The following is a 230,686-nucleotide window of genomic DNA, read 5'->3' as shown; positions in this document are numbered from 1 at the left end:
AAAGAACTTAAGCTTTCATGCGGCCAGACATACTTTTGCTACGACCGTAACCTTAGCCAATGGCGTACCAATTGAAACAGTTTCCAAGCTACTGGGACATAATAAAATTTCAACCACCCAGATTTATGCTCGAGTAATTGATTCTAAAATTTCCAGTGATATAGATAATTTACGGGTGAAATTGAATAATTAAAAAAATGATGGCAAAATGCACCCTTGTTTTTGTTGGCTTTACTAACAGCAAAATCTTTTTGAAAGATCACCGAATCAGATTTTAAGTGGCATATAAAATTTTCAAATTACATGTGCATAATGAAAGAAATTTTTCTTTATTAATATAAATTATCTAAGAGTCTGTCCAACTTAAATTTAAGAATTGGAATGCTCGTTTACGTATTTCTTAAGGAACTTCTCCAGTTCAGGTACATCACATTCAAATCCCATTTCTTCAGCCTGTTCTATTACTTCTTCTCCAGACATGTTTTTCTGGCATCCAATATGCATCATCACAAAGGCACCGGAGCGCTTTCCAGATTTGCAATGAACTACGATAGGTTTGGGGAGGGTTTCAAGTTCCTGTCGGAAATCATTGACTATAGTCTCTGATAAATTATCTTCAGATACACCAATATGTCTGTATGTGAGATTATTTTCCTTAGCTAGTTTTTCTTCTTTTTTCGTAGAAACGTTTTGTTCTTCTTCCTCAGTCTGCAAATTAATAACCGACTTAAACCCCTTATCAGCAAAAGTTTTAAAGCTGTTTTCCTCCGGGTCAAACGCCGCTACCGAAATTTCATCATTCACTTTCTTAATTTCCTTTTCCATAGTTTATTTCTTTTTTTGATTTTCTGTTTTATTTTCAATTGATAAATCCGCAGCCTTCCATGCCTTAAAACTTCCCGGAATGCTATTCACATTCTGAAAGCCATTTTTTTGTAAAAGACTGGCCGCAATGCTGGCTCTATAGCCGCTAGCGCAATACACAGCAAATTTTTGTTTTTTATTTAAGGTACTTATCTTATCAGATAGTTCGCCAAGAAAAATATGCCTGGCATCAGGTATGTATCCATTTTGCCATTCCTTATCCTTGCGTACATCTAATGGCTGATATTGCCCATTGTTTGCGCTGAGTTCATGTACACTGAGTTGGGTCAATTTCTTAATTTGTTTACCCGATTCCTGCCAACTGCGCATGTTCCCAGCCAGATAGCCTTTAAAATTGGTATGTCCGGTGCGCCAAAGCAAAGTTACAACCCGCTCTAGATCTTTATCTTCAGGCAAGACCAGTAGAAGAGGAGCGTCTGTTTCAATTAACCAACCGGCCCAAACCGACAGAATGGGACGTTGTCCTATGTTAAGAGAACCTTCTATATGGCCGCCTCCAAAAGCTAACATATCCCTCGTATCGATAATGATCGTATCGGGGTTCTTCATTTCTTTTTCAAACTCCTCTACATTTAAAGACCTGACTGGGGGCGTATGCCCAAAAGTTTCTGGCCCCTTTGCGTTCAGTTTTTTCATCTTTGGATAATGAGTAGGTACTGGAGGCGCACTATCCTGAATAGCTTTTTTAAATTCCTCAAAAGTCTCCATCTGCATAAATGGATTATGTTTCTTCTCGTATCCAATGGTGGTATTCATACGGTCGCCTATATCAGGACCACAGGCCGAGCCTGCTGCATGGCATGGATAAACAATCACTTCATCTCTCAGTTTGCAGAAAACTTCCCGCATGGTGTTAAAAAGGGCCTGGGTCAATTCATCTGTCTTCTCATCACCCAATAAATCTGGTCGTCCTAAAGAATCAACGAACAGTGAATCCCCAGTTACAATGCCCCAGGGGTCTTCTTTATGCGATTCATATAATAAATAGGATAAATGTTCGGGTGTATGGCCAGGAGTATGCTTAGCCATCATTTTAACTTGACCGAATTCAAACTCATCTCCTTCACGAACCGCTTCATGAGCAAAATCATAGGTTGCGTCACCTTCAACGCTCACAAAAACTTTAGCGCTTCCATTGCAACGGGATACCAACTCACAAGCCCCGCTCATAAAATCTGCATGAATATGAGTTTCAAATACATGAGTAATAGTTACACCGTATTGCCGTGCTTTTTGAAGGTAAATATCGGCATCGGGCCGGGGATCTATAACTGCAGCGCATCCAGCACTTTCATCACATATGAAATATGAAACCTGAGCGATACCTTCTGCTAATATTGGTTCAAATCTAAAAGCCATGATTTTTAAAATAAAAGTTTAGGCTTTCTAAAATAAAAGTAATTATGAATAAATATCGTTAAGAAAAAATCAAAAATTCAAAAGTATAACCAAAGATTATAACATTCCATGTTAGTCATACATAGGTATTGAATATTAATTTGTGAAACATTTGTAGACGGTCTGATAATAAATAAGATAATAGGAATATAGGGAAAGCAAGAGGATAACACGCTACGCGATGTTATTATTGATTTCCCCTAATTTTTAGGTTGTTTTGAAGTCAAATGATATGAAATTTTAAATTTTTAAAATTTTAGAAAAAACTTTTTTAGTAAAAAATGCTCGCAACCCAGTAAAATCAGTAATTTTTTTACTAAAAAATAAAATTTTTAATGAAAATTCTTAATTCAACTAACTCTGTGTTTATGGATTATTGTGATCAGGAATACAAGAAATAAATGCTTTTTCCGACTGGATCCATTGAATAAAATTGCCTAACTGTTCAGATCACATTCTTTTTTTGGCCAAAGGAATAGATTTGGAATCGGTGGGGTGCATAAAACCGATTGCATCTATTTATAACCCCTTTTTCCGATGCCAAATCTATAAATATGTTTGGCTAAAAAAGGGAATGTGAAGGCTCTGAAAGAAGTAAATGGTATTATAATGACTCCATTACTTAGAAAGGTTTTTCTAGATGAAAAAAGGGAAAATGCTCAGGGTAAAAAAAGTAAATGATTTTTTTATTTTAGCAATAATCAATCAATTAAGTTTTAATCCAACAGCATTTTTTTAAAATTTTTCAAGTACGGTGTACTATTTATCGTATTAAAATTAAGCCAGGTTAAATCCTTATCTTTATTACCTAAAACAATTTTTTAGCTACTATGACTTCAATTGATAAAACTAAGGTTTTAAAACGAAATAATATCACCATTCAGGGAAATGGAGAACAGGCTATTCTATTCGTTCACGGTTATGGTTGCGACCAAAATATGTGGAGATTTGTAATTCCTGATTTTTTGGAGGACTACAAAGTCATTTTAATGGATCATGTAGGAGCAGGATATTCAGATGAATCCTATTATAGTAAACAAAAATATAGCAATCTTCAGGGCTATGCGGATGATATCCTTGAAATATGTAAGGTTTTTAATTTAAAAGAGGTGATAATCGTAGGGCATTCAGTGAGCGCTATGATCGCTTTATTGGCGGCTAATAAGGAACCAGGATTATTTAGCAAATTAATCATGATTGGTCCATCTCCATGTTATATCAATAAGAATGGATATCGAGGAGGGTTTAATCAGGAAGACATAGATGATTTATTAAGTACATTAGATAAAAATTATTTAGGCTGGGCGGCGACAATGGCTCCAGCTATAATGGGAAATCCGGAAAAACCAGAATTAGGAGAAGAATTAACAAATAGTTTTTGTCAAGCTAATCCTGACATTGCCAAGCACTTTGCACGAGTTACTTTTTTATCGGACAATCGAGATGATTTGTCAAAGCTTCACATACCCACCCTAATAATTCAATGCAAAGAAGACGTTATCGCATCATTAGAGGTGGCTCAATATGTTTATAGTCAAATCCCGACCAGTACCTTAGAAATTATAGATGCTGCAGGTCATTGTCCAAACTTAAGTGCTCCTAAGCAAACAGTTAAAGCTATTAAACAATATCTGCAAGCAGAAGAATAAATGAGTAATAATAAAAATCATAAAACAGTATTTTTTGAAACTGCAGAAGAGTTATATCATGATGCTCCTTGTGGCTATGTTTCTTTTACAAATGATGGGACCATATATAATATGAATCAAACTCTGTTAGAATGGCTAGGATATCAAAGAGAGGAGATTTTAGGAAAAAAGAAAATATTTGAATTTTTCAAAATGGGGAGTAGACTATTTTTCGAAACTCATTTTTTTCCTTTAATCAGGATGCAGGGGTTTGCCAATGAAATCAATTTCGAAATTCAAAAAAAAGATAAGTCTTCTTTTGCAGCTCTCATAAATGTAAAAGAAATAAAGGGTTCTAAGGTTGAAGAAAATAGATACAGAGCTTCAGTTTTTGACATTTCAGATCGCACGAAATACGAACAGGAATTATTCAATGCAAAAGTAAGGGCGGAAAAGAGTGCCAAGGAGAAAGCCCAATTCCTGGCAACCATAAGCCATGAAATTCGAACTCCCCTAAATGGAATACTTGGAATTGGAAATCTTTTAGCAAAGACTCCTCTTAATTCAAAACAGAAAGAATATGTGGATATCTTGAGGTTATCTTCTCAGAATCTTCTAGGACTTGTAAACAATTTACTTGATCTAAGCAAACTGGAAGCACAATCTGTCCTGCTTGAAAAGAAACCCTTCGCTATTCGTACGTTAGTAAACAGCATTACACATACTTTTGAAATAAGATGCAAAGAAAAGGGTATTCAACTCTTAACCCAGGTTGATAATAATATCCCTAATTATATTGTAGGAGATCCGATTAAACTTAATCAGGTTTTAACGAACCTCGTGGGAAATGCTATAAAATTTACCTGTGAGGGTTTTGTTAAAGTAATTCTTGACCTTGAAAGCTTTCATAAAAATCAGCTCAAACTTAAGTTTAACATACAAGATACGGGTACAGGTATTCCAAAAAATAAGATAGAAAGTATCTTTGAAGAATTTTCACAAGCAGATAATCAGATAAACGGTGAGCCAATGGGAACAGGCCTTGGTCTAAGCATTTCTCGGAAAATTTTACAATTACATGGGAGTGAAATTAAGGTGAAGAGCTTACTAGGTCGTGGGTCGGAATTCTTTTTTACTGTCAATTATGAGCGATATAAAGGATCAAAACAAGAAAAAAAAGAAATTGATGAAAATGAAAATAAAAAGCAGAAACTAGGTCAAGCTAAAATTTTAATAGTAGAAGATAATCCCATAAATATTTTTGTTATCTCGGAATATTTGAATGATTGGAAAATTAAATATGATACCGCTAACAATGGACAACAGGCTATTGAAGCCATAAAATTAAATAGTTATGATATAGTTCTAATGGATATTCATATGCCTGTGATTGATGGTTTTGAAGCTGCATCTACCATTCGGAATCTAGATCTAGATAAACAGCCAATAATATTAGCTTTATCTGCTACTAGTAGAGAAAATATTCAATCTCAACTAGATCGCGCTAGAATAGATGATTTTATAAGTAAGCCTTTTGGGCCGGGAGACTTGCATATGGTCATTTCCAATTATATTATAACGCCAGGTAAAAGGAAAAAGAATTTTAAAAATTACGAGTCCAATGATGATGGCGATAATTTCAATAATAATCTGGAGTTCTCTCAAAAACCTTTTAACCTGACACGCTTGGTGAAGATGGCAAATAGGAAGCCTGAGTTTTTAAAAAAGTTTATTAGTAATACTTCAAAAGCTTTTGAAGATTATCTGGATGATTTTGTCCAGGCTGTAGAACTAACAGACAGTGAGAAAATTTCAGAGTTAATTCATAAAAGTACCATGTCCACATATTACATTCAATCAGATCGCCTCATATATTTGCTTAGAGAATGTCAAAATTATTTCGATGATAAAAGCATTTCTCAACCGGAAATCAAGGCCAAAATAGAGGAAACTATTGCGGAATTTAATAAGATAATATTAGGTTTAAAGGAAATAGACCCAAAAGTTTTGATTTTTAATGAACCAAATAAATCGTAAACGATTCATTTTCATTAGATACAATAAAAAATAAAATTTTGTTCAGGAGAATCGTACGCCGATTAAAGGAGTAGGAAATTAATAGTGAATCAATTTTTAAATTGGCGATATAAAACTGTTAACGCAATAACAGCTATTACGATACAAATCCCTGCAAAAATTAAAAGCCCCATATCCTGGTTTTTTCGAAGATAACCATTTGGTTAGAATATAAAAAAACTTAATATCTATGCGTGGCTTTATGAAAAAGGTATTTGAAAATCGGAAATCCGTTTAAAAATTCTTTATATCATTAAACTTTTATATAAATTTGAAGAGTACAGAAGTATCAAATTACTTCAATACGTTCTATTGATATTGTGAGTTAATCGTGAGTTTTTAAAGTGACGATTACGTGAAACCATATAAATACCGGCGGTTCCGGAGCCTTTAAAGCGTCCTGTCATCCCGACAATTATAACAAAAGTGATACGAAAGTATCACTTTTGTTGTTTTACGAACTTAATAAGCTTTTTTATATACAAGATAGGACAACAGTAGTTACAGAAGGAAGCGGTCTAAACTTTTTGCATTAAAAAAAATTAGAATCAGATTAATTTAAATTAATTTGATTCCCAAAGATTTGATACAAACTGAAATTGAAAACCATATCAGATCAAAAGAAAATTCACTTTCAGTGTTACCTGAAGTAGTATGCCTAAATCAGGGAAGTATAATGGAAATGAATTCTTCCAATATTACATTTGTTTCTAAAAATGGTATGGAACAGGGTAAAACTTCTGCCGATACTATGATGGATAGAATTGAAAATGTATTATATACAGAGCCTTTAAGTTTTACATTTAGAGCCTCCACCAGTCTTCCTCGCATTGCATCCTACCTCTGAAAACCTAAGTTGTTTTAGTTTGAGTCGTGTGAGATAAGTGTACAACAATTCGTAAATATTGAGAGATTAAGATTTCTCTACTCAATATTTATGAAAATAAACGATTAAATGGTGAACGCATCTGGGACTAAAGATCTGGAATCTCCGTCATTTTTCCATTCTTAGATTTCCCTAAAACAACAACATCCTTACTCTCTTTATATTCTTCAATTGCAAGTAAAAGCTGTTCTTTAGTGTCTCTACGAATTTTGACACCATTTTTTTTATTCTTATTCCGGACTTCAATATAATATCCGTCCCTTAGATCTTTTGGTTTAGTGGAAGGTCTTCCCATGTCTTATTTTTGGGTTAAAGATAATATAGCTTTTTACTATAAACATATAAAAAGAATAACAAAAATCTATAATTTTATAAATATTCATTTTAATATCTACTAAATATGCTTACTTCAAGCTGTGAATGTGATGCAATTTTGTTTTCATCAATAACAATAAAGTAATTTATCCTGAATATAACCTATTTCTTCATATCAAAACTTACCATCCATTGAATATTAAATTTATCGGTTAACATCCCAAAATAAGAACCCCAGAAAGTTTGATCCATGGACATTGTTTTTTTTCCTCCAGCCGATAATTCTTTAAATATGTGATCTGCTTCCTGCTTCGTGTCGGTACTTATAGAGATTGAAAAATTATTTCCTTCTTTAAAATGTTTGCCCCATTCGCCACCAGTGTCACTACCCATCAAAACGTTGTTTTCGCCTATGAAAAGGGATATATGCATAATGAGATCTTTTTCCTCCTCCTTTACTTCAGGCATATCACTATCCTGAGGCATTTCTCCAAAGCTGCTTTTCATTTTAAATTCCCCTCCAAAAACAGATCTGTAGAAACTGAAAGCTTCATCACAATTTCCGTTGAAGGTTAAATAAGTATTAAGAGCGAGACTCATAATATTCAATTATTTGATTCGGTTAAATTTCAGGCTTTTAAATTCTGAATACATTTCTTACAAGCGATACCTAAATTTAGCTAAAATTTTAAAGTATTCAAATTTAAAATCGAGGATATAGCCGGCATTTTTAAGAATATTTAAAAAGAAAATTATTTTATCAAAATACTGAATATCAAATGTTTATACATTATTTGGTATCTTTATAAATAATGTGTCATATAAAACTAAAAATTATGAAACGTATACTAATTTTAATGTTACTATTGGTGTTTTGCAGTTTAAGTTCTGCCCAGGAAGAAATCTACATGACCTTTGAATTTATGAAAGTAGATAACGATCAGGAGCAGTTTTATGTAGAAACCGAGGATTTTTGGGAAAAAATTCATGAACAAAGAGTAGCTAGCGGGGATATCGCTGGATGGGACCTCTGGCAGTTACTTCCTGGAGGGGAAGATCAGGGATATCAATATTTAACGGTGACAGTTTTTGATGATCCTTTAAAAATGATGAATGCAAGTGCTGGAATTTTGGAAAGTGCGAAAATGGCATATCCAGATCTTAGTGATGAAGAAATAGAAAATCGGGTGAATCTGGCAGGAGGATCCAGGGACCTTGCTGTAAGATTATTTTTAAAGATTGCAGACGGAATTAATATAGATTATCAAATGAAACCAGGTATGGTTGCTACTCTGGATTTAATGAATGCCAGGGATGGGAATTATGAAGCTTATGAAAAAGCAGAAACAGATATTTTTAAACCCCTGCATCAAAAGATGGTAGATAACGGTACAAAAGGTGACTGGCGCTTATTAAAAGTACTTTTGCCGCAAGGAACAGAAGTATTTGCATCTCACATAACGGTTAATATGTTTGACAATTGGGAACAATATATAAACTCAATGAGTTTTGAAGACGATATGGTGCCAGATATGGAAAAGAAGATGGCTGATGGTTTGAAAACAAGAGATATGAAATGGGTATATCTGGCTACGCTAACCAAAATGGTACGGAAGCAATAAACTTAATTCAAATCCTTTTTTTAAGCGATTATCAAACTTGACTCTTTTTTAATTTTCCTCATTGGGAACAGTAAACGAGAAATAAAAGACAATCCCAATATAAAAGCATCAGGCCAGTTTTCAAACAAAACGTTTTAACTTTTTTCAGGAAGAAACTTTTGCTTGTGGTGTTTTAAAGCTTTCTTGATCGTACGAAAGACAGACTTCTTTAAATTCTGATATTTACTATCAAACTCGTGCATTTTGATCATAAGTTTTCTATGCTCGTGCTTATATGCCCAACTTTGTTCGGTATTTTTTAAGTCACTGAACAATATCTTTAGTTTGTTTTTATGATCGTGAATAAGCTCAATTAAACTGGACATTTCTATTTTTAATTCACCTAATTCCTGTATAAATTTTTCTGCCTCTCTAGAAAGTTCAGAGCCTACAATTGAATATACATTCTGGTGAAGTAAATTTTTCAGGAATTCAACTTCTTTAGAAATAAAATTTAGTTTTGAATCCCATACATTTGAATACGTATGCATTAAATGTGGAGACTCCCACCCATAGTCATTAGAAATTCTGGTATTCATGATGATCTTTTGAAATGATGATAAGGCCTTTGGGAGATTGTATTGAAGACAATCGAGTAAATACCACCGATAAAGGTTAATAGAGCGCTATGAGTAGTTTTAAGAAACAAAAAATTCCAGTCTTAAGTTAAGAATTTTCCTCAAGAAATTTATATAATGAAATAATTATTTTTTTATAAACATGGTGCTATAAGTTTATTTTCAGGCACTTATGAAAAACACCAGAATGAGCCTGAGACTACATTTTTAGATCAAAGATTAGTTCGTAGTTATGAACACATACTAGTAACTTAGTATTAAAGTTTAAATCGAAAACCAAAAACAGGTAACTGTCCCTGCCAGAAATCTAAATCTTCAGATCTTTTAAAACCTAGTTCTTTATAGATCTTCCAGGCAACCTGCATAAATTTGGTAGAATGAATAATAACCTGCTCATTGCCATCTTTTCTGGCTTTATCAATACAAACCTGGCTAAGCTTTTTCCCGAGCCCTTTTCCTCGAAATCTTGGATCTACAGCCAATAATCTGAAACCTGATGAATTTTTCTCTTTTGTAGCGGTACCTCCAGAGCCATATACACTCATGTCATTAAAATATACCACAGCAGCCATGACTTCATTTTCTTCTGAAATTGCAACGATAAGATCGGTATGGGGTTTTTTAGTGAGATCACCAATATTTAAAAGCATCTTATAATATTCAGGTTGTTCAGTTTGGGAAGGAAATCCGTCTAATTGTGAATAGACCTTAACCATAAGTTTTCCTATTTCTTCAAATTCCTGAGGTTTTGCTAATCTTATTTTTAAATTGCTTTTACTCATTTAGGGTTCGAAAAATAAATTTATAGATCAAAAGTATCGTTTAGCTAATGAATTTTATTGTTTTTACATCATATTTTATTCAACGTCCATAAAATTTACAAATTGAACTTTCGCAATGAATTTCCCGATAATGCTATAGTGCAGCGGAGCAAAATAATATTTTGAAAATTATGGTAATATAAATGTATTCAGTTTATATGGAGGTTTTGAAGTCCATATTAATGATTTTCAGAATTTGTTTTTAGAGCGGAAGATTGCATTAGCTTTCCATATCTACATGCGGAGAAGATACATACCTTCACATAGTCTTAGAACTAAACGATATGATCTAGAAATTTTAAAAATCCCTAAACAATGGTTGGACTAAAATAGTTTAAGCTTATTCTCCTTTACCAAATGTTATGATAAAGCCATCTGGATCTTCAATGTCAAAATCTCTCATTTTATAATCCCTTTGCTCCAGATCATTTACAATGCGTACGTTCTTATTTTTACAATCCTTATTTAACTTATCAATATCATTTACGAAGATGTAAAGTGCACGGTGGTAGCGGGAAGGTCGGCCACCGTCAGAACGTTTAGTTAGATGAATTCCAACACCGCCTCTTTTTACTACTGCATAATAGACGGGTTCTCCCCATTCAAAAGTCTTTTCAAAACCTAATTTTTTAGTATAAAAATCTAAGGAAAGCTCTAGGTTTCCTACCGGAAATATTGCTGCGGAATGAGAGAAATTATCTGAATTTGACATTTTGTAATTTTTGATATAATGTTGCTATGGATGCTGATATAGAGAAATATATTCTCTTTTATAAAACTTTTCAGTTACTGTAAGATACTTAAAAAACTGATAATCAGTAAATAAAAATTGAAACCGGGCTGAGGTATTTTTAAAAAGAGCTCCATTTTTATTCAAATTAGCAGAATTAAAAGACAGTTCTTATAAATTTTTCAAATGGAAATTTATATTGTTCAAGGATAGTCCTGAGATAAGAAAATATAAATATTCTATGATTCCATAAAAATTATAGATAAAAATTATAGCAATGAAATTTGTAAATTAGAGCTCACACCTAATTTTTAAACGTATAAAAATCACTTAAATAATGGGAAATAATAATTCAAATAACAAAGACAATCATAAAGTATGGGAGGTAAATGAATCCAGTAAGTGTCCTTTTATGGGAGGAGCTCTAAATTATACAGCTGGTAAAGGAACTTCAAATCGGGACTGGTGGCCAAATCAACTAAACCTAAATATTCTTCGCCAGAATTCAGTATTGACAGATCCTATGGATGAAGATTTTGATTACGCAGAAGAATTCAAAAGTCTGGATTTAAAGGCCGTTAAACAGGACCTTTATGATCTTATGACTAATTCACAGGATTGGTGGCCCGCAGATTATGGTCATTATGGTCCGTTTTTTATACGTATGGCCTGGCACAGTGCAGGGACTTATAGAATAGGTGATGGGAGAGGCGGCGCTGGTTCAGGTCAGCAACGATTTGCTCCGTTAAACAGCTGGCCAGATAATGCAAACCTGGACAAAGCGAGACTTTTACTCTGGCCTGTAAAGAAAAAGTATGGTAAGAAATTATCATGGGCAGATTTGTTGATTCTGGCAGGGAATTGTGCTCATGAATCGATGGGTTTAAAGATGTTTGGTTTTGCCGGAGGTAGAAAAGATGTATGGGAACCTGCACAGGATGTTTATTGGGGAGCTGAAACTGAATGGTTAAACAATGATGAGCGTTATGCCGGAGAAGAATTAGAGAATCCATTAGGTGCTGCTCATATGGGACTAATCTATGTAAATCCTGAAGGACATAATGGCAATCCAGACCCGGTAGAATCAGCTTCCTATATTCGGGAGACTTTTGGACGTATGGCAATGAACGATTACGAAACCGTGGCGCTTATTGCCGGAGGACATACCTTTGGAAAAACACATGGAGCTGCCGATGCTGAAAAATACGTTGATGCTGAACCTGCCGCTGCCGGAATTAGCGAAATGGGTATGGGATGGAAGAATACTTTTGGTACAGGTAAAGGAGCTGATACTATTACAAGTGGAATTGAAGGAGCGTGGACAGATACTCCCACGCAATGGAGTAACAAATACTTTGATAATCTTTTCAAATATGACTGGGAATGTATCAAGGGACCTGGAGGTGCTTATCAATGGCAGCCGAAGAATAATGAGGGGGCCGGTACGGTACCCGATGCCCATGACCCAGATAAAAAGCATGCGCCATTTATGCTTACTACAGATCTATCCCTGAAAATGGATCCTGAATATGAAAAGATATCCAGACATTTCCATGAAAATCCTGAAGAGTTTGCTGATGCCTACTCGCGTGCATGGTTTAAACTAACGCATCGTGATATGGGACCAATAGAGCGCTATCTTGGACCCGAGGTTCCACAGGAGGAATTACTCTGGCAGGATCCTGTTCCTAAAGTAGATCATGAATTGGTGAATGATGCTGATATTGAGAATTTAAAAAATAAAATTCTGGAAACTGGATTATCGGTTTCAGAACTGGTATCTACTGCCTGGGCTTCTGCATCAACATTTCGGGGATCTGATAAGCGGGGCGGAGCCAATGGTGCCAGGATTCGGCTTGCTCCCCAGAAAGGTTGGGAAGTTAATAACCCTAAGCAACTGGGCAGGGTAATTGAAACGCTGGAAGGTATTCAAGCTGATTTTAATGAATCACAATCTGGAAATAAAAGGATTTCTATCGCAGATCTTATAGTTCTAGCAGGATGTGCTGGAGTCGAGAAAGCAGCGAAAGATGCAGGTCATACAGTTAATGTACCTTTCATACCGGGAAGAACAGATGCTACACAGGAACAAACAGATGTGGAAGCGTTTGAACCTTTAGAACCCAATGCAGACGGTTTTAGAAACTATTTTGGTAATAGAGATAATATCTCTGCTTCTGCCGAGGAGTTACTGGTAGACCGCGCTCAGTTGTTAACTTTAACAGCACCTGAAATGACGGTTCTTGTAGGAGGAATGAGAGCTCTGGGTACTAATTTTGATGGATCTAACAAAGGAGTTTTTACAGATCGCCGCGGAAAGCTTTCAAACGATTTCTTTAAGAATATTCTGGAAATGGGACTTACATGGAAAGAGACTTCTGACTCTGAAACAGAGTTTGAAGGCCGTGATAGGCTTAACGGAGATGTAAAATGGACAGGTACACGTGCTGACCTTATCTTTGGATCTAATTCTGAACTAAGAGCTATCGCTGAAGTGTATGCAACAGATGATGCGGAAGTTAAATTTGTTAAAGACTTCGTAAAGGCATGGGATAAGGTGATGAATCTGGATAGATTTGATCTGAAATCATCAAATTAATTCCCTTAGGCTTAACGCCATTTATTATAGTTAAAAATTACTTATTGTATTCAAAAAGGTGGTCATCGACCACCTTTTTTTTCAGAATAAAGCCTTGCTATTTTGCATTGTGTTCATCCGGGTTAAGACAGTAGAATTGATTAATTTGCAGTCTAAATCTGTCTGGCATGAAAAATCTATTGATCTTCAGTTTCTTAATATTCAGTATTTGTATAATTGCTCAGGATGGCACTTCACAAGACTATCTTTCTTCAGAATTTCATCAGGGAAGGAGAGAGGCTTTGAGAGCTAAAATGCCGGCTAATTCTGTCGCGGTATTTTTCGCCAATCCGGTTAGGAACAGGGCCAATGATGTAGATTATGTGTACCATCAGGATCCCGATTTTTATTATCTCACAGGTTATAAGGAACCCCATGCCGTTCTTGTGATCTTTTCTGAAGAGCAAGTAAGTGAAGATGCTAAAAAATATGATGAGGTATTATATGTGCAGGAAAAGAATCCACAGGCAGAAATGTGGACGGGCTATCGCCTGGGGGTGGAAGGAGCTATAAATGAGCTTGGTTTTAACAGAGTTTTCAACGGAAAGGACTTCTTGAATAATGCCATTAATTTTTCTGAATTTGAGAGCGTATTGCATAAACCTTTTACCAATGATTATCGTGATTCCAGAGATCCGGCAGATCTTGCCAGTTTGGTGCAATCTTTTAAAAATAAGGTAAATATTAAATCAATTCAACAAAACAACGATCCTCTCGGGCTGGAAGTGAAACAGGAAATAGCTGCGAAAAAAGATGTGAACGTCGATACCGAAAGTCTTTACACTTATATGGGAGAGCTAAGACAAATAAAATCGCCTGAGGAAATGAAACTCTTGAAAAAGGCCGTTCGAATTTCAGCAATGGGACAGATAGAAGTAATGAAGGCCATGCATCCGGGAATGTCTGAAACTGAAGTGCAAGGTATACATGAATATGTATTTAAAAAATATGGGAGCGAATATGAAGGTTATCCTTCTATTGTAGGAGCTGGAAACAATGGCTGCGTGTTGCATTATATTGAAAATAATAAAACGAAACTGGAGCAGGATCTTGTATTAATGGACCTGGGAGCAGAATATCACGGTTATACCGCAGATGTTACCAGAACGATTCCTGCAAATGGAAAATATAATGCTGAGCAGAAAGCAATTTATGATCTTGTATATGAGGCCCAGGAGGCGGGGATCGCGGCCGCGGTAGTTGGGAATAATTCTTCAGATACCCACAAGGCCGGGCTTGATATTATTAATAAAGGGCTATATGAATTAGGGATTATTTCGTCTCCAGATGAGCAGCATAGATACTTTCCTCATGGAACTTCCCATCATATTGGCCTGGACGTGCATGATCTTAATACCAGGGGAAGTTTTCAGCCTAATATGGTTATTACTGTAGAACCGGGAATCTATATTCCGGAAGGTAGTGATTGCGATGAAAAATGGTGGGGAATAGCAGTTAGAATAGAGGATGATATTCTTATTACAGAAAACGGACCTGTTAATCTTTCTTCGGAAGCACCTAGAAGAGCAGAAGAGATTGAAGCTATGATGAAAAAATCATCAATATTTGATAAACTAAGTCTTCCTGAATTGGATTAATCATTCCTTATTTTTATCTGTAGCATCAAGGAATTTTTTGATTGCTGAAAGTGCCTCTTCAGGATTATCATTTAAGGTAGCATGCCCGGAATTTCTTATTTCTACAAATTTAGCGTTGGGAACAAGGCTTTGATAATATTTCACTGTAGATGGTCTTGCCTCATCATACTCTCCGGTAATAAACAGAACAGGAACTTTAACTTCTGAAAGTTTATCAATTCTGTCATAATTCAGGAGTGTTCCCGTTGCGGTAAATTCACTGGGTCCCCACATATATTCATATACATTGGTGCCAAAATAGATCCCCGCCGTATCCTTTTTTGCCTGCGAACGTTCCTTTCGCCTTAAAAAATTACTATAAAACAAGGTCACGGCATCTTTATATTCAGGATTGCTAAAACTTTGATTCTCTTCGTTGGTTCGTATAATTCTCTGAATAGAATCTGGTAATGTTTCTACAAGTTTGTTCGCATCTTTGATCCACTGTTTAGTGCTGAAATACGGACTGCTAAAAATAATTCCTTCAACGTACTCAGGATATTTCAGATAATATTCTAATCCTAATGCTGTACCCCATGATTGGCCGTGTAAATAAACTTTTTCCAGGTTTAGATCTTTTCGTAGCATTTCTACCTCCTCTACATATCTTTTCACAGTCATAAGCGTGGTATCACTAATCCTGTCTGATCTTCCACTTCCCAGCTGATCATAAAAAATTACAGGGCGGTCATCGCTTAATTTCTTATAAGGTTCAAAACCATAACTGGAAGATCCCGGCCCCCCGTGTAATAATAAAACAGGGATATGATCTGTCTTTCCATTAATTCTATACCAAACTTTGCCTCCAGTAACTTCTACATAACCTTCTCCTTCCACAATTTTACTGTCTTTACTATTGTCACAACTATATAAAAGGAAGATGGAAACTATATATAATATATGAAAACTACTTCTTTTAAGGCCTAAATTCATATGGCAGGATTTTAAATGTCGTCTTTGGCCCAAGATAATTAAATTCAGTTGTAATTTTTAGAACTTAATATGTCTATGCAAGTAAATTAAGCCTGATCTTATAAAGAAAGATAAAATTTTTATTAAAGTTAAGAGAGTAACATTTTTAGATTAAACAGAGAAAATCGGAAATAGATAAAATTCATTTGAAACTTTCTATTTCCTTAAGATCTTTTCCATAGATTTTCCTCTTGCTAATTCATCGATTAACTTGTCCAGGTATCTGATCTTTTGCATGAGATCATTTTGAATTTCCTCAACACGGTAACCACATATTACGCCAGTAATTTTCGAAACATTTGGGTTTATTTGAGGCGCCTGTTCAAAAAATGTTTCAAAATCAATATTTTGATCTATTTGTTGCTGTAATAAGCTTTGACTATATCCTGTAAGCCATCGAATGATCATATCTACTTCATCCCTAGTACGTCCCTTCTTTTCTGCTTTATGAATATAGTGCGGATAGACGCTCGCAAATGACATTTTAAATACTCTTGAATTTTCCATATAGTGTATATTTTAATTTCGGAGATGAGGTTTGTTAGTGCATATTTTGGAAAGTTCAATTTATAAAATGTCAATCGAATAGTGTCATTTTTTGAAATCATTAAATGGTAGAGTAGAAGTTACCTATTCTTTGCGAAATGTTGCTGAATAATGATGAGCAGTTTGAGATCGTGAACTACCTTTTTTCAGGATTTTTTTTGGCAGTGTTCATTTTGTTCTTTCTGAATTTCTAAAATTACTCTTTGTCGTCCATACCCGTTATTTGCGAAGCGTTCTTGTACGCTAGTATTATCACAAATAATTAATTTTAATTCCTTATTTATTTAAGTGCTAACTAATCTTTTTTTAAGAGTTTAGGAACATTGTCATAGTACTCTTGCGTAAGTACTTCTGTCCAGATTGTTGGTTGTTCACCATTATATAAAGCTAAATATGTTACGTCATTTTCTTTTGTTGATGAATGCCAATGCTCAGTATCTTTTTCACATCTTATTACTTCTCCTTCTTTAAGAATAATGGGTTTTTTTCCTCTTTCTTGATAATAGGCTTCGCCATCTACAATTATTAAAACCTGGACAGAACTGTGTTTATGCCAATCTAAGGTAGAATTAGCTTTAAAAGTAGCTTTTGTTATGTTATAGCCCAATTCGGCGTCATCATGAATTATAGGATTTAACCAGGCTTCTCCAATGTAATGAGTATTTGGTGCTTTTTTACCTTCAGTATGATATGAAGAAACGTTATAATCAGAACTTTGAGCAAATAGACATAAAGGAGCTAAAATTATCAGTGTCAAAATTGAATTTTTCATACTATACTTTTTTAATTAATTTTTATGTTCATTCCAGGTTCAACGCTTGCGTACCAGGACTTAGTAAAGGCAAGTTGCGGGAGTAGAGCCGCCGGCTTGCAGGATTAACTCTTTTGGTTCCTGGTTTCCAAAATTACACTTTTTATATAAAACCCGTTATTTTCGATGAACGGATATTATACACAGTAGTAACACATTTTAAAATTTTGATCAAATAGTAAAATTGATTGTATATTTTGAAGGGGGATGTATTATTCATATTAACTATTTAATGATTTCGACACTTTCTACATAAACCAAAATGTATATAACATTCGAAAATTTGTATAAGAAGTTAAGCTTACTTGCACCCTACCTTTGTCCTATAATTTTAATCGTTTTAAAATAGACAGGATGAAAACAAATCAATTTGGTAAAAAAGGTTGGACACCTGATAGTATTGGAAACCTGAATGGTAAAACATACGTCATAACAGGTACTACAAGCGGAACAGGATTTGAAGCAGCAAAAATATTGTTATCAAAAGGAGGAAAGGTTGTAATGCTTAATAGAAATCCAAAAAAATCAGAAACAACTATTAAAACTTTAAAACAGGAACTCGGAAATGATATTGAGGTATTTTCCATAAAAATGGATTTAGCAGAACAGGCATCCGTAAAAAACGCAGCAGAAGAAGTTCTTAAAACAGTTTCTAGAATCGATGCACTTATCTGTAACGCTGCTATTGCTCAAGTACCTAAACAAATGCTTACAGTAGATGGATGGGAAAGTCAGATGGGTACAAATCACTTCGGAAATTTCACTCTTCAAGCTTTATTGTTTCCGCTGATTGAAAAATCCAAAGGGCGAATAGTGGTGGTAGGCAGTATGGGTTATAACTTAGGAATTAAAACCATACAGTTTGATGATATGAACTGGGATAAAAACTACAGCCCCAATGGTATATATAGCCAAAGTAAATTGGCTCAAATTATGTGTGTTTATGAATTGCAAGACCGCTTAAAGAAAGCAGGGAAGTCTAATGTAAATGCTTATGCCTGTCATCCAGGTGCTTCCAGTACTTCATTGATTAAAACAAGTAGTAGTTTAATGACTCGTTTTGTTTGGCAACTTATGAAATTGTCTCCAATGGTACAATCAGCGGAAAAAGGTGCTTATCCACAATTGATGTGTGCGACAGAAGCAAATTTAGACCAAAGTGGTTTTTATGGGCCAACAGGAAGAAATAATTGGACAGGACCAGTTGGAGAGCATAAATTAGAGTCACATGCAAAAGATAAAGCAGTAGCTAACAGACTTTGGGAGCTTTCAGAAAAAGAAACAGGTGTGGTTTGGAATATTTAAATTTAACCATGCGTATAATAAAAAAAATAATGCTCGGATTACTTATTATCATCATAACCATTGGAGCTGGAACATTTGTATTCTTAAACACAGAACGCTTTGGTAAGCACCCATCTGGTGAGCGTTTAATTAAATTAGAACAGTCATCTAATTACAACAATGGGAGTTTTAAAAACTTGAATGAAACTCCAATGCTTACTGAGGGTGTTGGTTATAGTAAAGTAATGTATGAATTCCTTTTCTCCTCAAAGCCTAAAGAACCTTCGGTAAAAATCCCTTCGATTAAGACTGATTTAAAAAGACTTGATCCAGATGAAAATGTGTTAATTTGGATGGGCCATTCTTCATACTTTATACAATTAGATGGCAAAAAAATATTGGTGGACCCTGTGTTGAGCGGTAACGCATCGCCTCTCTTTTTTACAACCAAAGCCTATGAGGGAACTGATGTTTATGCAACAGAAGATATTCCAGAAATAGATTATTTGTTTTTATCGCACGACCATTGGGATCATATGGACTATAAAACGCTGAAAAAATTAAAACCAAAAATTAAGAATGTAATCACGGGACTAGCCAATGGAGCTCACTTGGAACATTGGGGATTTGATCCAGAAATAATTTTAGAAGGAGATTGGTATGATAAATTTTCTTTTGAAAATGGATTTGAAGTATACATAACACCAGCCAGACATTTTTCTGGCAGAGGGTTTACACGTGCAAAAACACTTTGGGCTTCATTTGTGCTGAAAACACCAAACACTACTATATACCTTGGAGGAGACAGTGGATACGACACTCATTTCAGTGAAATTGGTAATAAATTCGGGCCTTTTGATTTGGCAGTATTAGAAAATGGACAATATGATGAGAAATGGAAATACATTCATATGTTACCGGGAGAACAATTAAAGGCGGCAATAGATTTAAAAGCCAAAGCTGTTCTACCTGTGCATTCGGGAAAATTCACATTAGCCAATCACGATTGGGATGAGCCATTAAAAAAAATAACAGAAAAAAAGAATCAGAAAAATATAAGAATAATAACACCAATGATTGGCGAACAGGTCAATTTAAATGATAGTATACAGCAATTTAGACATTGGTGGAATTAATAAATTATTAGAGAAAATGAAGCATTTTAAAACCTTATCCTCGTATCTGGATTATTTAGGATTGCCACGCCCGGAGCATCCAATGCTGAGTGTATTCAACTCTAAAGGTGATGGCTACTTACCCTGTCCGCGAGAAAGCTCACCACCAATAACCAACGATTGCTATTCTATTAGTTTTAAGAAATATGTAGATGGTAATTTAAATTATGGTCGAACTAAATATGATTTCACGAATGGCGCATTAATTTTCATCGCACCAGGGCAAGTCTTACAATGGGATGATAGTGTGGTTTTTGAGCGAAAAGGATTTTCAATAAACTTCCACGAAGACTTTTTGAAAGGAACAGAGTTAGCTCAGCAAATAAAAAAATATAGTTTTTTTTCGTATTCGGTTAATGAGGCGTTGCACCTTTCTCCCAAAGAGGAAAAGCAGGTAGAATCGATTGTAGAAAATATCGACATCGAATACCAAAATAACCAGGATGAATTTAGCAAGGAAATCATAATTTCTCAATTAGACACGTTGCTTAAATATGCCAACCGTTTCTATGAAAGACAGTTTTTGAACAGAAAAGAACTATCAAACGATTTGTTAGAAAAGTTCAAAACACATGTATCCAAATTCTTCGAATCAAGGCAACTCCAGGAAAAGGGCATTCCCAGTATAGAGCAAATCGCAGGTAAGATGATGGTTTCACAACGATACTTAAGTGATACACTGAAAAAAGAAACGGGTAAGACTACCACCGAGCATTTACACTTATATATCATCGAAGAAGCCAAGCATATATTATTGCAACCAGATAAAAGTATTTCAGAAGTTGCTTATGAATTAGGCTTTGAATATCCACCTTATTTTTCGAGGTTGTTCAAGAAAAAAGAGGGAATCAGCCCCACCGAATACAGAGAAAAATATAATCTAAATTAAAATATGGAACTTTTAAAATTAGCCACAGAATGGGCAAAAGCTGAAGTTTTTTCAACACGATTTTTTATACTTTTTGCCATTTTATTTTTAATCGCAAGTATTGGGTTCTGGCAGTTGGGAAAATCAGATCTGGCAAAAGCCTATATCATACCCACCCTGGTTGCAGGTTTATTACTTATGACAATAGGCCTGGGATTATTCTACACCAACAAATCAAGAATTGTTCAATTTGAAAAAGCATTCAATAAGGACACACCTGCCTTTTACCAGTCTGAAATTGAACGTTCCGAAAGTACTTTAAAGGAATACACGGTTGTATTTAAGGTAATTCCCATTCTAATTATTATTGCAGCTTTGGTAATTCTATTTATTGATACTCCAACCTGGCGGGCAATTGGTATAACTACCATTGCAATGTTAATAGTAATCTTATTAGTCGATGGAACTGCACATGCAAGAATTGAGGCCTACCATAACGAATTGAAATCTATAAATGAATCTAGATAAAATTTACAATTAGTGATAAGATTAATACAGTTTGAAATTCTTTAAATTGAATTATATATTTAGTTGCTCATCACTCTATATAACTGTTATGTTCTGTAATCTTTAGTTGCTGGAGCGAGGTTGTCGATTTGAGGGAATTTATAATTTGTGCTGAGTTTCACAATTACACCATTCCGATTAACTCTGATATTTAGGGGTGAACTCTTTTGCTAAAAGTTATTTTTTCAGTAAAAATTCCAACGGCAGGTGAATTCGTTTTGACCAGGCATTCTCACTATGATCTTCTCCTGGAAAATATTCGGTCTTCCAATTACCAGAGTCAAATCCATTTTTAATTAAAATGTTATCTACTCGTCTTTGAATAGCTGGGTATAAACTATCCAGAGTTTGATCTCCGGTATCAAAATAAATTTTGTGATTTTGGGGATTCGGCAAATTCTGCTCTAAATACCTCAAAAATGATTGCGGAACCGGGTTGTTATTTGGTGTAAAAGTACCAGTCCAATGTGTAGATAGACAGGCTGCTCCTCCGAAAATGTTTGGATATTCACATATGGTATACATAGATATCAGCCCTCCCATACTACTTCCAGCAATAAAAGTATGTTGCATATCGGAATGAACTGAAAAGTTTTGATCTATATGAGGTTTTAATTCTTCAACAATAAATCTTAAATAATTGTCAGATTCGGGTTTGAATCCATTATCAATATTAACATGTGAATTTTTCAACTGATTTGAAACGGTATCTTTTTCCACCTTAGAAAGAGATTCGAAAGGTTTCTGCGGAAAGTAGTCGGCGTGTCTTGTACTTCCACCATTCCAGATCCCAACTATTATAAATTGCATTATAGAATCTGATTCAAGTAATTTTGAAGCTGCTTCCTCAACGTTCCAGGCTTGTTTGTTCCAGGAATTTTCAGCATCATATAACATTTGTCCATCATGCATATATAGAACAGCATATTTGGTGTCAGGGTTGTATTTTTCCGGCAACCAAACATCGACATTTCTTGCTGTGACGTATTTAGATTGAAAATTCTCAATTCTTTCAATTTTGCCTTTGCTAACCTGAGGCAAAGAATTTTGTGCAATTATGGTTGAAGTGAAAGCTATAAATAGAAATAGATTAATTTTTAAAATCATATACTTGAAGTTTTATATAATTGCAGTTCTCTCGGCTTAAGTATTTTAGATTATCCTCTAGCTAAAATTAGTACTTTTCTATTTAATTTTAAGCTGCGATAGTTTACTGGCAACTCATTATTTTATTAAAGATCTAATAGTTTAAGTTTTAATTCAATTAAGCAAATTCAAAATTTTCTAAGTTTCAGTTGCCGGCTTTATTTATTTACTCCTGTTTAAAAACTGAATAATTACTTATAGTTGCAATCATATTCCAAAATTAGATAGTGAAGCAAACATAGTATGATTAACTTCAATTATTATCTAGTTTGTTTTTTGTTGTAGCTAATAAGATTGCAATCTTTTTCCGGTCATACGCATCCTTATGAGCCTCATTAAAAGCACCCTGGTCGTTATCGTAATACTTGCCGCTGCTTGTTCTATACATTTCAGATAAAGCAATTTCATATAGGATAGAAGCCCCCTTATCTGCCGGGGACCAGTGATGACCAAAGGTTTCTTTGACCATTTTCGTATTTAACAGAGAACCAGGATTTACTGCAATAGTCGTTATTTCCGGATGGGTTTCGGCAAAATTGAAACTCCACATGGTCAGGGCTAATTTACTTTGAGCATAGGCTTCCTGCATAGATAAGGTTTCATTTCCCTCAAGTGCTTTCAGGGAAACTGTAGCCTGTGCCGCTGAACTCAGATTGATCACGCGAGGAAAGTCGCCTTTATTCAGTATAGGTACAAGTCCATTAGTTAAAAGATACGGAGCAAAATAATTGACGGCAAAACGTATATCTAAACTATCCTGAGTGGTTTCAACAGGGCTTTTATAGATGCCTGCGTTATTGATGAGTACATCAATTGATGCAATCTCCTCGGAAATTTCAGCAATTAAACTTTCAATACTTCTGAAATTTGAAAAGTCTGCCATAAAACCCCGTATGTTGTCATTACTGGAAAGTTCTTTTACTTCAGAAACAGACTTTTGTAACTTTTCTTCATTTCTTCCGTGAAGTAATATTTCATGTCCATCTTTTGCCAGTTTAATCGCAGTCATTTTACCAATGCCGTCTGTGCTTCCTGTAATAAATATTGTTTTCATCTTTACTGAATTTTAATCTGTCCATTGGTTCTTATGTATACAACGACATCTTCTTTAGTTAAATTCGAAATTCTATGAATTGCCTTATCAGTCGAGCTGAAATAACTACCTGCGTCCAGAAGTTTTTGTTCCTGACTTTGGGGCATTTCATAATTTAATTCTCCTTGTATAATTACAGCATGCAGAACACTTCCGTTACTTTCCAATTTACCAGTGTAAGAAGTTGGAAATTTTATAAAAATACCCTGATTCTCCTTACTTTCCCATAGAAAACTTAATTGCGTGTCACTTTTGGAATCGATCCAGGTTGATTTGTCGCTTCCCAGCCAAACAATATTGGTAGCATCTATATTAACCGGGCGTTCACCATTGTCATATGCTTCTTCAATAGGTTTTACTAAATAAGGCCCATGATCAATTTCAACAAGTGCTATATTTTCTTCCCCTTTTGCTGAGGTGATATGGGATTCACCAACGGGTTGGGTCCAGAAACTTCCCGGTTTCATCCACATAGTTGAAGCATTTGGATCGTCATTATGGATAGATCCTTTGATGACTACTGCCCTGTAAGTTACATTATGAATATGTGGAGGTGAGGAGAAACCATCTGCAAACTTTGCCAAAAACCCGGTAGGTTCGGTACCATTCCTGTTACCCCAAATGGTACCAGCCTGCGGACTATCATCTCCTCTCGCCGGGTTAAGTTTTTCCCACTCAATTTCTGAACTTAATACGACCTTGTTTGTAGGGTTTTCTAACTTTCCAAGGGTATCGTTTTCAGTTTGGTTGCAGGAACCCAACAACAATAATGAAAAGATAATAGGGATTCGTACTAGTCTTAAGTTCATATCTAATTATTTAGTTTTCCACCACCACTTTTCCTGTAGCTTTTCCGCTTGTAAGATGTGCGTAAGCTTCTCCAACCTCTTCCATTGAAAATTTTTGTTCATCAAGTAAAGGCTTTACTGCTCCAGCTTCTATGATTTTAGTCAATTCGCTTAAGATTTTACCGTGATTCTCTCTTTTAAAATTATGTATCATTGGAATGAGCATAAACACCACATGAAGCGTTAAACCTTTAAAATGAACCGGTGATAGATCAAGTTCCAGTAATGAAACTGTTGTAGAAATTTGTGCGTTCAAGGCCGCTGCTTCGAATGAATTTTTCAGGTTTTCACCGCCAACAGTATCAAACACAACATCAAAACCATTTCCATCTGTATGTTTTTTCACGTAGGATTCAACATCTTCTGTGGTATAATCAATGGAGGTCGCACCATAGCCCTGAATAATTTTCATCTGCTTTTCGCCACTACCTGTTGCTGAAACTTTTGCTCCAAAATGTCTGGCTAATTGAACTGCTAAGTGACCAACACCTCCAGCACCGCCATGCACCAATACACTATTTCCTTTTTGAACATTTGCACGAGTTAGACCTTCGTAAGCTGTAATACCTACTAAAGGTATGGCGGCTGCTTCACGCATTGTAATATTCTTAGGTTTATGAGCAATCAATCTGCTGTCAGCCGCAATATATTCAGCTAAAGTTCCCTGTAAATCTCCCAGACCACCTGCACACCCATAAACTTCATCTCCAATAGAAAAGTTGGATACATTTTTGCCAACTGACTCAACAGTACCGGCAAAGTCCATTCCCAGAATAGCCGGAGGTTCAGGTGAAAAGGGAAGATCTTCTCCCATATTTTTTATCATTGTATCTACAGTGTTAACACTGGATGCTGAAATTTTAATTAAAACCTGATTCTCATCTAAAGATGGTTTTTCAACCTGTCCTGGTTCAAATTTTGAATTTTCCCCATACTTTTTCAATAACATTGCTTTCATAATATACTTATTTTAATTACTATACTTTTTATAGTTGCAAACTTATGTATAGTTATCTATCTTTGCAATAACGGTCAAAAAGGATAGTATAGTTTTATGGAAGCAAAAGAGCCTAAAAAATTGAAGTTTAAAGGTAGTGAGTACCCTTGTTGTGCAAGCCTGACCATGGGAATTATTGGTGGCAAATGGAAAACGGTAATTTTATATCATTTAATTAATAAAACGCTTCGATATAATGAGTTAAGAAAAGAAATGCCTACTGTTACCGAAAGAACTTTAAGCTTGCAATTAAAGGCACTGGAGGAAGACGGATTGATTAAACGCAAGGTCTATACTTCAAAGCCACCTCTAAAAGTAGAATATTCCTTAACAGACTTTGGTGGAACCTTAATTCCTTTGATTCAATCTATTGCCGATTGGGGGGATTTTGTGGCTGTAAATTATTCTGACTGATCATACATTCCTTGTCTTAAGTTTTATTCAAGACTTGTCGACGGAGTAAGCATTACAGAATTCATTGAAAGTTTATAGTATTCCCGTTAGATATTCAGTCTATTCCGGCAATTGCTGCTTTCTCTAAGCAATTAATTTTACCGATAGGCTTATATAGGCATCCTAAATTTAAAAGTAGTTTTATTATTATCTGAAATAACATCTATCTTACCATTGTGTGCTTTAGCGATTTCTGAAGCTATATACAAACCTAAACCAAGTCCATTTACATTATTTACGGAACTAATTGATGTAAATGGCTTAAAAATATCATTCAAAATATCCGATGGAATAGTATCTGAAGAATTAATCACTTCTAGAATGAACTGCTCTTTGGTTGTAGTAGAATTAATATAAATTGGTGTGGAATCGTGTCCATGTTTAACCGCATTGCTAAGCAAATTCGAAAACAATTGCCCTATTCTATTACTATCGCATTTAACTGGATGATCTAAATCTATTGAAGAAACTATTTTATGAGATAAATCTGTTGTTTCAGTTTCTTTAATTATCTGCTTCAGTTCTTTTTTCAGTTTGTCATTATCTTCTGTGAAAACCAGAGAAATGCCTTCTCCTAATTCACCTTTGGCAAAATCTAAGACATTATCAATTAACTCTTGCATTCTTAAAGATGTTGATTTTATGGTGCCAACATATTTTTTAGCATTATCATCTATTTCCATTTTCAAAAGAATGTCTGAACATAATCTTGTAGTGGTTAATGGATTTCGAAGATCGTGACCAAGAATAGCAATGAAGGTTTCCCTCAGTTTTGCATTCTTTTTCTCTTCTAGAAGAGTTTGATTTGTATTCTTTAATTCCTCAATAGTTTCTAAATGAAAAGATATTAATTCTGTATAAAGCTGGAATAATTCATAGGTTTGTTGATTTTCCAGTTTTGCAGGCTCTGGGTCTATTGCACATAAAGTACCGAAGAAGCTTCCATCTTTACGGAAAATAGGAAAAGAAATATAGCTTTTAAACCCGTATTTTGCTGGCGTATGGTGATTACAATATTTCTTATTTTCTGGAACATTGTCAATGACGACAGGCTCTGTATGTTGCCGAATTTCATTACAAATAGTTGTTTGTAATTCTAATTCATCTCCCGGTTTAAGTCCGAAATCGATTTCATCCTGAGATAAACATGTCACCCATTTTTTGTCTGTAACCCTTGCAACGGCTGCGAATCTCATTCCGGTAGTGCGACAAATTACATTCAGCATTGAAGGAATGGAAGAAATTTGAGAAATGTTTTGTACATCTTCCTGAAGATCAATACTTAAATTGTTGTTCATTTAGTAGTTTCTTTCGCTTAAAAATACGAAACTATTTCATAAAATGAGAGGTAACGGTTTCGGTTATTTTAAATTCGCAGAGTAGGGACGCGGACTTGTCGGATTAATCATTTTCTTTCCTGGTTTCAAAAAACACACATTTTCGATTAAATAGTACTTTGTATTGTATTTCTAATTTTATTAATTCTCTGCTTATTTTCAGTTAATTCTTTGATGCTAGACTTATATGTTTTAATATTTTTTAGGTTTGGAAAGGATACTTTTTTGTGAGCAAAAGATTTCGTGGAAACTAGATTTGGATAATTTAGAATTAGGATGATAAGTTGAGTTGTATTCGTTTTTTGCACCTTGAAGCCAATTTTATTCGCCGTTCTCTCGTTTAGTATATAAGTAGTACCTATTATTTCCAAATTTGGGTTTTCGTCATTTGATTCAATTATCTTGAGGATACCATTTAGATATTCTAAAAGAATTAAATTTCTTCTAATACTTCCTTTATCGTATCTATTCAATACAAAGTAATAGTCAAATAATGATCCTCCATGAATTGTAATCTTGTTGTTTTTTCTTTTTCTGAAATTAGCAGCGATGATTCGTACTGTAATTTTCCATTTTTAATCATCGACGGCATATCGAAAAATGGAGCAGTAATTGAAAGCAGAATCCAGAAAATAACTGGCGCAAGAAAATAAATATTGAAATAAAAAGATATATAACAAAAAGGAATTAGAATCACCAGAAATATTACAGTCAGTTTAATATAGAAGTTCCTTTTTTTCTTTTTTGATAATTGATAATATCTATTTTGCAATTCAATTCTCTGTTTAAGTATTATTGCCAACGGTCTTGGTTAAGGTAAATGGCGTGGAGTAGGGAACACATTCTTGTCGGCTTTGTTGTATTTTACTTGGTGTCTAAAATACACTTTTTCGACTAAGCCCGCTATTTGCGCTTAATCGTCTTAAGTTTAATTTCTCTAAATTTTGATAGTTAAATCAGAAAGAACCAAAGAGAGGAATAAGATTATATTAACCGTGGGAACTTCAGATTCCGTCAACATTGATAATCCCCTCTCTTTTCTACTTTAATTTCGTTTAGTTCTGTGAGACCTGGATCTCGTTTTTAAGTCGATGAAAACCAAAGTAGCTGTTCTTTCCAATCAATCTGTTATGGATAAAATTAAACATTTTTACGGAGTAGACATTAGTAAATCTTTCTTTGATGTAGTTGATCAGGACGGAAAGCATGATCAATTTTCAAATGATGTAAAAGGCTTTAAAAGCTTCCTAAAAGCTATTAAAAAAGATAGCTTGGTAGTTATGGAAGCAACCGGTTATTACCATTACAGGCTAGCTCAACATCTCTATGAGAAAGATATCACAGTATCGGTTGTGAATCCACTTTCGGTAAAGCGTTTTATTCAAATGAAGCTCTCTAAGATCAAGACTGATAAGAGCGATGCGAAAGCAATATGTGAGTATGCCCAGGCGAATGAAGTTCCATTATATACAGCAAGAAATGCAGTTCAGGCCGAATGCTTGCAACTCTTGAGTCTACAGGATCTTTACCTGAAACAGCGTACTGCCGTCAAGAATAAAATACATGGAGAGAAAACTTTGGGAACCCCTTCGAAAACAATCAGTCGTTCTTTAAATCGAATGTTGAAGCAGTTAGAGAAAGAATTAGCAAAGATTGAAACCAAGCTGGAGACCTTAGTAAAAGAAACGCAGCAAGATCAATTGGAGCAACTAACTAGCATTCCAGGCATGGGGAAGAAGACCGCGATGCTATTGATTGTACTTACAGATGGATTTACTGGTTTTGAGAACGCCAGACAACTTTGTTGTTATGCCGGAATCACTCCAACCATCAGACAGTCTGGAACCAGTGTTAGAGGTAGAAGCAGAATTAGCAAGGTTGGAAACCGAAAACTGCGTAATTTATTGTTCATGTGTAGCTTTACAGCCTGCAAGACTAATAAGGCATGCAGGGAATTATATGAGCGAATAGTAGAGAAAGGGAAGAGTAAGAAACTGGCACTGATTGCTGTGTGTAATAAGCTCCTAAAACAAGCATTTGCAATTGCTAAATCAAGAACCTATTACCAGGAAAATTATATGTCGAAATTAGCTTAAAAGTACTTGGATTTTACCTTAGTTCTTTGTTGGCAAGCGTTATTTTATATTCCAAATAACTCTTATTTTATCTGAATATGTAATTTCCGTTGGAGTAAACCCCTCTAAAAGTGAACTTTCTCTTTTTGTGGAGTAACCAAGAGAATTATTTTTTCTCAACAATAACATTTCTCCATCAAAATTTCTTCCATAATTTATTTCCTTTATTTCTGTCAAGATAATTTTTGCGGTTGAACTTATTAATTTTGCTTTATTGAAAGCGTCTTCTGTGGCTAACTTTATAATTTTCTTTTGAATATTATCTTTTAAAGAATCAGATAACTGGAAATCGAAGTTTAAATCAAATTCTGAGTTACTTTTTGAGAATTGTTTTAAAATTTTACCAATATTCTTTTCATCATTTTTAAACTTCAACTGAATTACTTGTTTGGCTATATAACCGCTATCTATATTTTTATTATTTCTATAGAATGTATTTTTACGGACATCAAAATTTTTAGTTCTTATAGCTGAATCTTCAAATCCTAATCCTTTGAGATCGTTGCTAATTTCTTTAGACTTATTATTTAGTCTGTTTATAGATTTATCAAATTGTAAATCGATTTCACTAACATTAATATTTAAGATTCCGATATCTGGAGCTACTGATATTTCTGCACTTCCTACAATCTCTAGAATTTTAGACTTATTTTCGGTTTGTGCAGTTGAAGTAATCGATATTAGGCAAAATAATAATATGTGAATTTTGTTCATTTTTGTTTTTTTAATGCTTGCCAACGGTCTTGGTTAAGGCAAGTAGCGTGGAGTAGGGACACGTTCTTGTCGGCTTAGTTGTTTTTTACTTGATGACTAAAATAGCACTTTTCACCAGAATGCCCGCTATTTGCGCTTAACCGATGTTGGCTGCTGTTAATTATTCTTTTCTATGTTGATCAAATTTTGCTCAACAGCTAGCTTTAGAATAAATTGATGTCTTTCAATTTCACCCTTTATTTTATCCAATCTATTTTTTTGTGTTTGGTTCAATGAAATTTCTAGGTTATGTTCTTTACCATTCTTTAGAGAAATTTTCATTTCCATTATAAATTTAGGTTCATAAATTCTTCCAACTATTGTCGCTCCTGTTAAATCCATAGGTTCCACAGATTTAGTTTCATAATTGTATTTTTGAATTTTAAATCTAGGATTAAATCGTAAATTTTGCATTGCAGAAAAATCCATTTTACGGGAATTCTTATTCCTTTTAGGTAACCTTGTACTATGATAGGGGAAACTTTTGATATGTTCAATTAATTTTAGTTCTTCAAGTTTTACCAACCACATGTTCATTACATTGATAATAATTTCATGTAGATCTCGTTCCTGACCGCTATCTAATTTTATGTAAACTGATTTTCCCGTATCAATGTATTTTCCTTCCTTGTCTTTGTACTCAGTAGCTATTAATATCTCAAATATATTTTCCGAATTTGAAAGTTGAGGATTATTATTTGTTAGGATTTTATGTTTTGAAGCGTTTACAACATCACCTAATAAAGCGTAATCACTACATATTTCCTCTAATTTCTTTCTACTTAAATCGCTATTATTCGGAATATGCTCTCTTAAATGATACAGATTTGAAGCGATATTAATTGTTGATCTTAAATGGGAACTAAATCCACTTTTTTTATTCTTTTTATCTTTCAAATATTGTTTAAAAGGAATTATGATGTTTTCAATAAAATATGCTTGTGAATTATCATACATTCTGTAAAGAGTTATTATTTAATATAGTCCGAATTTAAAATTTTAAGTTCGATTTATTTTTTAATAGCTGCCAACGGTTACGGTTATCGCAAGTTGCGGGAGTAGGGACGCGGACTTGTCGGCTTAACCATTTTCTTTCCTGGTTTCTAAAATTACACTTTTTCTACAATACCCGTTATTTGCGATGAACCGATGTTGGCAATAGTGAACTAGTAAATCATTAGTTCAAAATCTCTATTTTCTTTTTTTAAATTAAATATAGCATAAGCTTCCAATAATTGATAGAAATGACTTTTTTGATCCTCTACGAAATTTTTAAAAGCTTGTTCTTCCCTTTGATTAATTATTGAATTGGTAGCTTTTGAAGCTTTCTTAATTGTTAGTTTACCTTTAAATGATCCGACTTTTTTTGAGTTAATCTCAAAATCAATCCGTTTACCTTTCTTTATTTCTTCACAATCAAGTTTTTCTATATCTATTTCTCTATCCAATACCCCGAACCAGTATTTCAATCCATTTTTAATGATCTTATAATTCTGTTTTTTATCCAGTGTCCAAATTAACTCTTCATAAAAATCTGATATTAAATCAAAAACATCATTTATAAACTTAGATTTAATGATCTTCAAATATCCAGTTGAGTTCTCTAATTGAAGGGAAGGATTTTGAGATACAATCTCCTTTATTTTTTCATCTTGAAACTTTGAATTCTCGTGAACTATTTTGTTTCTAAGAAACTGTATTTCTTTCAGTTTGTTGAAATATGGATCTAAATTGTGCGTCGATATTTCTAATACAAGTTCTAAATAAGTAAAAGAAGATTTTAAGTAATCTCTTTCATTGAAATGATGTGGTTTGATTTTCTTTCCAAAAATGTCTGAGCCAACTTCACAAATCTCATTCAGTTTATTTTCGTTAAGTGAATACAAGGAAGTTAGAATTGATTTAGCATAAAAGTCTAAAAAGTCTTTGTACTTGCCATCTATCTCTTCTTTTCTCTCATATTCGTGATAATCTATTTCCTCCAGACCGGAATTATTAAGGGCTAAAGATTCGGCATACTCTTCACCTTTTACAGATTCGTATACCTCCTTATAAAGTTTTTCAGCCTTGACTTTTTGATCTTTAATATTTTTATCTAATTCTATTTTTTCATTTTTCCATTCTTTTAAATAAGAATTAGAAGTTAAATTGAATTGCTTTTTATATAAATCAAGTCTTACCAATAACTCTTCAATCTTTTTTTCAAATGGATTAATTTCTCGATTATTACTTATATAATAAAAGGATGTTCCGAATAAAGTCATTTGTATTATTGTTCATTATTGCCAACGGTCTCGTATATTCGTCAGTTGTGGTAGTGAAGATACGTATTTGTCCGATTTAGTTTTTTAATTCCTGGTTTCTATAAACTTTCTTTTAGCTCAATTGCCGCAATTGCGAATATACGTTGTTGTTGCCAGTGCGGCTACCTACCAATTTTTAAAATTCTTATAGCACCTTGAATTACGAGAATGAATACGATTGTTCCAATAATTAAATCTGGTTTACTTGAATTTAACCAATTGACTAGTAAAGCAGCAATTATAACACCTACATTTATTATTATATCATTTGAGGTGAAAATCATACTCGCTTTCATATGAGCTTCCTTTTTACTTTTAGATTTTTGAAGCAGGTATAAACAAATTCCATTTGCAATTAATGCTAAAATTGAAACAATTATCATTGTTGAAAAATCAGGCAGTTTTTCATTTCCAAAGAACCTTCTTAGAACTTCTGCAAATCCAATTAGCGCTAATAAAATTTGAAAATAACCAGCTAAATTGGCAATTTTTTTCTTTTTTACGATTGAACCTCCTACAGCAAAAAGACTAATTCCATAAACAAAAGAATCTGCTAGCATATCTAAACTATCTGCAACTAACCCCATAGATTTTGAGATTAAGCCAGTTGTCATTTCTATTATAAAAAATGCAAAATTTATTACTAGTACAGACCAAAGTAATTTCTTTTGTTGAGAATTTTCTTTGAATTCAGTTTGGTCGGTTTGTTCCGTCTTAATTTTTTTGGTTCCTAATTTTAGTCCGTTTAATGATTCTTCTATAGATTGAATTTCACCTTCGTGAAATACTGTTAATTTTCTATTCGGAATATCGAAATCAAGATTTTTAATACTAGGGATTTCATCTAATTTCATCCTTATCAGATTTTCTTCTGAAGGACAATCCATTTTTGAAATTTCGAAAATTGACTTATTCATTGAGGTTTAAATTTATCTAGCTTTTGCAAGATAAATTATGAATTTATACTTGAGAACTTTCTTGTTTAGAAATTTGGTTTTTAACCTGAATGCTCAATGTCCGCATTGGCTACAACGGTTTGCGGTTATCGCAAGTTGCGGGAGTAGGGACGCGAACTTGTCGGATTACCATTTTCTTTGTTGGTTTCTAAAATTACTCTTTTTTATCAAATACCCGGAATTTGAGATGAACCGCTGTTGTGCATAGTACTTTAGATTACTTGTTGTTTTAATTTTATGTTCCAAATAATATTGGTTGCTCCAATTGCGAATACTCCAATTAATCCCAAATAAGCCATATCACCATCAAGAAAATGAATGTTCGTAATAGCAATAACGGCTAAAACTATAATTGGAATAAAACTCCATATTCTCTTTTTATAATTTCCTTTTCTTTTTTTGGCGAAGTTTAGTAATAGTCCATTTAAAAATCCAACTAGAACTATCGGTAAAATGAATATTACTACTATTAATCCAATAGTATTAATATCACCATTTTCTAAAATAATAGCAGTAATCAATATTCCAAGAAACTGAAATAAAATTGAAAGAGTTATAGCTGTTGAAGTTTTCATTATTTGAAAGTTTCATTTAAAAATCAGGAAGTGGATCTGTGAAATCCCAAAGATTTTCTATTTTAAATCTTGCAATATATTCCTCCATTTTTCCAAGTTCTATTTCTTTCTCATAGAATGTTATAGTTCTTTTTTTCAATTTATCATCTCTAAATATTTCAAGAACTAATTTATCATTTTGCCACACTTCCATTCCTAACCCATCTCTTTCATCAGTATCACTAATTATCAGTATTTCTTCTTTGTTCGACATTCTGTGAGTATTGTGCACAACGGTTACGGTTATGGACAAGTAGCGGGAGTAGGGACGCGAATTTGTCGGATTAACCTTTTGTTCTTGGTTTTCTAAATTACACTTTTTCGATAAAACCCGCTATTTGCTATAACCGATGTTGTGCACCGTATGATTGTATTTATAATCCTGAAACATCATCTCTAATTTCTTTTCGCCATTTTTCGCCAAATTTCTTGTCAAGATATTCAAATACTGTTTGGTTGTATTCAATTAAACTTCTTTCAGAGATAGCTTCACATCCATATTCTATAAAATTGACTTGGTATTTTTTTGTAAATTTTTTGTCTCCTTTATAAATAACAGGAGCAATTCCTCCAGATAGTAAAATATTTATTTCGCCTTGATTTATATCTTCTAAAGCTTTTTGTCTGTTTAATCCGAATCTTGTTTTGAGTACAACGAATAGGTCGATTATGTCATCTTTATTTAAGTCAATAATTGTATCATATTTTTCATATCCGAGCGCACTTATTTCTATTTTTTCGTTTAAATCCTTTTTCTTTTTTAAGTATTTATATTCAAATTTTCCATTTTCGTTGGTCATTGAATATTTATATTTTGAAGTATAATTTATATAAGCGTTTCCAAGTGGTTTTCCATCAACTTCTGAAAAAATAATTCCTTTTATAGTAATTGTATCTGATTTATCATTTTGTGAAAATCCGAGACTCGAAATTAATATTATTAGAAGTGAAATCGCTGTTTTCATATGGTGCATAACGGTCTCGATTATCGCAAGTTGGCGGAGTAAGGGACGCGGCATTGTCGGTTTTGACCTGATTTGTTGGTGAATTTAATTATTTTCTTACTAACGGTGCCGTCTATTTGCGATGAATCGTTGTTGCCACCAGTTTTTATTCTAATATTTCTCCAAATTTTTCTTCCCAAATTGTATAAAAGGAGTTACTGATTTCATTCATTTTCACTAGTCCGTTTTTAATTTCATTTGTTAGACATTCATTCCAATTCAAAAATTCTAATAGACCTTCTATAACTATAGAGTTCATTGGCACAATCACTCTACAATCGCATTTTTCATAATTTAAGAATCCAAAATATCCATTTTCTTTACGCGTCAAATGAAAATCAAATATTTCTTGCCAGTTTCCGTGAACAGCATCAGAACCTACACCATAAATAAAAGAATATAAGTCAGCGTTATCAACTTCGCTATGTATTTTCCAAAATGATTTTCCATCTAATTTCCATTTTTTGTTATTTGACTTATTGTCTTCTTGTTCCAAATCCTCAATGGAAAACTCATCAACTTTTAGTTTAGTTTCTAGTTTTAATAATTGACGCTTTATTATTGGATGGTCATTATCATTTAACTCTATCAACTTTTTATAATTCTGATATCGTGCTCTGTAAGAAACTAATCTAAAATTACGTTGAGATTGAGTTCCATTTTTTATCAAATATTTTGAAATTATAAAGGATTCATACATTGGTCTTGCGAATAATGACTGAATTTCAAGTTTGTTCAATTCTTGATACTTTATATACTCTTGATAAAATTTGACAATTCTGGTAATCGAACCTACAATAGTTGATTCGTTTAAATTGTAATAATTTGGATGCTTTTCGTGATTAATTACTCTTGATAGAATGTCAATTAATTCTCCTAAATCTTTGGAAAATTTAATTATCAAATTATTTAATTCCATTTCCGATCTTGAATGTTCAGACAAATCGAGATTGGAATATTTTCTAAAAATTTCTGTGATTTCCTTCATTTAAAATTGGTGGCAACGGTTACGGTTATGGACAAGTAGCGGGAATAGGGACGCGGATTTGTCGGCTTAACCTTTTGTTTCCTGGTTTTCTAAATTACACTTTTTCTGCAATACCCGCTATTTGCTATAACCGATGTTGGGAGCTGGCGTCTTACTCCAAAATTTTATTTAATTCACCAATAATCTTATCTTCTGATTGCGGGATCTTAAATTCCGAAACGCCTAATTCTTGTAACATTATTTCGTGAATTATTACTTCCAATATTCTATTTGAATATAAAATTCCCTTTGAATCCAATGAATTCTTTTCATGTTTCTCTTCCAAATGTGCATGATAATTTCTTGTAACTTTTAATTTCTCTGCATACTTATCGATATCAATTATCTTCTCATTAAAACTGGAATTTTTAAGTATATTAAATAATCTATTTTTTAAAATGGCTGATTTCTTCACATTATTCTTATGGTAATTCTCAAGAACAGAAACATATGTAAGAAACTTATTTTCGATCAAAACCCCTTTTTGTCCAAAAACTGAAAAGAAGTTTTTAATTAGTAATTCGAATGCCTTTTGTTTCTCAAACCATTTAGTGAATATCTCTTGAGAATGTTCCTGGAATACTTTAAATTTTAGCGGATTACTCCGACCTATTGATAACTCTTTACTTTTACCTAAATCTATATAATCTGAACCTGTAGAAGACCTGAATTCAACATTTGTTGAGTAAAATGGTACAAATAGAATAATGTTTAGCAGTCTTTCTATTGTAGCCTTTGATTTATAAAGTTGTTTAAGATCAAAAGAACTTGCGGTCTCGATTATAAAAAACACTTCTTCTCTTATATAGGAATTTCTTTTCACTGGGTATCCAGCAGATGCTCTAAAAAAAATATAGATATTATAATCTGCATTTTTAAAAACTTCAATTTTTTTAGGCTGTTCATATAGTTGATTGACCTTAAAATTTTTGTCTTCATAACCATTTGGCTCCCATTTGAAACCAGTAATTGGAATCCATTGCGAAACAATATTGGAATTTAACATTATCGAGTTAAAGTTTAAATTTTCTATGTCTTCATCAAAAGCTTTAGAAATTAGAGAATTTGAAGATTGATATTTAAATTTAGACAATGCACCGTCTGATTGATGAATTTGATTGACATTATACAGTTTTACAGAATAACTTTTTGAAGTGTCATGGCTATTTATGTATCCAAATACTATTTTTAATTTATTCCATCCTTCATTTGTCATTCTTTTACCTTTTATCAAAGATTGTAAAGAAGATATTGTAACGATTCCCTTATCATCAATGTTTAGTGTAGCAATTATTTTAGAATCTTCGTTTTCAGGAGTCCAAAAAACACCTTCGAAATAGCAATTGTAATATTCCAAATTTGAATTTATTATAGTTAGTTTGACGCTTGCTCCCAACGGTCTCGATTATCGCAAGTTGGCGGAGTAGGGATCGCGGCATTGTCGGCTTAAACCTGGTTTGTTGGTAAATTTAATTATTTTCTTACTAACGGTGCCGTCTATTTGCGATGAATCGTTGTTACCTGCTGGCCTAGAATACTCCCTTTCTAACTATTTAATGTTCTCAATTTTTGCAGTATCATTTGGAGAATATCCTTTTAATCCTTTTTCGAACTGATCCCAATCATAAATTATCACGAATAGGAGCATAGTAAATACACCGAGCATAAAAAATTTAAAATCTCTAGCTGTAAAATTGAATTTCATAATGTAAATTAGGTTAGTTAATAATTGAATTTATTTCTTTGGGTTTTTTAAATTTTAGTTTTAACATCAGTGAATTGTGATGTCATATTCTATAATTTATTTTTAGGTTTTCTTGATTTTATAAAGAAATAAAATTTGAACTAAAATTGTATAGTTTTCTTATGTTTTATATTAAATAATTCTAAACAATTATTCTTTTTCATAAGATCTATATAGATTTATTTTCTTTACTGAATTTCCGTTTGGCTTGCAGGTAACGTCCTCGGTTATCGCCAGTTGGCGGAGTAAGGGACGCGGATTTGTCGGCTTAGTATTGATTTGTTGGTCAAGTTAATTATTTTCTTTCTAACGGTGCCGACTATTGGCGATGAACCGTTGTTAGCGGCCGTGCGTTTTTAAATTAAATTTTAAATTTGAAGTTAAAATCTTATTCCAAATAATCAATTTGACGATCTATTAGGTAAACCGGTTCCTCTTTTTCCAATATTGTTTTTTTAATCCAATTATTTTCTGAATCAAATTCATATTCGAAAGTTAAATTTCGTTTGAGTTTAAAATTATTCTGCTTTTGCAAAGTACCATTATCATTAAATTCACTTAATACATTTAAATCGCCATTGTTATCAAACTCTTTCGTCATTAATAAATTAAAATTATCATCATATTCAAATTCAGTTGTTGTTTTGAGGGATTCATCTGAACTTCCGTATTCTACTATTTTAATAATTCTATTAGAAAGATAAGTGAACCTAAGTTTCGAAGTTCGTTTTCCTTCACTATCAAAGGTAATCTGATCGATTAATTTTCCTTTTTTATTATAATTATAGGTGATTATAAAATCTGTACTTGGATAACCCCACTTTTGAAATTTGTCAGCCTTAATTTTTTTTCCATTCCGTCCATATTGATAATTGTATTCTTGCCAGATTGTATCAGGTATTTGATTTTTAGAGTATAATATTTCTTTTAATTTATTGCCGTTTTTATCAAATTGGATTAATCTGTTGTGATCCCAAAGTGGTTCAGATTCTATTCTAGTAATTTTTCCCGATTCCTTTTTTAATCGATAATTAACTTCTTTTATCGTTTTAACTTTCCCAGATAAATTTAAATGCTGCCAATCGTTTAACTCTTTTGTCTGAGATTTTAAATTTTGGCAACTAACAAGTAAAGTTGTTGTAAATAGAGCTAAGATTAAAACAGTGAAATTTTTTATTTTGTACATAAGTAATATCTTAATAAAGCATTGCCGCTAACGGTCCCGGCTATCGCAAGTTGCGGGAGTAAGGATGCGGATTTGTCGGATTAGTTGTTTTGATAATTGGTCTCTAAAATAGCAATTTTCAACTAGCTACCCGTTATTTGCGATGAGCCGTTGTTGGCAACTGGCAATTATCTCCAATTCGGTCCTTCATTTCTACCTTTTGTATTTGTTAACTGAATACGTTCTTTTGTTTTAATATTGATTTTCCAAATGTTATAATTTCCATCTTTGCCAGCTGTATATACTAACCATTCTCCATTTGATGACCAATCTGGAGAGTAACACTCAATAGTATCATTAGTCAAATTATTTAAATTACTCCCATCTGAATTCATTATATATAAATCCCACTGATTTTGATTATAACCATAGAATGCTATTTTTTGACCATCTGGAGAAAACTTTGCACCTGAATCATAACCATCTTTATTAGTTAGTCTTATCAGATTACTTCCATTTGAATCTATTAAATGTATTTCACCATTCCCGGCATGACTTGTATCTGAAGAATCCCTAAGTTGTCTAGTGAATATAATTTTTTTTGCATCTGGAGACCAATCTGGACTTTCTTCATAAAACCTATTATTTGTTAATGCTTTTATATTTGATCCATTTTTTTCCATTGCGTATAAATTCTTACTTGAAGAATTTCTATCGCTCATAAATAATATGAGATTGCCATTAGGAGATGGAACTGGTAGAACATCATTAGCAGGATTATTTGTTAATCGAATTAAATTTTTGTCTTCAATATCGATACTGTAAATTTCTGAATTACCATCTCTTTTTGAATAGAAGTATAATTTATTATCCACTTTAGACCAAGATGGGCTAAAATCAAGTGAATCACTATTCGTCAATCTTTGAACATTTTTCCCATCTGAATCCATAATATAAATTTCTGGATTACCATCTCTATCACTTACAAAAGCGATTGGTTCATTATTCAATTTTTCTTGTTTAGTTATAACTTGATTTTTGGAACTTTTACAAGAGCAAATTGTAATTAAAGCGATAGTGGTTAATAGTTTTTTCATTCTTTATTGCTTGTTGCCAACGGTCCCGGTTATCGCCAGTTGGCGGAGTAAGGGACACGGATTTGTCGGCTTAGTATTAGTTTGTTGGTCAAGGTAATTATTTTCTTACTAACGCTGCCGTCTATTGGCGATTAACCGTTGTTGCCAACTGGTGCATATAGAATCGCTTTTTTCCATCCTTTTCTTTAGCCAGTCTTTTAAGGAACTCTCATTTTTTTCTATTATCACTTTTTTTTCTTTATCGATTTGCGAATCAAACTCGGTAAAAAGGAATAATTATTCGCTTTACAGATATTTAAAATCTCGTTACGAGTTTCCAAAGGAATATCTTGGTTATGCTTATTCCAGGTTTTATATGCAGCTTTGCTTTCACCTAATTTATCACCAATAAAATAGCTTATTCTTGATAATTGATAAACAATTGCTTCTAAAAGAATAGGAGGCATATGTTCTAATCCAATTTGCGATAATATGTCAATATGGATCTTTAAATTTTGATCATACGCAAAAAATGCATTTTTGGGTTGAGCTCTTTCCCATGTTTTTTCCATTGATTTAGAGAAAAGTTCCATAAAACCGGAAATCAATTGAATGTTATTTTCGGAAATTTGCTTGATCAGATTTGTACGATATGTTTTATCATCTATAAACTTCTTAACCAAATCTTCATCAGGGCTTTTAATTTCTTGATATATTTTTTCAATTTCTTCTTGATCTTTGTTATGCTCTTCAAGCTTTATTTCCAAAAAGTCTATAATTTCCTTAAGAATTGTTTTTAGATCATTGAACTCTAAAATTGTTATACCATTGTGATCCTTATAACCATTAAATTCTGGAATTTCTGTTTTGATTAATTGAATAACATCTTGTGGATAGGTTATTCTCTGTTCTCGGTATACATTTTTTGTCCAGTCCAGAGCAGTCAAAACATTTACATCTCCAAGTCCGTAACCAATTATTAAAGTTGTTGACTCTTTTATGGTAAGAGCCAATTTTTGCTGTCTATATTGATTTGGCCTGAATAAACTGATGTAATCTTCTTGGGTTATAATAATTGAATCAGGATTGGACCTAACTCCATGTAAATGATATATGGGGACAATTTCTTTTGGAGAAATTAATTGGTCATTTGGTGAAAGAGATATACTTCTATCCGGCAATAAACACTCTATTATACTGTCATAATTTGTCGTAATTATCCAATTAGGATTAATTTTATTTAAAATCTTACTGTAATCCTCCCTATTTTCTTTATTAGGGTACCAAGATGTTAAATCAGCGATATTTTGTTTCAAACGTTTAACTGCAGCGGAATATGTGATATCTTCGTTTTCTGCTATTATTTTGGCTAGACTTGATGCTATATCTGGGTATGATAATCCTTCAGTTTTGATTTCTGATTTTAGATCAATTTCAAAATTTTTAGCACAAGTATTAATTAATTCTTTCCACGAGAGCGCCTTTGTATCCCATTCATCATTCATTATATCCATTGACATTCCTGCCCCTATAAATAATCCTAGATTACCGTAGATAAATGATTCGGCGAGTTTTTCTAATATTTCGTTTCTATCTACGTTGGATTTGCTTTTCGACATTTATGAAATCTGTTTTAAGGGAAAAAGATACATTCAATATTGGGAATACAAAATGAAATATTTTATAATAAAATCTTATTGCAAATTTTCAATTGCACTTGTTGGCAACTGTCCCGGCTATCGCAAGTTGCGGGAGTAAGGACGCAGATTTGTCGGCTTAGTTTTTTTATTAAATGGTCTCTAAAATAGCAATTTTTAACCGACTGCCCGTTATTTGCGATGAGCCGTTGTTGGGCACAGTTAATTTTCTAGCTCATCATTAAATTCTATTGCTTCGATAATTTCTTCTGCTTCATTTTGGAGTAATTTACTTTGTATTTCAACAGCAAACTGATTCGTGAACTCCAAAGTTTTAGCATAGTAATAATCAGCTATTCTTGATTCAAAAATATCAATTTCGGTATTCTCATTTTTGACAAATTTTGGTACTAATTTTATTTCAATCAAGTAATTAATAATCGAATTATATTTTCCCCAACCAACAACTTGAAATTTTTCTTTAACTCTGTAGTAGTCAATTAATACTCCACTTCCATGTACTATTAAATTTCTAAAGGAGAATAATGATTTTATTGCTTTCCATTTTTGATTGTCTGTTACATCTTTTAGTTCATTTCCAAAAGCTAAATAATACAATTTTTGGTATTCATTAAATTGGGCATTTTCTAATCTATCAAGAAGATGATCATTTATTCGATGCTTATAATTTCCGTCTTTTTGGTAATTAATTTTTTCTCTGATAGCTAAATCAAAAATTCCTTCTAAAAAGCATGTACAATCTACGATTAATGAAGAATTTATTCCTGATATGATATTGTCTTTAGTTTTGGGGTCAAGTTTATCACGTTGAATCTTTTTCCATTTCATCATTATTGGATAAGTCCACCACGTTTTAATTCCATTTGTTATAACAATATCTGTACTTTCTAAAGATTTCATTCTTAATTAATTGTGCCCAACGGTTACGGTTATCGCAAGTTGCGGGAGTAGGGACGCGGACTTGTCGGATTAACTTTTTTCTTTCCTGGTTTCTAAAATTACACTTTTTCTCCCATACCCGTTATTTGCGATTAACCGATGTTGTAGCACGTTTTTATTGCACTACAATTTGTTCATTAATAAAAACTAAACTTTTTGAATAAGCATTTGTATCTCCTGCTTTTTTCGTTTTATCAAATACTATTATTTCAGCTAGTCCTTTTATCTCATCATGATTTTTATTGAAAATTTTTCTTTTGAGTGTATATTCTCTTCCTCTATTAATGGCCATAGTAATCATAGAAGAGTCCTGCGGAACAATAAAATATAATGTTGATTTTACAACTTCATATCCAGGATAATAAAATTCAAAATCAACTTTTAACGAGTCATTTATATTCCAATTATTCTTGTGAAATTTAGTTTTGTAGAGGTGACTTTTTTGAATTAATGAATCTCCATTTTGATCAAAATATATAGCTGTATTTAAGTAAGTTGAATCAGTCCGAATTTCGAACGGACTGAAATCTACCGTTTCATTTTGCTTGCCAATATCTATGAAAAATGGGTTTGGGATGATATATGATCGTATACAATCTAATTTATTATTTCTATAAAAGGAATGATCTCCAAGAGCCATATTATTAATATAAATTCCTTTACGTAAGGTATCCTTGTTCTCGTTGAATTTTATTTTAAATTTTCTATTATATGTTTTACCGTAAATAGTGGTGTCCGACAAAGAGCGATATATTATCTTGTTATTTCCATTCTCAAATTTTGATTCAACTTGGAATGAATTTATTGTACAACTTATAAATAAAGTAAGAATAGTAAATGTATTTATTAGTTTCCCCATTGATTTAAAAATGTGCTACAACGGTCCCGGTTATCGCCAGTTGGCGGAGTAAGGGACACGGATTTGTCGGCTTAGTATTGGTTTGTTGGTCAAGTTAATTATTTTCTTTCTAACGCTACCGCCTATTGGCGATGAACCGATGTTGGCAAACGTTTATTTTAGTAATTCTACAAATTTGTTATTAGTTGAAGCTTCTGAATCTATTGCAAAAAGATTTCGGTTTAATAAATATGCTTCAGAAGTATCTACTGTAATCCATCTATAATCTGAAATAAATCCTACAAAAGTATAATTGTCAAAATTACGGTATGGAAATTTTATATAATTCGTATCGGTTTCTATTTCTTTTATAATCAGTGAATCATTTTCTCTTTGTAGGTAATAAAAAATTACATCTCTTTTCTCTATTTTATCTAAAGAAGTAGAGTCTTTTGGAGAAAAAAACCTGATTTCACCTTGTATTAAAGAATCTTTATAACCTTCAATTTTCAATTCGTAGAATTTACTCATTGAAGAATCAATAACTCCATTTTTGTAAACTTTGAACTGGTTTATTATAGTATCACTTTTTTTGCTAATATAAGCTTCTACATCTTCTTTTGTGTTTTTGTCTATTTGGTTTATCCAGCCAATTTTTTGATATAATTTTGTCGAATCGATTTGTACGTTTTCAGCAATTAAATTATCATTTTCAGGGCTACAATTATTAAAACTTTCTTGTAATTCTTTTTGACTAATATGTAATAATTCTTTCTCTGAATATTTTTCTACATAACCACCAACCATACATTCACACGTACGCTTACTTTCTTTATGGTCATTTGTTTTTAAAACTTTATTCATACAGATAGCCATTACAGTTTTTTGATTGACAGAATCTCCAAAACTTAAGTTATATCTATATATTAAAATTGCTATTGCTAAAATTAAAAGGATAACTAAGCTTATAATAATCTTTTTAGTTCTGTTCATTCATATAAATGTTTGCCAACGGTCCCGATTAACGCAAGTCGCGGGAATAAGGATTCGGATTTGTCGGCTTAATTTTTTTAATAATTGGTCTCTAAAATAACCATTTTCAGTAAATAACGCGCTATTTGCGATAATCGTTGTTGTAAACTGGCATTATAACTACCAAGATTTGTTTTGAAATCAAATGCCATGATGATAATTTTGTTAAGCACATGAATTTTCTAAATGTTTCGCGCTTTTTAGAACTTTTTTCCGGTTTGATTTACCAGGATTTATTGAAAAAATAATCTTATCTACTTTTTACATTTTCGAGCTTGAGTGAGAGTCAGCTTGTTTAGTTCCAAAGCTCTTTTTTAAAATTTTTATATTTCCCAGAAAATCTTCTTTTCGATGAACATTATCCTGAGAAAAAGTCCGAATGATTTTGTCAGTTATCGATAAACTTTCTTTTGTGTTTTTTAAATTTTTAATCTACCAAAGGCAAATTTTTCTTTGAACTTGCACCAATATATTTTTCGTCATTTACCGATAATTATTAATGAAATATTTTTCATTTTTCCATGAATTTGAGCAGGATTTATCTAAGGAAATTATTTCTTTGAATGAAAATCTCTCAATAATGCTTGTTTACAACGGTCTTGGTTAAGGCAAGTAGTGTGGAGTAGGGAACACGTTCTTGTCGGCTTTGTTGTTTTTTACTTGGTGTCTAAAATAGCACTTTTCACTAGATTGCCCGCTATTTGCACTTAACCGATGTTGGCAACCGGCTCCTAAACGTAAATTTTAATTATTTCTCCATTACCTTTTCCATCTACACTTCGAATATATCCTCTAACTACCTTTTTCATAGGTATAGGATTATGACCTGGAAAGGCATCTTTATATTTTTCATAGGCATCTTCAACCATTCCTGATGAAACCACATTAACTCTGATACCATTTTCTATTTCTAGAGCAACTGCTTTGACAAAGCTATGTATTCCTCCATTTACCATAGCAGCACTAGTTGTTTGAGCTACTGGATCATCTGCCAAAATTCCAGTTGATAAGGTTACAGATCCATTTGGATTCAAATAATTTTGTCCTATTCGAACTAAATTAACTTGCCCCATTAATTTGCTTTTGAGTCCGATGTAGTAATCATCCTCAGAAAGTTCATTAAAATCAGACCATTTTGCTTCACCAGCAATACATATTATTGCATCAAGCTTCCCTGTTTTATCAAACATTGATTTAATTGAATTACTATCTGCAATATCTACTGTGACATCTCCAGAGGTTCTTCCCGCGATTATAATCTCATTTCTTTCTTGAAAATGGGATACAACTCTTTTTCCGATCGTTCCGTTTCCTCCAATTATTAATATTTTCATTTTTACGTTTTTAAGTTAAACATTGAGTATTATTACATTTTCTTTTTTCACTTTTTCTTTTGTATATGGTTAAAGTTGCAATGACACTCCAAAGTAAGTTCGTCACAAACGGTGGAATCGCATTATAATAATAACAGTTTCCCGCAATTAATAAACCACCAAAAAGATTTAAATATTTACCGTACTCTAAATATTCTTTATTCTTTATCAAAGTCAGGGAGTAAGCAAGGATTATTAGTCCTGAGCCAGTCCAACCCAATATGTCAAAAAGCGTTTCCATAGTTTGTTATATTGCGATATATAGATATGTAATTAGAAATTTTTTTAACTTATAAATTTTATATACTCTTGGATTACATCTTCATTTCTCTTTAAGTACGACCATTTTCCGTGTCTTGTTGAAATTAACAATCCACATTTTTCCATGTTATTCAAATACGTCGAAATAGTAGACTGGGATAGACCTGCTTTTTCTTGAATATAGGTAACACAAACACCATCATTAAAATGCTTCAATGTTTCATGTGGAGGGAAGTTCGTTTCAGGTTTTTTCAACCATTCCATGATTTGCACTCTAGTTTGATTCGATAAGCATTTACCTATTTCTGTAGCTGTTCTTAAATCCATAGCACAAACATATCTATAATTTGCGATATGTAAAAATGTTTTTTATAAATTTTAACGGAATCTCTGATGAGAGCTTGTTGCCAACGGTCTCGGTTATCGCCAGTTGGCGGAGTAGGGAACGCGGTGTTGTCGGATTAGACCTGGTTTGTTGGTGAATTTAATTATTTTTTTACTAACGGTGCCGCCTATTTGCGATGAATCGTTGTTGGCAGCTGTATTTATTCCACAACATATTCTTTTGGATCTACTAAATTTATGTTAGGATTGTGTTCCAAGAACAAATCTAAATATGCTGAATGAGCTCCACCTAAAAGGATTAAAATTCTGTCTTTTGGATCTTTTGGAATATCAGCGAAATGAGAATATATCCCTAAATTTCTTTTATAAAAATCCGCAACAATTTCTACACCTTCAAGACTATCTTCTGTATGCATTGTAGATAAAAAATTATAGAAGTTTAGCAAATCCGATCGCCAGGTTTCTGAATTCATTATTCGAAATTTCTCTAATAAACTCAGATTATTAAATTTCTGTAAGTCTTTAGAATTTTGTTCTAAAAACTCTTGACTATATTCGGAATCTGACTCTTTAGCAAGTTGTACTAGTTTTGGATAGTCAAATCCCAATTTATAATCGATTCCATATATTTTGTCCACTTCTGATAATCTACCAACTTCAAAAGCAATTGAATTTATCTCTTCGCTCCAATTTGTGGTCTGTGTTTGATCAATTTTATATTTCTGATATATCTCGTTTGTGCCTTCTGAAACTTCATTAGGTACTTCTACACAAATAATAGTCGGGTTAAATTCTACTAATTTTTGAACCAATTTATCCACATCTCTTTTTACCGATGGATTATTTATATCTACTGTAGAAGAATTAGCATCAGTTGTCTTGGAAAGGTGGAATGTTGCAAAATTTAAAACTGTTACTTTATCCCCTTGATTATTTTCTTGTCCAAAGGAAACTTGTGCGATTATTAGGGTTAAAAATAGAAGTGGAATAAATTTAAATTTCATTGTTGAATTTCTTTTAAATATTGCTGCCAACGGTCCCGGTTATCGCCAGTTGGCGGATTGCGGGACGCGGATTTGTCGGCTTAGTATTGGTTCGTTGGTCAAGTTAATTATTTTCTTACTAACGGTGCCGCTTATTGGCGATTAACCGTTGTTGCCTGCTGTATTTGAGATTCCACATTCTTCTTTAGTTTTGGTTCTTTACTATTTTCTTGTTTTAAATAAAAAAGAAATATCAGGATAACTAATGAAACTAAATTGATTGCTAAAAAATGAGATTCTGTATCATTTCTTATATATGATATTAAAGTACCGGTAAAATATTCAAAGTCCGTTAAAAATGTATAGTTCGAATTACGTGGTTTTTGATATCCGAATGAGACATAAGGTCCAATGAAATAATACCAGTAGAAACCTAAATAACTGAATTGAAAAAGTTGTAGTCCGAAATTTAAAATGGATAGTTTAATTCCTTTTCCTTTATTTCTAATTAATTGAATTCCTGCATAAAGACATAATCCTGTTATTAAAATAAATGGCAGAATCACTGAAAAGAAACTTATCATTCCAACTTCGCTGATCCGATTTATAATTGCATAGATTAAAAATAATCCTCCTATAATTTGAATAGAACCAATTGAGATTTTCAGAATTTTGTTCATTTAAACTTTTTCTTATTTCAAATTTTTAGTCCGTTTTCTTAAACCAAATAGCATTGTGAATATTGCTGGCAACGGTCTTGGTTAAGGCAAGTAGCGTGGAGTAGGGACACGTTCTTGTCGGCTTAGTTGATTTTTACTTGGTCTCTAAAATAGCACTTTTCACTGGAATGCCCGCTATTTGCGCTTAACCGATGTTGTGCACTGTTTATTTTATGTCATATTTTACTTGACAAGACTTAATCCAGATTTATCAATTGGTTTTAATCGATACTTGTCATCGTTAAATAAAATTGACAATAAATCACAAAGTAAATTATTTTCAACATCAAACTCTTTCTTTAAATTCCATTCCTGAATGATTACAACAACTGCGTTAATTTCTGGAAGGATCATTAAATATTGTCCGCCTTTTCCTCTGGCTGTATAAATTTCATGTCCATGGTAGTCTAAAATCCACCAACAGTAGCCATATCCAACTTCACTATAATCATCTAATGTTCTAAATTCATTACTAGAATCAGTATAATTTTTAAATGATTTTTCAATCCAATCTTCACTTATTATTTGTTTTGATCCGACCTTACCTTTGTTAAGATATACCTGTCCGATCTTAGCTAAGTCTCTCGCTGTATAATATGATTCTCCGCCTCCGCAGTAGTATCCGTCTTGTAATCTCCAAAAACTATTCTTAATACCAATAGGCTCAAAAAAATTCTCTTGAGCAAATTCTTTAGTGCTTTGTGTAGTAGATTTTGTGATAATTGCAGATAAGAGCGCTTGAGAACCTGTGAAATATCTGAAATTGTTACCAGGTTCATTGTTTATTCCAATATCTAATAAGCATTCTTTTGGTGTTGAATAGGCGTCCCAATGCGCAAAGCCACCTTTCATTGTCAACAGATGTTTTAATGTAAGTTCATTTTTCAAACTATCTACCTGATTTTGATATTCAGGAAAATATGTCATAACTTTTTCTTCTTCCGATGGAATCATCCCTTTGTCAATTGCAATTCCCAGCAATGCAGAAGTGATCGATTTTGTTACTGAATGAACATTATAAGCGTTGTATTTATCTGTTCCTTGAAAATATTTTTCAATAATAAGTTTATCATCCTTTACTACTACTAAACTCCTTAGACGTTTCCATTTCTCTAGTTTAGAATAATAGTTGTCCAATGTCTGCTTATCATAATTATATCCTGTAGACTTGGCTTGTTGCCATTCAAAAGGCTCGTGATTAACTTTAAATGATTGCGATGAATTTAATTTTAATGGATGCCATTCATTATAATAATTCAGCACATTTACTGAGAACATTAGAAGGACAATAGAACTGACTCCATAAATTGCTTTTCTTCTGCGATTATCTTTCCAAAATAATATGAAAATAGTGTAGATCAGTAAAAATAGAGACGCAAAATATTCATCAATATTTGGATAGGGATGATTGAAATATTGACTTTTTGTTACATAGCATCCATAAATTAAAAGCAGAGTTAATATGGAATATATTGCTAAATGTTTTTTCAAATATTTTAAATTTTCAGTTGTAGTTCAAAATAGCAATGTAATCTATTTTCTTAATTAGTTCGATCGCTTCGTAAATAGTGCACAACGGTCCCGGTTAACGCAAGTTGGCGGAGTAAGGAACGCGAATTTGTCGGCTTAGTGTTTTAATAGTTGATCTAGTTAATTATTTTCTTTCTAACGGTGCCGCTTATTTGCGATAACCGTTGTTATAGCGCGTTTTAGTATAAAAATTATCTTTAGGCTTTTGGACTTTTATATTTGAATTGAAGTTAGAATTTTTATTTGAACAAATAGAAATCGAATAATATAACTTTCATTTTTTTTATACAAAGACGTTATTATTTAAATGTTTTAATATTTTAGCTGACTTTAAAATTAATATCACTACTAATTCGATTAAAATTAATTTAAATGTTCAAAAAACTTAGTTTAATTGCATTATTTGCAATAATGACCTATTCTGTTAATGCGCAGGAAACACAGCATGAAGTAAAATATTCAAAATTTGGATTTACCTCTGGAATAATTACTTCCAAATTTGACTTGGCTAATGTTGGTCAGATAAAGGAAAAATACAATCCTGGTGATCATGATGGGAATGGGATTTATTTGGGTTTAACTTTCGATACAGGTTTTAATAAAAATTTTGGGTTAAATTCTGAATTGATTTATGCAAAACTGGATGAATCTGATAGATACCTTTTGTCTACTTCTTTAAAATACCGTCTGTTCAATTCAGATTTTCATATGCTGGGCGGTTTAGAACTTAATTATTTAGGTAGTAATCCAAAAAATGCGTTGGGAGAAGAGAATGTAAAAAGAGCAGGGCTTAATGGATTATTAGGTCTAGAATATCAGTTTAATGATCGTTTCTCGATATATGGGAATTTTAGTACTGAAGTGACAAACCGTTTAAAAGATGACGATGGTGATACCAACCATGGTTATCATAACGGCAGGCTTGGAGTAAAATTTAAATTATAGGAAAAAAGCAGGTTTATAACCTGCTTTTTTTATGTCATAAATTTCTATTTTAACTCTTCATAAAAGATTTTTTGATATGAAGAAATTAATAAAAATCCATGGTAATTTTTTCTTTGCTGACATTTCATTAAATGCGCTATAACTCGTTATATCCAACCAAATATACATTTTTATCCGAGTATGTTTCGGGATAAACGCAGGTTAGAGTCGCCTTTACCGCTTTTTTCCAATAACTCTTTAATGCTTACATCTAACGGACTCTGAATTCGCATAAGATCCTTTTTTGCTACATGGGTGTAGATCATCGTGGTTTCTGGTTTCGCATGCCCCAGGAGTTCCTGAATGTATCTTAGATCTGTGCCATTTTCAAGCATATGGGTTGCAAAACTATGTCTCAAGGTATGCGGAGTAACCTTTTTACTGATCTTAGCCCTATGGCAGGAACCTTTTAAAAAATTTCGAACTGCAGACGCCGAATATTGTGATTGATCATAACCTTCTACAAAAAATAATTTTGGCTCGTATGTCTGCAAATAATTATAAAGTAATGGTAAAAAACTTTCTGCCAGTATTACATAACGGTCTTTCCTACCTTTTGCCTGTCTTATAAGAATTTGCCTGCGATCTATATCAACATGAGAGAGTTTTAGATTTATTAATTCACCTATTCTAAGTCCGGAAGAATAGATGAGCGCCAGAACAGTTCGGTGTTTTAGATTTCTGGTAACGCGAATAAGATCTATCACCTCCTCCTTGCTCAAAACTTCTGGAAGGTACTTGCTCTTTTTTGGTCTCTTTAATTCACTGGTGTCAAATAAAGCATTATCGCTATAATCAAAATAGTGCTTTAATGCGCTAATACATTGCCGGTGTGAACTAATGGAATAAGATTTTGAGGCAATTTCCACCTCTACAAAACGGGCAACATCCTTTTGAGTATAACTACCTTTCAAACCATGATATTTAAGAAACTTTTCGGTAAAGCATGTATAAGTGGTTACAGTGCTTTCGCTGTGCCTGAGACCCTTCAGGTATTTTTGATAAGCTATAATTGCAGTTTCAACCATCTCATCAGAAGTACCTGGTGAGATCATCAAATAATCAACCAGAGAATCATCAATCCTGATGTTCTTATTTTTGAAATGACCAAAAAGGCCTGTTAATGAGCCTTCATTTGCAGGAATATAAAAACATCCCTTTGTTTGAGACCATTTTACATCTTTCAGTAATTTAAGCTCCTCTTTCAATTGGTGATCATATCTGAAATCTATACCAATCTGGTTGGAATTCCTGTGATAAAACAGGAATAAATTCAATTTTTTCATCCTTGTAAAATAAACTTAAATATAGCTATAAATCAGTCAGTTATACATTTAATTTTTGAAATTAAAGAGATATTATTTTATGAAGCAATAAAGGTTTTGCTAAACGATCTAATCGTTCTTTGATGCTTTAACTCCAGAGTTCCCGGTACAGTTCTAAAATGAGAGTAGGAACTAATTTTTAGAATTATGAGTGGCAAAATTAAGTATACAGAAGCAATATGTTGGAAATAGTCGGTTTCAGCATTTTTGTTGAATCAGGTGTTAAAAGTGTTCAATCGGTTTTAATCGATTTGTAATAGATCATATTAAATATTCAACATCTTTATTTTCATTATGATGATGCATAACGATCTTTTTAATATCATTATTTTCATGAAAAACACTGAGGCTATAATGGGAATCTTTAGAACCTTCAATCCCCTTCAATATGGTTCTATTCTTACCCGTTTCCTGAAGCTTCATTTGTTTTGGAGCAACTTCCACAGTATTTCCCCACTTAGATAAAAATCCATTCAGTTTAAAAATAGTAACCAGGTAGCCTTTGTCTATATGTGGCTCCACTCTCACAGCTCTTTTGGTTTCGCAGATGCTTGCAATGGTATTTGATTCCAGGTCGCGACTTCTGCGTTTTGTAGATTTAAAATAGACATCTGAAGCATCAAATACCGAATATGAATTACCGGGTTCTTCAATTTTAATCCCGGCTTTCTGAAACACGGAAAAAAGTATTTCAATTTCTTCACGGCTCATTTCCCCATCGGCGTAGGCCATCTCATGCAAAATAATTGCCAGTGAGTGTTTTTTCGCCTCGCTCATATTTTCAAGAACTCCATTGGCCTGCCGGATGTTGAATTTACGGGCTTCTTCTACAAAGGCGGAATCAAAATCTAATAATTTCATGAGTTGTCCCAGATAAACCATTTCGGCTTTGGCTACGGTATTATCTGCCAGGATCACCCTGTCTATATCTTTTACGATCGCTAATTTTTCGGCAAGATTAAACTCCATCAATGTTTAAATTGGCTCTAAGCAGTTATTTTCCTGTTTCAGAAGAAATAGAAAAGTTAAATATACTGAAAATCAATTATATAGATGGTTTCGCTAAATGATTAATTTAGAGGGAATTCACCCGATTTCTGTAGGAAATAAAAGAGGCTGCTGAAGATCTTTTTAGTGTTTCTGATTTTGATCTACCTCTTCAGATTTCTTATTAAATCTGTGAACTGATCCTTAACACATTAAAAAAGATATTCAACAACCTTCTTATAAAATAATCTGAAATCTTAAGCTAACATCACCGCTTTTACATTCACAAATTCATGAAGCCCAAAGGTACCGTGTTCCCTTCCGTAACCAGAATCTTTTACTCCTCCAAATGGCATATTTGGTTTTGCCAGTCCAAAAGAATTGATAAAGACCATTCCGGTATCAAAATGATTCTGCGCCAGCTCCCTTGCTTTCTTTTCATCTTTGGAGAAGATTCCGCCGCCAAGTCCAAATCTACTGCTATTGGCAATTTGCATGGCATCATCTGCATCTTTCGCTTTAATAAGCGAGGCTACAGGGCCAAAAAGCTCATCATCATAAGCAGGCATTCCCGGTTTAAGATTACCCAGAACGGTTGCAGGATAAAAGAACCCTTCACCATCTGGCATTTTACCACCGCATAAAATTTCGGCTCCTTTTTTTACGCTTTCTTCCACCTGTTCATGTAATTCATCCCGAAGATCTTCTCGAGCCATAGGTCCAATATCGCTGTCTTCTTTTGTGGGGTCGCCAGCTTTTATATTGGACATTTGCTCCACAAAACCTTCCTTGAATTTGTCGTAAACCTTATCTACCACGATAAATCTTTTCGCCGCAACGCAGGTTTCACCATTGTTATATAATCTTCCCTGAACACATGTTTTTACGGCCAGGTCAATATCAGCATCTTCCAGGACGATATAAGCATCATTACTTCCAAGTTCCAGAACTGTTTTCTTGAGATTCTCCCCGGCTTTTTTACCAATAATTTTTCCGGCATCAGGGCTTCCTGTTAAAGTTACACCTCGTACTAATTTGTTTTCAATAACAGCATCGCTCTGGTCGTGCGAGATGAGTAAGACCTTAAAAAGATTTTCGGGTAAACCGGCTTCCTGATAGATCTTCTCCAAAAGAAGCGCGGTACCCGTAACACTTTCAGCATGTTTTAACAATACGCCGTTTCCTGCCATTAAGTTGGCTATAGAATAACGAACTACCTGGTAAGAAGGAAAATTCCAGGGTTGTATTCCGTAAATAACACCAAGAGGGGAGTAGGTAATAAAGCCTTTTCCGCCTTCGGGTAATTCTCGTTCTTCATCTTTTAAGCTCTTAGGACCATTTTTTGCAGTGTAATCGCAGATTCCAGAACATAGATCTACTTCTTGCTCACCTTGTTTAAGAAGCTTACCCATTTCATTCGTCATGAGCTTTACCAGTTCATCCTTATGTTCTGCTAACTTCTTACCGATATTGGAAATAATTTTTGCTCGATCTTCTACTGGTTTGGCTTTCCATTTAAGAAAAGCTTCATGGCATGATTTTACAGCAGTGTTCATTTCGTCTCCTGTCATCATTTTATATTCTTTAATGGTCTTACCATTTACCGGATTTAGTGTTTTCAACATTTTTTCTTCGCTCATAATATTTTTTTGAATAAAGATAGATAGAATGAATGCGCTACTGTAATAACACCATGTTAAACAAACTACGAAATCATACGATCATCATTAAAGTTTTTATAAAATCAGGAAAACTTTAAACTTATCATTTTTAATGAATAGCCTACCTCACCGCTAGGTTTTATTCTTGATTATTCTTCCTAATTTTACGTGTCTAAAGTAAATTCCATGCGTACTGAACTGGAAGAAGCCTATGGTTTTCTTTTTGAAAAAGAACTAATAGAGGAGATCGCTGAGAGTGGAAGTATTAAAAATGCTGCTGCGGGTGATAAGATTATTGAAATAGGTGATTATGTCACGGGAATGCCCTTACTATTAAATGGAGCTATTAAAATTCTTAGAGAAGATAGCGATGCAGATGAATTGTTGCTTTACTTCCTGGAACGTGGGGATACTTGCGCCATGACATTGAACTGCTGTTTGGGCCAAACCAAAAGTGAAATTAGGGCCGTAGCCGAAAACGATACCAGGTTTATCATGATACCTATTAGCAAAATGGAAGAATGGACTGCAAAGTATAAATCCTGGCGAAACTTTGTCTTTGAATCATACCACACCAGGCTTTCAGAAATGCTGGATACTATAGATACCATCGCATTCCTTAATATGGATGAGCGACTCATGAGATATCTGCGCGATAAGGTGAAAGTAAACCAAAATGAGAATATACAAAGCACACATCAGGAAATCGCTTACGATCTGCACACATCTCGTGTGGTTGTTTCCAGGTTGCTAAAGAAATTGGAAAAGAATGGGAAAATATCGCTTCAACGTAACCATATTATTGTAAAGGATCTTTAAAAACATCAATGTAACACTTGTTACTGTGCTTATTTAACCTACAGGATATTTTTGCCCTAAATAAATTTTAAAATGGAAATACTGGAAATTCTGGGTTATGTTGGAGCATTGTTAATAGGAGTAGTATTAGGGCTTATTGGTGGTGGGGGGTCTATACTTACTGTCCCGGTTCTGGTATATCTAATGGCGATCAATCCCGTAACGGCGACAGCTTATTCTTTATTTGTGGTAGGTACTTCTTCTTTGGTTGGAGCGCTTAGAAACATGCCAAAAAAATTAATTGATTATAGAACGGCCATTGTTTTCGCAATACCGGCATTCATCGCAGTCTATCTCACCAGGAAGTTTTTAGTGCCAGCGATCCCCGAAGAACTATTTTCTGTCTTTGGACTTGATATCACAAAGAATATTGGAATCATGTTATTCTTTGCAATTATCATGTTGATCGCTTCCATATCGATGATCCGTGAGAAAGATAATGGTAGAAATCTAAAGGAGGAAAAAGTTTCTTACAATTACCCGCTCATTATTGTTGAAGGATTGGTAGTTGGTTTGCTTACCGGAATAGTAGGTGCGGGTGGCGGATTCCTAATTATACCGGCACTGGTCTTACTTGCAAAATTACCAATGAAAAAAGCCGTGGCGACTTCGTTGTTAATTATTGCTGTAAAATCGCTCATAGGTTTTATTGGAGATGTTGAAAACATGAAGATAGACTGGATGTTTTTAATGATATTTACAGGATTGTCTATTGGTGGTATCTGGCTGGGCGTTTACCTGAATAATTTTATAAATGGTAAAAAGCTGAAAAAAGGCTTTGGTTGGTTTGTGTTGCTTATGGCGATTTATATCATTTGGAAAGAACTTTTTTAGGATAGCCGAATCTTTTTAAGAGTATTATTCCCTGTTATTCAGGTATTTAGTGTACTTTTATGTTTACTGAAAATAAATTACTTCCATACAGCCTCCTTATTTAATTAATTCAGTTTTCTGAATAAAATTCAGGGAACAACTATTTATAAATATATAAGAAGATACTTTTTAAATATTCACCCGGATTTCTGAGCAATGTTTTTCAGGAGTTATGGTTTGGGGGGAAACAAGTGCACGCCTATTTGTGCGATGCAACCGAACTAAAGCCTTCTCCGCATCTGGAGCTACGTATAGTTTAGGTTATAGCTCCAATTAGAATGGTTATACCGCTCAGTTATCCGGGTATTTTTAGAGATTAATGGCATTATCAGATGTTGTGCGCAAGCTGAAAAAAATCGAGATACAATGAAAGAAATGCTAAATGATTTGACCAAAGAAGATTGGAACAGACTTTTTCCAATCGTATTGGTCGACCATAATCCCGAATGGAAAAACATTTACGAAAATGAAAAAAACCGAATATTAAATAAAATCGGAAAAGAAAAAATATTGCGAATTGAACATTTTGGTAGCTCTTCAATCACAACAATAAAATCTAAACCCTATATCGATTTAATGATTGAAATTACCGAAGAATTGCTGTTTGACGAAAAACTAATTGAGGAATTCACGGAGTTGGGATATTCCCATTTTAAAGTTCCAGCAAGAGAAAATATAGCGGAATATTCAACATTTGGAAAAGGATATAATGTCGATGGGACTAAAGAACAGATTTTCCATATTCATATGTGCCCAAAAGACAATGTGATGTGGAAACAAATTGACTTTAGAGACTATCTAAATGCAAATAAAAAAAGAGCGAAGGAATACGAAAATTTAAAACTTGAATTAGCCTCTAAATTTAAAAACGATAGAGGTTCGTATGTGCTTGGAAAAACTGATTTTGTAAATGACACGTTAGATATCATCGAGAAAAAGCCAGCGCACAACAATGCATAACCGCAATTACGGCGGATTCGACTACGTCCGAATCCACTCGGAATTGCTAACGTCTGTGCCAAAACAAAAATTAACGCATTTTAACCCGTAACTGACGGTTATACTAGACCGTTGCATCCATCAATTTTCTTTTATACTGAAAAGCCTGAAATTATCTTTACTGAAGAACGCTGAAGGTTCTAATTTTCCTTAAATTTATACACCGAAAGAATAGCTGATTCACTTAGCTTAATTATAGATTTACCAAAGAAAACTTCTTTGAATGGAGAACCTCGATTTTGCCAGACTTCAAATGGCATTTACCCTCGGCTTTCATATTATTTTTGCATGTATTGGTATGGTGATGCCCTTCTTTATGGTCGTTTCCCATAGAAAGTGGCTAAATACCCGTAACCCCGTTTACCTGGACCTTACGAAGGCATGGCAAAGAGGGGTGGCCATTTTTTTTGTCACCGGAGCGGTTTCTGGTACGGCACTTTCATTTGAACTTGGAATGCTCTGGCCAGAGTTTATGAAACATGCCGGTCCCGTTATAGGAATGCCTTTTTCCCTGGAGGGAGCCGCCTTCTTTGTAGAAGCGATCGCCCTTGGTTTTTACCTGTATGGCTGGAAAAAACTGCCTGAAACCTTTCATTGGATCACTGGGATCATCATTGGAATTTCCGGAGTGCTGTCTGGAATTCTGGTGGTTTCAGCAAATGCGTGGATGAACGCGCCAACTGGTTTTGAGGTGATAAATGGAGAATTTGTAAATATAGATCCTGTAAAAGCATTCCTGAACGATGCCTGGTTTACTCAGGCGCTGCATATGACCCTGGCTGCTTTCGCTGCTACCGGATTTGCGGTAGCTGGAATCCATGCCTTTCAGATACTTAGGAATAAGAGACCCGAACTTCATAAAGAAGCTTTCAAGATCGCCATTTTTTTCGGAGCTGTTGCTGCTTTACTTCAGCCAGTTAGCGGTGACATTTCAGCAAAAGATGTGGCGAAACGGCAGCCTATTAAATTAGCCGCGATGGAAGCGCATTATGAAACTGGAAAGGGAGTGCCATTATATGTTGGTGGAATCGTAGATGAAGAGAAAAAGGAAGTTTCACATAAAATTGAAATCCCTAAAGCTTTATCCTTTTTAGCTTTTGGGGATTTTGATGCAGAGGTTAAGGGTTTAAATGATTTTCCTGAAGAGAATTTGCCTCCGGTAGCTATTGTTCATTATGCTTTTCAGGTGATGGTGAGTATTGGAACCTTACTGATGATCGCTGCTCTGGTCTATTTTATTAGCCTGAAGAAAAAAAGCTGGATGAACAATAGGAAGTATTGGTGGCTGTTTGCCCTGTTAAGTCCGTTAGGTTTTATTGCTGTAGAGGCCGGTTGGGTAGTGACCGAAGTTGGTAGACAACCTTGGATCGTATATAATATTATGCGCACTTCTGAAGCTGTAACTCCAATGCCTGGATTAAAATACAGTTTCTTCCTGTATGTAGCTGTTTATATTACGCTGGCAATTACCGTAACCTGGCTGATGAAAAGACAAATTAAAGTACTCAATAACCCAACAGATCAATGATGCTGTATGTAGTTTTATTTTTCACATTTTTCTCCCTGTTTCTATATGTGCTGCTTGGCGGTGCCGATTTTGGTGCTGGAATCGTAGAACTATTTTCGTCCCGGGAAAATAAAAAACTGAACAGGGATACGGTTTATAAAGTGATGGGGCCGGTTTGGGAGGCGAACCACATCTGGCTTATCATTCTTATTGTGATCCTGTGGATCGCATTCCCGCATTATTTTAATATTATAATTATTTACCTGCATATTCCTTTAACACTGGTGCTTTTAGGGATCACCATGCGCGGAGTAGCTTTTATTTTCAGGCATTATGATGCGGTGGTAGATAAATCACAGGACTGGTATAACAGGATGTTCAGGATTTCCAGCCTTATAACACCAATTTTTCTTGGAATGTCTTTCGGCTCTCTGGTTAGTGGAGAAATTATTATTACCGATGATTATTCAGAAACTACCTTTGCTGAAATTTTCATGAAACCCTGGCTTAATATTTTTACATTTCTAACAGGTTTATTTTACGCCTCACTATGTGCCTTTCTGGCGTCTACCTTACTTATTGGTGAAACTACAGGAGCTATAAGAAAAATGTACAGTCGAAAATCGGCAATATTCACTGTTGTTCTTGTGATCATTGGAGGTGTTGTTTTATTATATGGTTATTCTACAGAGATGGTTTTTGTGATGGATTTTCTTCAGAATACTTTATCGCTCTCAGCTATTGCTTTATCAGCACTCATGCTAATTCCATTATGGCGATCTATAAAAAAACAACATAGTATATTAACCAGGATATTTGCCGGAATGCAGATTTTATTAGTAATATTCGCTGCCGTAAACACACATTTTCCTAATCTTATTATCACTCAAAATACTGAAGTAGATATGCTGGCAGGCATAGCGCCTCCTGCTGTGATTAAAGTACTTGGTATTTCTCTAATTATTGGAGGAGGCATTATTCTTCCTGGTTTATTCCACTTGATGAGGTCTTTTAATATGATTAGAATACCTACAAGATCCTCTGAAAAGGACTGGTGACGGGAATTTATGCTAAAATATATATAAAAGTACCTGGAGTCTTTGGGAAGCCTGTTTTTTTAGGTACTTTGAATATTGAAATCTAATTAAAATCTAAAACAATGAAATCATTAATTAAAAAAGGACTCTTTCTTAGTACACTAATTCTATTTATTGCCTGCGGCGAAAGTACCGATGTGGTAGAATCTGGAACTTATCAGGGGACTATCAAAAAAGTAGAAGCTGAGAAAACGGAGATTTACGTATCTACAGATGACGATAAAACCTTGGAGCTCTATTTTACAGAAACTACCAGCCTTACCAGAAACGGTAGTGAAGTAGATTTTTCAGAATTAGAAAAAGGTCAGAAAGTTGAAGTTGAAGTAGAGAAAAACGGAAAAAGACTGGATCCACTTTCCGTAAAAATAATGGAATAGAAATGGATCAATTACCAGATTTTTGGCGGACAGAGGTGTTTCATCCTCTGTCCGTTCATTTTCCAATTGTCTTGTTGCTCATGGCAACACTTTTTAAACTTATTGCACTTTGGTCTTCAAAAATCACCTGGGATCATGGCGGTAGACTATTACTTCTTTTAGGAGTATTTGGTATTTGGATCTCCATTTATACCGGTGATCTTGCCGATGGGATCGTAGCGAGACAGCTATGCGATCCTACCATTCTTAAAGAACATGAAAATCTTGCTTACACAACAGCCTGGATATTTACCATCTCACTACTATTAGAAATACTAATGAGGTATATAGATATTATTAAAACCAGAATGATTTCTATTATTTTAGTGCTGCTCATGCTAGGCGGGACAGGGACATTGATGTATGTAGGGCATTTAGGAGCAGAGCTTGTATATCAACAGGCAGCAGGAGTGAACATCCCTTCAGCAGACTGTATGGAGTTTAATTAATATTTGTAATTTTTCACAGCATCTTTTTTATCGAAGCTGTTCCAGAATCCATTATTTGTCATCCTGGTTTAGGATCTAAGGTGTACTTGGATGATTCTGAAATAAAATCAGAAGATCATTTCTATAATTTAGAACCAGTTTCCTGATTAATTATAGTGCTTTAATACTTAATAAGTTGCTGAAATCGAATTCTTGACGAAGTCAAATAATTTAAAAATAGTTTTTATTCAGCGAATAGTCCTTTACATACAAATAGAATAATTATGAAAGATCTCAAATCCCACTGGGAACAGATATATTTAGAAAAGGAATTTAAAGATACCAGCTGGTTTCAGGAAAAACCTGAAACCTCTCTAAATATCATTCAATCTCTTGGACTTTCTAAAAAGGCTCCAATCGTAGATATTGGTGGAGGAAATAGCTTTCTAGTAGATCATTTGCTGGAACTTGGATATGAGGAGATAAGTGTTCTTGATATTTCTGAAACTTCAATTCAAAAAGCCAAAAACAGACTGGGAGAAAATGCAAAAGATGTAAACTGGATAACTAGTGATGTGACCAAATATAATTTTGAAAAAGACTTTGAGGTATGGCATGATCGTGCGGCATTTCATTTTCTTACGGAAGATGATCAGGTGAAGAGCTATATCTCTAAATTGAAAACTTCGTTAAAGTCTGGCGGCTATTTTATTCTTGGTACTTTTTCAGAAAACGGGCCAGATAAATGCAGTGGAATTACAATAAGAAAATATTCATCCCAGAAAATGCAGGATCTTTTTGAGAAGGACTTTGAAATAGTCCGTTTAGAAAATCTGGATCATAAAACACCCTGGAATGCCATTCAGAATTTCACATTTGGATTGTTCCGAAGAAAATAGGCGATAAATAATTCTTCTTATTATGAGTAATCCTCAATTAGAGACTTTATTAAACCAGCAGAAAGCAGCATTTAAACGCAATCCTCCCGATATTGAGAAACGCTTGGATAGCTTAAAAAAGCTATCAGATATCGTAAAACAGCATCAGGAAGAACTTATTGAAGCAGTATATACAGACTTTGGTTTGCGTGCCAGGGAAGAAACCTTATTTCTTGAAATTTTCCCTTTACAGGATGAAATTAGACATGCCATGAAGAATTTACGCAACTGGGCAAAAAGGAGGTATGTGCAGGGAGCATGGTTTTTGTTGCCAAGTTCCGCTTATTATCAATTTCAGCCACTTGGTTCCGTTGGAATAATGGGCGCCTGGAACTACCAGGTCTTGCTTAGTTTAAGTCCGTTGGTAGATGCAATCGCAGCCGGGAATCACGCTATTATAAAACCTTCTGAAATGGCTCCTGCTTCTGCAGAAGTGATTAAAGAGATCGTCAATTCTAATTTTTCCGAAGATTATATTCATTGTATTACCGGAGATGCAGAGATTGCCAGGGAGTTTTCTTCTATGCCTTTCGACCATCTTTTCTTTACCGGTTCCACCAGAATTGGTAAAAAGATCATGGCTGCAGCCGCTCCAAACCTTACACCGGTAACCCTGGAGCTTGGAGGAAAATCGCCTGCGATCATTCATGAATGTTATCCGGTTAAACTGGCAGCAAAACGAATCATGGCAGGTAAGTTATTTAATTGCGGCCAAACTTGTGTGGCGCCAGATTATGTGATTATGCCTTCTTCTTTGAATGCTGAATTTGAAGAGGAAGTTAAGAACAGTGTGGCAAAATTCTATCCTAATATTACTGAAAATGAACAATACAGCCAGATCATTAATTCAGATCATTTTGACAGGCTTAATGATCTTCTGATAGATGCTGAAGATCAAGGAGCCAGAATTGTTGAGGTAAGTTTCCAGAAATCTGTAGCAGATAAAAAATTGATGACGCCAAAACTTGTATTCGGGGTAACACCAGAAATGAAATTGATGCAGGATGAGATTTTTGGTCCAATATTACCTGTTCTTAATCTTAATACCATTAATGATGCTGTAGATTTTGTAAACGATAATCCGAAGCCATTGGCACTTTATTATTTTGATGAAAAGAAAAAACGGATTGACTGGCTGCTTAGAAATACGTTGTCTGGGGGAGTTACCATAAATGATACGATCTACCATCTTGCCCAGCATAACTTGCCATTTGGTGGGGTAGGAGCAAGTGGAATGGGGCATTACCATGGTTTCGACGGATTCAGGACCTTTTCAAAAAAACGAGCGGTAATGCATCAGAAAAGGTTTGCAGCTTCAGATTTTCTGCATCCACCTTTTACAGGTTTTAAGAAAAAGCTTATTAATATTATAGGAAGAATCACTAAGGTTTGAATTCTTAAATGATTAGATTAATTTATTCATTGTTTCGAAGATCTAAAAAATGCTTTTGTCTTCCTTAGCACAGTCGAAAGGACAATAAAAGCATCTGGATGTAAAGTTTATCACAGTATATAAAATTGAACTCAATATGGTCGCTAAAGAAAAAATGATCAACGGTTTCAGGCATATTCCCTATAAAGCTGAAAGTTATTCAGCAGGAGAAATGATCGAAAGAAGTAATGAGTTTTATCATTTTCTCGATAAAAGACGCTCTGTAAGGCATTTTTCAAATAAGGAAGTTCCGCAAGAAGTGATAGAAAATATCGTAAGAACAGCCGGGACCGCACCATCTGGTGCTCATAAACAGCCCTGGAAATTTTGTGTTGTATCCAATGTCCTATTGAAATCAAAGATCAGGGAAGCGGCAGAAAAAGAAGAGAAAGAAAACTATAGCAGCCGTATGAGTGAACGCTGGCTTAGGGATCTTGCACCTCTGGGAACCGATAATAATAAAGAGTTTCTTGAAATAGCTCCATATTTGATCATTGTTTTTAAAGAGGTCTATGAATTTGATGAAGAAGGAAATAAGCACAATAACTATTATGTGAATGAGTCGGTAGGTATTGCTTGCGGAATGTTGATTTCCGCTATTCACAACGCGGGTCTGGTTACTCTAACCCATACACCCAGCCCGATGAATTTTCTGGCCAGTTTACTGGAACGTCCAAAAAATGAAAGAGCTTATCTTTTGCTTCCGGTAGGTTATGCTTTGGAAGATGCCCTGGTGCCAGATATTCACAGAAAAAAGAATTGTGATATTTGTGATTTTTATAGATAAAAACGTCGATCTCAGTAGGGAGAATCGACGTTTGATTCATTATGAAAAACCGCATTTGAGGCAAAAAAACCTAACCAGTTTAATTGCTGCAATATAATTTAAAGATGAATTGGTCTCTGTAACAATTGTTACAGAGTGAGTTATAGAATTACAAATGCCAAAACTAATTATTAGAAGAAATTCTGAATGGGCCAATAGAATGAGGTCTTTTGAACTCTTTTTAAATGGGGTGAAATTTTCTGAAATTAAAGATAAACAGGTATTGTCTTTTGAAATTCCCGAAGGCAAATATCAATTAACAGCAAAAATAGATTGGTGTGGGAGTGAACCGTTAAACATTGAAATAGCCAAGGACGAGATTAAGCGCATTGAAATAAATGGATTTATTTTTTCTAAATATCTATTACCATTGGCGATTGTTACCGGCTTATTCTATTTTGGGGTTTATTTTAAATATGATCATAACAGCCTTTTTCTGGCTACACTTCTCATGTTTTTCTTTGGGTATATGCTTTACTTTATGAGCATTGGGCACAATCAATATTTAAGGTTGAAGGAGGTATAAAGGTAGTTTTACGAAATCACCTTATATTTCGTGATCATTAGCCCAGGTTCACTTTTAACTTATATTTGTTTTCCACCTTTAAAATTTCATTTAATTTAAATCTGTTGATGCTTTTATAAATAAGTGTAACAAAAGTTACTTCCTTAACTACTCGATATTTATATTTTTGCTAAAGAATTTGAAAAACTTGGAAAAGTATATATACATCATCGAGAATTCATTTTCCGGTTACTTTAATTACCTGATTAATGAAATTACAAATCCTTCATGGACTAGTTATTTCTATTGGTTAATTGGATTGTCACTATTAGTCTGGCTCTTTGAAATAATCCTGCCATGGAGAAAGGATCAGAAGATCTTTCGAAAAGGTTTCTGGCTGGATAGCTTTTATATACTTTTTAATTTTTTCCTTTTCTCCCTTATTGTTTACAATGCGTTAAGCAATGTTGCGGTAGAGTTGTTCAATGATTTCCTTTCAATTTTCGGAATAGATAATATAGTAGCCATTGAGATTGATAATCTACCGGCATGGGTTCAATTACTCATAATGTTCGTGATCGCAGATTTTATTCAGTGGAACGTGCACAGACAATTACACAAAAGACCATGGCTTTGGGAGTTTCATAAAGTACATCATAGTGTGAAAGAAATGGGTTTCGCCGCCCAATTTCGATTTCATTTTATGGAAACAATAATATATAAAACGGTACAATATATTCCATTAGCGATGATAGGCTTCGGAATAAAAGAATTCTTTGTAGTGCATATGTTCGCCGTCTTTGTAGGACATTTAAACCATGCGAACCTGGGATGGAACTACGGCCCCCTGGGCTATATTTTAAATAATCCTAAAATGCATATCTGGCATCATTCTAAAGAATTACCAGATGATCGACCTTACGGTATGAATTACGGGCTTAGCCTGAGTATCTGGGATTATCTCTTCGGAACTGCGTATGTTCCGAAAAGTGGGAAGAAAATAACATTAGGTTTCAGCGGAGATGAAAATTTTCCTGAAGGCTTTGGAAATCAAACGCTGTTTCCTTTCAAAAGAAGTGATAAAGTAAAACCAAAACAATCATAAAAATCAATTAAAATGACCATAAAACAACTTAAAGATAGTCCACTGGCGCATTTTTCCTATGCTATAGTTAGTAATGGTGAAATGGCACTTGTAGATCCTTCCAGAAATCCTATGGAATATTATAGGTACGCGGAAGAGCAGAACGCGAAAATTGTAGCGGTTTTTGAGACGCATCCACATGCAGATTTTGTGAGTAGTCATTTGCAAATACACGAAGAAGCTGGAGCGATTATTTATGCTAGCGAAAAGGTGGGAGCAGATTATCCTCATAAAACTTTTGATGATGGCGATACCCTGGAGATGGGGGATATCATTTTTAGTGCGATTAATACTCCAGGACACTCTCCAGACAGTATTACTATTGTAGCCAAAGAAGACGATAAAACAGCATTATTTACCGGAGATACACTTTTTATCGGGAATGTTGGAAGACCTGACCTGCGTGAGAAAGCTGGGAATATGAAAGCTAAAAGAGTAGACCTGGCCAAGCAAATGTATCACACTATTCAGAATAAATTTACAGACTTGCCAGATGATGCGCTTGTATATCCAGCACACGGTGCGGGTTCGTTATGCGGAAAGAACATGAGCGATGCATCTTCCAGTACTTTGGGAAATGAACGTCAGGGGAATTGGGCGTTTAAAGAACAGACGGAAGATGAGTTTGTAGAAGAGATACTTAAAGATCAACCATTTATTCCGCATTATTTCGGATTTAATGTAGATATCAATAAAACCGGACCGGAAAACGTACAGCGCACCAAATGGGCTAATAAGTTAAGACTTAGAGTAGAGGAAGTTAAGAAGGGTGTAACGATCGTAGATACTCGTGATGAGGAAAGCTTTAAAAAAGCGCATCTTCCAAATAGCATTAATATCATGGCCCGTTCTGAAAAGGATAAATATGAAACCTGGCTGGGCGCTATCATTCAGCCCGAGGAAGAATTTTACCTTGTGATCGATTCCGTTGATAATTTGGAAGAAATGCTGGAGAGAACGGCAAAGATCGGCTATGAAAAACAGGTAAAGGCGGTGATCACTTTAGGAAGTAAACTCAACGGAAAGACGGAGCAACTTGATCTGGAATATTTTAAAAATAACAAGGAGAACTATACGATTGTAGACATACGTAATGATAGTGAAGTAGCAGATGGAAAGATCTTTGAAGGTGCCGTTGCCGTTCCGCTTCACGAACTAAGAGAGAATTCCACTGAAATACCATCACATAAGCCGGTAATAGTACATTGCGCCGGAGGTTATAGATCTGCAGCAGGAAGTAGTATCCTGGATATGAAATTTGAGAATACCAAGGTTTATGATCTTAGTGAGGCTATAAAGGATTTTAAATAAGCTAGTCGACACAAAATTTATTTTTAAAAAACCCGGAATACTGTTCCGGGTTTTTTATTGCAAGCGGTGTCATCGTGAGAGAAATGACACAATCTCATAAATTACGAGTTTAACAATGAAATTCTAATATTTTGAGAATTCTTCAACACTTTGACCATCTTAAATTTTCTATATTTACGCTCCACGTTCAAAAATAACCACACATAAAGCTATTTATGGATAAAAATTACAAAGTAAAGGTGAACGATACTCTGGATTTTGAGTTTTCAGAAGAAGAGATCAGAGCACTGGATACTCAAAAAACTTCTGATAAACGTTATCATCTATTAAAAGATAACCGCTCTTACACTGCAGAGGTCTTTAAGTCTGATTTTCTAAACAGGATATATAAGATCAAGATCAATTCGAATATTTATTCGGTAAAGATCAATAATGATCTGGACCAGTTGATAGAAGAGATGGGTCTTTCTTTGGGGACTTCTCAACAGGTCAACGATATTAAAGCTCCTATGCCGGGTCTCATTCTGGAAGTGAATGTTAAGGAAGGAGATGAGGTAAAAGAAGGGGATTATCTACTGGTACTAGAAGCCATGAAAATGGAGAATACCTTAACAGCTCCACGCGACGGAGTGGTGAAATCTGTTACCGTTAGCAAGAGCGATACTGTAGAGAAGAACCAGTTATTGATAGAAATGGAGTAATAGGAATTATTGTTTAATTCTGAGAAATTAAAACTACAAATTAATGAGAAATCACCTCGAGCGAAGTCAAGAGGTCTTATTAAAATTTGAATATGAAAAAAATATTAGTAGCCAACAGGGGAGAGATCGCTTTGAGAGTGATGAAGACCGTAAAGCGTATGGGAATAGATACAGTAGCGGTATACTCTACGGCAGATAGAAACGCACCCCATGTAAAGTTTGCAGATGAAGCAGTTTGCATTGGAGAGGCACCTTCCAGCGAATCTTACCTGAAAGGCGATAAAATTATAGAAGTAGCGAAAAAATTAAACGTAGATGGGATTCATCCGGGTTACGGATTCCTGAGTGAGAATGCTTCTTTTGCAGAGTCAGTCGAAAAAAATGGCATCACCTGGATTGGTCCCGGGTCAAAAGCCATAAAAGTGATGGGAAGTAAGCTTGCTGCTAAAGATGCGGTAAAAGCTTATGACATCCCCATGGTGCCGGGAATTGATGAAGCGATCACCGATACTGAAAAAGCTAAGAAAATTGCCAGAGATATAGGTTTTCCTATTTTAATTAAAGCGTCTGCCGGTGGTGGAGGTAAAGGAATGCGTGTGGTGGAAAAAGAGAAAGAGCTGGAAGACCAGATGAAGCGTGCGATTAGTGAAGCTGAATCTGCCTTTGGTGACGGATCTGTTTTTATTGAAAAATATGTATCCTCACCACGACATATTGAAATTCAGGTACTGGCTGATACACACGGAAACTATGTACATCTGTTTGAAAGAGAATGTAGTATTCAGCGGAGACATCAGAAGGTAGTTGAAGAAGCTCCTTCAGTAGTGTTGGATGAGGCATTAAGAAAAGAAATGGGTGAGGCTGCTGTTAAAGTCGCCAAAGCCTGTGACTATGTTGGTGCCGGAACGGTGGAATTTCTATTTGACGAAAACCGGAATTTCTATTTCCTGGAAATGAATACCAGGCTACAGGTGGAACATCCGGTAACCGAATATATAACCGGAGTGGATCTTGTAGAACAACAAATATTGGTAGCGAGAGGGGAAAAGCTTCAGTTTTCTCAGGATGATTTGAAGATTAAAGGTCACGCGATGGAACTTCGGGTATATGCTGAAGATCCATTAGAAGATTTTATGCCAAGTACGGGTACGCTGGAGAAATATGCAGTGCCGGTAGGTGAAGGAATAAGACTGGATAACGGATTTGAAGAAGGTATGGAAGTGCCTATCTATTATGATCCTATGTTAGCGAAACTAATCACTTACGGAAAAACCAGGGAAGAAGCGATACAGATGATGATCAAGGCTATAGATCATTATATTGTTGAAGGGGTGAGCACTACTTTGCCTTTTGGGAAATTTGTCTTTCAGCATGAAGCCTTCAGAAGCGGGAATTTTGATACACACTTTGTAAAAAAATATTATTCTCCGGAAGCTTTGAAAGATGAAACCGAAGAAGAAGCAAAACTAGCTGCTCTTATGGCGTTGAAGCAGTATATGATAGATAAGGAGCAACTAAGATTACCACACAACTAAAATTGAGAATTTAGAGATGAGTCAGAACCTCGATAAGTTAAAAGAAAAGATCGCTGAAGCCCATAAAGGTGGAGGTGAAAAACGAATAACTAAACAGCACGAAAAGAAAAAATTGACTGCTCGGGAACGAGTGGAATATTTACTGGATGAGAATTCATTTGAAGAAATAGGAATTTTAGTAACACACCGTACCACAGATTTTGGGATGGAGAAGCAAAAATTCTATGGGGACGGAGTGATTACCGGCTACGGAACCATCCATGGTCGCTTGGTCTATGTTTTTGCTCAGGATTTCACGGTTTTTGGAGGGTCACTTTCAGAAACTCATGCTGAAAAGATCTGTAAAGTAATGGATATGGCCGTAAAGGTTGGTGCCCCAATGATTGGTCTAAATGATTCTGGTGGTGCACGTATTCAGGAAGGTGTAAAATCTCTTGGAGGATATGCAGATATCTTTCATAGAAATGTAAAAGCTTCGGGGGTAATTCCCCAAATTTCGGCAATTATGGGGCCTTGTGCCGGTGGTGCCGTGTATTCTCCTGCGATGACAGATTTCACCTTAATGGTGGAGGATACTTCTTATATGTTCGTAACTGGACCAAACGTGGTAAAAACAGTTACTAATGAAAATGTTACTTCAGAAGAATTGGGTGGAGCGAGTACGCATTCCACTAAATCTGGGGTGACTCATTTTACAGCAGCCAACGATATTATCTGTTTAGAGAATATTAAGCAGTTAATAAGCTATATGCCTCAAAATAATCAAACGCCACCTGAAAAACTGGATTTTGAGTTGGGAGATGAACACAGAGAGGTACTGGAGAATATCGTTCCGGATAGTTCTAACAAGCCTTATGATATGCATGAGGTGATCAAAGGGATTATAGATGATGATTCTTTTTTTGAAGTTCATAAGAATTATGCAGATAATATTATCGTAGGTTTTTCCAGAATTGGAGGAAGAAGCGTTGGGGTAATCGCTAACCAACCGATGAGCCTTGCCGGAGTGCTGGATGTAGATTCTTCTAAAAAAGCGGCAAGATTTACCAGGTTCTGTGATTGTTTTAATATTCCGCTTTTAGTGCTGGTAGATGTTCCGGGCTTCCTTCCAGGGACAGATCAGGAATGGAACGGGATCATTTTACATGGTGCTAAGTTGCTTTACGCACTTAGCGAAGCAACGGTGCCAAAGGTTACTGTTATTACCAGGAAAGCTTATGGTGGTGCCTATGATGTAATGAATTCCAAGCATATTGGAGCCGACTTCAACTTTGCCTGGCCAACGGCAGAGATTGCTGTAATGGGAGCGAAGGGAGCTTCTGAAATTATTTTTAGAAAGGAAATCGCTCAATCTGAGGACCCGGAAAAGAAATTAGCCGAGAGAGAAGCTGAGTATGCTGAAAAGTTTGCCACTCCATTTGAAGCTGCACAACGTGGTTTTATTGATGAGGTGATCATGCCGAAAGATACTCGAAGAAAATTAATTAGAGCTTTTAGCGCACTGGAAAACAAGCATGTTCTGCGACCTAATAGAAAACACGGAAATATCCCGTTATAAAATTGAAAGGCCGGAATGTATTCCGGCCTTTTTTAATCTTATTAATACGTTATGCTGAATTTATTTCAGCATCTTTTCCATTTAAATTGTATCATGAAATTCAATAAAATAGTCTGTGTAGATCACACGAAGCTAAATGATCATGCCATAACTGAATTGCAGAAGCTGAGCAAAGATGAAGTTGAGGTACATACAGATTATCCTGAGTCTAAAGATGAAATTATAGAACGAATTGGTGATGCGGAAGCAGTGATCGTTTCATGGCATACTGAATTGAATGAAGATATTATCGAAGCCTGCCCAAACCTGAAATATATCGGGATGGCCTGTAGTTTATATGATGATGAATCGGCCAATGTAGCCGTGAAATTTGCCAGAGATAAAGGAATTGCGGTGAAAGGAATAAGGGACTATGGAGATCCCGGGGTAGCAGAGTTTATTATTTCTGAACTTATCCAATTATTAAATGGTTATAAAAAGCATCAATGGAAACAAATGCCCTGCGAACTTACGGACTTGAAGATCGGGATCGTGGGTCTGGGAGTTACCGGGCAATTACTTGCCGACTGTCTTATACCTTTCGGAGCCGATCTTTATTATTTCAGCAGAACGAGAAAACAGCAATATGAGCATAAAGGTGTAACCTATCTTGAGCTTGAGGAATTGATGATCAAATGCGAGGTAATATCGTTTCATCTCCCAAAAAATACAGAACTTATAGGGGAGGAGCTTTTCAATAAAACAGGAAACGGAAAAATCCTGATAAACACTTCTTTGGGTTTGCCTTTTTCTGAAAAAGCTTTTCAGAAATGGATGAAAGATGGAGATAATTTTGCCATTTTTGATGGAGATGGGAAGAAGGAACTTTCTTCAGAAATACTGGAAATTGAGAATATGATCACTCATGGAACCAGTGCAGGCTGGTCTACGAAAACCCTGGAAAGGCTTTCTGAAAAAGTAGTTCAGAATATCCGGGATTTTGTCACTTCTGCATAGAATGTAACTTTTGTTACTGTTATACGATTCTTCTTACCTTTACTTTGCAGCTTAATTAGAAAATATGGATTTAATCTTACAGCCATGGCCCTGGTACGTTGCAGGACCTTTGATCGCCTTAATAATGTTCCTTCTCATTTTTATGGGAAAGCAATTCGGGATGTCTTCAAATTTGAGAACTATTTGCACCATGTGTGGAGCAGATGAAAAGGCTAGTTTTTTCGATTTTGACTGGCGGGCTCAGAAATGGAATTTAATTGTTATTGTTGGGGCAGCGATTGGAGGATTTATTGCCATGAATTTTTTAACTCCAGATGCAGCAGTAGCTATAAATCCTGAAACAGTTTCCACCCTGCAAGGTCTTGGCTTTGAAAGCGCTGGTAAAGCATATCTTCCCGATGAATTATACAGTCTGGAAGCATTAACAGATTGGAAGGCCTTAACTATCCTCATTATTGGCGGACTCCTACTCGGCTTTGGAGCTAGATGGGCAGGAGGTTGTACCTCCGGGCATGCAATTTCCGGTTTAAGTAATTTACAAATACCGTCTTTAATCGCGGTTATTGGATTTTTTATTGGTGGTTTAGTAATGATCCATTTAATCTTTCCATTAATATTTTAGAAAATGAGAGTAATAGGATATTTAGTTATAGGTATATTTTTCGGGATCGTAATGTTTAAATCGGAAGCAGCTTCCTGGTTTAGAATATACGAAATGTTTCAGTTCCAGGCTTTTCATATGTACGGAATTATAGGTTCAGCATTGGTGATTGGAGTTCTGGGGATTCAGCTCATTAAAAAGAGGAAAACAAAAGACATCCACGGTGAAGAGATTAAATTTGAGCCCAAAAATAAAAGCTTCAGCAGGTATATGTATGGAGGAATTATTTTTGGACTTGGCTGGGCATTGGCTGGTGCGTGTCCGGGACCCATTTATACCCTTATAGGAGCCGGTTACGTATCAGTAATTGTTGTTTTTCTTGCGACTATTCTGGGAACTTTTGTGTATGGCTTATTGAGGAACAAATTGCCTCACTAATATGAGATATAAAAAAGAAGCTTTCTAAAAAGTCCTTATTTCGTCAAACTGAATTTGATTCAGCTTCTAACCGATTTTGATTTTCAATTAGTTAAGATCCTGAATTAAATTCAGGATGACGTCTTCTTAACTTTTTAGACAGCCTCTTTTCTTATTATTTGATTTACCAGTTTTAGTTTACTTTTTCCGCCTTTAGGTATAATTCCTGTGCCTGTATTTTTTCAAACATCTCTTTACCTTTCTCAGCAGCAGCTTTCCATTTTTCAGATTCATGGATTTTGTCGTAGGCAGCCGAATCTGGCCAAACGCCTTCCAGAAAATATGAATACTCATCATTATTACCAGTAGTCTTATATAAATGATAACCGGCATCTGGAAAACCTTCTTCGCTAATCGCTTTATTCATTTCTTTAAGAAAATCGTTCAATTGCTTTTCGCTTACACCTTCCGGAAGTTTAAATAAATGCAGACTTTTATTATTGGCTGCATTTGTGCTTTTTTTAAGTTCTATTTGAATAACTTCAAAAGGCTGGTCACTCGCATTACTGGGTTGATGCTCTGTATAGTCTGTCCACATGATGGTTCCGGCTTCTTCATCCATGACAAAATCGTCTCCACCTTTCATTTTCATTTTTCCCTTGGAATCTGTCATGAATATAGCAACTCCTTCCGGGTGACTGTGCATCACCGATTCTTCTCCCGGAGCATAATTTATACGTAACACTCTCACTTCTTCATTTTCGAATTCCACCTTATAATGTTTCGGATCTACTTTGGCAGCATCCTGAGCGTATATATTCACATTAGACAAAATGAAAATAAGAATTGCATAAACTGATATTTTGAATGTTTTCATAATGTTTAATAATTAGTTATTTAAGACCGACTAAATTTTCCATAGTTTTACTAGAAGACTTTTGAATTTAATCTATGCTTATATCTTGTTTAGAGGAGTATTATTATTTATACCATTCAGTTTAGATATATTCATATCAATCGCTTTTGGATAAATTGGCCAGAGAGACTTTAATTGTGTAACCATTATCCAGTAAATTTTTTATAACTCTAAAACTTTCCGTAATCTCAACTACTTTAATAAATAGAATTTAGTTGGACGGAGCACTAATAGAATCCTGTTTAGCACTGTTGGTGTCTATTTGTTGCATAGCCATCATCATAATGGCATTATCCCAATATGCATGTTCCCTTACAATTTTACCATCTATAAATTGAGCCGTTAAATGTATCGGAATTGTAACCTCTTCATTGGAGCCAGAAAGAGTAGCTTGCCAGTCCCCCCAAAAATTTACCCAGGTATCACCATTATCTGTAAGTACCATTTCATATTCATCCTCAGCATCTACAAAACCGTAACTTGAAAGCGCAGATAATTCTTCCTTGTGACTCTGGACAATTTCGTCGATCTTTTTTCCGTCTTTACTATTGTGAAATATTTGAGCAGTATCAGCATAATGCTTTTTCATGGCATTCCAGTTTGATTTTTCATAATCATCAAAAGCTGCCTTCATGGTATTAATTTCCTCAGAATTTTGAGTATACCTTACTTTATCGTCATGCTTTTTCACATCACTACAGGATATGATCATAAAAGCGATGAAGAATATGAACCAGAAATTTTTCATAATAATTATTCTTTAGAAGTATTTGCAATTTCATTAACTGCTGAATAGCTAAGATCTGGTCTCATGCCACCACGCTTTACACTATAAGCATCTACATAATTGAACATATCGCTAAATAGTTTCTGACCCTCTTCCCCTAATAACTTATCATTTTCCACGCTTTTGGTATCATAATCCATAGCATCTTTAGCTGAAATAACAGCTACATAATAGTCACCCACATTACCAAATCCACTTTTATAGATGCGATAGTGCATTTTAGATTTTTTAGAAGCGAACAGGCTCTTCAACTCTTTCATTTTAGCCTGGAGTTTTTGCATATTCGCCGGGGAAACATCCATTCTATGCCAAACACGATAATCCTGTCCCGGGGTGTTGGTGGTTAGACCATCTGGCATATAAGAAAGGGATGGAACTAAAATGGTCACGTAATCTCCATGGTTATCATAACATTTATTAAAATTCTCAAACATTTTATTAAATGACTCTTCTCCCACCTTTTCTTTCAGATCATTAAAATCCATATCCTGAATATCACTGAGATTCTCAATTGGAGTAATAGACAAATAGGTGCCATCATCCATCGATGCAACAGACCACTGTATATCCTTAACATTATTATCCTTGCATGCTGAAACGAGATCTTTGGATGCCTTTTCATATTCCATCATCATAGATGGTTTTACCTGGTCCTCGTGTACCCAGAATGCTCTGTTCTTTTCTTCCTGAGCTGCTGCAGTTATCGCTAGAATGAAACAGAGTATAATACTGGTAATCTTACTTTTTAATTGCATAATAAAGTTTTTAGAGTTATTGATAGTTAACTAAGCAGTGTAGGTAAGAAATGAAGAAATTGGTTACTATTTTTCATTTTAAGGTAGATCTATTTTGGCTTTGGCCATCGATAGCTTTTAATGACTCTCCATTTGCCATCAAGTTTTTTAGCGATATTAACTACTTCAATGTTTCGTATTTCTTCTTCACCCTCAATACGCAAGAACACTTTATCGTGGTAAAACATTACATCTTGTGTAAGTTCATCTTCAGATATATTTTCAAATTGAATACTTGCTTTTGAGGATTTGAAGAATTCATCGTAAAAAGCTTTTATTTCTTTAGCTCCTGTAAGCATAGTACCATCAACGTGATGTATGGTGGCATCTTTGGAATAGACTTTTAAAATGGCATTGGTATCTGAATTCTTTAGCGCTTTAATATAGGATTCTCTCAAATTGTTTAGATCCTGATTGGAAGACTGAGCAAGAAAGGTGCTGGTAACGAATACCATGCTGAATACAATTAAGATTAAATTTCTCATGTGGTACCGTTTAATTGTTTAGATAAGATAGTTCTGGTTTTATATAACCTGTAACCACTTCCTGGTCTGAAAAATCATTTTTTAGATCTTCAAACATCTTTTTTCCTTCTTCTCCAAGCAACTGCATATTTTCATTCCTTTTCTGCTCCATATCTTCTGCACTTTTAGCAGAGACGGCAACCATATAGTAGGATCCCATATTTCCAAATCCGCTTTTGTAAAGCCTGTAGTGAACTTTAGAATTCTTATTGGTATACATTTCTTTTACTGATCTGGCATATTCTTCAGCTTTCTTAGAATTTCCGGGTGGAATATGATAAAAGTGAAGTTCTCTATAGTTCTCATCCTGGGGAGTGGTAGTCATTCCGTTAGGCATATAAGAAAGTTCATTATCCATCCGGAGAATATAATCTCCGTGTTTAGAATAAGTACCGTTGTAACTATTAAATAAATTATCAAAAGCTTCTTTGCCCATTTTCTTTTGTAGATCTTCAAACGGATTTTTATCCAGCTCAGCCATACTTTTTATTGGAGAAAGATACATGACGCGATTATCGTCTGCCACAAAAGTGAGCCAGCTCATATCTTTCATTTGATGCTCTTTTGCCGCTTTTAACAAATTCCTATCGTTTTCCTGATGTTTATCCATCATGCCTTCTTTTACGTGATCTTCATGAACCACGTACATTTGATAGCGATCGTCCTGGGCCCTGGTTAACATGCTGATCAAAAAAATGAGCATAAGGGAGACGCAATTTGTTTTAATTGAATTCATCGGGTGTAATTTTTTGGTTAATTTTTACTGAATTTAGGAAGTAACCTCGTTATGAAAACGGGATATAGGACGAGCCTGCTTAAAAATTTTCCGAAGTGATAGAAATATTTATCAGGGACTTTTAATTCGCTGTAGAACTGAAAAAAAATTGAAGGATAAGAAAATTATATAACCTGCAAATGTTTAAAAAGCTCGGGCCTCATATTTTTACTTAACGGAAGTGAATGGGAGGAGATCACCACGTGATTTCCGCCAATTTCATCGATATGCGAAATGTTAACAATGTAAGAACGATGTATTCTTAGAAAATGCTTGTTCCTTAGCTTATCGTTCACTTCTTTTAAGGTAGAAACCAGCAGAAATTTTTTATTTTTAGCGTAGACTTTACAGTAATTCCTGTCAGCCTCTATATAATGAATATCCTCGAGAGAGATTTTGACCATTCTATCATGATGCCGAACAAATATTCTGTCCTTTAGTATGGATTGTGTTAATTTTTTTCTGTTCTTTTTTCTATTTTTCGTTCTAAAATGTTCTAGAGATTGGGCAATCTCTTTTTTTAAAATCTCTTTTCGATTTTTAAGTTTACCTGAAAGAAAATTCTGGAGCGTTTCGGTTTTATTTTTATTGAAATACACTACAGGCGAAAATTGATCTATTGGGTTGGAGTTAGATTCTATACCGTTTAGCTGCCCCTTTAATTGATTTTCAAGAAGAATAACATCTGGCACTTCCTGCTCTATGTAATTCAAGGCGTCTGTTGCTCTGGAAAAGATTCCAGATATATGGTATCCCAATTTATTTAGCTGTAAAGATAATTTTGCAGCCATAGGAATATCATTTTCAACAATAATAATTTTTGCCTGTTTATACATCGAGTAAATTTAATTACTATAAATATACTTAAACTATTGGTAACAAGACAAGTAGTGGTGTTTTACCTGATTTTTGAGCTTTTTGGAGAAGTTGGGTAGAACGAGGGTAGGGTGATATGATATTTCACTACGATAAGCCTGATACTGATAACCGTGAGAGAAGTCACGATATAAATTATATCTGCATCCATACCAAGATCGTAAAGCGTCACATAAGCAAGGGCACCAATTAAACATGCAGTGGCGTAAATTTCCTTTCTAAAAATAACAGGAATTTCATTACATAGAATATCACGTATCACACCTCCAAAAGTTCCCGTCATAGCGCCAAGAGCTACAGAGACTATAGGGTCGAGATTATTTTGTATTCCGGTTTCAACCCCAGTAATGGTGAAGACCCCAAGACCAATAGTATCAAATAAGAAAAGGGATTTTTTAAGATAATTCAATTTATTACGGAAGATAATGGCCAGTATAGTTACAGCTCCAATGAGATAGATATAAATGATATTCTCCATCCACATTACCGGTGTGCTCCCTATAAGAATATCACGAACGGTTCCACCGCCAATCGCAGTAACAAAGGCAATAATAAAAATTCCAAAGAGATCCAGTCTGCGGTTCATCGCAGAAAGCGCTCCGGAAATGGCAAATGCAATGGTTCCCAGAATATCCAGTATAGTAAACAAACTTAATTCCATACTTGGCAAAGGTAATTTTATCTTTTAAATTTGTTGAAAGCCGGCCAGATTTCCGACTTTATTTTTTGGTTTATTAACAAATAGAGGATATTGATAACAATAGGTGTAAGTTTTAAACCAAACTACCTACTTTTATACCAAGTGAAAATTAAGGACAATGAATGAAAAAATAGAAAGAGTAAAATGTTTAATTATAGGTTCGGGACCTGCGGGATATACCGCAGCCATATATGCTTCCCGTGCTGATCTTAAACCTTTGATGTATACAGGAATGGAACCTGGAGGGCAGTTAACTACAACAACTGAAGTAGATAACTTCCCTGGTTATCCTCAAGGTATTGATGGTCCCAAGATGATGATGGATCTTCAGGAGCAGGCCGAGAGGTTTGGAACTGAAGTAAGAATAGGGATGATCACTGAGGTTGAATTCTCCAGAGAAGTTGGTGGGATCCATAAGGCCTGTGTAGATAATAATAAATGGATAGAAGCTGAGTCTGTAATCATATCTACCGGAGCTACTGCAAAATATTTAGGCTTACCAAGCGAACAGAAATTGAGAGGCGGAGGCGTTTCTGCATGTGCTGTTTGTGACGGTTTCTTCTATAAAGGTCAGGATGTGGCAATTGTTGGTGGGGGAGATACCGCTGCAGAAGAAGCTACCTATCTTGCCAATATCTGTAAAAAAGTGACTATGCTGGTTCGTAAGGACTATATGAAAGCTTCAAAAGCCATGCAGCATAGAGTAGAAAACACTAAAAATATAGACCTTAGGTATAATACTGAAGTTGATGAGATTCTTGGTGAACAAGTGGTGGAAGGCTTACGTATGGTGAATAACCAGACGGGGGAGAAAGAAGAAATTCCAATTACCGGATTCTTTGTTGCCATTGGTCATAAACCAAATACCGATATTTTTAAAGACTGGTTAGATATGGACGATACCGGGTATGTTATTACTCAAGCTAAATCTACTAAAACTAATATTCCAGGAGTTTTTGCGTCTGGAGATGTTCAGGATAAGATCTATAGACAGGCGGTTACTGCTGCAGGAACAGGTTGCATGGCAGCTTTGGATGCAGAGCGTTATCTTGCTGAAATAGAAACTGAAGAAGATATTCAGAGACCTCAAACCAGACCTGAAACAGTCTAGAAGTTTGATCATTAATTGAAAAATCCCGCACTCGCGGGATTTTTTATGCTTTAAAAGTTTTAGTCATTGTCACCAAAAGTATATTTCTGGATCCTTGAGAAAAGCTAAAAAAAATTCAGAATGACATAACAGTTTTAGTTATCTGTCTTTACTTTTACCTCACCGTCATCTACTTTAACTTTAGTTTCGCTGCCATCAGCTCTGTCTACTTTCTTCTTGTATTCACCTTCATCTTTTTTGATCTTGATTTCATCGCCGTCTGCGGTTTCAATCTTGATTTTATCACCTCCATCCTTTACTTCCACTTTATTATTTGGGTCGGCCATAAGTCTTTCAACTTCGGTCTTTTCGCTATCATCATCTTCATTTCTACAGGAAACAAGACTTACTGAAAACGCTAATAGTAATAAACCACTTTTAAATAAATATTTCATATCCGTTGATTTAATTTCAGGTAAAACTAGCTAATTCGGCAATGATCATAATTTTATTTTGAAAACTTTAGCAGTTAGACTATTTAAACAGCCCTTTACTAAATTCTTTTTTGGAGATCACCGCTTCATCTTTAAACTCGATTAGGTCGATCTTTGGATTATTAAAAACTTCAATATCACTTTTGCCATTGGCTCTTACCTCGAGGCTATCAGTAACATTTAATTTTATTTCAGAATTTCCCTGCGCTAGCACATTGGTTTTTATAGAAGTTAAGTTCTCACCGTCAAATTTTGAAGATTGATCGGCTCTAATAATGAATTCCTGGATTTCACCATCTATTCTGGCGGAAGCTTTTTCGTAGATATCAACTTTGAAAGAGGGCGTATTTACAAGAGCTTCTACTTTTGAAGACTGGTTTAATTGATAAACTACCTCTGAAGCGGTAAGGTTCAGTTCAGTTTTTGAATCATCGTTCTGAACCAAATTAAAAGTCCCGGCTGTTAAGGTGAGAAAAGCTTTGGAATCCTGTCTTGTTTCTAATTGAAAATCTCCAACATACAGGTCTTGCAATGATTCCAGTTCTACTTTTCCCGAAATAAGAATATTTTTCAAAGTATCTGAAAATGTAATTTTCAACTCCTGCGATTTTGTCCTGCTTAATTCTTTGATAGGTTTTATATAAAGAATGCCGTCTATAACTTCGGTTTGAATAAGATCATGAATGTTATCATCTGCTTTGATCTCTATCAATGGCCTGGATCCTTTTAAAATTCCGATTTGAAATTCTCCTTTCGCCTGAATAGAGTGGAAGGATGTAAGATTATGCTGTTCGGTTTTTACATTTCTACTTCCTTTCACTTTGTCCTGAGCTTTACAGGAAAATAATACCACGAGTAGAATTAAAGGTAATTTTTTTATCATATATCAATTTTATAATTTATCAAATATAGAAAAAGCCTCCGATTGGAGGCCTTTATTCTTTAAAGGATCAGCATTCCAGAATTTGTTGCCTGGATTCGAGTTGCTGAAAGATCTCAATAGATTGTTTTTTTAACTCGATATGAGCGGTTTTAGGTTCTTCCATTTGGTGTCCAAATAGAACACCCATGATGAAACTTATTACCAGGTTGATTAGCGTACTCATGATTAGTTGTTTATCTCAATTCCGTTACTGTCTATCTTTATACGTTTTACCTTATTATCGTTCACTTCTATACCTTCCTCATTTATACGGATATTCATTTCTTCCCCATTAACGTTTATTCTACCGTTAAAATCATCTGACGTATTCCAGTCGTTTTCATCCTCATCCCAGGTATCGTCATCACTATCCCAGGTATCTGCAGGACAATCTTCACAAATGGTTTCTCCATCAATAATTTTCAGAAAGTGTCCTTCCTGTCCATTTTCTAAGATATCTCCGTAATATTCCTGATTACTGTGAAATGAGTAGGTGTTATCATCTGCATAAAGTGTGGTTCCTTCAGGAAGAAACAGTGTCACCTGTACTTCCTGATCACGGTAACCATATTTTGAGTCTGAGGTTAAATAACCATCTAGTAAGAGCTCGTTTCCTATTAAACTGGTGGAATAATTAATATTCTCAGCTCTCTCTTTAGCATCCCTGAAGTTTTTCCCTTCAGCAGATTTTTCGATCTTTATAGAACCTACAGAGTCTTTAGTTGACTTTACAATTAACCTAATATCTCTACCGTATAAGATTCGGTTATTGTTTTCATCGTACTTCACTCTAAAGTCTGAATCTCTATGTATACTACTGGAATACTCGGGATTACTTCGCATTCTCAGGAAAAGCGTATCCTGTGGAGTAATATTAAGTTTCTCTGTAGTAGCTGTTTCTCCATCAAAAGCTCTGTTGGTCGCCTGGCTTATACCTATAATGGTCAAACCAATAATAGAGATTAGCCAAACTCCAAGCAGGGTTAATAATGCAATTCGTCCTATAGATCTCAGGTTCTTTACCAGAATTTTCAAGCCTAATACGAACATGAAGAAAAATGGAATCCCAACGGCAAAAAAAGCAAGTAATGAAATTACCCAAATTGGAGCCCCGCTGTTCACCATGTCTATATAATCTGTCCATGGAGCCTCTACAATTCCAAATGTTCCTACGGCGAATAAACCAACAAATAAGCCAATTAAAGTGGTTCCTGCGATTAGTAATAATAGAATTCCAATGAACTTTACAAATAGTTTCAGACAGAACTTGATGATATCACCAAGGGTTGTAGCAGCTGAGGTAGCTCCGGCGCTGGCTTTTTTACCGTATTTACCATAATCTACATTTTTCATACTCTCTGAAACATCATGAAAACCCTCACGTATCTTTTTCTCGATATTGCTGACGGTTACCTCCTCTCCGCGCATTGCCAATTTATCGGCAGTGGTTTTGGCTTCCGGCACAAAGATCCAGAAAGCAATATATATAAGGATAAAGGCCCCGCTTGAGAAAATGGTGAGTAATACCCATAATAAGCGTACCCAAATCGCTTCTATTCCAAGATAATGACCAAGTCCAGAAGAAACACCTCCCACATGACCATTTTCAGTATCTCTAAATAACTGTTTCCCAACCGTTTTGGTAGATTTTGTTCGTTTAGGTTCGTCTTCAAAAATTTCTTCATCTACCATATAATCCTCAGGTTGCCCCATAATGGTGATGACTTCTTCAACTTCTTTGATGCTGATTACCTGACGGTCGTCTTTCCTTTTTTCACTGAATAATTCAGCAATACGAGCCTCGATATCTGAGATGATCTCATCACGACCCTGCGTGTTTGAAAAGGAATGCCTGATTGCCTCCAGATAACGCTGTAGTCTGGCATATGCATCCTCATCTATATGAAAGAAAATGCCGGCAAGATTTATATTTACTGTCTTATTCATGGTTCTTCTTTTTTTGAGTGGTTACGATGTTAACTGCAGATTGCAGTTCTTCCCAGGTACCGGTTAGTTCCCTAAGAAATATTTTTCCTGTTTCAGTGAGTCCGTAATATTTTCTTGGCGGCCCACTAGTAGATTCTTCCCAACGATAATTGAGGAGTCCGGCGTTTTTTAGCCTGGTTAGTAATGGATAAATGGTGCCTTCCACGACCAACAACTTAGCGTCTTTGAGTGTGTCCAGAATCTCTGCCACGTAGGCATCTTCATCCCGGAGAACCGAGAGAATGCAATATTCTAACACACCCTTACGCATCTGGGCTTTGGTGTTTTCAATCTTCATAGTGTTTGTTTTTGGGTGTCATTAAACTGTTCATTTCTTGATTGATTTTGATGATTTTGTTCGTCCGGTTTTTCCGAACTTAAAAAATTGATGGTTAGTGGATAATTGTATAGTTCCCCTTCACTGGCCTTGATACTTGCATTGATGACTGCAAAGAGTTCCAGTACGAAAAGACCTAATAATAATATCCCTAAAATGCCTATAGTGATGATGAAAGGCAGGGCATCAGAAAACTCGTCTATTACAAACGAATCCTGTTCAAAAAACAGAGGTTCTCCAATAGTAAACTTCATACCGAAATATAAAAAGCTTGCGGCTCCCACGGCTACAATAAAGATGGCGTATAGAAAGGTGCTTATTTGAAAGTTTAAAGCATTCCTTCCATGATGATCTACAAATGGATCCTGTTTTTTGGAGAGCCATAACAGCATGGGAAAAATAAAGTTCCCAAGTGGTATGAAGTATTTCGTGAATACCGATAGATGAAGTACGGTAGCCAGGGTTCTATTTTGATTGACGTTTTCGTTAGTCATTTTAATAATGTTTTAGTTTTATAGTGGTTTATAAAAATATTGTTGTTAGAAAGTAGACGTATATAAAAGCTACGGCCACATAAATTTGAGTTCTTGTGATTAATACTGCCTCTCCTTTTGAGAATGTAAATGACTGATGTTTAGTTGAATTTTTCATGATGATTGTAATTTGATGATTTAAAACCTATTATAATCTTATACAAATATATGTCTAAAAGAAGGTATTATGCAAAACAAAGTACTAAAATTTAACAAATAATTAAGAGTTGAAGACTCGAAGTTATTTCCTATTTTTATTGAAAATCAATCAAAACCTTTATAAATGAAGCTTTCACCTTCCAAACTGAACTCTTTTTTAATGTTGAAATTACCAAGTGCCTGGTTGTGTGGGGTAAGAGTGAAACATATAGACCAGACCGAGTGCGTAGTAAGTGTAACGCATCGGTGGATAAATCAAAATCCTTTTAATTCTATGTACTGGGCGGTGCAGGGGATGGCAGCAGAACTAAGTACGGGGGCATTGGTAATGGATAAAATTCAGGAGTCTAATCAAAAAATATCCATGTTGGTAGCAAAGAACAACGCCACTTTTTCTAAAAAGGCAAAAGGAAAGATTAGATTTTCGTGCTACGATGGTGATAAGGTAAATGATGCACTACAGAAAACGATCGAAACCGGGGAAGGCCAAACTTTCTGGATGAAAGCCATTGGACTTAATGAAGAAGGAGTGGAAGTTTCGGTTTTTGAATTTGAATGGACTGTTAAACTAAAGTCAAAGAAGTAACATATTCTATTTTATTCTACCTATAAATAGAATTATAAATCATCAATCAAAATATTTTAAAAATGAACGCACACGAAATAGACTATCATATTTACGGCGAAGAAATGCAATATGTAGAACTTGAATTAGATCCACAGGAAGCCGTGATCGCTGAAGCCGGAAACTTTATGATGATGGACGATGGTATTAAGATGGATACTATTTTTGGAGATGGATCTAAGCAGAATGAAGGTTTTTTGGGGAAAGTATTGGGTGCTGGAAAGCGTTTGCTCACAGGTGAAAGTCTTTTTATGACCATTTTCTCCAATGAAATTAGCGGTAAGAAAAAAATAAGCTTTGCATCACCTTATCCGGGAAAGGTGATCCCTATTGATTTGACAAGATTTAACGGGAAATTCATCTGCCAGAAAGATGCATTTTTATGTGCTGCCAAAGGAGTCTCTATAGGTATTGAATTCAGTAAAAAATTAGGACGTGGATTTTTTGGCGGAGAAGGTTTTATCATGCAAAAAGTAGAAGGGGATGGGATGGCTTTTGTCCATTCTGGAGGAACCATGGCCGAAAAAGAATTACAGGCTGGAGAAAAGTTAAAGGTAGATACTGGTTGTATCATTGGATTCACTCAAACGGTAGATTATGACATTGAATTTGTAGGCGGAATAAGAAACACCCTGTTTGGGGGTGAAGGCCTGTTTTTTGCAACTTTGACGGGGCCAGGAACGGTATATATACAATCACTGCCATTTAGCAGACTTGCAAGTAGAATTCATCAGGCGGCTCCTCAAGGCGGAGGAAAAGATAAAGGGGAAGGCAGTATTCTTGGAGGATTAGGAGATGTTATTAGTGGAGATAACAGGTTTTAAATCTAAAAAGAAGTAAAACAATTGTTAAAATTCAAAGAATTTACTATATTGAGACGACCAATAAAACAACTGCCTATATAATAACTCTACTCATTTTTTTTATCAACCTAACTTTAACTTAAACCATTTCAAATTATGGCGAGAGCGATGTTTGAATACACCAAGACTATACTTGATAAGGTGAGTTTTGATGCAAATTTGTTCTGCAAAGAAGTTCAAAAAGCGATTCAACGTTTGCTTCCTCATGAAATTGAGGAATTAAAATTGTGGATCATCTCTTTGACCAAGCAGAACCCTGAACTAAATCAATGTTTAATCTATTTAAATAGTTAAAAGGAAACGGCCTGAGAGGCCGTTTTTCTTTAGTTATTCTGAAACTCTTTCTTTTTGCTAAGAGGGCTTATGATCTTTACATTCTGGAAGGTTATTGCCCCTTTCACCACTCCTGCAATCGTAGAACGAATGGCATCGATGATCTGCATTTTTAATTCACTGCGATTGTATATAAGACTCACTTCTCTTGCCGGAACGGGGTCTTTGAACATTTTTAGATTCTTTTTTTCAGATTCTTTCAGGTCTAAGGTATGCAAGTATGGCAGAAGCGTCATTCCCATTCCTTCGTTCGCGAGCTTTATAAGTGTTTCAAAACTTCCGCTCTCTAACTGAAGCTGATCACCATCATAATCTCTGGAAGCTTTGCAAAGATTTATAATTCCATCTTTAAAGCAGTGCCCGTCCTCAAGAAGAAGCATATCATTGATATCAAGATCTTCTATATTTATTTTAGCAGAACTACCTGTATCTTCACTATTTGGGATATATGGAACAAAAGGCTCATAATATAGAACATTCTCTTTAATACCTTCAATTTCCAGTGGAGTCGCCGCAATAGCGGCATCCAGATGCCCTTCCTTGAGTTTTTCGAGAATAGCTTCTGTATGTAATTCTTCAATTTTCAATTTTACCTTTGGATATTTCTTCATGAAACTACCAATAAACATAGGTAACAGCGTAGGCATGATCGTAGGAATTACCCCAAGCCTGAAAATACCTCCAATAAAACCTTTTTGTTGATCTACTATATCCTGGATCCTGTCACTCTCATTTACAATATTCCTTGCCTGTTGTACGATTTTCTGACCAACTTCAGTGAGCTGAATTGGCTTTTTGGTTCTATCGAAAATCGTAACTTCAAGCTCTTCTTCTAATTTTTGAATTTGCATGCTCAATGTTGGTTGAGTTACAAAAACTTTCTGAGCTGCCTTTGTGAAGTTCTTATGTTCTGCCACTGCAAGTACATAATGAAGTTGGGTAATTGTCATATAAACAGGTTTTGCAACTACAAAGGTATAAGTTTTTCTTATTTAAAATAAGATTTAACTTTGTTTTATCTATGCAAAAAACCTTCTTAATAAAGAAGGTTTGATGATTATCTTGAAATGAGTATTAAGCTGAACGAAATCTGATTGATGAATGGCTCCTGAAAATTTATGTATTTCAGCATCTCTTGATGATATAAATTAAAACTGAATTTCTATGGCCAGTTCGTCTCCGTCAAAATTAAATTTAGATTCATCCCAGACTGGCGGGCCATACGAAATGGAGTTTCCGCTGGAACCATAACTTTCTAAAGGCATCCCATTGCTATCAAAATCCATTTGATTGTTATCGTTCTTATCGTGCATTACCAGAACGGCATAAGTACCCTCGGGTACATTTTTAAATGTCACATTCGCTTTACCCTCTATAATTTTCCCTATTGCGGAGAAATTTGGCTCTGCTTTCATAAAGGTTTCCACAGAATAAAGTCCGAATTTCACATTACCCTCCGTACCACTTACATTGATAACAGAGGCGCTGATATTTCCTGTTTTTTCTATTTGCCCATGCATAAGAGTTCCTAATAACATGGCTACTATTACGGCGATTGTCTTCATAATGATCTAGTTTTTGATTATAAATCAAACTTATAGCTAAAACCTATTCTATAGAAAATCTTTTAACCGAACTGTAGAATATTGAAACCGAATTGTTCTATAGCAGTCCTCTCGCTTTTATTTCGAGGTATTTATTTATGGCGTTTATGCTCAGATCTTTAGGGGGAGTTAACAAAGTCTGTATGCCATGTCTTTGTAATTCTTTAGACATCAAAAGCTTGTTATGTACAAACTGTTCAGCGATGGTTTGATGAGCACTTTCACTAACATTCACAGGAGTTAAATGAGTAAGTTTAGTCATTTCAGTATTTTCAAAAAAGATGACTACGAGTAAATGATTTTTAGCAATGGCTTTTAAATAAGGTAATTGCCGCTGTAAAGCAGACATGTGCTCAAAATTAGTATAGAGCATTAAAAGACTTCTGTGGGTAATCTGCTTTTTTAGTCTTGAATATAAAAGACTGAAATCACTATCGAAAAAACCTGTGTTCACATTATATAAAGCTTCCATGAGTCGGTTTAGCTGACTCAGTTTTGAACTTGCCTTCTGTAGGTTATCTATTTTATTGGAGAATGATAGCATTCCAACTTTATCCTTTTTCTTTAAAGCGACGTTTGAAAATGCAAGAGAACTGTTAATCGCGTAATCCAGTAAGCTTAGTCCTTCAAAAGGCATTTTCATCATGCGACCACAATCAATAATGGAATATACCGGCTGTGAACGTTCATCCTGAAATTGATTCACCATAAGGTGATTATTTTTGGCAGTCGCCTTCCAGTTGATCGTTCTCACATCATCACCTCTTACATACTCCTTGATCTGTTCAAACTCCATGGTATGCCCAATCCTACGAATACGCTTAATACCATGAAGATCGATTTTTTGATCCAGCGCCATAAAATCCAGTTTTTTCATCTGAATGAATGATGGATAGACCTTGACCATTTGATCTTTATTAAAGATATATCTCCTTTTGGCAAGTTTTAAAAAAGTGGAAATATAGATGTTCAGGTTTCCGAAGATATATTCGCCACGCTTAAGAGGTTTCAGCAAATAATTAAATCTATTTTTTTTATGGGCTGGAAGCTTTAACGATTTTAAAAAATCTCTCTTTTGAAATTGTACGGGAATTTCATCAATTATCTCTGCATAAACCTTAAAAACATGTTTATTAAGAATGCTTATTTCAACAATATTTTCATCTGAATTAGAGAATTTTTCAGGTAAAATCCTGTCAGCGCTTATCAGGGATCTGCTGTAAAGTGTTACCACATCTGTAAATACCAGGACCCCTAAAACCGAGGTGATAATCCAGGTAATACTGTATAAAGGTTCAAACCAAAAAGAAATAAGAAAAAGCAGAGATATGCCAAATAAAGCATAAAACAGCCTTTTTCCAAAATATAATGATCTGATGAATTTTAGCACTATCGAGGGATTTCTACAGATTGTGTGATCATATCTATTACGCTTCCAGCGGTCATCCCTTCCATTTCCCTGTCTGGGGAAAGGATAAAACGATGTGCCAGCACCGGCTTTAAAGAGTTTTTGATATCTTCCGGGATTACAAAATCACGACCGTTCACCGCTGCAAAAGACTTGGCAGCATTCATTACACCAATAGAAGCTCTTGGACTCGCGCCCAAATATAAATGCGGATGATTCCTGGTTTTATGGATTAGTTCAGCGATATAATTCAAAAGTTTTTCTTCAATAATGATCTCATGAATTTGATCCCTCAGTTCTTCAATCTTATGCGGATCAAGAACAGCTTCCACCTCAGTTTCAGGAAGTTTACCCTTTCTATTGTGATGGGTTTGTAGAATTTTAACTTCGTCTTCAAGTTTTGGGTAGCCCACCTCAATTTTGAATAAGAACCTATCAAGCTGAGCTTCTGGCAGCGCATAAGTACCTTCCTGTTCTATAGGATTTTGAGTGGCCAGTACCATAAAAGGAGCCTCCATTTTGTATAATTCTCCATCCATGGTTACCTGTCTTTCTTCCATCACCTCAAAAAGAGCGGCCTGCGTTTTAGCCGGAGCCCTGTTGATTTCATCTATAAGAATGATATTTGAAAAAACAGGCCCCTTCTTAAATTCAAATTCAGAAGTTTTGTTGTTGAAAATAGAAGTTCCAAGAACATCACTGGGCATAAGGTCTGGAGTAAACTGGATTCTGCTAAAATCTGTTTTTAAACATTTCGCGAAAAGTTTTGCGGTGATGGTTTTAGCTACTCCCGGAACACCTTCAATGAGCACATGACCATTAGATAACAAGCCAACGATCAAAAGTTCTACAAAATGATCCTGCCCGACAATAACTTTTGAAAGCTGGTTTTTTAAACCTTCTACAGCCTCTTTGAGTCCTTCAAGCGGAATTCTGTTTTCGAATTTTAGTTCTTCCTTATTATGATTTGCTTCCTGTTTTTCCATTATGTGTTTTAAAGGTATTTATGCTTTGGCTCAATTCAAAAAATTCGACCTTGCCATTTTCATTATTCTTTTGAAAATTAAAGATCATTTTAAAAAGCCTTTTTGTTGTTTCTATACTGTTTTCACTTTTTTCAGCCAGATCACGGTAAAATTCTTCGTTAATAGTTGAAGGATCTAATCTATAGGAGTTTCTAATGAACTCCATTAAAAGGGAGATCTTTTTAAGCCCGAGTTCGTGATATTTCTTTTGTTCAATATATAATTGAGACATCGTTTGGGTAAATTCAAAAGATTTATTCTGAAGTGGTTCCACTACAGGAATTGATCTTTGTTTACGCTTGCCTTCAAAAAGAATAAATAGGATCGCAGCGATGATCACAAAATAATAAGCCCATTTTAACGGACGATTATTTAAAAGAATATATAGAGGAGACGTAAAAAAGCCTTTTCCAGACTTATAATACGAATCCCAGAGAATATTATTATTGGAGAGATAAGATAGTAAAGCCTCACTATACTGGTAATTTTTATTTTTCAGCAGAAAATAATTACTAAATGCCTGCGGGGCAGAATGCAGGAATATCTGGCCTTTTCCAAAGTCTGTCTTTAAAAAGTTAATTTTATTGTCTGCATCTTTTTCGCCAAAAGAGGAAGTGCCAAGTACAACTTGTGTGGTAGTATCGATCTTTTCAAAGTATACCGCCGGGAGGTCCTGATCAAATTCCAATGCCTCTTCAAACTTCAAATTTGAATTTACCAGGTTAAGCGCAGGTCTGGATTTAAATCCATCGGCACTAATAAAAGATGACAATTCTACTTTAAGAGTATCTTCCAGCTTTTCTCCAAAGTTGTAGGCTGAAATAAACAGGGTATTGCCATTGGATACCCAGCTTAGAATATCCTCTAGTTCATCTTCATCAAAATTCACGTAATTGTTCAGAAAGAAATACGTGCCATTTTCTGGAACTTTATTTAAATATTCATAAGGAGGAATTTTGATCTCCCTGATCTTTTCCGGATCAATTTGTTTCCAGCTTTCATAAAATATATAAGAACCAAGCGGAATTTTGTCTGATCTTGTATAACTCGGTGTCCAGTTTACAGGTTCAGGTTCAGAGCTCTCAAGCCAGGCCAGGGAAATGATCAATAAAAGAAATAAACCAAAAGCAATTTTATAGGTTTTATTCATGGCTCAGATTTTTTAAAGAATCTTCCATTCTAATAAATCCTTTTTCTGCTAGTCTAAAATCTGATTCAGAAACCTGAAAACTTCCATACCATATAAACTCATAAAGCTTGGTGATATTAGAAAATTGTGCCTTTATTATTGGGTTCTTTATCTCATTAGAATAATCCCTATTGGTTTTTTGATATTCATAATGAATAAGCTCAAGTTCGTCCAGTTTACGTAATTCCTGTAAATAATAATAACGCACCGCAAGCCTAAATTGCCCTTTTTGAATAGCTTCTTTCATTAGAGCCGGAAGATCTTCGTTTTTGACCAACTCTTCTTCCTCAGAAAGAAAAACCTCACTGGTTTTAGGTTTCTGAAGAATTTTTCCTCCCGGATTTAATCTTGAAAATAGCCAGGCTACAAGCCCAAGTAGTGTAAGGATCAATAATATTGGGATCACTGCAATGATAGCAGCCATGATGCCATTTGCTTTATAATCTCCAAATAACCAGTTTATGACCTGATTGTATTTTGCATTAATCCATTTTTTGAACCGCGTCCACCAGGTATCTTTTTCAACTGTATTTATATAACTGAACTCTTTTTCAGATTGATACTCTTCGATTTTCTTTTCGTCGAGATCTACAGGACTCTGTTTTGAGATTTTATCATATTGTATTTCCCTGATCTCAGTCAAGGAATCTGCATCCTGTGGATAAAAGGTTCCGAAGGATAAAAATAAAAGAATGATTAAAAACCTCTTTTTCAAGACTAATGATTGTTTCCCAGGTTCTGAATTGTTTCGTAAGTACCGGTATAATGTTGTTTTTCATTCAGGTTGAAATAAACAAATGCGACTCCAATAGGGGTAATACTGTAAATAAGATATTGAAGAATAGATGTAATAACGTTTATAATAATATATCCCGTTCCAAACATATCTTGTAAGTTACCAGAGGCGCTACCTTCAGCTGCTGAGACGAATGCTCTAAACATGAAGTAAAAGATCGCAGGCAGTTGAAATACCAGGCTTATTAAATACACGATGACCCCAATACAAAAAAGTGTTGCGAAAGTGCTCCACCAGTGATCTTTGACCAGTTGAAATGATTCAGAGATACTATCTATCGCGCCATTTCTTCGGAAAACTAAAATTGCTGTTGCCAGGCTTACAGGAATGGCTACATAAATTCCCGGAATAATAAAAAGCATGGTTCCGGCGAAAATAAGAACCCATGAAATCACGGTAACCAGTAAAATCTTTCCGAAGTCACTTTTCATACCTGCGGCTACTTCAGAAGAAATAATTGCTCCACGATTATTGATATAAGATAGAATGATGTGATACACCGTTCCCGTCATCGACGTAATATAGAGAAGGTAAGCCAGCATTAAAAGCCCTCCGGAAATAATAAATTCTGAGGTATTGAGTCCTGCACCTGAAATAAAGGTAACTCCCAGGGTAGACCAGGCATAGTAGGTTACCGCAGCGATTAAAAGTATAAAAGCAGGGCCAACCAGCTTTAAAAATATCTTACCTGCAGCCTTATAGTTTTCACGAAGAAATTTAAAGGTGATACTCAATATTTCTCCCAGCTCCCGCTGCTTTTTAAACTCAATAAATTCCTGATTCATTAGATGATTTTTTTAATAGATGTAATGGGTAGTAAACATAATAAAACAATATCAATGCTAAAGAAGTAAAAATGATCAATATCGCTAACCAGTCTGGCATCGAAGTGATCCTTGTAACAAAACCTTCGAGAAATCCAGCAATGATAAAAAATGGAATAGTGCTTATCACGATCTTTAACCCGTCTTTAATTCCCATAGTGAAAGACTTAAGCCTGGAATAAGTTCCAGGAAATAAGATGCTTTTCCCTACCACAAGTCCCGCGCAACCGGCGACAATAATAACTGAAATTTCTATGGTCCCATGTATCCAGATAGTTCTTGCCGACTCCCATAGCAAACCTTTGTCATAAAAGAAGAACTGAAAACTTCCCAGCATGACCGCATTTTGCATTAAGAGGAAAACAGTTCCCAATCCTGCAAGCACACCAAGAGAGAATGCCATTAAAGAAACTTTAATATTGTTTATGGTGATCCCCAGAAACATATCTGTTTCAGATGCTTTTTTATACACGGCCATCGGGTCGTTATTCTCAATATTTTCCAGCGTCATGTTCACATAGGCGTCACCCATAATAGATCTTACAAATGCCGCATCCGTAGCAGAACTGTAGGCTCCAACCACACAAAACACTGTAAATATCAAAAAGCTTAATAATAACTGCTTTTGATGTTTATGAAACTGGGAGGGAAATTCTTTCGTAAAAAAAGTAATAAATCTGTTTCCAGATTCTTTTTTGGACTTATAAACCCTTTGATGAATTCCTGATGCCAAACCATTGAGATACCTGGTTGTATTGCTTTTTGGATAGAAGGTTTTTGAGTAGCTAAGATCGTCACTTAGTTCTACGTAAATATTTGAAAGCCGCTCGGGAGAAAGATTCCTATTATTTTGCAGGAGCCTTTCGTACTTAACCCATTTATCTTTATTTTGCCTTACAAAAGCAGCCTCGCGCATTGTGTTTTGAATAAAGATCAAAGTAACATATTTAATGGATAATTTTCAAATTGAAACCGCTCAAAATATTAGTATAGAACAGAATGCAGCGGGAATAGGCGACAGGATCCTTGCTTTCATAGTAGATATGGCCATCATCGTGTTATATGTAATTCTGGCTGCCCTGTTAATGGCAGGTATAAGTGGTGATAATACCAGTGAAATGATGTATTATCTGGTACTGGGCTTACCACCATTTCTATATAATCTACTTTGGGAAACTTTTTGGGATGGCCAGTCTCCGGGGAAGGCACTACTACAAATTAGAGTGGTAAAAAAAGACGGCTCGAGACCTCAGTTCTCCAATTATTTGGTAAGGTGGTTATTAAGAATCATAGATATAAGTCTTTCCAGTGGTGGTATCGCTGTTGTAAGCATTCTTTTGAACGGAAAAGGCCAGCGTTTGGGCGATATTGCTGCGGGAACTACCGTTATTTCTGAAAAAAAGAAAGTAAGTATTCATAATACGCTTGGGATAGATCTTCCTGATGACTACCAACCGAAGTATACCCAGGTAACGGTTTTAAGTGATCATGATATTCAGGAAATTAAAAACCTATATAATGATGCCAGAATAGGCGGGCAGCATCATATTATTCTTTCCCTTAGCGAAAAGGTCGCGCAATTAATGGATGTTCAGTTTGATGAGAACCCTATGGAATTTATTCAGCGAGTGATCAAAGATTATAATTATTTTACCAGGCAGTAATTATTTAAGAATTTCAATATCCATTTCAACATTATCAATAGGCCATTCAGAATCACCGGTCTTAACCTGAGCAATTTTTTCAGCGACATTCATGCCACGAATAACCCTGCCAAACACCGTATGATCGTTATTTAAATGAGGAGTACCACCTTTGTCCATTACAATGAAGAACTCAAATGGTGAAGAAGCTTTGCTTACATTCTGCTCGGCGTATTTAGCTGCTGAAAAAGCTCCATAAGTATGTTTATGACCTGCATCAAATTCACTTGGGATTAGATAATTTCCCACATCACCACGGCTTCTGGCTGTAAGTTGATTATCTGCATTTCCTCCCTGTATCACAAAGCCTGGCGCAACCCTGTGGAAGAATGTATTATTGAAATATCCATTTTTAACCAGCATGATAAAATTAGCTCTATGTAACGGGGTATCCATATAGAGCTGGATATCTATATTTCCAAATTTAGTCTTGATCCTTACCTTATTTTCAGGATTCTTTTTTCCATATTCGGTCAGCGTGGGCATTAACTGTTCCTGCGCTATTGGGAACATAGGATTGTCTTCAATTTTCGTTCTTTTATTTTCTTCAGCAAGTTCCCTTTTTCGCATTTCAAAAATGCTATCTCTGGCTTGCTGAATAGAATCCTTTTGTCGCTGCGCTTTAAGTTCTTCTGCAGTCTTTGTCTTAGTTTTTTCTGATGAAGTTTCCTTATCTTCACAACTTGCAAAAAAGAGAAATAAAAAAATTGAAATTAAAGAAAGATTTCTAAACATGGAATTCGAAATTTTTAAAAACAGGATTTCAAAGTTAAAAAAAATGCCGCTTCCAGGGGAAGAGGCGCATAGAAAACTAGCTCCGCTTATTAGAATTAATGAACTGGATAAGATAGATATGTCTAAAAGAGATCCTCAGGAAGCCGGAGTGATGGCAGTTTTTTACCCGGGGAATGATACTAATACCAGGCTTGTATTGATCTTACGAAAAACCTATAAAGGAGTTCATTCTAATCAGGTTGGTTTTCCTGGAGGCAGGGTAGAGTTTTCAGATAGAAACCTGGAAGATACCGCTTTAAGGGAAACAGAAGAAGAGATTGGAATTCCCAGAACTGAAATCAAAGTTTTAAAGAAACTTACAAGATTATATATTCCACCTTCCAATTTTTGGGTTCAGCCATATCTGGGAATTATGGATAAGACGCCTATAATGGTGGCTCAGGAATCTGAGGTAGAAGCGATACTTGAAGTGAAACTCAGCGAATTTTTAGATGAAAGTAACGTGATAAGTGAGAATTTGAGCACTTCTTACGCCGCGAATATAGATGTGCCTGCTTACAAGCTAAACGGTCATGTGGTATGGGGTGCTACGGGGATGATGCTGAGTGAAATAAGGGAGATGCTGTTAAAAATATAATTTGAAGCATATTATTATATTTGCCTTCGGGTCTATAAAAGCTGAAGACAGGACAGATAAATAAAAAAACAATCGGCAATGGGATTATTGAAAAAGAATCCATTCGGGCATTATCTTATACTGAAGAAGTGGTTGATCCGCATTTTTGGAGTTTTGACGCATAGAAGATACAGAGGCTTTAATGAACTTCAAATTGAAGGTTCTGAAATTATCAAAAATCTTCCCGATACCAATGTGCTTTTTGTTTCTAATCATCAAACTTATTTTGCTGATGTTACAGCGATGTTTCATGTTTTCAATGCCAGTCTTAGTGGCAGGGTAGATAGTATTAAAAATGTAGGTTACATCTGGCAGCCAAAAATGAATATCTATTATGTTGCTGCGAAAGAGACCATGAAAGCTGGCTTACTTACCAGGATCATGGCCTATGCGGGTGCTGTGACGGTAGAACGTACCTGGAGAGCTAAAGGGCAGGAGGTGAAAAGGGAAGTGAATCCTAATGACACCGAGAATATTGGTGTTGCTTTGAATGATGGCTGGGTAATTACATTTCCACAGGGAACTACAAAGCCTTTCAAGCCTATTAGAAAAGGAACTGCCCATATTATTAAAAATCATAAACCAATAGTAATTCCGATAGTTATCGATGGTTTTAGAAGATCTTTTGATAAAAAAGGCCTGCGAATAAAGAAGCGCGGTATTTTGCAAACTTTTCAGATCAAGGAACCACTGGAGATAGATTATGAGAATGAAAGTATTGAAGAGATTGTACATAAACTGGAATATGCCATAGAACAACATTCGTCATTCTTAAAGGTGATCCCTAAAGAAGAGATCGACGCTATGGAAGATCTTAATGAACAGCGACGCTGGGGATATTAAAATTTAGCTATCAGCGAAAAGTATAAAGCTTTAAAACCTGAATCGTTTCCTAAATTATTATAGAATAGCCCTGGACAGTCTCAGTCCTGCATAAACTAACTGATACTTTTATTTTAAGTTAGGAGCTAGGCCTGAAGCTTTATAATTTATAAAGGCTGAAGTTCTATACCAGAGAATTTAATTTTTTCCACTTCTCATTCCGATTTACTCCATTTCCAACTTTTTCAGTTCCTTATAATTTTTCAGGAGTCTTCTAAGGAGAATTCCGTAAATCACCCTGTAAATTAGCCAGATAACACCCAGTAAGATCACCAGTACCAGTAAAGTACCACCTATAAATATAAACCATTGTTTGGTGTCAAAAGCCATATTCGTGGTAGTAGGCTCTGCGGTTAAAGCATGATTTCTTAACATCAAATAAAGTGTTACCAGGAAAACTACCCCGCTGGAGATCAATATAAAACCAATATAATACTTAACGGTCTTGCGAGTTTTCAGGATATTTTTCATAAGTCTCGAAGCACTATCGGTAGTAGATATTCTTCGGTAGTTTATATAAAATTTAAATATGAAATAAAAGGTTATAAGGTAGGTGATAATATAAACGCCAATGGTAAATTCGGTAAGATTATATTTTTCCATTTGCTGCCAGTATTCATCATCGGCCAGCACAATATTCAGGATAGCTCCTAGCAAAAATTCCAGAATACTAATAATAAATATCCATTTAACGATAGAAGAAGACTTCTTCCAGGTCATTTTATAAATTTCATCGTAGGAAAGATGAGGCAGGTTCTGTTCCTGCTTTTTCCAATCCTTTTTTAACAGATCTAAATCATCCATAACATATCAAGGATTAATAAGGTTTTTTAATTTGGTTTTTACCCTGTTCATTTTCACTCTTGCATTCACTTCTGTGATTCCAAGGGTATCAGAGATTTCGGCATAATTCTTATCTTCCAGGTATAAGAAAACAAGGGCTTTATCAATATCATTCAACTGCCTTATGGCATCATACATCAGTTTTAGATGTTGTTCAACTTCATCGTTATATTCTTCAGATTTGATCTTAAAATGTACCGTATCATAATCTTGCGTTCGTATTTTTCGTTTTTTCTTTCGGTAAAGCGTGATCGCCGTGTTAAGAGCAACTCTGTACATCCAGGTACTAAACTTGGAATCTCCTCTAAACTTTGGATAAGCTTTCCATAATTGAATCGTGATCTCCTGAAAAAGATCATTATGTGAATCTTTATCATTTGTATAGATACGGCAGATCTTGTGCGCAATATTCTGGTGTTGCTCCAGATTGGTAACAAACTGATGTTCTAATTCTTTGTTCACGAAAACTTGGTTAGCACGTAATAGGTAGTCAAACTATTCGCTATGTTACAAAAAACTTTAATTTAAAGTTAATCCATCCCTCAATACTTCTATAAATAGTAAATTTGGGTAAAACCAGCCAAATTTATGAACATCCCAAGAACCGACTTACCCAGAGTAGTAATTATAGGAGGTGGTTTTGCCGGAATGGCGTTAGCCAGAAAGATCTTGAAAGAAGACATGCAAATGGTGATGCTGGACAGGCATAACTACCATACTTTTCAGCCTTTACTTTACCAGGTTTCCACTTCAGGACTAGAACCAGATTCTATCGCCTACCCATTAAGAAAAATTACCAGATCCAGTAAAAAATGTTATTTCAGGCTTGCAGAAGTAGAATCTATTTCAGCCGAAAAGAATACAGTGCACACAAATATTGGCGATCTAATCTATGATTATTTAATTATAGCCACTGGCTCAAAAACTAATTTCTTCGGAAACGATAGTATTGAAGAGCATGGAATGTGGATGAAAACGGTTCCACAAGCACTAAATATTAGAAGTCTTATTCTTGAAAATCTCGAACAGGCCACTATTACCGAGGATCCAGAGAAAAGAAAAGCCCTGCTTAACTTTGTTCTTGCCGGAGCAGGACCTACTGGGGTAGAGCTTAGCGGTGCTATTGCTGAACTGAGAAATCACATAGTCCCGAAAGATTATCCAGATCTGGATCCCAATGAGATGAATATCCATTTACTTGAAGGTCTAGACAGGGTTTTACCTCCTATGAGTGAGCATGCCTCTAAAAAAGCCCAGGAAATGCTTGAAGAATTAGGCGTAAAAATCCACCTGAATACAATGGTTGAGAATTACGATGGGCATTTGGTAAAGACCAATACAGATCTTGCGATAAAAACGGAAACTTTTATATGGTCTGCGGGAGTAACAGGAGCACCGGTAGAAGGTCTTAATGCCTCTGCACTGGTTGAAAAAGCCAATAGGTACGAGGTAAATGTGTTTAATCAGGTGAATGGTTACGAGAATATTTTCGCTGTTGGGGATATTGCATTAATGAAAACGGAAAAATTTCCAAAAGGTCACCCAATGGTTGCTCAACCTGCAATTCAACAAGGGAAACATCTGGCTAAAAACATCAAACATCTAATAAGAGGGGAAAAGCTAGAACCATTTGAATATTTTGACAAAGGAACCATGGCTACGGTTGGAAGAAACAGGGCCGTGGTAGATCTCCATAAGTGGAAATTCTCAGGATTTTTCGCCTGGTTTGTATGGATGTTTGTACACCTTTGGTTTCTGGTAGGCTTTAGAAACAGAACGGTAACCTTCTTCAACTGGATATACAACTATGTGAATTTTGACAAGGCAGCCAGGTTGATCATTAGACCTTTCAAAGGTCAGAAGAAAACCATGAAAATGGATAAGGATAAAGTTTAAAAGAAGAGACTGTTTTAAACTTTAGGTTTTTTAGTCAATGCTAGAAAAGAAGCAATCTGTAAGTATTCTTATTTGAGTTTACAGATTGCTTTACTGCATTCGCAATACCTTCTAAAAATAATTTTATGGTGCCTCTTTTAGTTACCTGTTCTTTCTAATTTCTTTATTATAGCTATCTGCAAGATCGGTTTTTTGTTTATCGGTAAGCACTTTTCCTGCCAACTGGAATATTTCGTGTTCTTCTTCTTCTAAGTGATGAATTAATTGGTGTTCCAGGTCTTTTGCAAGTTTAAGCCAGTTTGAAGCATCCATTTCTGTATCTTCCATCTGTTCTACTAGCTCATCCATTTCGTGATGTTCAGCAACACTATGACGGGCTTTTTCCTGCGTTAAATCCTTTTTCATTAAAGGAACATAAAAATGACGTTCTTCAGCATCTTCATGGATCTTTAGTTCATGCTTTAAATTTTCAAATAGCTTTTTTCTATCTTCTGTTTTTCCTTCAGTCTTAATTAGCTTGTCTATGAGATGTCTTTGTATTTCGTGCTCCTGTCTTAATGCTTCAAAAATGGTCATTTCTTAGTTTTTTTGGATTTGATTCCAAGTTATTTAAATTTTGATATTTAAATCTAAAAGTTTTCCTATAATCTAATGGATTCATCATTTCAGACCTTAGAAACTGCAATTCGGTTACTTTATTTTTAGTTTGGCGAGCCTAAATATCAAATTTGACTTATAAACCATAAGTCATGAAGCCAATCTTGAACGTTCTTTTCTTTTTAATAGTTTCTATTGCATCTGCTCAGTATAATATATCTGGAAGTGTTACAGATAAAGCTGGAAATCTCATTGTTGGCGCAAATGTGTATTTAAAGAACTCTTATGATGGTTCAAATACAGACCACGATGGAAAATTTAGCTTTACAAGCATACTTACTGGCAACCAAATTTTGGTAATAAGTTATATAGGCTTTGAACCTCTGGAACTGGAAGCGGATATTTCTGAAATGAACCAATTAGAGATTCAGTTACGGGAAGATGTAAATTCTCTCGATGCTGTAGTGCTCAATGCAGGAAGTTTTTCGGCCGGGGAGCAATCCAGAGTTTCTGTTTTAAAGCCTTTAGATGTGGTCACTACTGCAGGTGTTGCAGGAGATTTTATAGCGGCTTTACAAACTCTGCCCGGCACTCAAACAGTGGGAGAAGATGGGCGGCTGTTTGTGAGAGGGGGAGGGCCGGGGAAACGCAGATATTTATTGATGGTCTGAGGGTTTTTCAGCCATATACCGCTACGGCTCAAAATCTACCTTCCCGCGGAAGGTATTCGCCATTTCTTTTTGATGGAATTTCCTTTTCTACCGGAGGGTATTCAGCGGAATATGGCCAGGCTTTGTCTGGTGTCTTAACCTTACAGACTATAGATGAACCAGATCAGGATCAGACTGATATTTCAATTATGACGGTGGGGGCAGGTTTAGGACATACCAAAAAATGGGATAGCAGCTCTGTAAGTGTAAATGCCACCTATATAAATCTGGCACCATACCAGGAGCTTATTCCCAATAATCCTGATTTTGAATTTAAAAAACCTTATAAAAGTTTGAGCGGTGAAGCGGTATTTAGAAAAAGAACAAACATAGGATTATTTAAACTATACGCTGCTTTAGACCGAACTAACTTCGAATTATATCAACCAGACGAAACATTAACCAGCAGAAATTTAACTGATTTGACCAATCTTAATTTATATGCTAATACGTCTTACGAAGGAAGTCTGAGTAATGGTTGGAAAATTGCCCCGGGTATAAGTTTTTCAAAATCTACTAATGAAATATTTATTGATGAAGCTAATTTAAAGAATCGTGAAAATGCAGCTCATTTAAAATTGAAGAGCACTAAGAAATATAATAATCGTTTAAAATTTAATGCAGGGCTGGAATATTTTCATACAGATTTTGAGGAGGATTACATGGAAGATTCCCAAACATTTCCAGCCGGTTACACAAATAACATTCTCGCCGGATTTATTGAATCTGATCTTATATTTTCAAAAAAGTTTGCCGTAAAGGCGGGGGTGCGTAGTTCTTATCTGGAGATGAACAATGAAATTAAAGTCTCTCCAAGGCTTGCAGCTGCGTATAAGCTTACAGATCATCAACAAATTTCAACAGCCTACGGAGATTATCATCAGCAGGCAGCAGATGGCTATTTAAAGTATAATAATCATTTAGAACCGGAGCAGGCACAGCATTTTATTCTGAATTATCAGTATTCAACCAAAGGATATTTATTTCGTGGCGAAGCTTATTATAAAGGGTATAGTGATCTGGTTAAATTTGATACCAATGCGCCTGAATTTAATAGTAATTACTCTAACGACGGGGATGGGTACGCCAGGGGTTTAGATCTGTTTTTTCGTGATGATAGAAGTATAAATCATCTTGAATACTGGCTTTCATACAGTTTTATTGATTCTGAAAGGGATTATAGAAACTACCCAATTTCGGCTACTCCAGATTTTGTTGCGACTCATGCTGCCAGCCTGGTTACCAAATACTGGATTGAAGACTGGCAAAGTCAGATTGGATTTTCCTATAATTTCTCCAGTGGCAGGCCATTTGAAAACCCTAATACCTCTGGCTTTTCGAATGAAAGGACCAAAAACTATAATAATTTAAGCTTTAACTGGGCTTATTTAATTTCTCAACAAAAGATCCTTTATTTCTCCATTTCTAATATCACGGGCAGTAAGAATGTTTTTGGATATCAATACGCTAATTCTCCAAACCCCAGCGGAAGATTCATTTCCAGGCCTATACAGCAGGCAGCAGACAGGTTTGTTTTTGTTGGTTTTTTCTGGACGATTAGTGCCGATAAAAATAAAAATCAATTAGATAACTTATAGAATTCCTGAAAATTTCAATTCAGTAATAAAAATCTACAGTTCAGTAAAAGAGAATTTTACCTGAGCATTAGAATGATCAAATTTGAGCTATAACAAAAAACACAGCGACATGAAAACACTAATCATAACAATTTTAATGTTGGTCTTCTCTCTGATTTCAACAGCTCAGAATTCAGTAGAAATTACCATGACAGGATTTGAATCTAATGAAGGCAAAGCTGTTTTTGGACTTTATTCTTCTAAAGAAAACTGGTTAGAGAAAACCTTTAAAACTTTAAAGACTGAAATCATTGAGGGAGAGGCTACTATAGTTTTTCAAGATCTTCCAGATGGTGAATACGCAATTTCTGCTTTTCATGATGAAGATGAGAATGGAGAGCTTGATATGTTCCTGGGTTTTTATCCTGCGGAAGATTATGCTACTTCTAATAATGCTCCTGCAAAATTTGGTCCTCCCAATTGGAAAGATGCGAAATTTGAATTAAAAAATGGATCCACAGAAAAACAGAAAATAAATATTTTTTAAAATTTAGAATATGAAAACTTTGCTTTCAATACTTATCATTGCCTTTATAAGCTTCTTTCAGATACAGGCTCAATCTCAATATGAGACAGGAATGAATAAAGCTTTTGATTTATGGAGTAGTGGAGAATCACAACAGGCCGCAAATCTATTTGAGAGAATTGCCAGCGCAGAAGAGAACAATTGGTTACCATTTTATTACGCAGCACAAATTAAAATTGTGGAGAGCTTCGACATGGAGGATGTGGTATTAAAAGAGCAACAGTTAGAGAAAGCTCAGGAATTACTTGATAAATCTAAAGCTAATTCTCAACCCGAAAACGTGGAGAATCTAGTAATGCAGGCAATGTTGTATACCGCTTATATTACCTTGGATCCTTCTGTTTATGGGATGAAACTTTCGGGAACGGTAACTTCATTATATGAAAAAGCTTTAAAAATTGCTCCTGAGAATCCCCGGGTAGTGCTCTCCAAAGCTGAATGGGATATGGGGGCTGCAAGATTTTTTGGAGAAGACCCGGGTAAGTACTGTCCAGAAGTCAAACGCAGTTTAGAACTTTTCTCTAAATTTAAAGCCAGATCGGCATTTTATCCTAACTGGGGCGAAGGTCGTGCAAAAATGATTTTACAGAATAATTGTAAAAACTAATGAATTTACTCAAAGTAATTTTAAAGGAACTAGGGAAGGCATTCATCGTAGGGAATGCGATTTTCGCAGTTTTTATAATGATATATATATTTCAGGGTGAGGAAATAAGTTTCGATAAGTATTTGTGGAATAGATACAAAATAAATCTTTCTTACAGTGTTTTTATTTATCTCGTGAATGCAGCTATGTTTATTTTTTTTACGAAAAAATATGCAAAGGAATTTTATAAGTTTCCAAAACTTCTTATTACGATTATACTATCTGTAATATTGAGTTTACTTACAATATTCTTAGTTAGATATTACTGGGAATATGTAGAGAAGGGTTTGAGTTTTTCCGAATATGTAAAGGGTGAAAAAGTCTCCTTTTACTGGGTTTCATTGGTAATTACACTGGTGACCGGTGCTATTTTTTACATTGTAAATTTTTATAGACATCGCCAGGAAAAAAGAGTAAAAGAGCAAAAGATTATTGCGGGAACCGCTTCGGCCAAATTTGATGCTTTAAAAAATCAATTGGATCCTCATTTTTTATTTAATAGCCTTAATGTATTAGCGTCGCTTATAGATGAAAACCCAGAGCAGGCACAACGTTTTACCACTGGATTATCCAAAATATACCGGTATGTTCTGGAGCAAAAAGATAAGGAATTAGTAAGTCTTAAGGAAGAACTAACATTTGCGAACACATATATGAAGCTTCTTAAAATGCGTTTCGAGGATAGTATTTATTTCGAGATACCTGAAGAACTTTCAAATGAAGAGGCTAAGGTGGTGCCATTATCACTCCAGCTATTACTGGAAAACACTATAAAGCATAATATTGTTAGTGAAAGCAAACCTCTTTATATTAAAATTTATGAAAATGACGGGTATCTTATTGTTGAGAATAACTTTCAGAAAAAAGAAGTTTTAGGAACCAGAAAAGGGGTAGGACTACAAAACATTGTGAACAGATATCATGTAGTAACCGAAAGAAAAGTTTTAATAGAACAAAAAGAAGAAATTTTCAGGGTGAAACTCCCTGTGCTAACCAAACAAATTTCAATTATGGAAACAGTAGATAATAGTCAGGAAAATGCTTACTTCAAAGCAAAGCAAAGAGTAAAGGAGATGAAGGAGTTTTATGGAAACCTTATCTCGTACTGTGTGGTGATCCCTTTCTTAATATTCATAAATTACTATACCTACTGGCAATTTCAGTGGTTCTGGTTTCCGCTTTTTGGATGGGGGATAGGTCTAACAATTCATGGATTTTCGGTCTTTGGATATGGTTCAGACTGGGAAGAGCGTAAAATACAGGAAATTATGGAAAAGGATAAACAGCAAACAAAATCATGGAAATAATGAAAACGAATTATAAAGAAAACATTAGTTATAAAGCGGCCCATAAGAGGGTGAAAGATATTAAAGGATTTTACATTCATCTTCTAGTATACTTATTTATTAATACGGCTATTTTTGTAGTAAATACTCAGGATGAAGGTTTTGTTAATGGTCTAACCCAGCTTTCAAATTACACTACTATTTTCTTTTGGGGAATAGGTTTATTCGCGCATTGGGCAAGTGTTTTTGGACCGGGTTTTCTCTTCGGAAAGAAATGGGAAGAAAAGAAAATACAGGAATTGATGGATAAGGATAAGAAACAGATCTGGAAATAGAACTACTAACCTATATAATTTAGTGTGACCAAAGCAATTATTATAGAAGACGAAAAGCCTGCTGCTAGAAGGTTGCAGCGTATGCTGTCGAAATTAGAAATAGAAACTGAAATCATGCTGCATTCTGTTGCTGAAGCCGTCACCTGGTTTAGCTCCAATAAGCATCCAGATCTTATTTTTTTAGATATTCAGTTAAGCGACGGACTTTCTTTTGAGATCTTTGATCACATAGAAACAGAGAGTGCTATTATTTTCACTACCGCATATGACGAATATGCTTTAAGGGCTTTTAAACTGAATAGTATAGATTATCTTTTAAAACCCATAGACGAAGAGGAACTTGAAGCTGCGTTGCAAAAATTTAACCAATCAAAAAAATCATCTTCTAATATTGACGTAAATCAATTAAGATCTCTTTTAAGTCCAGGAATAACCAATAAAACCTATAAGTCAAGATTTACAGCCCAGATAGGTCAACACCTAAAACTGGTAGATATTTCTGAAATTGCTTGTTTTTACTCAGAAAACAAAGCGAGCTATATTCACTGTTTTTCGGGTAGAAATTATCCTCTTGATATTGCTTTAGAACAATTGGAAAATGAACTGGATCCTGAAAAATTTTTCAGGATTAATCGTAAGTGTATTCTCCATATCACTGCTATAAAAGATATTGTTTCTTATACAAATTCCAGGCTGGAAATAAAACTTGAAAATTTTAACGAATTTCAGCTTATCGTAAGCAGGGAAAGGGTTAAGGAATTTAAGAACTGGTTAAACAGTTGAAGATCAAATGTTAAAATAAGCTTTTTTAAAACCAACATTCATCTCCTTCCGTATATCTTGATATATAACTCTAAAGTTGTTTGAATAATTTATTGGTCAGATTATGTCGATTTTGAGTTTTTGATTTTTTTGGTTGGTTAGATGCCTGGAGAGATTCCCCGGAACTTTTCAGGCATTTACAAAAATAAGCCCCATGCTGCTGCATGGGGCTTACTTATTTTAGACTGTTCTTGAAACGAGATCAGGGTGCGGCCACTGCTCCCAGTACGTATAACTGCTCCATTGTTGGAGATTCACTCCCGCCTTCAGGTTCCAGTGTGATACCAAATGCTTCAGATTCATTTGCATTTTCTAAAGCAAATATCTTATTTTCATCCATTGAAAATTCAGCTAAAAGGCCAATACTCGTAGGAGTTAACGGCTCAAGCTTTAAAGACCAAACCTGGTAAACTTTTCCTCGTGGTGGTTCAGGAAGATCTTTCGCATCTATATACGCCGTATTTTCTTTTTTGTTCCAGTACACTGCGGCATAAGCTCCCGGATCTACATTTTGACCTTGCAAAGGAATTTTAGATACTTCTTTATCCCTTAGCACTGCCAGTAATTCTTCTGTCTTTTTAGCATCATCTCTGGCATCAGCGATCTGCTGTTCCATTTCTGCAGAATGAGCTTTTTCAGAATTTAGCTGCTCTCTTAGGTCATTATTATCATCAAATAAGAAGAATAATCCAATTAAGAGTACAAGGCTGGCTGCCCACCCCATATAAGAGACCCATGGTGTTTTCTTTCGTTCGATGTTAATTACTCCTGAACCGGATTTATCTGATAATTTTCGTTTTATACTTGCAAGAATTGCTTCTGCGTTATAAGTAGGTGCAACTGCCGAAGATAATTTTTGTAATGCAATTTCGATTTCTTCAACTTCCTTTCGAATTTCAGAATGCTCCTTTAACGTCATACTTACTTCACGGCTTTCTGCCTCGGTAAGTGCTCCGTATACATAGAGTTCAAGTATTCCAGATGATATGTATTCTTGTATATTCATTTCTTATTCTACTAACATTTCCCGAAGTTTATTGATACACGCCCTATTCTTTGTTTTCACAGTTCCTAATGGCATATCAAGTTCCTCGGCTGTTTCCTTTTGTGTAAAACCTTTAAAGAATAACAGATCTATTAATTTCTTACAAACTGGTTTCAAAATATCTATATACTTTTTGACTCCAATGGCGTCTGCTTTCGATGAGAAATTTGAACTGCTCTCCAAAATATCTACGAAATTATCTGCTGTTAGGTTTTTTTGAGAGTTTTTATGCCCTTTAGACCTTAATTGATCTATAGATGCATTTCTTGCAATATTAAGTACCCATGTGAAAAATCTCCCTTTATCAGAATTATAAGAAGAAGAATTATTCCAAATTTTTAAAAATACGTCCTGAAGTATTTCTTCCGCTATTTTTTCATCGTGTACGATACTATAAATTATTCCATATGTACTTTCAGAATACAATTCATAGATTCGTTCAAAAGCCCTCTGGTTACCATTCTGTAATTCGAGGATTAATCCATCTTGCTGCATAAATGTTGTTTGAGGAAATAAATATAGGTTTAAATAACAAATAAAAAAAGCGGCTTTAAAGCCGCTTTTTTTATTTATATCGTATGTCAATTACATTTGGATCAGACCACAACCAACACGTGTGCCGGCAGCTCCAGATGGCTGAGAGGTATAATCATCTACACCGTCATGAACAATCACAGCTTTACCTACAAGATCCTTTTTAGAATCCCCGCATCCTATACACCACTCATCAGTAGTTAGATTAACAGTTCCATTACCGTTGGCATCAACTTCAAAGTTACCTATATCACCTTTATGGTAGCCTTCAGAATCACCCCATTTACCATGTTGTGCATCTGTTGGGTTCCAGTGACCTCCGGCAGATTTACCATCAGGTGCAGAGCAATCTCCTTTTTCGTGAATATGGATAGCATGTGTACCTTCAGTAAGTCCTGAAATAATAGCGGTCATAGAAACCTCACCGTTTTCTTGAGTAAATACAACATTTCCGGTTAGATTTGAATCACTAACTGATTGAAGAGTAACTTTCACTTTCTTTACTTCTTCCTCTTCTTTGGTATCCATGTCAGACTTCATTTCAGTCCCTGACTGGTCGTCCATGTCTTTTTCCTTTTTCTCATTCTTACAGCTGGTAAAGATTAATCCTGCGCAAAGAACAAGAGATAAACTGATACGTTTCATAATTTCGATTGGTTTAATATTTCAATTATTAAAACTAAATTAAGCCTATTCACAGGTATCACCAAAGATTTAAGGATAGCTTAACAGAGCCTCTTAAGGTGTGTTTTGTGTTGACTTCGTTAATTGGGTATTGATCTGTGCTTTTGAAGATAAAGTTTTATGAACAGGGCATTTATCTGCAATTTCCATAAGACGTTTTAACTGTTTTTCATCCAGATCTCCTTTAATAGATATTTCTCTCTCAAAACTGTCAATTTTTGCCATATCATTTTCACAATCTTTACAATCATCAGCATGTTTTTTAGAATAGCTTACATGTGTTTCTACATTATCTATCAGCCATTTTTTTCTACGAGCATACATTTGGATGGTCATAGAAGTGCAGGCTGCAAGTCCGCTCGAAACTAATTCGTAAGGATTTGGTCCCAGGTCGCTACCTCCAACTTTTATAGGTTCATCAGCAACTAAATGATGGTTGCCGGCTATAATTTGGGTGGTAAACCCGGAAGCTCCAAGATTGGCCATAACTTCATGATCTGTCTCTAATTCTGGAGCTGTGGGCTCTTTAAGATATTTACTGGCCCATGCTGAAATAACTGCTGCCACATATTCTGAATCTTCCTTATTACTTAGCATATGATCTGCACCATCAAGAGACACAAAACTTTTAGGATGCCAGGCTGCTTTATACAGTTCTTCCGCATGATTTATAGAAACGATTTCATCCTGAGGAGAATGCATTACTAATAATGACTTTCGTATTTCCTTTAGGGCAGAAGCGTCCTGATTCGTTTTCAGGTCTTCAATAAACTGTTTTTTAATTTTGAACCCTCTTCCTCCAATCTTAATATTGGCAAAGCCTTCTTTTTCAATTTCATCTAAACTGGACTCAAAATGCTTCTGAACATGTGATAAATTTGATGGTGCATTGATGGTGACCATACATTTAATAGATTCGATCTTTTTTGAAGCAAAGAGGGCAGCAGCACCTCCCAGCGAATGTCCCACGATCATAGATGGCGCCTTATACTCTGCCTTAAGAAACTCTGCGGCAGCAATAAGATCTTCTACATTACTTGTGAAATTGGTGTCTTCAAAATCTCCTTCACTGTCCCCTAATCCTGTAAAGTCAAACCTTAAAACACCGTAACCTTGAGATGCCAGGTTTTTGCTGATATTTGATGGTGCATGAAAATTTTTATTACAAGTAAAACAATGTGCAAAAAGTATAAAGTTTGCAGGTTTTTTATTGGTAGGTAATACCAGAACTCCTTTAAGTTCCTTGGAATCAGTATTTTTAAAGCTTACATCTATCTTTTGCATACTATTTATTTTTTTGAAACAGGTCTAAGATAGGGCAATAAAAAAAGCTGCTATAAAAAGCAGCTTTAAAATTATATATTCCAGTACTATAATTGTTTGATTTTAATATTTCTATACCATACAGGGTCACTATGATCTTGCAAGGCGATATGGCCTTTTTTACTGGCGCCAAATCCTTCCCAGTCTTTAAACTTCGATTTTTCGACCATCTTTTTCCATTCTTTTCCATTAACTGGGAACTCGGTCACTTTTACTCCATTTAATTTCACCCAGCCAATGTTCTGGTTGTGATCTATATGAATCACTTCTTGGTTCCATTCTCCAGCAGGTTTAGTCACATCTTCACTAGGTGGAACCATGTCATATAGAGCTCCTGCGGTTCTATTAAGACCGTTTTTAGCATCGGGATGTTTTTCATTATCCAGTACCTGAATTTCAGGTCCGGTTAGATAAGGTTCATTATATTCTTCACCTTCCTGGACAGCCCACATAATCCCGCTATTTCCACCTTCAGAAATTTTCCATTCCAGTGAAAGTTCAAAATTTTCAAATTCCTGTTCGCTTATTAAATTTTCAGTTTTTGTTCTTTCTCCTTCGGAAGGGGTAAAGCTTATAGCACCATTTTCAACTTGCCACTGGTCTGAAATTGAATCTTCATTAAAAGCTTTCCATCCGCTAAGATCTTTACCATTGAAAAGTTCCTGCCATTCCTGGTTCTCATCCATTTCTGAACTTTGTACCTCTGTATTCTCGGCTACACTTGTTTCTTCAGATTCCTTATTTTCATTCTTACATGCTATAAAAGCTAGAATAGAACATCCTATTAATACTAATCTTTTCATTGTTGGTTATTTTAAATTCCTAATATTCGTTTTAATCTATTTCCATCTATTTCAGATCCCGAAAAATCGTCAAACCTTTTTTGGGTTGCTTCAATGATATTATTTGAAATAAATGGAGCACCTTCTTTTGCCCCCTGATCTGGGGATTTAATACAACATTCCCATTCTAACACGGCCCAGACGTCGCATCCATATTCAGTTAGTTTAGAAAATACGGTTTTAAAATCTACCTGGCCGTCCCCGGGATGGCGATATCTCCCTGCTCTGTCTTTCCAGTCTCCAAATCCACCAAACATTCCTTTCTTTCCGGTAGGGTTAAATTCAGCATCCTTTACATGGAACATTTTTATATAATCGTGATAATGGTCTATATATTCTATATAATCCAGTTGCTGAAGCACAAAATGGCTAGGATCGTAAAGAATATTTACCCTCTTATGATTGTTGGTCGCTTCCAGAAAACGTTCAAAAGTAACTCCGTCGTGAAGATCTTCGCCGGGATGTATCTCGTAACATACATCAACTCCCTGCTCGTCAAATTCGTTCAGAATAGGCATCCATCGTTTAGCTAATTCGCTAAAACCCAATTCTACAAGACCTTCAGGTCTTTGTGGCCAGGGATGCGCGGTATGCCATAGAAAAGAACCGCTAAAAGTTCCATGTACATCCAATCCAAGGTTTCTACTGGCTCTGGCTGCAAATTTTAACTGATCTATGGCCCAGTTTGTTCTTTTCTTTGGATCATTTTTATAGGCATCCGGCGCGAAATTATCGAACATAATATCGTAAGCAGGATGCACCGCTACTAATTGTCCCTGAAGATGGGAACTAAGCTCTGTGATCTGCAATCCATAAGATTCCACCTTTCCTTTGAGTTCATCACAGTAGGTTTTACTTTCAGCAGCTTTCTTAAGATCAATCAATCTCGTTTCCCAGGTTGGGATTTGTATTCCTTTATAGCCTAATTCTGAAGCCCATTTACATAATCCTTCTAAGGAATTAAAAGGTTCTTTATCGTCCATGAACTGAGCTAGAAATACAGCCGGTCCTTTAATAGTCTTCATTATAAATTCTTTTATTCTTCTAAATTAATCCAAACATTTCCCTTTTTATGAGAATCTACGGTCTTTTCAATAAAATTCATACCGCGCAAACCATCATCCAGCTTAGGGTAGGCGCCTTCATGACTGGTCTTATCTTTAATTGCCATGGCCACACCATAATAAATATTCCCCATAGAATCAAAGATCCCTTCTGGATGTCCCGGAGGTAGCTTAGTGCCTTCCAGGGAAAATGCGCTGTTATATTCATGACCCGGTTTTAAAACCTGCAAGGCCATTCCTTCTTTTAATAAATATAGATAATTGGGATTTTCCTGTTCCCATTTTAATCCTCCGTTATCTCCGTAAATTTTTACCGTAAAATTATTTTCCTCTCCTGTCGCGATCTGGCTGGCTCTTAAAACACCTTTGATATTCCCCTGAAATCTCAAAAGAACGGTTCCGTCGATATCCATAGGATTGTCTTCATAAAGATAATTAAGGTCTGCAAGCACTTTATCCACTTTCATTCCTGAAACATATTCAGCCATATTATAGGCGTGAGTTCCAATGTCGCCAATACAACAACTTATTCCAGATTTATCTGGATCTAATCGCCAGGTTGCCGATCTTTTTTCTTTATCATGGATTAGCGGATTGATCCAGCCCTGATAATACTGAACATCTATCTTTTGAATTTTTCCAATTTCCCCATTGGCAATCATGGTTTTCATTTGCCTTATCATAGGATAACCCGTGTAGGTGTATGTGACGGCAAATATGGTGTTAGCCTTTTGCTGTATTTCACTGAGAATTTTGGCCTCTGCATAGGTGGTAGTCAAAGGTTTCTCACAGATGACGTTAAACCCATTTTCCAGTAATTGTTTCGCCATTGGAAAATGCAGAAAATTGGGCGTGAGTACTGAAACTGCCTGAATTTTTTGATCTTCAGGAAGTTTAGCTTCTTTCTCCACCATATCATCCATGTCCTTATATATCCTGGAAGGATCAAGTTGAAGTTTTCTACCAAATTCCAGACTTTTCTCATGCTGAACATCAAATACGCCTCCTACAATTTCAAACTGGTCGAACATGTTAGCCGCAACCCGGTGAAGAATTCCTATTAAAGAATCTTCTCCACCGCCTAAAATTCCGAGTCTTATTTTACTCATAAACTGTAATTTATATTTCTATATCTTTTTTATCGATCTTCTCATTTTTAAAGAACAGGGCAAAAAGGAGCATTACTAAAAATGCAAATCCGGCCGGGTAGATCCAGATGGTTTCCCAATCGTGCATTTTCTCTCCTGTAAGATAGGCATTCGTGATGAGCCCTGCTACGTAGAAACCTATGAGCATTCCCACGCCATAAGTTGCCAGTGTGATCAAACCCTGAGCTGAGCTTTTATATTTTGAACCTGCTTTAAAATCGGTATAGATCTGCCCTGAAACAAAGAAAAAATCATAGCAGATACCATGAAGGGCAATTCCGGTAAGCAGCATAAAAATAAGTTCCCCCGAGTCGCCATAAGCAAACAACAAATATCTGGCAGTCCAGGCCAACATTCCTGCAATGATGGTTAATTTGAAACCAAATCTTTTAAAGAAAAAAGGTAATAAAAGCATGAATAATACTTCTGAAGCCTGACCTATGGTCATAAGCCCTGTTGGATTGTTTACACCAATTTCAGAAAGAAACGGATTCGTATTCTGATAATAGAACGCCAGGGGAATACATATAAGTACTGAAGCTAAAAAGAACATCAGGAAATTCCTGTCTTTTAATAATCCCAGCGCATCGAGGCCAAGAGTTTCTACAATGCTCACTTTTTTAGATCTGTCGGCGGTAGGAGGGGTTTTAGGAAGAGTAAAACTAAATAACCCTAGAAATGCTGAGGCAATGCTCACCATTAAAAAGGTATATCGCAACATGCCATTATCACGCCCTTCAATACCATCCCAGCTTAGCCAGCTTATTACGAGTCCTGCAATGATCCAGCCTATCGTACCAAAAACCCTGATAAATGAAAATTCCTTTGCAGGATCATTCATCTGGTTAAAACTTACAGAATTTACCAAGGCAAGGGTAGGCATGTAGGCGATCATATACCCCAAAACCAGAGGATAGAAATCTGTAAAATCTGTAGTAATATACATCATATACAGGAGGACAGCACCTACTAAATGTAGGAAGCCTAAAATTCTTTCAGCATTAAAGAACCTATCGGCGATTAGTCCGATAATAAAGGGAGCAATAATAGCTCCCCAGGATTGAGTGGAAAAAGCAGTTGAAATTTGAACATCGGTGGCATTAAGATTATAACCAAGAAAAGTTCCCAGAGTTACAAACCAACCTCCCCAAATGAAGAATTCCAGGAACATCATTAAGGAAAGTTGAAATCGTATAAGTTTAGTCATAATTCAAAGGTTGGTTTTAGAGTTCGCTGCCTGCTTTTATTAGTAAATCTTTTGTAGCTGTTATGCCCTTACTATAGGAGATATCTTCGCCTTCAAATTCTACTCCTATATATCCGTTATAGCCGGCATTTTTAACAATTTGAAGCATTTTTTTATAATCGATAACATTCTCATTGCCATTTTCATCAAAGGTGTAAGATTTCGCGCTAACCGCCTTAGCATAAGGCATCATCTTTTTTATGCCTTCATATTTTGGAAACTCCTCCACACATTTTGCACTCCATCTTTCTCCGCCTTCACGTTTAAGACAAAAATTACCAAAATCTGGAAGGGTTCCGCAGTTTTCCATATTTACTCCCTGCATTACTTCTACCAGAAGATCTATATCAGAAGATAAATAACCATGATTTTCTACCAGGACATTCACTCCTTTTTCTTCAGCATATGTTGAAAGTTTTGTAAGTGCGTCTATTGAATTGTTTTTCCATTCCTCAGGATCATCACTCCCGAAGAGATTTACACGTATCGAGTGGCAACCAAGAAACTGGGCAGCATTCACCCATTTTTTATGATTTTCGACCGCCTGGTTTCTAATAACCGAATCATTCACGGCAAGATCACCTTCACCATCTACCATTAGTAGTAGATTTTCAACATTGTGCCTCTCGCTTCTGGTTTTTAAAGTGTCCAGGATCTGCTTCATTTTAGCATCGGGATCTTGTGCGTTTTTGATTTCCTCCGCATAAAAACCGGTAACATATTCAATACCTCCAAAACCCATTTCACTGGCTTTTTCAGCGAAATCCATGGGATCTAATTCTCCATCATAAATAGGTTTATGTAAAGACCATTGAGCCAGGGATAGTTTGAAAAATAAAGAATCTGATGAAGTTGTGGAGTTTTCGTTCAGAATATCTTCAGAATTATTTTTCTTGTCTTGTTTACATGAAGTTACTGAAGTATAAAATAAAGCTAAAAATATGATTGATAATATCTTAAGGGATTTTAAGTTCATTGGATAATAGTTATATGAAATTCTTTGAATTTTTCAAAAACGAAAAATAAAAGTAGCCTTTTTTTTAAAGATGCAAAATTATCCTCTTAAATTTATATATTTGGAATACTTCGAGCTAAAATTTCACCAATAAAACAATGTATTGTGAGTAACTATTATGAAAATGACAATTATGATGCTATAGTTGTAGGAACAGGTATAAGTGGTGGTTGGGCTGCCAAAGAACTTTGTGAAAAAGGTTTTAAAACGCTGGTTTTAGAAAGAGGAAGAATGGTAGAACATGTTAAGGATTATCCTACCATGAATGATGATCCCTGGGATTATAAGTTTAAAGGACAGGTTCCCAGAGAGGAGCTAAAGCGACAGGAAAAGCAGGCTAGAACTGGATATACTGTTTCTGAACCCAGTAAGCATTGGTTTGTTGATGATATTAAACATCCTTATAATGAAACCAAAAGATTTGACTGGATGCGTGGTTATCATGTTGGTGGTAGATCTATTATGTGGGGAAGACATAGTTACAGATTAAGCGATCTGGATTTTGAGGCAAACAAAAAAGATGGGGTAGGAGTAGACTGGCCTATTAGGTATAGAGATATCGCCAAGTGGTACGATCATGTGGAATCTTATATTGGTGTTTGTGGTGAAAAGCTCGGATTGAGTCAGTTACCCGATGGTCAATTTTTACCGCCAATGGACCTCAATTGTGTAGAGGATTATTTTAGAGAGAGTATCGCTGAAAATTTTGATGGTCGTGTGATGACCTCAGGAAGGGTTGCGCATATCACGGGAGATAAAAAGTTTGAAGGCCGATCAAAATGTCAATATAGAAACCGTTGTATAAGAGGTTGTCCTTATGGAGGATATTTCAGCAGTAATTCTTCTACATTACCAGCGGCTGAAAGAACCGGAAATATGACCTTAAGACCAAACTCTGTAGTTAGTCAGGTGATTTACGATCCAGAAACTAAAAAAGCTTCAGGAGTTAAGGTGATCGATACGAATACTAAGGAAATTATTGAATTTAAGGCAAATGTGATTTTCCTATGTGCTTCTGCCGTGGCTTCCACCAGTATCCTGATGCAATCAAAATCTGACAGATTTCCTAATGGAATGGGCAATGATTCTGGAGAGCTAGGCCATAATGTGATGGATCATCATTTTAAAGCAGGCGCCTCCGGAAAATATGACGGCTTTGAAGATTCATATTATAAAGGAAGAAAACCTAATGGTATTTACCTGCCAAGATTCAGAAATTTGAACGGAAATGATAAGGATCTCGGATTTATTAGAGGCTATGGATACCAGGGAGGAGCTAGTAGAGGTAACTGGTCTGATAGTATTGCCGAAGCAGCATATGGAGAGGATCTTAAAAAAGCAATTACAGAACCAGGTGGATGGAATATGGGTCTTATGGGCTTTGGGGAAACTTTACCTTATCATGAGAACAAAATGACTTTAGATTATGATAAACTGGATGAATGGGATCTTCCTACCGTTACTTTTGATGCTGAATTTAAAGAAAATGAATTGAAAATGCGTGAGGATATGGTTTCTCAGGCAGTAGAAATGCTCGAAAAAGCAGGTTTTAAAGACGTGAGTGGTTATGATGATATTGGGGCGCCCGGATTGGGAATCCATGAAATGGGTATGGCAAGAATGGGACGTGATCCAAAAACTTCTGTACTTAATGCAAATAATCAAGTTCATGGTGTTCCAAATGTATATGTTACCGATGGAGCGTTTATGACCTCTGCAGGATGCCAGAATCCGTCGTTAACCTACATGGCCATGACCGCAAGAGCCGCTGATCACGCTTCAAGGAATTTTAAAAAATCTAACGCTTAAATATAGAGGATCATGAAAAGGAGACAAGCCTTAAAAAATATAGGATTAGGAGCAGGAATTTTTATAGTAGGACCTTCAACGCTCGGATTATTACAAAGTTGTAAGAATGAGCCCGAATATGATTGGCAACCAACATTTTTATCTGCTTCTCATGGATTCGCACTCAAGAAAATACTCGATATTATTTTACCCTCTACCGATACACCTGGAGCATCAGATCTTAATATCGCCCAGTTTATAGACTCTTATATGGATCAGGTAGCTGATGAAAATAGGCGTATGCGATTTGAACGATCTGCCGGTGCATTCTCCAGAGCTTTTAAAGCTGAATATGATAAAGATCAGGAAGAAGGAAAACCAGAGGATTTTGAGAACCTGATCAAAAAATACCTGAAGGCTACTCCTGCAGAAAAAGAAGAATATGCTAAAAGAAATACGGAGACCCAGGATGCCCAGAAACAGGAACCTGAAATTCAGTTAGATCCCGATGCCGGTTCCTATGCTTACTTAACAACTGTTAGAGATATGGGGATATGGGCCTGGAAGAATAGCGAAGAAGTGGGAGAGAATGTACTATGGTATGATCCAATCCCGGGAGAATATATTCCATGTGGTCCTGTCTCAGAACTCGGAGGTGGAAAAGCGATGTCGTTATAAAATTCTAACATCTAAAAATTTTTATAAAATTTTTGAAGCTATTAACAACGTCAAAAAGACTGTTCAATTTGCTGTTATTCAATGATTCAATTAATCAATTAAATAAATTTAGTTTATTATTGATGTAGAACTATTTAAATGAAAAATTATAAGAATTTTTCTCTGATATTCAGAATATTCAATTGTTTTCCACGAAAACGTTTTCGTGGAAAAGCACCTGTTTAATTGCTTTGTTAACATATTTTTACATAAATTTACCAGGTTTCAATATGATTTTTAGAAACATTTCCAACTAAAACTATCTTTTTATGAAAAAAATTATCTTCAGGGGCTTTTTGCTTGTTGCAGTTTTCCTTTTTTGCGGAATGACTAATGCACAGCAAACAGTCTCCGGGACCGTTACGGATGCTGATGGTCCGTTACCCGGCGCCACAGTAGCCATTAAAGGGACCAGTACAGGAACCACCACAGATTTTGATGGAAATTATACCTTAAATGACGTGCCAATAGATGCAACACTGGTTTTTAGTTTTGTGGGCTATGTTTCTCAGGAAATGAAAGTTAGTGGTAGATCTACAATTGATGTTAATTTGGAAACCGATGCATCTGAACTTGACGAAGTTGTATTGATAGGTTACGGTACCACTACCATACGGGATGCTACCGGAGCTGTATCCTCGGTGACTGCAGAAGAATTTAACAAAGGTAACATTGCGTCGCCAGAAGAATTAATACAAGGTAAAACTGCAGGTGTGCAAATAACTCAGGCCAGTGGTGAACCTGGAGCAGGAGTTGCCCTGAGAATTAGAGGTACAACCTCAGTTCGTTCAAATAACAATCCGCTATTTGTGGTAGATGGTGTTCCACTTTCTGGGGATGATACTTCAGTAGGGAGTGGAGATCTTGGGGTTGGTTCGAGTTCAGCAAGAAATCCCTTAAATTTTTTAAATCCAAGCGATATTGAAAGTATAAGTGTCTTAAAAGATGCTTCAGCAACTGCTATTTATGGTTCACGTGGAGCCAATGGAGTTGTAATTATTCAAACGAAATCTGGTAGGGGAGCTCAGGGAGGCGCATTCACATATGATGGTTCTTTAAGTGTTGCCAGTCCTGCAAATACTTATGATCTTTTGAATAGAGATCAATTTTTACAGGGAATTGCAGATTTAGGAGGTAATCCTGATGATGTAGATTTTGGAGCCGATACAGATTTTCAGGATGAAGTTTTTAGAACAGCTTTCTCTCAAAATCATACCCTTTCTTATATGAATAGTTATCAAAGTGGTAATGTTAGAGTATCACTGGGATATAATGATATTAATGGTATTGTTGAAAGATCTGAGCTTGAAAGACTCACAGGAAGACTTAACATAAATCAAAGATTCCTGGATGATAGATTAAATCTGGCTTTACAGGCTACCTATTCAAAGGTTGATGATAAGGCTGTGCCAATTGCAAATGCTCCAGGTGCCGCGGGAGATCTATTAGCAGCCACTTATTATACGAATCCTACATTCCCGGCAGATGTTACTTTTGATCCGGGAGGAGGAAATTTGAATCCTCTCCAATTATTACAATACACTGATGATATTACTGAAACAGATAGAGTTCTATTGAATTTCTCTGCAGATTATGATATCCTACAAAATTTAAACGCCAAAGTAACTTTAGGATATGATAGATCAGACTCTGAAAAAACTGTAGCTTATTCTTCAGATATTTTGGGGTTAACCAACGGTGTTCCGGGCAATGGTCGTTCGCTGTTAGATGATAGAACACTTACCAATACACTTTTGGAATTTGTGGTTAATTATGATAAAGAATTTGGTGATTCAAATCTTTCTGCACTTGCAGGATATTCTTATCAAAAATTCGATCGAGAAGGGGTTTACGGTTCTGGTTTTGGATTTCAAACATCCAATACTCAGGAAATGATAGGCCTGTTTAGAGGTGATTTTAATAACATCCGAAATAGTATCGATGGGACTTATCAAACATTTGGAGTGGGTCCTAACGGAGGTCAGTTAACCAGATTATTTCCAGAAGAGCAAAGTAATGTTGCATTTAATGCGCCTAGTTTAAATTTAAATTCAGTTACAGGAGGTATTTTTGAAAACTATGATGAATTACAATCCTTTTTTACAAGAATTAATTATACCATAGCAGATAAATATCTTTTTACTGTAACGATGAGGGCTGACGGTTCATCAAAATTTGGTCCTTCAGAAAAATATGGGTATTTCCCTTCCGGTGCTTTTGCATGGAAAATAGATCAGGAAGATTTTATTTCTGATCCAATATCAACTCTTAAGCTAAGATTAGGTTATGGTGTGACAGGTAACCAGGATGGTCTTGGATATGGTAACTTTACCATTAGAAGAAATGCCAATGGTTATGGTATAGATAACGGAGGCAATGTTAATGGAGGTGGATTCAGCAATGCCGGGTTTAGTAATCCAGATCTAAAATGGGAATCAACAACCCAGACAAACTTAGGTGTTGATTTTGGTTTTGCCCAGGATAGATTATCAGGTAGTTTAGACCTTTATTATAAAGATACCAAAGATCTATTGCTGTTGGTGCAAAATGCACAACCTAGCCCAGCGCCATTTAGTTTTCAAAATATTGACGGAAACCTTATAAATAAAGGAATTGAATTTGCTTTAGATTATGATGTTTTTGATACTGATGATTTTTTCTGGAATTTTGGCTTCAATATTTCTTATAATGAAAATGAACTTCAAAATTTTGATGGACAAATTCAAAGTGCTCAAATATCTGGACAGGGTTTAACAGGTGCTTTTTCTCAATTACTTGTAGAGAATCGCCCATTATTTTCTTATTATTTGAGAGAGTTTGGTGGATTTGATGAAAACGGTATTTCTATTTATCCAAATGGAGATCAGCAGGAGTTTGTAGATAAAAGTGCTTTGCCCACAACAAATTTAGGAATAAACACACGTGCTACTTATAAGAACTGGGATGCGTCGTTATTCTTTGCAGGACAATTTGGTTTCTATGTGTATAACAACACTGCCAATGCATTATTTACTGCAGGTAACCTTAATACAGGTAGAAACGTAACACAGGATGTTTTAACGAACGGGGAATCTCGTTTGAATGCGCCAGATGTATCTACAAGATTTCTTGAAAAGGGAGATTTTGTAAGATTGCAAAATGCCAGCCTGGGTTATACTTTTGAACTGGGAGATGATGCATTGTTAGACGATCTTCGTTTGTATGTAAATGGTCAGAACCTTTTCCTAATCACAGATTACAGTGGTTTAGATCCAGAGGTTAGTACTCAAACACCACTAAATGGACTTCCAACTGCAGGGATAGATAATACATCATATCCTAGAGCCAGAACATTTACCTTCGGAGTAAACGCAAAATTTTAAAAAAAACAGCAATGAAAAATAAGAGTATCAAATTATTGATTTTTTGCAGCTTTCTTGGCCTGTCTGCTTGTACAGATCTGGAAATAGAAGAAACAGATTCAATTATTGCTAACCAAACCGGAGAGTTTACCGGAGTTGGTGATGTGCAAGGTGCTTTGGATGGTGTATATAACAGCATTCGGGGCCAAATTGAGAACCAGGGTAACTTATACGCCCTTCAAGAAGTTAGTACAGATGAATTATTAGTGCCTACCCGCGGTACAGACTGGGGTGATAATGGATTATGGCGATTGGTTCATGAGCATACCTGGACCGCTATCCATCCATTCGTACGTGATACCTGGAACGAGCAAAATCAAAATGTATTTAACGCTTCAGAAATTATAGATTCCCGAAGTAATCCGTCTCCAGCACAGGAAGCTGAAGCGAGATTTCTTAGGGCATTTAGTATGTTTTGGGTAATGGATCTTTATGGCCAGGTTCCATTCAGGGAAATTGATGAAGGTATTGATATTGATCCTCAGGTTCTAAGTAGGCAGGAGGCATTCGATTTTATTGTAAATGATCTAACCACGGCTTTACCAGATCTTGCAGATCCTTCTTCAATGGACTCTGATCTAAATTTTGCCTCTAAAGCTGCGGCTAATTTTCTATTAGCAAAACTGTACCTGAATAAAAATATTTATTATGGATCTGAATCTGTTGATGCTGCAGATATGCAGCGTGTAATAGATAATGTAAATGCTCTTGAAGCTAAAGGATTTGCATTGGAAGAAGGATATTTCGATATTTTCGCTCCAGAGTTAGATAATGAAACTATCTTCTTTACTACTTCAAGTGTGGGTAATAGAATTTGGAACACTTTACATTATAACCAAAATGCACCAGATAATACCGGTGGAGGATGGAATGGGTTCACTACGCTAGCAGAATTCTACGATCTGTTTGAAGGAGATGCTAACACGAATTTTGTTGGAGATGGGCAGGAAGAACGTCGAGGATTTGTTCCCGATGCTTCCACGGCCACTGAGGAGAATTTTGGTATTGGATATGGATTTTTAGTTGGTCAGCAATATGATGCTGATGGAACTGCACTTCAAACCAGACAAGGTACACCCTTAGATTTTACTAAACAATTACCTGGTCTTGTGGGTAATAATGAAAGAACCGGTATACGTGTTATTAAGTATCACCCATCAAATGGTTCATTTGCTAATCATGAAATTATTTTCCGTTTTTCAGATGCTTATTTAATGAAGGCTGAAGCGATGATGCGTATGGGTGAAGATGTGACCGAAATGGTTAATACACTTAGAGACTTGCGTAAAGCTTCCAGTCTTTCCAGTGTTTCTGATGCAGAAATGTTAGCAGAAAGAGGACGCGAATTATATGGTGAATTCTGGAGAAGGAATGACCTGGTTCGTTTTGGAGCTTTTTCAGATACATGGGAGTTTAAAAGTAATACTGATGCTTACAGAATAGTATATCCTATTCCAGAATCAGCGTTAATCTCAAATCCAAATCTTGTTCAGAATGAGGGATATTAATTGAAAGAATATTTCTAAAAAAGAGGGCTGTTTTAGCCCTCTTTTTTTATTTTTAACATTACATTAGGACAATTGAAGATGTCATCTTTTAAGCAATATGTTGCGAAATAATCTTACTATTTACCTTATTTTATGTATGCTTTTCTTTTCTTCATCATGTGAAAAAGAAAAAAAACTTTTTCAATTCATCCCGGCGGAACATTCAGGCATTCACTTTAGCAATGTCTTAAATGAAAATTCTAATGTTAATATTTTAAATTACCTGTATTATTATAACGGGGCCGGAGTTTCAGCAGAAGATTACAATCAGGACGGATATGTAGATTTATATTTCACTTCAAATGAAGCTAAAGATGAGTTGTATTTAAATAGGGGGGATTTTAAATTTGAGGAAGTGAGCAGCCTGGCACATATAGAAAACTCTTCGGGCTGGACTACAGGAGTAAGTAATGTAGACATCAATAATGATGGTTTAATGGACCTCTATGTTTGTAAAGTTTCTGGTCTATTAAATTTTGAAGGACATAATTTATTGTTTGTAAACCAGGGCAATGACAAAAATGGTGTTCCCGTTTTTTCTGAAAAAGCTAAAGATTATGGCCTGGATTTTAGCGGATTTTCAACCCAATCAGTTTTTTTAGATTATGATCTGGATGGTGATTTGGATATGTATTTGTTAAATCACTCAACTCATCCAAATAAAAATTACGGTCAGGGAAATAAACGTGAAGGCTTTGATACCAGGGCAGGCGATAGATTTTATGAAAATATAAATGGAAAATTTAAAGACATTTCAGAAAAAGTTGGAATTTTTCAGGGCGTTACCGGTTACGGACTTGGTGTAGGCGTAGGAGACCTGAATAGCGATGGCTATCCCGATATATATGTAGGAAATGATTTTTTTGAGAATGATTATTTATATATCAATCAAAAAGACGGAAGTTTTAAGGATATTATTTCTACAGAAACCAACGGTTTAGGTCATACTTCACATTATTCTATGGGGAATGATATTGCTGATGTTAATAACGATGGGTTCTTGGATATTGTTTCTCTGGATATGTTGCCTCGAGATCTCAAAACCTACAAGACTTCAGGTCTAGAGTATCCCTTCCAGACGTATTCCAATTATTTAAGAAATGGTTTTTCACCACAGTATATGCAGAACACTTTTCATTTAAATCTGGGAGGACTTAATTTTTCTGAAATGGCATTTCTTAGTGGCATCGCTGCAACAGAGTGGTCCTGGAGTGCTTTGTTTGCCGATTTTGATAATGATAGCCAGAAAGATCTTTTTGTCACTAATGGTATTAAGGGAGTGACAAATGATATGGATTATATTAAATATATTAGTAACGATAAGATCCAAAGACAGTTGAGTCAGGGAAAAGATGTGGATCTTGAAATTCTTACCAGGGAGCTTCCCGAGAAGAAAATCAAAAATTTTATTTTTAAAAATAATGGAGATCTAACTTTTGAAGATATGTCTTCAAAGTGGATACCCAACAATAAAAGTTTTAGCCACGGAAGTGTATATGCAGATCTTGATAACGATGGCGATCTAGATCTAGTAGTAAATAATACAGATGAGAAAGTCTATATTTTAGAAAACCTATCAGAGAATCTAAAAAATCCTGGTAACTATTTGAAAGTCAAGTTAAGAGGTCCGGAATCAAATTATTTTGGCATTGGAGCAAAAGTGACGGTATATACTGGAACTATTACACAGGTTCAGGAGCATTATTTATCTCGGGGGTATTTATCCTCGCTCGCGGAGGGTTTGCAATTTGGATTAGGAAAAAATATAGTAATAGACTCTGCTCAGGTAGAATGGTATGATGGTACTGTGAACATCAAACGAAACTTAAACGCGAATTCAACTATAAAATTTGAGTATTCTAACTCTAATAATGTAGATAATACTGCTAAAATAACTGATCCTTATCTACAGGATGCATCCTTACAATTTGGATTTGAAAAACATAAAGAACAAAATACTTTAGATTTTAATAAGCAGATTCTATCACCGTTCGCTTATTCTAATCTAAGTCCGAAGATTTCGGTGGGAGATCTCAATGATGATAATTTAGAAGATGTTGTAATTGGAGGCGGTAAGGGGCAGCCTCTTCAAATATGGATTCAAAATTTAGAAAATTCATTTGAACAAGTGAATGAAAAGGTTTTTGAAGCTGATGCCATTTCAGAGAATACTGCTCAATTGCTTATTGATATAGAAAATGATGGAGATCTGGATATTATCGTGGTTAGTGGTGGGAATGAATTTGAGGCTGGCAAAGCTCTTCAGCCAAAGCTGTATTTTAATACAGAGGAAGGATATAAAATAGATAATTCAAAATTTAAGGATATTAGTCTCAACGCTTCCAGCATTACTAAAGTAGACTATAATAACGATGGATTTGAAGACATTTTTATTTCAGCTAATATTGTTCCCGGAAAGCTAGGGGAGGATCCAGATCATTATCTTCTTGAGAATGATGGTAACGGAAACTTTCGCAAGGTTTCAACGCAAATATTACCGGAGAATATGGGGATGATCCAGGATGTGAAGTGGATGGATATGAATAGAGATGGCTATGAAGATCTTATCATTGTGGGACATTGGATCGCACCAACAATCTTTTTAAATCAACAAGGAAAAGGTTTTAAAAAACAGGTATCTAATATTGATGATTTTTCAGGCTGGTGGAATAGTTTAGAAATCGCTGATTTTGACAATGACGGAGACCTGGATATTATTGCTGGTAATTGGGGTTTGAACAGCAGATTAACTGCCTCACAGGAGCGCCCTATAAACCTGTATATTAATGATTTTGATGATAATGGTACCCCTGAGCCGATAATTACCTTTTTCTACGAAGACGAGGAAACAGTATTATCTTCAAAAGATGAACTGGATCAACAAATGCCATTCTTAAAAAAGAAATTTCGCACCTATAGCGATTTTGCCAATGCAACGTTTGAGGAGATATTCTCCAAAGAAAAACTAAATGGATCTATAAATAAAAAACTTACTGAACTTGCCAGCTGTTATTTTGAAAATAGAGGAAATGGTAAGTTCAGGAAACATAGGTTACCTCTCAAAACTCAGGTTTCACCTATTTTTGCTATCGAAAAATTCGACTTTGATAATGATGGTTTTGATGATCTTCTTTTAGGTGGAAATAACTATGAAATAAGTACACAATTAGGTAGATTAGATGCATCTCATGGGAGTATATTAATAAACAATGGCACCGGTGGTTTTGAAGTTTCTAATGAATCACCAAATATTTCAGGGGCTGCAAGGGATATAGAATCTTTATGTATTGATAACACCACATATTTTATAATAACTACTAACAATGGTAATCCATTGATATTAAAAAAGAATTAGCTGCATGATTAATGCCAGATCATATTTTAAAATTTTCAGTGTACTTCTATTTTTAATGCTGTGCTCCTGTAAATCTGATGATAAGGATAAAGAGGAAAATCAGCAAGAAATTGATAAGAACACGCTGTATTCTTTACTCGAATCTAAAGAAACAGGAATCAGTTTTATAAACGAAGTAAAGAATAGTCCCGACTTCAATATTTTTAAATATCGAAACTTTTATAATGGTGGAGGGGTTGCCATTGGCGATATTAATAATGATGGCTTGCCAGATATTTATTTGACCGCGAACATGAAACCTAACAAATTATACCTGAATAAAGGAAACTTCAAATTTGAAGATATTTCTAAGTCTGCGGGAATTGAAGGTAATAAACCCTGGTCTACTGGGGTAAATATGGTAGATATTAATAATGACGGTCTTTTGGATATTTATGTGAGCAATGCCGGGAATATGGAAGGTAATAATCACGATAACGATCTTTATATCAATAATGGTGACCTTACTTTTACAGAAAAGGCCGCTGAATATAATCTTGCTGAAACTGGTTTTAGCACGCACGCTTCCTTTTTTGATTATGATAAGGACGGCGATTTAGACGCTTATATTTTAAATAACAGTAATATTCCTGTAAGCAGTCTGGGTTATGCTGAACAGCGTGAAGTTCGTGCGCAGGATTGGGAAGGTGTTCCGAAAATTTTTCGTGGAGTTGGAGATATGTTGCTTCGCAATGATAACGGAAAATTTGTTGATGTAAGTGAAGAAGCTAACATTTACGGGAGTCTTATAGGTTTTGGGCTTGGCGTAATGGTGAGCGATTTCAATGATGATCTTTATCCAGATATTTATGTTTCAAATGATTTTTATGAAAGGGATTATCTATACATTAATAATCAGGATGGAACTTTTACTGAAGAAATAGAGAAGTGGACTTCACATTTGTGCCTTTCCGCTATGGGTATTGACATGGCCGATATCAATAATGATGGTCATGCAGATATTTTTGTAACCGATATGTTACCAGATTCTGAAGAAAGAACCAAATCTGTGATGGAATTTGAAGGCTATAATGTTTTCAAACTAAAACAGAGCAAGGACTTTTTTCAGCAGTATATCCACAATACACTTCAGCTGAATAATGGGAACAATTCTTTTTCTGAAATTGCACATTTTAGTGGGGTAGAAAGTACCGACTGGAGTTGGGCAGGTTTGATCTTTGATATGGATAATGATGGAAATCGGGATATTTACGTAACCAATGGAATTAACCATGATCTTACCGATCTTGACTTTGTAGATTTCTTTGCTAATGAAATTATTCAGAACATGGCGCTTACCGGAAAGAAAGAAGCAATAGATTCAATCATTGATAAAATGCCCATCACCAAATTGGCTAATTACGCCTTTAGGAACACCGGAAACTTAAAATTTAAAAACGCTGCTCGGGAATGGGGCCTTGGAACTCCAAGTTTGTCTAATGGTTGTGCTTACGGAGATCTGGATAATGATGGAGACCTGGATTTGGTAGTGAATAATGTGAATATGGAATCTTTCATTTATCGTAATAATTCAGATAAACTTGATAACAGAAATTACTTAAGGGTTCAGCTGAAAGGTAACAAAGAAAATAGCTTTGGAATAGGCAGTAAAATAAAGCTCTATTATGGAGAATCTATAGTAATGCAGGAACAAAATCCCTCCAGAGGTTTCCAATCATCCATGGACTATACCATGAATATTGGTTTGGGCGAGGTAACCACGATTGATTCTTTACGTATCATCTGGCCTAACAATAAAACAGAAATTCTATCAGATATAAAAGTAAACCAAACATTAGTTTTGAGTCAGGAAAATGCTGCTGAGACTTTTAATCCTAAAAAACCTATTCAACAGAAAGAATTGTTGGTGGAGGTTCCTAATACAAAACTTGAAACTCATCAGGAAAATAATTATACCGATTTTGATTATGAAGGGATGATCTATAAAAAATTATCTCAGGAAGGGCCAGCTCTGGCAGTGGCAGATGTAAATGGAGATGGAAATGAAGATGTTTTTATAGGGGGAGCCAAAGATCAATCCGGGCTTATTTATTTAAATAAAGGGAATGGAAATCTTTCCATAACCAATCAACCCGCGCTAAAAAACGATTTAGTATTTGAAGACACTTCCGCAGCATTTTTTGATGCTGATGGCGATGGAGATCAGGATCTAATGGTAGGATCTGGCGGGAATGAGATTGGAGAAGATGAAAATCATAAACCAAGACTTTATTTAAATGATGGTAAAGGGCAGTTTACGCCATCAAGCAAAACAGTCCCTTCCATAAATCAGAATATTGCTGTGATTGCTCCAAATGATTTTGATTCAGATGGAGATATGGATGTTTTTATTGGCTCCAGAAGTGTTGCTGTAAATTACGGACTCGATCCTCAGCATCTTTTTCTTGAAAATAAAGGCAATGGAGAGTTTGTGAATTCAACAGAACGTATCGCTTATGACGTGAAGTATGCAGGGATGATCACAGATGCCATATGGCAGGATATTGACGGGGATGATATTATGGACCTTATAACGGTCTCAGATTGGGGCGCACCTAAGATTTTTAAGAATACAGGGAGGAGGCTTTCAAACTTTAAAACAAATCTTAATGAATATACCGGATGGTGGAATACGCTGGAATCTGCAGATTTAGATAATGATGGTGATCAGGATCTAATTCTGGGGAATAAAGGATCCAACATTCCTTATAAAACTTCTTTTGAAAACCCCATGAAAATGTGGGTAAATGATTTTGATAATAATGGGACGATAGAGCAGGTGGTTACCCAACAAAAAGATGGTAAAGATTATCCAATTCATATGAAAAAGGAGATGATCTCGCAATTGGTATCATTGAAGAAAGAAAACCTAAAAGCCTCAGAATATGCAAAGAAAGCTATTACTGAATTACTGTCTAAAGAAAAACTCGATAATGCCCTTGTAAAGCAGGTTGTGATCTCAGAAACTATTATAGCAGTGAATGAAGGGAATGGAAAATTCACTATCAAAGAATTGCCAGGCCGTGTTCAATTTTCCTGTGTATGCGGAATTTCTTGTATGGATGTGAACAATGACGGAAATCTTGATCTTGTGATGGGGGGTAACAATTTTGAATTTAAACCACAATTTTCAAGACTGGATGCAAGTTTTGGAAATGTACTTTTAGGAGATGGTAAACTTAACTTTGAATGGCAAGATTACGATGTGAGTGGATTCAATATTAGAAATGAAGTAAAATTTCTAAAACGATTCAAAGATAAAAACGGAAAAACCTATATTATAGCTGCAGTAAATGATGAAAAACCCAGAATATTTGAAGTTAGCAATCAATAAATTAGTTCTATTTCAAATGCTGGTTATTTTTCTTTGTGGATGCACAAAGGAGGAAGATAAATTCTTTTCAAACCCCACAGCAAAGCTTTCCGGAATAGAATTTAACAATAAACTTACCAGTAACAGAGATCAGAATATTTTAGATTACTTGTACTACTATAACGGTGGAGGGGTAAGCATAGGCGATATTAATAATGATGGTCTGCCAGATATTTACTTTACAGGAAACCAGGTAAAGAATAAACTCTATTTAAACAAGGGAGAGCTGAAATTCGAAGATATTACTGGCAAAGCAGGGGTAGAAGGAAACAGTACCTGGAATACCGGGACTACCATGGCAGATGTAAACGGCGACGGACTTTTAGATATTTATGTCTCGGCGGTAGTTGGAGTGAACGGTTTTGTGGGATATAACGAACTCTATATTAATAATGGAGATCTCACATTTACAGAAAAAGCTGAAGAATTTGGACTGGATTTAGAAAATTACTCTTCACAGGCAGCTTTTTTTGATATGGATAATGACGGAGACCTGGACATGTACCTGTTAAATCATGCAATTCATACCAGCGAATCTTTTGGTCCTTCAGAAATTAGAAATAAGAGGGTATATGAAAGTGGTGATAAATTATTTCTGAACGATAATGGGAAGTTTAAGGATATTAGTGAAGAGGCCGGAATTTATGGCGGAGCTAACAGTTATGGCCTGGGTATAAGCACCGCCGATTTTAATAATGATGGATTCACAGATATTTATGTGGGAAATGATTTTCATGAAGATGATTATTATTATTTAAATAATGGAGACGGGACTTTTAACGAAGCCCTAAAGTCCAGTTTTGGTCATGTTTCGCGATTCTCAATGGGAAATGATGCTGCAGATATTAATAACGATGGTTTTATTGATCTTCTAACCTTGGATATGTTGCCAGAAAATGAAAATGTCTTAAAATCTTCTGCCGGTGACGATAATGAAAACCTTCATAACCTTAAAACTGAAAAATTTGGCTATCATCCACAATATACCCGGAACATGCTTCAGATCAATAAAGGAGCTAATTTTTTCTCTGAAACAGCTCTTATGAGTGGTGTAGCTGCAACAGACTGGAGTTGGGGTGCAGTTTTCGCTGATTTGGATCAGGATGGTTTACAGGATCTGTTTATAAGCAATGGAATTCCTAAACGGCCTAATGATCTTGATTATATAAAATTCACTTCTAATGAACAGATTCGAAAAAAGCTGGACCAAAGCACGCTGGTAGATAATGAGGCGTTGGATAATATGCCATCTGGAGCAGTACCCAATTATGTTTTTAAAGGTGAAAATGGCGGAATGTTCAATGATATGTCTGATGTCTGGATTGAAAATGATTCAATTATTTCCACAGGTCTTGCATTTGGTGATCTGGATAATGATGGAGATTTGGATATTGTGACCAATAATGTGAATAGTCCGGCAAGTCTTTATATCAATAATCATACTTCAGGAAATTTTCTGAAACTTAGCTTTAAATATAAACGAGGAAACAATTTTGGACTGGGCACTAAAGCAATTCTATATACCAGTGCAGGAAAGCAATTTAGACAGTTGTATACTACGAAATCCTGGCAGTCGTCTTCTGAGCCTATTATTCATTTTGGGTTGCCTAAAAATGCTGAGATTGATTCTCTTAGCATCATCTGGCCAGATCAGAGCCTTCAAACCTTAAAGTCTATAAAACCTAACACGGCTCATATTCTTACACCAAAAGCTTCAGATAAGAAAATTGATATTAAAGAATTATTCTATCCTAAAAAAGATGGCTGGTTTTCTAGATCTGAAAATGATTTTGGTCTGAGCTTTACCCATCAGGAGAATCTCTTTAATGATTTCGATGTTCAAAAACTGATTCCGCATAAAATGTCTGATCTGGGACCGGCAGTAAAAGTAGCCGATCTTAATAATGACGGTTTAGATGATGTGATTTTTGGAGGATCAAGATTCTATCCCGTCCAATCCTATATTCAGAATAAAAATGGTTTTGAGTTTAAAGGTCTAAATGAAGTAGAAAAGGATTCTTTGATGGAAGATTCAGATATTTTGGTGAAAGATATTAATAATGATGGTTTGGCAGATCTTCTTTTTGCTTCCGGCGGCGGAGAATCTATAGGGCGGGATGATAATCTTGTAGACAGATTATACCTTGGAACTAACGACAAAAAATTTAAAAAGGATTCTATTTTCCCTAAGATGTTCAGTAACTCTTCTGTAATACGTTCTGCAGATTTTGATCAGGATGGAGATGAAGATATTTTTATAGGAGCCAATTCTGTAAATTACAACTATGGAGCAACTCCAAAGTCATTTCTATTGAAAAACAATCATGGGAATTTTTCAGTTTCAGAACAATCAGAAATATTTGAGAATCTGGGAATGGTGAATGATGCCATTTGGATAGATTTTGATAATGACAATGATCTCGATCTTATTGCAGTAGGGGAGTGGATGGCACCAAAATTTTTAGAAAATGAGAACGGAAAATTCAGAGATGTTTCCAATCAAAAAATAAATGAGAAACTCAACGGATTATGGCAAAAAGTTCTTGCTGCAGATATAGATCATGATGGAGATATGGATCTTCTTTTGGGTAATTGGGGCCTAAATTCCAAATTTAAAGCTTCAGAAGATTATCCACTCCTAATGTATTATAAGGATTTTGATGATAATGGACTTACTGAAACTTTGCTGGCGACAGAAAAAGAAGGAAAATATTACTTTCTCTATGGAATGGATGAGCTTTCAGCGCAGTTAAGTCAGTTAATTAGAAAAAGATTTGCAACGTATAAAGATTTTGCCGGAAAGACCGTAACTGAAATTTTTAAACCAGAAGAGCTTAACGATGCTGAAATTTTAAAGGTACACACTTTATCTTCTGGATATCTTGAAAATAATATGGGTAAGTATAAATTCCGAAGGTTTAAGAATCAACTTCAAACTGCTCCTATCAGGGCCATGTTTAAATATGATTTTAACAAGGATGGTGTTGAAGAAGTGCTAATTGGAGGGAATTATTTTGGAGTTACTCCTTATCATGGAACTTTTGATGGAATGGGAGGTGCTATAATAATTAACCCCCATAAAATTCTGAATTCAAATGAAATTGGCTTAAATTTAACACAAAAATCAGTAAAGGATTTTTCAGTTATTAATATATCCGGTGAACCTTATTTACTGGTGACTGTTAATGATGGGAAAGCTGAACTTTATAAAATAAATTTTTGAGATGAGGAAGATTTTTTTGATCACTATTTTTATGATGATATTAATTTCCTGCAAAGACAGATCTCAGGAAATAATCATTACAGGTGATGATTTTCATGCAGCAAATGAAAATTTGAGCAAAACGATGGTGCACGATATTTTTTCACCTCCAGTAGCAAGCAGGGTATATGCCTATTCAAATATTGCAGCCTATGAGGTAATGTCCCAGTTCAATCAGAATTACAATTCTTTGGCTGGACAGTTGACAGAATTTAGTGCTGTTCCCAAACCAGATTCGAAAAATATAAATCCGCAAATGGCAGCACTTACGGCTTTTTACGAAATTGGAAAAAGTCTGGTCTTTACAGAAGAAAAGATGACTAAGAAAAGGGACAGTCTTTTTAATTCATGGAAGGAAAAAGATGAAGAGGTGTTTCTAGCTTCAGAAGCTTATGGGATGAAGGTGGCCCAGCATATAAAGAATTGGATGAGTCAGGATAATTATGCAGAAACCCGCACCATGCCAAAATTCACGGTGAGAACAGATGATGAAAGCAGATGGCAGCCAACACCACCTTCTTATATGGATGGGATAGAACCTCACTGGATGAAAATAAGACCATTTGTTATAGATTCTTCTAACCAGTTTAAACCTGCGCCACCACCGGAGTTTTCAATGGAAAAGGGTAGCAGGTTTCATAATGAATTAATGGAGGTTTATAATATAAGGGAAGAGATCGCTCAGGATGAAGAAAATAGTGAGAAGATGGCGATTGCCAAATTCTGGGATTGTAATCCATATGTATCTATTCTTAGAGGTCATTTGATGTTCGCGACAAAGAAAATAACTCCCGGTGGCCACTGGATTGGAATTACAAAAATTGCCTGTCAAAAATCTGAAGCTGATTTTGACAAATCTGTATATGCTTATGCTAAAACTTCCATGGCTATTGCCGATGCTTTTATTAGCTGTTGGGATGAAAAATATAGAAGTAATCTTGTAAGACCAGAAACCCTTATCAATAAATATATAGATGAAAGCTGGAGTTCTGTTCTACAAACTCCCCCATTTCCTGAATATACCAGCGGGCATTCTGTAATTTCTGGAGCTGCGGCGATTGCGCTGACTGATATTTTTGGCGAAAACTTTAGTTTTGATGACGATACTGAAGTTGATTATGGACTGCCAATAAGAAGCTTTCCTTCTTTTAAGGCAGCCTCAGAAGAAGCCGCTAATAGTAGGCTTTACGGGGGTATACATTATCGTGCTGCAATTGAAGTTGGTTTAGAACAAGGTCATCAACTGGGAGCTTACGTGATTGATAATTTGAAAATGACTAGTTCATCTGCTGAAATTGCCTCTAATTAACCTATGAAAAAGATTCTGTTGTTTTTTCTGATACTTCTCGTATCAGGTTTAGTCTGGTATTTATTTATTAAAAAATATGATTACGAATTTCAATTTGAATCTAAATACGGACCAGGTGTAGCTTATTATAAAATATCTGATTGGGAAAATTTTAGTCCTGGATCTAGTAAAAAAAATATAGCTGTAATTAATAGAACTCCATTTAAAAATATCACTCAAAGGATAAATGTTGGAGATTCTGGCGATTTTGAAATGTATTGGGAGTTTGAGAAAAAGAATGATTCGGTTACCAATATTAGTTTAAATGTGGGTTCTTCTATAAATGAATTAAAAAACAGGTTAGCTATAATTAATCCGTTCCAGTCCAGTATGTATATAGATACTCTAAAACAACGGATACTAGGCTTCAAAAATAGATTGAATGAGGTACAACAAACTTATAAGGTATCTGTGAAATCTGGTATAACCACTTCACCAGAGATGAATTGTATTTGTCATTCTTCCACGAATATTCCGGTAAAATCCAAGGCTCGAGAAATGCTGAGCACGATTGGTTATCTGGAAAATTATGTTCTGGAAAGAGATATACAACTTACCGGCCCGCCATTTGTTAAGATCACTAGATGGGACAGAGAAAAAAATTCAATAGACTTTGATTTCTGTTTTCCTGTGAATCTTGCCCAGGACATTAAACCTACGCCTGAAGTAGATTTTAGGGAAATGAAATCATTTTCAGCTATCAAAGCAATTTTTAATGGGAACTACAGACTTTCTCATGTTGCATGGTATGATCTTTTACATCAAGTAGAAGAACAGGAGTTGAATACTAATGCATTGCCTTTAGAAGTTTTTCATAACAACCCAAAACGGGAAATTGATTCTGAAAATTGGAAAGCAGAGATTTATCTTCCCATTACTAAATAGATAAAGTGTGAAAAATATTTCTATGGAATAGCAATTCTTAGTTTCTCTGGAAGCATTTTAATTTCGATCTTAGTTTCTTCTCCTATATATTCACCATCAATTTGAAAGGATACCGGCTTTTTACAGGTAATTATGGCTTCTCGTGCCGGGATAATTTCAACAAAATCAGGATCCAGCTCAGTTTCATTCTTTAAGGTTTTCAGAATTTCAATAAGATTTAATTTTTTAAAAATGAGGATCTCAAAAATACCATCATTTGGTTTTCCTTGCGGATTTACATTTGCACCAGTTCCGTATTTATTGGCATTGGCAAAACCGAGTAAAACCGCCTCAGCTTCTTTTGTTGTTTGTTCAGTTTGAATATTGAAAAGGAATGGATATTCACTTTGCATTAAGGTTGGAATGGATTGAATTAGATATCCGAATTTTCCACGTATGTTGGAACCTTCATAATTCTTAATAAGTTCAGCATTTATACCCAGGTCACTAATATGCAAGCAAATAATATCATTAAGACAAAGAATATCTATATTTAAATAATTAGGACCCAGAGCTATCTCTAATTGCTCTTCAAATATTTCAGGGAGATTAAGATTTTCGGCCATTCCATTTGCAGAGCCGGCCGCGATAATTCCCATGGTGATCCCGCTGCCCTTCATCACTTCAGCAACTAGGTTTATTGTGCCATCACCACCGGCAACGATAACTCGATCAATATGGTTTTTCTCTATCTCAGATTTAATTTTTTTCTGATCATCTTCTCCGGTAGTAGAGAACAGGTGAAGATTTAAATTTTCCTTTTCTATTTTTTGCTTAACATCATCAATAATCTTTTTCTTATCTGTCTGGCCTGAAATAGGATTAACTACCAATAAAACTTCCTTAAAATTCATATGCTAACCTTTACGATACGGTTAAAATTAAGTAATTTGGAATGAAGGAATTTTAAAAAAACGCCAATATTTTGAAGTTAGACCTTAAGTTATACCGGGGATATGTTAATGACGAAGAGCTTATTGTTTTTGGCCATTTATTCGAATCCTGGGCACCCGATAAATATAGTATTGAAAAAAGGGGAATTAAGCATGCCTATGCCATTTTGCATAAATTTAGAATTAAGCCTTTAAAGAATTTTGAAGTTCGATTAAAATTTAGGGATCTTGAAGTGACTACGAAAACCCAGGAAGATGGCTACTTCAGGTTTACCGTTCCGTTTAAGGCAGACCTGGAACCAGGCTGGCATCAGTTTGAAGTGAGTTGCAAGATGTATGAATTTGGAATGGTAGAATTGGGAGAGCTGTTAAAACCATTCCCGGGGAAGTTGGGGATCATTTCAGATATTGATGATACTTTTCTAATCTCTCACAGTAATAGTTTTTTTAAGAAACTCTATGTAATGCTTTCCAAAAACCTCAACAAGAGAAAGATCTTTGAGGATGTAGTAAAGCATTATAAACGATTAAGCCGGGCGGGGCAGGATACAGAACATGCTTCAAATTCCTTCTTTTATGTGTCAAGCAGTGAATGGAATTTATATGATTTTATCGCTGAATTTGCCGAATTACATGAGCTTCCAAAAGCAGTTATTAAACTCAAGAAAATAAAGACCGGTTTACGTGATTTTATAAAATCGGGGAGGGGAAATCATGACCATAAATTTACCAAGATCAAAGATATTATTTCTTTCTACCCACATTTGCAGTATGTTCTATTAGGTGACGATTCACAGCATGACCCATATTTGTATGAACGTATAACCAAGACTTTCCCTAAGAATATAAGAGCTGTTTATATAAGGCAAACTACTAGCAAACAAAATAAAAAGGTACAGAAGGTGATGGCAAATTTGGAAACGATGAATGTGAGCACCTGTTATTTTAGGGATAGTGAAAAGGCTATTCACCATTCTGAAAGAGAAGATCTAATATAATAAAAGCCCCCTGAAATGAAACAGGGGGCGTACAGGTGCTATATTATTTCTTTAGTTCCCAAGATCAAAAGTTTTTATTTCTTTAAATACAGGCAATTCCAAAGCTTCCATTTTAGAACGATACTCAGGCCATTTATTATTAAAGAATTCATTGGTAGCTGTTAATGCCTCTTTAAGCTCATTTCTGGCATGTTTTACCAGTGTTCTCTCAGTAATAGTTAAAGCATTTTGCCTGCTACTTACATAACCTCTTGCAATACCAATCCGAGTTTCTACCGTATTTTCCCTGTTTCTTACGATACCCTGTCTTTCATCTTTCTTACCTACGAATAGCGCAACTAGTTCTTCAATAGATTTATTGATCTCTTTACTTTCTTCGATCTCTTTTTTAAATTCTATTTCACCATTCTTTTGCTTCTTCAAATTCTTCTGAAATTGCTCTGCAATATTCTTACTTTCAACCAGTTGCTCAACCGCTTCTGCTGCAGTTTGAGTCATGTTTTCCAGTTCTTTTAAACTTATGTAAACCTCTTCGATTCTTTGAGTGGACACTTCCAGTCTTGGATCTGATTTTACCTCGATCATCTGTTCAGACTTTTGATCCCCATAATGCAATACAAGCCTGTATTTACCAGGTTTTACATCTATTCCCGAAGGCTCGTTCTTCTGCTCTGTGATTTCCCTTGATAGATGTTTAACTCCTTTTTCGTCCAGTCTCCAGATCATTGTATGAATTCCAGTAGTATCTGGTGAATTTCTTTTGAGAGTACGAATTAAACGATCTCCATCATAGATATTTAATTTAATGGAATCCCATGTGATCTTTGAAGCTTCTATAGATGTAGAGTCTTTGTCAATATCAGCTTCAATATTGCCAGATTCTCCTTCGCGTTTTTTTCGGGATACTCTATTGTCTCTTTTATTAGTTTTAACTGAGTTCTCCTTCTTGTTTATTAAGGTATCTTTTTTGGGAGCAACTTCAACGAAATAAGATAATCTTGCACCAGAACTTCTATTCTCACCGTGATACGTAGCATCTGCACCAAAACGACTTCCCGTTGGTTGCTGAGAAGCAGAATGGTATGCGATTGGTGGTTCAAATAATGCCACTTTCTTTTTTAGGATTTGACTATTTCCAGCGATCTCTCTAAAAGGTCTAATGTCATCCAACACCCAGGCAGCTCTACCAAAGGTGCCAATAATAAGATCCTGTTCCCTTGGATGAATTACCAGGTCTTTCACAGGAACAGTTGGAAATCCGTTAGTGTATTTCTGCCAGTTTTCACCTGCATTAAATGATATATATAGGCCATCATCTGTTCCCAGGAAAAGCAGGTTCTTTTCTTCTGGATCTTCTATAATACTTAGCGCATAACTTTCGGTGTCTTCTTCATCTACGATGCGGGTCCAGCTTTTCCCATAATTTGTTGTGCGATAAGCGTAAGGAGTATAATTGAATCTTCGGTAATCGTTAGTCACAAGAAGAGCTTCGCCTTTATTTTTATTTGATGCTTTTATCTGGACAATCCATGTACCTTTGGGAAGTCCAGGCATGTTTTCTGAAACGTCGTTCCAGCTATTACCGCCATCTTTCGTGTAATGTACTTTCCCGTCATCAGTACCTACCCACATCATATTTTTTTCTATTGGTGAAGGTTCTATCACAAGAATAGTCGTAAAGTTTTCAGCACCCGTAGCATCAATAGTAAGTCCACCACTTTCCTCTTGTTTTTGCTTCTCAGGATCGTCTGTGGTGAGGTCCGGTGAAATGATTTTCCAGGTAAGACCTTTATCTATACTCTTATGCACAAACTGACTTCCGAAATAAATAGTACTGTTATCAAAAGGATCAATATTTATTGCTGAATTCCAGTTAAATCTAAGTTCTACGTCAGGATCTGGATGGGTAGGTTTTACGGTATAATTATTTCCAGTTATATGATCATATCGACTCACATATCCTTGTTGGCTCATGCTCCAGCCATAGCGGCTATCATCTTTATCTGGAACCACATCAAATCCATCTCCAAAAGAGATCTCCTGCCAGTAGGAATTACGAATTCCCTGGGCTTTCCATACGTAGGCCGGGCCACGCCAGCTACCGTTATCCTGCATTCCGCCATAGACATTGTATGGGAATTCATTATCCACGGCTATATGATAGAATTGCGCAACAGGAAGATTGGCAACGAACCTCCATGTTTTTCCATAGTCACGTGTGATATTCAAACCTCCATCATTACCATCCATCATAAAACCACCGTCCTCTGGATGAATCCACCAGGCGTGATGATCTGGATGCACTCCATTGTCCACACCATATGCAGGCATTAAGCTTTCAAAGCTTTTTCCGCCGTCGTCAGATACATTTACATAAGTAAAAACAGAATATATACGATTGGAATTTTGAGGGTCTACAAAGATATCACTGTAATAAAATGGTCTGTTTCCAATCTCATCCTTATCGTTGATCATTTTCCAGTTAAAGCCACCATCCTCAGACTTGTAAAGTGCATTTTTCTTGGACTCTACAAGTGCATAGATAATATTAGAATTGCTGGGTGCAATTGCAAGCCCCATTCTACCCAGATTACCTTCCGGCAAACCATCTTCGGCTGTTTTTTCAGTCCATGTTTCCCCACCATCATGAGTTATAAACATTCCAGAGCCTTCTCCGCCAGATTCAAAGAACCAGGGATCTCTTTTATGTTCCCACATGGCTGCAATCAACTTATTGGGATTATTAGTATCCATCACCAGGTCTGCTGCTCCGGTTAATTTATTGGAATAAAGAATTTTTTCCCAGCTCTTTCCTCCATCCACGGTTTTATAAACACCTCTTTCTTCATGAGCGCCCCAGGGCGAACCTATAGCCGCTGCATATACAATATCTGGATTGTCTGGATGAATTACTACTCTATGAATGTGCCGGGTTTTTTCCAGTCCCATTCTGTTCCAGGATCGCCCACCATCAAGCGATTTAAAAATACCGTAACCACCATTCAGGCTGTTTCTTGGATTACCTTCACCAGTTCCAACCCATATTACAGAAGGATTGGATTGTTGAATTGCTACAGCGCCTATAGAAGCCGTAACCTGATCATCAAAAACTGGTGCCCACTTAACACCACCACTAGTCGATTTCCAAAGCCCTCCAGAAGCTGTACCCACATACATAATATTGGGATCTTTGGTTACCACATCAATAGAGGTTACCCTGCCGCTCATTCCACCAGGACCTATATTTCTTGGAGTTTTATTTTTTAATAGAGAAAGATCGATATCCTGCCCAAAAATGCTAACGGAAATTAGCAGAAAGGATAGACATAAAGTAATTTTTTTCATAGAATATTAAAGATGAAAATTAAAAATATGTCCCAAGATACAATTTTCGCTTTATTCTTATTTTCATTCATTAGAATAGAAAAAGGGAAACCAAAATGGCTTCCCTTTTTTACTTCAACAAATTAAACTTTATCTTTAATATTCTCGTTTATCAAATTCTTCCCGATCATAGAAATCTTTATTATTTTTATTTCTTTGTCGTCTCGCTACATAGGGATCTTCATCGTCTATTTCACGATCGTCTCTTAACCAGTTACTGTCTTCATCTATTGTTCTTTCAGGTTGAAGATCTTTTGGAGGATCGTGATGATGCAGCGCCCTGTTGTGGTCATCTATAGGCCTGTTATGACCTTCAGACTTATATCGAAGATTTTCTTTTTCTCTACGAATTCTTTCTTCAGTTTCACTTTCAGGCCTATCATGATGCATTTTTACTTCTTTATTTTTCCTAATCTCCCTTTCTTCCAATTCTGCATCGGTATATGCAGTTCTGGTTTTTCTTAGCTCACTTTCTTTATTTAAATGATCTCTTCTTCTATCATAAGAATCTAATACTTGATGCTCATAATCCCTGCTAATATAAGTGCCAGTACGATATCGCTTGGTTTCAGCAAAGGTTTTATAATTGATACTTTCAGAATAAGCATATTTATTTTTCAGATCCAGGTTGATTAATCCAATAGGAATGATAATATGATTTTCTCCCTCTTTATTAATAAATTCTTTAATTTCTGAATGAGTATGGGAAGAGTAAGGATCATGGTTTACATCAATAATACTTTGATCTACCTCTACATCTACATACACCACCTTCCCGGCTTCTTTATTAACCAGGAAATTATCTACCTTTCCAATTGTTCGGTTATCAAGATCTCTTACTTCCCAGCCTCGAATATCGGGATCTTTACTATTCACTTTATAATCCTTTAGTTCATTTAAATAATATAAATGTTTCTCCTTTGTACTCATAACCTTCGATTTAATTAACTGATTTTTACTTCACTATCATTTAGTTCTATTGGAGGTTTTACCAAGGTAACTTCTTCCATTTCTACCTCCTCCATGTCATCTGTTTCCTCTGTACCAAGGCTTCCGTATATATACAGGAAAGCAAGGATACCCAGAATGATGATGAGCAAAATCCAGGGCCATATACGTCTCTTTTTTTCAATTCTGATATCTGCCATTTTTAATATTTTTTGGTTTGATCATATCTAAATTAATTATAAGCGCTCCTAATTTTAATTAATCTTTGTGTAAAGTATTGTTAATTAGTATTTTATTTTAATTGAAGAATTGGTGAAATAAAAAAAGCCGAATAAATTAATATTCGGCTTTCCTGTTTATAATTATGATGTTTTTTACCTAAAAGTTCCTGTAGGGAAAACGACTATGCTTTCGTGTCCATTTTTACCAACAGCAGCAACTCCAAAAAGGTAGTTATCTATTACGATGCCATCCAGTGTAAATTCAGTAACATCGCCTACAAATCTTGAATATTGCCATTGGGGAGCCGTGGTATCTCTCCAGTATATTTTATAACCCAATATATCTCCATCTACAGCACCCCATCTAAGTTTTGTATTAGGTTCTACGATTCCACCAATTTCAACTTTTTCCGGAGCTGGTGGCGCCCAGGCCAGGCTGGCAAGGTTAATGGCATTTACCGCCGTAAGTTTCTTAGCATAATTAAAATTAACCCCTTCTACCACATCACCATATTCAATGCCATCTTCAGTACGAATATCCTGGTGCTGACGGTTATAATTTTCATGCGCTTCCATAATTCTAACTCCTGCAAAACCAAGGTCGTTGAATGGTCTATGGTGCCCACCACGTCCAAATCTATCCAGACGATAGATCATCATTGGGTTCATTTCTGGCATATACGTCTCCACGTTGTTATGAATGTATCTTGCCAGTTGTCTTGAAATTCCATCAACTTCCCCTCCATAAAATCTTCGCATTCTTCTTTCCTGTTCGGTTTCAGTAGGAGGCACGGGTTCAGAAAAGATCCTGAAACTTCTATTATCTATAACTCCATCCACACCTTCAATATTACCGATCATGTCATTATTCAAAATCCCGATGATGTCCCAGTTATTCTCCTTAGCATATTCAGCAAGACCTTTTCCGCCGAACAAACCTTGTTCTTCACCAGACAGACCTACATAAATAATACTGTTTTCGAAATCGTATTTAGATAGAACTCTTGCGGCTTCCATAGTTCCAGCCATACCACTTGCGTTATCATTCGCTCCAGGTGCATCTGTAGTAAAATCCATGGTATTACTGGCACGGGAATCTATATCGCCACTCATAATCACATAGCGATTAGGGTACTTACTTCCTTTCTGGATGGCAACCACATTTACTATCCAGGCCTCTTTGGGAATACGCTGCCCATCTTCCGGGGTCACAAAGTCTTTCTGATAAAAAACTTCCAGGCAATTGTCGCAATTTGACGATATATTATCGAATTCAGATTTTATCCATCTTCTCGCAGCGCCAATTCCTCTTGAATCTGAAACAGTATCACTAAATGTATTTCGTGTACCGAAACCTGCCAGTTTCTTAATATCATACTCAATACTATCTGCAGAAATATTATCAATTATTTCATAGAGTCGCTGATCTGTATCCTGAGCATTGGAAATTTGAGATATAAAAATAAAACTGAAAAATAAAAGTACTTTAAAGGGGGATATTAATTTCATAGTATTTTTTTAATTAGCTCCCTAAAATACAGAAGTTTCAGGGATATTAAAAAAACAAAGCCCCGGAAAAATTCCGAGGCCTTATTTATCATCTATTTCTTTATAAATTAACTAGCTACATCATGCATTTCTGCTTTAGCTTTATTAATTTTTTCTTCAGATTTTGATCCAGCTAAGTTAGCTTTGGTTCTGGCTTTAAGCGCTTCCATTTTATGACTTACTGAATCTGTAAAGTCATGAATACTTTTATTGGCGCCCTTAATGTAATCATCTCCTCTTTCTGTGATAGCCTTACGAGTATCTTTTCCTTTTTTAGGTGCATATAAAAGTCCCACTACAGCTCCTGCTACAGCTCCGGAAACTAATCCTAATAACAATTTTCCTGATTTCATAGAATTTGGTTTTAAATTGGTTTGATTTAAATTCATGGTGTAAAATTAAGCAGAAATTAAAGCGAACCCATCTACAGGGAGTTAATGTATATTTAAACTTTTATAAGAATTCCTAAATTATTTAACAAGTAAATCTTCTTACATATTTTCCTTGAATTTTTCCAATAAATGACGCACCTTCGGAGTTCCTTCTACATAGTATCTGGCGCTGGTTTTTTTAATTCCAACTTTCACGGTATAAGAAGTTTCCGGAAGATCCTGGAACATATATTCATCTGTCCAGTCGTCTCCAATTGCAAAGATGAAATCATAATCTTTGCCCACTAATTTTTTGGAAGATGCTTTTCCTTTATTTACACCACTGCTTTTTATTTCCAAAACCTTATTTCCTTCCAGTACACTTAAACCACGATTGGAAATAAGCTCTTTTAAAACATTGCTTAGTTCATTTGCTCTGATCTCGCCAAGTTCGGGATCGGCTTTTCGGTAATGCCAGGCCAGTGAGTAGTTTTTTTCTTCAATAAATGTACCCGGAGTACGGTCTACAAAGTTTTCGATCACAGGTCTTACGGCATCCATCCATTCGCTTTTTACATTTTCTGAAAGTTCCCAGTCACCATCAATCTGCCGCATCCAGACACCATGTTCAGAAATCAATTCTACCGGCACATCTTTCCACCAGGTTCCCAGCGTGTTTTTGTCTCTACCGCTTATTAAAATAACATCGGTATTTTCCTGAGAATTCAAGGTTCTAATGAGTTCTTTTAATTCGGCATCCGGTTTGGCATTTTCAGGCTTGTCTACAAAATTCACCAAGGTTCCGTCATAATCAATAAACAATACTCTTTTTTTAGCATTTTTAAATTGATTCATGATTTCCGTAGAAATATCCTGAGTTATCTTTATAGATTGAAAAGAGTCTCTGTTTTCTTTAGTTTTTCTTAGCGACTTCATGAAATCTTCTGCCCATTTCTCTACGCTATATCTTCGTAATCTTTTCTGAAGCATTTTATTTCTTTCGATCTGCTTTTCTTCAGGCATATCGAAGGCAGTTTTAAGCGCTGTTGCCACCTGTTCAAAATTGTTTGGATTAATGATAAGAGCTTCATTCATCTCATGCGCTGCTCCCGCCATCTCACTTAAAATAAGCACTCCTGTTTTATCTGTTCGGGTAGCTATATATTCTTTAGCCACTAAATTCATTCCATCTCTAATTGGAGTGAGTAAAGCTATATCGCAGGTAGTATATAGATCTATCAGGTTTTCAAAAGGCATGGACCGGTAAAAATACCAGATAGGCGTCCAGCTAACCGTGGAAAATTTACCGTTAATTCTTCCTACCAGTTCGTCTACCTCTCTTTTCAACCTTCTATATTGCGGGACGTTGGAGCGGGATGGGACGGCTAGCATTACCAGTCTTACTTTTTCAATATACTCGGGATTTCTATCCAGGAAATATTCATAGGCACGTATGCGGTGAGCAATTCCTTTGGTATAATCCAATCGGTCTATGCTTAATATCATTTTTGCATCTGGGGTTGCTTGCAAATGATGATCTAATCTTTTTTGTAATTCAGATTGATCTGCAGAGGTGCTTTCAAAATGATCAAGAGCCGCTTGTTCAAATTTCTTATAATCTATCCCCATAGGGAAAGAATCAACCTTTACAATTCTATCTGGTAAGGTTATTTCATTGAAATCTACCTGATGTCTCAAAATACGACTCACCGAACTTAAAAAATGACGTTCATAATCATAGGTGTGAAAACCTATAAGATCTGCACCAAGTACACCTTCCAAAACTTCATCTCTCCAGGGCAAGGTTCTAAATACTTCATAGGAAGGAAAAGGAATGTGATTAAAAAAGCCAATGATAGCATCAGGAGCTTTTTCGCGAATCATATTGGGTACTAAAAGCAATTGATAATCATGAACCCATATCACATCTCCATCTTCATAATGCTTTAGAATTTCATCTGCATATTTTTGATTTACTTGTTGGTAATAACGCCAGTAATTATCATCAGATTCGGTGTATTCCATAAAGTAATGGAATAGGGGCCAGATGGTTCTATTGCTAAAGCCATAATAAAATCCGTCAATTTCTTCCGAGGTTAGGTGAAGCGCCACACAATTTTCTTCTTTGGCTTTTTTCTGGACCTCTTCCTTGAGATTTGAAGGAATCTCTTCTTCCGTAAGTCCAGGCCAGCCAATCCAAATACTATCACCGTCTTTATGAAATGATTTTAAACCAGTAGCGAGTCCTCCAACACTTGGAGACACTTCTAGTTCGTCATTTTCAATAGAAATTTGTAAAGGCAGACGGTTGGAAATAATGATCGTTTTACTCATAATTTATTGTAAATGCTGTTGTGACGAATTTGATTTTTATTAAATTTCCGAAATTCATTTTACACAGCCATTGATTTATAAGATTTTTAAGATATATGGATAACCTTGACTACGGCATAATAAGCAACTGTAAAAGTGCAGCGTTAATTTCAAAAAATGGCTCTCTGGATTGGTGTTGTATGCCAAATTTTGATTCTTCGGCAATGTTTGCGAAGATACTGGACGAAAAGATAGGAGGAAGTTTTGAGATTGAGATCGAAGATAATTACAGCATTAAACAGGAATATTTATGGGAAACCAATATTTTAAGTACTGTTTTTGATAATGGTGAGGACTCTTTTCAGCTGATAGATTTTATGCCCAGATATCCACGGGAAGACGGCTCGTTTTATGCTCCACCAGATATTATAAGGTTTTTCAGACTTATTAGTGGAGCTCCCAAATTCAGAATTAAATATGATCCAAAACTGGACTTCGCCAAAGAGAAGACTTATAATGAGAATAAAGGAGAATATATAAAGAGCTTTACGAAGGAAGGTAAATACGATTCAGCTTTTTTATACTCAAGTTTTAATCTTAATGATATTCAGGAACGAAATAAAATAACCCTTACGGGGAATGCCTATTGTCTTGTAGGCTATCATGAAAAACTAGTAGAGCAGTCATTAGACAGGTCTTATTTGAAATTTCAGAGAACCAAGGTTTACTGGATGAACTGGAGTGATAAAACCACTCGGTATACACATTACGGAAATGAGATCATGCGAAGTGCACTGGTTTTGAAGGCACTAAGTTATAAAAAGTCTGGAGCCGTACTTGCGGCTGCGACAACCTCATTGCCAGAGACAATAGGAGAGGAGCGAAACTGGGATTACAGATTTTGCTGGATACGTGATGCTTCTATGGTAATAAAAGTAATGGCCGGTTTAGGCCATATTAAATCAGCAAAAGGTTTTCTTCAATTTATCCTGGATATCATACCTCATAAAGATGAGAAGATCCAGATCATGTACGGTATTAATGGTGAAAAGGAATTAACAGAGCATATTCTAAATCATTTAGATGGATATAAAGGTTCCAAACCGGTTAGAACCGGAAATGCGGCATATATTCAAAAGCAAAATGATATCTACGGAATTTTGATGGAGGTGATCTATCAACAATTTCTAATGTTCGAAACTTCTCTTGAAAATTCTGAAGCACTTTGGACGGTTGTAAGGGGAATTGTAATGATCGTAGAAGAGAACTGGCAAAAACCTGATAAAGGAATCTGGGAACTTAGAACTGAAGATCGTCATTTTGTATTTTCAAAACTTTTATGTTGGGTTGCAGTAGACAGGGCAATTAAAATAGGAGAGGTGCTTAGAATGGGTATTAACGATACTAAATGGAAGGCACTGAGAGAAGATATATACCAGGATATTTATACCAATGGCTGGAATGAAGATAAGCAAGCCTATACGCAGTATTATGGATCATCAGATCTGGATGCTTCCACCTTGCTTATGCAATCTTATGGATTTATAGAGGCAGATGACCCTAGATTTGTAAGTACTGTACAGGCTACTGAAAAAGAGCTTTGCGAAGATGGCCTTATGTACAGATACAAAAACAATGATGATTTTGGAAAACCAACTTCTTCATTTACTATTTGTACTTTTTGGCTTATAGATAGTCTATACAAGATTGGGGAAAAGAAGAAAGCCAGGGAGATGTTTGATCAATTGCTGTCTTACAGTAACCATTTAGGGCTTTTTAGCGAGGATATAGACTTTAAAACCAAACGTCTTTTGGGTAATTTCCCCCAGGCTTATTCTCATTTAGCCCTTATAGAAACAGCTGCGAATTTTAGCAAAGGAATTGCTACCGAAGGAATGATATTTCAGGATTAAGTATTCTATTACGGTATCATAAATATTAGTGTAGGTTAATGAAGATATTCAGGATATTGATTCCGGAATAAATTTCAAATGTTCATATCACGCAAATACTTTTAAATCTCTGGTTTTAGGTGGAGTTTTTAACATCTGTGAGCATCCTAATTTCTTATGATTATTCTGTAGTAGTGATTAACATAAAATATAACTAAATGGCCGTTCCAATTAGCAGTAGTGTTTAAGCATCTGCAATGTTCCTTACGAATCTATTCGATAGGAAACCTGTAATAGGCCTTTTCATAAAAGTGCTTTCAGAATATCGGATGAATTTCTATCCAGTTCAAAGACTTTTTTCAATAAAATAGGCGCTGTGGACAGCCCACCTTCTTTTACTCCAGACTTTCCCACTCACAGCTGAATTTTGTTTCTTCTGTCTGGCAGTATTTCCCTCAACAATCAGAACTTTATCCAAAAGTATTGGTTTTGTAATTGCAATTTGAATTCCAGCTAAAAGAATAACAATGGCTTTCTGGACAGATCCATCTTTTTAAAAATATAGCATACATAGATGTACAGGAATTTCCAGATTAAAATTTAATCGTTTGGATTTAGAATGATTGGCTTCAAACTAGAGTATACACAAAGTTTAGTGTAAACCTAATATTTAGTCTATTTCTGTTACGCTGTAGAATATATACAACACTTTTTTTGAAACTCTATTATTTTTAGATATTTATAGCATGTAAACTTCTTTAAGTCAGACCGTTATGTTTTTTAGTTTATATTTAAAAAACTAATAATTCTAAATATAAAATTATGAGAAATTTAAAACTTCTGATGCTTCTATTTGTTTTAAGCTTAATTTCATGTTCAACTGATAGCGATACGAGTGAGGAGATTTCAAAAACAGAAATGAAATTAAATCCAAGGTTTGTAAACCTGGAAAACACAGTTAAGACAATTAAGATTCCTGAAAATTCTTCTTTGAAAACTACATTGGATAAAGAAGAAATTCATGTTCGTGTTTTCTCCGCAGAATACATTACAAATGGGGAAGATGGAAAAATGGGAAATACAGTATTTTTCAATAATGGAGGTAATAAGAAACTGGCTGGAGACTTTCTTCCTTTTGAATTTCTTGATGAGAGCCCCAATATTTCCTATTTCGTAGACCAGACACGACCATCTAAAGATTTGGGCATTGAAGTAACCACAGTGGCAATTGACAGAGCTATGGAAACATGGGATGGCATTACCTGTTCAGATTTAGGCATTTTTCAGTATGTTCCAGAAACCACTACTTCCACTGGCTATATTGTGAAATTAGTTTATGATTTAGGTTTAATGGCTACAGATCTTGGAGGAAGCTATGAATATTTTGGAGATGTGGTTCATTCTGGTTGGTTACCGGCAGAGTTCTTTGACGTTCCTGAAATTTTTGGGCCTGAAGGCGGGTCTGACTCTGTGTTGGGGGTAACGTTCACCATCCAATTTACTGATGAATTTGGCAATGCTGTAGACCTTGATAATAATGGTAAATATGATGTTGCCTGGCGTGAAATTTATTATAATGATGCTTTTACCTGGAATGATGGTTCCACTTATGATGTGGAGACGATCGCATTGCATGAGGCAGGTCACGGTCTAAGTCAGGCACATTTTGGTAAAGCGTTTCTTTCGGGAGGAAACGGCCGTTTACATTTTTCACCAAGGGCGGTTATGAATGCTGCTTATTCAGGAATTCAAACTGAGATTAATAAAACTGATGAAGCTGGGCATTGTAGTAACTGGGCATCCTGGCCAGAGAGATAATTCAAAAAAAAAAGGCCACCTATTTAGGTGGCCTTTTAGTTAAAGTTAAATCTGGTTTAATTTACAAAACCTGTTCGTGGTCCACCATCCATAAAGATAGTTCTCATACGAGCTTTCTGACCTTCAGAGAACATATACATACATGCATCATTAGTATAATCCATATAGTTCATAGTCATATCTGTAGATCTGCAGTTCACTGTAGGATAAGAAGGACATCCGTAGTTTGGACCATCAGAATCTGGAGTATCAGCTACGAAGTCATCTTGCTTACATCTACCGTCACCCCAGATGTGGCGAAGATTTAAGTAATGTCCAACTTCATGAGTGGCGGTTCTTCCCTTATCAAATGGAGCAGATACATACCCTGTAGTTCCAAAATATTGAGGAGAGATTACTACCCCATCGGTAGAAGCAGGTCCTCCCGGGAATTGAGCGTAACCAAGAATTCCACCACCAATATTAGCAACCCAGATGTTTAAAGTTGTGGACGGACTTACTGGAGGATATTGAGCCTTTACAGCGTCATTAGTTCCCCATTGTTGAGTAGAACTGCTGTGGCGCTGTACACTTGCAAGGGTGAAAGATATTTCAGAATCTGCAACATCGTTAGCAAATTCCGAAGGAATACCGTTTACATCATTATTAGAGGCTCTAAAATCATCATTTAGAACAGCGATTTGAGAATTGATCTGCTGATCTGAAATGTTCTCCTGAGAATTGTTATAAACCACATGTACAACTACAGGAATATTTACCACTCCAAGGTTATCAGTCGCTGGTGGTTCAGTTCCTCCACCACCGCTTCCAGGTTTTCCGCCTTTGCCGTTGTTGGATTTTGCTAGAATTGAACGAGTGTTCTTTTCTATTTTATACATTTTGTTATGAAGACCTTTATTCTCGTTCAATAAACGATTAAGGTTTTTCATACTGTAACATTTTTCAGAAGCATTTTCCGATCGTTTGTCTGTACCATCTGTGTACAGATAAAAATCACTCATGTCTACCTGAGCTTGTTGTTCCTCAATTAAAGAGTCTTTGGGGTCTTGCTCACAAGAAGCAAAAAGGAAGGCCATAGCCGCCATTCCTAAGATAACTTTTTTCATGTTTTATTTAGTTTTTGTTTGAGTTCTGCCGAATATAGAAATATTATTAATAATTAATTAACATGAATAAAATTAATTTGGAAAATTTATAGTTAAAATGTTTATTTCATAGGTAAGATTCATCTAAACCAAGCATGAAATTTTAATCTTAAAACAATAAAGACATAAAAAAACCACCTAAGAAGGTGGCTTTTCCAGTTTAAAAGAATGTTTCGTTAGAAACAATATTTATTTTCTGAAGTCAGTTTTTCTGCAATCGTATTTCTCAATGCGACTACATTAGGCATGTTGGTATATTTCGTAAACCTTTTAAGCCCCATAAGCATCATTCTCTGTTCATCACCTTCTGCAAACGACCCAATTCCTTCTTTAGCTTTCGTATTTACAGTTTCCACAGCATGATATAAGTATAATTTAGCCATAGCGATCTGCTCTTTCTGACTGTCAGCTCCATTTCTCTTAGCGATTTTCTCAGCTCTAAGAATCCCAGATTCAGCCATATATATTTCGATTAGAATATCTGAAGCTGCCAAAAGTAGTTGCTGATGTTCTTCCAGTTGAGGTCCGAATTTCTGAACTGCACTTCCAGCGACCATCAGGAACACTTTTTTCAGTTTAGCCACCATCTCCTTTTCTTCAGCAAATAGCTCAGAATAATCAGGCTTATCCATTGAAGGAATTCCGGTTAATTCATCTGCTACCTTAGTTGCAGGTCCTAAAAGATCTACGTGCCCTTTCATGGCTTTTTTCACTAACATTCCAACAGATAACATTCTGTTGATCTCATTAGTACCTTCATAGATTCGTGCAATCCTGGCATCTCTCCAGGCAGATTCCATTGGAGTATCAGCAGAAAAGCCCATACCTCCGTATACCTGGATACCTTCGTCTGCACAATTCTGAACATCTTCTGAACATGCAACCTTCAAAATTGAACATTCTATAGCATATTCTTCAACACCTTTTAATTCTGCTTCTGAATGTGATGCTCCTTCTTCCAGACGAATATTAATTCTGTCTTCGATATTTTTTGCAGCACGGTATGAAGCTGCTTCCCCAACATAGGCTGAAGTAGCCATTTCCGCGAGTTTGGATTTGATTGCTCCAAACTTAGCGATAGGGGTATCAAACTGAACTCTGTCATTAGCATATTTCACTGAAAGGTCTGTAACTCTTCTTTGAGCATCAAGAGAAGCCGCAGCTAATTTAATACGACCCACATTTAGCGCATTCATGGCGATCTTGAAGCCGTTTCCACGCTCAGAAAGCATATTTTCAACCGGAACTTTCGTCTCATTGAAAAATACCTGACGGGTAGAGGAGGAGTGGATTCCTAATTTTTTCTCTTCTTCCCCAAAGCTGATTCCATTCTCTTTATCATTTTCAACAATGAATCCGGTAATGTTCTTGTCATCTTCGATTCTGGCAAATACAATAAATACATCAGCAAAACCTGCATTGGAAATCCACATTTTCTGTCCGCTAATGCTGTAGTGTTTTCCATCGTCTGAAAGTACAGCCTTCGTCTTTCCTGAATTCGCGTCAGATCCTGCTCCAGGTTCAGTTAGACAGTAGGCTCCAAACCACTCACCGGTAGCAAGTTTAGGAACATATTTCTTCTTCTGCTCCTCAGTTCCATATAACGTAATTGGCATCGTTCCAATTCCAGTATGTGCACCAAAAGCAGTGGCTATAGACCCTGTTGCTCCCGAGATATAGTCACAAACCAGCATCGTAGAAACAAATCCCATTCCCAGACCATCATACTCTTCAGGAACGGCAACACCTAAGAAACCAAGTTCACCTGCTTTACGCATAATTTCCTCAGTTAACGCGTAATTTTTCTTTTCGAACTCCTCTTTGTTCGGCCAAATTTCACGTTCAACGAATTCCTTTACGGAATCACGCATCATTTTCTGTTCTTCATTAAAATCTTCCGGCGTGAACACGTCTTCGCTCTTAGTCTCCTTAACCAGAAACTGACCACCTCTCAAAAGATCCTTTTTTGCTGTATCTGTACTCATTTTTATTTAGATGTTAGTATTGAGACGTGAGATCCTAGATCAAATTATCTCAATTATTTTAATTAATTTCTTTATGTATCATTTCTAAGATATCAGATCTTAAATCTAATTAAGGAACTCAAAAACTCCTGCAGCTCCCTGTCCGGTTCCCACACACATGGTTACCATACAATGTTTGTTCTTTAATTCACGCTTACGCATTTCATCAAAGATCTGAACCGATAATTTAGCTCCGGTACAACCAAGCGGGTGTCCCATAGAAATTGCTCCTCCATTAGGATTCAACCTATCTTTATCTAAACCTAATTCCCTGATAACTGCCAATGACTGAGAAGCAAATGCTTCGTTTAGTTCGATCAACTCCATATCATCCTGCTTAAGTCCGGCTTGTTTTAACGCCTTCGGAATTGCATGAACAGGTCCTATTCCCATAATTCTTGGTTCTACACCAACAGCGGCATAACTTACCATTCTGGCAATAGGTTCAAGATTTAGTTCTTTTACCATTTCTTCGCTCATTACCATCACAAATGCGGCACCGTCACTCATTTGAGAAGAGTTACCGGCAGTTACGCTTCCTCCTTCAGCAAATACGGGTCTAAGTTTGTTTAAAACTTCAATGGAAGTATCTTTTCTTGGACCTTCGTCTTTATTTACCGTATAAGATTTGGTTTGTTTTTTACCATTATCATCCACGTATGTTTCATCAATGGTAATTGGAACGATCTGATCCTGGAAACGATCTTCCGCCTGAGCTTTGATCGCTTTCTGATGAGAATCATAGGCGAACTCATCCTGATCTTCACGAGAAACTTTGTACTTATTGGCAACCGCCTCTGCAGTTAACCCCATTCCCCAGTAGTAATCTTCATTACCTTCTTTGGCAACTTTATAGTCTGGAACTGGCTTGTATCCGCCCATAGGAATGTAACTCATACTTTCTGCACCACCTGCAATTACACAGTCGGCCATACCCATCTGGATCTTAGCAGTAGCGATAGAAATCGTTTCCAATCCAGAAGCACAATACCTGTTTACTGTCATCCCAGGAACATCTTCAATCTTTAATCCCATAAGAGAAATTAACCTACCAACGTTTAGGCCCTGTTCAGCTTCCGGCATTGCATTTCCAACCATTACGTCATCAATGCGTTTTTTGTCGAAATCTGGTAACTTATCCATCATGTACTGAATCGTTTCCGCTGCCAGTTCATCCGGTCTTTTGAAACGAAACACCCCTTTAGGAGCTTTTCCTACTGCGGTTCTATATGCTTTTACTATATATGCTGTTCTTTTCATTGTATTTTGAATTATTGTATAATGTCTATTGTATTCTTTTCTAATTTTTAAGTGTAGATTGTAATTTGATTAGCATGTTCTGAATATGCTGAATCTCACTTTCGAGCCCAGAAAATTCAGTCTCTGAAAGAAAGTTTAACTTCCTGGCAATTGTAAATTGTGTTTCTAATTCGAAAGCGGAACCTAAAGCGATCCCAAGGAAGTTGAAGAAATCTTTTTCCGATTTCCTTCCACAACCTTCTGCGATGTTTGAAGGAACAGAAATGGCAGCTCTTCTAATCTGGGAGGTCAAACCATAAGTTTCCTCCTTTGGGAATTTTTGACTCTTCAAGTAAGTCTCGGTTACCAAATCGATAGATTTTTGCCAAACTTTCAATTCTTTGAAATAGTTCATTTTACAACCTACAATTTACACTATACGGTTAATTTCTAAGCGGTTTCCCCTTCTTCAACATGTGCTGAAGACGCTCCAGGGTTTTTCTTTCTCCTGTAAGCGATAAGAAAGCTTCTCTTTCCAGTTCTAATAAATACTGCTCACTCACCAGCTGATTTTCTGAAAGATCTCCACCGGCCATTACATAAGCCAGTTTGTTTGCGATCTTTTTATCATGTTCACTGATATATTTTCCTGCAGCCATTTGGTCGGTTCCTACCAGGAAGGCACCCAATGCCTGTTTACCAAGAACTTTAATGTCTTTGCGTTCAATTGGTTTCGTATATCCATTTTCTGCCATTAGCAATGCATGTTTCTTAGCGATTGCTAATTGCCTGTCTGGATTTACCACCACGATATCTTTTCCTTTCTGAAGTAGTCCTAAATCATAAGCTTCGTGTGCGGAAGTTGAAACTTTTGCCATTCCAATGGTAAGGAAGTTTTCTCTCAGTCGGTTCAACTCTACATCGTCCTTTTGATATGTATCCGCAGCTCTAACCGTCATTTCCTTGGTTCCACCACCACCTGGGATCACACCAACGCCAAATTCAACTAATCCGATATAAGTTTCTGCTGCAGCAACTACTTTATCTGCGTGAAGCGACATTTCGCATCCGCCGCCAAGAGTCATTGCATGTGGAGCCGCAACGGTTGGAATAGAAGAGTAGCGCATTCTCATCATCGTATCCTGGAAATATTTGATCGCCATGTTTAGCTCTTCATATTCCTGCTCTACAGCCATCATAAAGATCATACCAATATTGGCACCAACAGAGAAGTTCTTACCGTCATTGGCAACCACAAGTCCCTGGTAGTCTTTTTCAGCAATATCAATAGCTTTGTTGATTCCGTCCAGAACATCTCCACCAATAGAATTCATTTTACTTCTGAATTCAACATTTAAAATCCCATCGCCAAGATCTTCTACTACAACACCGCTATTTTTAAATACCTCCTTAGATTCTCTAATATTGTCCAGAATGATAAATGCATCCTGACCCGGAACCTTTGTCTGTTTTTTGTCGTCTATATTATAATAGTAAGTATTTCCTTCTTTAACGGTATAGAAACTATCGCTTCCGCTTTCCAGCATTTCATTAACCCAGGAATTAGGTTCATAACCTTCTTCCTTCATCATCTTGATACCTTTTTCTACACCAATCGCATCCCAGATCTGGAATGGACCATGCTCCCAGCCAAAACCGGCTTTCATGGCATCGTCAATCTTGTAAAGGGAATCGGTGATTTCAGGAATACGATTCGATACATAAGCAAACAGTGCAGAAAAAGTCTTTCTGTAGAATTCTCCTGCTTTATCTTTTCCGTTTACCAGAACTTCAAATCTGTCGGCAACATTATCTATAGATTTTGTTTGTTCTAAAGTCGCAAATGAAGCTTTCTTTTGATCGCGATATTCCATGGAATCCAGATCAAGGGATTTTATCTCACTTGAACCATCATCTTTTCTGATCTTTTTATAGAATCCCTGTCCAGATTTGCTACCTAACCACTCATTTTCCATCATGGTATCGATGAAATCTGGCAATGCAAAAAGATCATGCTGTTCATCTTTAGGCACATTTTCATGTAAACCGTTGGCAACATGAACCAAGGTATCTAAACCAACAACATCTACCGTTCTAAAAGTAGCAGACTTCTGCCGTCCTATTACTGGCCCAGTAAGTTTATCAACTTCTTCGATCGTCATTCCCATATCCTTCACCATATGGAAAAGGCTCATAATAGAGAAAATACCGATTCTGTTTCCTATAAAGGCCGGAGTGTCTTTAGCGAGTACCGTCTTTTTACCAAGGAATTTCTCACCATACATCTCTAAAAATTCAAGAACTTCAGGATCAGTTTCTTTTCCTGGAATGATCTCAAATAATCTTAAATATCTTGGAGGGTTAAAGAAATGAGTTCCGCAGAAGTGCTTTTTGAAATCATCACTTCTACCATCGGTCATGAAATTGATAGGAATTCCGGAAGTGTTAGAAGTAATTAATGTACCTGGTTTTCTATGCTTTTCAAGATTTTCGAAAACCTGCTTTTTAATATCAAGGCGTTCTACCACAACCTCGATGATCCAGTCTGCTTCAGAAACTTTAGAAATATCATCTTCCAGGTTCCCGGTTTCAATCCTATTTACAAAGTCTTTATGATAAATAGGGGAGGGCTTGGATTTTACCGATTCCTGAAGTGAATTGTTGACGATTCTGTTACGAACCACTTTATCATCCAGGCTCAATCCTTTTTTCTTTTCCTTTTCATTCAGTTCACGGGGAACAATGTCCAGAAGTAGCACTTCCACGCCGATATTGGCAAAATGGCAAGCGATACCGCTACCCATAATTCCGGATCCGATCACTGCAACTTTATTTATCCTTCTTTTCATTTCTTGGTCTTTATTGTTTTATCTAATACTAATTTCTTCAGTATATATTTTCTTTTCACTTATTAATTCTGTGATTGTATTGGCTACCTCAATAAAGGTCTTAAGATCTTTATCTGAAACATTTTCTTTTACCGCTTCATCAAATCTAAGCACCACTCTCTTAGAATAGTCCCTCATTTCTTTACCAAAATCGGTTAAGTGAATAAGGACACTACGGCCGTCATGAGGATTTTTCTTTCTGACAACCAAACCTTTTTCTTCCATAGTTTTTAGAATTCTGGAAAGACTTGTTGCCTCCATGCCCATTTTCGGACCCAGCGAAGTAGACGGCGTGCCGTCTTCAGGATCTATGCTTAAGAGTGCAAATCCTGTAGCCATTGTGCTGCCAGCTTTTCCTGCTTCTTCATTATACATTTTAGAAACAGCCATCCAGGTGGCGCGCAATACATAATCTATTGTTTTTTCTTTCATCTGGATTTTAAATGAATCCAAAGTTAGGAAAAAATATTATGCATGCATAATAAAATTGTTTAAAAATATTAATATACTGAAAATATGGAGGCTAATGTTCTTAAAATAAAAAAACTCCTCTGGTCGGGAGGAGTTTTAATTATCATTTTCATAATATGTTTTTAGAAGCGACTGTATAATTTATTATAAAGATCGCTATACTTATCTCGTACGATACGCCTTTTCAGTTTCATAGTAGGAGTAAGATGGCCATCATCTATGGTCCATGCTTCCGGTGTTAGTTCAAAAGTTTTAACTCTTTCCCATTTACCGAATTTCTGATTATAAAAATCAACCTCTTCCTGAATTCTATCTCTTACTAAATTATTTCTGGAAATATCTGCCGGAGTGCCATCTCCAAGATCAATATTTTTTCTATTTGCCCAATCTTCAATAAACTCGAAGTTTGGCTGGATTAAAGCTGCAGGCATTTTCTCTCCATCTCCAACCACCATAATTTGTTCTATAAACCGGGATTGTTTCATGGTGTTCTCGATTAATTGAGGAGCTACATATTTCCCACCGGAGGTCTTGAACATTTCTTTTTTCCTGTCTGTGATCTTCAGGAAACCATCTTTATCAATTTCTCCAATATCTCCTGTGTGGAAGAAGCCTTCTCCATTAAGGACCTCTTTAGTCTTTTCTTCGTCCTTATAGTAACCGCGCATAACATTAGGACCCTTAGTAAGAATTTCACCATCTTCAGCAATCTTCACTTCTACGTTGTCCAGTACTTTACCAACGGATCCAATCCTAAATCCATGATTGCGTTCATCATTTACCGCGATAACCGGCGAAGTCTCTGTAAGACCATAACCTTCCATAACCGGAATTTCAGCAGCTGCGAATACTCTTGCCAGTCTTGGTTGAAGCGCTGCGCTTCCAGAAACGATTAGATCAATATTGCCACCTAAACCTTCTTTCCATTTAGAGAAGATCAGTTTTCTAGCTAGTTTTAATTTGGTTTCATACCACCATCCATTTGCCTCATAAGGCTCATATTCCAAACCAAGCTCTACTGCCCAATAAAATAATTTTTGCTTGATCCCGCCAAGCGCAGTTCCTTTAGCAATGATCTTATCATAAACTTTTTCAAGCAGTCTTGGAACAGCAGTGATCACATGAGGTTTTACCTCTTTAAGGTTGTCGCTAATCTTATCAATAGATTCAGCAAAATATATAGACACGGAATAATACTGATATAGATAGAGGATCATTCTCTCAAATATATGACACACCGGTAAAAAGCTCAGGGCTACATAAGTTCCTGTTTCAAAAGGCACCCTGGGAGCACTTCCCAGAACATTACTCACTATATTACCATGTGTTAACATCACACCTTTTGGTCTTCCGGTAGTTCCTGAAGTATATATTAAGGTAGCAAGATCGTCACTTTTTACCGCTTTTTTTAACTTTTCTACTTCATCCTGATTTTCTTTATCCTCACCGCTCTTGAGAATTTCTTTCCAGTTCTGGCAACCTGCAATTTTATCAAAACTATACACCTCTTTAAGTTGTGTAGTACCTTTAATTCTATTTACTTTTTCCAAAACTTCTTCATCTGAAACAAAACAATAAGTTGCTTCGCTATGATTTAGAACATATTCATAATCATCTTCAGAAATAGTCGGATAAATAGGAACGTTTTGCGCACCAATTTGTAGTATTCCAACGTCCATCACATTCCACTCGGTTCTGTTACTGGTAGATATAATGGCTATCTTATCATTTGGTTTGACCCCTAATCTTAAAAGACCACGACTTATTTTATTTGCCTGATTAATATATTCCTGAGTCGAAAGAGTTTCCCATTTGCCATCATATTTTGTAGCTAATGCTTCATCCAGTGGATGATTTTCAAGCTGGTAATATGGAAAGTCGAAAAGACGTTTTATTTCATTCATGTAGTTGAAGAATTTTAGATATACCTTGCAAAATAGCAAAAAAGAGGGCTACTTCAAATTGATAATTCAAAAAAAAAGGGATGTTTTTAACATCCCTTCAATATAAATCATAAAATAACCGGCTTATTGCTTCTTTTCCAGCCATTTTCTAGCATTCACGAATCCTTCCAGCCAGGGAGAAACTTCATCTTTTCTTCCTTTTGGATAATTAGCCCAATTCCATTGAAAAGTAGAACGTTCTAAATGCGGCATCATTACCAGGTGCCTTCCAGTGTCATCAGTTAAGACAGCTGTATTATAATGTGATCCATTAGGATTGGCCGGATATCCTTCATACCCGTATTTACCAACAATATTATATTTCTCTTCCTCATAAGGGAAGCTAAATTTACCTTCCCCATGAGCCGCCCAGATCCCAAGCTTGCTTCCAGCAAGGGTAGATAACATTACAGAGTTATTTTTCTGAATTTCTACAGAAGTAAAATTACATTCAAATTTATGTGATTCATTGTGAAGCATTTTTGGTTTTTGTTCATGTTGAGGATTGATCAATCCTAATTCTATAAACAACTGGCAACCATTACATACTCCCAGTGAAAGTGTATCTTTTCTAGCAAAGAACTTATCCAGTGCTGTTTTTGCTTTCTCATTATATAGAAAAGCTCCGGCCCAGCCTTTAGCGCTACCGAGTACATCGGAATTCGAAAATCCGCCCACAGCGGCAATAAACTGAATATCTTCAAGAGTTTCTCGTCCCGATATTAGATCGGTCATATGTACATCTTTCACGTCAAAGCCTGCTAAATACATTGCCCGAGCCATCTCACGCTCAGAATTTGAACCTTTTTCACGTATGATGGCCGCCTTGATCTTTGGTTTGCTAGATTCTAGTTCAGGTAATTTTCCGGTAAAGTGTTCCGGGAATTTGAATTCCAGGGGTTGTTCTTTATAGTTATGAAAACGTTCTGTGGCCTTATCAATTCCACTTTGTTTTTCGTCAAGTAGAAAGGAGGTTTTATACCAGGTATCTCTAAGTTGCGGAATATTAAAGCTTAGGTTCGCCCCCGTATTTTTAATTTTAAGCTCTTCGCTCTCTATAACTTTTCCAATATTGAAAAATTCAATTTTTTTCTCTTTTAGAATTTCTTCTACTTTACTGTCTTTAGCCTGAAATACAATTCCGCAGTTTTCATTGAAAAGTAATTTAATGATGTCATTTTCCTTTAGGGCAGAAAGATTTAAATCTGCACTAAGCATGACATCTGCAAAGCACATTTCCAAGAGTGTAGTGATCAATCCACCAGAAGCGACATCATGTCCCGCCAGAATAAGATCATCTTTTATTAATTCCTGAATAGCATTAAAAGCTTCAGCAAATTTTTTATCATCCTTGATAGTGGGAACCTCACGACCAACTTTATTTAGTATTTGAGCAAACGAGGAACCACCAAGTTTGAATTTATCCTGAGAAAGATTGATATAGTAAATATCTCCACCGTTTTTCTGTAATACAGGTTCCACTACCTTTGAAATATCATTGGAATGCCCGGCTGCAGAAATTATAACCGTTCCTGGGGATATTACCTGCTGGTCCTTATACTTCTGTTTCATGGAAAGCGAATCCTTTCCAGTGGGGACATTAATTCCAAGCGAAATGGCAAATTTTGAGATTCCTTCAACAGCCTCATATAACCTTGCGTCTTCACCTTCATTATTACAAGGCCACATCCAGTTAGCCGAAAGTGAGATAGATTTCAGGCCTTTTTCCAATGGCGCCCAGACAATATTTGAAAGCGCTTCTGCAATAGAATTTTTTGATCCTGCAACCGGATCTATCAGCGCAGAAATAGGGGAGTGCCCAATGGAGGTCGCCACCCCTTCTTTTCCTTTATAATCCAGTGCCATTACTCCGCAGTTATTAAGTGGTAACTGAAGAGGTCCCGCGGTTTGTTGTTTAGCAACCCGGCCAGAGACACAACGGTCTACTTTATTTGTTAACCAGTCTTTACAGGCTACAGCTTCCAATTGTAATAACTGATTTAGGTAATCATGAATTTTAGACGTGTTATAGTTCACATCTTCATAATCCCTTTTAATTTTTTTATCGGTCATGATCGTCTTTGGAGAACTCCCAAACATATCTGAGAGTTCCAGGTCCATAGGTTTCTGACCTGATTTTTTTCCTTCAAAAGTAAAACGATGATCCCCGGTTACATTCCCAACTTCATACATTGGGGAGCGTTCTCTGTCTGCTACTCTTCTTAACTGAGCAATTTCAGCCTCACCTATTACCAGTCCCATTCTTTCCTGGGATTCGTTTCCAATGATTTCTTTCGCTGAAAGTGTTGGGTCTCCAACTGGTAGAGCATCCAGGTCTATTTTTCCGCCTTTTTCCTCAACAAGTTCACTTAAACAGTTTAAATGTCCGCCGGCACCATGATCATGGATAGATACAATTGGATTCTCATCAATCTCTACCATTCCACGAACTGCGTTTGCAGCACGTTTTTGCATTTCTGGATTGGAACGTTGAATCGCATTTAGTTCAATACCACTACTGAATTCACCGGTATCTGCCGACGAAACTGCTGCACCGCCCATTCCAATTCTATAGTTTTCTCCCCCAAGAACTACAATTTTATCTCCTTTATTCGGAACATCCTTTAAAGCCTGATCCTTTTTTCCATATCCAATTCCTCCGGCAAGCATAATCACTTTGTCATACCCAAGAGCTCTGTCATGTTCTGAATGTTCAAAAGTGAGGACAGATCCTGAGATCAATGGCTGCCCGAATTTATTTCCAAAATCAGAAGCGCCATTGGAAGCTTTGATCAGGATATCCATAGGAGTTTGGTAAAGCCAGTTTCTTTCCTTCATTCCGGATTCCCATTTTCTATCTTTTTCAAGACGGGAATACGAGGTCATGTAAACAGCCGTTCCTGCCAGGGGCAATGAACCTTTTCCTCCAGCAAGCCTGTCGCGAATTTCTCCACCGCTACCTGTAGCTGCTCCATTAAAAGGTTCTACTGTAGTTGGGAAGTTATGTGTTTCAGCTTTAATCGAGATTACCGAATCAAAGTCTTTTACCTGATAATATTCGGGAACATCAGGAGCTTTTGGAGCAAACTGCTCCACTCTTGGGCCTTTTACGAAAGCAACATTATCCTTGTATGCAGAAACAATGTCGTTAGGATTCTTTTCTGAAGTTTTTCTAATGAGTTTGAAGAGGGACTCTTGTTTTTCCTCACCGTCTATCACAAACGTTCCGTTGAAAATTTTATGTCTACAGTGTTCAGAATTTACCTGGGAAAAACCAAACACTTCAGAATCTGTAAGTTTTCTACCCAATCTATCAGCGAGCTTTTCCAGATATTCTACTTCTTCTGTATTTAATGCAAGACCCTCTTTTTGATTAAAAGCTTCAATATCATCTACTTCTATTATTGGAGCTGGATTTACATGAATATCAAAAATGTCCTGATCTAGGCTTTCATATTTTTGAGAAAGCATCGGGTCAAAATCATGAAAATGCTTATCTACTCTCAAAAACTCTTCAATTCTTATAAGGCCATGAATACCCATATTTTGAGTGATCTCCACCGCATTGGTACTCCATGGTGTGATCATTGCGGCACGGGGACCAACAAAAAAATCTGCCAGCGCAGATTTATTTATTTGTTGAGTATTTCCGAAAAGCCAGTTTAGTTTTGAAATTTCCTGGGCTGAAAGTTCTGAGTGTGTTTCCACAGCAAAAACCTTGGTAGTTTGGTTTCCGAAGAAAAGGATCATTTATATTGTGTTTGTGTTGTTTTTGAAAAGCACAAATTTATGATTTTTTATCGGGGAGATTAAATAATTTAAGAAAGTTAAAGTTTAATTTTTTTGAATAAACACTATCTTAATAGTATCAATCAAAAACTTCAGGGATGTATACCAATAACCGTATTATACCAGCAATGACCATTCTCATTCTTATGGGAATAAGTTCCTGTTCGCTAATTAGAGATAAAGATAATGAGGCTGAAATAATAGAAATGCGTGTAAATCATTTTAAACAAACCGGTTTTGGAAGTGCTCCGCAACTTACATTATTAGTTCAGGAAGCTGAGGCAATAGGAGGGGCAGAGTGGACTTATTTTTATGATAACATTGAAGGGTTTGATTATTCATCTGGATATTTGTACGAACTTACTGTAAAAAAGGAAACAGTTCCTAACCCACTTCAGGATGCATCCTCAATTCAGTATACGTTGCAAAGTATCAATGCCAGGGAGAAGGTAGACGACAACGAGAGCTTTGAAATTAAACTAAAATGGGGAGGCACTAATTTTTTGAATGGTACAGGTGAACAATTCTCTCTTTTGGATGAATATACTATAGATTGTGATAATTTGTGTGAAGAACTATCTCTTAAGATCGAGAACCAGGAAGAAGTAACAGGAATCTTTTTGCATGCACCGGATAATGAATTGAAACTTATTGGGATTCAATAAAAATGAGCGTTTTAAAATATTCCCATCTCATCCTATACTTGTTCCATCTTGAAGAAAATGATCTTTTAAGATATCGTCTTAATCCTTCTGCAATAAAGCCATATAGAAACCATCATAGCCACTTTCGTTTGACAGAATTTTTTTCTCTTTTAATAGCTTAAAATCCCGACCAATTTCTGTTTTTAAGAATTTCTGAACCTGCTTTTCATTTTCTGAAGGTAGAATAGAACAGGTAGCATATACTAATTTCCCGCCCTCTTTTACAATTCTTGAATACTTTTCTAAAATCTCTAACTGCGTATTTTTGATCTTTTCCAGAAACTCCGGTTGAAGTTTCCACTTGGCGTCAGGATTTCGGCTTAGGACACCTAATCCGCTACAAGGCGCATCTATAAGAACCCTATCTGCAGAATTATAAAGTTTTTTGATCACTTTTGTAGAATCAATACTTCTGGTTTCTACATTATGGGCACCAGCTCTTTTAGCTCTTCTTTTGAGTTCCTTTAATTTATTACCATAGATATCCAGGGCAATGATCTGTCCTTTATTTTCCATCAAGGCTGCCAGATGCAGCGTTTTTCCTCCAGCACCCGCACAGGTATCTACTACTCGCATTCCTGGTTTCACATCAAGTAGCTCGGCAACTCTTTGAGAACTGGCATCCTGTACTTCAAATAGACCATCCTGAAAAGCTTTTGTTTTAAAGATATTAGCTCTTTCCTTTAGTTCCAGTGCCTCGGGATAATTTCGGATAGGATTGGTTTCTACACCTTCTTCACTAAGTTTTGCAGCTAATTCCTTTGAGTTGGTCTTAAGATTATTTACTCTAATTACTACAGGAGCCTGTTCATTTAGTGCATGAATTTCTTTTGTCCATACTTTCTCTCCTAATTCTTTTTCTCCAAGCTCATCCATCCAATCTGGAATGGACTCTCTAAATTTTCTAATTCTACTTAGCTCATCAAACCTGCCTTTTATACGTCTTTCAGGAGTTTTTTCAAATTGTGGCCAGTCGGGAATCTTCACACCTCTTAGCACACACCAAACTGCAAGCATTCTAAAAATATCTTCTCTCTTAAATGGTTCTTTTACTTCAGCTATTTCAGCGTAAAGTCTTTTCCATCTCACAATGTCATAAGTAGTTTCTGCAATAAATCCGCGGTCTCTAGATCCCCAGCGTTTATCCCTTTTCAGGGTATTTGCTATGACCTTATCGGCATATTTTCCTTCATTAAATATTTCAGCTAAAGCATCAACGGTAGCAAAAACAAGATTCCTGTGTAGGCGCATAAATATTCTTTAAAGCCGCAAAGTTACGTTTTTTTGATTCGGAATAATTTATATTTGAACCAAATTCCCAATATGAGAAAAATAAGTTTTTTATTGATTTTATTGGCCTTTGCATGTAAAGAGTCTTCAAAAGAAAATACGGCCGGAAACCTTGAAAATAACAAATCTGAATATTTTAGTTCTGTTGAAACTAACGTGATACTGGAGGATGATTCTTTAAGTGTAAGAGCTATAGAAGTTATTGGGCAAAACCTGGCATTTGCCGGAAATAACGGAATGTATGGTCTATACAATTCTACTCAAAAAACCTGGAAGACCAATATTCAAAAATTTGATACGATAGTTCCTGAATACAGAGCAATTGCAAGTACTTCAAATGACTTTTTTATGTTGAGTGTTGCAAGTCCGGCATTGTTGTTTAAAACAGGAGATTCAGGAAAAATGGAACTGGTTTATAAAGAAGAAGATGAAAAAGCATTTTACGATGCCATGGTTTTCTGGAATGATAAAGAAGGTGTAGCCATGGGAGATCCAACCGATGAATGCATTTCCATAATAATTACCCGGAATGGAGGAAAGAGCTGGAGTAAATTAGAATGTGAAAATTTACCGCAGGCTGCTGAAGGGGAAGCTGCTTTTGCTGCAAGTAATTCTAATATCGTTGTTAAAGGAGATAAGACCTGGTTACTTACCGGAGGAATGAAATCCAGAATCCTTTTCTCTCCAGATAAAGGAAACTCCTGGAGTGTTTTTGAAACACCCCTTATACAGGGAAAATCAACAACCGGAGGTTATAGCTTAGATTTTTATGATGAGCAGACTGGAATTATCATCGGAGGTGATTATACCAATGCGGAAGGGAATAAAGGAAATAAGGCTGTTACGAAAGACGGTGGTAAAACATGGAAATTAGTTGCAGAAGGAAAAGCTCCAGGTTACAAGAGTAGTGTTAGATATGTTCCAAACTCTGAAGGAAATGAAATTTTAGCTACGGGTTTCACTGGCATTCATTATAGTAAAGATGGTGGTAACTCCTGGGAGAAATTATCTGATGAAGGCTTCTATACTTTGAGATTTGTAAATGATACCCTGGCGTATGCTGCCGGCAAGGGAAGGATAGCAAAATTGATCTTTCGGTAGAAAGAAATAATCCGACAGATCAAAGAATCTGCCGGATTATAACTACTAACTAACCAAAAAACTAAATATGAATAGTTTTATTTACTACTCACTGCTGTTATTATCTTTACGCTCACGCTTAGATCGATATTCTTTTATAAGTTTTTTATGAAATTCATCTTCGAGTTTATGCAGCTTGATAATATCTTTCGCTGAAATAATCTGTTTAAGGTCTTTAAAAAGCTGTTTCTTGATCTTATATTCTTCATTTTCAACAGAGAGGAATTCATCAAGAAGATCATTAGCGCTATCTTCATCAATACATTCTACGTTCTCAAGCTCTATATGTTCTCTTTTATGTAATTCTCTTTTCTTCGACTCATACTCATTATAGATAGGCCAGAATTTTTCAGCAAGTTTATTATTTAGATTTAATTCCTGAGTAAGAAATGCTACTTTAAGAGCTTTTATACGTTCTCTTTGAGCGTCTCTATCTTCCTCCTGGCTCATCATGTGAGAAGTAGAAAAAAGAACTAATACTATTAATACAAATTTCTTCATAGTTTATTCTAAAATAAGGCTAGGGTCTTCCATGTTTTCATCAATATAATCAAAAACAGCATCAGAATTGACCGTGTTGAAATCTGAATCATCAACAAGTTTGCCATCTTCAAAAACATAATCTGAATATTCTGAAGCATTTAATTCTATATATCCCATATCGTAACCTTCATCAATATAATTTTCTAAGGCTGAAATTTCAATATCATCCCAGCCAAGTGGCTGATCGCTGCCTGTTTTAAAGAAATTTCCAAGCATTAATACAAAAATTGCAGCTACGGCAGCAGCATAAAACAGATATTCCTTCCTAAATAAGCTAATTACACGAGGCTCATTATTGTTTTTACTGATTATTTTTTCTTCCAGGGATGCAAAATAGCCTGCAGGCACAGAAAACCCAGTTTCACTAGTTGGAAGATCATAAGAATTTTCATCTTCCAGTCTATTCATCATCTCAGTCTCAAAATTCCCGAAATAATCTTTAGGGACTTTGAAGCCAGAGTTTTGCGAATATGTAGACTTATTGGTTTTCATCACTTCTATGACTCAAATTTTGTGTAATGGTTTAATTGGACTTTAAATATTCTTCAATTTTTTTTGCTGCAATGTGATAGGATGCTTTTAATGCACCTTCGCTGGTATCTAGTAATTCTGACATTTCCCGGTACTTAAGCTCCTCAAAATACTTCATAACGAATACCTGTTGCTGCTTTTCGGGTAAAGTAGCAATAGCTTTCTGTAATTTCAACTGGATCTCATTACCATCAAAATAGACATCGCTTTCCAGGTTATCAATGATCTTATTTTGTAATTCTTCAGAGGTGATGCTTAGTCTTCGCGCTTTTTTATTTAAAAAAGTAATAGACTCATTAGTTGCAATTCTATACATCCAGGTGTAAAGTTTACTATCCCCCTTAAATTGATTTATGTTTTTGTAAACTTTTAGAAATGTATTCTGCAATATATCATCTGTATCATCATGATTTTTTACAATATTCCTAATATGCCAGTAAAGTCGTTCCTTATATTCAGATATAAGCTCTCTGAAAGCTTCCTGAGAGGAAGTGCTGTCCTGTAATCGGCTTACTAATATATCTTCGGAATTTTGCAAATCTGGAAAATTACTGCGTGTAAAGATATTGAAAGCTTCAGGCTTATAAAAGGAAAAATGCAGGATCTGTTTGTAGGAAAATAAACGCAAACATGATAATTTGATTCGTTTAAAGGTAAAAAAATGTGATAAAAAGCGTTAAATTTTTGTTTGACATGATACTTTAGTATATATTTGACTCAACAACATGATTTAATCCTTTTTTTGCCCCTATAAAAATTGAATTGAATCTCATTATTTTCATTTGCCCCAAAGTGGAAATAATTTTGATAAAAATGGATGGTATTTAATTATATCATCCATTTTTTATTTTTGTATTTTCTTATCTTTATGAAATAAAAATTTTCATATTATGAGATCTCTATACTTAATTTCGTTGATATTAATAATATTTGTCTCAGTGTCTGGTCAAGCCCAGGTTTCAAATGATATTAAAGTAGGGGAGACCCTTGTCATTGAAAGTTCTGAAGATTATAACTACTCATTTATAAAACTTCCAAAACCAAACTTTATCATTAAAAAAGGAGGAACTTTAAATTACGATCAGCTTGATGGAGCCCTTGTTGAGGTAACCAAAATAAAGACTAGTGGTAATAATACAATGGTAAGTTTGAAAAGGAAAGATGGTAAAAAGTTCTTTGGTAGCTTTCCTGAGATAAGAGCAAATTATCAAAAAGCAATTAAGGCTGGTGAATTGTCTAAATAAAGAAGGCTGAAATTTCAAAATTTATCACTATTCAAAAGATTGCATTTCTACCAGCTTTTTATAGGTTCCGTTAGAGGCGATTAACTCCTGGTGTTTTCCCTGTTCTACGATCTCACCCCTTTGCATAACGACAATTTTATCGGCGTTTTGAATGGTTGATAATCGATGAGCGATGACCACAGATGTTCTATTCTTCATCATATTCTCCAGTGCTTTTTGCACCAGTTTCTCACTTTCTGTGTCCAAAGCAGAAGTTGCCTCATCAAGGATCATTATCGGAGGGTTTTTTAATACTGCTCTAGCAATAGATAAACGCTGCTTTTGACCACCGCTCAATTTATTTCCGCTATCACCAATATTGGTATCGAGCTGTGCTGGTAATTCTTTCACAAACTCCCATGCATTGGCTATTTTTAAGGCATCAATAATTTCTTCATCTGTAGCATCTTCTTTACCTAATAAAATATTGTTTCGAATACTATCATTGAACAAGATTGAATCCTGGGTTACCAGCCCCATAAGATCACGTAACGAAGATTTCTTTATTTCACGAATATCTATACCATCTACCTTTATTCTTCCTTCGTTCACATCGTAGAAGCGGGTAATTAAATTCGCGATGGTGGACTTCCCAGATCCAGATTGACCAACTAAAGCAACAGTTTCTCCTTTTGGGACTTCGATGCTGAAATTCTTCAATACTTTTTCATCTTCGTAACCGAAACTAATATTTTCAATACTGATGTTTTTTTCAAATTCCTTTTTATCCAGCGCATTTGGCACATCTGTAATCGTTGACGGAGTTTCAAGTACCGCAAGAATACGTTCTGCTGCTGCATTACCCTTTTTAACGCTGTAGGAAGCTTTAGAAATTTGTTTCGCAGGGGTGAGAATATTGTATGCAAGACCTAAAAAAGCGATAAAAGTGGCGGCATCCAGGGTTTCTTCCACCAAGACCATATTTCCTCCAAACCAAAGAATGATCACTATTACAAATATACCAAGGAACTCACTGGTAGGAGAAGCCATATTCTGCCTGTTGATCAGCTTGTTTAAAATGTCATTCAGTCTGTTTGTTGAGTTTTGAAATCGATTATAAAATCTTTTTTCAGCATTAAATCCCTTAACGATCTTTAGGCTGGAAAGAGTTTCTTCCACAATACTCAGAAAATGGCCATTTTCTTCCTGCGCTAAATTTGATTGTTTTTTTAGTTGTTTTCCAATGAGCGAAATTATAAAGCCGGAAATAGGAAGGAAAATAAAAACGAATAAGGTTAATTTGGCACTCATTAACAGCATTGCGATTATGGTAAACAGGATCGTAAGAGGCTCTCTAACAATTAATTCAAGAATCGATAAAAAGGAGGTTTGTACTTCATTTACATCTGCCGTGATTCTTGAAATGGTATCACCCTTTCTTTTTTCGGAAAAGTAAGAAACCGGAAGTTCCAGAATTTTTTTATACATCGCATCGCGAACATCCCTTAAAACCCCATTTCTCAAAAATGTTAGAAAAAACGAACTCAGGTAGCCGAATAAATTTTTAAGAAAAAACAGCAAGACTACAATACCACAAATAAAAACTAGGGCAGCAACTTCATCTTCATTAACCTTTTGAGTAACCTCATAATTAAAATAATCTGTAACATAGTCTTTTGCACCACGAAGTCCATCCCAAACTGGTTTTTTAGAAACCCGTTTCGTTTTATCAAATAATACCTGTATAACCGGTATTAAGGCTATAAATGATAAGGTGCTGAAGATCGCATAAAAAATATTGCAAATAATATTTAGTATCGCAAATTGTTTATAAGGCTTTGCGAACTCAAGTATTTTCCTGAAGTAGGTCATTTAAAATAGGTTAGCCCAGTTTTAATTCTTCTTTGATTCGGGCAATTTTAGCACTCAATTTTTGATCCTCTGCAGCATAGTTTTTAACCGCATTTAATTCTGAGTTTACACTGATATAGAATTTAATCTTTGGTTCAGTTCCACTTGGTCTGGCGGCGATCTTTGTACCATTCTCAGTGTAATAGATAAGAACGTTAGATTTAGGGGTCGTAATTTTTTCTTCAGTATGGTTCTGAGTGTTTTTAGCAATAGAGGTTTTATAATCTTCAACTAATACTACTTTTTCTCCATCGATCTCTTCCCATGGATTTTCTCTAAGATCGATCAGCATCTGCTTAATTTCCTGTTCTCCCTGGATTCCTTTCTTTACCAATGAAATAAGTTCTTCTTTGTACAAACCGTATACTGTGTAAAGTTCAAGAAGTTTTTCGTAAAAAGATTTGCCTTCAGCTTTCATTTTAGCCGCGATCTCGCAAGCCAGTAGGGTGGCGGTAACTGCATCTTTATCCCTAACAAAATCACCCACCATATAGCCAAAACTTTCTTCGCCTCCGCCAATAAAATCCATTTCTGGATGATCTTTTATTAATTTTGCGATCCATTTAAAGCCGGTAAGCACTTCCATATATTTTACGCCAAAATCTTCTGTAAGATTCTTCAGCATGGGAGTGGAAACTATGGTAGAAGCCACAAACTCATTTCCTTTAATTTTGCCTTGTGTTTTCCATTCTTCCAGAAGAAACCATGTCATGACGAGCATCGTTTGATTTCCGTTGAGTAAAACCATCTCTCCTTTTAGGTTTCTAACGGCAACACCAAGACGATCACAATCAGGATCGGTTCCAATTACGATATCGGCATTTTTTTCCTCTGCAAGTTCCAGTGCCATTTTAAGAGCTTCCGGTTCTTCAGGGTTTGGAGATTTTACTGTAGGAAAATTACCATTGGGTTCGCGCTGCTCTTCTACGATGTGAACATTGGTAAATCCAGCTTTCTTTAAAACTTCCGGCACCATAGTGATGGAAGTTCCGTGAAGTGAAGTAAAAACAATGTTTAAACTTTCTCGAGCTGAAGCTGAATTAGAAAAACTTCCGTTTTCAACAGATGCCTCGGCAAAAGCTTTGTCAACTTCAGTATCTATCTCCTGGATCAGTTCTTCATTTGCTTTAAAATTTATCGCTGAATATTCCAGGGCATTGATAGTTTCAACCAGATCAGTGTCCTGAGGGGGCACCAATTGACCGCCATCTTCCCAGTATACCTTATAGCCATTGTATTCTGGCGGATTGTGGCTAGCTGTTAATACAATTCCACATTGACAATCTAATTTCTTTACTGCGAATGAAAGTTCTGGTGTTGGTCTTAATTCTGAAAATAGAAATACTTTGATTCCATTTGCTGAAAAGACGTTAGCTACAACCCTGGCAAGTTCCTGACTATTATTTCTGCAATCGTAAGCTATGGCAACCTTAATTTCTTTGTTCGGAAAGGATTTCTTCAAATAGTTTGAAAGACCTTGTGTGTTTTTCCCAAGCGTATATTTATTGATGCGATTGGTTCCAACTCCCATGACTCCTCGCATTCCACCGGTACCAAATTCAGCATTCTTATAGAAACTTTCTTCCAGTTCTTTTGGATTCTGTTCTATAAGCCTGTTTACTTCAGACCTGGTTTCATTATCAAAAATATCGGATAGCCATGCTTCGGCTTTCTGAAGAATTTCAGGTTTAATAGTAGCCATAATTAGATTATTTTACATAGCAAAAATAAGGATTAATCCTTGAAAGCTGCTAAATATTAGAAGTGGTTTTCTTTATAAGATATCGTTCTTTCTCTCTCTTAGACCTTAATATAAGTTCACCCAGGAATCCGGCTAGAAAAAACTGGGTACCTATGATCATTACTGCGAGTGAAATATAGAACCATGGATTGTCTACCACGAGAATATTCGGCATCCCATGGTATAATTTATAAAGTTTTGAAAGTCCTATCCATCCAGCTGAAATAAAACCAATTATAAACATAAGTACTCCCAGTGCCCCGAATAGATGCATCGGTCTGCGTCCAAATTTTGAAAGAAACCAGATACTTATAAGATCTAAAAAACCATAAATAAAACGGCTTACACCAAATTTTGTCTTTCCATATTTCCTGGCTTGATGCTGAACTTCTTTTTCGGTGATATTGTAAAAACCCGCGTTTTTTGCCAAAACGGGAATATACCGGTGCATTTCACCATAAACGTCAATATTTTTTATGACTTCATTTCTATATGCTTTTAATCCGCAATTAAAATCGTGAAGTTTTACTCCGGAAGTTTTTCGTGCCGCAGCATTGAAGACCTTAGAAGGAAGGTTCTTGGTAATCACATTGTCATAGCGTTTCTTTTTCCAGCCTGAGACCAGATCGTTATTTTCTTTAACGATCATATTATATAATTCAGGAATCTCCTCTGGATTGTCCTGAAGATCTGCATCCATTGTAATTACAACATCTCCCTGAGCTTTTAGAAAACCTGCATGTAATGCCTGTGATTTTCCGTAGTTGCGATTAAAACGAATGCCTTTAACCCGAACATCATTATTTGAAAGTGATTCTATAGTACGCCAGGAGCCATCTGTACTACCATCATCTATAAATATGATCTCATAAGAAAAGGAATTGGATCGCAGTACTTTTGCGATCCAATTATATAATTCTACTAAAGATTGTTCTTCGTTAAGAAGTGGTATTACAACCGATATCTGCATTAATTAAACGTTTGTTTTATCTTTTTCTCTAATTACCAATGCAACGATAAGACCAATAACCGCATACATAATCAACTGAAACCCGTATCCTTTTAACTGATTCATTATAGAATATTGATTTTCATTTTGCATTTTTTCAAGCGCCTCATTAATTTGTGCTTCCTGAGCACCAAAACCGGCCATCATTTCCCTGGTAGATTCTATAGTAAGCTCTGTAAGGGTTTCTGCAGCATCTGGATCTATAACATTAAAAAGAATTATTCCAAAAATTAAAGATATAAAGGTTCCTATAAATACAGTTAGAAAATAGGCTCCAAAAGCATCTTTAAATTTGAACAGACTTGTGCTCACTTTTTTAGCTTTGCTTGTAGACATTGTAGCCATAATAACCACAAATGCCAGAAGCGATATTCCAAACCACCATTTTGTAAACAAAGTGAGATCAAAGGCGTAAGCTAATACTACAATTAAAATTAAGGCAAGTCCTAAATAGACACCATAAGAAGTTGAAATTTTTTTAGCTGGATTTTCCATGAGTTAGTTGAAGTTTGATAAGTTTAGCAGTTAGTTAACAAATATAGCAAAACGTTACATTCTGAAATCAATAAAAATTTTTTCAATTTTGTTTGTAGTTCAGGAGTTATTAGTTAAATTTGCACCTCGAAAATAAAAAGATCAAAGCGATGAAGCAGGGAATCCATCCGGAAAATTATAGATTAGTAGCTTTTAAAGATATGTCTAATGAAGACGTGTTCATTACAAAATCTACTGCAAAGACAAAAGAAAGCATTGAAGTTGACGGAACTGAATACCCGTTGATAAAACTGGAAATTTCCAGAACTTCTCACCCTTACTATACAGGTCAAACTAAGCTTGTGGATAGTGCAGGTAGAATTGATAAGTTCAAGAATAAATACTCAAAATTCAAGAAAAAGTAGTTTTCCTTGTTTTATGAAAATATATAAAGCCGCTTTTTAGCGGCTTTTTGCATTAATGATTTTTTGAGAATTCCTTTTTTGTTGTTCAGGAACTATTAATTTTGATGAAATTTCAATAACGATGAACTTTATTCTTTTTGACGGTCCCTCCAGAAATGACCTTTTACCTTTTACCTTTACCCGTCCCGTTGCAGATCTGCGAGTAGGAATTATGACTATCAGGGAAAAATGGGAGAAATTGTTAGATACAGAAACTTCTACAAAAACAGAAGAATACTTAAGTGGCAAATGGCCATTGAAGCTTGAAGATGAAAATATCTTCATTAATTCATCTTATCTGCCAACCCAGGAAATAGCTGAAAAAATTAAGTCTTTAAGAGAAAACCAGAAACTTATATTAAATGAGGATGCTATTGCATATTTTCAAAAGGGTGATAAAGGGGTTGATCTCCAGGAATTAAACGCTATAGTTCTGGAAGCTGAAACGATTAAAATAGAGCACACCTGGGACATTTTCTCAAAGAATGGGAAAGCCATAGAAATGGACTTTGGGTTATTATGTACCAATAGGAATTCCCAAAAAATTGATGAATCTAACTATGTTAAATGTCCTGAGAATATTTTCATAGAAAATGGTGCTGTTGTAGAAAATTGTAGTCTAAACGCTTCTACGGGCCCAATCTATATTGGCAAAGACGCCATTGTTATGGAAGGTTCTTTAATTAGAGGCCCATTTGCATTAGGTGAAAGCGCTACAGTTAAGCTGGGAGCTAAAATATATGGGCCAACCACCATTGGGCCAAATTGCAGGGCCGGAGGGGAAATAAATAACTCGGTTCTTTTTCAAAATTCTAATAAGGGTCATGATGGTTTCCTTGGAAATTCGGTGTTAGGCGAATGGTGCAATATAGGAGCTGACTCGAATAACTCCAACCTTAAAAATAATTATGCCGAGGTAAGATTATGGAATTATAATACCGAGAATTTTGCAAAAACCGGCTTGCAATTTTGTGGGTTGATCATGGGAGATCATAGCAAATGTGGTATTAATACAATGTTTAATACAGGGACGGTCGTAGGTGTTAGTGCCAATATTTTTGGTAGCGGGTTTCCCAGAAATTTTATTCCAGGATTTAGTTGGGGTGGAAGTGGAGGCACTTCTACCTATAAACTGGAGAAAGTATTTGAAACAGTTGAATTAGTGATGAAGCGTAGAGGAATTGAGTTAACAGGAGAAGATAAAAATATCTTACAGCATATTTTTGATTATTCTTCGAAATGGAGACGTAGCTAGACTACTAAAAAATAAAAAAGAAACCCTAAAAAAAGAAAAAGTATTGCAGCAATCGCCAGTACTTTGTAGTTTTTCTTCTTATGCGCTATAAGAATACCTGAGTAGAATTTTTCAATATCTTCATCTGAAATACGACCTCGATGCAACACCTGTTGAAATTGAGAGCCAGAATATGATCTCTTTGAAACTTCATCACTATGCGCACTAAGATTTTGATTAACAGTAGATTTAGTGCTATAGATAGTCCCGTAGTTCATCACTTTATTTTGAATAAAAATCATCGAAATATACTTAAAAATGCCATGTCTCAAGATAACTTTTACATTGTCTTGATATTACAGTTTTTAAGATCATTTTATAGAAACATTTTTAGTTGGTATCTTTGCAGCCCGATTTAAATATTGGAAGTAAAAAGTAGTCTATGGAATCTAAAAAAGTCGCATTTTATACATTGGGTTGTAAACTGAATTTTTCAGAAACTTCAACTATCGCGAGATCCTTTGAGAATGAAGGTTTCCAACGTGTAGAGTTTTCAGAAAAGGCTGATATTTACGTGATAAACACCTGTTCGGTTACCGAAAATGCTGATAAAAGATTCAAGACTATTGTGAAACAGGCTCAGAAGGCAAATGAAAATGCTTTCCTGATTGCCGTAGGATGTTATGCCCAGTTAAAACCAGAAGAACTTGCCGCTGTAAATGGTGTAGACCTGGTTTTAGGAGCTACTGAAAAATTTAAAATCACAGATTATCTTAACGATCTTACCAAGAACGATTTAGGAGAGGTTCACTCCTGTGAGATCAATGAAGCCGATTTCTATGTTGGTTCTTATTCGATTGGAGATCGAACCAGGGCATTTTTAAAGGTTCAGGATGGTTGTGATTATAAATGTACCTATTGTACTATTCCTTTAGCAAGGGGGATTTCCAGAAGTGATAAGCTGGAAAATGTTTTAAATAATGCATCTGAAATTTCTAACCAGGGTATAAAAGAAATTGTACTTACAGGCGTAAATATTGGTGATTACGGAAAAGGAGAATTTGGTAATAAGAAACACGAACATACGTTTCTAGACCTAGTAAAAGCACTGGATGAAGTTAAAGGTATAGAAAGACTGAGAATTTCTTCCATTGAGCCAAATCTTCTTAAAAATGAAACTATAGATTTCGTTTCCAAAAGCCGCACATTTGTTCCTCATTTCCATATTCCGTTACAGAGTGGAAGCGATGAAATTTTAAAACTCATGAGGCGTAGATATCTGAGCGATCTTTACGTGGATAGGGTAAGCAGAATTAGAAAGGTAATGCCAAATGCTTGTATTGGAGTTGATGTGATTGTAGGATTTCCCGGGGAGACAGACGAGCATTTTCTTGAGACCTATAACTTTTTGAATGACCTGGATATTTCTTACCTGCATGTTTTTACTTATTCTGAAAGGGATAATACGCCTGCTGTAAATATGGAAGCTGTTGTACCTCTAAAAATTCGTAAGAAAAGAAGTAAAATGTTAAGAGGCTTGTCGGCAAAAAAAAGAAGGGCATTTTACGAAAGTCAGTTGGGAAATACTGGTACGGTTCTATTTGAAGGGGAAAATAAGGAAGGTTATATTCATGGATTTACTGAGAATTACGTAAAAGTAAAAGCTCCGTGGAATCCTACTAAGGTTAATACCCTTCAGAAAATTAGATTAACTGAAATTGATGGAGATGGTCTGGTACGGTTTGAGGAAATACCAGAGGCTATTGCCGTCTAAATATTAATACCTACTGGTAAGAGATCTTTATATTTTCTTCTGTTTTTTCTAATGAACCCGGCAATTTCAGGACTGGTGGGAACTACACGTGTATTTCTTTCTTTAATTTCAGCAAGCACTGCTTTTATAAAATCTTCCTGTCTGTCTTCACTATTATCAGGCATTCTTAATTTAGTCAGGAAAATTTTTCTCTCCTGTTGTGAATATTCTATGGTAGCCAGTTCTTCATTTATTTGAGTTTCAAATTGTCTCAAAAACTCATTGTCTGTAATGATTAAATCTTCATCGCTCATTTCTAGTAAATTTAGTTCATAGGCACTTCAATTAGAAGAACCTTTGATGGGTTTTTAAACTCCAGAGATATGTTGGAAGTGTTCCAGATCCCTAAAGCGTCTCGTTTTTTAAGTATAGTTCCTTCAACCTCCGCATCGCCTTCAATTAAAAAAACATAGACTCCATTGTTTTTACTCTTCAGTGTATACTCAATTTTCCTGCCATCCTGAAAATCACCAAGATGCAAATATGCCTGCTGATTTATAAACAGTGAATTTTCTGATTGATCAGATTTTGGTGAAACGATATTTATAAGTTTATTCGGTTCCATTAAAGCAGAAAAATCTTTTTGATCATACCTGGGTTCCAGTCCATTCTTTTCAGGAAATATCCAGATTTGAAGCAAGTTTAATTCTTCTTTGGAAGAGTTGAATTCGCTGTGCTCTACTCCGGTACCGGCGCTCATCACCTGGACTTCTCCTGTAGAGATCACTTCAGTATGATCCATAGAATCCTTATGTCTAATCTCACCTAGCAGAGGAATAGAAATAATCTCCATATTTTCATGGGGATGCGTTCCAAAACCCATTCCGGCTTCAACATAATCATCATTCAATACTCTTAAAAGACCAAACTGGGTTCTTTTAGGATCGAAAAAATTTGCAAAGCTGAAAGAGTAATTAGCCTTAAGCCATCCATAATTTGCAGTTCCCCGTGAATTGGCAGGATGTGCTACTTTCTCCATTTTTTGTGAGTTAGTAAGTTTGAAAGTCAAGTATTAAGCAGTAATTTTGATGGTTAAATTTACAATTTAATGCTAGCATTCTTTGTTATATACATGTTAAAATGAAACAGGAGGTGAAGCTTACTCATGTATATTTGATGCCAGGTATGGCAGCAGATTCAGCAATATTTGAAAAACTTAGTTTACCAGAGGAAAGGTTTAAAGTTCATTTGCTTGAATGGGAAATACCAGAGCTTAATGAAAGTCTTGAAAAGTATTCAGAAAGAATGACTAAACATATTCTTCACGAAAATATCGCTTTAATAGGTGTGTCATTTGGCGGGGTAATTGTACAGGAAATGGCAAAACATCTGGATCTATACCGATTAATTATTATTTCCAGTGTAAAATGTACAAAAGAGTTGCCAGCAAGAATGAGGTTTGCGTCCAGAACAGGTCTTTTTAAAATGATTCCTACCAGCCTGGCGACCTATGTAGATCATTTTGAAAAGTTTGCCTTTGGTGATTTTTTAAAGAAGAGAGCCCGGTTGTATAAGCAGTATATTTCAATTACAGATAAGCAGTATCTAGATTGGGCTATTAAAAACATGGTGAACTGGAAATGTGAAAAACCTGATGAAAAGGTGATACATATTCATGGAGACAGGGATGAAGTGTTTCCAATCAAAAATATTGAAAAAGCCATTGTTGTTAAAGGTGGAACCCATATAATGATCATTAACAGGTTTCGCTGGTTCAATGAAAATTTACCTGAGTTGATTATTACGGGGAAAATGAAAAATAAAAAGGAGAACAAAAAAAATAATAAAGAGCTATGAAAATTTTAAAGAATGGGTTGTTGATAGTTGGTTTATTTACTGTTTGCGCGGTTAGTATAAATGCAGTACAGCAGGAGCAGACTGAACCTACAGAGAAGAATGAAAAAAGATCAGAGCAGAGTCTTTCTAAGAGTGTGGCAGATTCCTATAAAATCATGTCTTTGCCAATGCCTGAAGATTTAGAATTTGCAAGTGAAGAGGTTCCATTAAACGATCCGGATGTTTTTGAAAGAATGGATCGTGAGTTACTGGTGAATACATATTGGCAATCAAATGCCTTATTGCTTATGAAAAGAGCTAATAAATTCTTTCCTGTGATTGAACCTATTCTGAAAGAAGAGGGCATCCCCGATGATTTTAAATATTTAGCAGTCATAGAAAGTGGCCTTACTCAGGCTGTATCTCCAGCAAAAGCGGTAGGTTTTTGGCAAATTTTAGAAGGAACAGGTAAAGAGTATGGCCTGGAAATTAATGGGAATGTAGATGAACGCTACCATATTGAAAAATCTACTCGTGTGGCCGCAGATTATTTGAAAAAGGCAAAAGCACGATTCGGTTCGTGGACTTTAGCGGCAGCTTCATACAATGCAGGTCAATATGGAGTAGATAAGCAATTAGAGAGACAAAAAGTAGGTGATTATTATGACCTTTTATTGGGGGAAGAAACAGGAAGGTATGTATTTAGAATCCTTGCTTTGAAAGAGATTATGAATCATCCTGAAAAGTATGGATTTAGCTTTACTAATAAAGATCTATATAAGCATATCCCTGTCGAAAAAGTGAAAGTAGATACCGTAGTAAATGACTTTCCAGATTTCGCTGAAAAATTTCATATCAATTATAAAATTTTAAAGGTGCATAATCCCTGGTTAAGAGATGATCATTTAAAAAATGCGTCTAGAAAAACATATTATATAGATATACCTGAAGAAGGCTATTATCCAGAGATGAGAAAATAGATTTATTCCACCTGTATGTTATCCGCATAAACCTCGTCATATTCCTTTACGAGGTTTTTGGAAATTGAAGTTTCCAGGGCAATATAATTTTCACGGTAAGCGGTTTCTTCTCCGGTATGCATCGGAGGAAAAACACTTCTTCTAATATCCATGATCTTTTTATCTTTATCCAGTAAAAAGCAGGTTGGAAGACCAAGCGAATGCTTTAATTGCCTAACTACATAAGCACCATTGTTTTTGGATTCATCAACATAAACTACTGAAATATCGGAAGAAAATTGTTGTGCTAACTCTTTAACTTTATCCTTTTTATCCCAGAATAGAACTACAAAATCTATTTTCCCTGTATATTCTGAAGCAAGTTCATTAAGTGCAGGGATCTCACCTTTACTAGGGATGCACCAGGAAGCGTAGGTAATTAAAAATACTGGTTTATCATAATCATACAGGTTTACCTCCTTCTTCTTAAGACTCTGGAATTTAAAATTATCCATATAAGAGCCTTCTAAGTGATCATTAGTGAAATTCTCAAAAAGCTGTTTTCCCTTTTCGTAGTCGTTAAACCTGTATGCTAAGTCTGCTTTTCGGTTATAATCGGAAAGATGCATGTATAGCTCCTGAGTAAAAAAGCTTTTCTCCTGCAAGTTTTCTTGCTGGGAAAATACTGAGGGGCCAATAAATAAAAAAACTAGTAATAGTTTTCTCATGCAATTAATGGGGCTTGTTTGCCGCAAAAATATGTCAGGAATGACTTACAGAGAAAAAATATCGTTGAAGTACCTAAATACTTGTTGAAATAAAAATTGTTCTTAAAGTGTTAATAACTAAAATGCTATATTTTCTTCATTTGCTCTTTCATCATTCTAATTTGATCGTTCATCATTCCGTGCTTATCGAGCTTTTTAGCTTCATTTAGTAGCATAGTTGCTTCTCTTTTTCTTCTTTTGGTCATCGCGATTCCGGCAAGGTTTAATTTGGCCATGGCCAGATCGTGGTCCATAGAGAGTCCCAATTTAAGAGCGCGCTTGAAGAATTTTTCAGCCTTGGTGATATTGGTTTGTGAAAGCATGAGACCATGAAGATACCAGTAATAACCTTGTTGTTTCTTAACCAGAGCTTTTTCAGGATCTTTAATTTTATCCAGCCATTTTTTTGCTCCCGGAAAGTCCTGCTTTCTTAATCTAAGAAATGCCAAAAGGATCATTTCATTTTTAAAATAGAGGAATATAAAAATTCCGGAGAGAAGAATCAGGAATATTCCATTTCCAATTTCTCCTTCAATAAACTGCCAGATGGCTACAGCTATCAGTATTCCGGCTATTGCGACTTTAATATTCTTATTAAACATAGGTATCTTTATTTTCAGGCGGCAAAGGTAGTAAAAACAATTAAAAATTTTTCTAATTTAGTGTTTGCAGTACTTAAAAAGCTTTGTATATTTGCACGCAGTTTTAAAGACAGACAAAACGAATTTACAGAAGATAAAAGATATTCACAATGAAAAGAACGTTTCAACCATCTAAGAGGAAAAGAAAAAATAAGCACGGCTTTAGGGAGCGTATGGCAAGTGCAAACGGAAGAAAAGTCCTTGCACGAAGAAGAGCAAAGGGTAGAAAGAAATTATCTGTATCTTCTGAAAACAGACATAAACATTAATGATTTCGATTAATTGAAATATTAAAGGTGTTACTTTTTGAGTAACGCCTTTTTTTATACCTAAACGCTTCTTAATTTTACTGCAAACACAACTTTAAGCGAATACAACACATAATCATGCCTAAAAACAAAGACATCAAATGCGTTTTAATCATAGGATCCGGTCCAATTATTATTGGACAAGCCTGTGAATTCGATTATTCCGGAACTCAATCACTTAGATCATTGAGGGAAGATGGAATAAAGACAATCCTAATCAATTCAAATCCTGCAACCATCATGACAGATCCGTCGATGGCTGATCATGTGTATTTGAAACCTCTAACCACAAAATCTATTATTGGTATTTTAAAGGAGCATCCGGAGATTGACGCGGTGCTTCCTACCATGGGTGGTCAAACGGCTTTAAATCTTTGTATCGAGGCTGATGAGAAAGGTATCTGGAGTGATTATAATGTAAAACTTATTGGTGTAGATATAGATGCTATTAATATTTGTGAAGACAGGGAGCAGTTCAAACAATTAATGGGAAGAATAAATATTCCTGTTGCACCGGCTAAAACGGTGACTTCTTACCTTCAGGGAAAAGAAGTTGCACAGGAGTTTGGTTTTCCATTGGTAATTCGCGCATCTTTTACCCTGGGTGGGGGTGGAGCCGGATTTGTACACCGTGCCGAAGATTTTGACGAAATGCTGACTCGTGGCCTGGAGGCTTCTCCAATTCACGAAGTGCTTATAGATAAAGCCTTATTAGGCTGGAAAGAATATGAATTAGAATTACTTCGTGATCGTAATGATAATGTGGTAATTATCTGTACGATAGAAAATATGGATCCCATGGGAGTCCATACCGGAGATTCCATAACCGTTGCTCCTGCGATGACCTTAAGTGATAAGGCATTTCAGAAGATGCGGGACATGGCTATAAAGATGATGAGGAGTATCGGGGATTTTGCCGGTGGCTGTAATGTTCAGTTTGCGGTGAGTCCGGATGAAAATGAAGATGTCTACGCGATTGAAATTAATCCTCGTGTGTCAAGATCTTCTGCCTTAGCTTCAAAAGCAACTGGATATCCAATCGCTAAGATCGCTACAAAATTAGCCTTGGGTTATAACCTGGATGAGCTTGATAATCAAATTACGAAATCCACCTCGGCTTTATTTGAGCCATCCCTGGATTATGTGATCGTAAAAATACCGCGCTGGAATTTTGACAAATTTGAAGGATCAGACAGAACTCTTGGCCTTCAGATGAAATCTGTAGGAGAAGTGATGGGTATTGGTAGGTCTTTTCAGGAAGCGCTTCACAAGGCAACCCAGTCATTAGAGATCAAACGAAACGGTCTTGGTGCAGATGGAAAAGGGTATAAGGATTATGACCAGATCATAGATAAATTAACCAATCCAAGCTGGGACAGGGTTTTTGTGATCTATGATGCGATCCAGATGGGAATTCCTTTAAGCAGAATTCATGAAATCACTAAAATTGATATGTGGTTCCTGAAGCAATATGAGGAATTACACGCTCTGGACAACGAAATATCTAAATTTGACATTAATTCTCTTCCTAAAGATCTTCTTTTGGAAGCGAAGCAAAAAGGTTTTGCAGACCGGCAAATAGCGCATATGCTGGATTGTCTGGAAAGTGAGGTTTACAATAAAAGGGAAGAGCTTGGGGTAAATCGTGTGTATAAACTGGTAGATACCTGTGCTGCTGAATTTAAAGCAGAAACGCCTTATTATTATTCAACATTTGAGGAAGGTATCCTTTCTAAGGATGGAGAATTCTATACTTCTAATGAAAGTAAGGTTTCAGACCGTAAAAAGATCATCGTTCTTGGTTCAGGACCTAATAGAATAGGGCAGGGAATTGAATTTGATTATAGTTGTGTGCATGGAGTTCTTGCTGCTGCAGAATGTGGTTACGAAACCATCATGATCAACTGTAATCCTGAAACCGTTTCTACAGATTTTGATATTGCTGATAAATTATATTTTGAACCTGTATTCTGGGAGCATATTTATGATATTATAAGACATGAAAAGCCTGAAGGTGTAATTGTTCAGCTTGGAGGTCAAACCGCTCTTAAACTTGCTGAAAAGCTGGATAGATACGGTATTAAGATTATGGGAACCAGTTATGAAGCACTGGATCTTGCGGAAGACAGGGGGAGTTTCTCAAAACTGCTTCAGGAAAACGACATTCCTTACCCAGATTTTGGTACGGCAGAAAATGCCGATGAAGCCCTGGCATTAGCAGATGAACTTGATTTTCCTATTCTGGTAAGACCATCTTACGTTCTTGGTGGACAGGGAATGAAAATTGTGATCAATAAAGATGAACTGGAAGAGCATGTAGTAGATCTTCTAAGAAAGATCCCTAACAATAAATTACTTCTGGACCATTATCTAGATGGTGCCATTGAGGCTGAAGCCGATGCGATTTGCGACGGAGAGGATGTGTACATCATTGGAATCATGGAGCATATTGAACCTTGTGGAATTCATTCCGGGGATTCTCATGCACTTTTACCTCCTTTTAATTTAGGAGATCTTGTGATGCAGCAAATTAAAGACCATACAAGGAAAATTGCTTTGGCTTTAAACACTGTTGGATTGATCAATATTCAGTTTGCGATCAAGGATGACAAGGTGTTTATCATTGAAGCGAATCCAAGAGCGTCAAGAACAGTACCTTTTATCGCAAAGGCCTATAAAGAACCTTATGTGAATTATGCAACTAAGGTGATGCTTGGTGAGAAGAAAGTGAAAGACTTTAATTTCAATCCTAAATTGGAGGGATATGCTATTAAACAACCAGTATTCTCGTTCAATAAATTCTATAATGTGAATAAGCAGCTAGGGCCTGAGATGAAAAGTACAGGAGAGAGCATTCTATTTATAGATAGTTTAAAGGATGATGAATTCTACGATCTATATTCCAGAAGAAAAATGTATTTAAGCAAATAAAATACTTTGATTATTGCTGAAAGTCATTTCGACTGAAGGGAGAACTCTATTTATAAAGTAGCTTTCCCATTCAGCTGAAATGACTTTTTAATTTTAAACCTTATGAAAGAACTTGTTTTGATTGTAGGTGGAATCTACGGTACACTATCGGTGATTCTCGGAGCCTTTGGCGCTCATGCTTTAAAGAAAAAATTTACTGAAGATCAATTAAAAAGTTTTGAGACAGGTGTGAAATATAAAATGTATCACGCATTGGTGCTCATCATTTGCGGAATTACATTTCCTTTTCTTTCCAGTCTTCAAAATATAATGGCCTGGTGTTTTATTATTGGAATATTACTTTTTTCTTTTAGTATCTACGGGCTTACATGGAGTTCAGCCAATGGAAATAAGATTAAAATTCTGGGACCAATAACCCCACTTGGCGGATTATTACTTGTGATCGGCTGGATCTTATTAACGATTAATCTTTCTGAAATAGTACTTTATATAACACCTTAATCGCAATCTACAGGTTTTAGAAGAATGTTCTCGTTTAGAACCAGCGTACTGTGTTCCTGAAATATTATCTTGTTCAAAGTATCCTTAACAGGACCATAGCCCTCAATTAGGCCTGCATCTGTTTTATAAAAAAATATCTCTCTCGTAGAAATAGAACCTTCAGATTGAAATTCATAATCTGCAAATAAACTGTCTCCAATCCATTTTCCTTTAAAGCTGCCACGATTACTATCTTTCTCGAACATTTTATAGGTGAGATTTCCATCTACAAAAGAATCATCAAGTTCAGTATAGCTTAGGTAAATAGTATCATTATTTTTAGTATAGCTATAGCATCTAATACTTTTAGCAATCTGTGTAGCTTCAGGAACTTTTGCAGCTTTAACTGATTCCTTTTCCTCTTTACAGGAGATAAAGATAAGTGCCACAAGAATCAGCTTTAAAATGTTGAATTTCATGATTTTTATTCTAAAATAGCTAAAATTGTTATTTGGCTGTAGCTCTTTTTCTATATTTTTCAGCAAACCAGGCGATAAGAATGAGTTGGGCAGAATGATAAAGCATGATGGGGAGTAATAAGAGCCCTGAACTGGCTGAACTTCCAAAAATTACCCGCACCATGACTGAACCATGAACCAGGGATTTTTTTGTTCCGCAGAACTGTGCAGCAATTTTATCTTCCCTATTAAATCCTAATATTTTTGAAAAATAAGCGAGACTAAAGAAAATAGTGAAGAAAAGTATAATAACAATTCCCGTCATTTTCAAAAGTTCACTGATTTCTATAGACCTTAATAGTGCTGAAGAAAAGGAGCTGCTGAAACTTGAGTAAATAATGAGAATAATAGTGGTCTTATCAAAAAGACTTAGCTGTCTTCCATACCTTCTGGCGAGATCACCAAAGTATCTTTGTAAAAAAAGACCTGCAGCTAAGGGAGCTATGATCTGTAAACAGAGTTTTTGAAGGACTATCAGAAAATCAAAATCGGCCGTTTTTTCAAGGATAAAACCAATCCATAGTGGAGTGGCAAAAATCCCGATAAGTCCTGAGAGACTTGCATTGAAAATCGCAGTGGGTAAGTTTCCCTTTGCCAGAGCAACCATGACCACAGACGATGAGACGGTTGAGGGTAGTGTTCCTAGAAAAAATAAGGCGATCCAGAGATCAGATCTTAGTCCATCTTCAAATAGTGGCGCACAGAGCAGGCAGAGTAAGGGAAAAACAATAAAAGTAGTGAGGTGAATTATTATATGGACTTTATAATTAACCAAACCTGCTTTAAACTCTGTCGGGTATAATTTTAATCCATAAAAAAAGAAAATTAAGCCAATTCCAATATCGGTAATTGTTTTTAAAGGAAGCAGTTCTATTCCCTGAGGAAATAAATAGGCAATTCCTATGGCAATAAAAATGGCAAATATAAATCCGAAGGACTTCAAGAATTCCGCTCAATTTTAGCTTTATGATCTTCAAGAATGTGAAGGTATTTTTCAGAAGAGAAATCGGTTTCATGAAATTCCTGGATTCGGTTCATCTTCATACTCTTCCGTTTAATACTTTTAGCAAAACGTCTTATCTGATCATTAGTTTTTAGTATAAGACCAGGAACGGGAACGGAGTTCCCTTTATCATCTTTTGCAACCATAGTGAAATAAGAAGAGTTGCAATGTTTTTTAGCACCTGTTTGAATATTTTCGGCTTCCACACGAATCCCTATCACCATTGAACTGGTTCCAACGTAATTAACCGATGCTTTCATGGTGACCAGTTCACCTATTTCAATGGGTTTTAAAAAATCTACGGTATCTACACTCGCGGTTACACAATAGGTTGCAGAATGTTTGGAGGCACAGGCAAAAGCGATTTGATCTAATAGCGATAAAATATAGCCTCCATGAATCTTTCCATTAAAATTAGAATGGGAGGGAAGCATCAATTCTGAAATAACTACCTGGCTTTCTTTTATATTTTTAAATTTCTCCATGCTATTTTCTAAAATGCGGACTTTCTGATTTCTCTACTTCGGTGATAAAATAGTTAGTGTCTCCCCAGAAAAAAAAGGTCGCAAAGCGTTCAACATAAGTTAGTTTTACATAATTCCCTTCGTATTCCTGTAATTCTTTGATCACATCGTTATTTCTGTCTAAAACCGAAAACTGAAAGATTTGAGCGCCGCTAATCCCCTGGCTTATTTCACCTTCCCAGGTTTTTACAATCACGCCTTTGTGACTAAACTTGATCAATTCTCCGCTGCGTGTACCTTCACTGTACGGTACAAAATAGATGAATGCATAATATAGCAACCATACGATAAATATTCCACCAAGGATATATAATAAGGTCTTTTTCATTCTAAATATTTTTATAAACGATATTCAGGAATTCTTCGAGTTTTGAAGGCTCCAGCCATCTGGTCACAATAACCAGATTGTTTTTTTGATCTACGATTATGAAATTTCCACCGAATCCCGCCGCATAAAAAATATCATTATCAATATTTTCCATATTACGGCTACCTTTGGAATTAAGCCACCACATATACCCATAATTTGGATTTGGTACCGAGGGGCTCATTGCTTCATCTATCAGTTCATTAGAAATCAATTCTTGCCCATTCCACATTCCGTTATTCATAAAAAGAAGCCCGAACCTGGCCATATCTTCGGTGTTGATGAACATTCCTCCGCCGGAATGCCCGCCACCGCTTACAGACTGCATCTTAAGTCCGTCTATGGTAGTCCATGAATTCTCATACCCAAACCAGCGCCAAGATTGAGAAGCGTCTATAGGATCCATGATATTCTCTTTTAGAACTTTAGGTAAAGGTTTTCTAAAAACGTTTAACAATGAATAGGCTAATACATTTACACGAATATCGTTGTATTTAAAGTGTGTACCTGGTTCATGTAATTCTCTGGATCTCCATTCGTCAATAGTCTGTTCTTGAGAAGGTCTGTCGGCCCAGTCAAAACCACCCCAAAGCTGCCCGCTCCAATCAGAATTTTGTTGAAGCAAATGTTTCCAGGTGATCTTTGAGTTATGTTCCCCTTCAAAAGTATCATCCCAAACATAATTCGCTACGGGTTCAGTAAAGTCTGAAATTAATCCCTTGTCTTTGGCGACAAGTGCGGTGGTAGAAAGAAAACTTTTAGTGACGCTAAAGGTCATATCAACCCTTCTGGTATTTCCCCATTGGGCTACAATGTATCCATCTTTCAGGATCATTCCTGCAGGACCACCTCTTCTTTTGGTGGGGCCTGAAATTTCGTGATAGGGTTCATGCTGAAAACCCTTTAAAATAGCTTGTCTTAAATCCTTTGATTCTGAATATTCGTTAGATTTAGCAAATTCTATGGCCTCAGAAAAATTCAAATTATATTCGGTGGCCGACTTTTCCTGCCATTTACCAGCAGGAGGAAAGTAAATTTCCTGAGCAGTTAGCTGACAAATGAAAAATGTGAGGGAAAGGTAAGTACAGACTATTATTTTCTTCATCATAGGTTTAATGTTGAGCTTTCAGATTCTTCTATTTCATCTTCATCTTCGTTCTCTGCGCGATTTATCAATTTTTGATCGAGCTGCTTGCTGGCTTTGGCTCCTAATTTTTTAAGTTTTTCTACTCTTCTAATAAGATTTCCTTTACCGGTAAGTTTCTTCATGGCGCCTTCATAAGAATTCTGTACGGTTCCAATTTGCCTGCCTATCTTCAATAATTCATCTGTTAAATTCGTAAACGAATCATACAAAGCACCAGCCTGAGTGGCTATCTGGATAGCATTTTGCTTTTGCTTTTCATTCTGCCACATACTGTCAATGGTTTTAAGAACCGCGAGTAGCGTGGTTGGGGTGACAATGATTATATTTTTTTCGAAAGCGTCACTATAAAGACTTGGATACTCATTAGAAGCAATTGCGAATGCTGCTTCTATAGGGATGAAAAGCAGTACAAAGTCTGGACTTTCCATTTGATATAATGAGTGATAATTCTTGTTGCTAAGTTCGTTCACACGATTTCTTACAGAAACTAAATGATTTTTGAGATGTGTTTTCTTAAGATCTTCTTCGCTCTCGTTAATATAGCGTTCATAGGCATTCAATGACACCTTGGAGTCTACCACCATTTTTTTATCGCCTGGAAGATGGATGACTACATCTGGCATAACTCGCTTACCCTCTTCAGTATTAAAACTTTGCTGAACAAAATATTCGCTGTCTTTTTGAAGTCCGCTTCGTTCCAGAACTCTTTCCAGAACCATTTCGCCCCAGTTTCCCTGCATTTTTGTATCTCCTTTCAGAGCTTTGGTAAGATTGGTAGCCTCTTCACTAATTCTGGTATTCTGTTCGTTTAAGATCTTTAATTTTTCTCCAAGTTCAGCATGCCTTCTAACAGATTCGGTATTGCTTAGACTAACTTTCTCTTCAAATTCCTTGATCTTTTTATTTAAAGGGTCTAGAATATTCTCAATATTCTGCTTATTTAAACTGGTAAATTTCTCCGATTTTTGATCTAAAATTTTATTGGCAAGGTTCTCAAATTCTTTGGTGAATTTTTCCTGAAGTTTTTCTACTTCGGCTTTGTGCTCTTCGTTTCTTTCCTGGAGATTATTAAATTCAGAAATTTTCCGGGTTAATTGAAGGCTAATACTTTCCTTTTCTCTTCTAATTTCTTCCCGTTCTTTTTCAACCTTTTCAATATCAGTATTAGCTTCATTTTTTAATTGCTGAATATCCTCCTTGTTTTTTTCTAAAGTACTGTTTAATTGATTCTTAAGATCATCTATATGAAGTGATAATTGGTTGTTTTTTTCTTCGAGAATTCCGGTTTGGGACTTGGATTTTAAACCGGAAATCAGCTTTCCAATGTAAATACCGATTCCTAAAGCAACTAAAAAAATAAGAGAGATAAAAAGATATTCGTTCATTAAATTGACGGTTTTCTCAAAGATACTTATTTAAGAATTTTAGAGAAGAGAGTGAAAGAAAAATTAAAGGACTTTTCTATTTTATTTTAAAGCTGGCAGATTCTTTGTCAAATCGTATTAGGTGTTCAGGAAATAGATTGTTTAAAACATCAGTTTTAATAAGTTCTTCCGGCGTACCGAACAGAGCCTCGTTTTTCTTTATTACCACCAGCTTATCGCAGAGTTGTAATGCAAGATTGATCTCATGAGAAGCGAATAGAATAGCTTTATTTGTTTCCTTGCTCAGGCGTTTCAGTAGTTTTAAGACATACGCTTTATGGTAAAGATCGAGGTGAGTGGTAGGCTCATCCAGGATGATCAGCGAGGTGTCCTGTGCCAATGCTCTGGCAACTAACACTTTTTGAAATTGACCATCACTTAATTCATGACATTTCTTATTCTTAATATCATCTATATTGACCAACTGAATAGCATGCATGATTTTTTTGAGATCATTTTTTGTAAGTCTTCCAATCCAATTTGTGTACGGTTGTCTTCCTAGTGCAACCAATTCTATTACACTTAAGTTTTTTGAAAGCAATTGTTCAGTTAAAACCAAACTTATGTCTTTTGCCAATTTGTCAGGCTCTATTTTTTCTAAAGAATTGTTGGATATAAATACTTGACCATCAATGTTTTGAATTATACCACTTAAAGTTTTTAGCAAGGTAGACTTCCCGGCTCCGTTAATCCCGATTACAGCGACTAATTCACCCGATTTTATTTCAATATTGATATTTGAAGCAACAATTTGTTCCTTTTTTTTCTTCCTGTATCCTATACTTAGATTTTCGGTTTTAAGGACAATATTTACATTTTCTGCTTTCACTTAAAAATTGAATTTTCTTTTTCTAACTAATAACCAGATCACGACAGGAGCCCCAATTAATGAAGTTATTGCATTAATAGGCAAGCTGAACTCGCTTCCCGGTAATTGGGCGATTATGTCGCAAATAAGCATTAAAATAGCTCCACCAAAAATCACAGCCGGAACTAACGTAATGTGATTTGCAGAAGGAATGATTTGTCTAATTAAATGCGGAACAGCAAGGCCAACGAAAGCAATAGGACCAGCAAATGCGGTAATGCTTCCAGCCAGCAAACTGGTTGCGATAATGATCATAAACCTATTTTTTTTAATATTGGTTCCCAGGCTTCTGGCGTATTGTTCACCTAATAATAGTGAATTGAGGTTCTTTATACTTCCTATAGCGATGAAAATCCCAACGATCCAGAATAGTCCAAGGATTAAAACTTCATGCCAGCTTAGATCTCCAAGGCTCCCATAAGACCAGAAAACATATTGTTGTAGTTGGGAAGCAGGACTAAAATAGGCTAGAACACTTACTATAGCGGCCGTGAGACTGGCAAACATCAGCCCGATAATGAGAATTGCCATAGTGTCTCTCAATCGTATCGAAGCAAGAATTACAGCAAATAACACTAATAAGCTCCCAAGACTGGAAGCAATTACCAGACTCCATTCAGATAAAAGTACTGCAGCAAAAGAAGCGCCGAAAACCGATGCTCCCATAAAAACGAGGGCAACACCAAGACTCGCTCCACTGCTCAGTCCCAGAACATATGGTCCAGCCAGCGGGTTCCGGAAAAGTGTTTGCATTAAAAGTCCGCTAACTGCAAGACCAGAACCGGTGATGATTGCTGTAATAGCCTTAGGTAGACGGTAATTTCGAATAATATACCGCCAGGTATCTTTTTCTACTTCCAGGCCTAATAAAGATGCAGTTACTTCTTCAATTGGAATATTTACTGAACCCAGGCTAATATTGAATAACGCTGTGATGATCACTGCCAGAAACAGAAAAATTAATGCAATTGTATATTTCTTCTGATTCAGCATTAATTCAGTGGTTTGTAAAACACCTGTTCATGTTCTTTTAAAAGGTCAGGATGAAAAATTGAGATTAGATCTTTCAAAATAAGGTCTGGACGCTGTGGGCCCAGTTCATAAAAGAGAATTCCGCCGGTTTCTCCCTGTGAAAGACTAACACTATATACTTTTTTCTCTTCTACTGCATTAAACCTTCTATAATGCTCAGATTCATTGAATAGCTGTGCATACGAAGTGAACTGACCGGAACTTATCCAATATTCGGCATCTTCGGCTTTTTCCAGCACACTTTCAAAAGCAAGAGACAAACTACCATCTCCTTCAGTATCGGAATACAGGTAATCTGCATTAGCGTCTTTGATAAACTGGGCCTGCCAGGAATTACCGTAAGGCATATACCAGTTGTCGTTATACATTGCGCCGCTAATTACCTTTGGACTGGAACTTGCAGATTTTGCCAGTTCTTTAGCCTTTAAATATTCAGATTTGATATTCTGAAAAATTTCTTCGGCTTTCTCTTCTTTTTTATAAAGAGCGCCAAAGAATTTGATCCATTCGGCTTTACCAAGTGGATTCAGTTCTGTCCAATCCCCGTTATAAATGACCGGAATTCCAGTTTTCTGTATGGTTTCAAGGCTTTTATTAGAAGCATTTATGGAAAAACCAATAACCACATCAGGAGAGAGATCGATGAGGACCTCTGTATTGATGTTTTCATTCTGACCTAATTCTGAAACCGATCCATTTTTTATTAAATCCCGGGTTTTTTCTGAAGAGATATAATTCAATCCCGGAAAGCCTACAAGAGATTTTTCTTCATTGAGAGCTTCTAAAGCGGGAATATGCGTGGTAGAAGTCACCACGATCTTTTTAACAGGTACTTCAACTACCTGATCATGTTTAATGTTCTCAGGAATTTCCGCATTTTTCTCTTTTAACAAGTAAATAAATGGATCCTTAGCATCCGGCCATGGCGTATTTACTTTCATAATGCTGTAGCCATCAAATTTAGTGATACTAAAGCCACTGGCATTTTCAATATTAACTTCATTTTTATTCTGAAAATCAAGGCTTTCATTGTCGGAAGTGTTTTTACAGGAATAGATTCCTAAAAGGAAAAATATGAAAAGTATTTTTTTCAAGACTGGTTAATTTGAGTTCAAAAGTAAGATTATTTAAATTTTTGAAGCGGTTACCAAACTTATTTGTTTAATTTTGCCTCGAAATTTTGGTTCAGCATCGATTTATTTCTGTGCGGATTAAAAGGGAATCAGGGGGAAGTGAGAACTTCAAAACCTGAGCTGTTCCCGCAACTGTAAGCTTAGCCCGCAAGGGTGGCTGCAATAATTCTTCAAACCACTGTTCATTGAGAATGGGAAGGTGAATTGCAGTACGTGAGCCAGGAGACCTGCCTGAATTTCAACCAGTATCGAGTGACTTTCGGGATAAAGGTCGGCAGATTATGAACAGAAACTTATACCTTTTATTCGCTTTATTTATTTGTGGTTGCATACAAGCAATGGCACAAAAGGACTCTATCAATTGGCTGGATGAAGTGCGGCTAAGCGATGTAAAGCTGAAAAATAATTCAGAAGGGCAGTTTGTGAAAAAGCTTGACGATTCTTTAATCAAGCAGTCTGAACCTTTATTAACTTCTCTGTTAAAATTCAATTCGCCCTTCTTTTTTCGGGAAAATGGATACGGCATGGTGTCCTCAGCTTCTATTAGAGGAACCGGAGCTTCCCAAACCGCAGTTATCTGGAATGGCATTAATATTAATTCGCAATTTACCGGACAAACCGATTTTAACACCGTAAATACTAAGGTATTTGACAATATTAGTCTTCGACCAGGAGGGGGAAGTGTTGTTTATGGAAGTGGTGCCATTGGTGGGACCATACATCTAAATAATGAATTCAGGTTTGACGGGATTTCAGAAAGCGATCTGCGAATAGGTTACGGGAGTTTTGATACGTACCAGGTTTCCTATAACGGCAGTTTTTCTACTCAAAAAACCAGTCTGAACATTGGTGTGGCAGGTTTAAGTTCTGAAAACGATTACAAATACCTGGGAACTGAAGAACGTAACGAAAATGGGGATTTCTATAACACTTCGCTGAATACCTCAATAGCCCACTGGCTGGGGAGATCTAATATTTTAAAGTTTTATAGCAACTATTACCAGGGTGATCGCGGATTTTCAGGTACGCGTAATCTTCCTTCCAACAGCGAATATAGAGACAGGAACTCAAAGAATTTGCTTGAATGGAAATCGTTTACAGGAGATTTTACCAGCAGTCTTAAGCTGGCTTTTATTAAAGAGGAATTTAAATACTATGAAAACCGGCATTCAGATAACTTTAGTTTCGGCGACGCTGAAACTGCAATTGTCAAATATGATCTGGAATATGAATTTTCAGAAGATAAAAAATTGAATATCATAGCCGATTATAATAATGTGGAAGGGGAAGGTTCAGGAATAGATAGTGCTGAAAGAAAAATTGTAGGTTTATCTGCACTTTGGAGTCATGATATTAAAAAGCTGAGTTATAAACTCAGCCTAAGACAGGAGATCACGAATAATTATAACTCACCATTGTTATTCTCGGCCGGTGCATCTTACAAACTTACTGATGCATATTTATTGCGATTCAATTCATCCAGAAATTTCAGAATACCAACTTTTAATGATCTATTCTGGTTACAGGGAGGAAACGCTCAGTTAGATCCTGAAACCTCTATTCAGGCTGAAATTGGCAACGAGTTTATTTTTAATAATCTAAATATAAATATCACTGGCTACTATATAGATATAGATAACTTGATTAGATGGACGCCCGATGAATCTGGCATTTGGAGACCAGAAAACACTGCTAATGTTCATAATTACGGTTTAGAAGTTTTTGCAAGCTGGATTGGGAAAGCAGCAGACAATCCTCTTAATTTTAGCAGCACGTATGCGTTTACAAAATCTATAGATCAGGAAACCAGTAATCAGCTTATTTATACTCCACAGCATAAAGCGACTTTTTCTGCGGGATATGAAATATGCAATTTCAATATTTTATTTCAATCCTTATATAACGGTAGTATTTATACCTCTTCAGATAATAATTATGAATTGGACGCCTATCAACTTGCCAATTTAGGATTGGGTTATACCTTTTCGAAGGAACCAGAAATAGGGGTAGAGATTCGCATTGAGAATATATTTAACGAAAAATACCAAAGTTTACCATCCCGAATCATGCCGGGGCGGTCTATAAATTCTACACTAACATTCAAATTTTAATTATGAACTACAAACACTTATTATTTTTATTATCTATTGTATTCTTCCTGAATTCCTGTGAAGACGATACTGATTGTTGTGCCCAACCACCTGAGCCTGATCATAATTTTGCTACTGGAACTTTCATTTTAAATGAAGGAAATTTTGGTTCTGCTAATGCTTCTGTAAGTTATATCAATGAGAACACCGGTGAGACTCAGAGTATGATCTTTTCTAATACCAATGCATTTGATCTTGGAGATACTGCCCAGAGCATAGAAATGCATGAAAACCTGGCGATCATTGTTGTGAATGTTTCCAATAAGATAGAAATTGTGAATAGATTTACATTTGAAAGTCTGGGTACTATTAATGCTAATCTTCAGAATCCGCGATATGCCGAGGTAGTGGAAGATAAACTATATGTTACCAATTGGGGGGACGGGACAAATCCTGAGGACGATTTTGTAGCTGTATTTGATTTGAATGGTTTATCTTTTATAGAGTCTATTCCGGTATCTGAAGGTCCTGAAAAGCTTTTAGCTGAAAATAACCAATTATATGTAGCTCATAAAGGAGGTTTCTCTTTTAACAATATCATTTCTGTAATCAATACACGGTCTGGTATTGTAAGTTCTGAGATTGAAGTAGGATTTTTGCCAAATTCAATAGCTGTTTCAGGATCTGAGCTTTGGGTACTTTCATCTGGGAAGCCAGCTTATGCAGATGTTGAAACAGCAGGAGAGCTTTCAAGAATTGATTTGAGTAGTAACGAATTGATTGAAAGCATAAAATTTCCTGAAAATAATATTCATCCTGAAAACCTTAATTTAATAAATAATACTGCCTATTTAACCATAGGAAAGGCACTGTATAAGTTTTCAATGGGGGAGGATCTACCTCAATCAGCTGAATTTAGCTTTGATGAAGCCGCTTTGTTATATGGTTTTACGATCAGGAATGATAAGATATATATCGCATCTCCAAATGCCGACTTTACCGGCGATGGTAATTTATATATCTATAACTTAAATGATGGATCATTGTTAGATAATTTCAATACTGGAATCAATCCTAACGGAATCTATTTTAACTAAAGTAATTTATGGTCATAAAAAAACCCGCTGCATAGCGGGTTTTTTTTGTTCTAAATCAGGAATTATTTTTTGTCCAGATCAAGTCTTTTGGTTTTTCCCTCCAGTTCAGGAAGCTTGTCAATATACATTCTGCGATAAGCGGGACTGTTAACACCAGATTCGCTAAACTCGTTATACCAGTATGCTTTAGACTGATCACTAAATGATCTTCTGTTCCCGGCAATAACATCAAGAGCTCTTTTCAATAAAGGATCTGACTCCTCTCCCAGAACACCCATATTAGCAACATCTTCTATAATCTCTTCGTCTGGAGTAATACCATCAAAAGGAACACCCTGATCATTTGCGTTGACAGACTCATACACTAAAGGCTGAATCGCATATTTATGATCTGGATTTGCTCCGCTTTTTCCAAAATTACTGGAGTCGTAAAGGGTAACAGAAGCCTGAGATTTTCCAACCGTCATTCCACCAACATTTACCACCTCGATATAAGGAGCTAAACCATTTGCAACAAGTTCGCTTGCAGATGCTGTTGAAGAGGATACAATAGTATATAGTTTTGTAAGATTCAGGCTGTTAATTGCTTCTCCGCCTTCAAGAGTTTCGGTAAATCTGTTAAATAATCTATCAGGATCATTCTCAAGAAAAAAGTTTTGATAATCCTCATTCCACTGCTGTTTTGCAAATATCTCTCCGGTGAACTGACCGGTTATCATACTGGCCAGTCTGGTAGCAGAACTTACTCTACCACCACCATTATATCTCAAATCTAAAATTAGGTCTGTAATGTTCTGACTTTTAAATTCAGCAAAAGCGGCATTTAATTCATCATCAAAATCTGCAACAAAACTATTATACATCAAATAACCTACATTAGAACCGTTCACATCAATAACCTTACTAACTAAAATAGGGTTCTCTGTGATAGTCTGGGTATTGATAGTAACAGATTCTCCAGTGGGAGTTACTGTATTGTCTTCAAGTTTAGCGATTTCAAAAGTAATAGAACTACTTGCTAGAATTTCCTGATAATTTTCAATAGTTAAATCCATTCCATTCAGTCTTCTGAAAAAATCTCCTCTTTCAATATCTTCAGATTCAGCATTACTGCCAGGAATTATATATCTAACTACGCCAAATAGATTATCACTTCCAGAAAATCTATAAAGTCTGAATTCTACTCCTGTGGTTTCAGAAATACCTGCAAAACTATTTTCCAGGGCAACATAATCTTCTGTAATAAAGCTAAAACGATCTTGTGTTATGGTAAGACCATCATAGAAAAGATCTTCTGGGGAATCCCATTCTTCCAGATAGGCCTCCAGGTCACTTTGAGTCGCAAAAAAGTCGTCTCCTAGTTCTGGCACCTGACTTTTATAAACATAGATCTCATTCATTCCTTTCCAAACAAAGTCTTTTATTTCAAGTTCCAGGTTTTGCTCGGGTCCCGGTTGTGGGTCTGGTGTTGTAGGTGAATCATCGTTACTGGAACATGAAGTAAATAATGTCCCCGCAAAGACAAAAAGCATCAAATAATTATATATTCTCATAATAAAAATTAGGGTTAATAGATTTCTTGCAAATTTTTTCTAAAAATAGCCACATAATCAGAATTAAAAAATTTATTGTAACAAATCTCTTTACAATTCGTCGTAAGATTGAGAAGGCATAATAAACTAACCACCAACAAATGAAAGAACGAACCTTCCTTAATATTTTAGATCCTGTAAAGGATAAAATGTATCGATTGGCTCTAAGACTGTTAACTTCTAGGGAAGCAGCCGAAGATGCCACACAGGAAGTGATTCTGAAATTATGGAACCGGAAAGATAAAATCAATCATTATGCCAATATTGAAGCATTTGCAATGACGGTTACGAAAAATTACTGTTTGGATCAATTAAAATTGAAACAAAACAACAATTTGCGAATAGTTCATCAAAATTATGAAAGTAATAGTATATCTCTTCAGTCTGAAATTGAAGTGAATGATGAAATGGAGTGGTTAGGCAGGATTGTTGCCACATTACCAGAACAGCAAAAGCTGATATTTCAATTAAGGGATATAGAACAATATGATTACAATGAGATCGCTAAGATCATGAATATGGAACAGACTGCCATAAGGGTTGCTTTATCCAGGGCAAGAAAAGCGATCAGGGAGAATTTAATTAAAAAACACAACTATGGAATTAAATAGAATCGAAAAACTTCTGGAGCGGTATGAAGAGGGCGAAACCTCTTTGGCTGAAGAGAACTTACTTCGTGATTATTTTTTAAATGAAGACGTTCCTGAACATTTAATAAGCTATAAATTGATGTTCACGTTTTCGGCTAAACAATCCAAAAAAACTTTTGAGCAAAAACCTAAAGTTAAATCAGGAAAAAGCAGGTATGCCTGGACCTCTATTGCGGCCATACTTATTGTTGCTCTTGGGATCTTTTTCTTTAATGATTCTTCCAGAATGCTCAAAGACGGGGACTTAGGTACGATAAGCGATGAGGAGATGGCTCTTCAAAAAACGAAAGAGACTTTAAATATGGTGTCTCAGTTTATGAATGAAGGAAAATCTGATCTTGTTTACCTTAAAGAATTTAATAACACTAAAAATAAAATAATAGAAATTGATCATTAAAACCTAGAAACTATGAATAGATTAATAATTACCCTCCTGCTGGCAATGGCTCCCATGTTTTCACAATCTCAGAATTTTGAGAAATATGAAGATATGAAAGATGTGGATGCTATGGTGATGACCAGTAAAATGTTCAAAATGCTGGCAAAAGTAGATTTGAGCGAGAACGATCCAGAAGCAAGGGAATATATGAAGCTTATAGAAAACTTGGATCGTATCCAGATTTATAAGTCTTCTAATTCTAATGTAATGTCACAGATGGAAACCGATGTGAAATCTTATCTTCAAAAAGGTTCTTTGGAAGAACTGATGCGAGTAAATGATGGTGGCCAGAACATTAAGTTTTACTCTTTACCCGGCAAAAATGATAATTATGTACGGGAGTTATTCATGTTCCTTGAAGGTTCTGAAGGGGATAAGCCAATGACCGTGATCTTAAGTATTACCGGTGAAATTGATTTATCTCAATTATCTAAGTTAACATCAGACCTTAAAGTACCAGGTGCTGAAGAATTAAAGAAAGCCAACAAAAAATCATAAGACCATGAAATCATTAAAAATTTTAATTGCCATTCTATTTACAGTTGTATTAACATCCTGTAATAATGAGCAAAGTCTTCAGAAATATTATGTTGAAAATCAGGAAAACACAGATTTTTTAGCACTGGATATTCCTACCAGTATGTTCGCTAACAGTGAATCCTTGGAGATGGATGAGAAAGAAACCTTACAGAGTATAAAAAAGATCAATGTACTTGCATTGAAAAAGGAGGAGAATCCAGAAAAATTTGAAGAAGAGAAGGTTAAGCTCGCTGAAATTTTTAAAAATGAAAAGTATCAGTTGCTAATGAAGTATGGAGGAGGCGATAGAAAAGCTGAATTATACTTTACAGGAAAAGATGATGCTATAGATGAGCTAATTGTTTATGGATATGATAATGAGCAGGGCCTGGGTGTAGCAAGAGTTCTAGGTGAAGATATGAATCCGCAAAAGATAATGGAGCTTATGAAATCTCTGGATAAGGACAATATAGATATAGAGGGAATTAAAGGGCTTGGTAAAATTTTTGGAGATTCTTCTAAAGAAAAAGATTCTGTGAGAATAGAGACTAAAATCGAAGTTGGAGATAAAGCACAAGAGGCTTCAGAAGAAAATGACACTACTAAAATGTAGTATTTAATTAGTTGAAAAGGAAAAGCCCCGAATTCGGGGCTTTTTTATTTATATACCTGTATAGTTTTGTGGAGTAATCTTATGGAGTTCGTTTTTAATTTCATCAGAAACCTCCAACTGGTCAATGAATTCAGACATGCTTTTTTCTGTAATTCTCTCATTAGTCCTTGTAAGGCCCTTCAATGCTTCATACGGATTTTTAAAGCCTTCCCTTCTCAAAATGGTTTGAATTGCTTCTGCAACTACTGCCCAGTTATTCTCAAGGTCCTCATTCAATTTCTCTTTATTCAGTAAAAGCTTGTTCAAGCCTTTCAAAGTAGATTTAAATGCAATAAGGGTATGACCAACAGGAACACCAATATTTCTCAAAACTGTACTATCTGTCAAATCTCTTTGTAATCTACTTACCGGGAGTTTCGCTGAAAGGTGTTCAAATATTGCATTTGCAATTCCAAGGTTTCCTTCACTATTTTCAAAATCGATAGGATTTACTTTATGTGGCATCGCAGAGGAACCAATTTCTCCCTTTTTTATCTTTTGCTTAAAATAATCCATAGAGACATATGTCCATATATCCCGGTCCAGATCTAAAAGAATGTTATTGATTCTTTTTAAAGCATCGAACAAAGCCGCGGTATGATCGTAATGTTCTATCTGTGTGGTAGGAAAAGAGTGGTGCAGGCCAAGTGTATTTTCTACAAAATTACTTCCAAATTTTTTCCAGTTAGTTGCTGGATAAGCAACTTTATGAGCGTTGTAATTTCCTGTGGCCCCACCAAATTTGGCTGCGTGCGGAACCTGTTCTAATAATTTAATTTGTTCTTTAAGCCTTTGAACAAATACTGAAATCTCTTTGCCTAAGCGGGTTGGAGAAGCAGGTTGTCCATGGGTTCTGGCTAAAAGTGGAATATCTTTCCATTCAGAAGAAAGAGACTCCAGTTTTTCAACAATTTCATTTAAAGAAGGCATATAAACTTCATCAATAGCATCTTTAAGGCTTAATGGAATTGCTGTGTTATTAATATCCTGAGAGGTTAGCCCGAAATGAATGAATTCCTTGGAGGTTTCCATCCCCAGTTTGTCAAATTCTTCCTTTAGAAAGTATTCTACAGCTTTAACATCATGATTAGTGATTTTTTCAATCTTTTTAATCGCCTGTGCGTCGAGCGGGGTAAAATTCTTGTATAACTCCCTTAATTTTTTGAAATTTTTGGTATCCACATCCTGTAACTGAGGTAATTTCTCTTCATAAAGTGCTATGAAGTATTCAACTTCAACAAGAATTCGATATTTTATAAGAGCTTCTTCACTAAAATAGGCTGAAAGTTGTTCTGTTTTAGACCTGTATCGTCCATCTATAGGTGAAATTGCTGAAAGGGATGTCATCTTTTGCTTTTAAAAATTAAAGGCGTAAAGATACCGCTTCAAATTTTACTAAAAAACTACAGTGATAATTTCCTTAAAATCTTTGTCGCTCTGGGCTTGAAACCCTGTGAAGAAACAGGAAACTCTTTTTCAATTATAGCCTTAAGCTCTTCAGAGATCCATGGTTGTTCATTTCTCAAGTCATAAAGATTTTGCATTGAAAAAACCTTAACAGCGGTTTCTTCTTTTGAAATAAGCCAGAGAAATGAGAGTTCTATAATTTCCTTTTTTAAGACAGAAGTTAGGTTATAATTATATTTCATATCAGAACAAGCTAAAATCGCTTTTCCGTAGATCTTTGAAAGGTATCTTCTGGAAGCTGAATCATTATAAAGTTTTCCTGAATGAACTAATTCAGGAGTATATCTCTGAATATTTTTAAAATTGTTCCTGGAAAGTATTTCCAGAGCCATCAATGCTTTTAGAGATAGATCCTTTTTCTTTTCGGTGATGATAGTAATTGTTTGTGGGAGATATTGAGGGTGCTTCAAAATAAAATGTGCAGCCGCTTCCCTTGTGGCTAGCGTAGAATCAATATTAAGTAAAATGCTTTCAATTTTCATCCGCTTCAGTCAATAAACTTTCTACAAGTCTGGGAACACCTTCTGCAGCTTTTTCCCTTAATATTTTCAGCTGTCTGCTTTCGGGGATATTTGGATTTGGATCTACGAAATAAACCGGAGCGTGATCTGGCACAAAATCTACGAGTCCGGCTGCCGGATAAACCTGCATCGAGGTGCCAATTACAATAACTATATCAGCTGTTCTGGCGATCTCAGCTGCTTTCTGAAACATTGGCACCGCTTCTCCAAACCAAACCACGTGAGGTCGTAGTTGAAAGTTATGCTCACAAAAATCGCCTGTATTTATATCTTTTTTCCAGTCCATTACCAGATTTTCATCAAAGGTACTTCTGGCTTTGAGTAATTCTCCATGAAGATGTGTTACATTTGAGCTGCCGGCTCTTTCGTGAAGATCATCAATATTTTGAGTTACAATTTGAACATCATAACTTTTTTGAAGATCTACAAGAGCATGATGTGCTGCATTTGGTGTTACCTGTAATAATTGTTTTCTTCTTTGATTATAAAAATCAAGAACTAAATCCTGGTTGTTTTTCCATCCCAATGGAGAAGCGACTTCCATAACATCATGACCTTCCCATAATCCCTCTGCATCTCTAAATGTTTTTATCCCGCTTTCGGCGCTTATTCCGGCACCGGTTAGAACTAAAATAGTTTTCATTGCATTCTTGCTTGATTATTTGAAAAAGTTAAGACTTTTAATTTCTTTCCAAAATGAAATTTAAAAATTGTTTCATTTCAAAGAGTATCTTATTTCCCTGTTTTTTTACTTTTACCTCAGAAATGAAAGAACAAAAGATCTTAGATTACCTTCAGGGATATCTTACCCCAAGAAGAAAAGCTTTATTCGAGCAAGTTCTGGCGCAGCGCACAGATTATTTAACTGTTGTAGCACAGGACGTCTATCAACTACATAATACCAGCGCCGTAGTGAGAAGCTGCGACGTTTTTGGAATTCAAAATATTCATGTTATAGAAGAGAGAATTCCGCGTAGAATAGATAAGGAAATTGCAATGGGCGCGCAGAAATGGGTAGACATCAATAGATATAGTTCTACAACAGATTGTGTGAAAAGTTTAAGGGCAAAAGGATATCAAATTGTTGCCACCAGTCCGCATAAAGATTCTCAGTTGCTGGAAGATTTTGATATTTCAAAACCGGCAGCTCTTTTCTTCGGAACAGAGAAAGACGGTTTGTCTGATGAGATTTTAAATGAAGCCGATGCAACTATTAAGATTCCAATGGTTGGTTTTACAGAAAGTCTCAATATTTCTGTTTCTGCAGCTATTATTTTACAAAGTTTAACTACCAAGCTAAGAAATTCAGACATTCCATGGGAATTTACCGAGGAGGAAAAAAATAGGATCAGAATGGATTGGACCAGGAAAACAGTAAAAAATTCAGAAGAGATCATAGAACACTTTTTGAATCAGTAATTATTTGTAACTTTTAATCGCCTTTAAAGCTATTCCATGACCCTGTTTTTTTATTTGATTATTGCGCTTATTACTTTTTTCGCATTCCTGCACGCGTGGGTAAAGAAGGATTATGATATTAGCAGGACTGTGGTGATAAATAAGCCCAGAGAAGAGATTTTTACTTTTGTAAGACAGCTTAAAAATCAGCCTTTGTGGAATCCCTGGTTTCAGAGAGATCCAAATGCCATTATGAGGTATAAAGGAAATGACGGGAAAGTAGGAGCCAGCTTTTACTGGAAAGGAAACGGAAAAGTTGGTGAGGGGATTCAGCGAATTACCAAAGCTAAACAGGGAAGAGTTTACGAAACCAAAGTTCTTTTTATAAAACCGGTAAAAGTTAATGCACTCACTTATATAGGTGTAAAGGAGTTAGAAGCTGAAAAAACCAAAATGGTATGGGGTACTAAAGGTCATTTGGCATTTCCGCTAACCATTATAAGTATTTTCTACTCTCCAGAAAAAGCCCTGGGTGAAAAATTTGATCAGGGTTTGAAAGATCTTAAAAAGTTAATGGAAACTAATTAATTTTTCTGAAGTACCTTATATTCTTCGTAACAGCTATTAATGGCATCAAGAATTTGAAGATCATTTGCCGTCTTCATGAAATCTTCTGAATAATTGCAATTATTCAGGATCTCATCAATTTCAGCCCGATTAACCTGAAGGAGTGCCATTAATGTTTCACGATCAAACTTATTCCTTAGAAGTTCCCGAATATTATCATCCTTCTTCATTTGCCGAAGCTTTCGCATTTGCCGGGGTCTGGTGCCAAATATATTATAAACCAGGTCTGCAGGGTTTGACAGGGATCTCAAAGCTTTAGTAACGGCATTTGGAGAACCATCACCGCCCTCGTAACCGCTATTCAGGCCAGAAATACTATATCTGTAATTATCATAAATGGGAATATTTTTGGCATCTATTTCCAGGTAGCCTGTAAGTTTTACAGAGTTCACCGTGACTTCTTCAAGCGCAAAGCCTAACTCGGTCATTTTTACCTTTACATTACCATATTTTAACCAGTCATTGGTTACCCTAACACGAATAGATCTAAAACCCAGGTACGTAAAATAAAGAGTATCGTTTACAGTTGCCTGTAATTCAAATTCTCCATTTTCTTTAGTAACAGCTCCTTTTACCTGATTGAGGTTTACAATATGCACATTCTCTATAGGTTTGTCGTTGGCAGCATTCATTACAGTTCCTGTCACGACATCCTGAGCAGATAAAAAGCCCGTAATTAAAAGGGAAAGTATAAGTAAGGTGTTTTTCATAACAATCAGGGCTAAAAATATAAAATCCCTATAAAAAACAATGCCAAACTTGAGAAATTAAGTTTGGCATTACTAGTTTAATTAAGCTTTAGATCTTCTTCTTTTTACGGAATTCTCTATGTTCTTATTTCGGCTTCCTTTTCTGGGTCCTTTTTTATCACTTTTATCAGTCCTTCTTCTTCCTTTGAAGTTGTCACCTTTGTTGTTGTCTTTGAAACTTTTTCCGTTTCTTTTTCCGCCACCGCGTTCTCTTCTACGACCACCTCGATCAGATTTCTGATCTTTGGTAACTTCAACATTTACAAATCTACCATTATGGTTAAACTCGCTGAAAGTTTTTAGAATAAGATCTGTATGCTGCTCATCTGTATTAAAGAAAGAAAAGCTGGCTTTCACATCAACTTTGAAAACATCGTCTCTTCCAAGGTTCAATTGTTCCTTCAGGAAATCTTTAAGGCTCATCCAGTCAAATCCGTCCTTAGATCCAACATTGATGAAATATCTCGTGTTACCTTCAGAAACCTCAGGTCTTCCTCCAACAGTTTCAGCACTAAGATCTGGTGCTTTCTCATAATAATTGAAGAACCTTGTGAATTCTACAGAAAAGAATTTTTTTATCAGTTCTTCTTTACTGAAATCTTCCAGTGCTTCATTTATCGTTGGTAAATAAGGGTCAATATCGTGATTGATCTCTGTTTTCTTAATATCATTCGCTAAATGGAAAAGCTGGGTTTTGCAAATCTCTTTTCCGTCTGGAATGGTCTTTTCTTCAAATTTTTGCTGAATGATCTTTTCAACAGTTCTTATCTTACGAACTTCACTTTTTGAAATGATCACCATAGAAACACCCTGCTTACCGGCTCTACCTGTTCTACCACTACGGTGTGTATAGGTTTCAATTTCATCGGGTAATTGATAGTTAATTACGTGAGTAATATCATCTACATCAATACCACGTGCAGCAACATCGGTAGCCACAAGCATCTGTATCTGGCGGCTTCTAAAACTTTTCATTACCAGGTCACGTTGATTCTGACTTAGATCTCCGTGAAGCGCCGCTGCATTATATCCATCTTCAATAAGCTTTTCAGCAACCTTCTGTGTGTCTCTTTTAGTTCTACAGAAAATCACCGAGAATATCTCCGGATTAGCATCTGCAAGCCTTTTTAAAGCATCATATCTATTACGGTGATTTACCAGGTAATATTCATGAGAAACATTGGAAGTTCCCTTATTTTTAGATCCTACAGTAATCTCAATAGGATCTGTCATGAATTTTTTAGCAATTTTAGCAACCTCTTTAGGCATAGTTGCAGAGAATAACCATGTTTTCTTTTCCTTAGGTGTATGCGAAAGAATAGTCTTAATATCCTCATAGAATCCCATATTCAGCATCTCATCTGCCTCATCAAGGACGCAATACCCAATAGAAGAGATGTTTGCTAATCTTCTTCTAATCATATCCTGCATTCTACCTGGAGTGGCTACAATAATTTGTGCACCTCTTTCAATAGCTTTAGCCTGATCTGTTATACTTGCGCCACCATATACTGCAACTACATTCAAAGATTTTTTATACTTCGAGTAGTTCTTTATTTCATTGGTGATCTGTAAACAAAGTTCTCTGGTAGGAGAAAGAATTAATGCCTGGGTCTTTTTAGAATTTGCATCGATCTTTTGAATAAGAGGAAAACCAAAAGCGGCAGTTTTACCGGTTCCGGTTTGTGCAAGAGAAACAAGATCTGTTTCTTTTTCTAATAAAATTGGGATTGATTTTTCCTGTACTTCACTTGGAGTTTCAAACCCCATGTCTTCTATGGCCTTAAGCAAGTCTGCGTCAAGTCCAAGTTTTTGGAATGCGTTCATTCGTTTTATGTAAGTATTCGATTATGATATGTAAGTGTTACATAAGAAGCGAATCGACATACTTAAAACCTAAACTTCTAGCAACACATCCTCACCCTGAGGAATTTCAAGCGGCAAAGATAGTCTTTTATTTTTGACTACCTAAGATTTATTAGAGTAATTAAGTATTTGATAATCAGCGTATTTAAATTTTCTGAAAGTTTAAATAATAATTACTGAGATAAATACTCCATTAATTCTCTGAATGCGATACCTCGATGACTAATTTTAGTTTTTTCGTTCAGGTCCATTTCCGCAAAACTTTTATCAAATCCATCAGGAAGAAAAATAGGATCATATCCAAAACCCTTAGTGCCTCTTTTTTCCTTTAATATAACCCCTTCACAGATGCCAGTGAAAAGATTTTGATTTTTCTTTAAATTAAGAGCTATCACCGTTTTAAACCGCGCGGTTCTATCATCACGCTTTTCCAGCTGGCTCAATAATTTTTCTATATTGGCTTCGTCGTTTTTTTCCTCTCCAGCATACCTCGCTGAATAAACTCCGGGAGCTCCGGCTAAAGATTGAACTTCCAGGCCTGTATCATCAGCAAAACAATCATAACCATAGTGATTTCTAACATATTCAGCTTTAATCATGGCATTTTCGTCAATGGTGTCCCCGGTTTCTTCTATATCCTCATCACATCCTATATCAGAAAGTGAAAGCAGTTCTATATCATCTGGCATAAGGTTTTGAATTTCCCTGAACTTATTTGCGTTGTGAGTGGCAAAAACTAATTTCATGTGTAATGATTATCTATGGTGATAGGGTTCGTTTTTTAAGATGGTAAAGGCTCGGTACAATTGCTCAGTAAAAAATACTCTTACCATTTGATGAGAAAATGTCATTTTGGAAAGAGAGATTTTGGAATCAGCTCTTTTATAAACTTCTTCTGAAAAACCATAGGGCCCTCCAATTACAAAAATGAGCCTTTTCAGGCCCGTATTCATTCGTTTCTGAATATATTCTGAAAAGCTTTCTGAAGAAAACTGTTTTCCGTTTTCATCGAGCAAAACAACGAAATCTGAATTTTGAAATCCAGAAAGGATCAATTCTCCTTCCTTGGATTTTTGTTGATTCTCATCCAGATGTTTTGTTTTCTTAAGATCTGGTATTATTTCAAATTCAAACTTTATATAATGCTGAAGTCTTTTCTGATAGGTCTTTATAAGCGCTTCCAGTTCTTTTTTATCTGTTTTCCCAATACAGACTAATTTTATCGTCATCCCGTGATTTTAGTACAGACTTTACTACATTTACAAAAATAAGCAGAGAAAATGATCTCACCGGAACAATTTGAAAAAGAAATTGAATTAATTATTGAGAATGCAATTAGAGAAGATGTAGGTGATGGAGATCACAGTTCCCTCGCATGCATTCCTTCCCATGCAAACGGAAAGGCCAAATTACTTGTGAAAGATAGAGGAGTCCTTGCGGGTGTTGAGTTTGCTAAAAGAGTATTTCAATACGTTGACAAAGATTTTAAGATAGATGTTTTAAAGGAAGATGGCGATTTGATTAAGAAAGGTGACATTGTTTTTTATGTGGAAGGCTCTTCGCAATCTATCCTAAAATCTGAAAGGCTGGTATTAAATGCAATGCAACGTATGAGCGCCATTGCTACAAAAACAGCAGAATTTGTTCAGAAATTAGCAGGTACAAACACTAAAATTCTTGATACACGAAAAACAACTCCGGGAATTCGGGCTCTTGAAAAATGGGCGGTTAAAATTGGAGGAGGTGAGAATCACCGTTTTGCGTTGTATGATATGGTGATGTTAAAGGACAACCATATAGATTTTGCAGGAGGAATCACAAAAGCTATTGAAAAGACTAAGCTTTATCTAAATGAAAAAGGTCTGGATCTTAAAATTATCGTAGAAGCCAGAAACATAAATGAAATCAAGGAAATTCTTAAAACAGAAGGAGTTTATAGAATTCTTATTGATAATTTTAATTATGAAGATACTCGTAAGGCTGTAGAGCTCATAAATGGTAAATGTCTCACAGAGTCCAGCGGTGGAATTACACTTGAAACCGCTAGAAGCTATGCTGAATGTGGTGTGGATTTTATTTCCAGTGGAGCTTTAACTCACTCCGTTTATAACCTTGATCTGAGTTTAAAAGCCGTATAGCATGGCCCCGGAGAAAGCGATCAAATCTAAAATTGAAGAATTTTCAGCATGGTGGAAGCAAAAGACCAAGAAGATCATTCTACCTGGACTTGAAGGCTTATCGCTTTATAATCTCTGGATCATTTATTGGGGAGGTATCGTTAGGGGAACATTCTCTACCAGGGCAAGTTCAATAGCATTTAGCTTTTTTATGGCGATCTTCCCGTTCTTGTTATTTGTACTTAACCTTATTCCATATATCACTTTTATAGACGATTTTCAAATTGAATTCCTTTTGTTCATGGATACTTTGCTGCCGCCAGAAACTTCAGATTTCTTCGGTAATATTTTTGAAGATATCGCCAGTACGCCGCGAGGCGGCTTACTATCTGTTGCCTTCATCTTATCCATTTTTTTGATGACTAACGGGGTAAATGCGATTTTTACAGGATTTGAATTTAGTTATCACACCAGAACAAATCGTTCAATTCCGCGTCAATACGCTGTGGCTGTGGGAGTTTCGCTTATATTGGCATTGTTGTTGCTAATATCGGTAATAGGTGCAGTGTATATGACTTATGCAATAGACGATCTAAGTGATTTAGGGATCGTAAATAATGATGGGTTTGGAGCGAGTCTTATACAATATATTGGATTTGTAATATTAATTTATACAGCGGTAGCTATTTTATATTATTTTGGAACCCGGGAAGCCAGGCAGGCAAGGTTTTTTTCGGTAGGCGCATTTTTTACCACGGTATTAATTATGATAACCACGGTTTTGTTTAGTATCTATATCACGAACTTTTCAAATTATAATGAGTTGTATGGATCTATAGGAGCCTTATTAATTTTGATGTTCTATATATGGCTTAATTCCAATATGTTGCTTTTAGGTTTTGAATTAAATGCATCCCTGATAAAGCTGAAGAAAAATTTTAAATAACTTTAATTAATTAAAACCAAATTTATGATGAAAACACTAGTCTTTACAATTGTGGCTTTTATGAGCATAGGATTCGTATCTGCTCAAACTGAAGTTGGCGGAGTTAATCTTCCAAATACTGAAACCTATCAAAGTCACACCTTAAATCTTAATGGAGCAGGGGTAAGAGAAAAGTTATGGATAGATCTATATGCAGGCGGACTTTATCTTTCAAAAAAATCTTCAAATGCTTCGGAAATTATTTCGGCAAACCAGCCTATGAGTATTAAACTTCACATCGTTTCTAAGCTTATTACAAGTGAAAAAATGATGGATGCTGTAAATGAAGGTTTTGAAAATTCTACTAATGGAAATACAAAGCCTCTTTCTTCAAAAATCAAAAAATTCCAGGATTTTTTCATGGAAGACATTAAGAAGAATGATGTTTTTGACATAGTTTTTATTCCAGATACAGGAGTTTCAGTATATAAGAATGATAAAGAGTTGGGTACTATAGATGGCATGGATTTCAAAAAAGCGCTTTTTGGAATTTGGTTATCTAATAAGCCTGCAGATGATGACTTGAAAGAAGCCATGCTAGGTAAATAATATGAAAATCGCGGTATATTTTGTCTTTTTAATGAGTATTCCATTCAATTTACAGGCACAGGAAGTGCTGGGTAGATGGGAGAATACAAATAAAGAAGGAAAGGTGAATTCTATTATCGAGATTTATGAGAAAGGCGATGAGATTTACGGGAAAGTAGATAGAATATTGAATGAAGAGGATCGAAATCGTCGCTGTACCAAATGTGAAGGTGATTTAAAGAACGAACCTGTAGAAGGGATGGAATTAATGAAAGGTCTTAAAAAAGATGGAGATGAATATGCAGGAGGAACGATAGTGGATCCTAAAACCGGAAAAGAATATCGCTGTAAAATATGGTTGGATGATGATAATCCTGATGTGTTGAATGTTAGAGGTTATATTTCACTTTTTTACAAAACGAAAATATGGCGTAGAGCCGATTGATATTTTTAAAAATTTGAAAGCTGCTCTTAAAGTTTCAGCTTACTTTTAAAAACTAAAGATTCTTAATATTTTTGAATTCTATAGTAAAAGTAGGTTGCTTTGAAAGCAGCTTTTTCTATTGAATAAACCAATAAGTTTTAAATGCCCTATTTCGCTGATCTAATTCTGCCTTTACCTCTTGAAAAGCGTTTCACCTATAGTCTTACTCAGGAAGAAGCTGAATTTATTCAGCCGGGAATGCGAATTGCAGTGCAGTTTGGTAAGAAGAAGATCTACACTGGTATTGTTGCGGAAATTCATCAAAATCCACCTGAAGTCTATGAAGCAAAACCTATTCATCAAATACTCGATGAAACGCCATTACTTACAAAGGAACAACTTGCATTTTGGCATTGGATCGCCAGCTACTATCTATGTGCGGAGGGTGATGTAATGCGTGCTGCGCTGCCTGGTGCTTTCCTACTGGAGAGTGAAAGTATCGTGAAGCTCTCGAAAGATTCAGAGATAGAAATAGAAGACCTGAATGATGATGAATACCTTGTTGTAGAAGCTTTGCAGCGACAATCTTCGATGAAGATCCAGGAGATTGAGCAATTACTGGATCGTAAAAAAGTACTGCCGGTTATAAATAAACTGGTTGCTAAAAACCTGGTAGTTTTAAACCAGGAAGTCTACGAACAATTCAAAGCAAAAGAGGTAAGGTATATAAAGTTGAATCCTGCGTTCGAAGCTGAAAGTGAAATGCATCAGCTTTTAGATGAACTTTCAAGGGCTCCTAAACAAAGAGAGTTACTGCTTTCTTACTTTTCTCTAACAGCAAGATCTAAAAAACCTCTTAAGGTTAAAGAATTGCTCAAAGAATCTGGAGGAACAGCTTCAATTCTCAAAAGTTTAATTGATAAAAACATTTTGGAGGATTTTTATGAGGAGACAGACCGGGTTGTTTTTACCGGGGAAATTACTTCTCATGAAATAAATTTGAATAAAAGTCAGCAGGTAGCATTCCAGGAAATAAAAGAGAATTTTAAGGAAAATAAGGTTTGTTTATTACATGGAGTGACATCTTCTGGAAAGACAGAAATCTATATTCGTTTAATAGAAGAAGCAATAAATAATGGCAAACAGGCTTTATACTTACTTCCAGAAATTGCCTTAACTACGCAGTTAATTAAACGGCTTCAAAATTATTTTGGTGAAAAAGTTTTGGTGTATCACAGCAAATACTCGGTGAATGAAAGAGTTGAAATTTATCGCAAGGTGCTGGAAAACACCAATAAAGGGAAGATCGTAATTGGAGCCAGATCCTGCATATTTTTGCCATTTCAGGATTTAGGCCTTGTAGTGGTAGATGAGGAGCATGAATCTACCTTTAAGCAATTTGACCCCGCTCCAAGATATCATGCCAGGGATGCTGCAGTAGTTCTGGCAAATATGTTCAAAGCAAATATCATTCTTGGTTCTGCAACACCATCTATAGAATCGTATTTCAATGCTGAGCATAATAAATATTCTTTAGTTGAATTAACAAGGCGTTTTGGGAATGTTTTGATGCCCGAAGTGGAAGTGGTAGATATTAAAACGGCTCATCGAAAAAAGAAAATGACAGGTCATTTTTCTGAAAGACTTATTGAAGAAATTCGAGAAAGCCTGAAAGAGGAAGAACAGGTAATTCTTTTTCAGAATAGAAGAGGCTTCTCTCCAATTTTAGAATGTAATACCTGTGGACACTCTCCGCAATGTCCTAACTGCGATGTAAGTTTAACCTATCATAGTCATAATAACCAGTTGCGATGCCATTATTGTGGCTATCATATCGCAATGCAGCACCAGTGTATGGCCTGTGGGAGTAATGAAGTCTCTACAAAGGGATTTGGTACTGAGCAGGTGGAAACGGAATTAAAAGCTTTATTTCCGAAGTCAAAGATCGCCAGAATGGATCAGGATACTACCAGAGGCAAGCATGCCTATGAAAAGATTATCCAGGCTTTTGAAGCCCAGGAAACCAATATTCTTATTGGAACCCAAATGCTTACCAAGGGACTGGATTTTAGAAAAGTAAGTCTTGTTGGTATTATGAACGCTGATAATCTTCTTAATTTTCCTGATTTCAGGGCTCACGAGAGAAGTTTTCAGTTAATGCTACAGGTTGCAGGAAGATCTGGGAGAACCAAGAAAAGGGGGAAGGTCCTTATTCAAACCTATAATCCACATCATAGAATTATTCAGCAGGTGTCTACGGGTGATTATAGTGAGATGTATAAGGAGCAATTGGAAGATCGGTATCAATACCAGTATCCGCCTTATTACCGATTAATACGGTTGACGTTAAAATGCAGGGACTACTCAAAAACTAATGAGGCTGCAGAGTGGTTAGCCCGTGCCCTGGAAAATGTTTTTGATCGTTATGTCTTAGGACCAGAATTTCCTCCTGTGGCAAGAATCAGGAATGAATATTACAAGAATATCTTAATTAAGATCCCTCAAAAGCAATCTTTAGGCAAAACTAAAAATATGGTTCACCGTATTCTTAACAGTTTTAGAGCCATAGGCGCATATAGGTCTGTTAAGGTAGTAGTGAATGTAGATCCTCAATAAAAAAAGCCATCTTTAAAGATGGCTTTAATCTATATATTTTTTCGATTCTATTGTATCGCGCTTAGTGCTTCTACAAGATTCGCTTTTTTATGACGGCTTAATGGAAGTTTTTCCTTGTCGATTTCAATATTCTTACTGTTATACCTTTCGATCTTCTCAAGATTCACGATATAGGATTTATGTGTTCTAAGAAAACGTTCATTAGGAAGTTGCTTCTCAAAAGACTTCATGGTAGCAAGAACTACAAAGTTATCTTTCTCAGTGACAAACTTTACATAATCCCCGAGCGCCTGAATATATTTCAGCTTACCTAGAAATACTTTTCTATTTTTTAAATTGCTCTTTACAAAGATAAAGTCATCATCTTCTGGAACCGGAGTCTGATGTTTCAGCTTATATAGGTTCACAGCTTTATTAACAGCATTGTTAAATCTTTCTTTCGTTACCGGTTTGTGAATGTAATCTACCGCATCATAATCAAATGCTTTAAAGGCATATTTGGTTTTACCGGTTACGAATACAATTTGTGGCTTGTTAGGTAGATTATCCAGGAGTTCAAAACCAGATAAGATTGGCATTTCTATATCAAGAAAAATAAGGTCGGTTTCGGTATCCAACAGGCCATTCTTGGTTTCTATAGCATTATTATATTCTGCTACCAGTTTTAAATTAGGATGATCTTTTATTAATTTGACGATAGATAACCTTTGCAGGCTCGAATCATCAACAACAGCACATTTAAGTAAAACTTCTTCCACGATCTATAGGTTAGTCACTAACAATATTACTCATTAAATATAAGAAATACAAGGCAAATTTTTTTTCACCGGTAAAAATAGTGTTTTATCCTACTTATTATGCTTTGAAAAACGGATAATTAGTTCTATTTTTGCAGCCGATTTAATTTAAAGTAAATTTTTATGAACAACTATGAAACTGTTTTCATCTTGAATCCCGTTTTATCTGATCAGCAGATAAAGGAGACAGTTAAGAAATACGAAGATTTTCTTGTTTCTAAAGGGGCTAAGATGGTAGCTAAAGAAGATTGGGGCCTAAGAAAACTGGCTTATGCAATCCAACACAAGAAGAGTGGTTTTTATCACTTATTTGAATATGAAGCTCCTGGTGAAGTTATTGAGCCATTAGAGTTGGAATTCAGAAGGGAAGAGCGAATGATGCGTTATCTAACTGTAAAATTAGATAAGCATGCTGTAGCCTGGGCTGAAAAGAGAAGAAAACGTAACAAGGAAAAAGCGTAATCATGGCAACATCTATTGAACAACAAGCAAAAGGAAAAAAAGACGGAGAGATCAGGTATCTTACTCCTCTTAATATAGAAACTACCAAAGCTAAAAAATACTGTAGATTTAAAAGATCTGGTATTAAGTACATAGATTACAAAGATCCAGATTTCTTAATGGGCTTTGTAAACGAGCAGGGAAAATTATTACCTCGTCGTTTAACAGGTACTTCTTTGAAGTTTCAGAGAAAAGTGGCTACAGCCGTTAAGCGTGCTCGTCATTTAGCATTAATGCCTTACGTAGGTGATTTATTAAAATAAAAAGAGGCAGTTATGGAAGTGATACTTAAAAAAGACGTAGATAATTTAGGTTTTAAAGATGATGTAGTAGCTGTGAAAAATGGTTACGGTAGAAATTATCTTATTCCACATGGTTTTGCTGAACTGGCAACTCCTTCTGCAAGAAAAGTTTTATCTGAAACTTTGAAGCAGCGTGCCTATAAAGAGCAAAAGCATATTGACGAAGCTAAGAAGCAAGCTGAAAAACTTAATAACCTTGAGATAAAGATAACTGCAAAGGCAGGAGCAGGGGATAAGCTTTTTGGATCCATTACAAATGGTGACCTTGCTGACGCTCTTGCTAAAGAAGGTGTAGAGATCGAAAAGAAATATATTAGCATCGCCGGTGGAAACATCAAGCGTTTAGGACAGTATGATGCAACTTTGCGTTTTCACCGTGAAGTAGTTTCTAACTTTTCTTTCGACGTTGTAGGAGAAGCTTAATTTATTTTACTTATAGAAAAAAGCCTGCTCATTTTTTGAGTGGGCTTTTCTTTTTAGTAAAATTGAATTTAGACCTTTTATTCAAAATTCTTTGTCCAACTTATCTCGCAGGCAAGCGAGATCTATTTTTATCTATTTATGAAATACGCAAGATTAACCAAGGAGCAGTTTGAAGAAATGCATCAGGAATTTATTAATTTTCTGGCAACGCAATCTATTACCGCAGATGAGTGGGAAAAAATAAAAAAAGACAAACCCGAAGCTGCGGAAGAAGAACTAGATATTTTCAGCGATCTTATTTGGGAAGGTGTTTTAAATAAGGTTGAATATCTGGAACATTTTTCACCAAACCAGATATTTTTATTTCGTATTACCGAGGCAACTATAGAATTAATAGCGATCAAAGTTGAAAATGAAGCTATAGATATCACTACAAGAGAAGGCTACCAGTGGCTACAGACCAACCTGATGGACGATACCGTGAACATCTATACTTCTACCAGAGTTATTAGTGATGATAGAAATAAGGATATTTTTGCGTTGATCAAGCAGGGAGCTAATATCACAAAAGGTGAACTGTATGGCTATTTTTTGGATGTGGTTCAGGGTTAAATAATTAATTTGAAAATATAGTTACAATTAATTGAAGTGTTATTGCCTAAAGTGAAGGCTCTTCATCAAACTTATTTTTAAATTGGTATAATTCAAATTATTTTATTCATATCTCAGTGACTCTATAGGATCCTGCTTGGCCGCCTTGGCTGCAGGATAACTTCCTGCTAGAATAGCTACCAAAATAGTAATCCCTGTAGCCCAGAACATAGCTTTCCAGGGAGTGGTAAATGCAAAATCCAGAGAAGTGGCTACTGCATAGCCTATCCCTATCCCCAGAAGTATCCCTAATAAGCCGCCAATTTGCCCAATTACGAGGGTTTCTAAAAAGAACTGAGTTGCAATAGTATTTTTCTTGGCACCTAAAGCCTTACGGACACCAATTTCCCGTGTTCTTTCGGTTACAGTTACCAGCATGATATTCATTAAAGCTATCGAGGAACCGAAAATGGTGATAATAGAAATGATCCAGGCTGCTATATTCAGTGCACCTGTAATAGAAAGGATTCGATTAATAAGATCATCGCTTCTTTCAAGACCAAAATTATTTTCTTCTTTTGGACTTAAGCCTCTTATATTTCTAAAAGTAATAATTGCTTCATCCATCGCAGCATCAAGTAGTTCCTTATCTTCTACTTTTACACTTAAGCTATAATTGATATTCGGCTGGGAGAAAAGTGAGCGTGCATGCTGAATGGGAATAAAAACTCGAAGATCCTGGTTATTTCCAAAGGTACTTCCTTTAGATTCCAATACTCCAATCACCTTAAACTTCGCTCCGCGTACGCTTATCGTACGGTTTACAGGGTCAAATCCTTTAAAAATACCATCCTTAAAGTCTGAACCAATTACTGCCACGTTATTATTATTCTCTATATCAAAAACATTAAATTCCCTGCCATCTTCCACTTTTAAGCCGGAATTTTCCAGATAATATTCATTTACTCCCAGGACAGCAATTTCCGGATCGGTCTTTTCATTTTCATATTTAATTTCGGCGGATCCAGTTCCAGTGAATGAAATGGCCGTTTCTGTATAGGGATATTCAAAGTTATCTTTAAATGCTTTTACCTCACGATAACTAATAATAGGATTTACCTTTCTTTCTTCATTTCCAAAACTTTGAGTTCTAAATTCATATCGCTGTAAGTTAAATGTATTGGAACCCATGGAAGCAAAATCTTTGCTAATGGTGTTTTCAAGCGCTGCTACAGCACTTAAAATCCCTACAAGCGCTGTAATTCCAATAGCGATAATAAGAACGGTAAGGATTGTTCTTAGTGATTGATTTTTAATGGAATTAAGGGCGATCCTTATATTTTCCCGAAAGAGTGAAAACATACGTTAAATATTCTGGCTTACCGGTTAGACTCTAAAAGTAGAACTTTGTTACTTAAAATTTGAAATTAGTTTGGGTTCGCTTAAAAATTAAGATATTTGCAGTCCTAAATAGCAAATTCAGCTTAAAACAGATCATGGCACAAAAACCATCTATACCAAAAGGTACCAGAGATTTTTCACCCGAAGAAGTCGCAAAGAGAAATTATATTTTTAATACTATTCAGTCGCAGTTTAAGCGGTTTGGTTTTCAGCCAATTGAAACTCCAAGTTTTGAGAATTCTTCTACTCTTATGGGGAAATATGGAGATGAAGGTGATAGGCTGATCTTTAAAATTTTGAATTCAGGAGATTTTTTAAAGAAAGCTGATGCGAAAGCTCTGGAGAATAATGATAGTACAAGGCTTACGTCTTCTATTAGCGAAAAAGCCTTGCGTTATGATCTTACCGTTCCGTTTGCGAGATATGTGGTACAACATCAGAATGAGATCGATTTTCCTTTTAAAAGATACCAGATTCAACCGGTTTGGAGAGCAGATCGTCCACAAAAAGGAAGGTTTAGAGAGTTCTTTCAGTGTGATGCAGATGTTGTAGGGAGCAAGAGTTTATGGCAGGAAGTTGAGTTCGTTCAGTTGTATGACTCAGTTTTTAGCAAACTGGGACTGGAAGGCGTAACGATCAAGATCAATAATAGAAAAGTACTTTCCGGTTTTGCTGAAGTGATCGGTGAGCAGGATAAGCTCATAGATTTTACGGTTGCCCTTGATAAGCTTGACAAAATAGGCGAGGAGGGAGTAAAAAAGGAAATGCGCGAAAAAGGTATTTCTGAAGAGGCTTTGCATAAAATTCAGCCAATATTTAACCTGAAGGGAAATTTTGCTGAAAAGATTGAGGGTTTAAAATCTATATTGAAGGGATCAGAAATCGGCCAGCAAGGAATAGAGGAATTGCAATTTATAGAGAACGCAATTAAGGAGATGCCGCTGAATACTGCGAAACTTGATCTGGATGTTACCCTGGCTCGTGGTCTTAACTATTATACAGGAGCGATCTATGAGGTAGCTGCGCCCGAAGATGTAAAGATGGGATCTATTGGTGGCGGTGGCCGTTATGATGATCTTACCGGTATATTTGGACTAAAAGATATGAGTGGTATAGGAATTTCCTTTGGATTGGATAGAATCTATCTTGTGTTAGAAGAACTTGGTCTTTTTCCAGCTACTGTAACCCAGAATACAAAAGTGTTGTTCATCAATTTTGGAGAGAAAGAAGCTTTATATGCGATGAAAACAGTAAAAGAACTTCGGGCTAAAAATATTACAGCAGAACTTTACCCTGATTCCGTTAAAATGGGAAAACAAATGAAGTATGCTGATAAAAGGGATATTCCATACACCGTTCTGGCAGGAGAAGAAGAGATGAATTCTCAAAAATTCACACTCAAGCATATGAAATCTGGGGAGCAATCTAATCTGGATCTCAACGAACTTATGGAAGCCTTAAAATAACTGATAGAAAAATTCTAGCAACTTTTAGAATTAAAGAAATAGATGATATGATTTAGACCTGACATAAAAGTCAGGTCTGTTTTTTTAAGGCTATTTGACTCTTGAAAAGTTCACGCTTCAAATAGTTTTAGTTAATCTGAATAAGCACCTGATGAGTACGTCAATTCATAACTATGGGTGTAAATTTCGAATACAATACCAAAAGGATCTTCCACATAACACATTTTGTAAGGTTTATCATTTGGGTAATATTCTCTTACAGGCATGCGTTGTTTACCTCCGGCTTCGACAATCTTTTCAATTAAGTCTTCAATATTAGGATCCTGGACACAAAAATGGAAAAGTCCCGTATTAAAGGGATTAAATTTGGGGGCTTCTTTAATTCCATGAGAGAATGAAAATAATTCAATTCCAATACCATCTGATGTAGACATGTGGGCAATTTCAAATTCTTCCCAATTTTCCCCAAAAACATCAATGCACATCTGTCCGATAGCGGTTTCTTTTTCTTTCTTTACAATAGATGGTTCCATGATAATATACCAACCCATTACTTCAGAATAAAACCTCACCGCTGCTTTAATATCAGGAACTGTAAGCCCTATATGAGAAAATGATTTGGGATAAGTTTCTTTTGTATTCATAGTGATCTTTTTTAAAAAGGTAAAATAACAATATATTCATTCATCTGTTTAAAGTGATATTTCATTCCAGAGTTTTGAAAATGATGATGATTATTAAGGACGAAAAATGTTTAAAGAATCACGGCTGGACTGAAATAGTTCATATGTGAAATTTTGATCTTAAAATAAGAAGTAGGGGCAACGTTTCCCAAGATTTATAAAATTTTAATTCCTTTTATCGAATTATCTAATTAGAAGGTTAAAACCATGTTGAATAATAATAAAATTTGGTTAATTGATGCCTTTCCTACGCTTTCTATTTTGCTGTTGATACTTCCAATACTTAAATTTAAGTTATTAAAACTGACTAACAGCCAAATTTTATGGATCAGATCATAGATCACCCCAAAAAAGGAGCAAGAACTACCGAAAAAGAAGTTATTGTAATCAGCGGGAGTAGCGGATTGCTCGGTTTTTCATTGATTGAAAAGTTAGCTCAAAACTATCGAGTTGTCGGTCTCGATCGTTTAGGCCCACCATATCCTCCGTTACAGGCTGAATGTGTAAACTTTGATATTACAGACGAGCGTGCCATTGATGCAGCAATGGAGCGGATAAGATATGGTTATGGAAGCAAAATAGCATCAGTAATACATCTTGCTGCATATTATAGTTTCAATACCAAAGACAGTCCTGGATATCAGGAGATCAATGTGGAAGGAACCCGAAAATTTTTAAAGCAGTTACAGGATTTTGAAGTAGATCAGTTTATTTATGCAAGTTCTAACCTAATATATAAACCAACCGAACCAGGAAGAAAAATTCATGAAGACTGTCCGGTAGAAGCAAATTGGGGCTATCCCGAATCCAAAATAATTACAGAAGAGCTGGTAAGGGAAAATAATAATGATATTGAAACGGTTTTTTTAAGGATTGCCGGTGTTTATGACCATATAGGACATTCAATACCCATTGGTCAGCATATAAAACGCATCTATGAAAAAGAGCTGGTAAGTCACTTGTATTCAGGAGATATTAATCACGGAAATGTATTCGTTCACAAGGAGGATGTCCTGGATGCTATTTTAAAGACAGTAGAAAAGCGTAAAAAACTACCTAATGAGATCCCTATAAATATTGGTGAGCCTACAACTCCCACCTATAAAGAGTTGCAGGATCTTTTAGGGCGTCTTATCCATGGCGAAGAATGGACAACCTATGAAGTGCCTAAGGCCCTTGCAAAGGCAGGAGCCTGGACACGTGACCTGGTTGGAGATCCGTTTATTAAACCCTGGATGATTGATAGGGCAGATGATCATTACGAACTAGCTATTAGCCGGGCGAAAAAATATCTTGACTGGGAGCCTAAGCACAGGATAATGGATACACTTCCATCGATCATTGAAAATCTTAAGAAAGATCCGGAACTATGGTATAAGCAAAATGACCTTAAATATGACTAAAGATTCACACCTTATTCCACCCGGGTGGGATTACAATCCGGCTACCTGGTCTCAGCGAGTTCCTATTGTGATACTTGCTATGATTGGCTTCTTTATCGCAAGTTACCTGGCTCTTTATCAGCTGGATATTCTCAGCAATGTATGGGAGCCTTTTTTCGGTGATGGGAGTGTGCAAATTCTCAATTCAAAAGTTTCAAATGTATTGCCAATTCCTGATGCCGCGCTCGGAGCTTTTGGATATCTTGTAGATGCTGTAACCGGTATTATAGGTGGAACTGGTAGATGGAAGAAAATGCCTTGGATCGTAATAGTTTTTGGGCTGGCCGTAGGACCTTTAGGTTTTGTTAGCGTGATGCTGGTCGTATTTCAGCCGGTTCTGTTCTCAGCCTGGTGTACGCTTTGCCTTTGTTCAGCGGTTATTTCTATTGCAATGATAGGTCCGGCCATGGATGAAATGCTGGCAAGCCTTCAATATATGCAACGTGTGAGAAGATCTGATGCCTCCACCTGGAAAGCGTTTTGGGGAGTACAATCGGAAATTGAAAAAGTAAATTGATATGTGGCCAAGAATAATAAATACATTTTTAGGATTGTGGCTTATGGTGGCACCGGGATTACTCCAATATTCCTCAGCAGCTGCAGATAACGGGCACATAGCAGGCCCTATAATTGTAACCTTCTCTATAGTTGCAATCTGGGAAGCTACCCGGGTGGTGCGAAAATGGAATTTTCCTGTTGGAATCTGGCTTCTGGCAGCTCCCTGGCTTTTAGGTTATGATAATAACTTGGCTATCATAAGTGATATGGGAGTAGGAGTTTTAGTACTTATATTCGCTTCGATACAGGGGAAAATTGAAAAAGGCTACGGTGGTGGCTGGTCTTCATTATGGGAGAAGAATCCTGAACATATTAAAAAATCATCTTAGATATTAAAAAATCCCTTCAAATATGAAGGGATTTTTAGCTGTAGCGAGACCGAGATTTGAACTCGGGACCTCCGGGTTATGAATCCGACGCTCTAACCAACTGAGCTACCTCGCCATAGGAATTTTACAATTGTCTGAATTCTTTAAAAGCCTTGTAATAAAAGGCTTCGCGGGATTTCTGCAATGCGGGTGCAAATATAAAAACAATTTGTTTTGACACAAACTTTATTTTCTAAAATATTTATTTTGATTTCTTTTTATCTTTCTAATTAATATCTATATTGCCCGAAACTAATTAATCAAGAATGGAAGAAAAGATAAAATACGAAATGGAGTTTCCTATTCAAGCTTCTCCTTCATTACTTTACCAATATATTTCAACTCCCTCAGGTTTAAGTGAGTGGTATGCCGATAATGTAAATTCCCGAGGGGAATTTTTTACTTTTATATGGGAAGGTAGTGAAGAAAAAGCAAAGCTCTTAAGTAAGAAAAGTGATGAACGTATTAAGTTTAAATGGATTGATGACGAAGACACTCCTTATTTTTTCGAATTACGCATACAGGTAGATGATATAACAAAAGATGTTTCCCTTATGATCACTGATTTTGCCGAGGATGATGAAATTGACGAAGGTAAAATGCTATGGGAGAATATGGTTTCAGATCTTAAACAGATTCTAGGATCAGCCTAGATTTCACATTATAAATAGTAACTTTGCCCCGTTTTAAACGGGGTTTTTTTATGATCAATCAGGACGGAAAATTAGTCAGAACGGAAAACGCAAAACTATCGGTTTTAAATCGAGGTTTCGCTTATGGTGATTCAGTATTTGAAACAATACGCGTAATTAGCGGTAAGATAATGTTTTGGGAAGACCATTACTTTAGACTTATGGCTTCAATGCGTATCATGAGAATGGAAATACCTTCCAGCTTTTCTCCGGAGTTTTTAGAAAAAGAGATCCAGAATATTATTGAAGCTAATGATCTTTCAACCTCCCCTGCAAGAATCAAATTTGCAGTATATAGACTCCAGGGAGGTTATTATTCACCAGCAACCAGGGAAATTGGCTATGTGATTAGTGCTGAGGCTATGGAAAGTTCTTTTTATTTATTCAATGAGGAAAATTATGAAATAGAACTTTTTAAAGATCATTATGTCGCGAGTGGGTTGCTTTCCACCATTAAATCAAATAATCGGGCTGTCAATGTTCTGGGAAGTATTTATGCCAGTGAGAATGGCTATGACAATTGTCTGCTCTTAAATGAAAAGAAGAGTGTAGTGGAAGCGCTTAATGGAAATCTTTTTGTGGTAAAAGGAACTACTATTAAAACCCCACCATTGAGTGACGGTGTTTTAAATGGTATTATTAGAAAGCAACTTATCAATATTCTTAAGAAAACAGAGGAGTATTCTTTAGAGGAGGCTTCGGTTTCTCCATTTGAATTGCAAAAAGCTGATGAACTTTTTATTACGAATGTAGCACAGGGAATTCAACCGGTAAGCAAATACCGTAAAAAAGAATTCACACACACAGTGTCAAAAGATCTTTTGAGTAAACTTAATGTAAAGGCAAGGTTGGGTTAATTATAGGTTGGATTTTCCGGTGAATTGGACCAAAGCATATATTCGCCTCCTAATTCCAGCATTTTATCTTTCCAGAAAGAATTGTAAGGTTTTTCAAGCAAATCTTTATTGTCTCCGTTTGCCGTGATTATCCAGGAATGAGAATTTAATTCTTCATCCAATTGGTTCGCATCCCAACCGGAGTAGCCTAAAAAGAACTTGATTTGTTTATCATCAATTAGCTCTTTAGCAATAAGATCCATTACGGCTTCAAAATTACCTCCCCAGTAGATTCCATGGGCAATTTCAATACTGTCTGGAATAAGGTCCGGGATCTTGTGAATAAAGTATAAGTTATCCTGTTCTACTGGTCCGCCGTTATATACTTTGAAATCTCCTTTAACCTCCGGGATAAGATCTTTAAGTGAAAAATCCAGAATTTTATTCAGGATAAATCCAACCGATCCATTGTCAGAATGGTCAGCAAGGAGGACGACAGAACGATTAAAAGAGACATCTCCAATAATAGATGGTTCTGCAACTAAAAGATGGCCCTTGGTTGGTTTTAACGCGATCATTGTAGCAGTCTTTTTATCTAAACTAATTATTTATTGCAATAAATGCAATACAAAGCCTAAAATTTTAAATAAAAAAAGCCTTCTCTAGAGAAGGCTTTAATTTTTACTAATACAAATTATTAGTTCACAGCTTTTTGTAAATCTGCTCCGGCCTTAAATTTCACTACGTTTTTAGCAGCAATCTTAATAGTTTTTCCGGTTTGTGGGTTTCTTCCTTCACGAGCAGCTCTTTTAGATACAGACCATGATCCGAATCCTACTAATGATACTCTATCTCCTTTTTTAAGAGACTTTTCAACGTTCTCAAGGAAAGACTCTAATGCTTTTTTTGCTGCTGCTTTAGAAATTCCAGCGTTTTCAGCCATTGCGTCGATTAAATCTGTTTTGTTCATAATTTGAATTTTAAATTAATTGTTGGTTAAACATTCTGTTAAACTGACTTACAAATTTATACGGATTTCTTGTTCATGCAAGTAATGACAAGGGAAAAGCCCGTATTTGTTAATAACTTGATTGTATTGTTAATAAAGATAATTGTTTTTTATTAAAATGCAACAAATTCACTGTTAATAAGGCTTTAGCGCATTTTAGCATCTGGAGCGAAATTAAAACCATTTAAAAGTGCCTTAGAAAGCATCTTTCTTTTGCCTGGCAATTGTATTTCCTTGATTAAAATATATCCATCGGTTGCAGCTACCTTAATAGTATTATCATGAATTGTAATTGTTCCATTTGGCAAGTGATGTTCCTGTTTTATCTTTTCAATATCGTAGATTTTTACTTTTAATTCATCTGAAGTATTCTCTAGATAGCACCAGGCAGCAGGATAGGGATTAAGACCTCGTATTAAATTGTAGATACGATCTATGGAAGTATTCCAGTCTATTTTAGTATTGTCTTTATGAAGTTTTGGTGCTTCTTTCAAAGCTTCATTTTCCGGTTGAATTTCTGTCTCAATTTTATCGAGTTCAATATATTTTAGTGTTTTAACTACCAGTTCAGAGCCTATATCCATTAAGCGATCGTGTAGGGACTCCACTGTTTCATTATTGTCTATATTGGTTTCCTCCTGAAGTATGATGGAACCGGTATCAATTTTCTCGTCAAGAAAAAATGTAGAAACTCCTGTTTTCTCTTCTCCATTAATAATCGCCCAGTTTATAGGCGCAGCACCTCTGTATTGAGGCAGGAGGGAAGCATGTAAGTTGAATGTCCCGTATTCTGGAAGATCCCAAACAGCTTTAGGGAGCATCCTAAAAGCGACCACAACCTGAACATTAGGGTTTAATTCTTTGAGCTCATTCTGAAATTCTTCAGATTTTAAATTGGTTGGCTGTAAAACTTTCAGGTTTTTAGAAAGAGCATAACTTTTTACCGCACTTTCCCTGAGCTTTCTTCCTCTGCCGGCAGGTTTATCAGGAGCAGTAATTACACCCACAACTGTATATCCAGCGTCTAAGATGGCTTCCAGACTTTTTACAGCAAATTCTGGAGTTCCCATAAAGACTATTCTAAGGTCTCTCATTTATTCAATATTTTATACTTATTATTTTCAGTTCGGGCTAAAACTTCTTTTTCGCAAAGTAAGCTTATAACTTTTAGAACCGAATTCTCACGATATTTTAAGTTTGCCACGATATCTCTGGAACTTTTTGGGCCATTTTTAAGAAAACGAAGAATGCCTAAATAGATCTCATTCATATCATCCCTGGATAATTTTTCATCTTGCATATTGCAAACAGAACATTTATCACATGGCTTAGGATCTTCCTCTCCAAAATATTTTAATAATTGGACCTGTCTGCAAACACGGTCATTCTCAACAAAATCAAGAACAGCTTCGATTTTGGCCTTTTTAGTGTTATTGTATTCTTTGATAAAAGCTGAAACAGGGTTTATAGTTGCATCATCTTCCCTTGGCATTAGATAAGTGATGCTGGCGTCATGTTTAGACAAATGAAATTCGATAATTTCTTTTTGATGCAACTCTTCAAAAATTTTGGTACAATCTTTTTCCGAAATATTTGATTTTTCGCTTACGGAAGCCATATTAAAGGTGATCAAATTTTCGAAGACTCCGCCATAATTTCTCAAAATGGTTCTTATAACATTCGCATATCTGGGATTTTCATCAAGATAATGATCCAGGTGAGTTCCCGAAAGTAAAATTCTAATCTCTGTTTTTTTCTGATAATTCTGCGATAGCCTCAAAATACTGCATCGGTCTAGTAATTGCAGAGCATTAAAGGTCTTGTGGGAATTGAAATTATACTGATTGCAAAAGCTGGCGAAATTGAAGTCCTGTTCCATATTTTCACCCTCCCCAAATGCAATTCTGAAATAAGCATTCAACTTCCGGTAAACAAGTTTTACATCTTCAACTGATGCAAGGTTATTTAAAAACTGGTTTTTTAATACGGGAATATCACCGGCATTAGTCAGGATAATTGCTTTTGCCGGCTTTGAATCTCTACCGGCTCTTCCAGCCTCCTGAAAATAACTCTCCATACTTTCCGGAAGGTCTATATGAATAACGCTTCTCACATCAGGTTTGTCTATACCCATTCCAAAGGCTGTAGTGGCAACCATAACACTAATCTTACTAGTTAGCCATTTTTCGAATCTCCTGGATTTATCTTCTTTCTTCATACCGCCATGGTAGGCAGCGGCTGTTATTCCGTTTTTATTTAAGAATTCGCTAATTTCCTGTGTGGCATTTCTGCTTCTAACATAAATGATCGCAGATTCCTGATTCAGAATTTGAGTGAGACGAAAATATTTATCTTCCGTTCTAATCACTTCATATTGAAGATTTGATCTTTCAAAAGATTTTTGGTGAACCACGGGATCCTTAAGATCAAGCTGATGGCATATATCTTTCACCACGCCTTTGGTTGCAGTTGCAGTGAATGCAGCTACAGTAACTTCCGGTAAAAGGTCTCTTAGTTCAGAAATGCTTCTATATGCAGGTCTAAAATCGTGTCCCCATTGAGATATACAATGAGCCTCATCAACAGCTATTAGGTTGATGTTCATTTGCTTTAAGCGTTCGCGAACTAATTCCTGTTGTAATCTTTCAGGAGATAAATAAAGAAATTTATAATTCCCAAAGATGCAATTATCGAGATTCCGGTCAAGATCACTATAGGAGATCCCACCGGTAATTGCCATAGCTTTAATGTTTTTCTGCTGTAGTGAATTTACCTGGTCTTCCATTAAAGAAATTAATGGCGAGACCACGACACATATTCCTTCTTTCATTAATGCGGGAACCTGGAAACAAATAGATTTTCCACCTCCCGTGGGGAATAGAGTAAGTGAATCTTTCTTTTTCAGAATAGATTCTATAACCTCGTACTGTTGCGTCCTGAATTCAGAAAAACCCCAGTATTTTTCTAATATTTTTAAAGCTTCTTGTTGCAAATTTGCTTAAATCTTATCTAAAATGAAATTTGTACGCTCTATAACGCTCAATTTGGGAACTTCAATTGGATCGTAACCATAGCGTTTGTAGGTAGTATAAAGATAAGACGAAATTTTTAAGGCTTCCTCAAAACTCTCGTAACGTTCGTTATCGCTAGTATAGATCTCTTTCCATGGAGGGAGTATAAAAATCTGGTCATAGCGATTGTTTTCACAGGTTTGATTGAATATTTCGGGATAATCAGTCCTGAAATAATCCATATAAGCAACCACATCGGGTAAACCACGATCTATAAAAATATGATCTGATTTTATTTCAGAAGCTTCGATATACTGATTCAGCCTGCCTTCTAAAAGTTTTTCACTAAATAGTAGTGGCTTTTCTAAAAATAACTGATCAATACCTTCTTGCTGAGCTTCAAGAGTGACCTGCCTGGATATCTCATGAAGACATTTTTTACCTTTCTCTTCGAGTTTATGGATGATGGATGATTTTCCGGTTCCCGGACCACCGGTGATGACAATTTTTTTATTTTTCACCTGGCAAATTTCGACAATTGAATTTGATTATAAAAATGGGATCATTCCTTGTATCTTTGCCAGGAATCGAAGAAGAAAATTATGAGCGAGTCTAAGAATCCGGAAGAGTTTTATGCAAAACTTAAAAAGCAGTTACAGGATACTGCGATGTGGCCATCAGAATATTTGTACAAATTCATTGTTCCTACCAAAGGAGATAAGATTGATGAGGTTGAAGCTATTTTTAATGATATGGGAGCGGTCATAGAGACCAAGCAATCTAAAAAAGGTACTTATACAAGTGTTTCTATAAATGTGAGAATGAAAAATCCCGATGCCGTAATAGAAAAATACCTGGAAGTAGCCAATAAAGTGGAGGGTGTGATTTCCCTCTAAGAGCTATAAAAGAATCTTTTTTCTTGTGCTCCTTTAGTAATATTTAGTATTTTGCAGGCAGGAGTAAACTTCAATAAATTACCTAATTAAACTTCAATTTTGACAAACGCATTAGAATATAACTCTGAAAGGAGTAAACTGATAATTCCTGAATATGGAAGACATCTTCAGAAAATGGTAGAACATACCGTGAGCATAGAAGATGATCAGGAAAGAAATAAGGTTGCTAATTCTATTATCGCAGTGATGGGGAATATGAATCCTCATTTACGCGATGTTCCAGATTTTCAACATAAGCTTTGGGATCAGCTATTTATTATAAGTGATTTTAAACTTAACGTAGACTCACCATTTCCGAAGCCTACAAGAGAAATGCTTGCTGAAAGACCTGAAATGCTTGAATATCCTGAAAACAACCCTAAGTATAGGTTTTACGGAAATAATATCAAGCGAATGATTGATGCGGCTAAAGATCTTGAAGAAGGTGATTTTAAAGAAGCTCTTGTTCTTACCATAGCCAATCATATGAAGAAATCCTATCTGAACTGGAACAGGGATTCGGTAGATGACGAGGTGATCTTTAATCACCTTAATGAACTTAGTAATGGTAAAATAAATCCTAAGAACATTGACGAAGATCTAAGTCAGGCCTCAGATCTTGTAAGAGGAGGAGGGGGAACTAAGAAGAAATACTCTAAGAGTCATAAAAAAACCGGCCGTAAAGGAGGTCGTAAACGCCACTAAACTCAATAATTTTTAATGGGAACTTTTCAAATTGAAGGCGGTCATCGTTTGAGCGGGGAAATTCAACCCCAGGGAGCAAAAAACGAAGCACTGCAAATCTTATGTGCTGTATTGTTAACTGATGAAACAGTTACTATAAATAATATTCCAGATATTCTTGATGTTAATAAACTAATCAATCTATTACGCAATCTGGGAGTTAAAGTTGAGCATACTGGAAAAGGGAGTTATACCTTTAAAAGTGATGAGCTTAATATGAACTATCTAAACAGTGAACAGTTTAAGGTAGACGGTGGAGGTCTTAGAGGTTCCATAATGATCGTAGGGCCTATGCTTGGGAGATTTGGGAAAGGTTATATTCCAAAACCGGGAGGTGATAAAATTGGAAGAAGAAGACTGGATACGCACTTCGAAGGTTTTATGAAATTGGGTGCTGAATTTCGATATAATAAGGAAGAAAGATTTTATGGAGTAGAAGCACCTGATGGATTAAAAGGTGATTTTATGCTTTTGGAAGAAGCTTCTGTAACCGGAACTGCTAATATTGTAATGGCAGCTGTTCTTGCTAAAGGCACTACAACCATTTATAATGCAGCTTGCGAACCATATCTTCAGCAATTATGCAATATGCTGAATTCTATGGGGGCTAAAATAAGCGGAGTAGGTTCTAACTTACTTACTATAGAAGGAGTAGAAAAGCTTGGCGGATGTGAACACAGGGTTCTTCCTGATATGGTTGAAATTGGATCGTGGATAGGTTTGGCTGCGATGACCAAAAGTAGTATTACTATAAAGAATGTAAACTGGGGAATGCTGGGTATTATTCCAACTACCTTCAGAAAGCTTGGAATAAAAGTTGAAAAGCAAGGAGATGATATTTATATCCCTGCACATGATGACGGATATGAGGTTCAAAGTTTTATTGACGGGTCTATTATGAATATAAGTGATGCTCCCTGGCCAGGTTTTACTCCAGATCTTTTAAGTATCATCCTGGTGGTTGCCACACAGGCAAGGGGAAGTGTGCTTATACATCAAAAAATGTTTGAGAGTAGACTGTTCTTTGTAGATAAACTCATAGATATGGGAGCGAAGATCATTCTTTGTGACCCACACAGAGCTACCGTTATTGGTCATGATTTTAAATCTCAGTTAAAAGCTACTACCATGACATCGCCAGATATTAGAGCCGGTATTTCTTTATTAATAGCAGCACTTTCAGCAAAAGGAACTTCTACTATTCATAATATAGAACAAATAGATAGAGGTTACGAGCATATTGTACAGCGTTTAAAAGGTATTGGAGCAAAAATTACAAGATTGGAATGATTTTGTAGGTTATTATATATCAAAAGAATAAAAAAGGCTGCTCATTTGAGCAGCCTTTTTTATTCCTATTCTGAAAAGTGCTATACTTCTTCAGTCTTGGCTTTTGCCTTATTTTCCTTATAGTGGAATAAATTTTTATCCTTGATCATGGCTGTTGTCTTTTCAGGCAGCATATCTTCCCAGCCTTCTTCGCCTTCAGAGATCATTTTTAAAACTTCCCTGGAATATACATTGAGAGTTTCAGGATTGTAGTTTTTGATGTCTTCTACGCGTCCATTATACTTAAAGAACTTATAGAGCTCCTTCATTCTTGGATGTACTTTTAAGCTATCGCTGGTTGTGATCTCGCCAGTTTCGGCATCTTTAAGAGGGTAGAGGTAAACCTTAAGATCTTTAAAAAATAATTTCCCGAAAGCTTCAAGAATACCACCGCTTAGGTGGCGATAGTATTTCTCATCAAATACATCAACCAGGTTTTGAACTCCCATGGTAAGACCCATTCTTTGTTTTGAATACCTGGAGAAATACTCTACTACCTTAAAGTATTCCTGGAAATTAGATATCATAACTGTTTGTCCAAGAGAACATAAGAGTTCTGCGCGATCCATAAAATCACGTTCGTCAATCTCACCTTCAGCTCGAAGATTAGATAAGGTAATCTCAAATATGATCTCAGTATTCTCTTCAGAAACCTTGCTCTCATTCAGGAACATTTCTTTAGATCGCTCGTACATATCCATATTTACCTTGGTAACCGGTCTAAAACTACCTCTTAGTGCCAGGATATTCTTTTTGTAAAGGATCTTTGCTGGAAGTACATTATTTCCGTCAGGTCCAAACATTACAGCCTCCGTCATTCCGTTCTTAACGAGCTGAAGACTCATAAGTCTATTATCTACATTTTCAAATCTGGGACCAGAAAAATTGATAGTATCAATCTCAATCTGATCTTTGTCGATATGATCATATAAGTATCTAAGTAATTTCTTAGGATTGTCGTACTTGTAATAAGCACCGTAAATAAGGTTAACTCCTAAAATCCCTAAA

General features: G+C 35.7%; 224 protein-coding genes, 1 tRNA gene and 1 riboswitch (2 of these 226 running past the window's edge). Of the genes, 97 read left to right on the top strand and 128 right to left on the bottom strand.

Annotated features, from left to right (window positions below):
* Positions 1-193, top strand: the 3' end of a protein-coding gene (locus BLT95_RS05205) for a site-specific integrase (protein WP_089665071.1). It extends 1,013 nt beyond the left edge of the window; only the last 193 of its 1,206 coding nucleotides appear in the window; its start codon lies beyond the left edge, outside the window; its stop codon occupies positions 191-193.
* A 176-nt stretch (positions 194-369) separates the two neighbouring features.
* Here the strand turns inward: BLT95_RS05205 and BLT95_RS05200 are convergent, their stop codons facing one another.
* The gene (locus BLT95_RS05200) at positions 370-825 is read right to left on the bottom strand and encodes a sulfur transferase domain-containing protein (protein WP_089665070.1); all 456 of its coding nucleotides are present in this window, start codon (positions 823-825) and stop codon (positions 370-372) included.
* Positions 826-828: 3 nt separating this feature from the next.
* Positions 829-2,244, bottom strand: a complete 1,416-nt coding sequence (locus tag BLT95_RS05195) for an MBL fold metallo-hydrolase (protein ID WP_089665069.1) — start codon at positions 2,242-2,244, stop codon at positions 829-831.
* Between the two features lie 869 nt (positions 2,245-3,113).
* Here BLT95_RS05195 and BLT95_RS05190 point away from each other — a divergent pair.
* The 3 genes from BLT95_RS05190 to BLT95_RS14390 all read left to right on the top strand — a co-directional run bounded on the left by BLT95_RS05190 (position 3,114) and on the right by BLT95_RS14390 (position 6,834).
* Complete coding sequence (locus BLT95_RS05190) at positions 3,114-3,932, top strand: alpha/beta hydrolase (RefSeq protein WP_089665068.1); 819 nt, start codon at positions 3,114-3,116, stop codon at positions 3,930-3,932.
* On the top strand, positions 3,933-5,948 hold the full coding sequence (locus BLT95_RS05185) for a PAS domain-containing hybrid sensor histidine kinase/response regulator (RefSeq protein WP_089665067.1): 2,016 nt from the start codon (positions 3,933-3,935) through the stop codon (positions 5,946-5,948).
* Positions 5,949-6,663: 715 nt separating this feature from the next.
* Positions 6,664-6,834 (top strand): hypothetical protein, encoded by a 171-nt coding sequence (locus BLT95_RS14390; RefSeq protein WP_172822568.1) that lies wholly within the window; start codon positions 6,664-6,666, stop codon positions 6,832-6,834.
* A 127-nt stretch (positions 6,835-6,961) separates the two neighbouring features.
* On the opposite strand, the gene BLT95_RS05175 is transcribed toward BLT95_RS14390, so the two are convergent.
* Together BLT95_RS05175 and BLT95_RS05170 are read right to left on the bottom strand one after the other, a co-directional pair.
* Complete coding sequence (locus tag BLT95_RS05175) at positions 6,962-7,168, bottom strand: hypothetical protein (protein ID WP_089665065.1); 207 nt, start codon at positions 7,166-7,168, stop codon at positions 6,962-6,964.
* 182 nt (positions 7,169-7,350) lie between these two features.
* Positions 7,351-7,788 (bottom strand): VOC family protein, encoded by a 438-nt coding sequence (locus BLT95_RS05170; RefSeq protein WP_089665064.1) that lies wholly within the window; start codon positions 7,786-7,788, stop codon positions 7,351-7,353.
* 236 nt (positions 7,789-8,024) lie between these two features.
* On the opposite strand from BLT95_RS05170, the gene BLT95_RS05165 reads away from it, so the two are divergent.
* Positions 8,025-8,810 carry a hypothetical protein gene (locus BLT95_RS05165; RefSeq protein WP_089665063.1) on the top strand — a complete coding sequence of 262 codons (786 nt, stop codon included), beginning with the start codon at positions 8,025-8,027 and terminating at the stop codon, positions 8,808-8,810.
* Between the two features lie 134 nt (positions 8,811-8,944).
* Here the strand turns inward: BLT95_RS05165 and BLT95_RS05160 are convergent, their stop codons facing one another.
* From BLT95_RS05160 to BLT95_RS05150, 3 genes are all read right to left on the bottom strand, one after another.
* Complete coding sequence (locus tag BLT95_RS05160) at positions 8,945-9,388, bottom strand: hypothetical protein (RefSeq protein WP_089665062.1); 444 nt, start codon at positions 9,386-9,388, stop codon at positions 8,945-8,947.
* A 296-nt stretch (positions 9,389-9,684) separates the two neighbouring features.
* Positions 9,685-10,209 (bottom strand): GNAT family N-acetyltransferase, encoded by a 525-nt coding sequence (locus BLT95_RS05155; RefSeq protein WP_089665061.1) that lies wholly within the window; start codon positions 10,207-10,209, stop codon positions 9,685-9,687.
* Positions 10,210-10,588: 379 nt separating this feature from the next.
* Positions 10,589-10,960 (bottom strand): glyoxalase superfamily protein, encoded by a 372-nt coding sequence (locus tag BLT95_RS05150; protein ID WP_089665060.1) that lies wholly within the window; start codon positions 10,958-10,960, stop codon positions 10,589-10,591.
* A gap of 355 nt (positions 10,961-11,315) precedes the next feature.
* On the opposite strand from BLT95_RS05150, the gene katG reads away from it, so the two are divergent.
* Positions 11,316-13,577 (top strand): catalase/peroxidase HPI, encoded by a 2,262-nt coding sequence (gene katG / locus BLT95_RS05145; protein ID WP_089665059.1) that lies wholly within the window; start codon positions 11,316-11,318, stop codon positions 13,575-13,577.
* Between the two features lie 167 nt (positions 13,578-13,744).
* Entirely contained in the window at positions 13,745-15,214 is a 1,470-nt protein-coding gene (locus BLT95_RS05140; protein ID WP_089665058.1) for an aminopeptidase P N-terminal domain-containing protein, read from the top strand.
* Here the strand turns inward: BLT95_RS05140 and BLT95_RS05135 are convergent, their stop codons facing one another.
* The 3 genes from BLT95_RS05135 to BLT95_RS05125 all read right to left on the bottom strand — a co-directional run bounded on the left by BLT95_RS05135 (position 15,215) and on the right by BLT95_RS05125 (position 17,543).
* The gene (locus BLT95_RS05135) at positions 15,215-16,186 is read right to left on the bottom strand and encodes a proline iminopeptidase-family hydrolase (RefSeq protein WP_089665057.1); all 972 of its coding nucleotides are present in this window, start codon (positions 16,184-16,186) and stop codon (positions 15,215-15,217) included.
* A 195-nt stretch (positions 16,187-16,381) separates the two neighbouring features.
* The gene (locus BLT95_RS05130; RefSeq protein ID WP_089665056.1) at positions 16,382-16,732 is read right to left on the bottom strand and encodes a DUF2200 domain-containing protein; all 351 of its coding nucleotides are present in this window, start codon (positions 16,730-16,732) and stop codon (positions 16,382-16,384) included.
* Positions 16,733-17,066: 334 nt separating this feature from the next.
* Positions 17,067-17,543 carry a cupin domain-containing protein gene (locus BLT95_RS05125; protein ID WP_089665055.1) on the bottom strand — a complete coding sequence of 159 codons (477 nt, stop codon included), beginning with the start codon at positions 17,541-17,543 and terminating at the stop codon, positions 17,067-17,069.
* A 393-nt stretch (positions 17,544-17,936) separates the two neighbouring features.
* Between BLT95_RS05125 and BLT95_RS05120 the strand changes: the two genes are divergently transcribed.
* Genes BLT95_RS05120 through BLT95_RS05105 form a run of 4 tightly spaced genes read left to right on the top strand, consistent with a single transcriptional unit; the run spans position 17,937 to position 21,437 of the window.
* Positions 17,937-18,887 carry an SDR family oxidoreductase gene (locus BLT95_RS05120; RefSeq protein ID WP_089665054.1) on the top strand — a complete coding sequence of 317 codons (951 nt, stop codon included), beginning with the start codon at positions 17,937-17,939 and terminating at the stop codon, positions 18,885-18,887.
* Between the two features lie 8 nt (positions 18,888-18,895).
* Positions 18,896-20,002 carry an MBL fold metallo-hydrolase gene (locus BLT95_RS05115; RefSeq protein ID WP_089666853.1) on the top strand — a complete coding sequence of 369 codons (1,107 nt, stop codon included), beginning with the start codon at positions 18,896-18,898 and terminating at the stop codon, positions 20,000-20,002.
* Positions 19,965-20,930, top strand: a complete 966-nt coding sequence (locus BLT95_RS05110) for a helix-turn-helix domain-containing protein (RefSeq protein ID WP_231896415.1) — start codon at positions 19,965-19,967, stop codon at positions 20,928-20,930. Before BLT95_RS05115 ends, BLT95_RS05110 begins: the two co-directional genes overlap by 38 nt.
* A gap of 3 nt (positions 20,931-20,933) precedes the next feature.
* A complete protein-coding gene (locus BLT95_RS05105; RefSeq protein WP_089665053.1) occupies positions 20,934-21,437 on the top strand; it encodes a hypothetical protein in 504 nt (167 codons plus the stop codon).
* Positions 21,438-21,653: 216 nt separating this feature from the next.
* Here the strand turns inward: BLT95_RS05105 and BLT95_RS05100 are convergent, their stop codons facing one another.
* The 4 genes from BLT95_RS05100 to BLT95_RS05085 form a co-directional block, all read right to left on the bottom strand.
* The gene (locus tag BLT95_RS05100) at positions 21,654-22,583 is read right to left on the bottom strand and encodes an alpha/beta hydrolase-fold protein (protein WP_089665052.1); all 930 of its coding nucleotides are present in this window, start codon (positions 22,581-22,583) and stop codon (positions 21,654-21,656) included.
* Between the two features lie 292 nt (positions 22,584-22,875).
* Complete coding sequence (locus BLT95_RS05095) at positions 22,876-23,676, bottom strand: SDR family NAD(P)-dependent oxidoreductase (RefSeq protein WP_089665051.1); 801 nt, start codon at positions 23,674-23,676, stop codon at positions 22,876-22,878.
* A gap of 2 nt (positions 23,677-23,678) precedes the next feature.
* Positions 23,679-24,524 carry a DUF4437 domain-containing protein gene (locus tag BLT95_RS05090; RefSeq protein WP_089665050.1) on the bottom strand — a complete coding sequence of 282 codons (846 nt, stop codon included), beginning with the start codon at positions 24,522-24,524 and terminating at the stop codon, positions 23,679-23,681.
* Between the two features lie 10 nt (positions 24,525-24,534).
* Complete coding sequence (locus BLT95_RS05085) at positions 24,535-25,521, bottom strand: zinc-dependent alcohol dehydrogenase family protein (RefSeq protein ID WP_089665049.1); 987 nt, start codon at positions 25,519-25,521, stop codon at positions 24,535-24,537.
* Between the two features lie 96 nt (positions 25,522-25,617).
* Between BLT95_RS05085 and BLT95_RS05080 the strand changes: the two genes are divergently transcribed.
* The gene (locus tag BLT95_RS05080; protein ID WP_089665048.1) at positions 25,618-25,974 is read left to right on the top strand and encodes a winged helix-turn-helix transcriptional regulator; all 357 of its coding nucleotides are present in this window, start codon (positions 25,618-25,620) and stop codon (positions 25,972-25,974) included.
* A 149-nt stretch (positions 25,975-26,123) separates the two neighbouring features.
* On the opposite strand, the gene BLT95_RS05075 is transcribed toward BLT95_RS05080, so the two are convergent.
* Entirely contained in the window at positions 26,124-27,311 is a 1,188-nt protein-coding gene (locus BLT95_RS05075) for a GAF domain-containing sensor histidine kinase (RefSeq protein ID WP_089665047.1), read from the bottom strand.
* Between the two features lie 1,169 nt (positions 27,312-28,480).
* Here BLT95_RS05075 and BLT95_RS05060 point away from each other — a divergent pair.
* Positions 28,481-29,446, top strand: coding sequence for an IS110 family transposase (locus BLT95_RS05060; RefSeq protein ID WP_089666851.1), 966 nt, complete (start codon positions 28,481-28,483; stop codon positions 29,444-29,446).
* A gap of 39 nt (positions 29,447-29,485) precedes the next feature.
* Here BLT95_RS05060 and BLT95_RS05055 read toward each other — a convergent pair whose 3' ends face one another.
* The 21 genes from BLT95_RS05055 to BLT95_RS04955 form a co-directional block, all read right to left on the bottom strand.
* Positions 29,486-30,199 carry an SIMPL domain-containing protein gene (locus BLT95_RS05055; protein WP_089665044.1) on the bottom strand — a complete coding sequence of 238 codons (714 nt, stop codon included), beginning with the start codon at positions 30,197-30,199 and terminating at the stop codon, positions 29,486-29,488.
* A 156-nt stretch (positions 30,200-30,355) separates the two neighbouring features.
* Positions 30,356-31,195: a hypothetical protein gene (locus tag BLT95_RS05050; RefSeq protein WP_089665043.1), complete on the bottom strand. Its 840-nt coding sequence runs from the start codon at positions 31,193-31,195 to the stop codon at positions 30,356-30,358.
* 209 nt (positions 31,196-31,404) lie between these two features.
* Positions 31,405-32,502: a hypothetical protein gene (locus tag BLT95_RS05045; RefSeq protein WP_089665042.1), complete on the bottom strand. Its 1,098-nt coding sequence runs from the start codon at positions 32,500-32,502 to the stop codon at positions 31,405-31,407.
* A 161-nt stretch (positions 32,503-32,663) separates the two neighbouring features.
* Positions 32,664-33,458, bottom strand: coding sequence for a cation transporter (locus BLT95_RS05040; protein ID WP_089665041.1), 795 nt, complete (start codon positions 33,456-33,458; stop codon positions 32,664-32,666).
* 251 nt (positions 33,459-33,709) lie between these two features.
* The gene (locus BLT95_RS05035) at positions 33,710-34,072 is read right to left on the bottom strand and encodes a hypothetical protein (RefSeq protein ID WP_089665040.1); all 363 of its coding nucleotides are present in this window, start codon (positions 34,070-34,072) and stop codon (positions 33,710-33,712) included.
* A 16-nt stretch (positions 34,073-34,088) separates the two neighbouring features.
* Positions 34,089-34,325: a hypothetical protein gene (locus BLT95_RS05030; RefSeq protein WP_089665039.1), complete on the bottom strand. Its 237-nt coding sequence runs from the start codon at positions 34,323-34,325 to the stop codon at positions 34,089-34,091.
* A 160-nt stretch (positions 34,326-34,485) separates the two neighbouring features.
* Positions 34,486-35,076, bottom strand: a complete 591-nt coding sequence (locus tag BLT95_RS05025) for a carboxypeptidase-like regulatory domain-containing protein (RefSeq protein ID WP_089665038.1) — start codon at positions 35,074-35,076, stop codon at positions 34,486-34,488.
* Between the two features lie 145 nt (positions 35,077-35,221).
* The gene (locus BLT95_RS05020) at positions 35,222-36,103 is read right to left on the bottom strand and encodes a DUF5677 domain-containing protein (protein ID WP_089665037.1); all 882 of its coding nucleotides are present in this window, start codon (positions 36,101-36,103) and stop codon (positions 35,222-35,224) included.
* Between the two features lie 151 nt (positions 36,104-36,254).
* Positions 36,255-37,499 carry a HEPN domain-containing protein gene (locus BLT95_RS05015; RefSeq protein WP_157718018.1) on the bottom strand — a complete coding sequence of 415 codons (1,245 nt, stop codon included), beginning with the start codon at positions 37,497-37,499 and terminating at the stop codon, positions 36,255-36,257.
* 775 nt (positions 37,500-38,274) lie between these two features.
* Positions 38,275-39,072 carry a hypothetical protein gene (locus tag BLT95_RS05010; protein ID WP_089665035.1) on the bottom strand — a complete coding sequence of 266 codons (798 nt, stop codon included), beginning with the start codon at positions 39,070-39,072 and terminating at the stop codon, positions 38,275-38,277.
* 167 nt (positions 39,073-39,239) lie between these two features.
* Positions 39,240-40,148 carry a DPP IV N-terminal domain-containing protein gene (locus tag BLT95_RS05005; protein WP_089665034.1) on the bottom strand — a complete coding sequence of 303 codons (909 nt, stop codon included), beginning with the start codon at positions 40,146-40,148 and terminating at the stop codon, positions 39,240-39,242.
* Between the two features lie 224 nt (positions 40,149-40,372).
* Entirely contained in the window at positions 40,373-41,746 is a 1,374-nt protein-coding gene (locus tag BLT95_RS05000) for an SIR2 family protein (protein WP_089665033.1), read from the bottom strand.
* A 240-nt stretch (positions 41,747-41,986) separates the two neighbouring features.
* The gene (locus BLT95_RS04995) at positions 41,987-42,685 is read right to left on the bottom strand and encodes a hypothetical protein (protein ID WP_089665032.1); all 699 of its coding nucleotides are present in this window, start codon (positions 42,683-42,685) and stop codon (positions 41,987-41,989) included.
* A 154-nt stretch (positions 42,686-42,839) separates the two neighbouring features.
* The gene (locus BLT95_RS04990; RefSeq protein WP_089665031.1) at positions 42,840-43,583 is read right to left on the bottom strand and encodes a hypothetical protein; all 744 of its coding nucleotides are present in this window, start codon (positions 43,581-43,583) and stop codon (positions 42,840-42,842) included.
* A gap of 153 nt (positions 43,584-43,736) precedes the next feature.
* Positions 43,737-44,555, bottom strand: a complete 819-nt coding sequence (locus BLT95_RS04985) for a hypothetical protein (RefSeq protein ID WP_089665030.1) — start codon at positions 44,553-44,555, stop codon at positions 43,737-43,739.
* A gap of 770 nt (positions 44,556-45,325) precedes the next feature.
* Positions 45,326-45,928: a short chain dehydrogenase gene (locus tag BLT95_RS04980; RefSeq protein WP_089665029.1), complete on the bottom strand. Its 603-nt coding sequence runs from the start codon at positions 45,926-45,928 to the stop codon at positions 45,326-45,328.
* A gap of 10 nt (positions 45,929-45,938) precedes the next feature.
* Positions 45,939-46,208: a hypothetical protein gene (locus BLT95_RS04975; protein ID WP_089665028.1), complete on the bottom strand. Its 270-nt coding sequence runs from the start codon at positions 46,206-46,208 to the stop codon at positions 45,939-45,941.
* A 44-nt stretch (positions 46,209-46,252) separates the two neighbouring features.
* Positions 46,253-46,555 (bottom strand): ArsR family transcriptional regulator, encoded by a 303-nt coding sequence (locus BLT95_RS04970; RefSeq protein WP_089665027.1) that lies wholly within the window; start codon positions 46,553-46,555, stop codon positions 46,253-46,255.
* Positions 46,556-46,773: 218 nt separating this feature from the next.
* On the bottom strand, positions 46,774-47,577 hold the full coding sequence (locus BLT95_RS04965; protein WP_089665026.1) for a DUF5694 domain-containing protein: 804 nt from the start codon (positions 47,575-47,577) through the stop codon (positions 46,774-46,776).
* 131 nt (positions 47,578-47,708) lie between these two features.
* On the bottom strand, positions 47,709-48,236 hold the full coding sequence (locus BLT95_RS04960; RefSeq protein WP_089665025.1) for a hypothetical protein: 528 nt from the start codon (positions 48,234-48,236) through the stop codon (positions 47,709-47,711).
* Between the two features lie 222 nt (positions 48,237-48,458).
* Positions 48,459-49,766, bottom strand: a complete 1,308-nt coding sequence (locus BLT95_RS04955; protein ID WP_089665024.1) for a serine hydrolase — start codon at positions 49,764-49,766, stop codon at positions 48,459-48,461.
* A 411-nt stretch (positions 49,767-50,177) separates the two neighbouring features.
* Between BLT95_RS04955 and BLT95_RS04950 the strand changes: the two genes are divergently transcribed.
* The gene (locus BLT95_RS04950) at positions 50,178-50,750 is read left to right on the top strand and encodes an outer membrane beta-barrel protein (RefSeq protein WP_157718016.1); all 573 of its coding nucleotides are present in this window, start codon (positions 50,178-50,180) and stop codon (positions 50,748-50,750) included.
* A gap of 170 nt (positions 50,751-50,920) precedes the next feature.
* Here BLT95_RS04950 and BLT95_RS04945 read toward each other — a convergent pair whose 3' ends face one another.
* From BLT95_RS04945 to BLT95_RS04935, 3 genes are all read right to left on the bottom strand, one after another.
* Positions 50,921-52,075, bottom strand: a complete 1,155-nt coding sequence (locus tag BLT95_RS04945; RefSeq protein WP_089665022.1) for a tyrosine-type recombinase/integrase — start codon at positions 52,073-52,075, stop codon at positions 50,921-50,923.
* 300 nt (positions 52,076-52,375) lie between these two features.
* Positions 52,376-53,083 carry a hypothetical protein gene (locus BLT95_RS14425; RefSeq protein ID WP_197676993.1) on the bottom strand — a complete coding sequence of 236 codons (708 nt, stop codon included), beginning with the start codon at positions 53,081-53,083 and terminating at the stop codon, positions 52,376-52,378.
* Positions 53,084-53,358: 275 nt separating this feature from the next.
* Complete coding sequence (locus BLT95_RS04935; RefSeq protein ID WP_089665021.1) at positions 53,359-54,741, bottom strand: NAD-dependent succinate-semialdehyde dehydrogenase; 1,383 nt, start codon at positions 54,739-54,741, stop codon at positions 53,359-53,361.
* A 207-nt stretch (positions 54,742-54,948) separates the two neighbouring features.
* Between BLT95_RS04935 and BLT95_RS04930 the strand changes: the two genes are divergently transcribed.
* The 19 genes from BLT95_RS04930 (at position 54,949) to BLT95_RS04840 (ending at position 72,925) form a co-directional block, all read left to right on the top strand.
* Entirely contained in the window at positions 54,949-55,581 is a 633-nt protein-coding gene (locus tag BLT95_RS04930) for a Crp/Fnr family transcriptional regulator (RefSeq protein ID WP_089665020.1), read from the top strand.
* A 72-nt stretch (positions 55,582-55,653) separates the two neighbouring features.
* Complete coding sequence (locus BLT95_RS04925; protein WP_089665019.1) at positions 55,654-56,454, top strand: sulfite exporter TauE/SafE family protein; 801 nt, start codon at positions 55,654-55,656, stop codon at positions 56,452-56,454.
* A gap of 405 nt (positions 56,455-56,859) precedes the next feature.
* Positions 56,860-57,453 (top strand): GrpB family protein, encoded by a 594-nt coding sequence (locus BLT95_RS04920; RefSeq protein WP_089665018.1) that lies wholly within the window; start codon positions 56,860-56,862, stop codon positions 57,451-57,453.
* Positions 57,454-57,715: 262 nt separating this feature from the next.
* A complete protein-coding gene (locus tag BLT95_RS04915) occupies positions 57,716-59,020 on the top strand; it encodes a cytochrome ubiquinol oxidase subunit I (protein ID WP_089665017.1) in 1,305 nt (434 codons plus the stop codon).
* Complete coding sequence (locus tag BLT95_RS04910; protein WP_231896414.1) at positions 59,017-60,057, top strand: cytochrome d ubiquinol oxidase subunit II; 1,041 nt, start codon at positions 59,017-59,019, stop codon at positions 60,055-60,057. The genes BLT95_RS04915 and BLT95_RS04910 overlap by 4 nt, the downstream gene beginning before the upstream one ends.
* Positions 60,058-60,158: 101 nt before the next feature.
* Positions 60,159-60,473 carry a hypothetical protein gene (locus tag BLT95_RS04905; RefSeq protein ID WP_089665016.1) on the top strand — a complete coding sequence of 105 codons (315 nt, stop codon included), beginning with the start codon at positions 60,159-60,161 and terminating at the stop codon, positions 60,471-60,473.
* 2 nt (positions 60,474-60,475) lie between these two features.
* Positions 60,476-60,961 carry a DUF2231 domain-containing protein gene (locus BLT95_RS04900; RefSeq protein WP_089665015.1) on the top strand — a complete coding sequence of 162 codons (486 nt, stop codon included), beginning with the start codon at positions 60,476-60,478 and terminating at the stop codon, positions 60,959-60,961.
* A gap of 263 nt (positions 60,962-61,224) precedes the next feature.
* Positions 61,225-61,839, top strand: a complete 615-nt coding sequence (locus BLT95_RS04895) for a class I SAM-dependent methyltransferase (protein WP_089665014.1) — start codon at positions 61,225-61,227, stop codon at positions 61,837-61,839.
* Between the two features lie 22 nt (positions 61,840-61,861).
* A complete protein-coding gene (locus tag BLT95_RS04890; RefSeq protein ID WP_089665013.1) occupies positions 61,862-63,271 on the top strand; it encodes a coniferyl aldehyde dehydrogenase in 1,410 nt (469 codons plus the stop codon).
* 136 nt (positions 63,272-63,407) lie between these two features.
* Positions 63,408-64,097: a nitroreductase family protein gene (locus BLT95_RS04885; RefSeq protein WP_089665012.1), complete on the top strand. Its 690-nt coding sequence runs from the start codon at positions 63,408-63,410 to the stop codon at positions 64,095-64,097.
* A gap of 154 nt (positions 64,098-64,251) precedes the next feature.
* Positions 64,252-64,662 (top strand): hypothetical protein, encoded by a 411-nt coding sequence (locus BLT95_RS04880; RefSeq protein WP_089665011.1) that lies wholly within the window; start codon positions 64,252-64,254, stop codon positions 64,660-64,662.
* Between the two features lie 187 nt (positions 64,663-64,849).
* A complete protein-coding gene (locus BLT95_RS04875) occupies positions 64,850-65,746 on the top strand; it encodes a sterol desaturase family protein (RefSeq protein ID WP_089665010.1) in 897 nt (298 codons plus the stop codon).
* Between the two features lie 12 nt (positions 65,747-65,758).
* Positions 65,759-67,096: an MBL fold metallo-hydrolase gene (locus BLT95_RS04870; protein ID WP_089665009.1), complete on the top strand. Its 1,338-nt coding sequence runs from the start codon at positions 65,759-65,761 to the stop codon at positions 67,094-67,096.
* A 215-nt stretch (positions 67,097-67,311) separates the two neighbouring features.
* Positions 67,312-67,797, top strand: coding sequence for an acetyl-CoA carboxylase biotin carboxyl carrier protein subunit (locus tag BLT95_RS04865; protein WP_089665008.1), 486 nt, complete (start codon positions 67,312-67,314; stop codon positions 67,795-67,797).
* 92 nt (positions 67,798-67,889) lie between these two features.
* A complete protein-coding gene (gene accC / locus BLT95_RS04860; protein ID WP_089665007.1) occupies positions 67,890-69,332 on the top strand; it encodes an acetyl-CoA carboxylase biotin carboxylase subunit in 1,443 nt (480 codons plus the stop codon).
* A gap of 16 nt (positions 69,333-69,348) precedes the next feature.
* Complete coding sequence (locus BLT95_RS04855; RefSeq protein WP_089665006.1) at positions 69,349-70,890, top strand: acyl-CoA carboxylase subunit beta; 1,542 nt, start codon at positions 69,349-69,351, stop codon at positions 70,888-70,890.
* A gap of 93 nt (positions 70,891-70,983) precedes the next feature.
* Positions 70,984-71,886: an NAD(P)-dependent oxidoreductase gene (locus tag BLT95_RS04850; protein WP_089666849.1), complete on the top strand. Its 903-nt coding sequence runs from the start codon at positions 70,984-70,986 to the stop codon at positions 71,884-71,886.
* Between the two features lie 64 nt (positions 71,887-71,950).
* Entirely contained in the window at positions 71,951-72,508 is a 558-nt protein-coding gene (locus tag BLT95_RS04845) for a YeeE/YedE thiosulfate transporter family protein (protein ID WP_089665005.1), read from the top strand.
* 3 nt (positions 72,509-72,511) lie between these two features.
* A complete protein-coding gene (locus BLT95_RS04840) occupies positions 72,512-72,925 on the top strand; it encodes a DUF6691 family protein (RefSeq protein ID WP_089665004.1) in 414 nt (137 codons plus the stop codon).
* A gap of 172 nt (positions 72,926-73,097) precedes the next feature.
* On the opposite strand, the gene BLT95_RS04835 is transcribed toward BLT95_RS04840, so the two are convergent.
* The 7 genes from BLT95_RS04835 to BLT95_RS04805 form a co-directional block, all read right to left on the bottom strand.
* Positions 73,098-73,781, bottom strand: a complete 684-nt coding sequence (locus BLT95_RS04835; protein ID WP_089665003.1) for a hypothetical protein — start codon at positions 73,779-73,781, stop codon at positions 73,098-73,100.
* A 250-nt stretch (positions 73,782-74,031) separates the two neighbouring features.
* Positions 74,032-74,568 carry a hypothetical protein gene (locus BLT95_RS04830; protein WP_089665002.1) on the bottom strand — a complete coding sequence of 179 codons (537 nt, stop codon included), beginning with the start codon at positions 74,566-74,568 and terminating at the stop codon, positions 74,032-74,034.
* 5 nt (positions 74,569-74,573) lie between these two features.
* Entirely contained in the window at positions 74,574-75,362 is a 789-nt protein-coding gene (locus BLT95_RS04825; RefSeq protein WP_089665001.1) for a hypothetical protein, read from the bottom strand.
* Between the two features lie 89 nt (positions 75,363-75,451).
* Entirely contained in the window at positions 75,452-75,886 is a 435-nt protein-coding gene (locus BLT95_RS04820) for a nuclear transport factor 2 family protein (RefSeq protein WP_089665000.1), read from the bottom strand.
* Positions 75,887-75,896: 10 nt separating this feature from the next.
* The gene (locus BLT95_RS04815; RefSeq protein WP_157718015.1) at positions 75,897-76,661 is read right to left on the bottom strand and encodes a hypothetical protein; all 765 of its coding nucleotides are present in this window, start codon (positions 76,659-76,661) and stop codon (positions 75,897-75,899) included.
* A 164-nt stretch (positions 76,662-76,825) separates the two neighbouring features.
* On the bottom strand, positions 76,826-77,536 hold the full coding sequence (locus tag BLT95_RS04810; RefSeq protein WP_089664998.1) for a LytTR family DNA-binding domain-containing protein: 711 nt from the start codon (positions 77,534-77,536) through the stop codon (positions 76,826-76,828).
* A gap of 62 nt (positions 77,537-77,598) precedes the next feature.
* Positions 77,599-78,237, bottom strand: coding sequence for a trimeric intracellular cation channel family protein (locus tag BLT95_RS04805; RefSeq protein WP_089664997.1), 639 nt, complete (start codon positions 78,235-78,237; stop codon positions 77,599-77,601).
* Positions 78,238-78,394: 157 nt separating this feature from the next.
* On the opposite strand from BLT95_RS04805, the gene trxB reads away from it, so the two are divergent.
* On the top strand, positions 78,395-79,387 hold the full coding sequence (gene trxB / locus BLT95_RS04800; protein ID WP_089664996.1) for a thioredoxin-disulfide reductase: 993 nt from the start codon (positions 78,395-78,397) through the stop codon (positions 79,385-79,387).
* Between the two features lie 134 nt (positions 79,388-79,521).
* Here the strand turns inward: trxB and BLT95_RS04795 are convergent, their stop codons facing one another.
* The 6 genes from BLT95_RS04795 to BLT95_RS04775 all read right to left on the bottom strand — a co-directional run bounded on the left by BLT95_RS04795 (position 79,522) and on the right by BLT95_RS04775 (position 83,599).
* The gene (locus BLT95_RS04795; protein WP_089664995.1) at positions 79,522-79,821 is read right to left on the bottom strand and encodes a hypothetical protein; all 300 of its coding nucleotides are present in this window, start codon (positions 79,819-79,821) and stop codon (positions 79,522-79,524) included.
* A 79-nt stretch (positions 79,822-79,900) separates the two neighbouring features.
* Positions 79,901-80,743, bottom strand: a complete 843-nt coding sequence (locus BLT95_RS04790; RefSeq protein ID WP_089664994.1) for a DUF2807 domain-containing protein — start codon at positions 80,741-80,743, stop codon at positions 79,901-79,903.
* A 67-nt stretch (positions 80,744-80,810) separates the two neighbouring features.
* The gene (locus BLT95_RS14295; protein ID WP_157718014.1) at positions 80,811-80,966 is read right to left on the bottom strand and encodes a hypothetical protein; all 156 of its coding nucleotides are present in this window, start codon (positions 80,964-80,966) and stop codon (positions 80,811-80,813) included.
* 2 nt (positions 80,967-80,968) lie between these two features.
* Positions 80,969-82,729 carry a PspC domain-containing protein gene (locus tag BLT95_RS04785; RefSeq protein WP_089664993.1) on the bottom strand — a complete coding sequence of 587 codons (1,761 nt, stop codon included), beginning with the start codon at positions 82,727-82,729 and terminating at the stop codon, positions 80,969-80,971.
* Positions 82,722-83,066 carry a PadR family transcriptional regulator gene (locus BLT95_RS04780; RefSeq protein ID WP_089664992.1) on the bottom strand — a complete coding sequence of 115 codons (345 nt, stop codon included), beginning with the start codon at positions 83,064-83,066 and terminating at the stop codon, positions 82,722-82,724. Before BLT95_RS04780 ends, BLT95_RS04785 begins: the two co-directional genes overlap by 8 nt.
* The gene (locus tag BLT95_RS04775; protein WP_089664991.1) at positions 83,063-83,599 is read right to left on the bottom strand and encodes a DUF4870 domain-containing protein; all 537 of its coding nucleotides are present in this window, start codon (positions 83,597-83,599) and stop codon (positions 83,063-83,065) included. Before BLT95_RS04775 ends, BLT95_RS04780 begins: the two co-directional genes overlap by 4 nt.
* 322 nt (positions 83,600-83,921) lie before the next feature.
* On the opposite strand from BLT95_RS04775, the gene BLT95_RS04770 reads away from it, so the two are divergent.
* The 3 genes from BLT95_RS04770 to BLT95_RS04760 all read left to right on the top strand — a co-directional run bounded on the left by BLT95_RS04770 (position 83,922) and on the right by BLT95_RS04760 (position 85,579).
* A complete protein-coding gene (locus BLT95_RS04770; RefSeq protein WP_089664990.1) occupies positions 83,922-84,383 on the top strand; it encodes a DUF4442 domain-containing protein in 462 nt (153 codons plus the stop codon).
* 62 nt (positions 84,384-84,445) lie between these two features.
* Positions 84,446-85,246, top strand: coding sequence for a TIGR00266 family protein (locus BLT95_RS04765; protein ID WP_089664989.1), 801 nt, complete (start codon positions 84,446-84,448; stop codon positions 85,244-85,246).
* A 135-nt stretch (positions 85,247-85,381) separates the two neighbouring features.
* Positions 85,382-85,579 (top strand): hypothetical protein, encoded by a 198-nt coding sequence (locus BLT95_RS04760; protein WP_089664988.1) that lies wholly within the window; start codon positions 85,382-85,384, stop codon positions 85,577-85,579.
* Between the two features lie 29 nt (positions 85,580-85,608).
* On the opposite strand, the gene BLT95_RS04755 is transcribed toward BLT95_RS04760, so the two are convergent.
* From BLT95_RS04755 to BLT95_RS04720, 8 genes are all read right to left on the bottom strand, one after another.
* On the bottom strand, positions 85,609-86,568 hold the full coding sequence (locus BLT95_RS04755; RefSeq protein WP_089664987.1) for a hydrogen peroxide-inducible genes activator: 960 nt from the start codon (positions 86,566-86,568) through the stop codon (positions 85,609-85,611).
* Between the two features lie 198 nt (positions 86,569-86,766).
* Positions 86,767-87,183 (bottom strand): DUF2141 domain-containing protein, encoded by a 417-nt coding sequence (locus BLT95_RS04750; protein ID WP_089664986.1) that lies wholly within the window; start codon positions 87,181-87,183, stop codon positions 86,767-86,769.
* 97 nt (positions 87,184-87,280) lie between these two features.
* On the bottom strand, positions 87,281-88,612 hold the full coding sequence (locus tag BLT95_RS04745; RefSeq protein WP_089664985.1) for a DUF58 domain-containing protein: 1,332 nt from the start codon (positions 88,610-88,612) through the stop codon (positions 87,281-87,283).
* The gene (locus BLT95_RS04740) at positions 88,612-89,616 is read right to left on the bottom strand and encodes a MoxR family ATPase (RefSeq protein ID WP_089664984.1); all 1,005 of its coding nucleotides are present in this window, start codon (positions 89,614-89,616) and stop codon (positions 88,612-88,614) included. The genes BLT95_RS04745 and BLT95_RS04740 overlap by 1 nt, the downstream gene beginning before the upstream one ends.
* Entirely contained in the window at positions 89,591-90,805 is a 1,215-nt protein-coding gene (locus tag BLT95_RS04735; protein WP_089664983.1) for a DUF4350 domain-containing protein, read from the bottom strand. Before BLT95_RS04735 ends, BLT95_RS04740 begins: the two co-directional genes overlap by 26 nt.
* Positions 90,798-91,559: a DUF4129 domain-containing protein gene (locus BLT95_RS04730; protein ID WP_089664982.1), complete on the bottom strand. Its 762-nt coding sequence runs from the start codon at positions 91,557-91,559 to the stop codon at positions 90,798-90,800. Before BLT95_RS04730 ends, BLT95_RS04735 begins: the two co-directional genes overlap by 8 nt.
* A gap of 2 nt (positions 91,560-91,561) precedes the next feature.
* Positions 91,562-92,425 carry a hypothetical protein gene (locus tag BLT95_RS04725; RefSeq protein ID WP_089664981.1) on the bottom strand — a complete coding sequence of 288 codons (864 nt, stop codon included), beginning with the start codon at positions 92,423-92,425 and terminating at the stop codon, positions 91,562-91,564.
* Positions 92,406-93,380: a stage II sporulation protein M gene (locus tag BLT95_RS04720; protein ID WP_089664980.1), complete on the bottom strand. Its 975-nt coding sequence runs from the start codon at positions 93,378-93,380 to the stop codon at positions 92,406-92,408. The genes BLT95_RS04725 and BLT95_RS04720 overlap by 20 nt, the downstream gene beginning before the upstream one ends.
* 34 nt (positions 93,381-93,414) lie before the next feature.
* Here BLT95_RS04720 and BLT95_RS04715 point away from each other — a divergent pair, with 34 nt between their 5' ends.
* The gene (locus tag BLT95_RS04715) at positions 93,415-94,128 is read left to right on the top strand and encodes an RDD family protein (protein WP_089664979.1); all 714 of its coding nucleotides are present in this window, start codon (positions 93,415-93,417) and stop codon (positions 94,126-94,128) included.
* On the opposite strand, the gene BLT95_RS04710 is transcribed toward BLT95_RS04715, so the two are convergent.
* Complete coding sequence (locus tag BLT95_RS04710; RefSeq protein ID WP_089664978.1) at positions 94,129-94,902, bottom strand: peptidylprolyl isomerase; 774 nt, start codon at positions 94,900-94,902, stop codon at positions 94,129-94,131.
* On the opposite strand from BLT95_RS04710, the gene BLT95_RS04705 reads away from it, so the two are divergent.
* Together BLT95_RS04705 and BLT95_RS04700 are read left to right on the top strand one after the other, a co-directional pair.
* Positions 94,901-95,539, top strand: coding sequence for a CoA pyrophosphatase (locus tag BLT95_RS04705; protein WP_089664977.1), 639 nt, complete (start codon positions 94,901-94,903; stop codon positions 95,537-95,539). The genes BLT95_RS04710 and BLT95_RS04705 overlap by 2 nt on opposite strands.
* Before the next feature lie 78 nt (positions 95,540-95,617).
* Positions 95,618-96,421, top strand: a complete 804-nt coding sequence (locus BLT95_RS04700; RefSeq protein WP_089664976.1) for a lysophospholipid acyltransferase family protein — start codon at positions 95,618-95,620, stop codon at positions 96,419-96,421.
* Positions 96,422-96,625: 204 nt separating this feature from the next.
* Here BLT95_RS04700 and BLT95_RS04695 read toward each other — a convergent pair whose 3' ends face one another.
* The gene (locus BLT95_RS04695; protein ID WP_089664975.1) at positions 96,626-97,264 is read right to left on the bottom strand and encodes a hypothetical protein; all 639 of its coding nucleotides are present in this window, start codon (positions 97,262-97,264) and stop codon (positions 96,626-96,628) included.
* Positions 97,265-97,270: 6 nt separating this feature from the next.
* Positions 97,271-97,765 carry an RNA polymerase sigma factor gene (locus BLT95_RS04690; RefSeq protein WP_089664974.1) on the bottom strand — a complete coding sequence of 165 codons (495 nt, stop codon included), beginning with the start codon at positions 97,763-97,765 and terminating at the stop codon, positions 97,271-97,273.
* Between the two features lie 126 nt (positions 97,766-97,891).
* Here BLT95_RS04690 and BLT95_RS04685 point away from each other — a divergent pair, with 126 nt between their 5' ends.
* Complete coding sequence (locus tag BLT95_RS04685; RefSeq protein WP_089664973.1) at positions 97,892-99,199, top strand: NAD(P)/FAD-dependent oxidoreductase; 1,308 nt, start codon at positions 97,892-97,894, stop codon at positions 99,197-99,199.
* A 141-nt stretch (positions 99,200-99,340) separates the two neighbouring features.
* Here the strand turns inward: BLT95_RS04685 and BLT95_RS04680 are convergent, their stop codons facing one another.
* Positions 99,341-99,775, bottom strand: coding sequence for a hemerythrin domain-containing protein (locus BLT95_RS04680; RefSeq protein ID WP_089664972.1), 435 nt, complete (start codon positions 99,773-99,775; stop codon positions 99,341-99,343).
* A 173-nt stretch (positions 99,776-99,948) separates the two neighbouring features.
* On the opposite strand from BLT95_RS04680, the gene BLT95_RS14570 reads away from it, so the two are divergent.
* From BLT95_RS14570 to BLT95_RS04650, 7 genes are all read left to right on the top strand, one after another.
* On the top strand, positions 99,949-100,467 hold the full coding sequence (locus BLT95_RS14570; protein ID WP_347584298.1) for a carboxypeptidase-like regulatory domain-containing protein: 519 nt from the start codon (positions 99,949-99,951) through the stop codon (positions 100,465-100,467).
* Between the two features lie 122 nt (positions 100,468-100,589).
* Positions 100,590-102,104, top strand: coding sequence for a TonB-dependent receptor (locus BLT95_RS04675; protein WP_347584297.1), 1,515 nt, complete (start codon positions 100,590-100,592; stop codon positions 102,102-102,104).
* Positions 102,105-102,213: 109 nt separating this feature from the next.
* Complete coding sequence (locus BLT95_RS04670) at positions 102,214-102,630, top strand: DUF2141 domain-containing protein (RefSeq protein ID WP_089664971.1); 417 nt, start codon at positions 102,214-102,216, stop codon at positions 102,628-102,630.
* Between the two features lie 10 nt (positions 102,631-102,640).
* Complete coding sequence (locus tag BLT95_RS04665) at positions 102,641-103,276, top strand: hypothetical protein (protein ID WP_089664970.1); 636 nt, start codon at positions 102,641-102,643, stop codon at positions 103,274-103,276.
* Positions 103,276-104,622 carry a 2TM domain-containing protein gene (locus tag BLT95_RS04660; protein WP_172822567.1) on the top strand — a complete coding sequence of 449 codons (1,347 nt, stop codon included), beginning with the start codon at positions 103,276-103,278 and terminating at the stop codon, positions 104,620-104,622. Before BLT95_RS04665 ends, BLT95_RS04660 begins: the two co-directional genes overlap by 1 nt.
* A complete protein-coding gene (locus BLT95_RS04655; RefSeq protein ID WP_089666847.1) occupies positions 104,622-104,936 on the top strand; it encodes a 2TM domain-containing protein in 315 nt (104 codons plus the stop codon). Before BLT95_RS04660 ends, BLT95_RS04655 begins: the two co-directional genes overlap by 1 nt.
* A 24-nt stretch (positions 104,937-104,960) precedes the next feature.
* A complete protein-coding gene (locus BLT95_RS04650) occupies positions 104,961-105,719 on the top strand; it encodes a LytTR family DNA-binding domain-containing protein (protein ID WP_262490123.1) in 759 nt (252 codons plus the stop codon).
* Positions 105,720-105,960: 241 nt separating this feature from the next.
* Here the strand turns inward: BLT95_RS04650 and BLT95_RS04645 are convergent, their stop codons facing one another.
* The 9 genes from BLT95_RS04645 to BLT95_RS04605 all read right to left on the bottom strand — a co-directional run bounded on the left by BLT95_RS04645 (position 105,961) and on the right by BLT95_RS04605 (position 114,620).
* Complete coding sequence (locus BLT95_RS04645; RefSeq protein ID WP_089664969.1) at positions 105,961-106,764, bottom strand: anti-sigma factor; 804 nt, start codon at positions 106,762-106,764, stop codon at positions 105,961-105,963.
* Between the two features lie 3 nt (positions 106,765-106,767).
* Positions 106,768-107,298, bottom strand: a complete 531-nt coding sequence (locus tag BLT95_RS04640) for a sigma-70 family RNA polymerase sigma factor (RefSeq protein ID WP_089664968.1) — start codon at positions 107,296-107,298, stop codon at positions 106,768-106,770.
* Between the two features lie 90 nt (positions 107,299-107,388).
* Positions 107,389-107,982 carry a superoxide dismutase family protein gene (locus tag BLT95_RS04635; protein ID WP_089664967.1) on the bottom strand — a complete coding sequence of 198 codons (594 nt, stop codon included), beginning with the start codon at positions 107,980-107,982 and terminating at the stop codon, positions 107,389-107,391.
* 93 nt (positions 107,983-108,075) lie between these two features.
* A complete protein-coding gene (locus BLT95_RS04630) occupies positions 108,076-109,305 on the bottom strand; it encodes an alpha/beta fold hydrolase (protein ID WP_089664966.1) in 1,230 nt (409 codons plus the stop codon).
* Between the two features lie 86 nt (positions 109,306-109,391).
* On the bottom strand, positions 109,392-110,147 hold the full coding sequence (locus BLT95_RS04625) for a DUF1080 domain-containing protein (RefSeq protein WP_089664965.1): 756 nt from the start codon (positions 110,145-110,147) through the stop codon (positions 109,392-109,394).
* An 11-nt stretch (positions 110,148-110,158) separates the two neighbouring features.
* On the bottom strand, positions 110,159-111,211 hold the full coding sequence (locus BLT95_RS04620) for a sugar phosphate isomerase/epimerase (RefSeq protein ID WP_089664964.1): 1,053 nt from the start codon (positions 111,209-111,211) through the stop codon (positions 110,159-110,161).
* An 11-nt stretch (positions 111,212-111,222) separates the two neighbouring features.
* Positions 111,223-112,359: a Gfo/Idh/MocA family oxidoreductase gene (locus tag BLT95_RS04615; protein WP_089664963.1), complete on the bottom strand. Its 1,137-nt coding sequence runs from the start codon at positions 112,357-112,359 to the stop codon at positions 111,223-111,225.
* Positions 112,360-112,369: 10 nt separating this feature from the next.
* Positions 112,370-113,605, bottom strand: coding sequence for a nucleoside permease (locus BLT95_RS04610; protein ID WP_089664962.1), 1,236 nt, complete (start codon positions 113,603-113,605; stop codon positions 112,370-112,372).
* A gap of 16 nt (positions 113,606-113,621) precedes the next feature.
* Positions 113,622-114,620: a sugar phosphate isomerase/epimerase family protein gene (locus tag BLT95_RS04605; protein ID WP_089664961.1), complete on the bottom strand. Its 999-nt coding sequence runs from the start codon at positions 114,618-114,620 to the stop codon at positions 113,622-113,624.
* A 144-nt stretch (positions 114,621-114,764) separates the two neighbouring features.
* Here BLT95_RS04605 and BLT95_RS04600 point away from each other — a divergent pair, with 144 nt between their 5' ends.
* The 9 genes from BLT95_RS04600 (at position 114,765) to BLT95_RS04560 (ending at position 134,374) form a co-directional block, all read left to right on the top strand.
* Positions 114,765-116,468 (top strand): GMC family oxidoreductase, encoded by a 1,704-nt coding sequence (locus tag BLT95_RS04600; protein ID WP_089664960.1) that lies wholly within the window; start codon positions 114,765-114,767, stop codon positions 116,466-116,468.
* Positions 116,469-116,480: 12 nt separating this feature from the next.
* Entirely contained in the window at positions 116,481-117,125 is a 645-nt protein-coding gene (locus tag BLT95_RS04595) for a gluconate 2-dehydrogenase subunit 3 family protein (protein ID WP_089664959.1), read from the top strand.
* Between the two features lie 308 nt (positions 117,126-117,433).
* A complete protein-coding gene (locus BLT95_RS04590) occupies positions 117,434-120,526 on the top strand; it encodes a SusC/RagA family TonB-linked outer membrane protein (RefSeq protein WP_089664958.1) in 3,093 nt (1,030 codons plus the stop codon).
* A gap of 11 nt (positions 120,527-120,537) precedes the next feature.
* Positions 120,538-122,073 (top strand): RagB/SusD family nutrient uptake outer membrane protein, encoded by a 1,536-nt coding sequence (locus BLT95_RS04585; RefSeq protein WP_089664957.1) that lies wholly within the window; start codon positions 120,538-120,540, stop codon positions 122,071-122,073.
* A gap of 136 nt (positions 122,074-122,209) precedes the next feature.
* A complete protein-coding gene (locus BLT95_RS04580; RefSeq protein WP_231896412.1) occupies positions 122,210-125,467 on the top strand; it encodes a VCBS repeat-containing protein in 3,258 nt (1,085 codons plus the stop codon).
* Positions 125,468-125,471: 4 nt separating this feature from the next.
* Positions 125,472-128,840 (top strand): VCBS repeat-containing protein, encoded by a 3,369-nt coding sequence (locus BLT95_RS04575; RefSeq protein ID WP_089664955.1) that lies wholly within the window; start codon positions 125,472-125,474, stop codon positions 128,838-128,840.
* The gene (locus BLT95_RS04570; protein ID WP_347584296.1) at positions 128,821-132,102 is read left to right on the top strand and encodes a VCBS repeat-containing protein; all 3,282 of its coding nucleotides are present in this window, start codon (positions 128,821-128,823) and stop codon (positions 132,100-132,102) included. Before BLT95_RS04575 ends, BLT95_RS04570 begins: the two co-directional genes overlap by 20 nt.
* Position 132,103: 1 nt before the next feature.
* A complete protein-coding gene (locus tag BLT95_RS04565) occupies positions 132,104-133,450 on the top strand; it encodes a vanadium-dependent haloperoxidase (protein ID WP_089664953.1) in 1,347 nt (448 codons plus the stop codon).
* Positions 133,451-133,453: 3 nt separating this feature from the next.
* Entirely contained in the window at positions 133,454-134,374 is a 921-nt protein-coding gene (locus BLT95_RS04560) for a hypothetical protein (protein ID WP_089664952.1), read from the top strand.
* Between the two features lie 20 nt (positions 134,375-134,394).
* Here BLT95_RS04560 and BLT95_RS04555 read toward each other — a convergent pair whose 3' ends face one another.
* Positions 134,395-135,267: a YegS/Rv2252/BmrU family lipid kinase gene (locus BLT95_RS04555; RefSeq protein WP_089664951.1), complete on the bottom strand. Its 873-nt coding sequence runs from the start codon at positions 135,265-135,267 to the stop codon at positions 134,395-134,397.
* Between the two features lie 71 nt (positions 135,268-135,338).
* On the opposite strand from BLT95_RS04555, the gene BLT95_RS04550 reads away from it, so the two are divergent.
* The gene (locus tag BLT95_RS04550) at positions 135,339-136,304 is read left to right on the top strand and encodes an App1 family protein (RefSeq protein WP_089664950.1); all 966 of its coding nucleotides are present in this window, start codon (positions 135,339-135,341) and stop codon (positions 136,302-136,304) included.
* A gap of 51 nt (positions 136,305-136,355) precedes the next feature.
* Here BLT95_RS04550 and BLT95_RS04545 read toward each other — a convergent pair whose 3' ends face one another.
* The 6 genes from BLT95_RS04545 to BLT95_RS04520 all read right to left on the bottom strand — a co-directional run bounded on the left by BLT95_RS04545 (position 136,356) and on the right by BLT95_RS04520 (position 145,110).
* On the bottom strand, positions 136,356-139,649 hold the full coding sequence (locus BLT95_RS04545; RefSeq protein WP_089664949.1) for a hypothetical protein: 3,294 nt from the start codon (positions 139,647-139,649) through the stop codon (positions 136,356-136,358).
* 135 nt (positions 139,650-139,784) lie between these two features.
* Complete coding sequence (locus tag BLT95_RS04540; RefSeq protein WP_089664948.1) at positions 139,785-140,618, bottom strand: PRC-barrel domain-containing protein; 834 nt, start codon at positions 140,616-140,618, stop codon at positions 139,785-139,787.
* A 14-nt stretch (positions 140,619-140,632) separates the two neighbouring features.
* Positions 140,633-140,836 (bottom strand): hypothetical protein, encoded by a 204-nt coding sequence (locus tag BLT95_RS04535; RefSeq protein WP_089664947.1) that lies wholly within the window; start codon positions 140,834-140,836, stop codon positions 140,633-140,635.
* Positions 140,837-141,010: 174 nt separating this feature from the next.
* A complete protein-coding gene (locus BLT95_RS04530) occupies positions 141,011-142,366 on the bottom strand; it encodes a M28 family metallopeptidase (RefSeq protein ID WP_089664946.1) in 1,356 nt (451 codons plus the stop codon).
* Positions 142,367-142,473: 107 nt separating this feature from the next.
* Positions 142,474-142,758, bottom strand: coding sequence for a YtxH domain-containing protein (locus BLT95_RS04525; protein WP_231896411.1), 285 nt, complete (start codon positions 142,756-142,758; stop codon positions 142,474-142,476).
* 138 nt (positions 142,759-142,896) lie between these two features.
* The gene (locus BLT95_RS04520; RefSeq protein WP_089664944.1) at positions 142,897-145,110 is read right to left on the bottom strand and encodes a bifunctional alpha,alpha-trehalose-phosphate synthase (UDP-forming)/trehalose-phosphatase; all 2,214 of its coding nucleotides are present in this window, start codon (positions 145,108-145,110) and stop codon (positions 142,897-142,899) included.
* A gap of 95 nt (positions 145,111-145,205) precedes the next feature.
* Here BLT95_RS04520 and BLT95_RS04515 point away from each other — a divergent pair, with 95 nt between their 5' ends.
* Positions 145,206-147,002 carry a glycoside hydrolase family 15 protein gene (locus BLT95_RS04515; protein ID WP_089664943.1) on the top strand — a complete coding sequence of 599 codons (1,797 nt, stop codon included), beginning with the start codon at positions 145,206-145,208 and terminating at the stop codon, positions 147,000-147,002.
* Positions 147,003-147,803: 801 nt separating this feature from the next.
* Positions 147,804-148,799 (top strand): hypothetical protein, encoded by a 996-nt coding sequence (locus tag BLT95_RS04510; RefSeq protein ID WP_089664942.1) that lies wholly within the window; start codon positions 147,804-147,806, stop codon positions 148,797-148,799.
* A 56-nt stretch (positions 148,800-148,855) separates the two neighbouring features.
* Here BLT95_RS04510 and BLT95_RS04505 read toward each other — a convergent pair whose 3' ends face one another.
* From BLT95_RS04505 to purL, 8 genes are all read right to left on the bottom strand, one after another.
* Positions 148,856-149,905, bottom strand: a complete 1,050-nt coding sequence (locus BLT95_RS04505) for a zinc metalloprotease (protein ID WP_089664941.1) — start codon at positions 149,903-149,905, stop codon at positions 148,856-148,858.
* A gap of 215 nt (positions 149,906-150,120) precedes the next feature.
* The gene (locus BLT95_RS04500) at positions 150,121-151,929 is read right to left on the bottom strand and encodes an acyl-CoA dehydrogenase family protein (RefSeq protein WP_089664940.1); all 1,809 of its coding nucleotides are present in this window, start codon (positions 151,927-151,929) and stop codon (positions 150,121-150,123) included.
* Between the two features lie 105 nt (positions 151,930-152,034).
* Positions 152,035-153,228: an acetyl-CoA C-acyltransferase gene (locus BLT95_RS04495; RefSeq protein WP_089664939.1), complete on the bottom strand. Its 1,194-nt coding sequence runs from the start codon at positions 153,226-153,228 to the stop codon at positions 152,035-152,037.
* Between the two features lie 40 nt (positions 153,229-153,268).
* Positions 153,269-153,622, bottom strand: a complete 354-nt coding sequence (locus tag BLT95_RS04490; RefSeq protein ID WP_089664938.1) for a four helix bundle protein — start codon at positions 153,620-153,622, stop codon at positions 153,269-153,271.
* Between the two features lie 28 nt (positions 153,623-153,650).
* Entirely contained in the window at positions 153,651-156,056 is a 2,406-nt protein-coding gene (locus BLT95_RS04485) for a 3-hydroxyacyl-CoA dehydrogenase/enoyl-CoA hydratase family protein (protein ID WP_089664937.1), read from the bottom strand.
* 18 nt (positions 156,057-156,074) lie between these two features.
* Positions 156,075-156,527 carry a MarR family transcriptional regulator gene (locus BLT95_RS04480; RefSeq protein ID WP_089664936.1) on the bottom strand — a complete coding sequence of 151 codons (453 nt, stop codon included), beginning with the start codon at positions 156,525-156,527 and terminating at the stop codon, positions 156,075-156,077.
* A 161-nt stretch (positions 156,528-156,688) separates the two neighbouring features.
* Positions 156,689-158,470, bottom strand: a complete 1,782-nt coding sequence (locus BLT95_RS04475; protein ID WP_089664935.1) for an AMP-dependent synthetase/ligase — start codon at positions 158,468-158,470, stop codon at positions 156,689-156,691.
* A 123-nt stretch (positions 158,471-158,593) separates the two neighbouring features.
* Entirely contained in the window at positions 158,594-162,259 is a 3,666-nt protein-coding gene (purL, locus tag BLT95_RS04470; RefSeq protein WP_089664934.1) for a phosphoribosylformylglycinamidine synthase, read from the bottom strand.
* 137 nt (positions 162,260-162,396) lie between these two features.
* On the opposite strand from purL, the gene BLT95_RS04465 reads away from it, so the two are divergent.
* A complete protein-coding gene (locus BLT95_RS04465) occupies positions 162,397-162,963 on the top strand; it encodes a DUF4377 domain-containing protein (RefSeq protein ID WP_089664933.1) in 567 nt (188 codons plus the stop codon).
* Positions 162,964-163,041: 78 nt separating this feature from the next.
* On the opposite strand, the gene BLT95_RS04460 is transcribed toward BLT95_RS04465, so the two are convergent.
* The gene (locus BLT95_RS04460) at positions 163,042-164,253 is read right to left on the bottom strand and encodes an RsmB/NOP family class I SAM-dependent RNA methyltransferase (protein WP_089664932.1); all 1,212 of its coding nucleotides are present in this window, start codon (positions 164,251-164,253) and stop codon (positions 163,042-163,044) included.
* A gap of 72 nt (positions 164,254-164,325) precedes the next feature.
* Between BLT95_RS04460 and BLT95_RS04455 the strand changes: the two genes are divergently transcribed.
* A complete protein-coding gene (locus tag BLT95_RS04455) occupies positions 164,326-165,393 on the top strand; it encodes an oxidoreductase (protein ID WP_089664931.1) in 1,068 nt (355 codons plus the stop codon).
* Positions 165,394-165,477: 84 nt separating this feature from the next.
* Here BLT95_RS04455 and BLT95_RS04450 read toward each other — a convergent pair whose 3' ends face one another.
* The 3 genes from BLT95_RS04450 to BLT95_RS04440 are packed head-to-tail and all read right to left on the bottom strand — an operon-like array spanning position 165,478 to position 167,044.
* Positions 165,478-165,933 (bottom strand): hypothetical protein, encoded by a 456-nt coding sequence (locus BLT95_RS04450; protein WP_089664930.1) that lies wholly within the window; start codon positions 165,931-165,933, stop codon positions 165,478-165,480.
* 3 nt (positions 165,934-165,936) lie between these two features.
* Positions 165,937-166,470 carry a hypothetical protein gene (locus BLT95_RS04445; RefSeq protein WP_172822566.1) on the bottom strand — a complete coding sequence of 178 codons (534 nt, stop codon included), beginning with the start codon at positions 166,468-166,470 and terminating at the stop codon, positions 165,937-165,939.
* 28 nt (positions 166,471-166,498) lie between these two features.
* Positions 166,499-167,044, bottom strand: a complete 546-nt coding sequence (locus tag BLT95_RS04440) for an RNA polymerase sigma factor (protein WP_089666845.1) — start codon at positions 167,042-167,044, stop codon at positions 166,499-166,501.
* A gap of 352 nt (positions 167,045-167,396) precedes the next feature.
* On the opposite strand from BLT95_RS04440, the gene BLT95_RS04435 reads away from it, so the two are divergent.
* The gene (locus tag BLT95_RS04435) at positions 167,397-167,750 is read left to right on the top strand and encodes a hypothetical protein (protein ID WP_157718013.1); all 354 of its coding nucleotides are present in this window, start codon (positions 167,397-167,399) and stop codon (positions 167,748-167,750) included.
* Positions 167,751-167,777: 27 nt separating this feature from the next.
* On the opposite strand, the gene BLT95_RS04430 is transcribed toward BLT95_RS04435, so the two are convergent.
* The 4 genes from BLT95_RS04430 to BLT95_RS04415 are packed head-to-tail and all read right to left on the bottom strand — an operon-like array spanning position 167,778 to position 172,885.
* A complete protein-coding gene (locus tag BLT95_RS04430) occupies positions 167,778-169,601 on the bottom strand; it encodes an ABC transporter ATP-binding protein (RefSeq protein WP_089664927.1) in 1,824 nt (607 codons plus the stop codon).
* A gap of 10 nt (positions 169,602-169,611) precedes the next feature.
* Positions 169,612-171,342 carry a phospho-sugar mutase gene (locus BLT95_RS04425; RefSeq protein ID WP_089664926.1) on the bottom strand — a complete coding sequence of 577 codons (1,731 nt, stop codon included), beginning with the start codon at positions 171,340-171,342 and terminating at the stop codon, positions 169,612-169,614.
* Between the two features lie 49 nt (positions 171,343-171,391).
* A complete protein-coding gene (locus tag BLT95_RS04420) occupies positions 171,392-172,351 on the bottom strand; it encodes a glycosyltransferase family 2 protein (protein WP_089664925.1) in 960 nt (319 codons plus the stop codon).
* Positions 172,352-172,354: 3 nt separating this feature from the next.
* Positions 172,355-172,885, bottom strand: a complete 531-nt coding sequence (locus BLT95_RS04415; RefSeq protein ID WP_089664924.1) for a DUF4199 domain-containing protein — start codon at positions 172,883-172,885, stop codon at positions 172,355-172,357.
* A 149-nt stretch (positions 172,886-173,034) separates the two neighbouring features.
* Between BLT95_RS04415 and BLT95_RS04410 the strand changes: the two genes are divergently transcribed.
* Both BLT95_RS04410 and BLT95_RS04405 read left to right on the top strand, forming a co-directional pair.
* The gene (locus tag BLT95_RS04410; RefSeq protein WP_089664923.1) at positions 173,035-173,289 is read left to right on the top strand and encodes a type B 50S ribosomal protein L31; all 255 of its coding nucleotides are present in this window, start codon (positions 173,035-173,037) and stop codon (positions 173,287-173,289) included.
* A gap of 121 nt (positions 173,290-173,410) precedes the next feature.
* Positions 173,411-174,583, top strand: a complete 1,173-nt coding sequence (locus BLT95_RS04405; protein ID WP_089664922.1) for a GlmU family protein — start codon at positions 173,411-173,413, stop codon at positions 174,581-174,583.
* Here the strand turns inward: BLT95_RS04405 and BLT95_RS04400 are convergent.
* Positions 174,580-174,840, bottom strand: coding sequence for a hypothetical protein (locus BLT95_RS04400; protein ID WP_172822565.1), 261 nt, complete (start codon positions 174,838-174,840; stop codon positions 174,580-174,582). The two genes, BLT95_RS04405 and BLT95_RS04400, sit on opposite strands and share 4 nt — an antisense overlap.
* Positions 174,841-175,004: 164 nt before the next feature.
* On the opposite strand from BLT95_RS04400, the gene mtaB reads away from it, so the two are divergent.
* The gene (gene mtaB / locus BLT95_RS04395; RefSeq protein ID WP_089664920.1) at positions 175,005-176,336 is read left to right on the top strand and encodes a tRNA (N(6)-L-threonylcarbamoyladenosine(37)-C(2))-methylthiotransferase MtaB; all 1,332 of its coding nucleotides are present in this window, start codon (positions 175,005-175,007) and stop codon (positions 176,334-176,336) included.
* On the opposite strand, the gene BLT95_RS04390 is transcribed toward mtaB, so the two are convergent.
* Positions 176,333-176,629 carry an N-acetyltransferase gene (locus tag BLT95_RS04390; protein WP_089664919.1) on the bottom strand — a complete coding sequence of 99 codons (297 nt, stop codon included), beginning with the start codon at positions 176,627-176,629 and terminating at the stop codon, positions 176,333-176,335. The two genes, mtaB and BLT95_RS04390, sit on opposite strands and share 4 nt — an antisense overlap.
* An 11-nt stretch (positions 176,630-176,640) precedes the next feature.
* The gene (locus BLT95_RS04385; protein ID WP_089664918.1) at positions 176,641-177,354 is read right to left on the bottom strand and encodes a pirin family protein; all 714 of its coding nucleotides are present in this window, start codon (positions 177,352-177,354) and stop codon (positions 176,641-176,643) included.
* Between the two features lie 101 nt (positions 177,355-177,455).
* Between BLT95_RS04385 and BLT95_RS04380 the strand changes: the two genes are divergently transcribed.
* Together BLT95_RS04380 and BLT95_RS04375 are read left to right on the top strand one after the other, a co-directional pair.
* Positions 177,456-178,172 carry an alpha/beta hydrolase gene (locus BLT95_RS04380; RefSeq protein WP_089664917.1) on the top strand — a complete coding sequence of 239 codons (717 nt, stop codon included), beginning with the start codon at positions 177,456-177,458 and terminating at the stop codon, positions 178,170-178,172.
* Positions 178,169-179,131 (top strand): lytic transglycosylase domain-containing protein, encoded by a 963-nt coding sequence (locus BLT95_RS04375; RefSeq protein ID WP_089664916.1) that lies wholly within the window; start codon positions 178,169-178,171, stop codon positions 179,129-179,131. Before BLT95_RS04380 ends, BLT95_RS04375 begins: the two co-directional genes overlap by 4 nt.
* A 2-nt stretch (positions 179,132-179,133) precedes the next feature.
* Here BLT95_RS04375 and BLT95_RS04370 read toward each other — a convergent pair whose 3' ends face one another.
* A complete protein-coding gene (locus tag BLT95_RS04370) occupies positions 179,134-179,838 on the bottom strand; it encodes a TlpA disulfide reductase family protein (protein ID WP_089664915.1) in 705 nt (234 codons plus the stop codon).
* A 125-nt stretch (positions 179,839-179,963) separates the two neighbouring features.
* Positions 179,964-180,479, bottom strand: coding sequence for a hypothetical protein (locus BLT95_RS04365; RefSeq protein WP_089664914.1), 516 nt, complete (start codon positions 180,477-180,479; stop codon positions 179,964-179,966).
* 149 nt (positions 180,480-180,628) lie between these two features.
* On the opposite strand from BLT95_RS04365, the gene rpmH reads away from it, so the two are divergent.
* The 3 genes from rpmH to BLT95_RS04350 all read left to right on the top strand — a co-directional run bounded on the left by rpmH (position 180,629) and on the right by BLT95_RS04350 (position 184,258).
* Positions 180,629-180,787, top strand: a complete 159-nt coding sequence (gene rpmH / locus BLT95_RS04360) for a 50S ribosomal protein L34 (RefSeq protein ID WP_011708966.1) — start codon at positions 180,629-180,631, stop codon at positions 180,785-180,787.
* 117 nt (positions 180,788-180,904) lie between these two features.
* The gene (gene carB, locus BLT95_RS04355) at positions 180,905-183,757 is read left to right on the top strand and encodes a carbamoyl-phosphate synthase large subunit (RefSeq protein WP_089664913.1); all 2,853 of its coding nucleotides are present in this window, start codon (positions 180,905-180,907) and stop codon (positions 183,755-183,757) included.
* A 102-nt stretch (positions 183,758-183,859) separates the two neighbouring features.
* Entirely contained in the window at positions 183,860-184,258 is a 399-nt protein-coding gene (locus BLT95_RS04350; protein WP_089664912.1) for a DUF423 domain-containing protein, read from the top strand.
* Here BLT95_RS04350 and BLT95_RS04345 read toward each other — a convergent pair.
* The 9 genes from BLT95_RS04345 to BLT95_RS04305 form a co-directional block, all read right to left on the bottom strand.
* On the bottom strand, positions 184,255-184,716 hold the full coding sequence (locus tag BLT95_RS04345) for a hypothetical protein (protein WP_157718012.1): 462 nt from the start codon (positions 184,714-184,716) through the stop codon (positions 184,255-184,257). The genes BLT95_RS04350 and BLT95_RS04345 overlap by 4 nt on opposite strands.
* Before the next feature lie 28 nt (positions 184,717-184,744).
* Entirely contained in the window at positions 184,745-185,698 is a 954-nt protein-coding gene (locus BLT95_RS04340) for a bile acid:sodium symporter (RefSeq protein WP_089664910.1), read from the bottom strand.
* A complete protein-coding gene (locus BLT95_RS04335) occupies positions 185,695-186,243 on the bottom strand; it encodes an acyl-CoA thioesterase (protein WP_089664909.1) in 549 nt (182 codons plus the stop codon). Before BLT95_RS04335 ends, BLT95_RS04340 begins: the two co-directional genes overlap by 4 nt.
* A 1-nt stretch (position 186,244) precedes the next feature.
* Positions 186,245-186,610, bottom strand: coding sequence for a 6-phosphogluconate dehydrogenase (locus tag BLT95_RS04330; RefSeq protein ID WP_089664908.1), 366 nt, complete (start codon positions 186,608-186,610; stop codon positions 186,245-186,247).
* Between the two features lies 1 nt (position 186,611).
* Positions 186,612-187,754: a serine hydrolase gene (locus BLT95_RS04325; RefSeq protein ID WP_089666844.1), complete on the bottom strand. Its 1,143-nt coding sequence runs from the start codon at positions 187,752-187,754 to the stop codon at positions 186,612-186,614.
* Positions 187,754-189,181, bottom strand: coding sequence for a DNA recombination protein RmuC (rmuC, locus tag BLT95_RS04320; protein ID WP_089664907.1), 1,428 nt, complete (start codon positions 189,179-189,181; stop codon positions 187,754-187,756). Before rmuC ends, BLT95_RS04325 begins: the two co-directional genes overlap by 1 nt.
* A 76-nt stretch (positions 189,182-189,257) precedes the next feature.
* Positions 189,258-190,049 carry an ABC transporter ATP-binding protein gene (locus tag BLT95_RS04315; RefSeq protein ID WP_089664906.1) on the bottom strand — a complete coding sequence of 264 codons (792 nt, stop codon included), beginning with the start codon at positions 190,047-190,049 and terminating at the stop codon, positions 189,258-189,260.
* On the bottom strand, positions 190,050-191,081 hold the full coding sequence (locus BLT95_RS04310) for an iron ABC transporter permease (protein ID WP_089664905.1): 1,032 nt from the start codon (positions 191,079-191,081) through the stop codon (positions 190,050-190,052).
* On the bottom strand, positions 191,081-192,214 hold the full coding sequence (locus tag BLT95_RS04305) for an ABC transporter substrate-binding protein (protein WP_089664904.1): 1,134 nt from the start codon (positions 192,212-192,214) through the stop codon (positions 191,081-191,083). The genes BLT95_RS04310 and BLT95_RS04305 overlap by 1 nt, the downstream gene beginning before the upstream one ends.
* A 70-nt stretch (positions 192,215-192,284) precedes the next feature.
* Positions 192,285-192,503, top strand: a riboswitch (cobalamin riboswitch).
* Positions 192,504-192,591: 88 nt separating this feature from the next.
* Here BLT95_RS04305 and BLT95_RS04300 point away from each other — a divergent pair.
* Together BLT95_RS04300 and BLT95_RS04295 are read left to right on the top strand one after the other, a co-directional pair.
* Positions 192,592-194,364 carry a TonB-dependent receptor gene (locus tag BLT95_RS04300; protein ID WP_231896410.1) on the top strand — a complete coding sequence of 591 codons (1,773 nt, stop codon included), beginning with the start codon at positions 192,592-192,594 and terminating at the stop codon, positions 194,362-194,364.
* Positions 194,365-194,366: 2 nt separating this feature from the next.
* Positions 194,367-195,440, top strand: a complete 1,074-nt coding sequence (locus BLT95_RS04295; RefSeq protein ID WP_089664902.1) for a DUF5074 domain-containing protein — start codon at positions 194,367-194,369, stop codon at positions 195,438-195,440.
* A gap of 62 nt (positions 195,441-195,502) precedes the next feature.
* Here the strand turns inward: BLT95_RS04295 and BLT95_RS04290 are convergent, their stop codons facing one another.
* On the bottom strand, positions 195,503-196,993 hold the full coding sequence (locus BLT95_RS04290) for a S41 family peptidase (RefSeq protein WP_089664901.1): 1,491 nt from the start codon (positions 196,991-196,993) through the stop codon (positions 195,503-195,505).
* Positions 196,994-197,133: 140 nt separating this feature from the next.
* Here BLT95_RS04290 and BLT95_RS04285 point away from each other — a divergent pair, with 140 nt between their 5' ends.
* From BLT95_RS04285 to BLT95_RS04270, 4 genes are read left to right on the top strand one after another with little or no spacing between them, the layout of a single operon-like run.
* Positions 197,134-197,643 carry a sigma-70 family RNA polymerase sigma factor gene (locus tag BLT95_RS04285; protein WP_089664900.1) on the top strand — a complete coding sequence of 170 codons (510 nt, stop codon included), beginning with the start codon at positions 197,134-197,136 and terminating at the stop codon, positions 197,641-197,643.
* The gene (locus BLT95_RS04280; protein ID WP_089664899.1) at positions 197,630-198,079 is read left to right on the top strand and encodes a hypothetical protein; all 450 of its coding nucleotides are present in this window, start codon (positions 197,630-197,632) and stop codon (positions 198,077-198,079) included. The genes BLT95_RS04285 and BLT95_RS04280 overlap by 14 nt, the downstream gene beginning before the upstream one ends.
* Positions 198,080-198,091: 12 nt before the next feature.
* Positions 198,092-198,619: a DUF4252 domain-containing protein gene (locus BLT95_RS04275; RefSeq protein ID WP_089664898.1), complete on the top strand. Its 528-nt coding sequence runs from the start codon at positions 198,092-198,094 to the stop codon at positions 198,617-198,619.
* A 4-nt stretch (positions 198,620-198,623) separates the two neighbouring features.
* Positions 198,624-199,253, top strand: coding sequence for a DUF4252 domain-containing protein (locus BLT95_RS04270; RefSeq protein ID WP_089664897.1), 630 nt, complete (start codon positions 198,624-198,626; stop codon positions 199,251-199,253).
* A gap of 48 nt (positions 199,254-199,301) precedes the next feature.
* On the opposite strand, the gene purB is transcribed toward BLT95_RS04270, so the two are convergent.
* The 3 genes from purB to BLT95_RS04255 are packed head-to-tail and all read right to left on the bottom strand — an operon-like array spanning position 199,302 to position 201,923.
* Entirely contained in the window at positions 199,302-200,639 is a 1,338-nt protein-coding gene (gene purB / locus BLT95_RS04265; protein ID WP_089664896.1) for an adenylosuccinate lyase, read from the bottom strand.
* Positions 200,640-200,695: 56 nt separating this feature from the next.
* Positions 200,696-201,241, bottom strand: a complete 546-nt coding sequence (locus BLT95_RS04260; protein WP_089664895.1) for a hypothetical protein — start codon at positions 201,239-201,241, stop codon at positions 200,696-200,698.
* Positions 201,231-201,923 carry an NAD-dependent deacylase gene (locus BLT95_RS04255; RefSeq protein ID WP_089664894.1) on the bottom strand — a complete coding sequence of 231 codons (693 nt, stop codon included), beginning with the start codon at positions 201,921-201,923 and terminating at the stop codon, positions 201,231-201,233. The genes BLT95_RS04260 and BLT95_RS04255 overlap by 11 nt, the downstream gene beginning before the upstream one ends.
* Before the next feature lie 122 nt (positions 201,924-202,045).
* On the opposite strand from BLT95_RS04255, the gene BLT95_RS04250 reads away from it, so the two are divergent.
* Both BLT95_RS04250 and BLT95_RS04245 read left to right on the top strand, forming a co-directional pair.
* On the top strand, positions 202,046-202,699 hold the full coding sequence (locus tag BLT95_RS04250; protein WP_089666843.1) for an RNA methyltransferase: 654 nt from the start codon (positions 202,046-202,048) through the stop codon (positions 202,697-202,699).
* Positions 202,700-202,735: 36 nt separating this feature from the next.
* Complete coding sequence (locus BLT95_RS04245; RefSeq protein WP_089664893.1) at positions 202,736-203,266, top strand: SRPBCC family protein; 531 nt, start codon at positions 202,736-202,738, stop codon at positions 203,264-203,266.
* On the opposite strand, the gene BLT95_RS04240 is transcribed toward BLT95_RS04245, so the two are convergent.
* From BLT95_RS04240 to rlmH, 4 genes are all read right to left on the bottom strand, one after another.
* Complete coding sequence (locus tag BLT95_RS04240; RefSeq protein WP_089664892.1) at positions 203,263-204,015, bottom strand: carboxypeptidase-like regulatory domain-containing protein; 753 nt, start codon at positions 204,013-204,015, stop codon at positions 203,263-203,265. The two genes, BLT95_RS04245 and BLT95_RS04240, sit on opposite strands and share 4 nt — an antisense overlap.
* A gap of 81 nt (positions 204,016-204,096) precedes the next feature.
* Positions 204,097-205,881, bottom strand: a complete 1,785-nt coding sequence (locus tag BLT95_RS04235; protein ID WP_089664891.1) for a DEAD/DEAH box helicase — start codon at positions 205,879-205,881, stop codon at positions 204,097-204,099.
* Positions 205,882-206,093: 212 nt separating this feature from the next.
* Positions 206,094-206,666: a non-canonical purine NTP diphosphatase gene (locus BLT95_RS04230; RefSeq protein ID WP_089664890.1), complete on the bottom strand. Its 573-nt coding sequence runs from the start codon at positions 206,664-206,666 to the stop codon at positions 206,094-206,096.
* A gap of 9 nt (positions 206,667-206,675) precedes the next feature.
* On the bottom strand, positions 206,676-207,149 hold the full coding sequence (gene rlmH / locus BLT95_RS04225) for a 23S rRNA (pseudouridine(1915)-N(3))-methyltransferase RlmH (protein WP_089664889.1): 474 nt from the start codon (positions 207,147-207,149) through the stop codon (positions 206,676-206,678).
* Positions 207,150-207,200: 51 nt separating this feature from the next.
* Between rlmH and nadC the strand changes: the two genes are divergently transcribed.
* The 5 genes from nadC to priA all read left to right on the top strand — a co-directional run bounded on the left by nadC (position 207,201) and on the right by priA (position 212,590).
* Positions 207,201-208,058, top strand: coding sequence for a carboxylating nicotinate-nucleotide diphosphorylase (nadC, locus tag BLT95_RS04220; protein WP_089664888.1), 858 nt, complete (start codon positions 207,201-207,203; stop codon positions 208,056-208,058).
* A 1-nt stretch (position 208,059) separates the two neighbouring features.
* Positions 208,060-208,983: a YihY/virulence factor BrkB family protein gene (locus tag BLT95_RS04215; protein ID WP_089664887.1), complete on the top strand. Its 924-nt coding sequence runs from the start codon at positions 208,060-208,062 to the stop codon at positions 208,981-208,983.
* 27 nt (positions 208,984-209,010) lie between these two features.
* Positions 209,011-209,571, top strand: coding sequence for a chalcone isomerase family protein (locus tag BLT95_RS04210; protein WP_089666842.1), 561 nt, complete (start codon positions 209,011-209,013; stop codon positions 209,569-209,571).
* 1 nt (position 209,572) lies between these two features.
* Positions 209,573-209,995, top strand: a complete 423-nt coding sequence (locus BLT95_RS04205) for a DUF2147 domain-containing protein (protein ID WP_089664886.1) — start codon at positions 209,573-209,575, stop codon at positions 209,993-209,995.
* Positions 209,996-210,136: 141 nt separating this feature from the next.
* Positions 210,137-212,590, top strand: a complete 2,454-nt coding sequence (gene priA, locus BLT95_RS04200; RefSeq protein ID WP_089664885.1) for a primosomal protein N' — start codon at positions 210,137-210,139, stop codon at positions 212,588-212,590.
* Positions 212,591-212,637: 47 nt separating this feature from the next.
* Here the strand turns inward: priA and BLT95_RS04195 are convergent, their stop codons facing one another.
* Positions 212,638-213,348, bottom strand: a complete 711-nt coding sequence (locus tag BLT95_RS04195) for a LytTR family DNA-binding domain-containing protein (RefSeq protein WP_172822564.1) — start codon at positions 213,346-213,348, stop codon at positions 212,638-212,640.
* A 162-nt stretch (positions 213,349-213,510) separates the two neighbouring features.
* Between BLT95_RS04195 and rpsF the strand changes: the two genes are divergently transcribed.
* The 4 genes from rpsF (at position 213,511) to BLT95_RS04175 (ending at position 215,225) form a co-directional block, all read left to right on the top strand.
* Entirely contained in the window at positions 213,511-213,849 is a 339-nt protein-coding gene (gene rpsF, locus BLT95_RS04190; RefSeq protein ID WP_089664883.1) for a 30S ribosomal protein S6, read from the top strand.
* 2 nt (positions 213,850-213,851) lie between these two features.
* A complete protein-coding gene (gene rpsR, locus BLT95_RS04185) occupies positions 213,852-214,151 on the top strand; it encodes a 30S ribosomal protein S18 (RefSeq protein ID WP_011709002.1) in 300 nt (99 codons plus the stop codon).
* 12 nt (positions 214,152-214,163) lie between these two features.
* Complete coding sequence (gene rplI / locus BLT95_RS04180) at positions 214,164-214,613, top strand: 50S ribosomal protein L9 (protein WP_089664882.1); 450 nt, start codon at positions 214,164-214,166, stop codon at positions 214,611-214,613.
* Positions 214,614-214,751: 138 nt separating this feature from the next.
* Complete coding sequence (locus BLT95_RS04175; protein WP_089664881.1) at positions 214,752-215,225, top strand: DUF6495 family protein; 474 nt, start codon at positions 214,752-214,754, stop codon at positions 215,223-215,225.
* A 102-nt stretch (positions 215,226-215,327) separates the two neighbouring features.
* Here BLT95_RS04175 and BLT95_RS04170 read toward each other — a convergent pair whose 3' ends face one another.
* On the bottom strand, positions 215,328-216,566 hold the full coding sequence (locus tag BLT95_RS04170; protein WP_089664880.1) for an ABC transporter permease: 1,239 nt from the start codon (positions 216,564-216,566) through the stop codon (positions 215,328-215,330).
* 134 nt (positions 216,567-216,700) lie between these two features.
* Between BLT95_RS04170 and hisS the strand changes: the two genes are divergently transcribed.
* The gene (gene hisS, locus BLT95_RS04165) at positions 216,701-218,071 is read left to right on the top strand and encodes a histidine--tRNA ligase (protein WP_089664879.1); all 1,371 of its coding nucleotides are present in this window, start codon (positions 216,701-216,703) and stop codon (positions 218,069-218,071) included.
* A 131-nt stretch (positions 218,072-218,202) separates the two neighbouring features.
* Here the strand turns inward: hisS and BLT95_RS04160 are convergent, their stop codons facing one another.
* Entirely contained in the window at positions 218,203-218,715 is a 513-nt protein-coding gene (locus tag BLT95_RS04160; RefSeq protein ID WP_089664878.1) for a lactoylglutathione lyase family protein, read from the bottom strand.
* Between the two features lie 362 nt (positions 218,716-219,077).
* Between BLT95_RS04160 and BLT95_RS04155 the strand changes: the two genes are divergently transcribed.
* The 3 genes from BLT95_RS04155 to BLT95_RS04145 are packed head-to-tail and all read left to right on the top strand — an operon-like array spanning position 219,078 to position 221,083.
* Complete coding sequence (locus tag BLT95_RS04155; protein WP_089664877.1) at positions 219,078-220,157, top strand: NAD(P)-dependent oxidoreductase; 1,080 nt, start codon at positions 219,078-219,080, stop codon at positions 220,155-220,157.
* Positions 220,150-220,713 (top strand): vitamin K epoxide reductase family protein, encoded by a 564-nt coding sequence (locus BLT95_RS04150; RefSeq protein WP_197676992.1) that lies wholly within the window; start codon positions 220,150-220,152, stop codon positions 220,711-220,713. The genes BLT95_RS04155 and BLT95_RS04150 overlap by 8 nt, the downstream gene beginning before the upstream one ends.
* A 1-nt stretch (position 220,714) precedes the next feature.
* Positions 220,715-221,083, top strand: coding sequence for a hypothetical protein (locus BLT95_RS04145; RefSeq protein ID WP_089664875.1), 369 nt, complete (start codon positions 220,715-220,717; stop codon positions 221,081-221,083).
* A 41-nt stretch (positions 221,084-221,124) separates the two neighbouring features.
* On the opposite strand, the gene BLT95_RS04140 is transcribed toward BLT95_RS04145, so the two are convergent.
* Positions 221,125-221,198: transfer RNA gene (locus tag BLT95_RS04140), tRNA-Met, on the bottom strand.
* A gap of 190 nt (positions 221,199-221,388) precedes the next feature.
* Here BLT95_RS04140 and BLT95_RS04135 point away from each other — a divergent pair.
* The gene (locus tag BLT95_RS04135) at positions 221,389-221,775 is read left to right on the top strand and encodes an START-like domain-containing protein (protein WP_089664874.1); all 387 of its coding nucleotides are present in this window, start codon (positions 221,389-221,391) and stop codon (positions 221,773-221,775) included.
* Positions 221,776-221,825: 50 nt separating this feature from the next.
* Positions 221,826-222,671 (top strand): aminotransferase class IV, encoded by an 846-nt coding sequence (locus BLT95_RS04130; RefSeq protein ID WP_089664873.1) that lies wholly within the window; start codon positions 221,826-221,828, stop codon positions 222,669-222,671.
* Here the strand turns inward: BLT95_RS04130 and BLT95_RS04125 are convergent.
* From BLT95_RS04125 to BLT95_RS04105, 5 genes are all read right to left on the bottom strand, one after another.
* Entirely contained in the window at positions 222,668-223,228 is a 561-nt protein-coding gene (locus BLT95_RS04125; RefSeq protein WP_089664872.1) for a YqgE/AlgH family protein, read from the bottom strand. The genes BLT95_RS04130 and BLT95_RS04125 overlap by 4 nt on opposite strands.
* A gap of 119 nt (positions 223,229-223,347) precedes the next feature.
* Positions 223,348-223,620, bottom strand: coding sequence for an HU family DNA-binding protein (locus BLT95_RS04120; RefSeq protein ID WP_006990442.1), 273 nt, complete (start codon positions 223,618-223,620; stop codon positions 223,348-223,350).
* Between the two features lie 185 nt (positions 223,621-223,805).
* On the bottom strand, positions 223,806-224,753 hold the full coding sequence (gene fmt, locus BLT95_RS04115) for a methionyl-tRNA formyltransferase (RefSeq protein WP_089664871.1): 948 nt from the start codon (positions 224,751-224,753) through the stop codon (positions 223,806-223,808).
* Positions 224,750-226,651: a RecQ family ATP-dependent DNA helicase gene (locus BLT95_RS04110; RefSeq protein WP_089664870.1), complete on the bottom strand. Its 1,902-nt coding sequence runs from the start codon at positions 226,649-226,651 to the stop codon at positions 224,750-224,752. Before BLT95_RS04110 ends, fmt begins: the two co-directional genes overlap by 4 nt.
* 6 nt (positions 226,652-226,657) lie before the next feature.
* Positions 226,658-227,191: an ATP-binding protein gene (locus tag BLT95_RS04105; protein ID WP_089664869.1), complete on the bottom strand. Its 534-nt coding sequence runs from the start codon at positions 227,189-227,191 to the stop codon at positions 226,658-226,660.
* Between the two features lie 81 nt (positions 227,192-227,272).
* On the opposite strand from BLT95_RS04105, the gene BLT95_RS04100 reads away from it, so the two are divergent.
* From BLT95_RS04100 to murA, 3 genes are all read left to right on the top strand, one after another.
* Positions 227,273-227,566 carry a DUF493 family protein gene (locus BLT95_RS04100; protein ID WP_089664868.1) on the top strand — a complete coding sequence of 98 codons (294 nt, stop codon included), beginning with the start codon at positions 227,273-227,275 and terminating at the stop codon, positions 227,564-227,566.
* Positions 227,567-227,665: 99 nt separating this feature from the next.
* Positions 227,666-228,310 carry a DUF4290 domain-containing protein gene (locus tag BLT95_RS04095; RefSeq protein WP_089664867.1) on the top strand — a complete coding sequence of 215 codons (645 nt, stop codon included), beginning with the start codon at positions 227,666-227,668 and terminating at the stop codon, positions 228,308-228,310.
* Between the two features lie 15 nt (positions 228,311-228,325).
* On the top strand, positions 228,326-229,639 hold the full coding sequence (gene murA / locus BLT95_RS04090; protein WP_089664866.1) for a UDP-N-acetylglucosamine 1-carboxyvinyltransferase: 1,314 nt from the start codon (positions 228,326-228,328) through the stop codon (positions 229,637-229,639).
* Positions 229,640-229,719: 80 nt separating this feature from the next.
* Here the strand turns inward: murA and BLT95_RS04085 are convergent, their stop codons facing one another.
* Positions 229,720-230,686 carry the 3' portion of a nicotinate-nucleotide adenylyltransferase gene (locus tag BLT95_RS04085; protein WP_089666841.1) on the bottom strand. 497 nt of this gene lie beyond the right edge of the window, so the window shows 967 of its 1,464 coding nt (coding positions 498-1,464); its start codon lies beyond the right edge, outside the window; it ends in the stop codon at positions 229,720-229,722.

This window comes from Gramella sp. MAR_2010_147 (assembly GCF_900105135.1).
Classification (GTDB): Bacteria; Bacteroidota; Bacteroidia; order Flavobacteriales; family Flavobacteriaceae; genus Christiangramia.
Note: the sequence above shows the minus strand (reverse complement) of the source record. Positions and strands in the feature narration are given on the sequence as shown.

What these genes read in the sequence shown, in the direction of transcription:
- BLT95_RS05195 (WP_089665069.1), bottom strand. Translation starts at nt 2,244, where the DNA reads ATGGCTTTTAGATTTGAACCAATATTAGCAGAAGGTATCGCTCAGGTT.
- BLT95_RS04205 (WP_089664886.1), top strand. Translation starts at nt 209,573, where the DNA reads ATGAAAATCGCGGTATATTTTGTCTTTTTAATGAGTATTCCATTCAAT.
- katG (WP_089665059.1), top strand. Translation starts at nt 11,316, where the DNA reads ATGGGAAATAATAATTCAAATAACAAAGACAATCATAAAGTATGGGAG.
- BLT95_RS05105 (WP_089665053.1), top strand. Translation starts at nt 20,934, where the DNA reads ATGGAACTTTTAAAATTAGCCACAGAATGGGCAAAAGCTGAAGTTTTT.
- BLT95_RS04545 (WP_089664949.1), bottom strand. Translation starts at nt 139,649, where the DNA reads ATGAAAAAAATTACTTTATGTCTATCCTTTCTGCTAATTTCCGTTAGC.
- BLT95_RS04915 (WP_089665017.1), top strand. Translation starts at nt 57,716, where the DNA reads ATGGAGAACCTCGATTTTGCCAGACTTCAAATGGCATTTACCCTCGGC.
- BLT95_RS04765 (WP_089664989.1), top strand. Translation starts at nt 84,446, where the DNA reads ATGAACGCACACGAAATAGACTATCATATTTACGGCGAAGAAATGCAA.
- BLT95_RS04125 (WP_089664872.1), bottom strand. Translation starts at nt 223,228, where the DNA reads ATGATCGCGTTAAAACCAACCAAGGGCCATCTTTTAGTTGCAGAACCA.
- BLT95_RS04760 (WP_089664988.1), top strand. Translation starts at nt 85,382, where the DNA reads ATGGCGAGAGCGATGTTTGAATACACCAAGACTATACTTGATAAGGTG.
- BLT95_RS05110 (WP_231896415.1), top strand. Translation starts at nt 19,965, where the DNA reads ATGATAGTATACAGCAATTTAGACATTGGTGGAATTAATAAATTATTA.
- BLT95_RS04820 (WP_089665000.1), bottom strand. Translation starts at nt 75,886, where the DNA reads ATGAGAAATTTAATCTTAATTGTATTCAGCATGGTATTCGTTACCAGC.
- BLT95_RS04460 (WP_089664932.1), bottom strand. Translation starts at nt 164,253, where the DNA reads ATGCGCCTACACAGGAATCTTGTTTTTGCTACCGTTGATGCTTTAGCT.
- BLT95_RS04900 (WP_089665015.1), top strand. Translation starts at nt 60,476, where the DNA reads ATGGATCAATTACCAGATTTTTGGCGGACAGAGGTGTTTCATCCTCTG.
- BLT95_RS04790 (WP_089664994.1), bottom strand. Translation starts at nt 80,743, where the DNA reads ATGATAAAAAAATTACCTTTAATTCTACTCGTGGTATTATTTTCCTGT.
- BLT95_RS04285 (WP_089664900.1), top strand. Translation starts at nt 197,134, where the DNA reads ATGAAAGAACGAACCTTCCTTAATATTTTAGATCCTGTAAAGGATAAA.
- BLT95_RS04120 (WP_006990442.1), bottom strand. Translation starts at nt 223,620, where the DNA reads ATGAACAAAACAGATTTAATCGACGCAATGGCTGAAAACGCTGGAATT.
- BLT95_RS05125 (WP_089665055.1), bottom strand. Translation starts at nt 17,543, where the DNA reads ATGAAAAATTCAATTTTGACACTGATAATTTTAGCTCCTTTATGTCTA.
- BLT95_RS05150 (WP_089665060.1), bottom strand. Translation starts at nt 10,960, where the DNA reads ATGTCAAATTCAGATAATTTCTCTCATTCCGCAGCAATATTTCCGGTA.
- BLT95_RS04515 (WP_089664943.1), top strand. Translation starts at nt 145,206, where the DNA reads ATGGATAACCTTGACTACGGCATAATAAGCAACTGTAAAAGTGCAGCG.
- rlmH (WP_089664889.1), bottom strand. Translation starts at nt 207,149, where the DNA reads ATGACGATAAAATTAGTCTGTATTGGGAAAACAGATAAAAAAGAACTG.
- BLT95_RS05000 (WP_089665033.1), bottom strand. Translation starts at nt 41,746, where the DNA reads ATGTCGAAAAGCAAATCCAACGTAGATAGAAACGAAATATTAGAAAAA.
- BLT95_RS04390 (WP_089664919.1), bottom strand. Translation starts at nt 176,629, where the DNA reads ATGAGCGATGAAGATTTAATCATTACAGACAATGAGTTTTTGAGACAA.
- BLT95_RS05025 (WP_089665038.1), bottom strand. Translation starts at nt 35,076, where the DNA reads ATGAAAACAGCGATTTCACTTCTAATAATATTAATTTCGAGTCTCGGA.
- BLT95_RS04410 (WP_089664923.1), top strand. Translation starts at nt 173,035, where the DNA reads ATGAAGCAGGGAATCCATCCGGAAAATTATAGATTAGTAGCTTTTAAA.
- BLT95_RS04795 (WP_089664995.1), bottom strand. Translation starts at nt 79,821, where the DNA reads ATGAAATATTTATTTAAAAGTGGTTTATTACTATTAGCGTTTTCAGTA.
- BLT95_RS04825 (WP_089665001.1), bottom strand. Translation starts at nt 75,362, where the DNA reads ATGCAATTAAAAAGTAAGATTACCAGTATTATACTCTGTTTCATTCTA.
- BLT95_RS04815 (WP_157718015.1), bottom strand. Translation starts at nt 76,661, where the DNA reads ATGAATTCAATTAAAACAAATTGCGTCTCCCTTATGCTCATTTTTTTG.
- BLT95_RS04840 (WP_089665004.1), top strand. Translation starts at nt 72,512, where the DNA reads ATGAGAGTAATAGGATATTTAGTTATAGGTATATTTTTCGGGATCGTA.
- BLT95_RS05140 (WP_089665058.1), top strand. Translation starts at nt 13,745, where the DNA reads ATGAAAAATCTATTGATCTTCAGTTTCTTAATATTCAGTATTTGTATA.
- BLT95_RS04725 (WP_089664981.1), bottom strand. Translation starts at nt 92,425, where the DNA reads ATGAATCAGGAATTTATTGAGTTTAAAAAGCAGCGGGAGCTGGGAGAA.
- BLT95_RS04930 (WP_089665020.1), top strand. Translation starts at nt 54,949, where the DNA reads ATGCGTACTGAACTGGAAGAAGCCTATGGTTTTCTTTTTGAAAAAGAA.
- BLT95_RS05060 (WP_089666851.1), top strand. Translation starts at nt 28,481, where the DNA reads ATGGATAAAATTAAACATTTTTACGGAGTAGACATTAGTAAATCTTTC.
- BLT95_RS04525 (WP_231896411.1), bottom strand. Translation starts at nt 142,758, where the DNA reads ATGAAATCAGGAAAATTGTTATTAGGATTAGTTTCCGGAGCTGTAGCA.
- BLT95_RS04455 (WP_089664931.1), top strand. Translation starts at nt 164,326, where the DNA reads ATGAGAAAAATAAGTTTTTTATTGATTTTATTGGCCTTTGCATGTAAA.
- BLT95_RS04870 (WP_089665009.1), top strand. Translation starts at nt 65,759, where the DNA reads ATGACCATAAAACAACTTAAAGATAGTCCACTGGCGCATTTTTCCTAT.
- BLT95_RS04555 (WP_089664951.1), bottom strand. Translation starts at nt 135,267, where the DNA reads ATGAATTTTAAGGAAGTTTTATTGGTAGTTAATCCTATTTCAGGCCAG.
- BLT95_RS04275 (WP_089664898.1), top strand. Translation starts at nt 198,092, where the DNA reads ATGAATAGATTAATAATTACCCTCCTGCTGGCAATGGCTCCCATGTTT.
- BLT95_RS04365 (WP_089664914.1), bottom strand. Translation starts at nt 180,479, where the DNA reads ATGTTTAATAAGAATATTAAAGTCGCAATAGCCGGAATACTGATAGCT.
- BLT95_RS05040 (WP_089665041.1), bottom strand. Translation starts at nt 33,458, where the DNA reads ATGAATAAGTCAATTTTCGAAATTTCAAAAATGGATTGTCCTTCAGAA.
- BLT95_RS05075 (WP_089665047.1), bottom strand. Translation starts at nt 27,311, where the DNA reads ATGAACAACAATTTAAGTATTGATCTTCAGGAAGATGTACAAAACATT.
- BLT95_RS05120 (WP_089665054.1), top strand. Translation starts at nt 17,937, where the DNA reads ATGAAAACAAATCAATTTGGTAAAAAAGGTTGGACACCTGATAGTATT.
- BLT95_RS04480 (WP_089664936.1), bottom strand. Translation starts at nt 156,527, where the DNA reads ATGAAAGAAAAAACAATAGATTATGTATTGCGCGCCACCTGGATGGCT.
- BLT95_RS04175 (WP_089664881.1), top strand. Translation starts at nt 214,752, where the DNA reads ATGAAATACGCAAGATTAACCAAGGAGCAGTTTGAAGAAATGCATCAG.
- BLT95_RS04605 (WP_089664961.1), bottom strand. Translation starts at nt 114,620, where the DNA reads ATGAACTTAAAATCCCTTAAGATATTATCAATCATATTTTTAGCTTTA.
- BLT95_RS04705 (WP_089664977.1), top strand. Translation starts at nt 94,901, where the DNA reads ATGGAATTCGAAATTTTTAAAAACAGGATTTCAAAGTTAAAAAAAATG.
- BLT95_RS04330 (WP_089664908.1), bottom strand. Translation starts at nt 186,610, where the DNA reads ATGAAAAAGACCTTATTATATATCCTTGGTGGAATATTTATCGTATGG.
- BLT95_RS04290 (WP_089664901.1), bottom strand. Translation starts at nt 196,993, where the DNA reads ATGAGAATATATAATTATTTGATGCTTTTTGTCTTTGCGGGGACATTA.
- BLT95_RS04895 (WP_089665014.1), top strand. Translation starts at nt 61,225, where the DNA reads ATGAAAGATCTCAAATCCCACTGGGAACAGATATATTTAGAAAAGGAA.
- BLT95_RS04785 (WP_089664993.1), bottom strand. Translation starts at nt 82,729, where the DNA reads ATGAATAAGACAGTAAATATAAATCTTGCCGGCATTTTCTTTCATATA.
- BLT95_RS04610 (WP_089664962.1), bottom strand. Translation starts at nt 113,605, where the DNA reads ATGACTAAACTTATACGATTTCAACTTTCCTTAATGATGTTCCTGGAA.
- trxB (WP_089664996.1), top strand. Translation starts at nt 78,395, where the DNA reads ATGAATGAAAAAATAGAAAGAGTAAAATGTTTAATTATAGGTTCGGGA.
- BLT95_RS04100 (WP_089664868.1), top strand. Translation starts at nt 227,273, where the DNA reads ATGAGCGAGTCTAAGAATCCGGAAGAGTTTTATGCAAAACTTAAAAAG.
- BLT95_RS04640 (WP_089664968.1), bottom strand. Translation starts at nt 107,298, where the DNA reads ATGCAGCAAGATGGATTAATCCTCGAATTACAGAATGGTAACCAGAGG.
- BLT95_RS04710 (WP_089664978.1), bottom strand. Translation starts at nt 94,902, where the DNA reads ATGTTTAGAAATCTTTCTTTAATTTCAATTTTTTTATTTCTCTTTTTT.
- BLT95_RS05005 (WP_089665034.1), bottom strand. Translation starts at nt 40,148, where the DNA reads ATGAAAAAACTATTAACCACTATCGCTTTAATTACAATTTGCTCTTGT.
- BLT95_RS14570 (WP_347584298.1), top strand. Translation starts at nt 99,949, where the DNA reads ATGAAGCCAATCTTGAACGTTCTTTTCTTTTTAATAGTTTCTATTGCA.
- BLT95_RS04655 (WP_089666847.1), top strand. Translation starts at nt 104,622, where the DNA reads ATGAAAACGAATTATAAAGAAAACATTAGTTATAAAGCGGCCCATAAG.
- BLT95_RS04280 (WP_089664899.1), top strand. Translation starts at nt 197,630, where the DNA reads ATGGAATTAAATAGAATCGAAAAACTTCTGGAGCGGTATGAAGAGGGC.
- BLT95_RS05050 (WP_089665043.1), bottom strand. Translation starts at nt 31,195, where the DNA reads ATGTATGATAATTCACAAGCATATTTTATTGAAAACATCATAATTCCT.
- accC (WP_089665007.1), top strand. Translation starts at nt 67,890, where the DNA reads ATGAAAAAAATATTAGTAGCCAACAGGGGAGAGATCGCTTTGAGAGTG.
- BLT95_RS05135 (WP_089665057.1), bottom strand. Translation starts at nt 16,186, where the DNA reads ATGAATTTAGGCCTTAAAAGAAGTAGTTTTCATATATTATATATAGTT.
- BLT95_RS04215 (WP_089664887.1), top strand. Translation starts at nt 208,060, where the DNA reads ATGGCCCCGGAGAAAGCGATCAAATCTAAAATTGAAGAATTTTCAGCA.
- BLT95_RS04450 (WP_089664930.1), bottom strand. Translation starts at nt 165,933, where the DNA reads ATGAAGAAATTTGTATTAATAGTATTAGTTCTTTTTTCTACTTCTCAC.
- BLT95_RS05045 (WP_089665042.1), bottom strand. Translation starts at nt 32,502, where the DNA reads ATGACTTTATTCGGAACATCCTTTTATTATATAAGTAATAATCGAGAA.
- BLT95_RS04435 (WP_157718013.1), top strand. Translation starts at nt 167,397, where the DNA reads ATGAGATCTCTATACTTAATTTCGTTGATATTAATAATATTTGTCTCA.
- BLT95_RS05020 (WP_089665037.1), bottom strand. Translation starts at nt 36,103, where the DNA reads ATGAAGGAAATCACAGAAATTTTTAGAAAATATTCCAATCTCGATTTG.
- BLT95_RS04245 (WP_089664893.1), top strand. Translation starts at nt 202,736, where the DNA reads ATGACCCTGTTTTTTTATTTGATTATTGCGCTTATTACTTTTTTCGCA.
- murA (WP_089664866.1), top strand. Translation starts at nt 228,326, where the DNA reads ATGGGAACTTTTCAAATTGAAGGCGGTCATCGTTTGAGCGGGGAAATT.
- BLT95_RS04835 (WP_089665003.1), bottom strand. Translation starts at nt 73,781, where the DNA reads ATGAAAACATTCAAAATATCAGTTTATGCAATTCTTATTTTCATTTTG.
- BLT95_RS04960 (WP_089665025.1), bottom strand. Translation starts at nt 48,236, where the DNA reads ATGAACAAAATTCTGAAAATCTCAATTGGTTCTATTCAAATTATAGGA.
- BLT95_RS05160 (WP_089665062.1), bottom strand. Translation starts at nt 9,388, where the DNA reads ATGAATACCAGAATTTCTAATGACTATGGGTGGGAGTCTCCACATTTA.
- BLT95_RS04310 (WP_089664905.1), bottom strand. Translation starts at nt 191,081, where the DNA reads ATGCTGAATCAGAAGAAATATACAATTGCATTAATTTTTCTGTTTCTG.
- BLT95_RS14390 (WP_172822568.1), top strand. Translation starts at nt 6,664, where the DNA reads ATGGAAATGAATTCTTCCAATATTACATTTGTTTCTAAAAATGGTATG.
- BLT95_RS04585 (WP_089664957.1), top strand. Translation starts at nt 120,538, where the DNA reads ATGAAAAATAAGAGTATCAAATTATTGATTTTTTGCAGCTTTCTTGGC.
- BLT95_RS04500 (WP_089664940.1), bottom strand. Translation starts at nt 151,929, where the DNA reads ATGAGTACAGATACAGCAAAAAAGGATCTTTTGAGAGGTGGTCAGTTT.
- BLT95_RS04970 (WP_089665027.1), bottom strand. Translation starts at nt 46,555, where the DNA reads ATGGATTTAAGAACAGCTACAGAAATAGGTAAATGCTTATCGAATCAA.
- BLT95_RS04130 (WP_089664873.1), top strand. Translation starts at nt 221,826, where the DNA reads ATGATCAATCAGGACGGAAAATTAGTCAGAACGGAAAACGCAAAACTA.
- BLT95_RS04240 (WP_089664892.1), bottom strand. Translation starts at nt 204,015, where the DNA reads ATGAAAAACACCTTACTTATACTTTCCCTTTTAATTACGGGCTTTTTA.
- BLT95_RS05085 (WP_089665049.1), bottom strand. Translation starts at nt 25,521, where the DNA reads ATGAAAGCAATGTTATTGAAAAAGTATGGGGAAAATTCAAAATTTGAA.
- BLT95_RS04670 (WP_089664971.1), top strand. Translation starts at nt 102,214, where the DNA reads ATGAAAACACTAATCATAACAATTTTAATGTTGGTCTTCTCTCTGATT.
- BLT95_RS04145 (WP_089664875.1), top strand. Translation starts at nt 220,715, where the DNA reads ATGTGGCCAAGAATAATAAATACATTTTTAGGATTGTGGCTTATGGTG.
- BLT95_RS04260 (WP_089664895.1), bottom strand. Translation starts at nt 201,241, where the DNA reads ATGAAAATTGAAAGCATTTTACTTAATATTGATTCTACGCTAGCCACA.
- nadC (WP_089664888.1), top strand. Translation starts at nt 207,201, where the DNA reads ATGATCTCACCGGAACAATTTGAAAAAGAAATTGAATTAATTATTGAG.
- BLT95_RS04510 (WP_089664942.1), top strand. Translation starts at nt 147,804, where the DNA reads ATGAGAAATTTAAAACTTCTGATGCTTCTATTTGTTTTAAGCTTAATT.
- BLT95_RS04250 (WP_089666843.1), top strand. Translation starts at nt 202,046, where the DNA reads ATGAAAGAACAAAAGATCTTAGATTACCTTCAGGGATATCTTACCCCA.
- BLT95_RS04485 (WP_089664937.1), bottom strand. Translation starts at nt 156,056, where the DNA reads ATGAAAAGAAGGATAAATAAAGTTGCAGTGATCGGATCCGGAATTATG.
- BLT95_RS04490 (WP_089664938.1), bottom strand. Translation starts at nt 153,622, where the DNA reads ATGAACTATTTCAAAGAATTGAAAGTTTGGCAAAAATCTATCGATTTG.
- BLT95_RS04400 (WP_172822565.1), bottom strand. Translation starts at nt 174,840, where the DNA reads ATGAACTACGGGACTATCTATAGCACTAAATCTACTGTTAATCAAAAT.
- BLT95_RS14295 (WP_157718014.1), bottom strand. Translation starts at nt 80,966, where the DNA reads ATGAGTACGCTAATCAACCTGGTAATAAGTTTCATCATGGGTGTTCTA.
- BLT95_RS04735 (WP_089664983.1), bottom strand. Translation starts at nt 90,805, where the DNA reads ATGAATAAAACCTATAAAATTGCTTTTGGTTTATTTCTTTTATTGATC.
- rplI (WP_089664882.1), top strand. Translation starts at nt 214,164, where the DNA reads ATGGAAGTGATACTTAAAAAAGACGTAGATAATTTAGGTTTTAAAGAT.
- BLT95_RS04540 (WP_089664948.1), bottom strand. Translation starts at nt 140,618, where the DNA reads ATGAGTACAAAGGAGAAACATTTATATTATTTAAATGAACTAAAGGAT.
- BLT95_RS04160 (WP_089664878.1), bottom strand. Translation starts at nt 218,715, where the DNA reads ATGAATACAAAAGAAACTTATCCCAAATCATTTTCTCATATAGGGCTT.
- BLT95_RS04775 (WP_089664991.1), bottom strand. Translation starts at nt 83,599, where the DNA reads ATGACTAACGAAAACGTCAATCAAAATAGAACCCTGGCTACCGTACTT.
- BLT95_RS04740 (WP_089664984.1), bottom strand. Translation starts at nt 89,616, where the DNA reads ATGGAAAAACAGGAAGCAAATCATAATAAGGAAGAACTAAAATTCGAA.
- BLT95_RS04770 (WP_089664990.1), top strand. Translation starts at nt 83,922, where the DNA reads ATGAAGCTTTCACCTTCCAAACTGAACTCTTTTTTAATGTTGAAATTA.
- BLT95_RS04560 (WP_089664952.1), top strand. Translation starts at nt 133,454, where the DNA reads ATGAAAAAGATTCTGTTGTTTTTTCTGATACTTCTCGTATCAGGTTTA.
- BLT95_RS04505 (WP_089664941.1), bottom strand. Translation starts at nt 149,905, where the DNA reads ATGAAAAAAGTTATCTTAGGAATGGCGGCTATGGCCTTCCTTTTTGCT.
- hisS (WP_089664879.1), top strand. Translation starts at nt 216,701, where the DNA reads ATGGCACAAAAACCATCTATACCAAAAGGTACCAGAGATTTTTCACCC.
- BLT95_RS04945 (WP_089665022.1), bottom strand. Translation starts at nt 52,075, where the DNA reads ATGAAAAAATTGAATTTATTCCTGTTTTATCACAGGAATTCCAACCAG.
- BLT95_RS04700 (WP_089664976.1), top strand. Translation starts at nt 95,618, where the DNA reads ATGGGATTATTGAAAAAGAATCCATTCGGGCATTATCTTATACTGAAG.
- BLT95_RS04535 (WP_089664947.1), bottom strand. Translation starts at nt 140,836, where the DNA reads ATGGCAGATATCAGAATTGAAAAAAAGAGACGTATATGGCCCTGGATT.
- BLT95_RS05115 (WP_089666853.1), top strand. Translation starts at nt 18,896, where the DNA reads ATGCGTATAATAAAAAAAATAATGCTCGGATTACTTATTATCATCATA.
- BLT95_RS04720 (WP_089664980.1), bottom strand. Translation starts at nt 93,380, where the DNA reads ATGCGCGAGGCTGCTTTTGTAAGGCAAAATAAAGATAAATGGGTTAAG.
- rpsR (WP_011709002.1), top strand. Translation starts at nt 213,852, where the DNA reads ATGGCAACATCTATTGAACAACAAGCAAAAGGAAAAAAAGACGGAGAG.
- BLT95_RS04715 (WP_089664979.1), top strand. Translation starts at nt 93,415, where the DNA reads ATGGATAATTTTCAAATTGAAACCGCTCAAAATATTAGTATAGAACAG.
- BLT95_RS04380 (WP_089664917.1), top strand. Translation starts at nt 177,456, where the DNA reads ATGAAACAGGAGGTGAAGCTTACTCATGTATATTTGATGCCAGGTATG.
- BLT95_RS04465 (WP_089664933.1), top strand. Translation starts at nt 162,397, where the DNA reads ATGTATACCAATAACCGTATTATACCAGCAATGACCATTCTCATTCTT.
- BLT95_RS04660 (WP_172822567.1), top strand. Translation starts at nt 103,276, where the DNA reads ATGAATTTACTCAAAGTAATTTTAAAGGAACTAGGGAAGGCATTCATC.
- BLT95_RS04920 (WP_089665018.1), top strand. Translation starts at nt 56,860, where the DNA reads ATGAAAGAAATGCTAAATGATTTGACCAAAGAAGATTGGAACAGACTT.
- BLT95_RS04620 (WP_089664964.1), bottom strand. Translation starts at nt 111,211, where the DNA reads ATGAAGACTATTAAAGGACCGGCTGTATTTCTAGCTCAGTTCATGGAC.
- BLT95_RS04155 (WP_089664877.1), top strand. Translation starts at nt 219,078, where the DNA reads ATGGATCAGATCATAGATCACCCCAAAAAAGGAGCAAGAACTACCGAA.
- BLT95_RS04135 (WP_089664874.1), top strand. Translation starts at nt 221,389, where the DNA reads ATGGAAGAAAAGATAAAATACGAAATGGAGTTTCCTATTCAAGCTTCT.
- BLT95_RS04415 (WP_089664924.1), bottom strand. Translation starts at nt 172,885, where the DNA reads ATGGAAAATCCAGCTAAAAAAATTTCAACTTCTTATGGTGTCTATTTA.
- BLT95_RS04230 (WP_089664890.1), bottom strand. Translation starts at nt 206,666, where the DNA reads ATGAAATTAGTTTTTGCCACTCACAACGCAAATAAGTTCAGGGAAATT.
- BLT95_RS04345 (WP_157718012.1), bottom strand. Translation starts at nt 184,716, where the DNA reads ATGAAATTCAACATTTTAAAGCTGATTCTTGTGGCACTTATCTTTATC.
- BLT95_RS05200 (WP_089665070.1), bottom strand. Translation starts at nt 825, where the DNA reads ATGGAAAAGGAAATTAAGAAAGTGAATGATGAAATTTCGGTAGCGGCG.
- rpsF (WP_089664883.1), top strand. Translation starts at nt 213,511, where the DNA reads ATGAACAACTATGAAACTGTTTTCATCTTGAATCCCGTTTTATCTGAT.
- BLT95_RS04565 (WP_089664953.1), top strand. Translation starts at nt 132,104, where the DNA reads ATGAGGAAGATTTTTTTGATCACTATTTTTATGATGATATTAATTTCC.
- fmt (WP_089664871.1), bottom strand. Translation starts at nt 224,753, where the DNA reads ATGAGAGACCTTAGAATAGTCTTTATGGGAACTCCAGAATTTGCTGTA.
- BLT95_RS04575 (WP_089664955.1), top strand. Translation starts at nt 125,472, where the DNA reads ATGATTAATGCCAGATCATATTTTAAAATTTTCAGTGTACTTCTATTT.
- BLT95_RS04425 (WP_089664926.1), bottom strand. Translation starts at nt 171,342, where the DNA reads ATGGCTACTATTAAACCTGAAATTCTTCAGAAAGCCGAAGCATGGCTA.
- BLT95_RS05130 (WP_089665056.1), bottom strand. Translation starts at nt 16,732, where the DNA reads ATGGAAAATTCAAGAGTATTTAAAATGTCATTTGCGAGCGTCTATCCG.
- BLT95_RS05095 (WP_089665051.1), bottom strand. Translation starts at nt 23,676, where the DNA reads ATGAAAACAATATTTATTACAGGAAGCACAGACGGCATTGGTAAAATG.
- BLT95_RS04925 (WP_089665019.1), top strand. Translation starts at nt 55,654, where the DNA reads ATGGAAATACTGGAAATTCTGGGTTATGTTGGAGCATTGTTAATAGGA.
- BLT95_RS04385 (WP_089664918.1), bottom strand. Translation starts at nt 177,354, where the DNA reads ATGGAGAAAGTAGCACATCCTGCCAATTCACGGGGAACTGCAAATTAT.
- BLT95_RS04170 (WP_089664880.1), bottom strand. Translation starts at nt 216,566, where the DNA reads ATGTTTTCACTCTTTCGGGAAAATATAAGGATCGCCCTTAATTCCATT.
- carB (WP_089664913.1), top strand. Translation starts at nt 180,905, where the DNA reads ATGCCTAAAAACAAAGACATCAAATGCGTTTTAATCATAGGATCCGGT.
- BLT95_RS04530 (WP_089664946.1), bottom strand. Translation starts at nt 142,366, where the DNA reads ATGAAATTAATATCCCCCTTTAAAGTACTTTTATTTTTCAGTTTTATT.
- BLT95_RS04695 (WP_089664975.1), bottom strand. Translation starts at nt 97,264, where the DNA reads ATGGATGATTTAGATCTGTTAAAAAAGGATTGGAAAAAGCAGGAACAG.
- purL (WP_089664934.1), bottom strand. Translation starts at nt 162,259, where the DNA reads ATGATCCTTTTCTTCGGAAACCAAACTACCAAGGTTTTTGCTGTGGAA.
- BLT95_RS04905 (WP_089665016.1), top strand. Translation starts at nt 60,159, where the DNA reads ATGAAATCATTAATTAAAAAAGGACTCTTTCTTAGTACACTAATTCTA.
- BLT95_RS04495 (WP_089664939.1), bottom strand. Translation starts at nt 153,228, where the DNA reads ATGAAAAGAACAGCATATATAGTAAAAGCATATAGAACCGCAGTAGGA.
- BLT95_RS04980 (WP_089665029.1), bottom strand. Translation starts at nt 45,928, where the DNA reads ATGAAAATATTAATAATTGGAGGAAACGGAACGATCGGAAAAAGAGTT.
- BLT95_RS05185 (WP_089665067.1), top strand. Translation starts at nt 3,933, where the DNA reads ATGAGTAATAATAAAAATCATAAAACAGTATTTTTTGAAACTGCAGAA.
- BLT95_RS04270 (WP_089664897.1), top strand. Translation starts at nt 198,624, where the DNA reads ATGAAATCATTAAAAATTTTAATTGCCATTCTATTTACAGTTGTATTA.
- BLT95_RS04405 (WP_089664922.1), top strand. Translation starts at nt 173,411, where the DNA reads ATGAACTTTATTCTTTTTGACGGTCCCTCCAGAAATGACCTTTTACCT.
- BLT95_RS04990 (WP_089665031.1), bottom strand. Translation starts at nt 43,583, where the DNA reads ATGGGGAAACTAATAAATACATTTACTATTCTTACTTTATTTATAAGT.
- BLT95_RS04910 (WP_231896414.1), top strand. Translation starts at nt 59,017, where the DNA reads ATGATGCTGTATGTAGTTTTATTTTTCACATTTTTCTCCCTGTTTCTA.
- BLT95_RS05165 (WP_089665063.1), top strand. Translation starts at nt 8,025, where the DNA reads ATGAAACGTATACTAATTTTAATGTTACTATTGGTGTTTTGCAGTTTA.
- BLT95_RS04855 (WP_089665006.1), top strand. Translation starts at nt 69,349, where the DNA reads ATGAGTCAGAACCTCGATAAGTTAAAAGAAAAGATCGCTGAAGCCCAT.
- BLT95_RS04475 (WP_089664935.1), bottom strand. Translation starts at nt 158,470, where the DNA reads ATGAATGAAATAAAACGTCTTTTCGACTTTCCATATTACCAGCTTGAA.
- BLT95_RS04805 (WP_089664997.1), bottom strand. Translation starts at nt 78,237, where the DNA reads ATGGAATTAAGTTTGTTTACTATACTGGATATTCTGGGAACCATTGCA.
- BLT95_RS04255 (WP_089664894.1), bottom strand. Translation starts at nt 201,923, where the DNA reads ATGAAAACTATTTTAGTTCTAACCGGTGCCGGAATAAGCGCCGAAAGC.
- BLT95_RS04865 (WP_089665008.1), top strand. Translation starts at nt 67,312, where the DNA reads ATGGATAAAAATTACAAAGTAAAGGTGAACGATACTCTGGATTTTGAG.
- BLT95_RS04210 (WP_089666842.1), top strand. Translation starts at nt 209,011, where the DNA reads ATGAAAACACTAGTCTTTACAATTGTGGCTTTTATGAGCATAGGATTC.
- BLT95_RS04370 (WP_089664915.1), bottom strand. Translation starts at nt 179,838, where the DNA reads ATGAGAAAACTATTACTAGTTTTTTTATTTATTGGCCCCTCAGTATTT.
- BLT95_RS05190 (WP_089665068.1), top strand. Translation starts at nt 3,114, where the DNA reads ATGACTTCAATTGATAAAACTAAGGTTTTAAAACGAAATAATATCACC.
- BLT95_RS05055 (WP_089665044.1), bottom strand. Translation starts at nt 30,199, where the DNA reads ATGAACAAAATTCACATATTATTATTTTGCCTAATATCGATTACTTCA.
- BLT95_RS05030 (WP_089665039.1), bottom strand. Translation starts at nt 34,325, where the DNA reads ATGTCGAACAAAGAAGAAATACTGATAATTAGTGATACTGATGAAAGA.
- BLT95_RS04635 (WP_089664967.1), bottom strand. Translation starts at nt 107,982, where the DNA reads ATGAAACGTATCAGTTTATCTCTTGTTCTTTGCGCAGGATTAATCTTT.
- BLT95_RS04880 (WP_089665011.1), top strand. Translation starts at nt 64,252, where the DNA reads ATGCCAAAACTAATTATTAGAAGAAATTCTGAATGGGCCAATAGAATG.
- BLT95_RS05080 (WP_089665048.1), top strand. Translation starts at nt 25,618, where the DNA reads ATGGAAGCAAAAGAGCCTAAAAAATTGAAGTTTAAAGGTAGTGAGTAC.
- BLT95_RS05100 (WP_089665052.1), bottom strand. Translation starts at nt 22,583, where the DNA reads ATGATTTTAAAAATTAATCTATTTCTATTTATAGCTTTCACTTCAACC.
- BLT95_RS04975 (WP_089665028.1), bottom strand. Translation starts at nt 46,208, where the DNA reads ATGGAAACGCTTTTTGACATATTGGGTTGGACTGGCTCAGGACTAATA.
- BLT95_RS04335 (WP_089664909.1), bottom strand. Translation starts at nt 186,243, where the DNA reads ATGGAGAAATTTAAAAATATAAAAGAAAGCCAGGTAGTTATTTCAGAA.
- BLT95_RS05175 (WP_089665065.1), bottom strand. Translation starts at nt 7,168, where the DNA reads ATGGGAAGACCTTCCACTAAACCAAAAGATCTAAGGGACGGATATTAT.
- BLT95_RS04625 (WP_089664965.1), bottom strand. Translation starts at nt 110,147, where the DNA reads ATGAAAAGATTAGTATTAATAGGATGTTCTATTCTAGCTTTTATAGCA.
- BLT95_RS04420 (WP_089664925.1), bottom strand. Translation starts at nt 172,351, where the DNA reads ATGCAGATATCGGTTGTAATACCACTTCTTAACGAAGAACAATCTTTA.
- BLT95_RS04295 (WP_089664902.1), top strand. Translation starts at nt 194,367, where the DNA reads ATGAACTACAAACACTTATTATTTTTATTATCTATTGTATTCTTCCTG.
- BLT95_RS04850 (WP_089666849.1), top strand. Translation starts at nt 70,984, where the DNA reads ATGAAATTCAATAAAATAGTCTGTGTAGATCACACGAAGCTAAATGAT.
- BLT95_RS04810 (WP_089664998.1), bottom strand. Translation starts at nt 77,536, where the DNA reads ATGTATAAACAGGCAAAAATTATTATTGTTGAAAATGATATTCCTATG.
- BLT95_RS04985 (WP_089665030.1), bottom strand. Translation starts at nt 44,555, where the DNA reads ATGAACAGAACTAAAAAGATTATTATAAGCTTAGTTATCCTTTTAATT.
- BLT95_RS04665 (WP_089664970.1), top strand. Translation starts at nt 102,641, where the DNA reads ATGAAAACTTTGCTTTCAATACTTATCATTGCCTTTATAAGCTTCTTT.
- BLT95_RS05010 (WP_089665035.1), bottom strand. Translation starts at nt 39,072, where the DNA reads ATGTACAAAATAAAAAATTTCACTGTTTTAATCTTAGCTCTATTTACA.
- BLT95_RS04935 (WP_089665021.1), bottom strand. Translation starts at nt 54,741, where the DNA reads ATGAGCGAAGAAAAAATGTTGAAAACACTAAATCCGGTAAATGGTAAG.
- priA (WP_089664885.1), top strand. Translation starts at nt 210,137, where the DNA reads ATGCCCTATTTCGCTGATCTAATTCTGCCTTTACCTCTTGAAAAGCGT.
- BLT95_RS04300 (WP_231896410.1), top strand. Translation starts at nt 192,592, where the DNA reads ATGGCACAAAAGGACTCTATCAATTGGCTGGATGAAGTGCGGCTAAGC.
- BLT95_RS04685 (WP_089664973.1), top strand. Translation starts at nt 97,892, where the DNA reads ATGAACATCCCAAGAACCGACTTACCCAGAGTAGTAATTATAGGAGGT.
- rmuC (WP_089664907.1), bottom strand. Translation starts at nt 189,181, where the DNA reads ATGAACGAATATCTTTTTATCTCTCTTATTTTTTTAGTTGCTTTAGGA.
- BLT95_RS04965 (WP_089665026.1), bottom strand. Translation starts at nt 47,577, where the DNA reads ATGAAATTTAAATTTATTCCACTTCTATTTTTAACCCTAATAATCGCA.
- purB (WP_089664896.1), bottom strand. Translation starts at nt 200,639, where the DNA reads ATGACATCCCTTTCAGCAATTTCACCTATAGATGGACGATACAGGTCT.
- rpmH (WP_011708966.1), top strand. Translation starts at nt 180,629, where the DNA reads ATGAAAAGAACGTTTCAACCATCTAAGAGGAAAAGAAAAAATAAGCAC.
- BLT95_RS04780 (WP_089664992.1), bottom strand. Translation starts at nt 83,066, where the DNA reads ATGAAGATTGAAAACACCAAAGCCCAGATGCGTAAGGGTGTGTTAGAA.
- BLT95_RS04595 (WP_089664959.1), top strand. Translation starts at nt 116,481, where the DNA reads ATGAAAAGGAGACAAGCCTTAAAAAATATAGGATTAGGAGCAGGAATT.
- BLT95_RS04630 (WP_089664966.1), bottom strand. Translation starts at nt 109,305, where the DNA reads ATGCAAAAGATAGATGTAAGCTTTAAAAATACTGATTCCAAGGAACTT.
- BLT95_RS04890 (WP_089665013.1), top strand. Translation starts at nt 61,862, where the DNA reads ATGAGTAATCCTCAATTAGAGACTTTATTAAACCAGCAGAAAGCAGCA.
- BLT95_RS04750 (WP_089664986.1), bottom strand. Translation starts at nt 87,183, where the DNA reads ATGAAGACAATCGCCGTAATAGTAGCCATGTTATTAGGAACTCTTATG.
- BLT95_RS04590 (WP_089664958.1), top strand. Translation starts at nt 117,434, where the DNA reads ATGAAAAAAATTATCTTCAGGGGCTTTTTGCTTGTTGCAGTTTTCCTT.
- BLT95_RS04645 (WP_089664969.1), bottom strand. Translation starts at nt 106,764, where the DNA reads ATGAATATACAAGAATACATATCATCTGGAATACTTGAACTCTATGTA.
- BLT95_RS05035 (WP_089665040.1), bottom strand. Translation starts at nt 34,072, where the DNA reads ATGAAAACTTCAACAGCTATAACTCTTTCAATTTTATTTCAGTTTCTT.
- BLT95_RS04845 (WP_089665005.1), top strand. Translation starts at nt 71,951, where the DNA reads ATGGATTTAATCTTACAGCCATGGCCCTGGTACGTTGCAGGACCTTTG.
- BLT95_RS05090 (WP_089665050.1), bottom strand. Translation starts at nt 24,524, where the DNA reads ATGAACTTAAGACTAGTACGAATCCCTATTATCTTTTCATTATTGTTG.
- BLT95_RS04350 (WP_089664912.1), top strand. Translation starts at nt 183,860, where the DNA reads ATGAAAGAACTTGTTTTGATTGTAGGTGGAATCTACGGTACACTATCG.
- BLT95_RS04150 (WP_197676992.1), top strand. Translation starts at nt 220,150, where the DNA reads ATGACTAAAGATTCACACCTTATTCCACCCGGGTGGGATTACAATCCG.
- BLT95_RS04235 (WP_089664891.1), bottom strand. Translation starts at nt 205,881, where the DNA reads ATGAACGCATTCCAAAAACTTGGACTTGACGCAGACTTGCTTAAGGCC.
- BLT95_RS04520 (WP_089664944.1), bottom strand. Translation starts at nt 145,110, where the DNA reads ATGAGTAAAACGATCATTATTTCCAACCGTCTGCCTTTACAAATTTCT.
- BLT95_RS04830 (WP_089665002.1), bottom strand. Translation starts at nt 74,568, where the DNA reads ATGAAAAATTTCTGGTTCATATTCTTCATCGCTTTTATGATCATATCC.
- BLT95_RS04755 (WP_089664987.1), bottom strand. Translation starts at nt 86,568, where the DNA reads ATGACAATTACCCAACTTCATTATGTACTTGCAGTGGCAGAACATAAG.
- BLT95_RS04885 (WP_089665012.1), top strand. Translation starts at nt 63,408, where the DNA reads ATGGTCGCTAAAGAAAAAATGATCAACGGTTTCAGGCATATTCCCTAT.
- BLT95_RS04950 (WP_157718016.1), top strand. Translation starts at nt 50,178, where the DNA reads ATGTTCAAAAAACTTAGTTTAATTGCATTATTTGCAATAATGACCTAT.
- BLT95_RS04580 (WP_231896412.1), top strand. Translation starts at nt 122,210, where the DNA reads ATGCTTTTCTTTTCTTCATCATGTGAAAAAGAAAAAAAACTTTTTCAA.
- BLT95_RS04430 (WP_089664927.1), bottom strand. Translation starts at nt 169,601, where the DNA reads ATGACCTACTTCAGGAAAATACTTGAGTTCGCAAAGCCTTATAAACAA.
- BLT95_RS14425 (WP_197676993.1), bottom strand. Translation starts at nt 53,083, where the DNA reads ATGGAGTTTAATCTTGCCGAAAAATTAGCGATCGTAAAAGATATAGAC.
- BLT95_RS04375 (WP_089664916.1), top strand. Translation starts at nt 178,169, where the DNA reads ATGAAAATTTTAAAGAATGGGTTGTTGATAGTTGGTTTATTTACTGTT.
- BLT95_RS04325 (WP_089666844.1), bottom strand. Translation starts at nt 187,754, where the DNA reads ATGAAGAAAATAATAGTCTGTACTTACCTTTCCCTCACATTTTTCATT.
- BLT95_RS05170 (WP_089665064.1), bottom strand. Translation starts at nt 7,788, where the DNA reads ATGAGTCTCGCTCTTAATACTTATTTAACCTTCAACGGAAATTGTGAT.
- mtaB (WP_089664920.1), top strand. Translation starts at nt 175,005, where the DNA reads ATGGAATCTAAAAAAGTCGCATTTTATACATTGGGTTGTAAACTGAAT.
- BLT95_RS04615 (WP_089664963.1), bottom strand. Translation starts at nt 112,359, where the DNA reads ATGAGTAAAATAAGACTCGGAATTTTAGGCGGTGGAGAAGATTCTTTA.
- BLT95_RS04680 (WP_089664972.1), bottom strand. Translation starts at nt 99,775, where the DNA reads ATGACCATTTTTGAAGCATTAAGACAGGAGCACGAAATACAAAGACAT.
- BLT95_RS05155 (WP_089665061.1), bottom strand. Translation starts at nt 10,209, where the DNA reads ATGAGTAAAAGCAATTTAAAAATAAGATTAGCAAAACCTCAGGAATTT.
- BLT95_RS04995 (WP_089665032.1), bottom strand. Translation starts at nt 42,685, where the DNA reads ATGAAATCTTTAGAAAGTACAGATATTGTTATAACAAATGGAATTAAA.